The organism is Paenibacillus tritici, assembly GCF_018207515.1.
GTDB lineage: Bacteria > Bacillota > Bacilli > Paenibacillales > Paenibacillaceae > Paenibacillus_AQ > Paenibacillus_AQ tritici.
On sequence record NZ_CP073365.1, the window covers coordinates 4,551,320 to 4,782,005 of the forward strand.

Sequence of the window (230,686 nt, forward strand, 5' to 3'; positions counted from 1 at the left end):
CGGGCACCGTCGGCCATTGAATCGGCAGCAACAATATTCAGTCCCGAACCGGCGAGGATCTCTTTGCCCAGCGCCACATTAGTACCCTCAAGACGGACGACCAGCGGCTTGGTTAAGCCAAGCTGTCTTGCTGCTTCGACTACCCCTGTAGCGATCACATCACAACGCATAATTCCGCCGAAAATATTTACAAAAATTCCGTTCACCTTGTCATCCGACAGGATGATTTTGAAAGCTTCCGTAACCTTCTCGGTCGTCGCACCGCCCCCTACATCGAGGAAGTTGGCCGGTTCGCCGCCATAATATTTGATGATATCCATAGTGGCCATCGCCAGGCCTGCACCATTCACCATACAGCCGATGTTGCCGTCCAGGGCAATATAGCTGAGATCGAACTTCGAGGCTTCAATTTCTTTGACGTCTTCTTCATCCAGATCGCGCAGCTCCAGTATATCCTTGTGGCGGAACAGGCTGTTGGAATCAAAGTTAAGCTTGGCATCAAGCGCCATCACATTCCCGTCTGCGGTAACCACCAGCGGATTAATCTCCGCAATTGAGCAATCTTTATCCACAAAAGCCAGATACAGCGCTTGCATGAACTTGACCGCTTTGTTGACCAGCTCAGAAGGTATGGCGATGCTGTAAGCTAATTTGCGTGCCTGGAAGGTCTGCAAGCCCACAGCCGGATCAATGATCTCCTTGAAGATCTTCTCGGGATGTGTAGCAGCCACCTCTTCGATCTCCGTGCCGCCTTCCTCGGATGCCATCATGACTACCCGTCCGGAAGCACGGTCCACCACCAGTCCGATATAGTATTCTTTAACAATCTGACAGCCTTCTTCAATCAGCAGCCGCTTCACTACCTTGCCTTCGGGTCCCGTCTGATGGGTAACCAGTGTCTTGCCGAGGATCTCCGCCGCATAGGCACGAACCTCATCACTGTTCTTCGCCACCTTGACGCCGCCGGCTTTGCCGCGTCCGCCTGCATGAATCTGAGCTTTGACTACAACAACCGGGGTACCCAGCGCTGCGGCAGCTTCCACTGCTTCCTCCACTGTATAAGCTACTTTTCCGTTCGGTACGGCTACGCCATACTTCTTAAGTACTTCTTTTCCCTGATACTCGTGGATATTCATTCCGGAAGCCTCCTAAAGTATTGCGGTGACCTGTGCAGGCAGCCTGCGGCCATTCCGCATTCCGTTTTGATTGTCCAAAGCCGGGCCCAGACCGGTGTAAACCGGCAATATCCCGGTACAAGCAGAGAACCTGCGCCTGATATACACAACTTTCAAACGGTACTGTTCTCTGCAAGTAGCATATAGAACCTATCACAATAGTGATATCTATAATTACCTATATGCCAGAATGTGAAACCCAGAATATTGTAACATGTTTTATAAGCGCTTTCCTTAAAAACTTTCACTATTTATACATACATTTTCGCTCGGTTTCATGCCGGAATGCGAACGATTGCATTGACAATGGAGTGATAGACTACTTGGAATTGCTAATATTCGCCTCATGAACCCGGTTTAGCAGGCCCTTGAATTGTCCAAGCAGACCGATGAACTCCTCGGGGGAGAGCATCGTGCCTTCAACCATTTTGCCAGGAATACACATCGCTTCCTGTTGCAGGGCCAAGCCTTGATCCGTCAAAGAAATCAGGACCTTCCGCTCGTCCTGCAGGGACCGCTCACGCAATATCAGGCCTGCTGCCTGCAGCCGCTTCAGCAGCGGGGTCAGTGTGCCCGAATCCAGGAACAACGCTTCACCCAGCTCCTTGACCGTACATTGCCGTCTCTCCCAGAGAACCAGCATCACCAGATACTGCGAATACGTTAATCCGATCTTATCCAGATGGGGCTGGTATAACTTCGTGAACTCACGCGAACAGGCATAAATCGTAAAACAGAGCTGGTTCTCCAGCATAAGCTCAGGGGTTGTGGTAGTTTCATTTTGCATTTCTTCTTCACCTGCCTTTGTGACATTAGTTTATCACAATTCATACATAATATCATGTTAATAGTGGAAAATAGATTGACTTTTATTTTAATTGTGTTAAATTAAGTTGTGTAAAATACAATTTAACGCGAACGGGAGAGATTTATAATGATGACAATTCAACAGAAAATGTATGAAACTACAGTAAAAGCGGTGGGCGGCAGACAGGGATACATCGAATCGGAAAGTCCTAAGCTGAACCTTACCATCAGCACTCCGCGCGAAATGGGCGGCGCCGGCGGCGAAGGCACGAATCCTGAGCAGCTGTTCGCAGCAGGATACTCCGCTTGTTTTGACAGCGCCCTGAATATGGTTGCCCGCATGGGTAAGGTGAAGATCGAAGGCAGCGAAGTAACAGCTACTGTAAGCTTCGGCAAAGTTGAAGACGGCGGCTTCGGCATTGCTGTGAAGATGGATGTGCTGGTCAAAGGCGTGGACCACGAGACCGCGAAGCAGCTCGTTGAAGCAGCCCACGGCGCATGTCCTTACTCCCGCGCTACCCGCGGTAATATTGAAGTGGAATTGAACGTTCTGTAATAGCCATTTCAGCGAGTCCATACCCTGACCGGCGGCCCCGGGCAGGGTATTTGGCATTGGCTTATCCGCCCCTTTTCGCTCTGGACAGTCTCAGTATTACTCTTCCTCTGCCGTCACCTGCCGGTCCAGATTGCGGTATTGGACCGCCTCGGCAAGATGCGCCGCGCCGATATCAGCCGCTCCCTCCAGATCGGCAATCGTACGGGCCAGCTTGATGATCCGGTCATGCGCCCGCATGCTCAGCCCCAGGCTCTCCAGGATACTATTCAGGAGCAGTTCTTCTTCAGCATGCAGCGCCGCATACCTTCGCAATGCCGCCCCTGACAGCTCGCTGTTCCAGGAGATCGGCAGGCGGCTGTAACGTTCCGCTTGAACAGCTTGAGCCCGCAGAACCTCTTCCCGCATCTGTGCAGTTGACACCGGAAGCGCGCCTCTGTCCCATTCCCTGGGGCGCGGAACATCAACCTGCATGTCCATCCGGTCCAGCAGCGGGCCTGAGATTTTGGCCCGGTACTGGGCGATTTTGGCCTGACTGCAGGTGCACCGCTGCTGCGTACTGCCATTGCCGAGGAACCCGCACATGCAGGGATTCATAGAACAAGCCAGCAGAAACTGGGCGGGGAAGGTGAAGGTGGCCCTGGCCCGGCTGATCGTCACTACCCCGTCCTCCAGCGGCTGGCGGAGCACTTCAAGCACGGTGCGGGAGAATTCAGGAAGCTCATCCAGAAAAAGAATGCCGCGGTGCGCAAGACTAACCTCCCCGGGCTTCGGGATTCCCCCGCCGCCGATCAATCCGGCTGCCGAGATTGTGTGATGGGGCGAACGAAACGGGCGGCTGCGCAATAAATCTCCACCGGCATCCCTTAGCTTCCCTGCAGCACTGAATATCTTCATCACCTCAAGCGACCCCGTATCGCTAAGGTCAGGAAGGATGCCGGGTAACCGCTTAATTAGCATTGTTTTACCCGTGCCCGGCGGTCCAATCAGAATAATATTGTGCATCCCGGCCGCAGCAATCGTAAGCGCCCGCTTCACATGATTCTGTCCGATTACATCGCTGTAATCTTCCATCATTAGATGATCTGGCCGAGGTCGCTGCAATTGACCGGATACTCTTACCGGCTTGTATCTCAAATGGTCCAGTTCCAGGACAAGGACCGGTGGACGCTTCCTGGAGGAGGCGTCGATGCTCACAGCTACCGGAAACGGCAAGCTGGCCTGCTGTTGGCTGGAAGCGGACTCTTCGGATGGCTCTGCCGGAATCGGCGGCAGAAGCTGGCCCGGCTGCGGCAGATGCTGCAAATGTCCGGCCGTATACACAATCATCCCCGATACTAAGGAAGCCTCAGCAGCATTGCCTGGCGGAACTAGTACCGCATCTATTCCGGCCTTGCGCGCAGCCTCAACCATAGATAATACTCCATTTACCGGACGCAGACTGCCGTCCAGCGCCAATTCTCCGATAAGCAGCATTTTCCCGGCATCCGGCATAATAAGCTGGCCGCTTGTTGTCAGAATCCCCAGGGCGATGGCGAGATCGAATGCCGATCCCTCCTTTCGCAGATCTGCAGGTGCCAGATTAATCGTAACCCGCTGCTGGGGATAGCTGTATCCGCAATTCTTCACGGCTGCCCGTACTCTCTCCACGGCTTCCCTGACGGCCGAATCCGGCAAGCCTATGATATGGGTCTGCGGCAAGCCGTTCGACAGATCAATCTCTACTCCAATCATTACACCCTCAATACCATACAAACATGCGCTATTCATTTTTCCGTACACCAAAAAACACCTCTTCTCCAGAAATACGCCCGCACGAGGCGTTCATTTTCCAGGAAAAAAGGTGCTTCCTCTTTTTCCGACAGCTCTATTCATTTCAGTATACTCAGAACCTTACACACTATGCAAGGATTATTGCGCATAACCCGCTGCACAAAACAGCAGCTTCATTAGTCTTGCATAATTGTGCATCTATGACCAAAGTATCATTTAATTCAGCCCTCTTCGCTGGCAGTAACGGCATCTCTTATCTGTTCAAAGGACAACGGAGTGTAATTCCAGTGCTCCACACAAATGTTAAAATGATGATTGCCTTCATACCTCTGCCCATGAATATGTCCATGCACATTCACGTAAGGCATATGCTTGTTCATATACATAGGCTCATGAGAGAGCAGAAAAAACTCCTTATAGATCAGCGGGTATTCACTGACCTCGTCAAACCCGGCTGCAAGCCACCAGGCCCGTCCGCGCCCGCGGTCGTGATTGCCGAGAATCAGTATTTTATAACCGTTCAGGGCAGTTACGATATTTCGGGTATCCACCTGATTCAAAAAGGAGAAGTCGCCCAGATGAAATACCTTGTCCTCTTTGCCGACCACAGCATTCCAGCTTGCAATCATCGCCTGGTCCATCTCCTCGGCATCCGCAAAAGGCCGCGATTCAAAATCTATGATCAGCTTGTGGCCAAAATGATGATCTGAGGTAAAATACACTCTGGACAATACATCTTCCCCTTTCGCCAGCGCCATTTAGGCCTTATTCACGCCAATTCCGCTTGCCCGCTCGCCGGTTCACATCCATTTGTATTAATTCTGCCACCGGCGGGGCTTCTTCATGCTCGATCAGCCATTGGCGCATTTCCTTAATCGCCTCTACTTGTCCATTGCCCTTATCCCGCCAGGTCAGCAGCTCGATCACATTGATGACCAGCGACAAGAGGCTGCTATTACTGTCTTGGGTTTTCTCGGCACGCATCTTGTGGAATAATGCTTCATTCTCCCAGTCAATCAATATCTCTTCCGCTATTGCAGGACGCATAACGGTAAATGTCTTGTTGCAATTACTGCAGTGTACAACTGATAAGGGCTCTGCGCCAAGTTCCGCTACTACATTATGCTCGCAATATTGGCAAGTGAAGCTTACCTGTATATTCATTGGTTGATTCCTCATTCCGGCAGCCCTCCTCATGGTGGCATTAAAAGTCACACTAATGTTTACCCATTTCTTTTGAGAAATGACCCATGAAGTCCAGCTTATGTCAAGGATTATCGTACGTTTCAGCGAGAAATAGAAGGCATATTTCAAGCGGAAACGACTACACCGTCCTGTAAAGGACAGCCAAAAAGCTAAAATGCCTCCCGGATATGCCGGAGCGAGGCAATGCTCAAATCCGCATTAAGCTGCACAGCGATCACATCAAAGGAGATCACTGCCTGATGCATATTCTGCATATGTAGATATACCTGAGCTGTATTTCTCACCTGACGGATTTTGCGTTCATCGACCGACTCTTCTGCGGTACCCTGCGCGGCTGATCCGCTCCGGCTACGCACCTCAATGAAGATCAGTCCCCCTTCATATTCTGCAATGATATCCAGCTCTCCGCTGCGGCAGCGCCAGTTACATTCTTTGATCAGATACCCCCTTGAAGTCAAGTACAATCTTGCCGCCTGCTCGGCAGCGGCGCCTTTCTCTTTGCGGGTGTAGCTTCCGCCGTCCGCCCGGGCGTTCACTTCTGTCTCCGTTCCCCGGCGGTCCGGTCACTCTGGTACACATAGCTAAGAATCTCCGCTACCAGCTGATACAGCTGAGGAGGAATTTGCTGATCGAGATCAAGCTTTGACAGAACCTCTACCAGCGCCGCATCCTCCTGCACAGCCACTCCGTTTTCCTTTGCTTTTTGCAGAATGAGATCAGCTACCGGTCCCTGTCCCTTAGCGACAACTACCGGAGCCTCGCTTTGACCCGGAATATATTTGAGGGCCACCGCCTTCTTGAGGTTCTGCGGAACCTTTTGCTCAGACTCACTCATATGCGGTAATCTACTCCTTTGTACTCATTCGGAGCATAATCGGACGGTTTGGCCGCCGCTGCCGCCACACTCAGCTCCGGTAACGGGTCGGTGCGCAGGCTGGACAGCTGATAACCAATGGATTCCACCGCCGCCTTGATCTCCTCGCGGCGCCCTTCCAGCAGCTCCAGCACCCAAGGCTGATCGTTATGCAGCCTCAGGCTGACAATCCGGTCCACCACCTGCACATCCACCATCGTCTGGCCCAGCTGCTTCATGTCCAGGTCAAACCACAGGCGGCAATTCGCCGCATCCAGCTCCCCTTTGCGGCCGCGCCGTGACTGGATGTGGACGGAGGCCGTCTCCCGGCCGTCCGGCCCCTGCAGCGGCAGGAACATCGTCACCTGCGCGAACGGCGCGGTGCGGTCCGTATTCAGCAGCAGTTGCTGACCCGTCAGCTGCTGTACCAGCTGGCCCGCGGCTTCCTTGACCGCAGGCGGGATCTCACTGCTGCCGAGCACCTGCAGCAGCACGCCCTTGAGCGTCCCGGCGGCATCTTCTGCGCCGCCGGACGCCACCGGCGCGGCTCCCGCTCCGCCGCCGCGCAAGACCTGCTGCTCGTGCTCCGCACCGAGCAGCTTCAAGATCCGCCCCACCCAGGGGTCTGTCCCCTGGGTGGCGGCAGTGTCCCCGCGCGGTGCAGCGGGGACCGGGTCTTGCCCCGCCGGTGCTGGCGGGGCTGTGTTCCCCAGCGGCGGCGCAGCCGCTGGGGAGGGGCTGCCGCCCGCCGCGCCGGAGGCGGGGGGCACGGCAGCGAGCTGCGGCAGGCTGCCGCGCAGCTCGGAGAGCACGCCCTGCAGCTTCGCGAGCAGGGCCGGTCCCGCAGCTTCACGCGCTGCCACTGTGGCTCCCGCACCGTCTCGCATTCCAGCTGCGTTCCCTGCGCCGTCCCGCACTCCAGCAACATTCCCCGTACCGTCACGTATCCCTGCTGCGTTGCCTATACCTTCTCGCGCTCCCGCTACATTCCCCGCGCCGTCTCGCACTCCAGCGGCAGTTCCCGTAGCGTCACGCACTCCAGCAGCATTCCCCGTGCCTTCTCGCATTCCAGCAACATTCCCCGTACCGTCACGTATCCCTGCTGCGTTGCCTATACCTTCTCGCGCTCCCGATACATTCCCTGCGCCTTCTCGCGCTCCAGCGGCAGTCCCTGCACCGTCTCGCACTCCAGCAGCATTCCCCGTGCCTTCTCGCACTCCAGCGGCAGTTCCCGTACCTTCTCGCGCTCCCGCTACATTCCCCGCGCCTTCTCTCACTCCAGCGGCAGTTCCTGTACCATCACGCACTCCAGCAGCATTCCCTGCGCCTTCTCGCGCTCCAGCAGCATTCCCCGCGCTGTCACGCATTCCCGCTACATTCCCTGTACCGTCACGCAATCCAGCGGCAGCTCCCGTACCATCTGCATCTCCTGGCTGCGCCAGCACAGCCTGTCCATTAGCGCCCGAAGTCTGCACCGTACTACCATTATTACCAATGCTGCCAGCAGGGCCAGAAGCAGCGGTTCCCGCCCCGCCTGTTTTTACCGCCTGAGCATTCAAATCTGCCGTCGCTCCCGGGAAAACAATGGCTAACGTGTTGCCAGTTATGGGCGCTTTTGCTCCGCCTGTCAGCAATCCAGCCGCTGGTCTGCTCATCCCGTCAGTGTCACCTGCGCCTTCACCATCAGCACTTTGCTGCGCCCATACGTTCAGCTCCGCTTCCAGATTCGCCAGCAGTTGATGCAGCTTCGGTCCGAATACGGCCTGCTGCAATCCTCTCACTGTCTCAGCCGTCACCGGCAACCCGCGCTTCACTGAGATCACCGCCGCCTCCAGCCACTCTGAGGCAGGTACGCCCGGAGGTTTGGCATTCATTACCGCATCCAGCTTCGCTGCCGTCTCTTTGGTGAAGGCCAGGCCTCCGGCTTGCATCGCCTGGACAATCTCCCGTCCAGCCTTGGAATTGGCAAGTCCAAGCGATTCGATGGCCTCTCCCATACTCTGCGCCGAGACGAGGGCCGCCTCCCCTAGTGAGACCGGCTTAAGCACCGGCAAACCACCTTCTCCGGGCGCGCCCACCTGCAGGTTCAGCGTCTGTCCTGCTGCCAGTGGTGTTTCCAGTTCCGCCCGCACCGGCGTTCCCTGAATCTGCACCACAGCTTCTTTTCCTGAATCCGATACGCTCAGCACAACCCCGCGAACAACCTGACCTTGCTTAAGCTCGACAGCTTTAGCTTCTCCCGCCTTGCTGTCACCGAGCAAACTACGAACCAGTGATCCGATATTCATGTTGTCCGCCTCCCTTCCCTTTCTACTTATATCGGTAGATTGCGTTCGTTTGTGATTATCTGCGTAACTTCATTAGAATAAAGATAACTGCTCCTGCTCAGCCAGAATATTGCCGATGAAGCTGCGCCGGTGCATCGGCGTTACGCCCAGCGTCTTGATTTGTTCACGGTGCAGCTTGGTTGCATATCCTTTATGTACTTTGATCCCGTAATCCGGGTATAATTCCTCCCACACACCTTCACAGAGCCGGTCGCGTGTAACCTTGGCTACAATCGAAGCGGCAGCAATCGACTGACTGTTGGCATCCCCTTTAATAATGGAACGCTGCGGCAAGGGCAAGTCTACCTTCTCCGCATCAATAAGCATATAGTCCGGCTGCTGGCTTAATCCTTCTACTGCCTTGCGCATCGCCAGTCGCGCAGCCTGCTTAATATTTATTTCATCAATAACTGTGGACTCTACATGCCCTACACTTACAGCGAGCGCCTGTTCCATGATGATCTCATACAAGGCGTCACGCTTTTTGGCTGTCAGCTTCTTGGAGTCGTCCACTCCCTCAATGATCAGCCCCGCCGGGAGAATGACCGCTGCAGCCACCACATCCCCGAACAAGCAGCCTCTGCCCACTTCATCCACACCCGCGATATGGCGGAAGGATTGCTCCCAGCCTTCTTTTTCATAAAAAAGCATATCAATCTCACTCACCGTCTCTCCACCTGCCCATTAAAATTAAACTAAGCTACATCTATGATCATCCTACGAATATATGACAACTACGAATCTCAAGGGAACTTATAATTCCCATAATTCCTATCTAACCCCAATATCCGAACTAAATATTCTGCACCAAATGCAACTTTCCCTTCATTAATACTGCGCAATTCCAAAAAAGTTGTATAAAAAACAGCAATTCTCCTCCTTCAAGCAGCTTAACGGGACATATCCTGCAATTCCTGCAACAATCGACCTGAACACACAGGCAGCTATCCATCCATGTTGCATTCATTACAACACTTTGCAATCACCTATTCCAATAACCAAACACGTTGTAGAATTCCATTCCCTGCCTAATTGTCCACGCAAAAAAGAGCCAGTCCACTTTCACGGATGGCTCTTCCATTCCACACAACACTCTCTGCTATTAAGGCGTCTCCAGCGTGAACCGTCCGAGCTTACCGGCACGAAGTTCATGCAGAAGTGCGCGTGAAGCCTTCTCCAGATCTACACGGCCGCCGCTCATCAGACACCCGCGCTTACGTCCGACTGCTTCCATAACAGCCACGATTTCGTCCGGGTTCTCCAGATCCTCAGGCAGCTTGTCGATACCGAAGCGTTCCTGGAACCGGCTTCCGTAATCCTTCACCAGATATTTCACCGCATAAAAGGCGATATCCTCAATATTCAGAATCTCTTCCTTAATAGCTCCGGTGACTGCGAGCTTATAGCCTACCGTCTGATCCTCGAACTTCGGCCAGAGAATACCGGGGGTATCCAGAAGCTCCAGATTACCGCCCGTTTTGATCCACTGCTGTCCCTTGGTAACCCCCGGGCGGTCACCGGTAATCGCAATACTTCTTCCTGCCATCCGGTTAATGAGAGTCGATTTGCCTACGTTGGGGATTCCTACGATCAATGCCCGCATTGCGCGCGGATTGATGCCTCTGGAAATTTGCCGGTCGATCTTGTCCTTCAGCAGCAGCTTGACCTGCTCCGGAATTTCCTTGATCCCGCTCCCGGTAGAAGCATCTACCGGATAGGCAACATGACCCTGCGCCTTAAAGTAAGCCAGCCACTTGCGTGTAGCTTCCGGATCGGCCAGATCCGCTTTATTCAGAATAATCAGCCTTGGCTTGTCCCGCAAAATATCGTCAATCATCGGATTGCGGCTGGAAAGCGGCAGACGGGAGTCAAGCAGTTCTATTGCAACATCAATCAGCTTCAGCTTATCCTCGATTTGCCGTCTAGCCTTCGTCATATGACCAGGAAACCATTGAATGGCCATTGCCGTCACCTCCTTTGACTTCTGTCAGCTTAATGATTAATGAATGAGATATCCTTCACCGGCCAGAAAATAAGGTCTGCACGGCCGACAATATCACCCAGCGGCACATAACCGATCATCCGGCTGTCTGTACTGTCGGAGCGGTTATCCCCCATCACAAACACATGTCCTTCCGGCACAGTGTCGTCTGTAAACTTTTCATTCGGGAAGTTCTTATCATTGTACAAAATGTTGTTATTATGCGCTTCATCAATCGCGCCCTGGATATACGTTTCGTTCACAGGTTCCCCGTTCACCGTAACGACATCCCCTTCAACCTTAACTTTATCGCCCGCGACACCAATGACACGTTTGATGAAGTCTCTGCCTTCAGAGGGCACATGGAACACAATAACTTCCCCACGCTGCGGCTTACGGATATCATAGAGAATTTCGTTTACAATAACACGTTCACCGGTATGGAAGTTAGGCTTCATAGAAGGCCCGTCTACGATAAACGGTTTGAACAAAAGCCAGCGTATTAGAATAACCAGAACCAATGCAATTGCTATCGCTTTAATCCATTCCAGGACTTCATTCTTAGGCTTCTGGGGGCTCTGGCCGTTAGATTCTATCACTTCGCCTTGCCCTGGCTGCAAATCCTGCTGCATAGTTCACCGTCCTCTCCATATCTTGTTATCTCCACTATACAATACAAAAAAGCTCCTGCCAAAAACTCCCCCGCGATTACTCCTTCAGGAGGCCTTTTCGGAGAAGCTGTTCCTAAGGCACATATGTGTAAGTTCAATGTTAGTCGTAGATTTCAAAGAAATAAACGAAAGGGGCTTGAATTCAAGCCCCTTTCCCCTGTCACTATTCTAGCGACGAATTTCTTTAATTCTTGCAGCTTTACCGCGCAGGTCACGAAGATAGTACAGCTTCGCACGACGCACTTTACCACGGCGAGCCACTTCGATTTTCTCGAGTTTAGGGGAGTTGACTGGGAATGTTCTTTCCACACCAACACCATAAGAGATTTTACGAACCGTAAAAGTCTCACCGATTCCGCCGCCGCGACGTTTGATTACAACGCCTTCGAACAACTGGATACGCTCACGAGTTCCTTCGATAACTTTTACATGCACCTTCAAAGTGTCACCCGGGCGAAAACTCGGGATATCAGTACGAAGTTGCTCTTGTGTAATTGCTTGTAGGATATTCATTAAGGACTTCCTCCTTCCGTACAGGTGTTCTTGCCTCTTCCGGAGAGCCGTTGCTCTCCCTCATTATCCGCAGAGGACCACCGTATTCCACACAACAGAAATAATAATATCATAAAACATAGGCTTGTGCAATAGTAATATTTAGTTTAATCAAAGCGGCAGCATATCCCGTTTCTTCGCTTTGGCCTTGCAATCCTTGCAGAGCCCGACCACACTTCCATCATCCTGGGCATAAAAAATCAGCTTCCCGTTCTTCTTCTTACAGGAAGAGCACAGCTGATCCGCAGCGTTCTGCTTGGCTCTGCGGTGACCTTCCATAGAGATCACATTGCTGGCCTTACCCGGCTCCGGCGCATGAGACTGCTCTTGGCTCATCCGGTTGCGGTACACGACATAGACAACTGCACCAACCAACAAAATAATCAAGACTCCCGCATATTGCATTGGCTCATCCGCTCCTCTGACTTCATCAGTCAAAATAGTAAACAGACCTTGTGCCGGCCTGCTTCCGTGCCGGTCTGTTCCAGTTGCCAGGCTTCATACTTCCGGTCTTTAGATCTAACGCCAGTGTATCATATTGTAACGTTCAAGTCACAGCCATACTGGACTATGGTCCAGTACCACAACCCGCCGCCAGCCTGTTATTCAATGTTTTCCCATAATATATAATACTTGAGTATACATAAGCAACCATTAACCTTTAGGAGGGTATATATATTGAAGAAACAACATAGCACAGCAATAATTGCAGCCATGGCCGTATTCTCTATTGCATTACTGGCCGGCTGCAGAGAGCTTCCCGGCAAAGAGGCTGCAGATAACCAGCTTGAACAGAGCATATCCGGCACCTTCAAGCAGGACGCGGCTGAAGCCGTTAAGCAGGGTCTCAGCAATGCTACTGTCGCTCTAGGCGACGTTGTCCAGCATACAACGGACATGGTTCAAGACACAATTAACGAGAACGGGATCAGCCGGGAATTCTCCACCTCCCTGCCTGCAGATTCGGCTTCTGTACTTAAGCTTGATAACGCGCTGGGAGAGATTGTAGTAATGCCTGCTTCCGGTGACGAGATCTCTGTCAAGGCCACTGTTATTGTTCATGAGCAGCCGGATCACAAGCTGGTAACGGGCGTGCTGGATCATGCAGAAGTATCTATTGAACATAAGGGGGACGCGCTAATCGTCTCTACTCATAGTACAGATAACACGAAGAAGAGTCTCTGGGACTGGGCACAGAAGAAATACGGAGACTCCAATTTCAGTATTAATTATGTAATTGAGCTTCCGGATACCGTCGGCAAATTTGAGATTGAGAATAATGTAGGCACCGTTCAGCTCCGCGGTCTTGAGGGGAGTTTCGAAATCAGCAGCAATGTTGGCAGCATCATCCTTCAAGATTCGGTCATTACCGGCAAATCCAGTGTCGAGTCGAATACGGGAAGTATTGAGCTTGGAATTTCCGGTATGGACAAAGGCAGCAGCCTCAAGGCCCAGAGCAATATAGGCACAATCACTGCCGATCTGGCAGATTTAATGAAGTGTACCGTGAAAGCCCGCAGTGAACTCGGCGATATATCCGGCGTTGTGAGCGGCGAAGAGAATGACTTCAACGGCGGCGGTCCGCTGGTGTCCTTAAGCACAGAAATTGGTGCCATTTCCGTTAATCCATAACCTCAGACGTTTCCATCAGGCACAAAGTGGGCATTCCTGACCTTCAGGAGCCCACTTTTTTACGTGTATGCGGCAATCAGATCAGAGCAATGGCCAGAAGCGTGAACAAGCTTAGGGTAAGGATCTCACTGCCATAGCCATAATAGCCGCCATAATAACTCCCCGCACCGCCCGGATAGAATGCCGAGGTTTTCATTCTGCCATTGCCTTTTGTCTTCAAGTACACATTATTCTGGTCCACATCTACGATGATTCCTTCGTGACGTTTACCGTCCTTTGTCATGATACGTACCCGCTTATCTTTGCAATGGAGACAATTATAATAAGCTTCCATCTGCTCTTTCCTCCTCAATCGTGTTTCTGTATCTTATGAGGGGAGGGATAAGCCGGTAACGGCTATAGTCATGAGGCAACTGTCTATAACTAAAATAGCTGTGAAATCAAGTACTTGTGAACATTGTGTATCAATTTTGTGTAAAAAGGGGTACTATTAAAGTACAAATACGAAATTAACCGCTTACGATTGTGAACAATATTCTACAATCCATAAGGAGGCAGGAATCATGAGTACAGCTGGCAGACGTTTCATCAATGAAGGAGTACTGCGGATCGCCTGGTTTATTATTTTCGCTTCGCTCACCTACACCGTACGCAATTATACTTGGGCTATTGTATTGCTTATGGTTGTTGCCTTATATTCACTCGTTACCGGGGTAATCATGCTTACCCGCCGGGATGAGGATAGGGGCAGGATATAGCCTACCGGTAATTTAATAGTCTATTGTAAAAACACTTCCGCCAAGGCACGACGCCTTGACGGAAGTGTTTTTTGCGCTGATCGGAGTAACAGGATTCGAACCTGCGACCTCACCCACCCCAAGGGTGCGCGCTACCTGGCTGCGCTATACCCCGACATTGCAATCTCAACCGAATACCCATGAATAAGATACGTTAGCCGCTGGCCTAATATGCCACTATGCGGTTACTTTCTGCTTCTATTTTTAATATACCGCACCCGCCCTCCAGTTTCAAATAGGAGTTTTATATTTTTTTAGATTATTATTAAAATTCAATGGATTTTCCGTAAAAGCTATGCTATACTCTTGGCACAAGGAAAGGAGGTGCGTTCACATCAAGCATGACATGCTGAACGTATCCCTTACCCGGACCAACGGCTGAACCTTTTAGCCTTGGTGGCGCGGGATACGGATCAAAGTTACAAACTAGCGCCTCGGGTAGAGAGACCGTCTTCGGACGGTCTTTTTTTGTTGGCCTGCACTCTCCACGCTCCAGCAAACAAATAACCGCCAAAGCTGGCGAACCTCGGGTTCGTCTGTCTTCAGCGGTTATTTGTGGAATTTGCTGTATTACTGAGCCTATTGAACCTGCTTCCAGGGTCTAATTCATTTCTTAGATTACTTGGATTATAAGATTACGATTTGCGATTCTTATAAAAATCAATAATATCGCTTACCGTGCGGAGCGGCTCCGCTTCCTTGTGGACAGTGTCCACGGCTGGCTTGAATGGTTCATGCGTATTCGTAGTCACTTCAGTCATTCCTTTCGATAATTAAGCTAGCTGCGTCTATAGCTGCATGTCTACTTGCGGCACCTCTATTCATTACCCTAGAAAAAGGGTATTGACGCACATCTGCTCGTATTTATTTCGCTGGCAAAACTTCTTCTATGCCTATCCGTTCTAGTTGGTAATTCCCGTTCCCGGTTCTCAGAACACAGCAAAAAACGCCTCCCTAACGTAATATACGTTAAAAAGACGCCAGCTATGACTCTATTTAAGCCCAAATTTATCATTATTTCTGCTCCAGGCTTGCCTGCTCCTGCAGCCGCTTCAGCGTCTGCTTGTCCTTCGTTGTCAGCTCCGCACTCTCAAGCAGATCCGGCCTGCGTTCGAGGGTTCGCTGCAATGCCTGCTCGCGCCGCCACTCCACGATGTTGGCATGATGTCCACTGAGCAGCATATCCGGCACCTTCCAGCCCCGGAACTCAGCCGGACGGGTATAATGAGGATATTCCAGCAGACCGGTACTGAAAGAATCCGTTACTGCAGAGGTCTCGTTGCCCAGCGCCCCCGGCTGCAGCCGCACTACAGAATCAATCACGGTCAGGGCAGGAAGCTCCCCGCCGGTCAGCACATAATCGCCAATCGACAGCTCGTCTGTCACCAGATGCTCACGGATTCGCTCATCGTAGCCCTCATAGTGGCCACAGATGAAGATAAGATGCTGCTCTTGGGCCAGCTCCTCAGCGACCTGCTGAGTATACGTCCGGCCCTGCGGGCACATGAGAATAATCCGCGGCTTCACTGCGGCTATCTCCTCAGTTCCCGCCTGTTCCTCGTCAGCCCCAGTCTGCGCAAGTACATGCTCCACCGCTGCGAAGATAGGGTCAGGCTTCAGTACCATGCCTCCCCCTCCCCCATACGGCGTATCGTCCACGCTGTTATGCTTGTTGCCTGAGAAGTCGCGGAAGTTAACCGCGTTCAGCGTAACGATGCCTTTATCACGGGCCTTCCCCAGAATACTGGTGCCGAATACGCCTTCACACATTTCAGGGAAAAGCGTCAGCACATCAATCCGGATCATGGAAGCAGCCCTTCCATAATATGCACGGTGATTCTTTTGGCCGCAATATCTACATCCAGCACAACATCGTTAATGACCGGAATCAGAATATCCTGGCCCTTCGCAGGCTTCACCACCCAGACATCATTGGCACCGGGCTGCAGAATCTCCGTAATTGTTCCCAGCGGCTGGTTAGCGTCTTCCTCGGTGTAGACTTCACAACCCACAATATCGTGGAAGTAATATTCGTTCTCCGGCAGCTCCACCCGGTCATCACTCGGTACCTTGAGCATGCTGCCTTTGTATTTTTCAACTTCATTAATATTCGTATACCCTTTGAGCTTGGCAATATACATTCCTTTATGCTCTTTGGCCGATTCTACCGTAACCTCGAATTTCGGACTGCCGTCTGCAGGAATCAGCAGCAGCTTTTTGCCGGGTGCAAACCGCACTTCAGGGAAGTCGGTATGCGAGAGGATTTTGATCTCCCCGCGGATTCCGTGTGTATTTACCAGTCTGCCTACTGTTAACTCTTCGGTCATATGTTCCTCTCCTTCACATATTCTTATATTTTCAACAAAAAGGAGCCGGGATATACTATCCCTAGCCCCTCATTGTGCGCATCCTTAAGATAAAATATCCACAGTAACGCGTTTATCGCTCTTGACTGCTGCAGATGTGACTACGGTACGAAGCGCTTTGGCGATCCGCCCCTGCTTGCCGATGACCTTACCGACATCATCAGGATGCACGGAAAGTTCATAGACAATCAGGTGATCCTTCTCCACGGTCCGCACAGCCACGTCCTCTGGATGATCCACTAAAGCCTTAGCAATAACACCAACTAATTCTTCCATAGAGGACCCTCGCAATCAGTCATTATTTCTGTAGCTTCTGCTCATGGAACTTCTTCATCACGCCAGCTTTGGAAAGCAGGTTGCGGACGGTATCAGATGCTTGTGCACCTGTTTGAAGCCATTTAAGAGCTTTCTCTTCATCAATCTTAACGACTGCCGGTACTTCAATCGGATTATAATAACCGATTTCCTCGATAAAACGACCGTCACGAGGGGACCGGGAATCGGAAACCACTACACGGTAGAAAGGCGCTTTATGTGCACCCATTCTTTTCAAACGAATACGTACTGCCACGAAATTCACCTCCTTATAAGAATATCGGAATATAGGGGATTGTTTAAGATAAACCCTTTTTCGATCCCTCCCAAACCCTCCCTTCCCCAAGGGAGGGCCCCAAGGGCTCTGCCCTCTGGACACCCGCTAAGTGCAACTGGCGTAGGCGTTCAGATTAGCGGGACTTGGAAAGAGTTCGGGGAAAGACCGCTTTTCCTCCCTGCGGGATACGCTTGACTAGCGGCGTTCCCTGGTAACGAGAGGAAGAGATTTAAACATTAAGATCAAGATCAAAAGATTAAAGTCAAAAGACTGTTCGATCTTCTGATGTTGTACTATATCAGATCTATGGGTAAACCTTAAATCTTAGAGATTAAGATCAACGGAACGGGAACTTCATTCCGCCCTTGCCGGCAAGGCCCTTAAGCTGCTTCATAGCGTTCTTCTTACCGCCCTTGCCGCCTCCGCCGCCCATCATGCCGGAGAACTGCTTCATCATCTTGCGCATTTCATCGAACTGCTTGATGAGCCGGTTCACCTCGGCGACGTTGGTCCCGCTGCCAGCAGCGATACGCTTGCGGCGGTTGTGGTTGATGATCTCAGGCTGGGCCTTCTCGGCTCTGGTCATGGAATGCACAATGGCTTCGACACGGCCCATCTGCTTATCATCAACCTTCAGATCCTTCATGCCCTTGGCTTTGTTCATGCCGGGCAGCATATCAAGAATCTGGTCGATCGGGCCAAGCTTCTTGACCTGATCCATCTGTTCCAGGAAATCATCGAACGTAAACTCTGCATTACGCATCTTACGTTCCATTTCCTTCGCTTTCTCGGTATCGATATTGGCCTGAGCCTTCTCGATCAGCGACAGCATGTCTCCCATGCCGAGAATCCGTGAAGCCATCCGCTCCGGATGGAACGGCTCGAGCGCGTCGATCTTCTCACCGAGAGCGGCGAACTTGATCGGGCAGCCGGTTACAGCCTTGACGGATAATGCGGCACCACCACGGGTGTCACCATCAAGCTTCGTCAGCACTACACCGGTAAGCTCCAGTTGCTTGTTGAAGCTGTCAGCCACATTCACGGCATCCTGACCAGTCATGGCATCGACTACAAGCAATACTTCGTCTGGAGTTACGATGTTATGTATCTGCTTCAGCTCTTCCATCAGCTCTTCATCAATATGCAGGCGGCCCGCAGTATCAATGATTACATAATCAAGGTTGTTATCCTTCGCGTGCTGAACACCTTGTCTGGCAATCTCAACCGGACTCGTCTGATCACCCAGCGAGAAGACCGGAACCTTGATCTGTTCTCCCAGCACCTCAAGCTGCTTGATCGCAGCAGGACGGTAGATATCAGCCGCTACGAGCAGCGGACGGTGATTGCCCTTCTGCAGTAGCTTCGCCAGCTTGCCTGAAGTGGTGGTCTTACCCGCTCCTTGCAGACCTGTCATCATGATGACAGTCGGCGGCTTGTTCGACTTAGCCAGCTTCGCCTGGCTTCCGCCCATCAGCTCGGTCAGTTCCTTGTTAACGATGTCGATGATCACCATGCCTGGTGTGAAGCTGTCCATGACTTCCGTGCCGACGGACTTCTCTTTCACCTTGGACACGAAGTCCTTGACGACCTTGAAGTTAACATCGGCTTCCAGAAGAGCCAGCCGCACTTCACGCATGGCTTCGTTTACGTCATCTTCGGATACTTTCCCTTTACCGCGCAGTTTGCTGAACACATTCTGCAATCTTCCGGTTAAACCTTCAAATGCCATAGGCGGCTCGCTCCCTTCATGCTAATCTAACCCCTGCAGCCGGTCCATGATCTCCATGAACTGCTGTTTGTATTGCTCAGACATCCCGGTATCAGGCAGTCTGCGCAGTTCTTCCAGATATCTGTTCCGGTCTTCATGCTTGGACAGCAGTCCAAGCTTCTCTTCATAATTCTCAAGCACCTGCTCCGCCCGCTTAATATGCTCATACACAGCTTGACGGCTAATTTCAAATTCCGCTGCAATCTCCCCCAGGGAGAAATCATCATGGAAATAATATTTGAGAAACGTCTGTTGCTTGTCAGTTAGCAGCCGTTCATAGAATGCAAATAACAGGTTGATCCGGTTGGTTTTCTCGAGCCTATTCTCCTGACTCATTAAGGGCACTCCCTTCGTCAAGGAAAAACACTTTACAGCTTCACAACGTCCCTTATGATACCGAAAACAAAGAAAGATGTCAAGCCTTTTTGCTTGTCATCTTATTCTTTGTCCAAAACTGGCCGTAAGGCGGTAAATTCCTGCCCTATTAATGAATAGGAAGGATGTATAACAATACAACGAAGAAGTGAAGAATGGTACCGGCAAGCACGAACAAATGCCAGATGGCATGATGATAAGGGAAGCCCCTCCAGACGTAAAACACGGTGCCCAGAGTGTACAGCAGTCCGCCGATCATCAGCAGAGTCATCCCGCCGCTTGCCACCACCTCTGACAGCGGATTCCAGGCGATCACGATCATCCAGCCCATAGCGATATAGAATATCGTTGACATGAACAGGAATTTTTTGACGAAAAAAGCTTTGAAAAAGATGCCGAATACCGCTACTCCCCAGGCGATGCCAAATAAGGTCCACCCCAGCGGGCCGCGGATCGCCACCAGCATAAACGGTGTATACGTTCCGGCAATGAATAAGTAAATCGAAGAGTGGTCAAGGAATTCAAAGAAGTCCTTCGCCTTGCCGTCCCTGAGACTATGCACCATTGTTGAATTAAAATACAGGATCAGCATCGTCGCCCCATAAATGGAGAAACTGACGATATGCCAGGCTGTGCCGTTCTGGGCCGCATACACGACCAGCAGAACCAGCGCAGCAATGCTGAGCAGAGCGCCGATCCCGTGTGTAACCGCATTTGCAACTTCTTCCTTGCGGCTGTAAGTGTGAGTATTTGCCATACCATATTCCTTCCGTCGTGCGGTTTCCTTCTATTATAGCCCTTTCCTCGAAGTCCTTCCAGCTTACTAAAGCTGATACAGCTCGGTATACTTCGCTTCCAGATAATCTGCCAGATAATCAGGATTCAGCGGCTCACCTGTGACCTGCTCAATAATCTGCGAAGGGGTCAGGCTCTGGCCGTATCGGTACACCTTGTCCGTGAGCCATTCTTTGATCGGCAGCAGGTTGCCGGCGGCAATCAGCTCATCGAACTCCGGCAGCTCCTTGCGCAGGGTATGAAGCATTTGGGCCGCATACATGTTGCCAAGTGAATAGGAGGCGAAATAACCGAAGTCTCCACCGGACCAGTGAACATCCTGAAGTACGCCCAGCGCATCTGTCGGCGGTGTAATTCCCAAGTACTCCTGATATTTCGCGTTCCAGGTCTTAGGCAGATCCTTCACTTCAAGTCCTTCGTTGAAAATAAGCTTCTCGATCTCGTAGCGAACAATAATATGCAGGTTGTACGTCAGCTCATCGGCTTCGATCCGGATGAAGGAATTGCCTACACTGTTGATGGCCCGGTAGAAGTCCTCCATCTCCACATCTGCAAGCTGCTCAGGGAAATGCTGCTGCAGATCGCCGTAGTAACGCTGCCAGAAGGCCCGGCTGCGGCCGATCATATTCTCCCATAGTCTGGACTGGGATTCGTGAATCCCCATGGATGCGCCTTGCGCCAGCGGTGTGCCGATCAGCTCCTCGCCGAAATTCTGTTCATACAGGGCGTGTCCGCCCTCATGCAGGGAGCTGAAGATCGAACTGGTCACATTATCGAGCAGATAGTTCGTGGTAATGCGCACATCGCCGGGATTCAGGCCTGTCGCGAACGGATGCACGCTCTCATCCAGACGCCCCGCTTCAAAGTCATAGCCCATCTGTTCCAATAAGAAGAGACCGAACTTCTCCTGCTGCTCTTTGGGGAAGATCTGGCTCAGGAATTCCGTATCCGGCTTGTTCGGCGATGCATTAATCGCTTCGGCCAGCGGAACTAGGCGGCTGCGCAGGCGGGTGAAGATCGCATCCACTTTGTCAACGGTCAGATCCGGTTCATACATATCAAGCAGGGTGTCGTAACGTGAGCCTTGCACGCCCCAATAATCAATGAATTCCTGTTTGAATCCGACAATCTTGCTCAGGTAAGGCTCGAAGGAGGCGAAATCATTGGTATCCTTGGCCTCTTCCCAGATCGTCTGCGCATGGGCGGTCAGGACGGAATACTCCTCGAAGGTTTTGGAGGGAATGCTCTTGCTGCGCTGGTACTCTTTGCGGGTGTCTTTAACAATCTTACTCTGGTTGCTGTTCAACTGGCTCAGCACTTCCGGCTGGCTGAAGTACTCTGTATACGCCCCGATCTCCTCCGATACCTGGAGCTTGAACGCCTCTGCACTCAGCATACCCAGCGTGGCTGAACGCGTCTCAACACCTTTACGCGGCGCACCCGTGCGCAGATCCCAGCCCAGTAACCCGATCGCTTCATAATAGCCTCTGATTTTGAATAATAGCTCACTGAATTTATCCCATTCTTCTTGGATCTGCTTCTCCATGTTTTGAGCACCTGCCTTGTTTTTTTATCTACTCCTATTGATGATACTTTTTTAAATAGTTATAATCAAATTCAGGCTATAGCTCTTCAAATTTGAAGTAGTTAGCGGCTCATAGGATGCGGAAGCAAAAGCCGCTGAAACTTGGCAGTATTAGAATGCAGGAAGACCTTTATATTCGCCGCAAGACGCAGTACAATGAATTACAGTTTAATCTTAAGGAGGCACATGGCTTATGAGTCAGGTTACAGACATTTTGGAGTTCAACAAGCATTTTGTAGAGGAAAAAGCATATGAGAGCTATCTGACCAGCCGCTTCCCGGATAAAAAAATGCTGATCATCACCTGTATGGACACACGGCTTGTTGAGCTTCTGCCCAAAGCAATGAACTTCAAGAACGGTGATGTCAAAATCATCAAAAATGCCGGAGCCATAATCTCCCAGCCGTTCGGAAGCGTCATGCGCAGCGTTATGGTTGCGCTATACGAACTGGACGCGGACGAAGTGATTGTCGTCGGCCACTATGAATGCGGCATGGCTTCCCTGAATGCTGACCATATGATTAACTCCATCAAGGAGCGCGGCGTGTCCGAGGAAGTACTCAGTACTCTGGAGAATTCGGGGATTAAGCTGACGAAATGGCTGCGCGGGTTTGACAACGTAGAGGAAGGGGTAATTCAGACTGTGGAGCTGATTAAGCGCCATCCCTTACTCCCCCCTAACGTACCCATTCACGGCATGATCATCGACCCGGCTACCGGAGCGCTTGAGCTTGTGTCGGACGGATACGCGAAGCCTAAGGCAACTCTCTAAAAACTGCTGTTTGCGCGGGTCCCGGACCCGCGCATTTTTTGTGTACCCAGGCATGTGTACGCTATCAATTAATTGGTTTTGTGATTATTAAAAATTGAAACCTTGGCCCCCGCTCTGCGTATTACCGGACAACACCCCGCAAACGGGTGTTACCATACTTCTAGGAGGTTCTTGTACTAAATGAAACCAATGAAACGTGTACTGATGATCGTCATGGCCTTCACTCTGTTCTTTGCCGTCACAGTTCCTGACTTCGCAGATGCCCGCCGCGGCGGAGGCTTCAAATCGGGAAGTCGGGGATTCACGACCACCCCGAAGAAATCAACAACCAACAATGTGAAACAAAGCGATAGCACCAAAGGTAGTGCAGCAGGCACAGCAGCGAATACCAAACGCGGATTCTTCAGCGGCGGCGGACTGATGAAAGGCCTGATGATCGGCGGTATCGCCGGACTCCTGTTCGGCGGAATGTTCGCCGGAATGGGCGCTTTTGGAAATATCATCGGATTCTTCATTAACATGCTGGCGATCTACTTCGTAATTATGCTGATCATGTCGTTCTTCAAGCGCAGACAGGAACGGCGCAGACTGCAGGAAAGAGACGGACGTTACTAATGGGTGTTACCGTACTCAGTATGGACGAGATTATCAACGCGATCTGCCTGCATATGGCGGAACGCAAAGCGGTACGGGTGGAGGAAGTACGGGTCGAGCTAAGCTGGGACGAAGATACCGGGTACACCGCAGAGGTCTGGATTCAGGGCCGCAGCCAGTTCCTGGTCGAATCCAATATGATTGAGGCCATTCTGCGCTACCTGCACAGCGAATACGGCATCCGGGCCTACCGTGAAGAGGTGCGGCTGGAGCTGGACGAAGAGATCACAGCGGTGGTTACCACCGCGTAAGGGTTCTGTGGACAAGCTGTACTCAACCACATTCAAATTACTACACATAAAGGGATGACCCGGCTGACGGGTCATCCCTTTATTGTTGGTACATTGGACCTGCTATTGCTGATCCGGTTATTGTTAGCTTGCGTGTAATCAGGGCATGGTGACGATCAGTTAGAGTAACGAGATCGCCAGCAGCTCGAACAATACCAGCGGCATAATGACGTTGCTGTTCACCGTACCCGGGTACGGGTAGCCTTGACCCGGATATCCTTGACCCGGGTAACCCACACCTGGATAGGGCTTATAGTATGGATTGTAATATCCGCGGCTCGGATCAGTGGCTATCGTCACGGTCAGGTACAGATGCTTGCTGTCCATACCGGCAAGGGTGCCTTCATGCATCTGACCGTCAACGGTCTGCACCTGCACCTGATGATTCAGATAAGGCTTACAGGACTGGTGAAGCGAATCGCGGACACCGTTCAAATGCTGAACTACCGCAGGGTCTGCCTGATAGATAACCGCCGTTTGCTGGCCGGATTGAGTTGTCATAGGGGTTAGACCTCCGTATAAATGGATTTGCTCCATTCTATGCACCTGCCCAGTCATAGGTGCCTAGCCGTCTGCTGCCGTCCCTTCGCCCCCCGTCCTGGCAACACTCTTCCCCCATCCCACTCCAGACTAAAAAGCCGTATACCAGGAATTCTCTGTATACGGCTTAGCTATTCAGTTATTCCATTGAGGCCTGCTTCAGCAACCTAAAAAGCAACTCCAATTCCGCCCTGACCGGCATAAGTTCCCATTACAGGTCCCATGGTGGACAGCAGAATCTCCTTGAAGGGATGCTTCTCCAGAATACGCTGCTTGATCTCCAGCGCCAGCGTCTCGCAATTGCTGTGGACAATGGCGATGACCGCCTGTTCATAATCATGCTGCTTCTGATCCAGCTTCGCCAGCAGATGAGTCAGCGCCTTTGGCAGCCCACGGGTCTTCTCGACCACTTCCACGACTCCCTCGTCGCTGATCCTCAGCAGCAGCTTAATGTTCAGCACGGAGGCCACAGCACCGGAGATCCGGCTCAGCCGTCCGCCTTTGATTACATTCTCGAGTGTATCCAGTGTGAAGTACGCCGTCGTCTCTTCGACCTTGTCCATCACTTTAGCCTTCAGTTCGGCCAGACTGGCTGCCGTCAGCGACCATTTGGCCGCCATAGCCACAATGAGTGTCAATCCGCCTGAAAAAAGCTTGGAATCTATAATTTCAATCGCATTTGGATGTCCTTCTTCCTCATACATCTCCTTGGCAATCAATGCGGTCTGATAAGTACTGCTAATATTGGAGGACATGCAGATGACCAGAATGTCAGTGCCTGCTTCCACTTGTTTGAAGCTGTCCAGGAAGGTCTGCGGACTTGGGCTTGCTGTCGTCGGCAATTCCTTCGATTCATGCATTCTCGAATAGAAATCCTTAGCGTCCATATCATCGGGCATTAGCTCATGGCCGAAATGAACCGGCAAATGGACAATGGAAATATCATACTGCTTGGTGTAGTCGGGGGGTAGATCGGAACCGCTATCCGTAATAATCTTGATGGGCATCAGAGTGCTCTCCTTTCAATTCTATACCATTATAGTTACCCTTCAAGGAAATCAATAGTACAATTTATAACTTGTTAAAAACAGATTTTTGTGCTTAGTGTTACTTATGATATGGTTTAAGCATAAGCGAACAGAAATGGAGTGTACCCGATGAGCAAGAATAAAGTATGGAACAGAGGCAAGCATAACGGTGCCGGACTGTCCAAAAAAGCCCCGGCTGCCTTAGAAACGGACAGCACCGAGACGGCATCGGCAGAGAACATCAGCGCCGAAGTGACGAATGAGCGGATTGATACCGTGAAGCCTATGAACCGCAGCAACTGGGTGACCCGGCCCACCCGGGTGAAGCCGCAGAATCCTGAGCGTAAGAAGTAGCTTAACCCCTAACATGCTTCATATTCATTGGATCAAGCAGCAACGGCTACGCCGTCCTTAAGGGATGGCGTAGCCGTTGCTGTGAGGAATGGAAGGATAATAGATACTTATGGCAGGGGATTTCCTGTAAGTATCAGCTACAGCGATTCGGACAGACTATCCGGCACATACCTGTTCTGCCGCAGAAGCGTCCGTACAACCGGCAGCGTGTTCAGCTGAAGCGGTACACCTGTTGTTCGATGGAGCTGAAGCCAGCGCAGAGCAGCCAGCGCCTCGAATAGCTCCAGCTCTGCCGGACTATAACTGCTGCTCGCGGCAAAAGCCGACCTGTAAGCCGTGGCGTTCCGTTCCCCTGCATACACTCCAAAAAGAAAAATAGACCAAGCTATATCATATCTGGGATCACCAAGCTGGGCATTGGTCCAATCAATGATGGTGAATGCTCCAGAGGCCTCCAGAATATTGCCCAGATGATAGTCTCCATGAATCAGATGGTGAGCGGTTATCCCTGCCTGACCGGCCAATTCCAGAGCCAGCGTCCTTAACTCTGGCTGCTCCGCCCACGCAGGGAAGAAGTACTCTGCGAAATCATAGGCCGGAACATGCAGGCCGGTGGATGAGTCGAGCTGCAGCTTATGTATATCCAGCAGATTTTGCGCTATGACCTTTAGACTGGAGGCATTCACTTTCTTAACGGGCTCTCCGTCGAAGCTGGTCAACAGAACCTGATTCTGCTCAGGGTCCAGGCCCCAGGCATACGGCTGTGATACTGCGCAGTCCTGCCGGTACAGCTGCTGCAGCACTTTATACTGGATGGAGATATCCGGCCGGGATTCCCGGTTCCAGATTTTCAGCACAAGCTCCGTCTCCGGCAGTGTAATTCTATGCACCTCCGCTTCCAGCCCTCCCTTCATCGGGGTGATAACCGCCTCACCCGCCTGTGCCAGAAGCCCTTCACCCTCAGTACTTTGCTCTTGCCAGCGGATACTGCTTAGAACATTATTCATCGTTATAATTCCCCTCTCCCCAGGAACACTCTGCCGCTCATTGAGCTGCTTAGCATCCAACATACCATATTTTAGACATTTCCCCTATTCCCATGAAGATAAAAAAACAGCCGTTTGTTTGCAGAAGCAAAAAACGGCTGTTCGTTATGTCCAGCTTGCTCTATAGCTCCAGCGTCTCTCCATAGCCAAGCGCCGAACCTCTGATCCCCGCTTCCTCCAGCGCCTGGACGAAAGCCCCCGCATCCTGACGGATCGGAGGGAAGGTATTGTAGTGTACCGGAAGTACCTGTCTTGCCCCCAGCCACTTGGCAGCGATGAGCGCATGTTCAGGCCCCATGGTGAAGTGTCCGCCGATCGGCAGAATGGCCAGATCAATCTCGTAGAGCTCACCGAACATTTTCAAATCTCCAAATAGCCCTGTGTCGCCTGCATGGAGAATCGTCCGGCCCTCTGCCTCAATAATGAAGCCCGCCGGTGTGCCGCCATAGATACTCTGTCCATCTTCGAGGGTAATGCTTGAGGTATGGAAGGCATGGATCATCGTCGCCTTGGCGAACCCAAGATCTACCGTCCCCCCGATGTTCATCCCAATCGTCTGGACGCCTGTGGATTCGAGGTAACCGGCCAGCTCCACAATAGCTACAACCGGAGCATTATTGCTCTTGGCAATCGGCGCGGCATCCAGTATATGATCCATATGGGCATGAGTCAGCAGCACGGCATCGGTCTTAATCTCCTCAACCTTCGTTACTGCCGCCGCATTGCCGCTAATGAAAGGATCAATAATCAGCGATTTGCCGTTCACCTCAATTTGAACACAGGAATGGCCGTGGTAGGTAATTTTCATGGATATCCTCTCCTCTTCATGATTAGATTACAATGGGCACTAAGGAATGAATCGTGCAAAAACCCAAAGTTTACGATACAATGACACCAAGTTGCTCTGAATCCAACTACAGCAGTGCGATCGACTAATATAACATAAATTAATACGTTCGTTCTTTTTTATGATATATCTATTCCTGCCAGCTGTCAAGAGAGGTGTGAAGAAGTTGCTGTCCGTTGAGAAAACAATGCTGTTTCTGTTATCCAAGGTGAAGCAGATGGGCGCCCAGCAGTTCGTCGAGATCTATGAGCACAGGGGGTACACCTCCACCTATATCCGCAATGCCCTATCCCGCTTGAAAAAAGAGGGCTATATCGCTTCCCCGGCACGCTCCTGGTATAACGTCACTGCCGAGGGCCTCGCCTACATTAGAGCGATTAACAGCAAGCCTGCCCGTTATCAGGAGCAGTGGGATCATACCTGGGATGTGGTTATGCTGGAGGTTCCCGAATCCGAACGCAAGAAGCGCGACCTGTTCCGCACTGCGCTCGGGCAGCTTGGTTACGGGCTATTATATAACAGTGTGTATGTCTCACCGTGGAACTACCAGAACGAAGTCGTTGCCCAGATCCAGAAGCTGGAGCTGGAAGGCAAAGTGTCCATCCTGCAAGGCCAATTTCTGGAAGGCTCCGTTACACCGCTCAGAGCGCGGGCCATCTGGCATTTGGACGACATAGAAGCCTTATACCTGAAGAAATCAGTCTGGCTGAAGGAGGAATTCGCTCCGCTAATGTCAAAGACGCTTCAGTCGGGGCAGCCGTTACAGCTATTCCTGCTCTATTTGCAGATGGGAGAGGAGTTAAGCGGACTGTTCATGGCCGACCCTTATCTCCCGGATGAGCTGTTGCCGGACCATTGGCCCGGTAAATTGATCATCGCAGAAATGACCGAATATATGATTAGCGCCGCGCAGGCGATACCTGAGGATTCCTCCTATGCCCCCTTCGTCAGATAGCCCTTGATGGATGCGCAAAGAGCAGCCCCTAATCCGGGCTGCTCTTTGTGATATGCACTACACCTCCAGGCTGCCGGAAGCGAGTAGCTCTTTAACCGCCTCTATATTCGTAAGCGGCGCACGGCAGGCGAAATTCCGGCAGACATAGGCCGTCGCTTCGCCTCGGATCGCCGGTTTGTCCTCCAGATGCGGAAGCAGACGAAGAATCCCTTCACTGTCCCCCTCCCAGTTGACGATCAGCGCAGCGTCAGGCAGATAAGCCTGTTGAGCCTGGGCCAGCATTCCGTGCAGCGCGGGGTCCTCTTTTTTGCCGGAGAGTACCCATTCCCTGCCGCCTGTGACCATAGTCAGATGCGCCTGTAAATACATCGCATAACCCGGCGGATACTCTGCCGCTGCTGAAGACAATACCGCTGCGGTACGCTCGGCAATACCCTTCAGCTCAATATTCTGGGTGATCACCGACAGCTTCCAGAGCAGCTTCGCCGCAACCGAATTCCCGGATGGAATCGCTCCGTCATACAATTCCTTCGGGCGGACCGGCAGCTCCTCCCCGTCATGACCTGTGAAGAAGAAGCCTCCTCCGTCCGGATCATGGAACAGCTCCAGCAGCCCGTCCTTAAGGATCAGCGCCCGTTCCAGGTGGACCGCTTGTCCCGTGGCTTCATATAACTCACTGAAGCCCCAGAGCAGGAAGGCATAATCATCCACATAAGCAGGAATCGCCGACTCCCCGTCCCGGTAGCGGGCCAGCAATCGGCCATCCTCCCGCCGCAGCTTCTCCCAGATGAAATTCGCAGCCGCTTCTGCGGCCTTGGCGTATTCCGGCTTTTGCAGCGCTTTGGCACCTTTGGCAAGCGCGGCGATCATCAGCCCGTTCCACGAGGTCAGCACCTTGTCATCCTTGAGCGGATGAATGCGCTGCTCCCGGTATTCGAACAGCTTCCCGCGCCATTCCTCCATCCGGGTCCGCAGACCGAGGGGATTCATGCCCATACGCTCCGCCATCTCTTCCGGCAGCCCTTGCAGCAGATTCGGAATATTGGCACCTTCGAAGTTACCTTCCGGCGTAATCCCGTACACATGGCAATATGAATGCATGTCTTCCAGCCCCAAGGCTTCCTCAATCTCCTGGCGGGAGAAGACGTAGAACTTCCCTTCCACACCTTCCGAATCCGCATCCTCCGCAGAGAAAAATGCACCTTCAGGTGAAGTCATATCGCGCAGCACATACGTGAAGATCTGCTCGGCAATCTCGGCATACAGCGGCTTCCCGGTAAGCTGGAACGCTTCCAGATAGACATTCGCCAGCAGCGCGTTATCGTAGAGCATTTTCTCAAAATGCGGCACCAGCCATTCCCGGTCCGTAGAATACCGCGAGAAGCCAAATCCCCCATGGTCGTACATGCCGCCCTTGTACATCGACTCCAGCGTCTTCTCCACCATACGCAGCGCGTCCGGCTGGTTGTGCAGCTGGCTGTAGGCCAGCAAGAACGACAAATTATGCGGCGAAGGGAACTTCGGCGCATTGCCGAACCCGCCATACTCCTCGTCGAACTGGCGCCGGTACAGCTCATACGCCTCATGCAGCAGCTCGTCCCCGGGAATGCCACCGTCTGCGGCTTCGGGGGAATAGGCGTTTTTGCGATCAAGCGACTTCAGCTCGGCCAGCAGGTCATCGCCCAGCTGATCCAGCGCCTCGCCGTCCTGCTCCCACTTCGTATGGATCTGCTCCAGCACATCCATCAGCCCGATCCGCCCGAACATCTGCCGCTTCGGGAAATACGTCCCGGCATAGAACGGCTTCTTCTCCGGCGTCAGCAGCACCGTCAGCGGCCATCCCCCACTCCCCGTCAGCGCCTGACACACCGACATATACAGCGCATCAATATCCGGCCGCTCCTCGCGGTCCACTTTGATCGCTACATAGTGATTGTTGAGGAGCTGGGCGACTTCGTTGTCTTCGAAGGATTCTCGTTCCATTACGTGACACCAGTGACAGGTCGAATAGCCGACAGATAAGAAGATCGGCTTGTTCTCGGCATGGGCCTTGGCAAAGGCCTCTTCTCCCCATGGATACCAGTCCACGGGGTTATGAGCGTGTTGTAGTAAATAGGGCGATTTTTCGTTGGCTAATCTATTGGGTGACTGGTGAGTTGTCACGGGGCGTCCCCTCATTTCGAATGATTTGGGTAAAGTATTGTCTAGGGATAGTTTACCCAAAAAGGCGGGGGAGGGCGCAGTTAATAAAAATGTCTTTGTGTTATCCTGCCCATAAGCTGAATATGCAGCCGATCTCTCGGCTGCATATTGTCATGATATTATCTTTTCCCTTTAGTTGGACTTAATCTAAACGCCAAATTGCTTTAAATGATGGTCCAAATGCTTGTAAATCCCTTTGCCCCACTCCTCGGAAGTGAGTACTCCGAAAAAAGGATGTGTACGGTTGGCACAATTCTTAGGACCATCACTTTGTAATATTAATATACTTTGTTTTAGCTTTTCTTTTTCTACTTCAAATTCTCTCTTATCCACAATCATTATGGTTTGAATAGTAGACATATTGCGAGGAAGTGGTTTGTCGTTATAAAAAATGGGTTTTGCAAATTTACCTACCAACATTCCTAACCAACTTCTTGGGGAATGGGACTTTCCCATTGCTATATCATGAAAAGAGGAGCAATGCGCTAGCATTTGAGCAACATTCATTTGACCCCATTGCGGTTGAGCGCTTTGCATTAATTGATCAATGCGCACTAAAATATCTTTTGAATGTGATAGATCAAATATATTATTCACTAGGACAACGACCTCCTGGCATCACAAAAAACATTTGATTAATTATTAAATATTACCATATTATTCGGAATAAATGAATGTCTGCACCAAACTATCCTGACCGTTATTAATAAAGGAAAGTAATTTGGCCTGAGCCTTGGCAAAGGTCTCTTCTCCCCATGGATACCAGTCCACGGGGTTGTGGGTGTGTTGTAATCAGGACGCAAAGAAGAGCAGGCATAGTGCACCTGCTCTTCTTAATATTTCTCGAATTATAAGAATACGATCATAGATAATACGAACATAAACACTACACCGACAATCATAGGAACCGATGTTCTTTTTACAAGGGCTATTGGATCTGTCTTCACCGTTCCAGAAACAATGAGTATAACTGCTGCTACAGGTGAAATCGCTCTGAAGAGGTTGCCTGCCAGACCAAGTGGTACTGAAATGGAAATTGGATTAATTCCTGCTGCGTCTGCCAATGGCACAATCAGCGGTACCATGGCAAAGATCAGAGCAGTACCGCTACCGCTCAATATAACAATGAGAGCCGTTAATACTACTAAGATTAGAGGCAGGATAAAGTCTAATCCATTACCTTGGATGCTTTGCATGGCTGTTTGAAGCTCCTCAACCAATCCAATCGATTTCAGGCCCGTAACAAATACGGATGCCGCTACTAGCAGAGCCACAATGGGAACGGCTCCACCCATTCCTTTAAAGAAAGTTTCCGTCTTTTCCAGAACGCTTTTATCTCCTTTATTTCTAATTAATTCACACACAATAGCTAGAACAAAGGATACTAAGGTAGCAATCTCAACGCTAATATCTATGGATTTACCAGTTGTTAGTTGAACAGCGTAATTACCTAACAACAGAATAATTGGGAAGATTGGGAGTATCGCGTATACGGTTTTAAATAACTTGCCCCCCTGGATTGCTTCAACATTGCCCACATCCATTTTCTCATGATCATTTCCAGCTTGACCCTGTAGGTTCGCCTTTTTATCCATCCGCTTCTGCCAGAAATAGTGAGTAATCGCTATAACAATCAGAGTCGGGATTGAAATCAAGGCATGATAGTTAAATACATAGTCTGTTACAGTCAAACCTGCAAATGAGGAATGTTTCGCTAATTCTTCCGCGATAGCTACGTTGTCGCTTCCTAACGGAGTCGGAACAATAGTTGCTGAAGTGGCGATAACCGCTCCAGTAGTCAATGCCGACATCCCAGCTTTTCTTAATATAGGGTATAGTGTAGCCAGTAATATAATGGCCAAATTCGAAGCACTAGGAATAACGAGTGACAGTGCATTACCTAATAAGAATACCAGTGGAACCAGAACATAAACTGACTTGATCTTAGAAATAGGTTTAGTTAATGCGCTTACAGTAACTTCATTGGCACCAATTGATGACATGTAGGCTGTGTATCCTCCCAATAGGAGAATAATAAAACCAGCAGCAGTAAAGGTCTGCTTAAACTGAGTGATAATTACTTCAAGAGGATCTAACCAAGCTGACCCCGTTGAGACAAAATCTTTGACAGCGATCTCTTTCCCCATAGCAGTACTGACTAAGATTAGTACGATACCGATAAGGAAGAGTGAAATCTTAATGTCCATCTTCTTAATCAACATATAAATTACAACTGCTATAGCGATAATAGCAGAGCCGTACATTATTATATTAGAACTCATGATTGGGCCTCCTCTAGTAGGCAGTTAGTTACACTTCTTCAGGCTATCCATGAACCATTGCTTGAACATCTGTGGATCGATATCCACACATACTTTGGCATTATTAGGTTTCCCTAAATACCCCTTAAAATCTACTACAGTACATCCGGTTGTCATCGAACCGTGTAGTTCTATATCAACGAACGTATCTACGACCTGGAACATTTCTGGTTGCAGCAGATAAGCGATTGCCGTGCTGTCATACATCTTCAATCCGGTTTTCATGCTACCGCCTCTGTATTTCTGGAATAGCTGATAAATCATATTTCCCGTCTGATTCATGACCTTAAGTTGCGCGCTATCTTCAGGGTACACCAAAGCTTTTAGACCCACATCAAGTCCCACCATCACAATGGGCAAATCACTCTGGAATACGATCTTCGCTGCTTCAGGATCGCCATAAATATTAAACTCCGACATAACACCTGCATTACCGCGGCCTGTTGAACCTCCCATTAAAACAATTTCAGCAATGTTCTTTTTAACTTCTGGATACATTTTTAGCAAAAGTGCAATATTAGTTAATGGGGCAATCGGAACGATTGTAATGGGTTCTTTGCTCTCCATAATTACGCGATACATTGCATTCACGGCATTTTCTTTCAGTACAAGATCTTCCGTTGGCTCCTCAAAATCAAAACCATCCATCCCTGTAGAGCCATGTATATCACTAGCATCAATAGGGTCTTTGATAAGTGGTCTGTCTGCACCAAGGGCAACCGGTACATTTTTATTGAAAAATTTCAGTAATCTCAAAGCGTTATATGTCACTTTATCAAGTCCAACATTCCCGGCAACCGTAGTGATTAAGCGAACATCCAACTCTTCACTATAAAGTGCAATAGCTATTGCAACTGCATCATCAATCCCTGGATCTGTGTCGATAATTATAGGTCTGGTTGTCATTGTAAATTCCTCCTAGAATCTTTTGTAATTTGCAACTGCCACAATCATATATAGCTTTTATGGACGAATGATCCTTGGCTATTCATAAAATCTTCAACCTCAGCGCCGGTAGGCATTCCTGTTTGGGCTCCAAGCTTAGTCGTTGATAAGGCTGCTACGGCATTACCGTATTTACAAGCATCTTTTAAATTTAGTCCTTTACTTAGAGCATGAGCTAATCCACCATTAAATGAATCACCCGCTCCAGTTGTATCAACAACATCTATTTTATAAGCAGGAATGATTACTCCCTCTCCCTGTTCATAAATACAAACTCCTTGACTGCCCATGGTGACGATGAGTTTACCATCTAACTCTTCCGTACTTCTATCTTGTCTAAGCAGCACCTGTTCATGTTCATTTGGAGTAAGATAATCAATGTTCTTAAGTAAATCTGAAGGAAGTGATTGGATGGGTGCCGGATTAAGGATTACCTTAATTCCATTTTCTTTGGCAATTTGCACTGCCTTTTGTACACCCTCTAACGGTATTTCCAACTGAAGGACTAGAATATCACTAGCTGCAATCACATCCCGTTTGGATTCAATGAACGATGACGTTACATGATTATTGGCTCCTGGGACATAAATTATACTATTATCTTGATCAGCCACTATGATTGTAGCCGTGCCAGTTACATCTGTAACCGGTTCCACATTGCTCACATTAACACCTTGTTCTTGCAAATATGCTACAATATCCTGACCGAATCTATCATTACCCACACAACCAATCAGCTGGACTTGCGCTCCAAGTTTAGCCGCTGCTACTGCCTGGTTGGCTCCCTTTCCTCCCGGGTTCATTTGAAAATGTTCTCCGAATAGCGTTTCCCCTCTCTGCGGCGCTTGAGAAGTAATTGTAACTAAGTCCATATTTATACTTCCCACAACAGTGATTTTTGGTTTCTTCTCCATCTCTATCTACTCCTTACGTTGAATTTCTCTCTACAAGCTCCACATCTAATTTATAATACGTTTGTCCAACTTCTTGTTGATTCATTAAACCAACTAGCATCGTTGTTGCCTTTTCACCCAATTCGTAGATCGGCTGAACAATGGTCGTTAATTCTGGAATCGTTACCGAAGATAACTTGATTCCATCGAATCCAACAACTGCAAGCTCCTCGGGTATCCTTCTCCCAAGCTGGTTAGCAGCCTTCATAGCGCCAATCGCCATAATGTCATTTGATGCAAAAATACCATCAATCTCAGGGTGAGTCTTTAAAAGTTCTAGCGTTGCTTCGATCGAAGATTCCATGTCATAATCTCCGTCGATAATGTAGCTGTCATTAAACCATGATTCCTGATGTACTACTTCTCTATAACCTTCACAACGTTCATCCGCATTGACAACCCCTTGAGGACCTCTGATGTGTGCAATTCTGCTACATCCTTTACTCATCAAAAAACGGGTAGCGATAATGGCCCCTTTTGTGTTCTCCACAACAATGGTCGGAAGCCCTTTGCTAATTTCTCGGTCAATACTTACAACAGGAATATTAAGCTCTATAATCTGCTCAGCAGTCATCGTATTTGACGAAACAATGATGCCGGTTACATAGTTCTGCTGTAACATATCTAGATATGTCTGCTCTTTCACTCTATCTTCATCTGAGTTGCATAGGATAACGTTGTATCCAAACTTAGAAGCCGTATCTTCGACAGCTCTAGCTAACTCGGGAAAGTAAGGATTCATGATATCCGGCACGATTAAGCCAATCGTATTCGATTGTTTCTTGAACAGACTTCTAGCTACCTCATTGGGTTTGTAGTTCAATTCTTTAATCGCTTGTTCTACCATTTCCCTTGTATGCTGTCCCACATATCCTTTGTCATTCAGCACTCTAGATACAGAGGCAACGGATACGCCAGCAAGCTTAGCAACATCTTTGATTGAAGCCATATTTTCACTCCACTTCTAGGTGAGTAACCGGTTACACATAAGAATATACTATTTCATGAATCACAAGTCAACACCTTTGTTAAACTAGAAAAATATAGTATTTGCAATGCAGCCAGCGGAACAAGCTCAGTGACGAACCACATGAGCTTGTTTTACGTTAGAGCCATCACTCCAATCTGATGCTTGGATTCCTCCCTATTCCAATAAAGCCTTATTACCGCACCACAACCAACAGCACAATAATTCCGACACAAATCAGCCAAACGACAGGATGACCGAAATTCAATCCCCAGCCGACTCCGAACCTTTTCTTGACGATTAGGTTTGGATCTTTGTGATTGAAATAAATCATACCTAATTTCCATTGATCCTCATCATGGACAGGTCTGGCATTGGCGCTATCGGCAGATCGTTCCAAGCGGCTCTCGACCTGACCCGCCCAGAACGTTAAGGCGAAGGCGTATAGGATGATAAAGGCTATTATGATTAGGATAACGGGGATAGCGAAATTGATGTTAAGCAGAGATATCATGTTTAGTTGCACGACCGAGAACAGGATAACTAATAGGAAGCTTGCAGTAATCATAAAATAGGACCAGGCACGGCGGTAGGTTATGTCTTGTCTGATGGAACGGTTAGGATCAGCGGGTTGAACCTGTTGCTTCACTCTGCGAATACTCCAATTCTCAAATAGGAACAAAAGTGTTAGGAGCACTTGGATTATCACAGGCATAAACACAAAACTAAAAGATTTGGCTGCATAGCGGTCTACATCCCAACTGCTGTTGAAATGGATCGGAATCTGATCAGGAATCAGATTGTAGTGGCGTAGCACAGTTACAATACTAACAACAATAACTAGAGCATGAATGAGGAACCAAATACTAGACAAGCCAATGTTTCTTTTCTGAACTCCAGTGTCCACTGCCATGATCGTTCCTTCCGGAGCAATAGGCAGTATAGGTAGTAAGCTTTTCATTTTGAAATTATAGCTAATGTTAATGACCAGGGAGAATATGAGCATGGCGAGTGAATACGTGACAATAATCCAACTTTGTTGCTTGGAATGTTCATCACTGTATATTAGGCAGAGGATACAAACAATGAATAGGATGGTATGTAACGCAGCACTAACCCTGGCATATGACTTCCGCATCTGGTGCAGAGGCTCGCTGTGGAATTGTGCAGCACTGACGGTGATCCCAAAACTAATCGTCTCTCTTGTTAAATAAGGCATGCTTACCATGAGTACAATGGAAGGTACAAATACTAAGATCATCACTATAACAGGCAGTATCGTCATCTCCTTCGCCTCCTCAAAAGAATCTTATACTCAGAATATGGTGTAAAATATTGCAAATCAGGTGCGACTTGCTTTACCATTAGAAGGAAGTTAAGTTACACAGAAGGAATCGGAATGGGGGAATCAGGTATGGGTGGTGTATGGACAAGCTCGATGAATGGCGCACCTTGGACCATAAGCAAGATGAATGAAGCAACTACGCAATTGCGCAAGCGTGCGCTTATTTCGTATGTAATTGATATAGACAAGCTTGAAGATCTGGAAGCGTTAGATCAACATGTATTTGCCAAACGTCCGGATCTTGTATTGTCGATTAGTCAAGTAGATATGAAGGGGCATTACCCCCAGGAATTGTTACAGATATTAGCGGAACTCAAGCACATCACAGCCTTACAGTTAAATCTTCGCCAAAGCACCGATCTGAGTCTGCTGGGCAAGTTAGAGCGGTTGCAGTTCTTATCCATAACCAGTCAGAAGCCGGTAAGCTTAAGCTTCATTTCTAACTTCAACGAGCTTCAATATCTCGCGGTGAATGGAAAATTCACAGACTTATCCCCCATCGGCGATCTTGCCGGACTAGATACATTATTGTTGAGCACGACGATTTATAACCTTGATTTTGTCCGTCAGATGCCCCGTCTTAGGTGCCTGTTTATTCATGATTGTACTTTGAAAGGCTCACTAGCTGCCCTTGCGGACTCCAGCGTGACTATGCTTAGCTTAGCTGCCATCCGTAATTTGACGAAGCTGGATGAGATTGAACCTATGGACGAGCTGATCTGCCTGCAATTATCCTTGCCGAAGGTGGAAGCATTATGTAATTTCGCTATGATGAAACATCTCAGACAGCTTGAACTGGATAACATGAAGGCATTGAAACATATTGATCTGTTATGGACGGCAGAGCAGCTTGAAATACTGAGATTATGTGAGATTTCCACCGCGGTGAAAGCGAGGGATTTAGAGCCCATGATCGGAATGGAGCATTTACAACAGGTGGATTTTCAATTTATTGACTTCAATAAAGGCCGGATTACCGCATTACGTGAATGGTTCGCACAAGCAGAGAAGGAGCACCTTCTATATGAGAACATTGCAGAAGACCAGCGTATCAAGCCCCTGTCGCTACTGCATTTGCAGAAGCATTTGGGGTTAGATTAATTCATGTAATATATTTAATTGTCTTTCCCTCTCCTTTGTTGAAGAATCTGTGGAGTTATCCGTTAATACATTTATTGCTTTTATTGCGTAATCACTGCTCACTAAAGCATGTCCTCTCATATGTCCTGTTGCAATGGCTTGGGCGAATGAACGGGCAGAATACTTGCTAATGTCTGATTTGGATTCTTTCGCCAATTCATTTACTACAAATCCAACCTTCCGTAAATCGGAAGCTCTAATACTTCCGTCTATTCGTTTTTGTAAAGTGTCTATCCCTAAATTTATTCGTGAGTCATCTTTTAGATGGTCATCTAAGTAAGCCAAGTAAGGAGTTGCTACTTTTAAAGTCCATTGAGCAAGTAACTTCTGCGGCATTTTTTCAAGAGCCTCTTCAATTTTATTGCGCAATTCGGTGTTATCTATAATTTTTATTTTAGGGTTACTAGGCTTGAATTCTGTTTGTTCTTCTTTTAATTTTTGCTCATGTTTATTCCATGCGTAATCTTCTAATTTCACTGAATTCACTCCCTTTAATTGTACCATATGCTGGAATTAAGTGACAGGCTGTAGAGGTGCAACACACAAACAAGCTCAGTGACGAACCACCGGAGCTTGTTTTAAAGGACCCTATTCCATCAGAACATAAGCGTTCTCTATTCCCATCATATCCTTCAGCGTTTTACCTAATGCGTATTGGCTTGGTTTGTCCTTTTGGATTACACAGATAATATTCCCTGCTTCACCCTTGGACAGGTTGGTAAGTTGCAGGTAGTCGTCATTTGCATAGATGTATGACACCAGATAATCATAGTAGTCAGTTTCCTTATCCTTAACCATCAATCCAGCATCGAAAAGCCTTACCCTTGTTCCGGCCCATATTTTAGAATCATCTTCAATGTTTGCTACAGGAATCCACTTCGATGCTTCCACTAAACATCCCGCCTTTACAGAATCCTTATCTTGTCGTCATACTCTCATATTCCAGTCTGAATTTAACTTCGTTGACACAGTCCACCGCCCAATCAGAGCAATTCTTTAATCGACACCTGATACAACAAATTATTTTCACAGAACAGCACAAGATCTTCTCTAAAATCTTGTGTCACTGGTACAAGGGGCTCTGATTTTTCATTCAAAAATTGCACCTTATGCCCTTTGGTCAAGCTTGATTTTTCAATTTTCTTGAAATAATACTCTCCGTGTTTTCCGTAACCGCCATCGAACAAGAAGTGACAACCATCCGTGCAGAATCCAGACGAACCGGAAATCTCAGGATTCATAAACGTGACCTTGGGCTGACTGGGTCCGCCTGAGATGCAGCCGAGCAAAAAGTCCGTATAATAATAAAACCACACCTCTTCTTCGCGGACAACATTCAAAGCGTAACAATCGGCAATATCCGAAACATGATCTTCGTATAATTTGTTGCCATGCTCATCCCAGGCCACAAGGCCGTGTTCACCGACAGGTTGATCCCACCCGTTATTCCCGAATACCCCTTCGTCAAAATAACTGGTCCAGATGGTACCTTTCTCCGTCACTTGAAGATTCTGAATCCCGTCTCCAAGCAGGAACTCACGAACGGTACGTCCTTTATAATCGCACACTTTGGCGTTCAGATCATATTTACCTGCACCATAATACGAGCAGCGCGCTCCAACCAATAGCAGATGTCTACGAAGCGGCTGAACATAATGATAATTGAAATACTGGTCCTCAATCCATATTTCATCGACGATATATTGATCCTCTATCATCAAAACCTTGTAGGTATACGGTTGCTTCAAAGCCGATGGAACGAACATTCCACGTTCACGTTCCGGGATCTGCTTAATCAGCAGGACATATACGCAGTTATCGCCGCCGAATTGAGCCGAGACGATCTCGAAGCCCTCGGTATGCACCGAAATATCAACAAAAGGCTGCAACGTCACCGTTTTATGAAACATGCCAATTCCTCCTTAAGGGATAATTTAACACCATCCTCTGTTCTGTTACCGTATTATGGCAGAGTGTCTGGAACCTGAACATGGCGGAAGTATGGCGAAGCTAATCAGGCTGATCGCACTAAGTCAATCCAAGCAAAAAACCGAAGCATAGGTACGCCCCGGTTCCTTATCTACTAATTACATACCTTCGCTGATGGAGTCTTTCTCCCCGCTAAACACATCAATCATCATTAATGCTCCTATTTTGTAGCCTTGGATAAAGGATAATGCTGAATGCAAAGAGTTGGAGTCACTCTGTAAATCAAATAGCTTTTCGACTTGGTCAAAATCTTTTGCGGATAGTCTTTCTTTAAGCATCTGCAATGAATCAATGATTTTTTGATCAATCTTCTGTAATTCAGGATTGCTTGGCTTAGTAAGTTCATTCGGACGCAGTTTCCCATAATAAAAATCCTCCAAAATGATGATCATCAGGCCTCCTTTTGTGGACTATCCTACGGTCATGAATAAATTTTATGCGAAAATCGCATAAATAACAATATGCAATTTTCGCATAAAGTAAACTTGGCTTGGGTGATGAGCATTGTATACAAGAATCCGCAACTTACGCGAAGACAAGGATTTAACACAGCAACAAATGGCTGAACTTTTACACATTACACAAGCTACTTATTCCCGCTACGAGAATGGGAATCTGGATGTTCCGAGTGCTGTCTTGATTACGCTGGCTAAATTCCATAACGTAAGCATCGACTATATTTTAGGACAGACCGATAATGCTAAGCGCTATCCTGTTAGAAAAGAATAGTCCCCAGCACAAAAACAAGCTCAGTGACAAATTACATGAGCTTGTTTTTAGATTAGTGCGATCATTTCAATCTAAAGCGAGATAAATGAAAAATATCAGAGAGCGTTTGATTCGAAAACAAAATAGTCAAAGAATACTGACTGTCGCAATATCCTTTCCTGCCCAAAGATTAAAGCTGTAACCTGTTTCAAGCAGGTGCCACGGTGCTGCGTCAACTATAAAAGCTACATCTGCATATGTATGCCATGTACCATTGATATGTCTTGTGATCCTAACTAATACTGTCCATGTATCCCCATGAAATGTATTATCCTTAATCTCACCATAGTCGACAACAAGATCCCGTAACCATTCGTTTGCTGGAAATTTGCTAGGGTCTTTTTTCCAGGATATTAGAGCTTTGATCGACCTTATATTGTCCACGGTAATCACCTTTTCTACTGGAGTAATTCTTAAATATAGTTTCAAAATCACCTATTCGTATCAAATGTTCGACCACTTCCTCAATGCGTTTACGGCTGCATTCATCCACCAGTACCATATCACTACCCCAAAAATACTTACCCTGCAAATACTCACCCGTTTGTTGATTTTTTGCAACCAGCTTCTGGATGTTCTTGTATGTAAAAAATGAAGCACCCCATCTTGAGCCATCTTCAAAGGTAATTATTGCATCAGTGTTATCATCATATATGCTCCATTCTCCTTCAGCCCATTGTTCGGCTTCAATCCAAATAGAATACTTCATTCCATGCATCCAATCCCCTCCCAATGTTTATATCGTTCAGTTATCGGTGTTCTCATCCACATAGAGCTCGCTGGGTTGAATTCGATGCTCGCCGGTGTGCAGCAGCTCTGGCAAACGTCCCATGCGCTCAGCCAAACGGGATAGCTGTTGCTCATGGAAATTAGATAACCCCGTATGAATCCGGTCCTGGAAAGGCTTAAGCCACCTTGCCTCCAAGCTGTCCGGCCCGAAATAAACTCCGAGCAGAGAGCCGGCTGTTGCTCCAAAGCTGTCCGTATCGTTGCCTTGCATCACCTGCTTGCATATCCCGTCGCCAACATGCTCTGCAAATCGAAGTGTATTAATGAGGGTTCCTATCTCCTGATAAACCCGACAGTGGCCATAGTTCGCATACTTATGGTTAATCCTCTGATAAGCTTCCAGCCAGTTATCTGCATTCGCGACCATCTGCAGGCAATCCTCAGTCATCTCATAGAATCGGCTCCTTCCAGGTACGAATTGCAGTGCAGTACTGATTATTGCAATCGGATCGCGCAGCACGTGTGCGGCAGCAATCGCAGCGGCAATGAACATCGTGGCGTAGATACCGGTCCGGCGGTGTGTGAAGCTTGCATCCCGCCAAGCCAGCTCAGCGGCAAGAGCAGGTTGACCCGGGCAGGCATAGCCATAAGCATCTGCACGAATCGCCGCCCCGCATAGTTCTGTATCCTGCACCAGGAAGTCGGGCCAAGCCTCTATTTCAGCATGATTGAATCGTTCCCTGTCATGCTCCAGATAGCTAATCCCCGATCGGACCAAGATGGCCCTCTCCGGACCCCAGGTTGTACTTAGCGGAAGATGATTTAACCACAAATCTCTTAAATTTCTTTTGGTAAAACTATCACCGAATTGTTCTAACGCCATCATTCCCATTAATGTGTAATTGATATCATCATCAGGTGCCACATAACGAATTCGCCCGCGTGTCGTCTCGTACCAGGACCAATGACGACGATCCAGAGCATGGAGAGCTTCTTCAGAAATGTAATCATTCAGCGGCCATTCCCCCACAGAAGTTAACGCTTGACGTAATTCCGATAAGCTGGGATTGACCTCGACCGGTTTGCCCAGCATAGAACCACAGACAGAAGCGAGGAAGCCTGCCTCTACACGCTTGGAGCTATCCGTCAGATTCAAGACTCCGATCTGGCCCAGAGGCCGATCCGGATCGCATTCCCGCCATATCTCCTCCAAATCGTCCGGCTCATAGTAAGACCAATTGTCTCTCATTGGAAGATCAGCTAAGCTACGGCCGAATTCCACATAGGCATCATAGCTTGCGGGAAGCTGCTCCAATCGGGCTAAATAACCGGAGGTTTGGTGCCCCTGTACAAATTTATTGCGTAGAATTCCCTCTAATTGATGTTTCAGAAATGCAAGTGACGGCAGCATATTGTATCTCCTTTGTCCTGATATTAATCTACATTTATTGTAGTGTTGGCCCTTATATTTCCGCATACTGACCGTCACAACATCTCTCACTCTTCAATAGTATAAAACTAAAGGAGGAGTGTATATGACTCGACGGATGAGCAGAATCCTCTCCACTCTACTGGCTGTTAGTGTTCTGACGTTTGGCCTCTATACCGCCGCAGCTTCTGCCAGCAGCAAAGTGTCCATTAAGTCCATGACTGTCACCAAATCCGGCATTGAGGTTCGGCCTTACACCAGTAACCCGGCATTATCCAAAGAAAAGCAAGACAAAGCCTATCGTGATTATAAAAATCTTACACGTGTCGTTATGATAGAAAAGTATGTACTATCTGCTGAAGGAACCAAGAAAAAGATAGGTATTGGTGCAGGATTTATGTTGCCTGGCGGATACATCGTCACTAATAATCATGTGGCCCCGGCAAACTATAATGGAAAGAAATTACGGTTCCAAATCACCTTTTATGCCCAAAAATCGGACGGGTATCTGCTTGGCACACTCGTGGCTACAGATGTTAAAGAAGATCTCTCCCTGCTGAAGATGGACGCTAACAAGATCCCCAAGCCCTATCAAGACAGCTATTTCAAGGATTTCAATCTTCAGCCCGCAGCCCATGAACAGGTGACGGTCATCGGCCACCCTAATAAGCCAACAGGTAATCAAGCAACTACCAAGAGGTACACCTGGACACCACTGTATGGAACGTTCACTGCCGACAATGTGGCAATTCTGCGGAAATCGAAAAATGGATCAATCCCCGATATTTACACGAATTCAATGGAGTTCAAGGTTCAGACCTGGCCTGGGAATAGCGGCAGCCCCGTCATAGATTCCAGCGATCAAATAGTTGGGGTGATCTCTTCCACTGTACTCGGTGAACCCCGATCCTTCGCCACTAGCTCGAAGCTTATATTACTTTTTATAGAAAACAACAAATTGTCTGAAGCGATTTTTGGACACGCCGCTGAAGGGGGCTCTTCCTGAATAAGTTCAAAAAAAGCTCTTGTGACCATCACCATCACAGGAGCTTTTCTCAGATCATTATAATATACCATTGCTACAGATTTCCTTGAATGGCAATCGTATCGACACGTGATAGCGCGGATCGTGTCCACTGACTGACGTACTGAATCATTTCGGCGCTGGATGGATTGCTGTCGGCCAGTTCTGTCCAGTGTTGGAGTATCGCGTTCCACTCCGGCTGGCCGATGAGATTCAGTCCGGTAGGATCGAAATCCTCGAACCCTTTCAATGGCAGCGGATAGACTCTTCGGATACCTTCGTAGAACAGACCGAAATCCTCCTGATACATCCATAACCCCACACTCAGCTGGTCACGCCATCGTCCCTGCTCGTCCTCTGCATAGGGATAGAAGCCGTAACCGATTTTCCCGTCGCTGCGCTGATGAACCTGTTGCACAAGAATGAACCCGTCTTTCGGAGTGATCCGGAAGGGTGCCGGAGGATGCGACAGATGCTGATGGATCGACGCAACGATGCGCTCGAACTGCCGCTGCCTGCTGTCCTCTGCTAGCCCGTTAAGAAGGCTGACCTTGAGTGCAAAGGTCCCGTTACGCTCCTCGCTCCATTCCAACAGAAACAGTTCTTTGGCCGATCGGGCCGGTTTGCCTTCCTGTAGCCAGGTGAAATATACTTCTTCTTCCCGGGCAGCGATGATGGATAAACCGGTCTCGGCCCGAAAAATATGCGCTGTTCCAAAGTAATCCATTAAAAAAGACCGTATCCGTCTGCGTTGCTCGTACAATGTCAAATAACCTGCGCAACTGATCTCCGTAGTATATTGCAAGACCAAGACTCCTTTGCTATCGCTCTGATTCGTTCCTGTTCGTAGTATAGCACCCGGCGGGACGAGGAGTCGATGGAGCATCTACAGGTTATTGCATCCCTTGCATAATGGCATTGATAATGCCTTGCTGGGTTACGGTGTTGTTCGTACGGTTGAACAGAGCGAAGCCATGCTGGCCATTATAGCCATTATCCCAATAGACCGGTACGGCTTTGTATTTCTTGGACGCTGCTGTTACTGCTTTGGCATAGGCTGCACGGTACACGTTATTGCTGGAATCATAGGACGTTTTGTCGATGGAACCGAATTCTCCGATCACTACAGGGTAACCTTGGGTGACGAACTTATTGTACATGGACTGGAGCTGGGAATTCAGGTAATCCTCTTGTCCCCAGGTCGATTTTTTGGAAGGATTCGTGGCTGAAGCCCCCCACTGCGTAATCGCCCCTGATTCCTCGCCCGCAAAATCCCACGGTGAATAGTAGTGTGCGGAGATCATGATTCTTTTCTCGGAAGCAGGAATGGTCGAGGATCTGTAGGTATCGGTAGGAAGTACGAAGCCGTAATTGCCCGCCGTGTAGTCGATATTCGTATTCCAGCCCGGAACCAGCAGCCATCTTGCGCTATTGTTGCCGCTGGTCTGTCTGACCGTATCCACGAAGATTTGATTGTACGCATTAAGGTTGGCGTAATAAGCCGCATTCGGATTCCCATAGGTGCCGTCAAAAATCTCATTCATCGACTCAAAGATCAGCCGCTCATCATAGCCAGCGAACTTGTTCGCAATCTGCTGCCATACCTGCTGATATTTCTGCTTGATCTCAGTCTGGTTGCCGCTATTCACCAGAAGCCAGCTGCCCGGAATCGAGTTGAAGCCATCTCCATGAATATTAATGACGACATACAGGCCTTCATTGTAGGCATAGTCAACGACTGTCTTCACCCGGTCCAGCCATGCAGCATTCACTGTGTATCCGGGAGCGCTTCCAATGTAATTCAGATAGGACACCGGGATGCGAATCGTTTTGAATCCTGCGGCTTTCACCTTTTTGATCAGTTCCGGAGTAATTGTGGGGTTGCCCCACGCTGTCTCATTCGGCGTACCATTGACCGTAGCTTCAAGCTGATTCCCGAGATTCCATCCAGCGCCCATCTCGCTAACGACCTGCGAAGCCTGCAAGGATCTGAAGTCCGAGGTAACCGGGGTTGCCGCAGATGCCCGCGCACTCCACCCGCCAAACACAACGGAAGCGAGTAATACCAGAGCTAGACTGTGAACTCCGCATTTTTTCATTTTGGCTAACATGTCAAAACCTCCGTTCATATAGTCATTGCACATTACGAAAGCGGTTACAACAATAACCTCTGCTGACCTCCCTCCGACAATTAATAGCCACTATAAAAAGGGGAATAACCATATTATGTTATTATTCTACCATATATATGGAATAATAAGTATATTTTTCGTTCGTAGAATAGCGGACTATTTAGGGATCGGTCTCGATTTCCTTTCCCAATGTGCCTGCTAAGCCGTAGCTATGCTATCCTTAAATCGTTGAACCATTTAAACCATTGGACGAAAGGAGCAGTGAATTTGATGAATTCCACTAATGAAGACCGTTTACTGAGTGAGTTTAAGAAGAACCAGCAGGTGTTATCTGCTATAGGCGATGAGACCCGTCAGGCGATCTTAGTCACTTTAATACGAGGATCGCAAATGTTAGGCATGAGAGTTGGAGACATTACAGAGCAAACCCATTTATCCCGCCCCGCAGTATCCCATCATCTAAGAATACTAAAAGAGGCTCAAATCATTGATGTCCGTAAAGAAGGAACGAAGAATTTCTATTATTTGAGTGTCAGCAGCAAGCTTAGGCAGCTTAAGGATCTAATACTAGAACTTGACGAGCTCCTTGCTAGGTGTCAATAGACTGGATTCTAACGATAAGGCAAGACACAAGTATTGCCAAAGAAATTCCGAAACCCAAGATGTAACCATTATAAAATAGAGTGTTTGTATATTGGTTAATCCAACCAAACCGAAAAACTACCGAATCCTTATCATTTGTGAAACCTTTTAAGTTTTGTTCTAATACATTCATTTTGTTCAGCTCACCAAATATCATGAACACTATAGTGACCATTGAAAGAGAGGGAATAACTATCATTGTGAATTTTCGGGGTAGCTTTCTTAGATAGTCAATAGATATGAAGACCAAGAGTATAAACAAAATTGCAAGCAAAGTCAGACTAATTATCAAAGCTATAATTCCAGGGTTTCCGTTACCCGATATCCCTCTTCCTATTCTGTACTTAAAAGTAGTAATATCCACGGCAAAAACACCAAGTACATTCAATACCAACAATATTAATGTTGACCCATACCTCCTGTTCACAATAACACCTCCGGTAAATAGTGTTCTCCACCAAATAACATAATTTCATTACTTAGTGGAGAGTTGCTCAAAAACTACGTTTGAGGGAATGTTAAAATCAAAGCGAAATCGTCATCGTTAGTTAACCAATTAATCCATTGTGTTGCTGTATTGTTCTCACCATAATCAGGGTCTTTAACCCCAAAATATTCAACACCTGATACTGTTTTGAACCCATTTCCCGCAACAAAATGGTAATTAGTATATGATTGCTCACTTACAAAATAATTATATCTAATCGCAACTGGATTATTATTCATGATTGCATCTCTGTATACTCCATAGTTCCCAACACCAGAATTATAGCTCATCCCCCTAAAATAGAGGGTATAATCATGATTTAAATGGGTTAATAATCCTGTATATGCTGACGAAAGTGATGTCCCAAACGAACCTGTATTCATATCAGTATACAAATGATTGATGAAAGCAGCATCTGAGAAATAATAATATGAGCCTTTTAACGAATAACCCCTAACATAATTATAATAATTCACTATCATAGCAGCTGTTGCAGGACCGCATGAACTCTTTGGATAATTAACTCCCGGACTTCTTTGCCATACTCGTGATACTGCAAGTTCTTTAGATGACGGATAAACTACCATTGGTGAAATTGTTTTTTCTGAAGATAAGTATTTGTTCCAAACAGGAATACTACTTTCAGGGGTCTTTTTGAGGGAATGTAACTTAAAGTTCTGATCCGATGATTTTTCATTTCCAGCACTCATAGATAATAACGTATTTCCACTATCAGAATAAACAATTTGAAGACCGAGAAAATATCCTCTTCCCCCTTCTTCTTTGTTCAATTCCAGAGCTCCTTGACCAAATTGAAGAATTGGTCCTCTATCTTTAATAGCCGATACTACAACATATCCTTCTTGTTTATTATTATAATCAACTAAGAAGTAGTATGCAGATTCCGTATCGTCAAGGTCATAAAATGTTTCTGTAAATATCAAAGTTGCCTAGTCCCAATCTGCTAATTCTGATTCTTGAAGAAAACGCTCTCCTACTAGTTTTGCTGTTTCAATATCAACTACATTTTCATAAATTTTATTATCTCCATTAGAAGTATTCTCTTCAGCTGCATAGGCAGATGAAGATATCGTTAGAACCAATGCTATCACAAGTAGAAGAAAACTATTACGTACCACCTTCATTACATACACTCTCCTCAGCGTTATTATTAAAATGTTAGCCTCTTCATTCCGTCTCCTTCCTTTTTTGTAAGCATCTTCAAGTAAATATAACATTTATTCTCAATTATAACAATATATTAGTCTATAAATAACATTGCTATGATTACAATGGGCATCCCATGGTTGATAGAAATAGAGGTATAGTACATTCTGAAGGATTCCTATGAACAACACTTTTCAATCAATGCACCTGCGAACGTAAAGGCCATATATCTGACACAGGGAATTTCTGATAGCTTTTGTTGGTATCATCAATGTAGCTTGAAGGAGTACAGGGCGTTACAATAACGCCGAACAGTATAAGGCCGATCGAGGAGATTGCAATGCTCCAGGCCATGGTTATCGGATGTTCAAAGGAGAGCATGTCCTGAATACTCAAGACATCGTAAACCACAAGCGCAAAGATGATGGCTGCACTAATTAAAGCGAATGAGGAGAATACCATAACAGCGTCTTTGGGGTTAAAATCTTTCTTTGCTTGTACACAAAGAGGCCGGATCAGGGTTCCCCCTTCATCCAGCCCTCTGTTCTACCCTCTATTACGGTTCGATTCCCCACACAAGCTGACCACCGACATACCCGGTAACCTGCTCATGGTTTACGAACTGGCTGCCCAAGGCCTTGAACGAGTAATCGTCCGCCTGATTGTAGTTGGACCAGTCCACTTTGGAGAAGCGGGTCTGGATTTCTGCGCTCTGGCCGGGATTCAGTGTTCCAGCGGAACTGGTGAAGCCTATCTCCAGTGCATAATCGGCACCGGCCACCGGGGTGTCCAGCTTCACGTATGTGCCGGTTACGTTCGCACTTCCAACGCTGGACCAGTCGATCCAGAAGCTCTGATCCTTCTCGCCGTCAATCGTGTAGTAATACCGGAGCTTCACATCACTGAGTGAAATCGCTGAATCCCCCGTATTGACGACTTTGAATTTGGGCGAAACCCCGCTGGTCGAAGCGCCCGTACTGCCGTTATAGGCTTGGACCGTCAGATCTCCTGCGGGTGCAGGAATATGGGTGTCTGCCACATTCACTGTAAGAATAGCGTTATTGCCTCCGCTGAAGTGAAAGGTGATCGCATTCTGTCCGAGCGGCAGCGTGGAGAGATACGCTTTTCTCAGAATCACAGCCGTACTAGTTGCCGTATAATCCTGGCCGGGTACAAGCGTATAATTCCCGCTCTTCAGGCTTGTCAGCTGATGCCCGTGTAAGGTCAGCGCTACGGAAATATCCTGCTGCAAGGTGGCCGCTTTATCAAAGGCTGCGTTCCCGGGCGTTATAGATGCACTGGGATTGGGATGGTTCACCTTCAGATCGGGCAGCTCATCTAACGTAATGACATAATTACTCTGGTACAGAGTGGTCAGGGTGGCCGGATAATTGAACGCCGTGCTCATCAGATGCTCTCCGTACCATGGGAGGAAATAGAGCCAGCCCGCTTTCTCCTCGGTCAGATTCTGTACGCTTGGGACGGTGTCGTTCTCGGTCATGGCTACCATCTTCTTACCGCCAGTCAGATCCACCAGCTGATAGAAGGTCGAGGTTATCGCATCCTCATTAGGCACGCCCGACAGTCCGTCATAACGGTTGTAGATCGTGTTGTATTTATCGTAGCCGACAATATCCACCTGATCATCACCTGGATACCATGCGGGAGAGGTGCTGTACATATAGCTGTTATAGGTCCAGATCAGGTTGTGCAGACCGTAAGTCTCGGTAAGCTCGGTGTAGAGCTGATCCCATAGCTGCTTGTACACCTCCGCGCCTGCCGAAGCCCACCAGAACCACGCCCCTTCCCCGTTCAATCCGCCGTTGCCTTCTGCCTCATGGTAGGGTCTGAAGATGACCGGCACATTGTTGTCCTGCAGAATCTGCAGCTGCTCCGCCAGATCCTTGATGGCCAGCTTCAAGTACTTGTACTCTTTGGTTCCGGGAATCACTGCATTGGCTGTATTAAAATTGGTCTCTGTCGGCTTGTAGGTAGCTTCCTTCCAATCCACGAATTCCCCGAGCTGATAGGCGGTGAAGTCACGGGGAACCGTAAGATGCCAGCTATTGGTCGCAATCCCGCCCTTGGTATTCACCCAGTCGATCATGCGGGCGGTAGTGCCGTCCTCCCAGCCATACAGCGGATTATAGTTCATGAGATCGAACCCGCGGATAGCCGGATACTTGCCGGTCAGATTGTGAATCCAGTCGAACTCCAGCTCAGAATTGCCGTCATTCCCTCCTCCATAGATCTCCTGCTGGCCCGATAGCATATGCTTCCCGTACACCTCTGTCAAATAATTCATCAGGAGCTGCGTTTCGGGCGTGGCCTGGGCGTCAGAGAGAACGGGCTGCACAATCAGGGGGTCCAGGTTCGCATGATCTACCGTGAAGGTGTCGAAGTAAGCGAATCCCCAGCCTGCTTTTACCTGAATAATATTGCTGCCTTGATTCAGCTTGTGATAGCCGAAGTTGAAATCCTTCCACGTAGTTGTGTAGGGCAGCATATACGAACCCTTCGCAGCACCGTTAACGATTAATGCCTGCTGTCTGCCATCCGGGCTCAGCTCCTGCATATAACGGGTAGAGATCGTGTACATGCCGGTTTCCGGGACAGTTACTGTAAAGGAAATGGTGCCGGAATTCTGCATCCAGACAAACCCGCTTCCCGAGTAACCAGGCTTCGGTTGTCCGTAAATCTGAGTCGTCACTTGTAGATCCGGGGTGAGCTGTGCATCTTCGCCTTCAATGGTGAACAGTGCATGGTCTGCATGAACAGACGGCGCTGAGATCCACCCGAGCAGCAGGGTACATGCCAGCAGGATTACGCTTGCCTTCTTGAACCAATGTTTCATAACGATCTTTCCTCCCCATGATAAAATGGTAAATACATACCTAATCTATCTAATCATGGATGCGCTTTCATAGATAAGATAACACGTATTCCATATTTTGTAAATCTGCAAATAAAGAAAAACCCCCGCTAATATGAATTAGCAGGAGTTCATGCGAATGACACCTATGGTGTATCCTACTTCACCAACTCTTTAACAGGTGTTCCCTTGGAAGCTGCCGCCTGGCGGGAGCTCCTTCCAATCATCACCTGCACCGCAATCATCAGTACAGTGACCACGGCCATGCCGATCAGCGCGGGCTGGAATGAACCCGAGGCATCGTAGATACGGCCAATCGCGAGTGGTCCCAAAGCCCCGAGAAAATACCCGCCCCCCTGGTTAAGCGATGACCAGGAGCTGGCCTCTTCCGCCCGCTCCGTCATTAAGAGCGGCAGCATTAGAGCCAGGGGGAATAATCCGCCAGCGCCAATGCCGAGCATTACTGCGCTCAGCAGCGGTGAGGCTGATCCCAGAAGGAGCAGCAGTCCGCTTAGCTCGAACAGACTACACAGCACCAGCCATAACGTGCGACGCTGGAATTTGGCCACAAGGATGGGCACGAGAATGCTTACCGGAATCTGTATCAAGGTGAAAAGGGTGAGCAGATTGCCCGCTTCATGCTTGCTATACCCCATGGATGCGGCCATCGGGGCCAGCCAGGCGGTCAGTGAATAGAAGATACTGGCCATAAGACCGAAGAACACGGTTAGCAGCCAAGCCTTGCCGTTGTTCAAGGGCAGCCTGGAAGGTGCAGCCTGATCCTTCAGCGGCTTGGACCGCGCGGCTATTCTCCACCAGACCGGAAGCGCGGCGAGCGACAAGACTGCCCATACCGCCAGGGACAGCTGCCAGGAATTGTCCAGCCAGGTATAGACCGGAACAGCCATCCCGGCTGCGAGCGAAGCGCCCACCACCATTGAGGCGGAATACACGCTAACCATCGCTGAACGGCCGGGAAAATGACGCTTAATGAAGCCTGACAGCAGCGGTCCGGCAATGCCGATCCCTACGCCTGCTGCCAGCGCCGTCAGAATGAGACCGGAGGATGAGGACAGGAACCCGCGTGCGGCTGTCGCCGCCCCGATCAGCACCATGGCCCCGAAGATCGTGCGCTCCAGACCGAAGCGGCGGCTGATGCTCGCGGCAAGGGGTGCGAATATCCCCATACACAGGACTGGCAGTGTTGTCATCAGGCTGGCCTGCAGGCTGTTCATCCCCAGATCACTCTGAATGTTACCCAGCAGCGGTGAGACCGAAGTAATTACCGGACGCATATTTAATGAGGCTGCCAGCAAGGCAACGAATAACAGTAAGAAAGGCATTTCACTCACTCCATATCTGTATTTTGTATATAACCTGAGTATACGGAGATGTCATATATTGATCAATACTATTGTTTATATTATTATAATAGTAATTGACTATGATCTTATCCTGAAAGGAGTGAATTCCATGGAAACCCGCCACCTGCACTATTTCATGGCCGTCTGTGAAGAACTGCATTTCACACGCGCCGCTGAGGGGCTGGGCATCAGCCAACCGACACTAAGCCAGCAGATTAAAGTACTGGAAGGTGAAATGGGCATGCCCCTGTTCGACCGGATCGGCAAAAAGATCGCTCTTACTGAAGCAGGTTCCCTCCTGAAGGACTACGCAGCCCGGATGATCCAGAATGAGCAGAATGCCAAAGCAGCGATTAATGAGCTGCGCTCTGACAACCGTGGCATGATCCGGCTTGGGGTGCTGCCCTCTGACCTGGACTACCGTCTAACGCCGATGCTGGTTAAATTTCATGCCGACTTTCCCAATATACGGCTCCAGGTCTTCGCTTCAACGCTTATTCAGCAGGAGGTGCTGGAGAACAAGCTGGACATCGGCATCTGCCTTCCCGGTCCGCGGGATTCCATGCTGACTCAAGTGGACCTTGGCTGGGAGCCTTATCATCTGATTGTCCGCGAGGATCATCCGTATGCCGCGATGAGCCATATTGAGCTGTCATCGCTTCAGCAGATCCAGCTTGTGATGTATCCGCGCACCTACATCGGCAGAGAGCTGGTGGAGAATACCTGCCTGGAGGCCGGCTTCGGGCTGGAACCGATCATGGAGACCGGATCAGCCACCTCACTGCTTCAGCTGGTCAAAGCCGGGATTGGCGGCACCGTACAGCCGCGCGGACTGCTTGAAGGCATGGAGAACAGCGGACTTTGCTCCATTCCGATCCTGAATACCGCCCCCTGCCGCAACCTCAGACTGATCTACCGGGCAGACCGCTATATCAGCCATGCCACCCATACCTTCATCAGCAGCCTGCGCCGGTTCTTGATCGACAATCTCCGGCTTGAGGACGGGGCTCAGAACCCTTGAAAAATGATATAATAATAATGAATGGAGTTGATGGCCGATGGAATTACTGGACCCGCGTGTAGACTTTGTATTCAAACGGATATTTGGCAGCGAGAACAACAAGGATGTACTATTGGCATTTCTTAACCGCATTTTCACCGAAGCTGGCGAGCCGCCGTTGACTGAGATTATTTTAATGAATCCATATACGGATAAAGACGATCCCCTGGACAAACAATCCATCTTTGATGTTTATGCCAGGACCTCAGAAGGTAAACTGATTGATATAGAGATGCAACTGTTTAATAAGTACGACATAGAGAAAAGAACGCTTTTTTATTGGAGCAAACGTTATGCAAGTCAACTGAGTGAGGGCGAGAAGTATCCAGAGTTGAAGAAATGCGTAACGATCAACATTTTGAATTATTCGTTCTTGAAGAATGAACAATATCATAACGTATTTCATCTGCGGGAAGACCGGACAGGGATATCCTTAATTGACGACATCGAGGTTCATTTCTTGGAATTACCGAAACTAGATGAACGTAGTGTTCCATCTGAAGGCGGACTGATCAATTGGCTATTATTCCTGAAAGGTGCCGATACATCACACTGGGAGGTGCTGAAGATGAATGAGCCGGGACTAGAGAAGGCGATGGATACCCTGCAATATCTGAGTCAGGATTCAGAGGCCAGACGATTGTATGAAGCGAGACAGAAATATTTGCATGATGAAGCCTCCATGTTGGGAAGTGCTAAATTGGCAGGTATGAAGGAAGGCATAAAGGAAGTAGCGAAGAATATGCTTGACTTGAATCTGGACATAATGACCATTGTTAAGGCCACTGGATTAACAGAGCAGGAGATCAATGCGTTGAGAAAATAAAAGTTGGGAGCATCCTATGGCGGGTGCTCCCTTTCTATAGGTATTCATCTATGTTTCAACATCAGTCATTCAAAACTTCAATCATCTGCCTAGTCTTCGCCAGCTGCTCCACAGTCAAATCATGCTGGGCAGAAGCATATACGCTAAAGACAATATCAAGCACGAATAATTGGGCAAATCTTGAGCTGGTTGCCGCACTGCGAAGTGTGGCTTCCGGGGCTCGTGATGTAAATAAAGAAACATCCGCCAGCTGGGAAAGCTTGTTATTTCCAGGACGGGTCAGGCTGATGGTTTTGATCCCATGCTCCTTGGCCCGTTTGATTAATTGAATGACCTCGCCCGTCTCCCCGCTATACGAAATCCCCCAGAAGACAGCGTTCTCTGATTTCGTAGCCATAGCTGCCGCCAATAAATGACGGTCAGAAATAGCATATACATTTTTGCCGAGCCGCAGCCATTTCTGTGCCGCATCCTCTGCAATAATGAAAGACGCCCCTATCCCATACACATAAATAACCTCTGCCTGCTGTAACAGGCTCACGGCCTGCTCAATCGAATGCGGGTCCAGTTGACTGGCCGTATTCTGAAAGGTCAATATGGTATTCGACAACATTTTATCAATGATCGAATGGACCGTTTCATTGGATTCAACATCAAAGTAGCCCACATAACTCGTGTTCTCTACTTCAGCGGATAAGCGGATTTTAAGCGCGGGGAAGCCCTCGATGCCCAGTGACCGGCAAAAACGGACAACCGCCGCACTGCTCGCCTCCGCCTTCGCTGCTAACTCGTGGATGCTCATATGCATCACTTCTTTAGCATTGGCAAGAATGTACTCCGCTACTTTTTTTTCTGATTCCGGCAGTTCATTTAAGACCAGTTCAATTTGAGAAATCATGCTTCCTGCTGCCAAGTTCTAAACTCCTCTCCTCAGTCAATTCTTCTTATTGTAACAAAATAGAGGGGAGTTATCATTAAGTAGCAGCCGTGAAGCTAAAGCGCCTTCCGCCTTGTGTGACGTAGTCCAATAGCGGAAGGTCCTCTTCTATCACATGACCAATCACATTAACCGCTTCATGTGCCGGCAGATCTCTTAAAGTGATCTGTAGCTCATGTTCATACCGGCCATACAAATTATTATCAACGGTAATTGTCCCTCTAGGCCGCTTGTTCGTATGCATAGGCGCAATACTTCGGTTCATTCCAAAGCGGTCCTGATCTGTCCGTGCACTCTCAGAGCGAATCACATCACGGGCAGCGTCAAGGCGGTTCCGGTGGACCTTATCCCATAAGGCATAAGGCAATGCCTGGGTTACCCGCAAGGGAATAATCCCTTCCTCATACTGCTGAAATTGAATCTGAGACTCTTCTGAAAGGGTTAAATCGCCAACGAAAATTTTGTCCACCGCACAATCCTGCTCTAATTCCAGGTAGGCCAGAAAAGAAGATTGATTCCGGTGCTTCTCTAAGGTAGGCAGACTTTGAAATAACGGTTTTCTCTTCAGCCCGTCTCCCGGAATAAAGGCCATTGTCGTAATGCCTTCCGCTTGCAGCCATCTGTTCTTCGCTGTAAATGCTTCCTTATCCAGACCTGTCTCCGGGCGGGGATAATAATTATGCCAGGCTTCAATGTTCTCAAGACAAATCGAATGCTCTTTCAATGCTGCTAAGAATTCCGGGGTTAAGGTGCTGGCATTTAAGGCAATTGTCATCCTGTTAGAGTAGGCGGCAATGTCACGGGCCTCGAAGCCGAAATCCATCCGCAAACCTGTAACACCAGCCTCCAACAGAAAGGGTAACGAAAAGTTCTCCAGTGCCTTCCCGGAAATATCCGCCATCAGGTTCATTCCTAACCGCCGGGTAGCCTTTGCAATCTCCAGCAGCTTCTCCTTCAATACTTCGAGCTCATCCTCCGGCATATGAAGAGAGGTGAATATTTCGCTACAGCCTGCAGCCTTCATGTGTTCCATATAATTCACATTGTCTTCTAATGTGCGGTCCGCTACAAAAATTGAAATTCCGAGCACTGGAATCACCTCAATATCTCAGAGTCGCTTACTCCTGTTCGGCCATAGCCTCTTTGGGTGTACCGAAGAGATAAGTGGCAATGAATCCGCCAGCGTATGCTGCGATTAAGCCTATTACATATTTCAGCCATAATCCATTCGCAATCAAGGGAATTAACGCAACCCCGGAAGGACCAATCGCAATGGCTCCAACGTTGCCGAATAAACCGATGACCGCACCACCAATCCCGCCGCCAATACAAGCTGTAACAAACGGACGGCCCAGCGGTAAAGTAACCCCGTAAATCAAGGGCTCGCCGATTCCCAGAATACCGACCGGAAGAGCGCCTTTAATCATGTTCGTCAATGATTTATTCTTCTTGCAGCGAATCCATAAGGCGATGGAAGCCCCAACCTGGCCTGCCCCGGCCATAGCCAGCATCGGAAGCAGCAGCGTCATCCCTGAATCATTGATCATCTCAATGTGAATCGGTGTCAATACCTGATGCAGCCCTAACATCACAAGCGGCAGGAACGCTGTTCCTAATACAAAGCCTGAGAAGGCTCCGCCCACTTCTAACGTCCAGTTAATCGCTCCGATTAAATTACTGGAGATGAATCCGGCGAACGGCATGATGAAAAAGATAGTAATCAGCCCTACGGCCAGCAAGGCGATTGTAGGGGTAACGATAATATCAACGGCATCAGGAATCACTTTGCGCAAATATCTCTCAACGATGGACAGAATCCATACAGCAATGAGAACGCCGATCACCCCGCCTTGACCCGGTGTCAGAGGTGTACCCGTAAATATATTAGTTATGGTCAGGTCTGCTGTAACCCCTGTTAACAGCGTTACCCCGCCGATTACTCCCCCGAGAGCAGGCGTAGCTCCGAATTCTTTGGCGGCATTAATACCGACATAAATCACCAGGTAACTAAAAATAGCATTTTTGATGACATTTAAGATCGTCACATATTGCTGCCAGGTTGCTGTGTCCAAATTACCCGCTGTAATATTGTTCGTCAGAATCGAGCCAATACCGGCAATTAATCCGGCTCCAACGAATGCAGGGATAAGCGGGATGAATATATTTCCGATCTTCCGCAAAAAGTTTTTGAACGGAGTATCGTTCTTCTTTTTTAGCTGCGCTTTCATTTGTGCGCCTTTGGCCTGTAATTGTTCAGCCGAAGTGGAAGGATCGCCCTCAGGACCGCTTGCTTCCAACACTTTACCGAATTCTTCAGCTACTTTGGTTACAACTCCTGGTCCGAGAATGACTTGATAGGTTTCATCATCCACTACTCCCAGAACCCCGTCGATTTGCTTCAAGTCTGCTTCAGCGATCCGGCTGCGGTCCACAACGGTTACACGAAGACGAGTCATGCAATGGGTGTACTCGGTTACATTTGCACGGCCGCCGATAGCCCCTAATATGTTGACCGCTAAATCATGATATTTACTCATGTTGTTTGCCCCCTTCTTCTGATCGTATTATTGAATCGCCTGACGGACGAAGCCTTGTGATTCTTCCAGCCGCTGCACAGCTTCTTCTTTCGTTAGCCCCGCAAGGATCATTACAATAGCAATCTTAGGCTTCTGATCTGCCTGCTTCAGAACACGCTCTGCCGTTTCAGCATCACACTCTGTTGCATCCATGACAATCCGTTTGGCACGTTCTACAAGCTTTTCATTGGTTAACTGTACATCCACCATTAGATTTCCATATACTTTGCCCGTACGAATCATTGAAGCTGTGGATAGCATATTGCAGATTAATTTCTGCGAACTTCCAGCCTTCAAACGTGTTGACCCGGTTAACACCTCCGGTCCATTCACGACTTCAATCGCAATCCCGGCAATTCTGCCAATCGCTGAATCTTTGTTGCAGCTCACGGCCACCGTGGGTGTTCCAATAGACTTGGCATATTCTAATCCGCCGATCACATAGGGTGTGCGTCCGCTGGCGGCAATGCCGACGACAACATCTGAGGCTGTCAGCTTAATATCCTGTAAATCCTGTACCCCTAATTGTTCATTGTCCTCTGCACCTTCGACTGCTTTGATGAACGCCCTCTCTCCCCCGGCAATTAGCCCAATGACCTCCTCAGGTGCTGTTCCAAAGGTTGGCGGACATTCAACAGCATCAAGCAGGCCGATACGTCCGCTTGTTCCAGCCCCCATGTAAATTAAGCGCCCGCCTTGTCTGATCGCCATGGTAATCACTTCTACGGCTTCGGCAATCTGCGGAATGACTTGTTTCACAGCCTGTGCGACCTTGTGGTCTTCTTCATTCATCACTTTCAGAAGCTCAAGAGGTGTTAACTCATCCAGGTTCATGGTCTTCTTATTGCGGGTCTCCGTTGTCAAATGCTCTAACATGATTTCCATCATCCTTTTCCGTTTATGAAATCGCTCTCTAAATGCAGAATACCATTACTGAAACATTATTTCAACATAATTATTATTTTATTAAAATTAAATATCATCGAGAAATTGAACACATACAAAAACAAACCCCTGCGATGCACACAGGAGCTTGTTCATGTATCCTTCTTCTATAGTTAGCGCCATCATTCATGTTATCAACGCCTCGTTTTGTAGTCGCATCTACGCTCCAAATCCCATAACCCTTCGTGGCCCGTGTAGCCTCTCTCGCTGCAACCACTGTAGAGTTTGGACAAAGCACGACTAAGTAAAATGGGCGGCTCTTAATAAAGAACGATTATAGTTATATTCATTTATTATTCAAGAAATAAGTATCCTTGTCATTCCTACCGTCTCCGACAAAATGAGGATAGCTGATGAACGCTTCACGTTTCTTGGCATTCCAGTCCAGTGAACCGCCAATGGCATCATTAACGAACCGCAATGGTATGTATAGCTGCTTATTCACCTGCTGGAAGGCTGCGGAATAGGTAATCTGCTTCCCGTTCACAGAGGCCATCCGGCTGCCGATCTTCATGCTGCCTGTCGTAAGGATGTTGTTAATGGTGATCATCCTAGTATGTTCATCATAACTAACAGTAGCCCCGCTGACATATAACTTGTCCAGTGAGAGCATCACGGTATCATTAATCAGTGTGGCTCCCCCTGCGGAGGTGGTGATCGGCGAGTTATTCAGATAGATTTGAATCGCGGGTAATTGGGCGGATGGGGCGGAACCGGAAGCTGCTGTAGCCGGAGCCGGGGAATGAGACACACCCGTGACCAGAACGCTAAGACCGATAATCCGCATGATTTTTTTAAAAGTGATCATAATGCGCCCTCCTCTCTCAGAAAATACCATATTTCACATCATAGCATAAAGCGGATGGAACAGCAGAATATTAAATGGTAGACTGAGAAAAAAATGCCCGCATTCATCGGTTGGATGAAAAGCGGACCTGGGAGAGAGCTTCAAATGGCAAAATGGGATAATATGCTGGCTATGCTATGGATGCTGCGGTCCGGCAAAAAACTCACGGCCGCACAGATTGCGGACAGTCTGGAGATCAGCGTCCGTACCGTGTACCGGTATATCGACGCGCTTGGTGCCAGCGGCGTGCCGGTGGTTGCGGAATCCGGGCATGACGGCGGAGTGTATATTCTGGACAGCTTCAGCGAGACGCCTCTGTTCTTCAACGCGTTAGAGCTGAAGGCACTGGTGGATGCCTATAAATTCGCGGTCGGCGCAGGTTATCCTTATGCGAAGGAGCTGGAGAGCGCCCTCAAGAAGGTGGAGAACGGACTGCATGAAGAACAGCGCCATGACTTGTCGCTTCACACCAGCGGCCTCGATGTCATTGCCCCGTCCCGGGCGCCGTCTGTGGTTCCCTTGTTGCGGGAGCTGGAGCAGGCTGTGAAGGACGGGCGGACCGTACACCTCACGTACCGGAAGGTGAATTCTGCGCAGGCCGATGAACGGGATGCCGATCCGTATGGACTGGCTTATGACCGCAGCGAATGGTATGTGGTCGCGTTCTGCCACCAGTCAAGGGCAATGCGGACCTTCCGTGTGGACCGCATTGCCGCGCTTAAGCTGACGGATACCTGCTTCGAGCGGCCGGAGCAATTCTCGGTGTCTGACTACTTCCGCAGCCAAGCAGAAGAGGAGCGGGAAGAAGACGGCCCTCTTACGGTTATCCGCATCGAGGGAGAGCCGGATACGCTGAACAAGCTGTGCAGTAATTGGCATCTGCGTCACTATTTGACGGAACGGACCGACCGGGAAGCGCGGTTCCTGCTCGATGTTCCGTCCATGAACAAGTACCTGCCCAAGTATCTGCTGTCGTTCGGGACAGCGATCCGTATCCGGGAGCCGCTTGCACTGAAGCTTCTGCTTCAGGACAGAGCCCGCGAGATCAGCAGGCATTACATGGACGATGCCGATTGAACTTCACTGACAAGGTTTGTCAGTGAACCTGTTATACACTAGGAACAAGACAAGGCAGCCACATTGCCAGAATAACGAGAGGAGAATGGAGCCATGTTTCAACAACCGTACGCGTTATATGATTACCATGTATGGGCGAATCAGCGGATATTCAACCATCTGGAGCAGTTACCGGAGGAGGTATTTCATGCGGAGGTGACGAGTGTGTTCCCGTCCGTGGCGCGAACCTTCGGACATCTGTACCGCTTCGAGCGGCTCTATCATTCCGTGCTTGCGGAGGTGCCTACCGAAGAGATATTTCCGAAGATTCCCGTCTGGACCGCAGAAGCGGAGGGGGTCTCCGTGGACGGGATGCGGAGACTGTTCGCCGGCACTGCTGAACAATTCCACGATCTGATGGATCGTACCCCCGACCCGGACCAGGCCATGACGATTGTGCATCCGTCCTATGGCAGTCTCCACACCTGCTCCTCCGACATCCTGCGGCATGTGGTCAATCATGGCACCTACCACCGGGGCAATGTCACCGCCATGCTGCGCCAGCAGGGATATTCCGGCGTTCCGACCGACTATTTATTTTATTTGGTGGAATGCCAGGAAAGCGGACAGTAAGCGGGATGACAAGAAGCGGAATATCGTTATCCCACTTCTTGTCGAACTCCCGAAGCACTCGCTGCACGGATCGCATCCAACAGACGATGCAGCCGCACCGCTTGGCTGAAATCGGGCAATTCGGCCTCTTCCCCCGCAAGCCGCTGGGCAAAAAGAGCATACAGATGAGCAACATTGTATCCGGGATCGGGAAACAGGTTACGTACCTGTGAAGCATAGGCGTCCGGCGTTTCCAGTAGCTCTGTCTCCCCGGAAGCACGGACCAGCTGAAGCGTCAACCGGTCCATCTGAAACATCAGCCCATCCCGGGGGGTGATGAGCAGCTCCCCTCCGGTTCCGATGATCCGCAGTGTAAACCCGGGGGCACCGGCATTCACGAATTGGGCAGAGACGAGGGCGTTCTGGGCCAGCCTCCCGTGAACGAGCACGTGATCCGGTGCGTCCGCCGTTACCCTTTGCCCAGTCTCAAGGACATTCACCTCGGGGTACTGCGTGTCTAACCTGCCGGATACCTCCACAAACGGAGCAACCATATATTCAATCGCATCAAGTACATGGGCCGCACCGATGGTCAGTTGATCTGCCCCATTCGCCTCATCCAGCAGATAGACATGTGCAAGATCTACTATTCCATTCGAAGTCGGAAATACCGGCAGCGTAACGACAGCATTCACAGCCAGCACACGGCCAACCGCTCTTTCAGTGACCAGGTCCCTGATATAGCGGACCGCCGGATTGCCCCGTGCCTGGAGTCCCGCCACATGCTTCACTCCCCGTTCTTCCGCAAGTTCAAGCAGCGCTTGCGCTTCTGCCGTATTCCGGGCCAGCGGCCATTCGCTGTACACATGCTTGCCGGCCTCCAGGGCTGCCCGGAGCAGCCGGTCATGCTCAGGTACTTTTACCGTTACCGCTACAACATCAATTTCGGGCCGTTCTGCCATCTCAGATGTACTTGTATAGTAAGAGGCTATACCGTATTGTTCGGCTGCCGCCTGTGCGCTTTCGACCCGCGTACCGGTTACCGCCTTCACTTCATAAGCCTCAATTGCCGCCAGTGCGGGAATATGAGCCTGTCCACCCCATCCGCCCGCTCCGACAATCCCTGTTCCCCATACCTTTTTGGTGCTCATCCAAAGTGCCTCCTTCGTTAGTGTATGCTGACACCATTGAATATAAAGGATATAATCGAAACAAAAAAGTACGCACTTTTGAGTAATATAGTTACCAATCGGGTACGTTGAAGGAGACATCTGAGATGACATTTGAGACTAACGAGGGGAATGACGCTACAGTACCAGGCCATAAAAAGCATAACAATCCTACCGAGGTTACGCTGGAGGTAATCGGCGGCAAGTGGAAGACTGCGATTCTCTGCCTGCTGGCCGAGCAAGGGGCGCTCCGTAACGGGGAGATGCTGCGTCAGCTTACACCCATTACCCAGAAGATGCTGACCCAGCAGTTAAAAGAACTGGAAGCCGATGCGCTTATTCTTCGTACAGCCTACTTGGAAGTGCCGCCTAAAGTGGTCTACGAGCTGACCGACCGCGGAAGAACACTGCGCATGGTGCTCGATCCGCTCTGCGAATGGGGCAAGCGATTTGTTTAGACCTTAAACAATATAATGATCTCGGTGAGCAGGACCAGACCGGCAGCGGACACCCCCAGCGAATTAATAATCGTCAGCGCATCCGGGTAGCTCTCTTTCCGGAACTGAGAGCACAAGGAGACCGTCCATAATACGCTGAAAAACAGTCCGGCAGACCCGCAGCCGTGCTCGTTCAGAACCTGTCTTCTCCGCCGGAAGAATCTGCCGAGCCCGGCAAAGGTGAATGCCATATAAATAATAAGCTCAGCCGATGAAATGGCGATGACCTCGCCTGCCGAAAAAAGATGCATCAATGCATACTGAATGCTAAAACCCATAATCACAAGCATGTTAAAGGAAACCTTGTTCACTCTCAAGACCTCTTCCCCCTTCTGCGTAAACATGTAACACAGGCATAGATAACGCTTACATTATAATTGTAATCGTTTTCCTTTTCTGTGATTAATGACGCTTCGGGCCTATAGGAAGATATGCTTTACGGGTCTTTGCGCCCGGGTTATGCACACCAAGAAACCGGGCTGCTTCGGCAACAGCCCGGTTTCTGCTACAAGATGCAAGTGGTCTTGACTACATCGCTTCCAGATAATCCATTACAGCCTGAGTTTTCTTATCGCCATTCTGCTCTACAAGCAGCAGGAAATCATCCAGCCCGGTCAGCAGCCTACTGTTCTCAATCTGCTCAGGCCCTGCCTCGGAAAGGGTATTCTCATAGGCGATTGCCGCTTTTAGAAGAATGACCTGGGTTTTCTTGTCGAACAGCGGGGTGTTGGGACTTCCGTTGAACACAAGTCTCTTCGCGGCTTCAAAGGCTTGTTGCATGGCTGCATTACGGTTAGAATTCTTGTATGTCTGCACGAAGGCTTCATATTGCACCGCCCGTTCCACAACCTCATACCAGTCCACCTGTAACGTTCTGTTGACTACAGCCGGTTGCTCCGACTCTGCGGCCATCAGGTCGATGTATACCTGCAGATCTTTGCTGAGGTACGGCTTGAATACCTTGAAGCTCTTGTATTGAATGACCGGAACAAAACCGCCGTCCCTTCCCAGCTTATAATCCATCGCCGCCAAGTCTTGCAGTACAATCCGTGACTCGGTCCGCTTCACCTTGGAGCGTGCCAACGCCATGGTCATGCCGGGGGTATCTATATTTTTGATATCCAACTGAATGACAGGCTGACTCATACGTTTGGTAGCTGTAGGCAGATAGGCCTTTAAAGCATTCTCCAGATGCAGAACCGCCAGGTTAGCCTCAGACGGCGTCATCTGACTGATGCGGTTAACCAGGGTTCCTTGGGCCAGACTGAGTGAAGAAGGTTTCTTCACCCTCTGTTCAAATAAGCTGAAGGCTGGTGTAGGCTTCACCGCCGCTGCCGCTGCATTCTGCGGAACAGCGCCAAGGACAGTAATCCCGGCACTCGTCACCAGGAGCAGTGAGCCGAGAGCGGCTGCTATGCTTTTGGTAAGTCTGGTTGGTCTCATATGCACACACCTTTCAGGGTTCATCGGAAGTTTTTATTATTTTACCATACATTAACAAAGGGTTCATAATCCTGAGCGCACACTCTGCTGTGATGAACAGCAAGTTATCGTCACCCTTTGGCATAATGAGGTGCACTAATACCCCTCATTGACTCATTTAGCCCCCGTCCAGCGAATTCAGGTGCATTAATACCCTTCATTGACCCATTTAGTCCCCGTCCGGGACCCATTTAGTCCCCGTCCGGCGAATTCAGGTGCATTAATACCCTTCATTGGCTCGTTTAGCCTCCACCCGGTAAATTCAGGTGCATTAATACCCTTCATTGGCTCATCTAGCCCAAATCCGGCATAGTGAGGTGCACTAATCCCCCTCATTAGCTCATTTAGCCCCCGTCCGGTGAATTCAGGTGCAGCTCACTTGGCAGATGAAGCACTACCCAAAGAATTATCACAGAGAATATCAATCCGATACAGGATAATGATTGCATGAAATCAGAATCAGGTATTTTACGGACAGGAGCGAACTGAATGAACTTATCCGAAGCTTGTACGACTAACCGAATGTACTTCCGCCTGCTGAAATCAGAAGATACCGATGTGGTATACAGACAATTCTCAGACCCTGATATGTGCAGATACTTCAGCGAACCGCCATGTAGTTATGAAGAAGCCCAAGACATCATTCAACATTACAGCGCCCCCGAGGGCAAAGGCCACCACCGTTACGGGATGTTCGATCGAGAGACGGATGCCTTCATCGGTACCTGCGGCTATCATTACTGGGACCTGGAGCTGAAGCAAGTCGAGATCGGTTATGACATCTGGAAAGAGTACTGGAGACAGGGCTATATGTCGGAAGCCTTACCGGTGCTCATCAACATCTGCTTAGAGCATCTAGGCGCAGATTGTATCTATATCCTGACCCATCCACAGAACGCTGCTTCGATGGCAAGTGTGCGCAGGTTTGGTTTTGAAGAGTGTGAGCCTTGCAGAAATGTTGATGAGCAGCCGCAGGTATGTATGAAATTGATTCGGAGTTAATTTCACTTCACAATCATGAATCAGCATTGCACATTGCTCCCACAGCCCTCAGCTTATCCAGATAATCCGTCATTTGATAGGACATATACAGCCTCAGCATATTGTCGATTTGGCTCAAATCAATCTGAATCAGTTCGTCGATCTGGCGTAACCGGTAACGCAGGGTGTTGCGGTGGACGAATAGTTCGTCGGCGGTCTTTTGCAGCTGCTGGTTGTTCTTCAAATAATAATAAAGGGTGTGGTACAAGTCAGCATGATGCTTCTTATCATATTCACGCAGAACCGTAAGTGCCGGATGGCTGACATCCCGGGGATCATGCTGCGCATGAGGAGACAACAGATCATACAGCTGTACATCAGCGTACAACACCCGCGGTTCTGAAGGCCAGACCACTCGTCCTATCTCCAGCGCTTTGAGCGCTTGCAGATAATATTTGCGGCATTCCGCCAAGTCCGTGAATTCCCTGCTGACCCCCAGGCGGATCTGGTGGGTGACGAGGAATTTCCGCATGTTAGCATCGTAGTCTCTTGGTTTAGCCGTTACAGAGTCACGCTCGCTGACCCCCACCATATTTTCATGGTAAAAGATCAGGCGCTCCTCCCCGAAATACAGGTGCAGCTGATCCCTCAAATAACCGTTGTATGTGCCGGAAGCCTCATACCTCCCAAGATCCAGCACCATCACGGACAGTCTGCCCGTGCGCAGACGTTTGCCGCTCCGCAGGCTCTCCTGGACTAACCGCTGCCCGTTCTCCTCATTCTCTAACAGCCCGTAGAGCAGTTCTTCATATTCAGCCTGGCTGGAATTGCGGTAAAAGCTGTTCTTCGCCAGCTCCGCCGCCACCAGCTCGGCCGTGAAACCAGCCAGTTCATGATCCTTCTGGAGAATCGGGCGTGTGCTGCCCAGCACAATAACATTGCCGACAGGCTTGCTGCCGATCCTGACCTTAGCGACCAGCTTAGTCACTTGGCTCCCGCTGCATTCCACCTCGTAAGCCTCTAACGACTTCATGCCGTTCTGCACGCTTGTCATCTGATGAATGGCAGCGATGAAATCATAAGAGCAGTAGCCCTTGTGCAGATTGTCGCTCCAGATGGGATCGCTAACCCCGCTGATGTCTGAAGAAGCCAGAACCTTATAACTAACATCCAACATAATCACCGGATTGCCCATCAGCTCCGCCGCAGCCGAGACGATAGCATCCAGACCTTTGCCGGCGACACAGGCTTGAAGCATTCTGCCCTTGGCCTGCTCCCGTTCAGCCTCTTCCAGGAACAGCTCCCGGACCTGATTATACATCTCGAACACATCTTCTTCCGCTCCGAACTCAATCCGGTTCTGTCCGTTGTACATCTGCCGGGGTTGCCCGGTAGAAGGCTCCGCAGCGTCATTGATCAGCATCAGGCTGGCCTGCTCCATCCCTTCTGCGTGATCCGGTAACCGCGACCGGTTGCCCACATAGATAAATTCAGGCGCGAAATGAGTCAGGCTCTTCGTAATCAGGATCGTATCCGTATAATCTGCTATTCCCTCTGTATTCCTCTGAATATGTACCGCTTGCTTGGCAAAATGTCTGCTAATTTGTTCAAAGTTAACACTCATCGCTCTCACCTATTACTTATTATAGTGCGCCGCGCACAAAATTCCCATTTATTTTTATATTTACCATATATATAATCAATGGAATGTTAATGTTACATTATTCCTGACCCTAAATCACAGGAGGCGCTTCCGATGAGCAGCTTTGTCAAAGATGTGAATGAGATTGCCATAAGAACCAATACACCAACGACCTTCTATAATGCCGAGACCTTAACCGTCTATTGGGAGACTTCTCCCGAGGTGATCCGCAGGATTCTGCCCGCACCGCTTACGCCGGGTCCACGGCCGCTTGTACATGCTTTTGTAGCCAACTATCCCCGCACCAGCTTCAGCGAGCCTTACCGTGAAGCCGCAGTCTTCGTCCTGGCAGCATACAACGGGCAGCCGGGCACCTACTGCCTGTCCATGCCGATCAGTGATGATATCGCTATGGGCCTGGGGCGTGAGATTTACGGCTTCCCCAAAAAAATGGCCGACATCAGCCTTCAGCGAAAAGATCAGCATGTGGCAGGCAGCGTCTCCCGGCGGGGCACTGAATTCTTCCGCGTAGAGGCTGCGCTCAGCGGTAAATTGAATGCCGTAGACGGACAGGACATCATCTCCGCCCAATACGGTGACGGCCTGCCGGTCTTCAATATGAAGTATTCCAAGTCACCCGATGGCCGCGGCTTCGATCTGGGACCGCTGCTGATCCGGCAGACTGCCTCTATGAATATCAGTGTGCGCAGCGCGGCAGAAGTGGAGATTCACCTGCTGGATTCTCCGCATGATCCTTGGGCCGAACTGGAAGTCGTTCATATGCTGGGCGGCATCTACACCGTCAGTAATACGGTCCTTGAGCGCGGTGAGGTCTTGACTGCCGTTGATCCTGTACAGTTCCTCCCCTACTCCAACTTGCGCTGGGATTGGTGGACCTAAAGGAGGTGTTACAGTGAGAAATCTATTGGATTTGAGCGGAAAAGTAGCAGTAGTAACAGGAGCGGCCGGGGGGATTGGTGCGCAATTATCCCAGGCTTTGGCCGGGCAAGGGGCGGACGTTGCCCTGCTCGATTTGAGCGTGGACGAGCTGGATACGACCAGACAGCAGATTGAATCCCAAGGCCGCCGGGCGCTTCCTCTGCGGTGCGACGTAGCCTGCGAGACGGATATTGCAGCGGCAGTCGCAAGCATTCTGGAGTATTTTGGCCGATTGGATATTCTGGTGAATAATGCCGGAGTGGCCTCCGCAGGCTCTGTCGAGGAATTGGCGGAAGCCGAATGGGACCGGGTAATGGATATCAATGTGAAAAGTATTTTCCTTATGTCTAAAGCTGTGATCCCGGCGATGAAAGAACGCCAGCAGGGCCGCATTATCAACATGGCTTCCATCTGCGGGGTGAATGGCAGCAAACTGGCCGCCCTTCACGCCTATAATGCCTCCAAGGGCGCTGTCGTGAATCTGACCCGTGGCATGGGCGTTACTCTAGCTCCTTACGGAATCACGGTGAATGCGATTGGACCCAGCCTGTTCCCCAGCGGGATGACTCGTGGGCTCTATCAGGATACCTTCTTGGAGCAGTACAATACCTTATGCCCCATGGGCCGCCCCGGCAACCCCGATGAATTGAACGGCGCCGCCCTCTACTTCGCCTCCGATGCTTCCAGTTACACAACAGGCCAGACGCTATATGTGGACGGGGGCTGGACGGCAGTCTAATCCAGGCGTACCTATGTATACTATCCCCTGCGTATCCTCTACTGTCTTCGCCAGACGCAATAAGGAGCTGTCTTCATAGCCATGAAATGGCTGTAAGACAGCTCCAGCTTTTTGCAGGAAGAGGTTATCCCTTATCCCAGGGGCGCTTTCAGAACAATTCCAATAACCCATCCAGCCGCTCAAGCACATAATCATGACTGCTTACCTCGCCGAATCCATAACCCGCATAGACAAACGGAATCCCCGCGAACCTTGCCGCCTTCATATCCCCTTCTGTATCGCCCACATAAACAGAACTAGTTAGATGATTCCTGTCCATGACCAGCTTGATATTCTCTCCCTTGCTGAGTCCGGTTCTCCCCGGATTCTCGTAGTCTGTGAAATAATTCTGCAATTGATGATACTCATAAAAGGCCTCAATGTACCCCGCCTGGCAGTTACTTACAATGAACAGCTTATATTGAGCCGATAATGCCTTAAGCACCTCTTCCAGCTGCCCGTATAACCTTCCGCCTTGCTTTGCCAGAACAAGACATTCCATATCACAACATTCATCCATAATCTTCTGCCGGATCTCCTCATCTGCATCAGGAAACAGCTTCCGGCCAACCTCCGGTACCGGCAGACCCATAATCCCCTGTAAATCTGCTATAGTTACTTCTTTTGCGGCTCCCTTGTAGCGGCTAATCACATGATTCCATCCTGCCACTACAGTCTCTGTCGGGTCCCATAACGTGCCATCCAGATCAAAGATAATACTGTCCATTGTGAAGTTCTCCTAACGTTAATTTCGTAGTTACTGCTGCGGCGCAGCCCAAATCAAATGTACCATATTCAGCGAATAACGCTCCGCTCTCTGGATCAACATCCCTGACTCCCGGACCAGTCCGAGGATATCCCTGGTATGATGGCATCCGTAGATACGGTAGAGCAGCGGATTAAGCGCCCGTTGCAGCGTAGACACCATGAAGTTAGAACCGATCCCATGCTCCATGAGCAGGATGGTTCCGTCCGGCTTACACCAGCGGTTAATCTTCTCCAGCATCCCAAGCGGGTTCTTATAGCTGCACATAGACAACGTTGATACCACCGTATCAAATGATTGCGCGGGGAAACTCATGTCTTCCATATCTGCACAGATACAATTGGCATCCAGATGATAATGTCTGGCGGCCTGGCGGGCCTTCTCCACCATTGCTCCGCTGAAATCCGCAGCCGTGATCCTAACTCCCCGGGGGTAGAACGGGAAGTTCGCCCCGGCCCCGACAGCAAGCTCAAGTACATCGCCCTTTGCATCACTGATAAGATTCCGGCGCCACCGCTGCTGCTGCGGATCTTCTCTTTTGCGGTCATAGTCCGTAGCCTGTCTGTCAAAAATCCGTATAAGCCTCTCTTGATCCATTCTTCACCGATCACTCCATTCCTTAATAGAGCCGTTTCTCATAACTCTCCTGTATGCCCTGCCGGACTACTTCCACCGTGAACTCAGGAGAATTCACATGATCTGCGATAATAGCCGGAGCAGACGGAAGCGCGGCTTCGGCGGGCCAAGTGGCGGGGTCCCAGGCCTGCGAGCGTTTGAAGGCTTTGGCACAGTGCATGTAACATTCCTCCACCTTCACCCCGATGCCCAGCATAGGCCGTTTATCTCTGGCCTTCATTCGCTCCAGAATCGGCTCATCTCTGATTACATACGCTTGCCCGTTAATCCGCAGGGTCTCTTCAAGACCGGGGATGATGAAGATTAGACCGATGTTCGGGTTAGCAAGAATATTCAGCAACGAGTCCATTCTGCGGTTGCCCGGACGCTCCGGGATCACCAGATGCCCGTCATCCAGCACCAGCACCGAACCGGGGGCATCTCCGCGCGGAGAGACATCGCAAGAGCCGTGTTCATCTGCTGTGGACAGGAATAACAGCGGGGACATCGCTATGTAATCACGGCAATGCTGATCCAGATGCCGGATCGACTTGCGCTTCACCACTTCACTCGGATACCCCAGAAGCTCTCTAAGCTCCTGTTCCGACGTCAACAGTTCATTAAAGGGAGTATTCATCTCACACCCAAACCTCCATCCGTTCATCCAAGGTTGAAGTATGCAGCTCTAACTGGATTCCATCCGGGTCCAGGAAATTCACCGACCAGCCAGTTCCCCGCTGAACAGGACCTCTGACGATCTCAACGTGATGCTTCTGCAAGATGCCGACAGCTTCATTGAAATCATCCGCTGCGATATAAAAAGCTACATGATCCATCCCGGCGGACCCGCCTGCCTGTTCCTCGGCAACCGTCCGTTCCAGCAGACAGACCCAGGCGCTGCCCCACTCCAAATAGGCATCCGTTCTGCCGCGGTGTCTGATGGTCATACCCAGAATGCCATGGTAGAACTCCAGGGATCTCTCCAGGTTCCGTATATTGAGTGTAATGTGACTGAATCCGCTGACTTTCATATAAAGGCCCTCCTTAGCTAAGTAAATTACAGCCATCTGATAAATTTTTTATGCAGTACTTCGATCTGATGCCGCTCTGCCCAGGCCTCAAGCGCCCGTATCCCCTGATCTTCTTGGTCGGTGAAGCGGAAACAGTAGGAATAAGGGACCAGCAGGCGGGCTTTGGGCTTCACTGCGATTACGGGCATGAAGTATCCTCTGATGAAAATCCGCTTCACATTCCGGGCTCTCCACCCCATCCCCCGCTTTCCTCATCCTGCAAGATCTTTAGGTGTAACCTTATAATACAGGTAAATGATGGAATGAGGAAGCGGGGCGCCCTATACGATGACAGATCTGCGAAGCCTGCAATTGGGGTATTAAAGTTTTTGACTATCCTCTGGCTACAAGATATTATAGGTTGCATAAGGGCTGATACAGATCAGGAGGAACAATCATGGATGTGTTTGCAGAGTATTTAGCGAAGATAGATAACCCGGTCCATCAGGTAACGGTGGAGGAAGTACTCGCCTGGGTGTTGCAGGAGTTCCCGCAGCTCGAACCGAGAATTGGCTGGAACCAGCCGATGTTCACCGATCACGGAACCTATATTATTGGCTTCAGTGTAGCCAAAGGGCATATGGCTGTCGCCCCGGAGAAGGCAGGCATGGATCATTTCGCCGAGGTCCTGAAGCAAGGCGGGGTTGATCACACCAAGCTGCTGATCCGCATGAAATGGACGAATCCGGTGGATTACGGCCTGCTGAGACAGTTAATCGAGTACAACATTGCCGACAAGGCGGATTGCACAAGCTTTTGGCGGGTATAGCTGCGGTATTCATCCGCTCCCAGGTGCAGAAAAGGACATGCCATATGGCATGTCCTTCTTTTTCATCACCAAATCACGCCACTGACAATCTTGCGGTGATCTGACACATACGCTCTGAATTTATGCTCCTGTGCAGCATCCTCGAACGATTGCTTCGCAACGAACCAATACTCCTGTGGCCCATGGAACAGCAGATAGTAGCTCTGGTTCTCCCATACCCGGGTGAAAGAGCCCCATGTCATGACGGACGCGTCCTTCTCCGGACTGAAATTGATCCCCTCTGCATCGAAAAGATATTCAAATTCCTTATTGTACCTTGTATCTGCCGACAATATCTTCGGTAAAAGCAAGGTTCGCATCACGATTGACATTCCCATGGTCAGAACCAGCGTAATTGATATGCCGAGCAGAATGACCGATTGGTTCTGAGTATACAGAATCATGCACACCGCTATAAATACCGCTTGAACGCCAATGGACAGTATAGATTTCCACGAGTGGAAATATAATGCCCGCGCCACCTTGGAAATATGCCGTCCATAATGAAAGCTGATTGTCTCCATCCTGCCACCCTCTATCTCTTCACTTCATCACTTATAGTAGTATAGCATCCAGCGCGTAGAAAATCCTGGCCCGTTCACACTTCACGTGTCTCTTCAGGATGATACAGAATTCGCTGGTAATCCCAATCCTTCGTATCCATATCGCCCAGATACATCCGTTCATGCTCCGGCACAAGCTCATATTTGATTCGAAGCTGCTCCCGGTAGTATTCACCCGGATTCTCCAGATAAGCGTAATAGGCAGCCCGGCACGCTTCATGCGCCGTTTGCTCGCCGTTTAGCTGCTTGTGGAGGTTGTGCAGCTCTTTGAGCTTCTCTTCCGCATCCGCAGAGTATAGGGCTTCGCCTAATGTAACCTCGCCCAATTGCAGAATATGTACATTAACAGGTGTATCCATTGTCGTGAAGAAGGTCTTATCTGCAAAAAGCGTGTCCAGCTCCTCCAGCGTATATTCTGCTTCAGCAGGCAGGTTATAGACCGCTACCTTTCCGTCCTTGTATATCACAACATCGACCAGGTATACTGCCCCGCTATTCTTCATGAACAGGTGGACACTTTTGCCCTCCGTCGTCTGGTAGAACATTTCGCTGTTGACATAGAATTCCGTAGAGGAAGGTGAATGCGCAATCCGGCGCGCTTCACTCTGCTCCTGCTCCCGGTCCGAAATCTCATAGATATTCGTATGGTCCGGATTCAGCAGACTCACTGTTTCCTGAATATGCTGGTAATAGCTTGCAGCGTTGTAAGTCCACTTCGCTGACTCTACCGTATACGCACCCAGTCCATGAATGGACAGCTGCTTCCCGGAGGGAACTGCCGGCGTTAACCAGCCTGAATTTATTTTGCCGGATAAGCCCTTAAGATCTGTAAGCTCCCAGCAGTTGACCATGCCGTCTTCGTACACATCTACATTAATATAGAAGTAACTTCCTCCGTTATGGATGATTCCGGGAATGGAAGTCCCTTCCACCGTCTTGGTTCTTCTAATTGCTCTCATGTGTAATCCCCCTTAGCTAGGACTTGGCGAGTGGTTCGACGACTGGCTCCGGTCCAAGCTTCACGCACAGCGTCGCAATCAGCGCAATCAGGAAGCCGGTCGTACAGGCAATCAGGAAGCCGCCGAATCCGTCCCCCAGATAAGCCGGCAACGTCGCCAGGCCCGGAAAGGCGAATGAGATCGCAGCCGAGCCGAACATTCCGACCATCCCGCCTCCAATGGAGCCAGCGCAGCAGACGATGATCATCGGCTTGCGCAGAGGCAGGTTCACACCGAACATCGCAGGCTCAGTTACGCCGAACAATGCCGAAATCGACGCCGATAAGGACAGGGTACGGAACTTCTTGTCTTTGGCTTTGATGAATACCGCAAGTGCTGCCCCTGCCTGGGCGAAGGCCGCCGGTCCCATCAGTGCGAGGATCGTGTCTGAACCTCCGGTGCTGATATTGTTGATTGCCAGCGGCACCAGACTCCAGTGCAACCCGAATATAACCATCGGCTGAATAATCGCCCCAAGCACCATACCGGCCCCGACAGAACTGAGGTTATACACCGCACGATACCCGTCCGCAAGAGCATCCCCTGCCAGCGCTCCCATCGGCCCGAATACAAGCAGTGTCACCGCTGATACCACCACAATAGAGATAAGCGGAGTGAAGAACTCCCGGATGACCTCGGGCAATATTGTGACACAGAATCGTTCGACATAGACCAGCAGGCCTACCGCAAGGATGATGGGAATGGCACTCGCGGGATAATTAACCGGTGTGATGCTCATGCCCAGGAACTCGATGACTTCTTGGTTCGCAAACAGTGTCGTCAGGCTCGGATACAGCAGCACCCCGGCAATCACCACCGCTGTAAAAGGATTGGCCCCGAATTTACGGGCTGCTGTAAACGCCAGAAGCAGCGGAAGGTAATGGAACAGGCTGTCCGCCATCGCATTCAGCACCGTATAGGTGCCCTCCGTCTTGCTGACAATCTCCAGGGCTACCGCACCTGCAAGAAGCCCTTTCATGATGCCTGCCGCACTCAATATATTGACGATGGGAAGAAAAATTCCGGAAATCCCGTCAATGATCACATTGACAATATTTCTTTTGGATGGCTTCACGACTGTGTCCTCTTTCACTACGTTCATATGATCCCCCTGCATTCTTACTCACTCTTATGTAAATGACCCGTAAGAGTCACTTTTCGCAAAGTTCTCCTCCTACGGGTCAAACCTCAGACCGGCGTCAGTGCCGGCTGTCCTAGAATACTTTGGTTGTCCATGATTCGCAGTTCCAGGTATCTGTCACGATATCGCGGTAAAATTCAGGCTCGTGGGAAATCAGCAGGATACTGCCTTTATACGCCTTCAGTGCTCGCTGCAGCTCTTCCTTCGCATCTACGTCAAGATGGTTGGTAGGCTCATCCAGGACGAGCAGATTGCTCTCCCGGTTGATCAGCTTGCATAGACGCACCTTGGCTTTCTCGCCGCCGCTCAGGACCGCAATCTTGCTCTCAATATGCTTGGTCGTCAGGCCGCACTTGGCCAGCGCTGCACGAATCTCAAATTGGGAGTAGGACGGGAATTCGTTCCAGATCTCCTCAATACAGGTGTTGTAATTCGATTCCTTCATTTCCTGCTCGAAATACCCGATCTCCAGCAAATCCCCCAGTCTCGCCGTGCCTGAAATAGGCTGAATCTGGCCGAGAATACTGCGCAGCAGCGTGGTTTTACCGATACCGTTCGCACCGACGAGTGCGATTTTTTGTCCCCGCTCCATGCTTAGCTCCAGAGGACGCGACAACGGGGAATCATAGCCGATGACCAGATCCTTGGTTTCAAAAACCATTTTGCCGGAAGTCCGCCCCTGCTTGAAGTTGAACTGCGGCTTCGGCTTCTCCTTGGCGATCTCGATGACCTCCATCTTATCCAGCTTCTTCTGCCGGGACATCGCCATATTGCGGGTAGCTATGCTGGCCTTGTTGCGGGCCACGAAGTCCTTCAGATCGGCAATCTCCTGCTGCTGGCGCTTGAACGCGGATTCGAGCTGCGACTTCTTCGCTTCGTACACCTGCTGGAAATACTCATAATCGCCCACATAGCGCGACAGCGACTGGTTCTCCATATGGTAGATCAGGTTGATGACACTGTTCAGGAACGGAATGTCATGCGAGATCAGGATGAAGGCATTCTCATAATCCAGCAGGTAGCGCTTCAGCCAGTTGATATGCTGTTCATCCAGATAGTTCGTAGGCTCATCCAGCAGCAGAATGTCCGGCTTCTCCAGCAGCAGCTTGGCCAGCAAGACCTTGGTCCGCTGACCGCCGCTGAGATCGTTAACATCCTTGTCGAGACCAATGTCGGTCAGACCGAGCCCGCGTGCGGTTTCGTCGATTTTGGCATCAATCATATAGAAATCCTGGCTGGTCAGCATGTCCTGAATCGTTCCAACATCCTCCAGCAGCTGCTCCAGCTCCTCCGGGGAGACTTCGCCCATCTTGCCGTACATGTCGTTCATCTCTTGTTCCATATCGAACAGATATTGGAAGGCGCCGCGCAGCACATCCCGGATGGATTGTCCCTGCTGAAGCACTGCGTGCTGGTCCAGATAACCGGCGCGCATCCGCTTCGCCCATTCCACCTTGCCTTCATCCGGCTGCAGCTTGCCTGTGATGATATTCATGAAGGTTGATTTCCCTTCACCGTTGGCACCGATCAGGCCGATATGCTCGCCCTTCAGCAGACGGAAGGAGACATCGGTGAAAATGGCCCGGTCGCCGAAGCCGTGACTTAGCTTTTCTACATTTAATATACTCATGAAGTGAACACCTTTTCCTTTATTCTATATTCTCGTCATATTATAAAGGCTAACGCGCCACAACTCCAGACGGTTTGTAAAAAAAACAGAAAACACACTAAGGGAAAGGGTCAGCTTACGTCATACTCTCTCTTGGAACATACTGAACATCCTTAGCCACTACCCAGCCACTCATCCCGTATGAGGATAATAACTCGATATATTTGTAGTTCTCTTCGGTTAATATAATTTGCAATTCTTCAAGTGATTCATACCAGGTTGGCCAGCCATAGCTCCGGCTCTTAAGTAACATTTCCGAGTTGTCATCCATAAAATGTTGAACTGAAGATTGCTGGATACTCAGGATAATACTGCCCTTTAGGGGATGATCAAACTTATGGCTTAGTACATTTATAAAAATAACATTCATCTCTTCCACCATTCTCGAATCGTCATAGCGGGTATGTATGATAATTTGGTCATTCTGTAAATCGACTACGTAGGATAAAATCACACTATCGTGAATCATCGGCATTATTTATGGCCCCATTCCGTTATAGTTTCTCCTAGATATGCTAGCTAACCCATTCCTTGAATACAAGGATATGCAATATTGACACGGTCAGATTAAGCAGCAGTCCAAGTATAGCCCATTTATTTCGCGAAATAATCCCCAGCACACTAATGCTAATGGCGAATAACAGGAAGAAGTACACCAGATAGATTAAAGTGTCTGCGTAAAGTGCTAAGACTTCAGAGCCTGAATCATTTAACCAGATTCCGTCATACAGGCTCTTGTTCTTGCTGGTGGCATATATCAATAGACCGGCGATACAAACCGATGATGATAACACGGGAATGGCTGTTAAGCCTTTTATATTCTTCTTGTGTCTTCCTAACGTCACTGACCATAGACCATAAACTACAAACACTACGACAAGACAGACCAAGTACATCTGATAGAAATAAAACCCTTCTTCACGGTCCCCGGTTCCCCCGCCATCTGGACCTGAAGCGTATAAGAACAGATTAGTAATGACTAGAATGAAATTTAGGATTGCATATTTGATTGTGCTGCTTCCTATGCCCTCATACTTTTTCATGATTACGTCCTTTCTTGCGCTGGTTGGTCCTCAGAATAAACTTCAATACATAACCCATCATTTCCTCTAAAAAGCAAAAAGACGTTAACCAGATGTACCGCTACATCCGTTAACGTCTTCTAGTGATGCGAATTAAGTCCGGCGCATATAAGCACGCACAGTAATTGGAGCAAAGACCGCCACAATCACGGCGGCACCGATGAGGGAGTAGACCAGATCACTGCCTACCGTTCCATGGTTGACCAGTTCACGGACAGCGGTGACCAGATGAGAAATGGGATTGGCATTCACGAACCATTGAAGCCAGTTCGGCATGGTATCCACAGGAACAAAGGCATTGGAGAGGAATGTGAGCGGGAATAAGACGATCATCGAGATTCCCTGTACACTGGAGGCTGTGCGGGCAATCACACCGAAGAATGCAAAGATCCAGCTAATCGCCCAAGAGCATCCGATCACAAGAACCGCTGCAAGGGCAACGCCGCCGATACCGCCTTCAGGCCGCAAGCCCATGATATAGCCCATCACGAAGGTGAGTACCGTAGCAATGGTATAACGGATGGTATCTGCTAACAGCGCACCCGCCAGAGGGGCAATCCGGGCAATCGGCAGGGATTTGAAGCGGTCGAACACCCCTTTTTCCATATCCTCCCGCAGCTGGACACCGGTGACGACAGAGGTCGTGATTACGGTCTGAACCAGGATTCCTGGAATGATGACCGGCAGATAACTTGCCACATCACCGGCAATCGCCCCGCCGAAGATATACGTGAACATCAAGGTGAAAATGATCGGCTGAAACGTGACGTCAAACAATTGTTCCGGCGTGCGCCGGATCTTGAGCAGTCCTCTGTACGCCATCGTTAATGAATTGCGTACGGCCTGACCGAAGCTGGTATGATTGTTCAGCTTACGTTCTACACCGGGTTTAATGTAAGTACTCATGCAAGCACCCTCTCCTTATTCTGTGCGCTGTCCGCGGCATTCCCAGCCTCTTCCTTCACTCCATGACCGGTCAGGGTCAAGAATACTTCATCCAGCGTCGGCTTCTGCACGCTCATCTCAAGCAGCGGAATATCTGCCTCGCGAAGCGCAATCAAGAGGTCGGTTACCCGGTCTACATCCCCCATCGGAGCGGTGATTTTGGCCGCCTCTGCTGACAGGTTCGACCTGACCTGCAATACCTGCTCGATAATTCGGCGGGCATTCCCCATATCCTGCGGGTTCACTACCTTCAGATGCAGCGAGGAGTTGCCTACCGAACCCTTCAGCTCATCGACTGTCCCTTCCGCAACCACCTTACCCGTATCAATAACAGCAATCCGGTCCGCCAGTTGATCCGCCTCTTCGAGATATTGTGTGGTCAGCAGCACCGTTGATCCCGTCTTCACCAGCCTGCGGATCGTCTCCCACATCTGATTGCGTGTGCGGGGGTCAAGTCCTGTTGTCGGTTCATCCAGAAAAATCAGCGGCGGCTGCGCAATCAGGCTTGCCGCCAGATCGAGCCGCCGGCGCATTCCGCCGGAGAAATTCTTCAAGGGACGTTTCGCCGCTTCCGTCAGGCCAAATTCCTCCAGCAGCTCTGAAGCTTTGCTGCGCGATTCTGCGCGTCCCAGGCCATGCAGCCTGGAGAAGATGATCAGATTCTCAGTCGCGCTAAGCGACTCATCCACCGACGCATATTGACCCGTGACTCCGATTAACTGCCGCACGATCTGCGGTTCTTTGGCCACATCATGTCCGAAGATGCGCGCCGAACCTGCGTCAGGCCGAAGCAGGGTGGCGAGCATACGGATGACCGTCGTCTTCCCGGCTCCATTGGGACCCAGCACCCCGTAGATCATTCCTGTGCCAACCCTCAGATCCACACCATCCACCGCGCGGTTGCTGCCGTAGATTTTGACAAGACCTTGCGCTTCAATGGCATAGCTGCCGCCCGGCTGCGCTGTTTGCGTTTGTTTCATGAATTCATCCTCCTAGAACAACTGAATGTATTAGGATGGTAACCGACTTTTTTAAACTGAATATAAACTTACTGTTCACAGCAAAAATCCGATCCCATGGGATCGGACTGGAGAAGTACGCTTGCAGGCGTAGCTGTGTAATCTTTTTACTTATTCATAACCGCCTTCGGCTGGCGGCAGCTCTTGGTAAGCCTCTTTACCGGCCACGATATCCGCGATGAAGGTCCGCAGCTCTAGCAGTTGCTCTGCATCTTCCGTAAGCTCACATTGCTCACCGGACCAGGCCAGATTCCGGGTGACTTAATCACCTCCATAAGGACAACTTTTACAATGAACAGCAGGTTGATAGAGCATCCGAACTACAGAAGTGAAATCCACAAATACGGTAATGTATGAAGATGCGTTCGAAGTGAACATTCAGTGATAGTTGTATTCTATACATTTAAAAACAGTGAACAGGAAGGTTATTCTCTTCTAGCTGTAGTCTGTACAACTAAATCTGCCTGAATGGGCGAAACCCACTTAGAGATGGCAGTTTAATTGCACGAAATACAGGTAAACGGATATTAGGCGGGTTATCTGGCGATTTAGTTGTATAGAGTACATTTAAGCCTACCATGCGCACCTTAATCGGGGCACGGCAGACCCTCATGCGATGGGTTACTGTATTTTTCACCATTTTAACTCTGATGATTCATTGGTTTAGGTAGTATAGTTGTAGCTGGCTAAATATTTAGCAATGACTTCCTTACTCTCATGCCACCACAGAATTGGGAGTTCGCCTACTTTCGCCATCCCTAACTTCCCAGCCAGATGATTGGAGCCAGTATTGCCGGTATCACAGTCCCAGTACGTCGTTAGCTTCCGCTGACGGGCAAGCTCTATGAATTCTTGACATAGTCTAAACGCCAAGCCTTGATTCCGGTAATCCTTCTGCGTGATAATGTCCGGTTCAATATAGCCGCCTCCTACATAGAAAGTGTTACAAGCGCTTACAAATCCGCCTTCATTCAAATAACAATAACCAAAGGCTTTGTCCAGATAGGTCTCCGCAGAATCCCACAGCAAGCGATAGCTATCATCCATCTCCTGATTATAGCGTTCAAACAACTGTTCATCTATTCTAGTTAATATAAATTCTCCAGAATCCTCCTGAACTTCAACAGGAATTGCAGCATCGCCGTTCATAATATAATGTGTTCTGTTCAGCTCCACTGTGTTTTCTTTCAGCGGTTCTTCCAGCAGCACAAGCCAGTGATTGGAAGAGAAATACAAATCATAGAAATTCGCATGATTGGCCGGATTGGCTAAGAAACCAATTAAGCTTTGATTGAACAAATGATCATCTTCCTGTCCAAACAGATAATATTTCCCGCCGCGGCTTGCGACAATTCCTGCAGTCGGCTGGTCTATATTATTCACAAATATTCTACCAGGCTGATTAAGATCCATAACCCCCTGCACAAATACAAAGATGAAATCACCGTCTTTATGAGTTAAAAGATGCCTAATCTCGTTGTACCTGCTTGCATGTAATTCTATCATTCTCCTCATTCCTCTCAGCCTATCTATCCGTTATGTATAGCTGCGGTTCGCACAGCACTAAGGCCGGGGCCACAGTCACCTGTGTCCGCCAGCCCAGTATATCATGCCTACCGCCAATTCTTCACCTCTACCCATTCTGCATCCGGGCCGCTTCGTTCAAATGCCGTGCCCACGGCTCCCTTAAAAGGCTCCAGCAGGCTAGGGTCCCGGTCAATCAGATCATAAACATTCATGATCGCCGTGTTCTTGGGGTCGCTTAAGTAGGCGCGATCTTCTTCCCCGGTGAATAGCCGCCAGCCGCTATCCTGCTCCCGGGTAGCGGCTTCACGGTACATCCAGCGTACCCCGCTGCCCGGCAGCATACATTTTCTGGTGACCATAGCAGCCTTCTCCCCTACCTCGACCCACGCCGGATCTCCTTGTCTAAGGATGGACTGGGCGATATGCCTGGGCTCGAATTCCACGGTATCTCCCGGCTGCAGCGACTGTATAACTCCGGGTGCATTGGTCAGAATCCCCGTATATCGTCCGGTAACCGGATCTTGTCCCGTGATCTCCACCCACATCCGTTCAGCACGCGGCTGCCCTTCCAGCGCATTCGTCAGCATAAAATGCAACCTAACCATTCTCCCTATCTCCTGCGCTTCCCGTTCTTGTCTGGAGGGAATAAAAAACGACTCAGGATGCAATCGGCTCGTCTCTTCTACATCTTCCAAAGTCCATTCCATGCGGCATACCTCCTGGTCTGTTGTACTAGACTACCATTACCCTAATATGTGCGGGACTATTCAGTGAAGCCTGGGAACCAGATTCCGAGCGGTTTGCGGCCATTGTTTACATACTTAATCTTTTAAATTAATACTACCGGCAACCTGCCACCCTATAATTAACCTCATGTAAGAATTAGCTATATAGATTGAACTTGAAAAATATCCTAAAAGGGAAAAGTGGCGGAGGAGAATTTTGGCACTGTAGGAGCGATAGCGTCCGCCTTTGTCTGCGGATTTCCACCGCGATGAGCGGGTTAAATCAAGAAATCTGTAGACAACAGCGGCCGGAGGGCCAAACATTCTCTGGAGTCACGACAATCCCATAATAGAATAAATACAAGTTAATCTATATAGTCCATTTCGGTAGAATCAGAGGAGCGAAGCACATGCACAGTAAGAAGAATCACCGAAGGCTCAAACGGATAGGGAATAGAATAACCCTGTTCCTCCTATTCCTCTCAGTCGCAGTAAGCACCCTGCAGCCGGCAGGCTTCATTGCAGCTGACCCTCCTATTCCCGGTGCCGTAGTCATCGAAGATTTCGAGCATGACCTGAATGATAATGTACTGGTCCAAAAAAGAAACTTCTCCGGTGCCATGAGCCTGGAGTCCGCTCCCAAGCATGTCCGTTCAGGCCAGAATTCCGTACGTCTGGACTATGACTACATTGGTGTCAAAGAAAATCCCTCCTATGTCTATGTAGGTCCAACAGCCCCAGTCCCCATTACCGGCCTTCCCAAAAAGATTGGCATGTGGATCTATGGCAATAACGACGGACATCTCATCTTCAGCAAGTTCAGAGACGGCAAAGGCAAATCCTTTGAGGTGGAATATCTGGATGAGAACGTCGGCGTGGACTGGACCGGCTGGAAATACATTGAGGGTGATATCCCCCAAGACAAGACAGGGCCAATCCAGCTGGAAATCTATATGCGGATCGAACAATCCATTGTAGACAAAAAAAATAAAGGTACCGTATGGGTCGACGATGTGCGCCTGATCTATGAGCAGGACCCTAATGAAGATATGGGCGTCCCGGCCTTGGAGATCGTGTCCCCCGGGGATGCAGCCGTAGTCCAGACGCGCACTCCGCGTATAGAGCTGATGGCCACCGATGACCAATCGGGGATTGACCCCGGCTCCGTAGAGCTGAAGCTGGACGGACATCCCGTAACCACCGAGTATGCAGCGGATACTGGTAGCATATCCTATCAGCCCTCCGCTCCGCTGGCAGGGGGATATCACACCGTGCAGGCTGCTGTATATGACAGATCCGGTAACCCCGCCGAACGCAGCAGTTCTTTTGTCATTCCCGAGGGTATTCAATATCAGCTGAGCGCCCCGTCCGAAGTCCTCAGCAATACCACATTCCAATTGAAGCTTCAGATTAAGCAAGCTGCTGATCTGGAGGCTGCGTATGCCAAGCTTCAATACGATCCGCAGACCTTGGATATCGCTTCGGCTGAGCCTGCCGTTGATCCGGCACTCGTTACTCGAAATGAGATCAACTCTGTACAAGGTGAATATCAAGTGCAGCTGTCCGGATTGAACCCTCATTCCTTACCGGATGACGGGACCGCTGTGGTATTGAATATGACGGTTAAGCCCAGTGCCAAAATGGAGCGCGGTGAGGTATTCAAATCCATCGCGATGAGCGACGGCAGCCTACGGATGACCGCTGGAGAAGCGGTGTACGCGCTGGCAGCCCCCCATCCATACACGATCGGTTTTCCTTACACGCTCACTGTACAAGGCAGCTCAATCCATACGACAAGCACTTTGCGTGTTACGGATGCTTCAGGCGCGCCCGCCGAAGGAGTCTCTGTAATCGTACCCGATCCGCTTGAGCCGCAATCCTTCGCTGAGGTGAGAGCTGGAGAGTCTGGAGTATACACCAATGCTGATTCCGCTTCGGACAAGCTCGCTTCCGCTATACAGGGCGAACGATTCTTCACAACCGGAGTGACCAATGGGGACTATACCGCCATTCTGCTGCCGGATGGCAAAAGAACCGGCTGGATTCCCACTGCTGATATTCAGGTGAGCCTCTTGAAGGAAGCTTGGAGCCTGACGGATGCAAAGGGTGAAATCCATACCGGCCTGACGACCTTGGCCTTGACGAGCCTCAGACTCCAGGCTGTGAACGGGGATAAGGTCAGCAAGGAGTTCAAGCTGTCTGTAGTACCGCAGCTTGGGTCAGATCAGCCGGAATATGTCAGAACCTATGTTACACAGGATATGAAGTCCACCCGGAGCATTGTCTGGAGAACAGCCCCCCGTGTGGCTGGTGGCGTGATTCAGTATGCGAAGGCCAGTGAATTCAAGGGCTTTGACCAGCCGAATATTCTGGAGCAGGCCGCTGAACCCCAGCTGCTGTTAGCCCCTGACCGTGTCAATGAAACCTTGTTCCACAAAGGACTGCTGCAACAGCTGTCACCGGGTACGGAATATATATACCGTGTAGGAACTCCGGGGCTGTGGAGTGAACAGTATACGTTTACGACGGAGGCAGCAAGTCCGCAGTCTTTCTCCTTCTTGTTTGTAACGGACTCGCACACTAATAATGAAGAAGCCCTGCATATCCACCAGGATTTAATGAGCAGTGCCTTCACCCATTACCCGGATGCCCGCTTTGTTATGCATGGCGGCGATATCGTCGATGATGGCGGCGTAATGAACGAATGGGAGCAGGATATGAAGGCCTCCCAGCTCTACAGCGGCGACGTTCCCTCCGCCTATGCCATAGGGAATCATGATGTCAAAAACGGCGGAAAGGACGTATTTACCAAGGCGCTGGGACTGCCAGGCAATGGAATGGCTGGACAAGAGCATTTGAACTATTCCTATGATTATGAGGATACTCATTTCGTTGTACTTAACTCGGAAACCGATGAGGCAGAGATGCAGAAACAAGCAGTATGGCTGCGGGAGAATCTGAAGGCCAGCTCTGCGCAATGGACGGTCGCTATGTTCCACCGGCCTGCTTATCATACGGAGGACGGGCGCGGCCCGGAGCTGGTTACCCGGTATTTGGCCCCGGTCCTGGAGGAGCTTGGCGTAGATCTGGTGCTGGTGGGCCATGATCATGCCCTGGCCTGGACCTATCCCATGAAGAAGGGCCAGCCTATGAAGGATGGCAGCCAAGGTACCGTCTATCTGTCCGGAGGGTCCTCCGGCTGGAAATTCTACGATGCAGTCAAGTTCGATTACCTGGAGTATCTGTACGATGACAATTTCCCGGTGTATTCCGCGATCACGATCAGCAAGGACCAGATTGTCATCGAAGCCAGAAAGACGGATGGCGAGAAGCTGCAAGCTTTGACCATTAAAAAAACGGACACAGTAACACCTCAGCCTGAGCCTGGTACCAGCCCGACTCCGAGCCCGACTCCTAGTCCGACTCCAAGCCCAAGCCCAGAACCGAGTCCGCAGCCGAGTGCTACGCCAACTCCAGATTCAGGCTCCGCACCGGGCAATGGATCAGGTACGAAGCCGGGACCGGTGGCAAGCCCGTCCCCTGCGCCAGCAGCTACGGCTGCACCCGCCGTAACACCGGCACCTGCCGCGACACCTACATCTGCTATCTTCGCAGAGGGAGTACAGCCCGGTGTCTTAAAGGATGCACTTAAGGCCAGAATTGCCGGGGGCCAAGCAGATCATTCCGCGCCTGTGCTGAAGGATATTGCAGGTCTGTGGAGCACCCGTGCGATATCGGTATTCTATCAGCTGAAGCTGATTAACGGTTATGAGGACGGCACCTTCCGGCCGAATCACAGCATCACCCGTGCGGAATTCGCCACAGTCATTACCAAAGCATTTGGACTGATGAGATCGGACGCTTCACCGCAAACCTTAAGTGACATGAAAGCTCATTGGGCCCGGGAGGCCATTGCCACACTTGCTTCCAGGGGAATGATTACCGGTTACCCGGATGGCACCTTCCGGCCGGACCGGACCATCAGCCGGGCTGAGATGATTATGATCCTATCCAGAGTCGTTAACTTCAGCAGCGCCGCAACGGTTGAAGCGGGCCTTAGCTTCAGCGATGCCCAGGCTTCCTGGAACAAGGAGCAGATTGCCCAAGCCGCCGCAATCGGTCTAATTAACGGTCGCGGCCAGGGCCGGTTCGCCCCGGACCAGTCCGCGACCCGGGCAGAGGCTGTAACCCTGATCATGAATGCCCTTTGTCTTGACCCGGAGATCCGAGTCTTAATGGATCAATTAACTAAATAATCGCGCAGCAAAACACCCTCTGGAATGGAGATTGGAATGAACCTTGTGGTTCATCCAATGACCTTCTGGAGGGTGTTTTTGTTGATACTTTTATGAGCGCTCCGCTTCCTTCACGGGAATCCATATTTCACTTCTATAGGCTGGTGAGGTGGTATCCTTGCTCTCATTCCAGAGAATCTCCGGCCCCTCCACCTGCTCGTAATGCGAAGAAGGGAACCATTCAGAATAGATCCGGCCCCAGATATTCTGGAGCGTGTCCGGGAAGGGTCCCACCGCTTCAAATACAGCCCAGGTGGACGCCGGGACTTCAAGCACGGCATAGGAAGGCGGACTTGTCAGAGTGGTCGCAACCCCAATATAATGATCAAGCTCTCCCTGCTCCTCCATCCGTCCTTCGGAGAAATTCACCGATGCGCTGAGCATCCCGGCCGGAACGATATTCGACAGCTGCTTCAGCTCTGTGATCATCTCCATGTTCAGACTCTGCCACATAGCGGCGATCTCCGGGTTCACTCCGCTGAACTGGATCGGCACCCTTTTCTTCAATCCAACAATGCGAAACGCCGCTTTCTCTTCCATACGATAATTCATTTCACTGCCTCCTCTGATTGTTAACTGAAACGTCATTCGAGGAAAGGACTTCAGCGGTGTCCCTGCACTTCGGGCTTCCGAAGGCGTCACCCCATGAACCTGCTGGAATGCCTTGGTGAAGGCATCCGGTGAGCTGTAACCCACCTCCAGGGCAATATCAATGATCCGCTTCCGGCTGTGCTGGAGCTTGAATGCAGCCAGGGTCAGACGTCTGCGCCGGATATATTCCGACAGCGGAATCCCGGCCAGGAAGGAGAACATCCGCGTGAAATGATACTCCGAGCATAACGCCAGCCTCGCCGCCTCCCGGGCATCCACCTCTTCCTCCAGATGCTCTTCAATATACGCGAGTGCAGCATTCATATTTTCGAGCAGGTTCATCATCTCCCATCCTTTCCTCACCATCAGATTAACAGCAATTCAGCAGCCGGATCCGACAGTTCCTGCACCAGATTAACGGGTGCCCGCTTCCTCGATACTCTTAACGGTCTTCCGTCTATCCAGACCTTCCGGCATCCGCGAAGCTCTTGACTAACTCCTTGACCTGCCGTCTGCTGGTTACAATAATTACTTCCTGGTGAGACCCGGTCTGCCGGAGTCTCTCCATAGTGCTGCTGCGGCTTCGTGTCTTGTAGTTCCATACCCATCTCACGAATGCCCAGTCCAGCTTCTCTGGGCAGCCTTCGTTCATATCTGGTCTAGACTGGTTGTGATACATCATTCGACGCTTTACAATCCTGTACATACATAGGAGCCTGGGCAGATCCAGCAAAATAATCACATCCGCACGCTTAAGTCTCATATCCATCGTCCTTGAATAATTGCCATCCATAATCCATCGCCTTTGGTCCGTGTATTGCCGCACAAGTTCCTCCCATTCCTCATTCGGCTTGGGAATCCAGCCCGGGCTCCAGAAATGGGCATCTAAATGCACGACGGGAAGATCTAGCAACCCGCCAAGCTGCCGCGCCAGGGTAGACTTGCCTGACCCGCCTGATCCGAGAATTAGAATCCGGTTCATAAGTTCTCCTTTTGCTGTTTTCCTGTTATTTCGCGGGTGATTTCTCCGCTTCCTGCCGGGAAGGACTGGAAGAATTCAGCAGGACCAGCCCCCCGATGATGATAAGCAGACTGATGCCGGTAAGCAGGTTGAACGGATCATTCCAGATCAGGATGCCGATGAGGGCCGTCAGAGCGGTACCGGCTCCCGACCAGATCGCATAAGCGAGGCTTAACGGAATGGTTCGGAGACTGATAGATAAGCTGTAGAACGCGAGTCCCATGCCAATCACCACGCCGATGGATGGCAGCAGGCTGCTGAATCCGTCAGAGAGCTTGAGCATCGTCGTTCCGAAGATTTCCGAGAGAATGGCGACACTTAATGCAAGATAACTTTTCATGATTATTCCCCCGTTGAAAGCTTCAGGAGCACTACACCGCCAATGATGAGCACTAATCCTGCCATTTTTTTGACATTCAGATGTTCTTTATAGACCAGGACGCCAACCATGGCGGTTAACGCCGTTCCCACCCCTGACCAGATGGCGTAAGCTGTCCCAAGAGGGATCTCCTTCAGTGCCAGGGACAGATTGAAGAACGCCAGCCCCATGCCCGCAACCACCGCAATCGAGGGAAGCAGCTTCTTGAACCCGTTCGAGGCCTTCAGCATAGAGCTGCCGAAGACTTCGCTGACAATGGCTAATGATAACAACACATAAGAATTCAATGGGGTTGCCTCCTAATCAATCATTTCCAGTAATTTATGAATAACCTTGCCGCGCATTTCATCACCGATCTCCCCGATTCCGAACACCTCCGACAACCACAGGCCGTCCACCGCCAGCCGGACAATCGAGGACATTACGGGATCAATACCATCATTCTCTATGTTCTGTTGCCAGACCGAGTACTGTTCCCTTAGTTCATCCAGCAGAACCCCGTTGGTAAAAAGTGCTGCGTTAAGCGCAACATTCATATCCTGCCCATCCTTATCAGCATCTACGGTAGACTGTAAATAAGCACGGCTCCATTTCCCTTGAATCCGTGTATCCTGGTCCGCTCTCTTCTGAACATCGGCTGCGAAATCACTCGTTATGCCCGAGACCATACTTTGGATTAATGCGTCCTTATTCGGAAAATGGTGCAGCAGACCGCCCTTGCTTACCCCCGCTTCGGCGGCGACCGCTTCTAGCGTGAGCTTCTCAATCCCGTTCTGCTTCACAACCGTTGAAGCTGCAGCCAGGATCAGGCTGCGTTTGGAATTACTGTTCATTTGACTCACCTCTGAATTAACTATACCGTCCGGACGGTTTTCTTGTCAAATGCTTTACAGCAAAAACGCCCATCAGCCGATGAGCGTCCCTGCCTCTTCATATAGAAGGTATCTGCTTGAAGGTATCTGCCGCAGCATCTAGGAACCTGACAATAGTCCCCGGATGTAGCCGCTTAATTCCTGTGCTGTCTGCTGATGGGCAAGCAGCCCCGGATGGGTTCTCGCTCCTATAGTCTCACTTGTCGTATTCGGCAACTGGAACACAGACACGTTCCTATCGCCTGTGGACTTAATATATGTATCCACAGCACGGTAAATGGCCGGCATCAGCGAGAGGCCCAGCATTCCATATACCCACACGATATGCGCGTCGGGGTTACAGGTCCTCAGCTTGCCCACGAACTTCGTCACCGCAGACTCGAAGGCAGCCAGATCCTCTTCATGATAACTTCCGTCTTCCTTCAGCCGCTGCTTATATCTCTGTCCGGTAGTCTCATCCTGCCATTCCGGCGAATGAAAAGCGCCGTCATCATTGGTGCCCAGGTTGACAACGACCACATCCGGCTGCCAGGAGCCGAAATCATTCTTCTGATGCGCTCCAAGTGCTTCATTGTGGTGTCCGGTGAGCAGGCCGCAGACCTGCTCATAGATGTCAGGAATATTGCCCTGCGGGTTGTTATCCCAGCTGGAGAGCACGCCCCACCCGCTCTGTGAAACCACACGGTAGTCAGCCTGGACCGCCTCTGCGGTCATTGCTGTATAATTGTGGACTCCGCTGAACCAGGCCGGTATCCAGTCTTCCTCCGCCTTGGCTCCGATCACGCCTTCACCGGAGGTGATGCTGTCCCCGACGAACTCAATCCGGTAAGGCTTGTCTTCGACAGGCAGGAACCCGCCGTCTGTGCGGACCGCATGGAACTGCAGATAGCAGCCCGGGTCACCGCTCATCGCCTGAACTTCTTTTACCAGCCGGATATTCTTCACACGCTCAGGGTTCATTCCTCTGAATACACAGATCCAGTGCCTTCCGGCATTCAGCATTTGTCTGCTTACCGGAACGTTGTTGATCAATATACTGATCCAGGACTCGTGATGATCATAGCCGGACTCCGCCTCAATCCACAATTCGGACGCCCGGACATTCAGCTCAATCGCACTTCCAGTCCAGAATAAAGTCAGCGGGGCCAGCTCTCCCGTCGTCCGCCCATGAATCTTCAGCTGTCCGATCTCAGCCAGCGGCTGTACCTGTAATTGCCGAGGGGAGACACCGCTCATACCAATCCCTCCTGTCTGGTGGCAATAGTGAAGCTGCGGACCTTCATCCACTTCCCGCCTACCCATTCGTCGATGGTGCCCTTCCTCGTTCGGACACAGAACTTATGCGCCGTGCCCCGGTCGAAGCCCGTTGCCTCATATAACAGATCATCGCCCTGCTGTCCCTTGAAGTACACCTGCTTCAGACCGAGTCTGTTCAATAGTTCAAGCTTTACACTTTCTGTATATTGGCGTGAGAATTCTTTTGACATTAATGTTCCTCCTGCTGGGGTTATCCTCTATTATTCTTCCCGGATCTTCTTTGAGAATAACGTATATCTAGTGAATTTACACCTTATTTTTCACCATACCGCCTTGATATCCGGTTGATTTCAAGCTCGGCCATGTAATAGAATTAATGGATTATATAGAAAAGGATGCGCATATGCAATGCCTGACAAGGAATCACGTTCTCTAAGTAAAAGATCGATTCTGTTCTTCTCTCTGATCATGCTCGTCAAGAGCTATTTCGCCTGGTATTACTTATTCGAGGACGGCCCGACCTGGACCACCTGGCTGAAGGAAATCCCCTTCGTGCTGCTGCTGTTCTGCCTTATCGAATGGTTCGCCACGAGGCGCAAGGTCGCCATTTATCTGCTCGTCAATCTGCTCATTACCGTCCTGTTCTTCTCTCTTATTGTCTATCATAATCATTTTGGAATGATTGCTACGTCTCAGGTCTTCGGCCAGGTCAAGCAGGTGGGTGCCGTCAAAAAAAGTATATTCGCCGTCGTGCATCCGCAATATATGCTTATATTTGTTGACATCATCATCATTGGCTTCATTATGCTCAGAAGGAAGAGAGCGCTGGCCTGGAAGCACTCCATGTCCCGCCGCAGCAACCGCAAGGCCCTAGCTGTCCTGTTCTGTATTTCACTGGTCATGTGTATGATGAATATCTTTCCGAACAAGGCCAGTATGAATGAGAATGTCAAGGCGGAGCAGATGGGGATTCTCAATTATGAAGCCTATGCCGCCCTGCTCGGTCAACCTGAGGAAGAGCCTATGGACCGTGCGGAGATCTCCCAGGCCAGCATTGACAGGACCAAGGGGATTCAGCCTGCTCATGATCCGGTCCTGTTCGGAGCCGCCAAGGGGAAGAATCTGATCATCCTCCAGATGGAGTCGCTGCAGAACTTCCTGATCAACCTGCGGGTCGACGGAACAGAGATCACTCCGAATCTGAATAAGCTGGCCGCCGGAAGCTACTATTTCCCCCGTTTCTTTCAGCAGGTGGGACAGGGCAATACCTCGGATGCCGAATTTATCGTCAACACCTCCTATTATGTTCCGCCGGATGGCCCGGCAACGGAGATGTACGCTCCGAAGGAGCTGCCTAGCCTGCCTAAGCTGCTGGAGGCCCAAGGTTATGCTACCGCAACCTTTCATACCAATAATGTGGAATTCTGGAACCGCGGAGAGCTGTACAATGCACTCGGCTTCGACCGTTATTATGACAAGACTTATTTCGGTGAAGAGGATGCTGTCTTCTACGGCTCTTCGGATGAAGTCCTGTACAGCAAAACCTCTGCCGAGCTTGCACAGATGGATCAGCGTGAACAGCCCTTCTATGCCCATGTGATCTCGATGTCATCGCATAATCCGTTCTCCATCCCGGAGAGCAAATACAAGATGACCTTGCCGGAGCGTTACGAGGGTACACTTGTCGGTGACTATATCCGCGCCGAGAACTATGCGGATTACGCGCTGGGCCAATTCATTGACGAGCTCAAGAGCAGCGGGGTGTGGGATAACAGTGTGGTTGTCCTCTACGGCGATCACCGGGGTCTTCCTATATTCTCGCTGAAAGAGGCCGACAAGGTCCTGCTGGAGGAGATTCTGGACCATGAATATAATGAACGCGATCTGATTAATATCCCGCTTATGATCTCTGCCACCGGCATTACGGCACCAAGCGTGAAGGAGCAGCTTGGCGGGCAGGTTGACATTCTCCCTACCGCAGCCAACTTGCTCGGCGTGCCGCTGGATAATCATATTCATTTCGGACAGGATTTGTTGAACCAGACGAAGTATAACCTGCTGCCGCAGCGCTATTATCTGCCGACAGGATCATTCGTCAATAACGAAGAACTCTTCTTGTCCGGCAGCGGGTTCGAGGACGGCCAGCATTATACCTTAACCGGTGACGGGACGGGACTGCTGCAATCGACAGAGGATGAATTCACCCGGGCGCTGGAGCTGCTGCGCATGTCGGACAGTTATGTAACCCAGCTGCCGGACCGGGAAGTGCAAGACAAGAACTGAATAGTCACGAAGCCAAGCCCGGTTCATGAGACTTATCTCTGAATCGGGCTTGTTCATGCATAAATTGCGGCTGTCCCCATAGGCACCAATCCCGCCTTCTGATCATACACAGATAGAAAAGAAGGGCGGGATGCGGGATGAGCAGCATGAGAAATGAAGAGGAATGGGCCATCTTTCTGGCGGCTGTCTGTGGACAGACTTATACCCAATTTGCCAATGCGGACGGTTCATTCGTTGTTCCGGCAGGCTTCTCGGTCGTTCACAGCTTCCAGGCGAAGTCCATGGGTAATGTCTGGGAGCTGTTCGGCTTCATTCTGGAATCTCCGCAGGCGATTATCATTGCCTGGCGCGGAAGCATCTCGACCAATGACTGGCTCTCTAACATGAATGCCGGCCAAAAAAAATACCCGTATATTCCGGAACCCTGCCTGACCCATAGGGGGTTCACAGACCTCTATGCGTCGGCACGGGATGATATTCTTGCCATACTCAGCACCCTGTCCCCGGAGAAGACACTGTATGTCACCGGCCACAGCCTCGGCGGGGCGCTTGCGACCCTGTGTGTGCTGGATCTTGCTGCCAATTCTGCCTACAGCTCCCCCTACCTCTACACCTATGGATCGCCCCGTGTGGGGGACCCGGCTTTTGCCAAAGCCTTCAGCTTATATGTCCGCAGCAGCTACCGCTATGCCAATATCTTCGACGTCACCACCTATGTTCCGCCCACCGTCTACAAGCTGCCCAGGCAGGAGACCAAATACTATTACGCCCATGTTCAGACGCTGAAATCCTTGTCCTTCCAGAATGGGACGGTGGAGCTGAACCATGTCATCCGAAGCTATTTCGCTGTACTGGCGAAGAAGCGGCCGGAATTCACCGCAGCCTTATGCTCCGGGAACCCCGGCTTCTGCCCGGTGCTTGAGTTAGTCACCTGATTCGCCGCTTGTTAGGCCACAATGTTACGATTATTCCCTTAGCTGCAAATTGGCCTTACGAATCTCGTCCAGCGGAATTTTCGGTGTCCGGTCCGCCGTTAAGAGTCCGTTCACTTCCTGCTGGACATCCGTAATCTGTGTGTAGCAATATCCGCAGATATAAGGGGTGTCCTTAATGGCCTGGGTGATTGAGCAGAAACGCTCCATGAAGGCCTCCGTGCTGCCCACCTGCTCTCCATATCCCCAGCCGTCACCGGAATCAAAGGCAATGCCGCCGAATTCACTGACGATCACCGGCTGGCCGCGGTAGGCATAGCCTTGGGCCATCACGTATTTCCAGTTATTGAACGAGAATTCCCCGCCAAGCACGCTTCCTGCGTCTGCATAACGCTTATGCAAGACGTCACCGCTCTCCTCATAATCATGCAGGGTAATAATATCGCTGATGGTATGCTCCCAGCCGTCATTCACAATAACCGGACGGTTCGGGTCAATCGCCTTGGTCAGATGATAGATCGCTTCCGTGAATTTCTGCTGCCGCTTATTCGTGTAGACCTCCGGAATGCCCCACGATTCATTAAAAGGCACCCAGGTGATCACTGAAGGATGATTATATTGCTGCCGGACAATCTCTGTCCATTCGTTCGTGAAGTTCTCCACCGCTTCGTCATTGAACTCAAAGGTCGCCGCCATCTCCGACCAGACCAGCAGTCCCTTCACATCGCACCAGTACAGGAAGCGGGCATCCTCGATCTTCATATGCTTGCGGACACCGTTGTAGCCCATCGCCAGAACCGCGTCGATATCGGCAATCAGCGCCTCCTCCGAAGGCGGGGTCAGATGGCTCTCCGGCCAGTAGCCCTGATCCAGAATCAGCCGCTGATACACCGGGGTATTGTTAAGCAGCACCTTGCCTTGTTCGATGGATATTTTGCGGAGTCCGAAGTAGGAATACACCCGGTCAATGACCAGATCATCCTGGTACAGAATGAACTCCACCCCGTACAGCATTGGCGACGCAGGCGACCAGGACTGCAGCTTCCACGGGCCATGCGCTTCATGCGTCAGCTCCACATCCAGCTGCAGCCAGGCCCGGTCTGCCTGTAGCGAGACCTGCTTGAAGGTCTGCTCCCCCGTGCTGATCCGGGTCTCCAGGCGGAGATTAGGCGCAGCCGCGTGGGTCTGATATTCAAAACGGACAGAGCGGGTATCGAGATCCGGCGTGATTTTGACAGATTTGAGATACGAGGGTGATACATACTCTACCCACACACTTTGCCAGATGCCTGTCGTCTGCACATAGAAGCACTCGAAGTTCTCCTCTACCCAGCGCTGCTTGCCCCGTGGCTGTGTGCAGCTCTGGCTGTCTTCCGCCTTGACGACCAGCCGGTTCGGCACGCCTGGAGCCGTGTTCAGATAATCAGTAATATCCAGCGAAAAAGCCGCATAACCGCCCTGATGCCCTCCCGCGTACCTGCCGTTCACCCACACCTTCGCGTTGTAATCTACCGCCTGGAAATTCAGCAGCACCCGCTTCTGTCCCAAATCAGCAGGCAGCTGCAACTCCCGCTCATACCATACATAAGGATGGAAGACCGTCTCCCCGATCCCGCTGGCCTTCGTCTCATAGGTGAACGGCACCTGAATTTTCAAATCCCCGTTCAGCTGCTCGTTCCATCTCTCCCGTTCTCCAGCGTTGTCATCGTCAAACCGGAAATCCCATTCCCCATCTAAGCTCTGCCAGGCGTCACGGACGAACTGCGGCCGCGGATAATCCTTGATATAGTGCTGAGTGGTCATCGAACTGCACACGCTCCTTATAAACAATAATTTTGTTTTAATACAATAAATATGTACTAATTATTGCAGAATCTGCTGAAATGTCAATGCCCGTTACTCCATGAATTAGTGGACAATAAAGTCTGCCGACATCCCCTTAAAATTAGTTACTTGACTTTGAGCATACTCCAAGTAGTAAGTTCATGACAGGTGGCCACCGCAATTCGAAACAGGAAAAGGGGAATACGCAATGACACAACCAACGACCGTACTGATCACAGGTGCAAATAAAGGGATCGGCTATGAAACGGCCCGGCAGCTCGGAGCCCTCGGCCATAGAATTCTGATCGGCTCACGGGATGAGCAGCGGGGTAGCGAAGCGGCAGCCGCTTTGGCACAGGAGAGCATTGATGCCCATTTCATCCATATTGATCTGCAGGATCAAGACAGTATTGCTGCAGCAGCGCAGACTATTGCCAGGGATTACTCCGGCCTTGATGTTCTAATCAACAATGCAGGCATTTCCCTTGGGGGCGGTGCTGCTCCCAGTCAATTGCCGATGAGTGACCTCAGAGCAACGTTCGAGACCAACTTTTTCGGCACCCTTTCCGTAACGAGAGCTATGCTTCCGCTGCTCTTGCAGTCTCCGGCAGGCCGGATTGTCAACATGTCCAGCGGCCTGGGTTCCTTGAGCTTCAACAGCGATCCCGGTCATGAGCATGCTGAATTTAATCTACTTGCCTACAATAGCTCCAAAGCTGCAGTTAACATGACTACGATCACTTTTGCCAAAGAATTCAAAGATACTCCGCTTAAAATCAATTCAGGTGATCCCGGCTTTACCGCGACCGATCTCAACGGCTTCACCGGCCTGCGCACCGTGGAGCAAGGGGCTGGCATCGCCGTACGTCTGGCTACACTGGATGCAGATGGCCCGACAGGAGGATTTTTTGATGAGAATGGAGAAGTTCCTTGGTAACCTAATTCAAGGAGGCTCCCATGGATCTCACCACACAGAACATTCCAGACACCGTCACTTCCATCCGCCAGGCTGCGGAGCTGACCGGCTTAACCGAGGATACGATACGCTATTATGAGCGGATTGGTCTGCTTCCCTATGCTGACCGTAAACCCAATGGCCATAGGCACTACAGTAAGGACCAGATTCTGGGCATCCGTTTCCTGATGCGCCTGAAGGCTACCGGAATGACGCTCGAGCAGATGAGGCATTATCTGGAGCTGACCCGTCAGGGTGATGGCACGTTATCTGAACGGTACACTATACTAGAAGCGCACAATGATACAATCGCCCATGAGATCGCAAGGCTTCAAGAGACGCAAGAAGTCATCCGCTATAAACTCCGCCACTTCCGTGAACTGGCGGAGAATCCGAATACCGATGCTTATGACTGTGAGGAACCGGGAAGCAGCGGGCAATAGACAGGCGCGCGAACGGAGTCCAACCCCTGAGGGCAGGGTACATTTCAATACAAAGACCCGATTTCCACAACTGCGTGGAGTTCGGGTCTTTTTACATGTACATGCTTATATAGGGTTCACACTATAAAAAATCTTCATCAACAGATCCTGCTCATAATCGCCGAACTTCTTGCCGAACAGGTTGATCCCGCCCTTGAACTTCGCATTCTCCTTCACACCCAGCCGCAGATCGACATGGCTCTGCTCAGTAAGCTTCAACAGGCCCAGATGGACGGCAGAAATCTCCTGATGGTCGATGGTGCTGCGGGTATTATCTACGCTCCAGGTCTTAAGAGCGCCGAACTGTGTGCCCGTATCAATCCACCAGGAAGGATTCAGCTTCCCGCGTCTACCGCCGAAGTCGCCGGGCGAGGTCCAGGTGCCCACCTCTACATTGTTGATCCACAGCGTAATATCCGAAGGCCAGTCATTCTCATAATTCGGCGCCTCCGAGCAGATCTCCATCGAGAACTGAATCTGGCGGATCTCTGCGCCCTGCGGAATTTCCAGCGGATAGCGGTACTCCAGATAGCCCTTACGCAGCCAGAGAAGCTGGGCGTACACCCGGTCCGGGTGGAAAAAGCCTGCCGGAGAGTCCCCGGCAATAATCGGCCCGGTCTCACTGACCATGCCGCAGGTAGGCGCCACTTCACAGGCAGTGAAATTGCCGATCGGCATGGCAATCTCATAGCAGTACTCGCCGTGGTCCGCTGACGCAAGGCGCTCCGGGACATTGATGATGATCCTGATATCATCATAGATCCGGCTGCAGACCTTCATCGCTCCGCGTGAAGCGGGCAGCAGCTCCGTCTCAATCAGCCCCGCCTGCTCCAGCACCTTCACATTCGAGGCCGACGTGGAGACCGGGATCTCCAGCGCCTCAGCCAGCTCCGCTACATTCATTCTCCGGCTGTTGAGCAGCGCAAGCATTCGCAGCCTAAGCTCCGTAGAGAGCGCATGTGTCACCTTCACCAGCTCATTAGCATTGTCCATGGATAATTCCAGAATATCAATCACTCCGTTTGGCTCTCATATTAAATCCTGCACCGAATACAACATTCCCCGCCTCAGTCCTCCAGCACAACCACCGGATCGCCCAGCCGGACCTCACCGGTCCGAATAACAGAAGCATATAATCCAAACTTCAGATTAAGCTCCTTGTGAACCTGCTTGAGCAGAGAGCTGTCCCGCTCCAGGGTATCAGGGTTGGTAGTTATCATAACACAGCGCTCACAATAGCTGTCCACCTGCAGCTCCGCGCTGCCTATCGACAGGCGGCGGCCGAGCCACTCCTCTTCCCCAAGCGAATCCTCACGGACCTCCACCACGAAGTTCCCCCGGAAGCGGCGCTGATCGACTGGCTTGCCCCATAACGCTTCCAGCTTCTTCAGGCTCTTGTCGGTCACGAGCAGAATACTGGCCCCGTCTACGGATAGCAGCTCTGGATGCTTCGCCTCCGGGTGAGGCGCCTTGAACGCAGACATCGTAATCTCTGTAGAGGTCAGACTCTGGATTTCCTCAAGCAGCTCTGTATCCCAGCCGAATACCCGGCCATCCGCCGCCGTGACACGAATATCTTCGCCGGTATATTCCGCCTTATAGGACATCAGCTTCGGTATCTTTCTGGCAGTGATGTACTGCGACCAGTCCTGTTTGGTCATATCATAGAACGAACAATATCTGTCTCCCTGAACCCCGTAGGATTCTATCCGGCAGGCCTCCAGCTCTTCCCCCGCCAAGGACTTCACCGGATAACGGTTAATCGCCCGGATGGCTCCAACTGTAACTGACACGCGCTCGCACCTCTTCTGTATTATAATATGAAGTCTCGGCCCTGCTCTGATTCTATTATCATCCCTTTGCTCTGTACAGATTCGACACAACTCTGCTTATTTCCTGTCACCACATAGAGCCAAAAAGGACAGCCCCAAGGCTATCCTCTCTGTTCCATATCCTTATAGGTTAATCATAACGATTCCCGGATTACCCGCTTGTAATACAGCACGGACAAAAGACCGAAGATGGAGTATAACACAGTATATACCGCCATAACTACGAACATCGGGGTAAGCATCTCGGTCCCGAAGAAGAACCAGCCGGACTTCACGGCGAAGTAGCTGTGGCACAGGCCGACAACAAGCGGGATGCCGAAATTGAACAATTGTTTGAACTGAATACCGCGCAGCAGGTCCCCTTGGGTGAAGCCCAGCTTACGCAGGATCGTATACCCGTCCTTCTCCTCCTCACTCTCATCCATCTGCTTGAAATAGAGAATGCAGCCGGAGGTAATCAGGAAGGTCAGGCCCAGGAATCCGACAATGAACATAATTAAGCCCATGTTGGTACGCTGGTTAATTTCATACTCATACTGCGCGAAGCTTGGGAACTCCGGCTTCTGTTCCAGATAGATTTTATATGCTTCTTTGACTTGAGAATGATCCTTCAGCATAATCCCGCGGTAATTCCCGCTGCCAGGTTTGTTGTTCTGCAAATTCGGGTCCTGATGCGCTGTCAGCTCCTGGAAGACCGACTCATCCACCACGAACACCCCGATCACCCCGCCGCCATAATAATACGGTAATACGGGCTTTTCAGACAACTCGCTAAGCTGCTGTTTAATGACGCCGTCCTTTGTGTAAAAGTCCACTTCACCGCTGTCTCTGAGCTTCAGCATGGATTGCAGCGCATGGGTGTAACCTGTAATCATGACTTCACCCGGCTGTACATCTTTCCCTTCCAGACTGCTATCGCTGATCACCGTAGCTTCGAGACTGGCATCATTGTCCGGGAATTTACTGCTCTCCAGGACTTCCCCAAGATCCAGCTTCACCCGGATTGTAGGAATCTCGAACACCGTATACCCAATCTTTTTCTTATCCAGTGCCTGAACGAAGTTAGCCCCCGCATCCTTCATAACAAAGCCGAAATCATGCGGCGAGCTTTCTTTGGCTGATGTCTCTACTGAGTAGTAGGAAATATAGCTCAGAGAGAGCAGGCCGATGGCCAGCGCGGATACCGTGGTGATGACGGTCAGCAGCAGGGCGTTGGATTTCATCCGGAACATAATCGAAGAGAGCGACAACACCTCGTTAATGGACAGGTAGCCTTTTTTGCGCTTGCGGATGACATTGAAGATGAAGCTGACCGAACCTTTATAGAACAGATAAGTACCGGCTATGACCAGCGCCAAAATAATAATCATCGCCAGCATCAGTCCGTTCATGCCTGTGAACTTCCCGCTGAACAGCTGGCTGGATACATAATATCCCGCAGCAATGAAGCCAATGCCGAGCAGCCCCATAATAATCTCCCACAGGGGCATTTTCTTAACCAGCCCTTGTGTCGTGGACGTTGTCTTGAACAGCGAGAGGATACTCTGCGCCCGGATGAAGGTGTAATTCATGATCATAATCAGCACATATACCGCTGCGAACACCAGGACCGTGCGCTGGAACGCCTCCGGGGAGAAGCGCAGCTTTGCCAGCTTGTCGATCTCCAGAATTTTGAACAGAATCATCAGGATCAGCCGTGACATGACAAATCCTGCCCCGATGCCGATGAAGAGCGAGCCGAAGTACAGCATCAGATTCTCGGCGCTCAGCAGCGCGAAGATTCTCGTCTTGGTCAGTCCGATCAGCTGGAACAGCCCGATCTCCTTGCTGCGGCGCTTAATGAAGATCGTATTCGCGTACAGCAGGAAGATGGCGACAATGGCGACCAGCAGGACGGAAGAAGCGCCGATGGCGGCCCCGCCTTTCATGGATTCGCTGACCTCATCCATCGCCGGATCAAACTGCAGCGTCACGAAGGAGAAGTACAGGGCCACACTGAAGATCAGAGCAAAGACGTAGAGATAATAGTTCTTGATATTCTTTTTGAGATTCCGCAGGATGATATAATTCAGACTCATTGCGTGACACCGCCAAGGACTCCCTGGGTACTGATAATATCATTGAAGAAGGACTGGCGGGATTCATCGCCCTTGTTCAGCTGTGTGTAGATCTGCCCGTCACGGATGAATACCACCCGGCTGCAGTAGCTTGCGGCAACCGCATCATGCGTAACCATGACGATGGTAGCCTGGCGTTTGCTGTTCATGGCGGCTAGCTTATTCAGAAGGTCGGACGCCGACTTGGAATCCAGCGCCCCCGTAGGCTCATCGGCAAAAATAATACTCGGATCATGCACGAACGCCCGCGCCGCAGAGGTCCGCTGCTTCTGCCCGCCGGAGATTTCCGCCGGATATTTGTCCTTCAGCTCATGGATGCCCAGCTCCCCGGATACCTGGTCGAACTTCTGATGAGCCTCTTTCTTCGACATGCCAGTGATCGAGAGCGGCAGCATGATATTCTCCTTGACGGTCAGCGTATCCAGCAGGTTGTAATCCTGAAAAATAAAGCCGAGGTGATGCTTACGGAACTCCGCCAGCTGCTTCTCCTTCATTCCGGTGAATTCCTTGCCCTCAATTTCTATCGTCCCTTTGCTGACCCGGTCAATCGAGGACAGCACGTTGAGGAGCGTCGTTTTACCGGACCCGGAAGGTCCCATGATCCCCACGAATTCGCCTTTATTCACCTGGAGATCAATTCCCTTTAATACTTCCTGCTTATTAAATTTGTTGCCGTAGGTTTTATAGATTTTGTTAGCCTGCATAATCACCATTTGGTTCCCCACTCCTTTTCTATAGCTCTATCATAAGCGGGTGGAGGTTCATTTTCCTGCGCTTCGCCGAACAAATGGAAGAAGCATGTGACACTATTGTCACATGCCGGTCAATCGCTGAAAGTCGTTCTCTCTTGGAAAAGTCAGCGTAAACACACTACCCTGCCCGGGGGTGGATGCGGCGTGAAGCCGGATCTGCAGCGGCTCTGCAACCTGCCGGGTCAGATACAGCCCCATTCCGGTGGCCGCACTCTCCTGGCGTACACGCGAGGAGGTGAACCCTTTATCATAGATCCGCGGCAGATCCCTGGGGTCAATGCCCTGTCCGCTGTCTTCTATGACCAGTACGACATGACCGTCTGCTTCGCTGCTTCTAATGAGGATATCTGAGGCTTCGCTGTATTTCACGGCGTTCGTCAGGAGCTGCCTGAGCATGAAGGCCAGCCATTTGCCGTCTGTCAGCACTTCTTCCGCCTCAAGGTCCACGTCAAACCCGATTCCCTTCGAGATGCACCAGGATTTCAGCGCCCGGATCTCCTTATTGAGGATAGGCGCGAGACTTACCTTCTCAATGAACAGGTCATTGCGGATAAACGGAATCCGCTTCTGATGCAGCTGCTGGTCCAGCAGATGGTGAATCCGCAGCCATTCGTACATCAGCTGCCGCTGAAGTGTCTCATCCGTCAGACGTTCAATCATGAGCTGCATCGCGGTCAGCGGGGTTTTGACCTCGTGAATCCAGGAGAGCAGCTCGTCCTTCTCCGACTCCAGCAGCTGATAATTGACGGAGGATTCACGCTTGTAGCGGTCCGTCTGGGCGCTCACCGCCTCCAGCACAATCTGCTCCATCGGACTTCCCGGCTCCACAACCGCTTGAAGGTCGTAGATCTGATCCCAGGCTTCCAGGCTTCTATAGAACCGGGTCTCCCGGGGGTATCTCAGGAAGACGAAGGCCAGGCAGAGCAGCGTGTTCAGCATTACGATATACAGGACCGGCAGCAAGGGAATCGAGGAATCCACATAGGCCACGAAGATAATGATCGCTTGCAGGACGGCCAGCAGCAGCAGCCAGCTTCGCTTCTCGGTGAAGTATTTCCTTATCATTCTGCCGCCTCTTCGGTCGCTATATACCCTTGCCCGACCTTGGTCTCAATGAAAGACTCCAGCCCCAGCGGTTCCAGCTTTTTGCGCAGCCGGTTCACATTCACGGTCAGGGTATTATCGCTGACAAAATGCTCGTTGTCCCACAGGCTCTTGATGATCTCCTCACGCTCCACAATACGGTTCTTGTGCTCAAGCAGTATTTTGAGGATCAGCATCTCATTCTTCGTCAGCAGGGCCACCCCCTCACTCGCCGTGACCGTATTCTTCACGAACTCAATCGCTGCTCCGCGCCAGGTCTTCAGCTCCGTTCCATCCTTGCTGTAATTATAGACCCGGCGGAGCGTAGCCTGAATCTTGGCAATCAGCACTTCAAAGTGGAAGGGCTTCTGGATGAAGTCATCTGCTCCAAGCTGCATGGACATTACCATATCACTCGGATGATCACGGGAGGAGAGGAAGATAATCGGCACGTTGGAGTGGCTGCGCAGAATCCGGCACCAGTGGAAGCCGTCGAACTGCGGCAGCTGAATATCTATCACCACCAGATCCGGCTTCACCTCCGTGAATTCCTGCAGGACCTTGCCGAAATTCGTAATCCCGTACACCTCATAAGACCACTGGGCCAGCCTTTCCTTAATCTCCCCAAACAGAGTGATGTCGTCTTCGATCAGCATAATTTTGAACAATAGGGACTCTCCTTCAGCAGTATTGCTATTCATTAATCCAATTGGATAATTATACTTCACATTGATGAATTGACAAAGGCTTGGGCAGGTTGTAGCCATCACTCATACGGTCTGCCGCTCAATCAGGTTCAAATGAATCTCTTCATGGGCCTGGCTTCCGTCCACCGCCTGCAGCAAAGCCCTCCGTCCGATCTCCACCAGCGGGATCTCGAAGGTCGTGATATGCATCATTCTGGCGATCGGCTGATTGTCGAACCCTACAATGGCAAGCTGACCCGGCACCTCAATCCCATTCTCCCGGCAAAAGGACAGAATTCCCGCCGCCACCTGATCACTGGTAACCAGCAGTGCAGTTGGAGGGTCGTCCATCTTCAGAATCCGCTGCATAATCCATTCCCCGTCTTCCAGCTGCACACAATCATAGAACATATAGTCATGGTTATAGGCTTCATTCCGGTTCATATAGAAGTCCCGGTAGGCCGCCTCCCTTAAATTGCTGTTAGGACTGGACTGTCTGGCCAGGCAATAGCCGATCTTATAATGACCTTTGCCCCTCAAATAGGTAAGCGCACGGGTAAAGCTCTGATAATGATCCATAAATATGGAGGACACCTGATGTCCCCTGCCGTCCTCCAGGACAATTATAGGCCCATACTGCACATAATCGTCAACAATCTCCCAGCTGCAGGTCCGCGAACAGATAATCAGCGCATCAATTTGCTTCAGCTTCAGCATCATCAGTGCATCCAGCTCCCGCTCTGCTTCATAGTTGGACTGAATCAGCACCAGCTTATAATTATCCTTGATAGCCTCATCCGCTATTCCTTCCACGACCATCCCGAAATACGGCCGCGTGATATAGGGAACGACCACCCCTATCAGATTCGTCCTGCCCCTGCTTAGATGTACTGCATTAATATTACGTTCATAATCAGCCGTCTCCATGGCCTGCAGAACAGCTTCCCTCTTCGCCTTGCTTACATAAGGATGGCCGTTAAGAACACGGGACACCGTTGTGACCGAGACTCCGGCCAGCTTCGCAATATCTTTGATATTCGCCATAATTCCACCTTCCCATGCTTGCTGCATACCCCTTACACTCCTGTTAATTTTACCTCAAACTGCCGGAATGCGTTAGATTCAGACCACAAATAAAGCGTTTGACATGGAAGGCGTTTCATAGATTACAGTGGAGTTAGAGACCCGTCCGGCAGCTGAATGACGGTAAGAGGGAAGGAAGAGGTGAGTGGAATGCACGAGGAAGAGCTACTGATGGCCAGTGCGGGAACAGATGGGGAACCTGCGGTTACGTATGAGGAGATGATCTGCCTGCTGGAGGCCTGCCTGATTGAACAGCCTTTTCCGCAAAATCTGATGTCCCATATCGCTTATTACTTCATCAGCCGTTTCCGCCAGTCGATGCCCGCACTGCGCCTGCTGCTGAATTCCGGTTACCCGGCAGAAGCCGGCAACATTCTGCGTATGCTGGTTGAATATACAATCACCTTAAAATTCATAGCGAATCAACCGGATATACGTGCATCCCGGTTTATAGAAGAGGCCAGCATCATTCCGCTACATCCGGAATTTGAAATGCTGGCCATGGCTGAAGAAACGAAAATGCTGGATTGGTTCCACTCCATCTACCTGCCCTATTCAAGCGCTATTACTCCGCATTCGAGCCGGGAGCTTGATGAGTTATTTGTGCCAGGCTGTCATGAAGACTGTGACACTATGGATTTGCTCGCCTTATCCTGTGATTTGGCTGTGGTCCTGCTGGACTGTATCCGTTCGCTCTGATTTTGTCCGGTGAGCTTCCTCTATTTCATTCCCCATAGACTCCTTTTAAGGCAGGATCGTCGGTCTGACCACAATCTCATTCACACTGGTATCCTCAGGTTCATTAATCGCATATACAATTGCTCTGGCAATACTGTAAGGAGATATTGCCATGCTGTTCATCTGGCCCGCCATCGCCCGGATTTCCGGACTGCTGATCGTATGGGCCAGCTCTGTATCCGTCATCCCCGGCGAGATAATGGTCGAGCGAATGTGTGAAGTTGGGGATTCTTCCTGCCGCAATCCCTCGGAGATGGCGCGGACGGCATATTTGGTGGCGCTGTATACCGCAGATGATGGACTTACGCTATAACCTGCTACCGAGGACAGGTTGATGATATGCCCCGACTGCTGCTCCCTCATAACCGGCAGAACGGCAGCGATGCCATACAGCACGCCTTTGATGTTGACATCAATCATCTGATCCCATTCGTGTAACTTCAGCTCCTGCAGCATGGATGCGGGCATTACTCCGGCGTTATTCACCAGTACATCGATCCGTCCGTATTGCTGCAGTGCGAACCTTGCCAGCTTCTCCAGCTCCTCCGCAGAAGTTACATCGGTCTGCAGATATACTGCATCACCGCCTTCCTGCACAATTTCACTGACGATGGTCTGCAGGCGCTCTGTTCTTCTGGCTGCCAAGACGAGCCTTGCGCCTGTTTGAGCCAGCAGCCGGGCTGCAGCTTCACCTATACCGCTTGAAGCTCCCGTAATGATGATTACCTTGGATGGTTTGTTATTCACTTGTGACCTCTCCTTTTATTCAACTCGTGTTGATTATCTGACTGGTGTTGATTATTATTATATAGAGATGAGATGGCTATTCAATCGCTAATGTAAGCGGAAATGTCCTATATGCAACAAGCGCAGGCCATGTGTTCATTAACTGGAGGAGGTTCATCATCATGGGTACCGGAATCAAGACAGACAGACGGATTCTGAGAACAAGAGAAGCGATTAACAGAGCCTTTCTGGAGCTTTTTGCCGAGAAGGAGCTGGAACAAATCACAATTAACGAGATCGCGGAACGGGCGAATGTAAACCGGGGGACCGTCTATCTCCACTACACCGACAAATATGATCTGCTCAACAGATGCATTGAGGAACACCTGGGCACAATGTTCCTATCCTGCAATATGACCCGCACTCCGGATGGAGATGTTGGACTCATCCGCGAAATGAAGCCGGTATTTCGCTATTTCGAACAGAACTTCCTGTTCTTCTCCGCTATGCTTGCCAACCAGAGAACCACAATCTTCCGTGAACGCCTGCTGGAGATTGTCTCGGCGAATGTAATTCATAAGCTGGAGACGAAGAAGTCTGTTCCTGAAGAAATGGATAAGCAGCTCATTGCCCATTTCATGGCTTCAGCTTTCGTGGGTACTGTCGAGTGGTGGATTCAGAACCGGATGCCGCATACTCCGGAAGAGATGGCGCAGCAGGTGCGGAGGTTGTTTGAGGGGAATACAATATTGTGAAACCTCCCCTAAGCCAAGTAACGTATTAGATACTAACGGCTAAACATTTGAACCTACTGAGGAGCTGATTATCATCGAAACTTTTACCGGAATCTTCGTCTTGTTATTCGGAATAGCAACCAACTTATTTGCCTTATATGTGCGCAGACACCCCACCTTCACCTGGCAGATGAGTGAGGGCTGGAAAACGAAAGGAGATAGTGAACCCAGTGAAGCCTACATCAGCTCCATGCGCTTCAGAGGGGCAGTGGCCTTATGGATAGGATCATTCATCATGGTGATGGGGATATTGACAATATGGAGTGCTCTCGGCTAATGGAATAGCGAGCTGCAATAATGTACTATAGCCATTCCCGGTCCCGGTGTATATTCATGGAACTACTTACACCGGAGGTCCTCATGAATATCCTTTCTTTCATCATCTACTGTATTGTGGTTACCTTCACACCCGGCCCGACCAATATTGTGATTCTCTCCTCTGTGCAGCACTATGGGGCCAGGAAAACAATGGGATACGTCGGCGGAGCCACACTCGCGTTCGGATTGCTTCTTGCCGCATCCGCTCTGCTGAACCGCCTGCTGGCGGGCATTCTCCCGCATCTTCTCGGCGTCATGCAGCTCATCGGCAGCCTGTATATGCTCTACCTTGCTTATCAGGTGTACAGGATGGGCCGTTCTGAAGCCGCGGGCCGGCAGGCCTCCGGCTTCCTCTCCGGGCTGGTGATGCAATTCGCCAATCCGAAGGTGCTACTGTTCACACTGACTGTGATCCCAAGTTATGTTATGCCCTATTATAGCTCACCCGCAGCAGCCTTCCTCTTCGTCATAGTTATTACTGTGATCGGTTTCCTGGCCTTTACTGCCTGGGTCATATTCGGCTCCGTATTCAAGAGCTTACTGCAGCGGCATCAGCGGATAATGAATAATCTAATGGCTCTTTTTCTAGTATACTCTGCTGTAATGGTATCCGGTATTATATAGAGCGGCGGTGATTCAAGTGGAGCAATTCAATTATAAAAAGTCAGCAGAGATCCTCGCCTTATCGGCCAGCATGACAGATTTCACCTACAAAAAGCATTGCCACGAAGAATACGCCGTAGGCGTTACCCTGCGCGGCATTCAGCAATATACACTGGACGGCAGCTTCCAGGCTTCGCACAGGAACGGGGTTATGCTGTTTAACCCGGAGCAGATTCATGACGGCAGCTCTTACGACCGGGCAGGCATTGACTACGTCATGCTGTATATCAAGCCTCACCTGATGGCTGAGCTTCTGGGCCAACAGGAACTGCACTTCACCACTCCGATCGTCTATGACAGGGAGCTGGCACATTGCATCTGTAACCTCAGTCACGCTGTCCAGAGCGGGGCCGACGAGTCACTTAGCAGCGAACTGCTTATCCGGCTCGCCAACCGCTTGTCCCATACGGAAATACAGACGCCGCGGCGGATTAACAATGCTTTTGTCAACAAAGCCAAAGAAATGATGTACTGCAGCCTGGACCAGGTACTGAAGCTCGACGACCTCGCGCGGGAGTTAAACCTATCCAAATACCAGTTCATCCGCGAGTTCAAAGCCCATACCGGAACCTCACCCTATCAATTCTTCCTGAACTGCAAGGTCGAACACGCCAAGCAATTCATCGAGAAGAACAGGGACATCTATTCCGCTGTAGCAGACTACGGCTTCACAGACCTGACCCATCTGAACCGTCATTTCAAAAGTGTCTTCGGCATCACGGCTTATGAATATATGCTGCAGTTGGGCTAACAGGCACGGTCATTTGATGCATTTCGTTATCCACGATAGGAACACAAACAAGAAAGGGCCGCCCTCGTCATTCTCATGACTTGGACAGCCCTTCCTTTGTAAGCCTACAACTGTATACCTACTGCTTGATAATCATCTCGCCGCCTTCCGGCCGGCTTGTGTAGCTGTGATCCTGGGATGCCTCCTCAATCTGATGGAACGCCCAGTGGATCGTCGGCACATCGGACCATAATGGAACGGTCTCCCCGTACAGCGGTCCTCTTTCCAAAATACGGTTAAATACAGTAACTCCCTCGGCACGGGTCAAGGCTTTATCCGGCTGGAATCTGCCATTCGTCATGCCTTCCATATAACCGGCCTCTTTCGTTTGGCCGATTGCCTTCTCTGCCCAATGGCCAAGGGCATCGTTATAGCTGTGTTCTCCTGTACCTGAGAGTGCTTTCCAGCGCGCAATGATGACTGCCATTTCCGCTCTGGTGATGCCCTGCTCCGGTCTGAAGCTTCCATCTGTCATGCCCTTCATCAGTCCGGCGCCTGTAACCTGACGGATGGCTTCTGCTGCCCAGTGGCTGCCTGAGACATCCGAATATTGGGCTGCGTTTGCACCTTGCAGCTCCAGCACCCGGTATAGAATCATGGCGACCTGCGCTCTGGTCAGCGCGTTCTCCGGCTTGAATGTTCCGTCCGGCATACCGACCATATAAGCGCGATGGCTTCCGGCAGCCCCGTTATCCAGATTAAGAATAGTGAAGGTGCTGAACTTCCCGATGGTGAAGGACAGTCCCAGTTTGTTGTCCCCATAAGCTACAACGGCGGGCTTCACCAACTCCCGTTCCCCATCGCTGTGTTCAATGAACACGGCCAGCTTCGACAGATAAGCTTCTCTTGCACTTGCCTCTGCCGGTACATGACTGCTGTTCAATGGCAATGTGATGGTCACTGGACGGCTTGTCATATTGGTTTCAATCGTCATGGGACGATCTACCACATAGACATTGCCGTTGTTCAGTACCTTGCGGACCAACTCCTCGGTTCTGGCCCGTTCTTCGACCTGCTTACGCTCGCTTTCCTGTTTGACAGGAATGAGGTGGAAATACAGATTCGGGTTCAGGCCGCTAAGCGAAGCATTCGGAATAGTAATCATTCCGTTGTCCGTATAGATTTCCAGGTTTAGACCGGCATCTTGTACAGCTTTCACTGCCGCATCCGGCAACTCCACCCGGACATCTTTTACAATATCCTGTTTGTCCGGAATGACAATACGTACACTTGTCGAACGGGCAGCTAATGTCTTTTCAACCGCTTCAAGAGCTTTAGCCGTGGTAAACGTCACTTTATCACTCTTGCTGCCATCGTTATTTGTCATTCTTTCAATTTCAGTTTTTGCAACAATTCCATACCCTGTGGCCTCGACATCTACCGTTATTCTCTCTACTACCGGTAGGGCCGGTGTAGGTGTATTAGAAGGGACATAAGGCGTCTGGGAAGGCTGATTAGGCTCAATAGGCGCGGATTGGCGTCTCACGGTAACCGTGTACGTCTTGTCGCTGCCATCCGTTTCCCGAACTACGATGGTTACGGTATTATCGCCTACATTCAGAGTCACCGCAGCACTTGCTTGCCCCGTCCCGGCAGCCTGGCCGTTAACCGTAATGGCTGCCCCCGGATGAGCAGCTGCCAATGTCAGCTGAAGCTCGGAGACATTGTACTCCACGATAAGACTGTATTCGTATACGCTCGCCGTTACACTTGGCTGAATCATGCCAGAGGATGGCGTAATATTCACCAATCCGCTCTTTGCAACCAATGCCCCGTAAGCCGCTTGCAATGCTTCTAATGCCGCGTCCACCTCTGCCTGCGTGGCAGTGGTGCTTCCCAGCACCGTTTGCGCTGTCGTCAGCATAGACTCGTAGCTTGCCCAGCTTGCTGGCGTATAGGTTTCCTTGTCCAGAATAGCGGACAAGTCCACTTCCGCTTGCAGCTTGGTTTTGTCCACCACTGGTACCACAGGAACTTCCACCAATGCTTCTCGCGCTGCCGTCAGCTCCGCCAGTGCGGTTTCCACTTCGGTCTGCGTCGCAGTCGCGCTTCCCAGCACCGCTTGCGCTGTCGTCAGCTTGGACTCGTAACTCGTCCAGCTTCCCGTTGTGTAGTCTTCCTCATCCAATGTGGAAGACAAGTCCACTTCCGCTTGCAGCTTGCTCTTGTCCACCACTGGCTTCAGCACCAGTGCTTCACGCGCTGCCGTCAGCTCTGCCAGTGCCGTGTCCACTTCGGTCTGCGTCGCAGTCGCGCTTCCCAGCACCGCTTGCGCGGTGGTTAGCTTGGACTCATAGCTCGTCCAGCTTCCGGTTGTGTAGTCTTCCTCTTCCAGCGTGGAAGACAAGTCCACTTCCGCTTGCAGTTTGCTCTTGTCCACGACTGGTTTCAGCACCAGCGCTTCACGCGCTGCCGTCAGCTCCGCCAGTGCCGTGTCCACTTCGGTCTGCGTTGCAGTCGCGCTTCCAAGCACCGCTTGCGCGGTGGTCAGCTTGGACTCGTAGCTCGTCCAGCTTCCCGTTGTGTAGTCTTCCTCGTCCAACGTGGAAGACCGATCCACTTCCGCTTGCAGCTTGCTCTTGTCCACCACTGGTTTCAGCACCAGTGCTTCACGCGCTGCCGTCAGCTCCGCCAGTGCGGTGTCCACTTCGGTCTGCGTCGCAGTCGCGCTTCCCAGTACCGCTTGCGCGGTCGTCAGCTTGGACTCGTAACTCGTCCAGCTTCCGGTTGTGTAGTCTTCCTCGTCCAACGTGGAAGACAAGTTCATTTCCGCTTGCAGCTTGCTCTTGTCTACTACGGAAATCGTTTTGGAGGCCATGTTGGTTTTTCCGTTTTTGGCTGAAGTCACTTCTACCGTGTATTTGCCATACGGCAGTGCCTCTTCCGGCTCAAAACTCCATGTGCCATCCGCTTTTACAGTTACTGTCGGGGTTCCGATGGTATGCCCGTCCTGATCTTTGATAATAGCCGTTACCGTAGCTCCGGGATCTGTCGTTCCCTGGAACTCTGGCGTGGTATCGGTTACCATCTCACCTCCAGGAGCTGTAATGACAAGTGTCGGCACCGGGACGTTAACCGTAATTCCCTTGGTGGCTACCGCAGACTTGACGCCCTTGGTGGCTGTCGCCTCAATAGTGTACTCACCATCTTGTAAGTTGTCGCCCGGGGTGAATGACCACTTCCCGTCCGCTTCCACAACGGCATTTCCGCCTGCACCAGTCACAATATGACCGTCTTTATCTTTGATTACAATCGCAACGGCAGAACCCGGCTCGGCTTCCCCTGTAATCTCAGGCTTAGGAACAGTGACCAAGCTCCCCGTAGGCTGGATGATTTGGAGCGAGTCAATGAACTGATCCTTTGGACTCACCGTGAACGGCTTCGCAGGAGCTCCGTAAGTGCTTTTGAGCGAACCCGTGCCATTATAGTCCACGTTCACAGTCTTCCCTTTAACATCCGTTCCCTCAGGCAGCGTCAAAATCAGCTTCTTAGGATCGGCAGGGTCCACTCTGTAGGTGATGCTCCCGATAGGTACGGCTGTGTCCGCGATCTGAACACTGAAGCCAGCCAAATTACCCGTTGCCATCTCCTGGTCGAAGGTGAGTACGATCTCATGCCCACCTCCCGCAACCTGTTCGAGCAAGCCCTCTTGTAGTTCAGGAGCCTCCGCTGCAAAAGTGAAGAATTGTCCATCCTTCAACGTTACTTTCACAGCATAGTGAGGTACGTTGCCGAGTGTGATTGGACTTAATTCGTATTCAGTAGCTTGTGCGAAGTCGGTGTCCGTATCGCTCACCAGCAGCTTGACCGTTTCCGGGGCAGCCGTTGCCGGAATGGCAATCTCCACCTCTCCCACACTTCCGTTGTTCTGAACCTTCCAGATCCGTTCGGCCTGATACCAATCCGTCGAGCCAAGCTGTCCGGTGAACTTAACCGGTTTGCCGTTATCCCCCCAGATCAGATATTGTCCGTTTGCAAGTACAGCTGTATTTCCACTGTTTGCTTCAGCAAGCCCAGCCAGACCAATCGCCACTTGTGTATCTTTATTAATGCTTCGGCTCTGCTTCTGGTCCAACTCTTCCAGATTGTCTTTGCCGAGGCCCGCCACATTGTGATGATACGCCGCATTGGCTGTTTTGCTCCACAGAAGTGTACCGTCTGTACCAACATAATCATGGTTTAAAGTGATCCCGTATTTTACAGCCAGATACGTCTCAATCTTCGCTGCATCAGCACTTGTGATGGTGTCATACAAAATAATTTCCGCCACTTCCGCATTTAGACCTGACCAGTTATACTGGGCGGGCGCGTTAGTCGCTCCAATGGAAGGAGTGAATGAGAAGGGAGTGAACGAACCTCCTGACACATTTGTGCTTTTTCCATCAATGGCGGCGGTATGACCCGGTTCCCCTATCTGATAATTCACAAGCTGGTGTCTGTCCCGAACCGTGGAAGGAACATAGCTATATACATTGGCCAAACCCGGACCGGTACTGACATTATTAGCGTAGCCGCCCATAACAATTACACCGTTGGAACTCTTCTGATCCGAGCTGCCAACGAGTACACCTGCGCTTCCCGACTCCGGCCATTTGTACACCGTGTACCCTGAGCGGAAGGTAATCGCTTTGTCACCCAGCAGCTTCGCTGAAGGAATATAATGATATGCGCTTAAAGGATTCGCAAATTTCACACTCGGATTGAAGTTTACTCCGCTTTCATTGTACTGCGGAACTTTTGCTCCATTCGGAAGGTCGAGCGTGAACGCTACAGGGTCAGGAGAACGATCCTCCCAGCCTGTTAATCCTCCATTTGCAGCCGACGCGCCATCATCCGCCTTCAGCCATAAAACCGGCGCCTGCATACCTCCGCCCGGAGTTCCGCTGGCCGCCTGCACCTTCGCTGGCGCAACTGCCGCTGAGAATCCGCTCGCCACCAGCGTCAGCGACAGCAAGGCCTTCAACGGCCTGTTCCACCATCCTTTACGTTGTGCATGTAAATCCATCTTTCACCTTCCGCCCCTTCTGTAGTCCTTGTTTACAGCTCGAGGAGATCAAAGGCAGACGGTTCCTTTTGGGTAAATCGCTATCTCGAGCTCCAAACAGAACTCTTTATTGTTGAAATACAAGTCTGGCAAATATAACTCTGCTAATCTCTGAATCCTTACAGCAAGCTCAGCTTTCTTCCGTCAAAAACAGGGCCATCCTCTTGTTAGAAACAGCACTCCAAGATCGCTCCCATGAATCCCTCCTTTGGCCTGCCGGTTAAGAACTGCTGACAGTATGTCAGACTGCTCAAGGGGAGAAAGCTAACGGTCAAACATAGCATTCCTTACGCCAGTTCCCGGACCTAAGCTATCTCTGGCACACAGATCTGTGCCTTTAACCATGTTAATCAAAGGATGTGAACAAAATCTGAACAGATTTCGACAAAACACTGGAATTCCTTACCTGGTTTTCAAGTTACAGCTCCATATTGTCTTCATTAAAATGCAAATCCAAGATTCCACATCCTTTTCTATGTGCTGATTCCGCAGTATTTGCATGTCCGGTATAATCTCTGTATCCCGCCGGAAAAGCGGTCCTTTAATAGACAAAGACTCCGGCAAACCGTACAGGTACGGGAGCCGGAGTCTTCGTCCGCTTTTCAAACGAGTGTTACACATTACCCCCTTATCAGCTGGATGAAGGAGAGGTACTGCCATGAATGCAACCTATTATGATCAAGCGGGATTTTCCAAATAGAATGTTGTAGTTGGTGTAAGATATATCATTGCATTCGCCGGGTGGAATCAATCGAGCCGCTGTCCCGGATATCTGTAATGACTTTGGAGACGATGATCTCCCTGTTCTCATCCAAGCCTTCAATCTCAAACGGAACACCCGCTGTAGCCGGTTGAAAAGCCAGCCAAATCGTCCGGCCTGGCCCCGCCTGAATCAGCTTCGCTTCGGATTTATCTATCCCGGCTTCCTTCTGCTGAACCACAATATGCTGAATGGACGGGTCCAGCACCTCACCGAACAGCATGGGAAAAGGCGTGGAGATTTGCTCCAGCTCAGGCACCCTCATGTAGTTGATCGCCGAAGCGGAAGGATCTTTGCTCATTCCATAGCCTGCTCCCCAGACCCATTTCCAACCGAGCCAGGTTTTGCGGACATATTCTACTTGAAGATCACTGCCTTCCTGCCGGCCCGCACGGGCAAGAAACACTAGCTTCCCTCTGGCAACAGGCTCCTGATGAATGACGGTCATAGAGTCGGAATGGCGGAATAACTCAACCGCTTCCTCCGGACTTGCGCCAAGCGGGATTTGGAGTGTCTGCTTCAGTCCGAGGGAGTGCGACATCCGCTGGTCAGACCATCCGCCGGGTCTTTCATACATATACAATAATAGATAGAGTACCGCTACAGAAGCTAGAATCACCCCGGCAGCTATCCCCCATCTCCGTGTAGTTTTCATGAATAGATGCATCCCCTGTCCCAAGTGTTCGCGCTTACAACCTCTTCCATCTACTATAGAATATTTCCGGGCAGATTACAAAAAAGCCAGCAGACAAGGTCCTGAAAGGCCCCAGTCTACTGGCTTATGTCGTTTCTATCTATTATATTGATACGAAGCAATTTATATTATTTAACTTCAGTAGCTCCGGTAACTTTACCTTCCAGGACTGCTGTTGCCTTCACATCTTCGCTGGAGAAGTACAGGTTGCCGTCAATGGTAGCATCCTTATACAGGTTGAATCCGTTAGCTTCTACATAAACGTCACCTTTGATCGTGCCGCCTTGAACGCGGAAGTTCTCGCTCTGTACGGTTACTTTCGGTGCTGTAAGGGTGTAAGAAGCTGTAACCTTGTGGTCTGCATCCTGTGCGTACAGGGCAAGCTTACGGTAGATTGGCTTAGCTGTATCATTCTTGTCATGGAATTCGCCTGCAACAACTACATCCTTGTCAACAGTCAGATCGTTCAGCACGGCAACAATCCAGGTTCCCTTGTCGCTAACTGCTGTAGTGAAGGCGTCTGCCTGGTTCACGATGGAAGCTGAAGTTACAGCATCCGCTTGCTCAGTGGTAGCCGGTGCTGTAGTAGCTGCTCCACCTGTAGTCTCGTTATTTTTGGCTCCGCAACCCGACAACAATGCTACCGATACCCCTGCTACTACTAATACTTTGAATAATTTCATTTTAATTCCCCCTGTTTCTTTTAGTTAACTTTATTATATATTAAAATTTTATGAATACAACGTGATAATTTTCACGAATTTGTGTCTTTTTTCACAAAGATTCAATTTAGAGCTGCTGTAAACTTTTCACGGAGCTTGGCGTTGTATAAGGGAAGGGGGCAAGACATGGCCAAAGACACCATACATCACTTTCTGCAGCAAGCGGGAACTTTGCTATACCGGTATTTGAGGAAACGCGGACTTGCCCGCGAGGACGCTGAAGATATCGTTCAGGACACCTGTTACAAATATCTGGTCTATCAGGACGGGATCGGCTCCAAGCAGGTTATGGGCTGGATGTTCCGGGTCGCGACGAATCAGTTCTATGACCTTAAGCGAAAAGACAAACGCCATCCTACGGTTGATGCTGACGATATTCAGCTTCTTTCCTTGACCCATCTGCCGGAGATCCAGCTGCTGAGGCGGGAAACCGCACAGACTATCCGCGACACCCTTGCTGTACTCTCTGAGCAGCATCAGGAACTGCTAATTCTCAAATATGAGCTGAATCTGACCTATAAGGAGCTCTCCTCCCTGTACGGTATGAATGAGAACACGCTCAAGACTCATGTCACACGCGCCAAAAACCAATTCATCAAACATTATAAGGAGGGCATTTAAATGGAACAGAATCAGGAGCAGGACCCGTTCATTCTCGGAGGGAAAAAGACTCAGCAGCTCATCAGAAAAGCCAGACTCCGCTCCACCCTGAAGACCATTGGAATCATTGCGGTTGTGACCCCGGTTATACTTGCCGTTATCTGGTATGGCCTCTACCACTTGAGACTGAACCAGGGAGACAAGGTACAATCTGAAATTCTCTGGAAAAACGAGATCAGTGCACCCAATGTGCACATCAGCAACCAGTCATTGAAATTGGATAGCTTCGGAGGTGAAACGTACAATCAGACTTACAAATGGCTAGGCAACCAACCTTATATTTGGGAGACCATCGAGGAATCATATAATTTATGGGGCCGCTCCACCGGAAGATATGGCGCATTTGGAGCGATTTCACCGCCGGAAAAGCTGCGCTCTTCCTCCTCAAACCTCCGTTACAACTCAGCCACCGGTGACCGGGAAATGGTCTTTTATCATCCTGAGATCCAGTATGATTCGTATGAGGACAGCATCCGTCTGCTGAAGCAGCTGGGCGATGGCACACTTGTGGAGATGGCGTTGTCATTTGACCAATCCTATACGCTGGATGAGACGCAGAAGCTTCTGCCTGCCGGGCTGCAGCCTGTCTGGTTATGGACGGATGCCTATACTCCCTCTTATAAAAAATACCTAAAAGAAACGCGCCAGACTATCGCAGCTGATTCGATGATCATCTACGGATTCCATGGAGAGCAGTTTGCCCCCTATGGTGGTGTGGACTCCTTCATTAACAGTGTCGAACAGCTGCGGAAGCACGGCAAGAACTTCACCTGGGAAGCAGATCAGGTTCATGAGAGCCTGGCCGGGGATAATGATATTCTGGAACCGGGCGATATTACAATTATTGGTGTAGTCGTAACCGGTACTGCTAAACAGCTGGAAGCTCTGCAGAATCAGGCTTATATTAAAGGCTCCACCTTCGGTGTCGTCTCTAATGCAATAGCGCTTCCTAACTAAGCTGCGGCTAATAGAGATCTCCAGTCAAGGTGCAGCATGAATTGGACATCCTTGCATTAGATTGAGATAATACAGGGAAATCCATCAATCGGGATGTCCACTATTATATAAGAAATGCCCAGACCACTTAAGATTGAGGCGCATTTTGGGGGATAATTGTATTACGTGCAACTAAAAACAGCGAAAAGTAAGGATTGCCTCTTATAGCTGTAGCCTGTACATCTAAATCTGCCTGAATGGGTGCGAACCAAGGTACATAGGGTAGTTTAATTGTACCGAATACAGCTAAACACATCAGTAGTGGTAAATTAGACGATTTAGATGTACAAAGTGCAATTAGTTAGCATACCGCTTGTACCATAATTGTTCGGTGCACGGCAAACCCTCAGCCAGCAATGTGCCCAATTGATGTTCACTAGTTAGGGCAAGCTGCTGCTGTACTAGATCGCACGGCCACCTTCCACGCGGTGGCTGTGTATATTACCGAAAGGATAATTCCCTATGAACCTGTCCACACTATCGGCCTCGCTTGCACCGCTGAAGCAGCGAAGCTGTCTGATTCAGCAGCAAGGCAAGCTGATCTTCGAGCATTACCGGGATCAGCAGACGGCCTCCGAGCTGGCGAAGATCAATTCCTGTACCAAAAGCATACTCTCCGCGCTAATCTGCATCGCCATGGACCAAGGTCTGCTTCCCGGCCCTGCGGCGCCGCTCCGCGAGTTCTTCCCGCAGGTCCGGCGTGATGCTGATCCACGCAAGCAGGACATTACGCTCGAACAGCTGCTAACGATGTCCGCCGGCTTTCGCTGGACCGAGTTCGGCGGTGCCAACTCCTTCCCGAAGATGACCCGTTCGCCCCATTGGGTGAATTATGTGCTGGAGCAGCCCCTCGCAGATGAGCCGGGAACCCGCATGGAGTATAACTCGGGGATTTCACAGTTGCTATCGTCGATTCTGGTACAGGCCACAGGGCAGAGCACAGCCAGCTATGCCGAACAGGTTCTCTTCGGACCGCTCGGCATCCGGGACTATGACTGGGAATCGGACCCCCAGGGCATCCATACCGGCGGCTTCGGGCTGAAGCTGCGTCCTGTAGACCTGCTGAATTTCGGACAGCTCTATTTGCAGCAGGGGATATGGAAGGATTCGCAGATTATCTCCGGCAGTCGGGCTGCACGTTCAGTACAGCCAGTCATGCACACGGAGCCTCCCCGTCACGGAGGGTATGGCTGGCATTGGTGGACAGATGCCCTGTCCTGCAGCTCAGCAGCCGGAGAATCCAGTCTGGTAGACTACTATTACGCCCGCGGGTATGCCGGACAATTCATATATGTAGTGCCGGAGCTTCAGCTTGTCACTGTGCTGACCCAGGATAACAAGCGCGGGAAGAATAATCCTCCGGCAGATGTGTTCCGTGACTATATCGTACCTTTACTGGGATCTATTTAAGCTTGCGCCTGATTGATGTGGAATTCCCGGGCAAGTCCCGGGGGCCATTATGTATATACGCACGAATCCCCGCTGCCTGATTGCTTAAGGCACGGGGATTCATGTGTTGTTTACCGTATTCAATTCAATCATTTCCTCCAAGTAACAAAAGCCATATCCCTGACATGGTGTTTGTTCAATTATTCATGTTTCCGTGTTGCCCGTTCGCTCCTGTCCGGAGTGTTGCTCCATGTCCTGCATATGGGGTGAATTCCCGCGTACACGATTTCACGAAAAACGTTTTCACGGACGCTTTTCCTACTGTGAAGAATCGTATTCGTACGCTTCGCTAACCTTTTTCATTGGAATCACGCTCTTTCTTCCGCAAGATCATCTCTTGCTTGAATGAATAGCATTTGGTTCTTCTTCAAAAAAGATTAACTTCCTGGGTTCCCGCATACCCACGATCTGCCAGAAGATGTTATCATCCACCCTCTCTATCAGCAGCCGATTCCGGCACGCTTCGCTAACGCTAGTACATCGGGATTCTCTCCTTTCCTTCATTCATTGCTAAATTTAGGAATGAGGCGATCACCTGCGGGTCCACCTGTGAAGACTTGCTGTGGTTCCTTGTGGTGATGTCTACATTATACCCCAGGCAGATTCAAATTTAAACTTTCAAAAACCTGCATATTCCCGTAGAATACACGAAATTTCAGGATGCCCATGAATAACGTACCTCTCTCGAAAAATTACTCCGGTTACAGATTATTTACTTCCAATAGCTGCGCTTTCAAATGTATGCGCTATCATTGTCAGGGATAAAACCGGCCGGCCAGAGGATTCACCCTCCTTTCCGGCCGGTAAAGTCTACATAGTAAGAGTATGATTCCTATGTCTGCGGGTCAGCACCATTAACAGATAAATACCATAGATGAGATACAGGATATTCAGGACAGATACAATCAGCACCTCTTGCTCCAGGTTCTCATTGCTGACCATCGCAAGCGCATCATAGAGAAAGTGAAAAGCGATCAGAGGAATAATATTGTGGCCTGCCTCGATCAGCAAGGCGAGCACACAGCCCAGCAGCAGGGCATTGATCACCTGGAGAAGCGTATGTATGAGATCATTTCCGCCAAGCGCATTGGCCATATGTAGAATTCCAAAGAAAAGAGAAGAGAACACAATATAGAATAACGGACCTTTGAATCTCAGGTTATGTCTGATAATTCCTCTGAAAATAGATTCCTCGGTGTACCCTACCAGCAGGGTCATAATTACAATACTGATGACTTCGGGAGCAGTCAACTCCAGATTGATGCCGTTCATAAGCGGCTGGGCCACCGCAAGAATCAGCAGGGGGATGTAGAACAACACCGCTCTGGACGGCTTGGCCTCCAGCTTGCGGAAGCCGAAGCTCAGGAGCGAGGAATCCTTTCTTTTCATATATACAGTAACAATAATCGCCATCACCAGGAAGGCGCAGGCCTGGGCATTCCGTATCCCCATATCGCCGAACTCCTGAATTGTGGCTACAGCGGAAGCGATGGATACAGCCAGGGTCAGGACCACTCCCCATAACAGCGAGTAGATAACCGGATGTCCTTTTGCAGCGGTGTTCTTCATATTTCGTCTCCTTTATAGTGGATTAACCTGTTGCCCCATTTGGACAATATTGGATTCATTCTAAACGATGCTGTGAAAATATACTATAATAATCTTCCAGTGGGCAAGGCAGCGCCTGCGTGCTATAATCTCTGAATCCCCAATAAGAATGGAACATCCACATGAATAGTCCGATTAAAATCTTCAAAGTTACCGTGCAGCTGGAGAAAGATGAATGCGGGGTCGAGGTCAGCCATTGGCGGCTGCTGGTGGAAACGAGCCGCTATTATGAGATCAAGCCGGAGAGCGGTCCGGTCAAGCGGATATACAAAGAGAAACTGAATACGGTAATGGATGACACCAAATCCTATACAGACGGTTATCTGGCTTGTTCAGCTTTCTGTATCGAAGACCGTATTGATGATATGCACACTGAAATGCTCCATACGCTACAGCTTAAGATCAAGGCTTATATGGATGAGCTGCATTTAAACCAGCAGGCCCTTGAGCTGCAGTTCAAGAGTCCCAAAAGACGCCCGAAGTAGACGGCATCTCCTTCCGTCACTAATTGAACCTCAAAACCGGAGGAGCCGCAGCAATCTGCGGCCCCTCCGGTTTTTGTTATGACACCCGTTATTCACTGCATCTTCCCGGCGGCAACTCTTTTAATGGCTAACCAGATAGGAGGCATCCAGAATCAGGGCCACCCGCCCGTTGCCCAGGATCGTTGCCCCGGACAGATGGTTCATCGTTCCCAGATACGCGCCCAAAGACTTGATGACCACCTCCTGATTGCCGATAATCTCATCGACGGCAAAAGCGGCAATTCTATCGACAGATCGTACGATGACCAGCGGGATGGTCTTGGAGCGGCGCTCTGTACGGGGATAATGCAGCTTGTCCCGGAGCCAGGAGAGCGGCACAATCCGCCCGTGGTTGATAATCGCCTGTTCCCCTTGGACAACCTGAATCTCCTCGGGGGAGATCCGCACAATCTCAGCCACGTTGTACATTGGCAGAATCAGCACGCGCCCGGACACATTGACCAGCAGGCCCTTGATAATAGCCAGCGTAAGCGGCAGACGGATAATAAACACTGTGCCTGCACCCGGCTCTGTCTCAATATCTATAATCCCGTTAAGGCGTCCAATCTGACTGCGTACAATATCCATCCCCACGCCGCGGCCCGACACTTCACTGACTTCAGAAGCGGTGGAGAAGCCGGGCTCGAAGATCAGGCTCACGACCTCCTGTGCCGTTAAGTATCCCGCCTGTTCTTCAGTGATGATCCCTTTGCTTAGCGCAGAGGCTTTGATTTTGGCGGCATCAATGCCCTGACCGTCATCCTCCAGACGAATAACGACCTGATTCTCCTCATGAAAAGAGGTCAGCGTAATCCGGCCTTTCGGGGATTTGCCCTGCTGCGTCCGGACCTCCGGGCTCTCGATCCCGTGATCGGCGCTGTTGCGGATCAAATGGATTAACGGATCGCTTAGCTCCTCGATAATGATCCGGTCCAGCTCAGTCTCGCCTCCCTGAATCTGCAGCTCAATGTCCTTCCCCAGCTTCTGGGCCAGATCCCTGACCAGACGCGGAAACCGGTTGAACAGCTGATCAATCGGCAGCATCCGGGTCTTCATCACGCCTTCCTGCAGCTCCTTGATAATACCGCCCATGTGATCCGATACAGAGCCAATATCAGGCAGAACCTTGGCCGGATCATTCCGTTGTCCCGTAGCGCTGAGGTTGGCCAGGGAAGTCTGCTCAATGAGCAGCTCCCCCACCAGGTTCATCAAGTGGTCCAGCCGCTCGACACTCACCCGGACCGTTGCCTGTGCCCCATGGGACCGTTCTTTGCCTTGGGAAGAGCCTTGAGACTCAGCCTGCGCCGGTTCTGCCGCGGCCTGTGTGTTCGCTCCTGCCGGAGATACAGGCAGGAACGGCGCGATAACCATACTCACCACATCCGTCTCACCCGTAAGCTGTTCGGATACCTGCTCAATCTCCTTAGATGCCGCTGCCACTACAGCAAACTGGCTGTAGCGTACATCTTCATCGGCTCCTGGCGCTGGCGGCGGTGCTAATGCAGTAGCGATCACCGGCCCGCAGACCTCTTCAATACGCTGCAGCAGGATGTAATGCCGGGCTGCCTTCATCAGGCAGTCTTCTTTCAGGGTCACCGTAAGGGACACTAGCGCATAACCCGCTGCGACAGCTTCTTCCGCCTGAAGCCTCTGCGCTTCATTCAAGACCGGAAGTCGCACCGGCTGCGCTTCGGCCGGCTTATTAATCAATGCCTTGATCTCCGCAACCACTGCGCTGCAATCCGTGAAATCCCCGCCGCTGACATATTGGCTGCGCAGCAGCTTCATGGCGTCCAGCGCCCGGAAAAGCGTGTCGATCAGAATGCCGGTAATCTCCGGCTTCTTCTCCCTCACCCATTCCAGCGCATATTCCACCTCATGTGTGAGATCACTCATCTCGCGGAAGCCCATCGTCGATGCCGAGCCTTTGATCGTATGGGCTGCCCGGAATATCGTCTGAATCAGCTCCGCGGTCGGAGCATGCTCCAGAGCGAGCAGCGACTGGTCGATCCGCTCCAACTGCTCATTCAGCTCTTCTATAAATATATCGCGGTAGGCAGACAGTTCCATCATCATTGCTTGTTCCCCTTTTCAACCGCCCAATATTTCTTCGAGCTTCAAAATACCAACCAGCTGGTCATCCCGTTGACCCACTCCGTGGAACACCGCATCACGGCCCCGGCTATGTCCGCCTGTGGGGGGATGAATTTCGGTATACGTAGTCACTTTGTTCACCTTGTCTACAATGAGTCCAACGAATTCCTCCCGGTAGTTGACGACAATAATTCTTGTATTCCGGGTGTATGGCTCATCAGCCATGCCCAGCAGATTGCGCAGGCTCATGACACAGACCACTTTCCCGCGCAGATTGACGACACCCTTCACTTCATTCCGGCTGAAGGGGATATCTGTAATGCTGAGCATTTTGATAATCTCATGAATTTCTTCAATACGGATGGCACAGGTCTCGGCTCCTACAGCAAGCTCGATATATTGTTCCTTCTGTAAGGATGACATAACTTCACCTCAGTTTGTAGGATTAATGGGTCTTGAAGGCAGCAGCCGACTGGGCTAAGTCCTCAGATAACAGAGCCAGAGCCTGGCAGGTAGCTGCCGTCTCCTCAGAAGCCGCTGCAGACTCCTCGCTGGAGGCGGCAATGGATTGAACCGAGCTCATCACCTCAGCAGCCTGGGCGGATTCCTCTTCGCAGGCCGCAGCAATCTCATTAACCTTAAGCGAGGAATTGTTCACCATACTTATAATTTGCTCAAAAGCCTGGCTGGTCATCGTAGACTGCTCCACACTCTCCGCTACCGCCCGGACGCTCTGCTTCGTATTCTCCTGCATTAATTTGATGATCTTCGTAATCTCCTTCGTGGCATCGCTGCTGCGCTCGGCCAGCTTACGGACCTCATCGGCCACCACCGCGAAGCCTCGGCCCTGTTCTCCGGCACGTGCAGCCTCAATCGCTGCATTCAGGGCCAGGAGATTGGTCTGCTCGGCGATATCGTCGATGACTTCGATAATATCTCCGATTTTGCTGGAGTCGTCTTCCAGTTGCTTCATCTGCTGATTAACCGTCTGCATCCCCTGCAGCGAAGTCTCGACCACATATCCGCCTTCCCGGGCTGTGCGTACAGTCTCATTGGAGAGCTCAGCCGCTTCCTCGGCACTGGAGGCCACCGAGTCAATCGCCAGCGACAGCTCCTTGAACAGCTCGGTAATATTGGTAGCGGCTGCAGACTGGTTCGTACTGGTTCCGGCAATCTCCTGAGTGCTTGCTGAGATCTGTTCGGAAGAGGCGGCTACGCTCTGTGAATTCATCACAATTCCATTGATTAATTCCTTCAGGTTATCAACCATCCGGTTGAGTGCCGCCGCCAGCTGTCCTACCTCATCTTTGGTGGTAATATCCGACTGCTGCGTCAGATTACCGTTCGCCACCTCAGTGGCCAGATGCAGCATTTTCATCAGGGGCCTGGAGATCGACCTTGCGATCAGATAACCAATGAGGATACTAAGGATGACAGCCGCAATGACCACCGACATTGTAAGGATGAGGGACGTAGAATAGGCAGACTGTGAATGGCTGTTCGCTTCCTCCGCCAGTTCAACATTCACCTTGATCAGGCCATCCAGATTGCTCAGCACGTTCTGCCCCTGTAAGGTCAGCTTGGTGTTCAGGAAGGTATTGAATGCTGCCGTATCATCCTGCCCTGCCAGAACGAGCGCTTCATCAAACAGCTTTTCATAGATTTCATATTCCTTGTCAAAATCGGCCAGCAGCTCTTGCTCCCGTGCGGTAGTCGCAAGCGGCCGGTAGTTGTCCACCTTCTGGACAATATCCTGACGGCCTGCCGCAATCTTGTCCCCGTAATCGGCAATCTTGACAGCATCAGTGGTGTTGCTCATATCCCGCGTATAGACCCGGTTAAGCTGATAGCTGATCTCGGCAGCCGATAGATCTCTGACAGAAATCAGGTTATTGCTGTACATCTCCTTCATATTCTGGTTACTGCTGCGCAGGGATAAGATCGAGTAGACTCCAAGTCCGGCCAGTATTAAAGAGACAATCAGAAAAGCAGAGACAATTTTTGTGGCTGTTTTCAAGTTTCCGAACCATTTCATATAGCTTCCCCCTGTGGTTAACATCTTAGCGTCCTTCTTGTCGGCGTTATTCTTACACTCCCCTATCAGCCGAAGGAACATCTTTAGCTATATTTCGACATTTTATGCTAAAAATTAATATCATAATTTTGAATTTTCACATTTATTTCGTTGACTCAAGTGCAATTTACCCCTTCATCAATACGTTCATTCGCCGCTTTACAGCAACAGCCAGATTCTGCTTGACAGAACCTAGAATTAAGTTATAAATAAACATAATTAGCAATGGATTCAATCCATCTATTATTATCCTTAGCGAAAAGAGGCCTGCCATGTCAACAAAAGTAACTGTGGCCGAAAAAGTGATTTTCTCAGGCGGTCTGCTGGGCCAGAATATGCTGTACAGCTTCATGTCGATGTATATATTGTTCTTCTATACGGATCTGCTGGGGATTCAGGCTACTACAGCCAGTGTCATTCTGGTGGTGGCGAGCATTGTCGATGCTTGTCTGGACCCGCTAATGGGCATGATTACCGACAAAACACGCTCCAGATGGGGCAAATTCCGGCCTTATCTGCTGTTTGCCCCGTTCCTTATCGCGCTGGCGACTATCGTCTGCTTCTGGGACTTCGGCGGTTCTCCCACCCTGACACTGGTGATTGCCACCGTATCCTATCTGCTCTGGGGAATGCTGTACACGGTCTGCGATACCCCGCTATGGGCCTTATCGTCCGTAGTCTCCACCGATCCGGGTGAACGTACCTTATTTGTCACTTTAGGCAAAATCGGCGGAACGCTCGGCGCGGTCGTCATCACCGTCGGCGGAATCCAGCTTCTGCTCGCCTTCGGCGGTGAACGGACTACTGAAGCTTATCTGTATTCGGCCATCATTATCGGGGTCATTGCGGCGCTGTCGATCTTCCTGACCGGAATGCTCACCAAGGAACGGGTGGTTCCTTCCGCTGAGACTATTTCGTTCCGCCACAACCTGCAGACGGTGTATAAAAACAAGCCGCTGCTCACCCTGCTCGCCTCGCTGCTGATTATCAATCTGGTGAACGGCATCCGGCAGAGCATTCAGCTCTATTATGTGGTCTATGTCTGGGGGGATGCGGGGTATGCCACACAGGTCGGAATCGCCCTGGTCGTCGGTATGCTGCTGGGGATGACCGCTACACCGCCGCTGTTGCGCCGCTTTTCCAAGAAGAAGGTGTTCATTGTCTCCTGCATTCTGGGAAGCATAGCCTGCCTCCTGCCTTATCTGCTGGGTGACCACAATGTGCTGAATACGCTGGTGTTCTTCGCGGTCAGCTTCTTCTTCTCCGGCATGACTACCATCGTCAGTACTTCGATGCTGCTCGATACCATTGATTATTCGGAGTGGAAGCTGGGCTTCCGGGGCGAAGGCATTGTGTTCTCCACGAACACCTTCATTACGAAGTTCAGCGGGGCGTTGTCGCGGCTTATTATCGGGGCCAGTCTCGGCCTGCTAAGCTATGTGGAGAATCAGCCGGCTACCCCGAGACTCCAGCACGGCCTTAGCTTCGTGATGTTCCTGCTGCCCGCACTCTGCTTCCTGGCCGCTATTCTGCCGATTCTGTTCTATAATATAAGCGAGAAGCAGCGGGTGCAGATCCTGAGCGATTTGAATCACAGCCGTTCTTTGTAAGGGGCTAGCGGGAGGATGGTAGCGGACGGAGGAGAGATGATGACGGGGAGAACCTTGAGAGGGACTAACTGTACCCTTTCCACAGATTAATAAGGAGGTATTTGGAATATGGATATATCCACAATATCGGCACTGATGTCGCCACCCGACCTTTCAGACTGCCGCAAGCTGTTATGTATTCAGCCGCACCCGGACGACAATGAAGTGGGCCTCGGCGGCACGATCGCCTCCTTCGCGGAGAAGGGCTGCGAAATTCATTATTTAACCGTCACGAACGGGGATCTGGGCGCGGTGGATGAGCATCTGTCTTCAGCCGAGATCGCAGCGATCCGTGCACACGAACTGGAAGCTGCCGGACGATCGCTGGGAGCCACGGTGTTCCACCAACTGGACCATGGAGACGGTACACTGGAGCATATTCCGGCGCTCGCGGAAGAGATTGCCGAGATCATCCGCACCGTGCAGCCGGATGTTATATTCTGTCCTGATCCGTGGCTGAGCTATGAAGCGCATTATGATCATATTGTCACGGGCAGAGCTGCCGCCCAGGCCTTCCTGTCGTCCGGACTTCCCCTCTATCCCAGAGGGACAAGCACCCGGCCTTGGCAGCCGAAGGCGATAAGCTTCTACTTCACCTCAGAGCCGAATACGGTCATTGACATTACCGACCACTTCGAGCGGAAGTTCGACGCCATGGCTCTGCACCGCAGCCAATTCAGTGAGGAGATGCTGGGCTTGTACCGGATCTACTTCCATGAGCAAGGCCGCCAGCTTGCCGAAGGCAAGGGCTTCGGGCTGGGCGAAGGACTGAAGGTACTGTCCCCGCTGCATCTCCACTGCTTCGTGGAGGCTCGGAAGATCTAGAACTATTGCAGCTGAGCGGCGGTACAAAGAAGAGCTGTCCCACAAGCCATGATATGGCTGGTGGGACAGCTCTATTTGTTACTCAGCCAACCGGTAGTACGGAATGTTCAGCGACGGCTTGAAGCCCAGCTTCTGCGCCAGTTGATAAGATCCCTTATTCTCCAGCCGGCAGCCCCACACCGGCTCCAGTCCATGCTCCAGACAATAGTCGATGAGCGCACAACATACGGAGAAGGCGAACCCCTTGCCCCGGTGGCCAGCTGCCGATTCAATTCCGATCTCCAGCTGATCCGCTGTACGGTAAGCGGAGAATGCACTGGAGGCCTTCTCCCCCTCCCAGAGCAAAGTGTAGCCCATGCCTGAATTGCGGAAGTGTTCCGCATTCCGCCAGAAATAACGCGGAATCACCGAACCTGCCTGCTCGTCGAACCCCTCACCAGTCATCTGAACAATGACGGCATCCTGCCGGAATCCTTGCTTCTTCGCTCTATGGTAGACCTCCTGATCAAAAGTAAAATTCACCCGGGTCTGGATATCAATCCTCCGCTTATCAGACGCTTGAAGATTCGGATCTGCCTTAGATAACAATGCGTTATGCTCAGTGACCGTGGACTCCAGCAGCTGCTCCCAGCCTCCTGCCGGATCAGCCTGCAGCCATTCCACCGAATGACGGTTCCCTTTCTTATTCGTCATATAGTCCGATAAGCTCCGGTTAAAATCCTCATTGCCCGAATCCCCGTAAAGCAGTGACATCCCAAAATCATGGGCTACATAGAAGGTACGCGGGTTCTGCACAGAGTCCACATAGACCTTGCCCGTAGTCTGCCCGCCCAGCACTCCTCCGGCGAACAGGGTATTGATCTTCACTTCACTTAACAGCGGCAATGCCAAGGCATAGTCCTGATTATCTAACTTCTGCATTCTTTTCCCTCTTTTCTTGGAGATGAATATATGTATTTCCACTTATTATACCTAACTATGTCACGCTTTGAGGAATGAATGTTATAATACATTCAATGTCACTCCAGTACCTTCAATCTGATTCAACCTGAAAGGAAACGATCTATGCTGAATACCATACCAGAAGTGAATTTCACCGCTTCCCCTTATTATAATCCCGGCCTCAAAAATGTGGTCATTCTGGCCACCGGCGGAACCATTGCCGGCAGCGGAGAAGCCCACAAAACCTTGAATTACGAGCCTGGAGCCTTGCCCGTGCAGGACCTGCTGGATAGCGTGCCTCACCTTGAACGGCTTGCCAATTGTGCAGGCGTACAGGTCAGCAATCTGTGCAGCGCCGATATTACCAGCGGGCATTGGCTTACCCTGGCTGCATATATTAACACGCTTGCCCTCCGGGAAGATGTGCACGGGTTCGTTATTACCCACGGCACCGACACGCTGGATGAGACCTCTTACTTCCTGAACCTGGTGATCAAGACCGACAAACCAGTAATCATTACCGGCTCCATGCGTCCGGCTACCGCCATTAGTGCCGACGGCCCCCTCAATCTGTATCAATCGGTAGCCCTTGCGGCGAATCCGGATGCTACGGGGCAGGGTGTGATGGTTGTCTTCGCAGAAGGCATCTATAGCGGGCGCGATGTGCAGAAGGTGAACACCTTCAAGGCCAATGCCTTCGATGAGCGCGATTTCGGCTGCCTGGGCTACATGCGTGACAGTCATGCTTTTTTCTACACCCGCACCCTTAAGCGGCATACGACTGCAACGGAGTTCGATGTATCTGTCATGACAGAGCTTCCCGCCGTATCCGTAGCTTATTTCCATGTCGATGCCGATCCCGGCATCCTAGACTATCTGGCCACGATCTCCAAGGGGATTGTGATTGCCGGTGCAGGCGGAGGCATCTACAGCAAGCCGTGGATTGATAAAGTCGGCGAGCTGAAGAACAATAATATCCCTGTTGTCCGCTGCTCGCGCATCTCCAGCGGAATCACACTGAAGGACTCGTACATCGACCTGTCTGCCAATTCCATTCCATGCAACAGCCTGGTGCCGCAAAAAGCAAGAATTCTGCTCTCCCTGGCACTGACACAGACCACCGGCTACGACGAAATTGCTGCAATGTTCAACGAATATTAAACACTGCCGGAAGTGGACGGGAACTCAAAGGTGAAGACAGCACCGCCCTCCAGGCGGTTCCGGGCGGTAATCCTTCCGCCGCAGCGCTCTACAATGGCGCGTGCGATGGCGAGACCCAGCCCGGATTCCCCCTGCTTCCCTTTGACGAACCTGTGAAACAGCCTCGCTCAGCAGCTCCTCAAGATCTGTTGCCTCCGCCTTGTAAATATCCTCTTCACTGTCCAGCTTGGCCAGCAGCGTCATTTCACTGACCAGATCACGCAACCGCCCGCCTTCACTCTGGAAAATATCGAGACCTTTACGGACTCCTTCCCCTTCAAAAATACCGTCTCTAATCCCTTCCGCATAACCTGCTATCGACATCAGTGGAGATTTCAGCTCGTGGGACGCATTCTGGAAGAACTGCTTCTGAACCCGGTTGAATTGGTGCAGCTCACCGGCCATTTCATATACCGTTTGGGCAACAGAACCATCAAGTACGCGAGAAAATGTGCTTTGTCCCCTCAATACACGATCCAGATGTCCTCAATATTCCGCATCTCTCCCGAAATTTTCTAAATATCTATGCAAAACTCTATTGATCCATAAATTGTTTAACTATATAGTAGAAAAGGTGCTTTTGGATAAGTTTCCATATTATGATGAGAAATCCATCGGGGAATGGCTCGACAATGGATATATTCAAGGCTACAACGATGATAGCTTTCAACCCGGGAAGCAAGTCACCCGTGCGGAGTTCCTGGCCTTTTTTAACCGGGCATTTATACCGGATGCTCCTGTTGACGGCCCGGCCAAAAGCTTTACGGATGTGGATGAAACGAACTGGTTTTACAATGATGTTATGACCGGTACACGACTCGGTGCAATTACCGGTTATTATGACAACAGCTTCCGACCAGACGGCGTCCTCACCAGGCAGGATGCGAGTGTAATGATCAGCCGATTCTTGAGGGGGGCAGAGACGATAGAGCAGGTCATTACCTATCTGCAATAATGTAGTAACGAATCTACCGCTCAAATTCTGCAACTTTAGGAGACTACCTATGAGGCCTCTCTTGATCCAGATTATACTTAACACCCTAACGATCATTTTGTTTGGAATAGGTTATTTCACCTTCAGATCCAAAGAATTGTATTCGGGACCACATTTTATCCGGCTGTATTATCCGCTAGCCGTCTTGCTTAGTCTGATATTTTTTTACCTACTGAACATGGTGCTGTTCAAAAACGGGCGAGTTAGCAGTCTGGCAGCTGCCGGGGGCTCCATCTTATTCACGATTATGTTAACCATGCTCTGCAATCACCTCTACGGCAGCATCCTGAATGATTATTACCGCTCCACTCCGGCACATAATCTGCTTCAATTAGGTGAGTATAGCAAGCTCAAGGGGAACTACATTACCTTGTTTAAATCTTTGCGCACTCAGGGCATCCGCCCCCGTACTCTCTCAACCGGCTATGCTTCCGGTGCAGAGAAATATGATACACTTAGTCAGGACAATGCCCAGTTCAAGGATGTCCTCTACCTGGTGAATGGCGAGACTTATCTGATCTATAACTGGACCCTCCATGAAACGGAGGTCCTCCTCCCGGGGGAAGAGGTGTACCACCAGGGGTTGCACTATCTGAAGAACCAATCTTCCCAAAGGGCATCTGAACTTCAAGGTGAAGCTGACAGCTATTGGCTCAAAGCACGAAACATCATCATCTCTTACGGCCAGGATGATTATTCGGTCAAGTTGTATCCAAAGGGTGGAAAGATCATTTTCAGAGAATAAGAATTAACCTGTCAATCAAATAGAATCTGGAGTCACAGAAAAAATCCATACAGTAATTCAATTTCTTTGAGAGGGAATCCTTCTGACTCTATCAAAAGAAGGGATTGATGTGGCTGAAGAGGTCGGGACTCCGGTAGCGGCATCCCCGGCCTTGCCTTTCAATGAGGGGTCAGGCTCTGCTACCCCAGCCCAAAAACGGCTACGCCGTCCTTTAAAGGATAGCGTAGCCGTTTTTGCGTGACATGCCGATGTTCAGTTAGGCGCGGATACAGCGGATAAGGATAAATGGCTGCCCGTGCTCCGCCTCCTTGTAACAAGCAAGTGGATAAACGTATCTTAAATTCCTGTTTTATGAGTAATTATGGGAAGCAAGTGGATAAACAGCATCTAATATTGTTCCTTTTCGCTACATGGGGTGGAACTACCTAAATTAAGTGTTGTTTGTCCAACTGCTGTTGTAGCAAGGGCGATTCATCCATCAGCAAGTGTTAAAAATCCAACTAATTCCGTCTCAGTTAACGGCGCGGGTACAGCGGATAAGGATAGAAGGCTGCGGCCGGCTGCTGGGCTGTGTAAGACGGCATACTTTTGGCGGTGCTGGCGTTGTTGGCGTTGTTGGCGTAGCTGCCATTATTCGCATTGTTAGCACTATTGGCGTATCTGCCGTTATTTGCATTGTTCGCGTTATTGTAGCCCGCGTTGTTGGCATAACTCGCGTTGTTAGCATTGTTCGTGTACATTGCTTCCGGCATTGCCGCATTAGACATCATTTGTGCATTTGTAGCAGCAGTACCGGCGACAGCGCAGCCTGGAGGCGGCCCCAGAATAATGGATTCCTTAAGCGGAGCCACGGCCTTGGCGTAATCCTCTTCACTGATGCAATAAGCCTGCTGGATAACCTCCTTGGGGACCGCACGCAGGAAGTCTGAACCATACACAATATCAGGTGTCGGCGCATCGAAGATCGTCAGGAACTGGGCATGCTCGCTCTCGGCCAGAATCCAGTGGAACCAGCCCTTCGGGAAGACGGAGATTTGTCCGGCCTTCAGATGGTAAGTCATCAGCTTCTGGGTGAACGGATCGAACACAGAGGTGATCAGCTCACCGCTGATCACGAAGACCATCTCTGTCACATTAGTGTGCCAGTGCGGCTGGACAATATATCCTTTGCTCATGCGGGCATTGAAGAACCCGTTGCGGATAGCGGGCAGCTGCTCGCCAAAAAGCTGTGTAATGTAATTGTTTGCATCCCGCTTATAATTAAGTACCTGGTTTGAATCGGCAGCAAGCTTCAGGTCCGGTGCCTGCAATACTGGATCAAGCATTGTACATTCCTCCTCATCACTGAATGAGCCTATAGCATCTGGGCATTCGTCTAGATACTCTATGCCAGCGAGGAGCAATTTGACACAAGTAACCGTTACGGCCTAGATCAGCCGCGCGATACTCTCAATCTCAACAGCTGAAGCAGCAAGCTGCTGCATGGAGGCGGTGATCTCCTCTGTAGCGGCGGCCTGACGTTCGCTTTGGGCCAGACAATCCGACAGTACGGCATCCATCTGGTTAATCTTCTGCTTGATCATCTGCAGAATGCCGGCGATATCCTTCGCCGATGAAGCGCTGGATACCGACATTTTGCGGATCTCCTGTGCGACGATGCCGAAGCCCCGTCCATGCTCAGCCGCATGAGCCGCTTCGATAGCAGCATTAAGCCCCAGCAGGTTGGAGTTCTCCGCCACCTTGCGGATGAAATCCAGAATCTCATCGGTCTGCTGCAGATCCTCTACCACCTTCTGGCCCAGCACCTTCAGATCACCTACGGTATTCGCCAGCTCCGAGGCTGTTCCCGCAATCTCTACCGAGGTCGAGCTGATCTCATCGGAGGTCACAGCCAGTGCATTCGCCGCTTCACTGAGCGTCTCCTGATTACTAAGGCTGATTCCGACCGTGAATACACCCATTACCGCCCCGTTCCGGTCACGGACCGGCATGGATGAGGACTTGAAGGGTATCCCGTAGACTTCTTTGGGGATAGTGGCGCTGACCTCTTCTCCACTCTCCAGCGCTGCCCGGATTCCCCCGCTCGGCGGAATGGGACTTCCATCCCCGACCCGGGCATGGAGCTCTTTGCCCGGCAGATGATAGATGAACTTCTCCGCATCGGTTAAGGCAAACATCACATCCAGCGGAAAAAGGCGCTGCACCAGCGGCAGAGAGATTTGTAGAGCCTCCAGCAGCTGGCCCATTTCAGTTTCGGTATCAGTTTCGGTTTCAGTTTCCATTTCGGTATCAGTTTCGGTTTCGGTATTCATTGCTTCAACAGCTCCCCAATCATATTTATGTACCCTTCTTACCGCTCGAACAATGTGACACAGTTGCGGCCTTCCGCCTTGGATTGATACAGCGCATCGTCACCCAGCTTGTAGATATCCTCCTCGCGCAGTCCGTCCACGAGTACGGCGGCTACGCCGATGGAGACGGTAATTCTGCCGTATTCCGGGCTGAGATCATGCTGAATCCCCAGCTCCGCGATGCTCCGTCGGATGGATTCGGCATACTCCCGGGATTGGGACGGGGTGAACCCGGCAACCACAATGCCGAATTCCTCACCGCCCAGACGGAACGCGACTCCCTCAGCCCGTTCAGCCAGCTCCTTCAGCACCTGACCCACTCGCCGCAGTACGGTATCTCCTTCGTAATGTCCGTAAGTATCATTGAATTTCTTGAAATAATCAATATCAAGCATCAGATAGGACAGATATCTTTTGCCTGCCGCCGCCTTGTCTACCTCGCTGAGGAAAAGCTTATTAAAGTATCTGCGGTTATACAGTCCGGTCAATTCATCGGTAATCGAGATTTGCTCAATCAGTCCGATATATTTGCCCAGCTCCTCATTGTTGAACTCCAGCTCCTTCGTCCGTTCCGCCACAAGCTCCTCCAGATGCTCCTTATGGCGCCGCAGCTCCTCCTCTGCCTTCTTGCGCTCGGTAATATCCTTGACAGTTCCCTGAATCGCCGGCTTGTCCAGATATGTCATCCGGATCACCTTGTGGATAACGATGACTTCACGGGTCTTGTCCTTATGCAGCAGTCTGGTCTCGTACTCTTCAGGCACCTGCTTGCCTTCGACTCTTCTGGCATAATAATGCATCACCTTCTCCCTCTCCGGGGGACTGATAAAATTCTCGAAGGGCTGCTCCAGCATCTCGTCGGTCTTATATCCCAGCATCTGTGCCAAGGCCTCATTGACGTACACACACCGCTTGCCCTGGGTAACAAAAACCCCGTCCTGCAGATGGTTGACCAATTGACGGTATTTCTCCTCCGAACGTTCCAGCTCCGTATACAGACTGGCATTCTCAAGCGAGAATACCATCTCTCTGGATAACAGATTAATAATCTTCATCCGCTGCTCGGTGAACACACCAGTGACCAGATTATTCTCCAGATAGATAATCGCAATCGTCTTATTCTGATTAATCAGCGGCATACAGACCATGGACTTCGGCTGCTGGCTCACAATATAAGGATCATTCACGAAAGGAGTCTCTGAATACGCATCATTATAGATCAGGCTCTCCCGGCTCTCCTCCACCTGTCTGAGGATGGCAGCAGGCAGATTATCCAGACTCGGGGACTCATGAATCGCTACAGAGATTCTATCCGTATCCGCCTTATACTCCCCTTCGACCAAAAGATTCGCTGTAGAGGTCATAAGGATACAGCCCCGCTGCGCTCCGGCGTTCTTGATGACAATCTCCATCATCGCTTCCAGCAGGTTGTTCAGCTCAATTTCTTTGGAGATCGCCTGTGAGGCCAGAATGATGGAATTCAGATCAATGCTCTCCGTATAGTCCGTCACTGTCCTGCCGTGCAGGAACTCCTTGGTGCTGATTTTCTGGACGATGGACGGGTAACGCTCCTTGATGAACCCGATTTTCTCCTTGGCCCCCCAGACCGAATAATAATATTCGGATTGTCTGAGCAAATAGGCGGCAAACTCATTGAAGCCCTTGTCCACATAGAATCTGGCCGCCAGCTCATTGGAGAGTGCCTTATAGCGGACGAAGCTCCCCTGTTCGCTGGTCTCAATCGCAAGGTCATAGTAATGGCCTGCCCGGCTCCCGTTCCCGGAGATTCGGGCCCATTCGGCTCTCATCAGATATTCATGCTGGAGGAAGGTCCCCGGCGCATTCCTGGCCCATTTGCGTACCCTGCCGAATTCCTTGCGCATTCTGGACCTGGCCTTCCGTTTGCCGTTTATACTCAATTCCTTATAGGCATAGGCCTGATTCAGGAAGCTATAGAGCGCGAATTCCTCCATAAAAGCAGAACCGGCCAGTGTTCCGATAATCGGATAAGCCCGGTCGATATACTCCAAAGCTTCATGGTGCTGCTCATAATGGAACAGCAGCTTCATTTTGTAAATATAATAAATCGCAATTCCCGAGTAATAACGGGCCTCCTGCAGCTCACGCAGATAGGCCTCTTCGCTGAAGGATTCACTGTCGAAGGAAGTGCGCTCCGGTAGCTCACCCGCAAGACTGAGGAAATACTGGCGCGCCAGCCGGGCTGTAGCAAGGGATTCCTTATATTTGGTGTTCTCGATCATCGAGATCATCCGGGTACTCTCCTGGAGCTGGGCCGGGATATCCATCGACGGGTTCCAGAGATTCACATAGAATGCAGAATGGGCCAGATAGAGCAAATCGCCTGTGCGCAGACTGGCTTCAATCGAGGTGCCGAACCAGTCCTGAAGCGTATCCCAAGGCTCCGTCCAGGCGTGGCTGAACAGCGTATACAGGACATGCGCCGCGCCTTTCCACTGGAGATCATTGAACTTGTCATTAATTCTGATGCCCAGACGCCCATAGGCGAATGCACCCTTCGTATCCCCGAAGCCGGACAAGAGCATAGCGTAGCCGATAAAAGCAAGGGCCGACTCCGGCGAGTTGCCATATTTCAGCGTCAACCCCACCTTCTTCAGCACCACGAGGCCAAACAGCGAAGTCTCCCCCGAGATGAACGCCGGCGGAATGAAGTTAATCAGCAGCCGCATAACCAGCTTCATGTCCCGGTCCGTCATCTCCGGCAATGCAAATATCGCTTCCGGCGTCCTTCCCCGCAGCGCGGCCTTGATGACGAGCAGCTCCTTAACAACAGAGGCCATCCCCACCTTGGACGGAATCTTAATTCCCAGCGCCAGCAGGCCCCTCCTGCCAGAAGCAATCGACTCGGGCATCATGCCCAGATACATATAATGATTGGCCTGCATTTCATAGATTTCCGCGATAGCCATCCGGTCTGCAGTATGCTCCAGCAGCAGACGGCAGGCCTGATCAGCCTGAGGAATATGGTGGGTAAGATAGCTGCATTCCGCATACAATCTGTAGATCTCCGCTGCCAGCCCCGGGTCTGTTATCCATGCATTCTCCGGAAGCAATTCAATTGCCGCTTCAAGCAGGATGAAGGCTGCATCATAACCATACCCGGCCTTGGCCTTCTGTGCTGCACGCAGATTCAGGGCGATGACCTCATCCGTCTCCGCGCTGTCGCTGATTAATTCCAGCCCTTTGTTCATATGGGTTGCGATATCTACAAGCTTATCCTCCACCTCTTCCTCTCCGAGATTGCGCAGCAGAAGCCGGCCGATACTAAGATGCAGCCTCTTCCCCCGTTCCGCATCAAGCAGCTGGTAGAAGGCCTGCTGAATCCGGTCATGGGCGAATTTCAGCCGGATGCCTGCCTGTGCTGCCTCCGCGCCGGATTCAGCCAGTGTAGCGGAGAATATCGCATATTTATGGTCTGCCGGGAGAATGAACTCTTCCTGCACCGCCCGGGTAATGGCCGCGGCAACTCGCTCTGGCTGTTCTTCTCCGAGCAGGGTCAGCATTCCGTAGTCAAATTCACTGCCGACCGCTGAGCTAAGCATCAGGATGCTGCGGACCTCCTCCGGCAGATGCTCCAGCTGTCCGACCAGGAAATCCACCACACTGTCATGGACGGGCAGCTCCTCCAGCCTTTGCAGATTCCAGCTCCATTCCCCGTTCAGCTTGTCGAAATACAGTTCCCCCCGTTTATACAGGTCCTTCAGCATTTCCGTCAGAAAAAAAGAATTGCCCTTGGACCGTTTGTACAAGAGTCCGCTAATATCCTGAACCCGCTCCATACTGCTGTACAGCGTGTCCGCCACAAGGCTTTGTACATCGTTCTCCTTCAGCGGCTGCAATTGAATCTGGCTGACCTCGCGTTTCCGATTCATTCTGGCCATTGCGTTGAACAAGGGATGACCTTCGTGAATCTCGTTCTGCCGGTAGGAGCAGATTACAAACAGCCTCTGCAGATGATTATCCAGCACCAGCTTCTCCACCAGCTGCAGGCTGGAGTAATCCGCCCACTGGACATCATCCAGGAAGAGGACCAGCGGCCTGTTATGATGCGCTGTAATTCCCTGTATGAAGTTGGCAAAGGTCAGGAAGAAGCGGTTCGTCTCCTCGGCAGGACTCAAAGGCTCCGCTTCCGGCTGGACTCCGATCCAGGCGGCAAGCTCCGGGATTAATCCGGTGATCACCCCGCCATTGCCGCCAAGTGCGCGCATTAAGGAACGGCGGACTTCACTCTTGTAATCCTCATCCGGACTCTCCAGGAGCTGGCTGACCAGTCTGCGGAAGGCCTGGATGAATGCACTGTACGGGATGTTCTTATTGTATTGGTCGAACTTCCCTTCTGCGAACAGCCCCTTCTCCCGGCTGATCGTCCGGTGCAGCTCATGAACCAGTGCGGTTTTGCCTGCTCCCGCATCCCCGGAGACGAGCATCAGCTGTGAATTCGCTTTGACGCTGCTGCGGAATGCCTCCTCCAGGCGGGAGAGCTCCTCCTGCCTGCCGACAATCTTTTGCGGAATGCGGAAGGTGTTCAGGCGGTCCTCCGTTCCAATCACGAAATCCTCCTGCCCGGCCAGACATTTCTTCAGATCGGCCTTGATGCCGTGAGCGCTGCGGTACCTGTCCTCCGAGGACTTCTCCATCAGCTTCATAATAACGGCCGACAAGCCGCGGGGCACTCTGCCTCCGGTTACTTTGTGGGGGGAGACTGCCTCCTTCGCAATAATAGAATAGATCTGTTCCAGCATCTCGGGTGAATGATACGGCATGATTCCGGTCATCATCTCGTACAGCACGACACCCAGGGAATAATAGTCACTCCGGTAATCAATATTGCGGTTCATCCGGCCGGTCTGTTCAGGGGAGATATACAGTAGACTGCCTTCCAGTACTCCGCTGTTCTGGAAATCCCGCCTCTCCCTGGACAGCTTCACCGCAAGGTCGAAGTCAATCACCTGTACAATATCCTTCTCCCGGTTCCAGATAATGTTGGACGGCTTGATATCCTTGTGGATCACATTCTGCTCATGAATGGAGCCGAGAATATCCACAACCTTGACCGCCAGCTTCAGCAAGGCCTCCTCCCCCGGCTTGTCTTCCGCCAGAATCCGCTTCAGTGAACGTCCGGCGGCGTCCTCCAGCACCATAACATAGAGACCGTTCTGCTCTTCGAGCTTCAGGGGCCGGATGACTCCTTCTGTGCTGCGGCTAAGCTCAGTAAGCAGCTTATATTCCTGTTTGAAGCGCATCACCGCTTCGGTTGTTGCGAACTCCGATTTTAACACCTTGAGAATGACCGTTTCTCCAGAGGAAGCCCCGCTGCATCTGTATACTGCCTTTATAGGATGATCTGAAATGGTCTCCAGCACCTGATAGTTGCCATTAGCAATCATTGTACTCCACCTTTAGCCTTGTTCTCCTTGTTCTCCCGTAACTTCAATATCGGCGTCGAATTTAAACACATATGCGGCAATCAGCCAGATAATCCAACAATTAAGCCCAAAGAACAGATAACCGAAGTACCCCAGAAGCGGCATCTCGGAGAAAATGTGGAACTTGTCCAGATAAGGCACGGAATATTTCCAGTAATTCGGATTGGTAGGAGCATCATCATGGAACCACTCACTGCCGAAGTTCCAGAACTCCCAGAAGAAGCCGTTGAATACGGTAGCCAGCCCCACCAGGATCACTTTGGACCAGTCGCCGTTCTTCACCGGAGTGAAAGGAGTCCAGTACCCAACAAGCGCCATTGCCGCAGACAGCATAGGAACAAGCGCAACCCACAGCACCCAGAACAGCAGGTACGGATAATAGCCCATGCCGAACGCGAGAATCAGCCCGAGCACATAATACACAATCAGCCACGACCGGGACATCTTCAGCTTGGGGCCATGGCTATAGCGGCTGCGGAACAGACGGAAGGTCTTGAGAAGCAGGTACCATTCAAAGATAGCCGGAAGTACGGTGGTATAGGATAAAGAGAACCAGAACACATTGCCGAAATTCGAGAACACTTCATTATTGGGATAATACCAGTTCTCCAGGACGAAGAAGTTCAGGTATTCAAAAGCAAACCAGCTGAAGCATGACACCACAGCCAGCAGCTGCATCACCCGGGGCTTGCGCGATATAATCGAGGCCCCTTGATTTCTTTTGTATACGAAGCCGTCAAGAATCAGAATAAAGGACCACCACAGGGGAACAAATGTGTAATGCTCCAAGGAGATAAACAGCTTAACCCGTGCCCACATCAGGAACCAGCTCAGCACAAACACCGGCAGACTCCACCAGAACCATACCGGGAAAGGCGTAGGCGCTCCCGCCTTCCGGGGCGCTTCCGCCGTCTTCTTGAAGCTAAACCAGCCGGGAAATACCAGAACCAGCGTAATGATCAGAGCCACAACACAGGCAAGGGAGAAATACAGCAGGCTGAACCCCGGGTCAGCTTCGACCCTTTGGGCAGGGAAATCTCCGTAACCGGGCGGCAGCCCCTTCCATTTCGCCAGACTCCCGAATAAGGGAAGCAGAAAGATCAAACCAAAGGTTACGATCAAAAACAATGTCTTATTCCATGTTTTCATTGTGCACAACCCCACTTATGTATGTAGTAGAAAAGTCGAAATTTGTTGATATTCGCTAGTATTCGCTAACACTCCAGATTATTCCTGCTGGCGGCACACAAAAAGATGCCCCAGGCGCCTAGTTTCATGGCGTATGGAGCATCCTGCGCAGTTATTCAGGTTACTTCGAGATATTCAAGCCTGGTTAAGGGCAAATTCAGAAAAGCGGCGTAACGTTCCGCGGCCTGCCGCACCCCTTCCTGGGTCGGAAGATCCAAGGGGGCAAATGTAGAGATTTGCAGTTCCACCCCTTTAGTCTTGATCGTCCGCTTCCAGGTCCCGGCTACCCGCCCGTCAACCACCACGATCGGCAGAAAAATTCCGTTATTGCCCGGCACAATCAGCGGCGCTGTCTCCGGTTCCAGCACGGCACTCCGGTCTTTGTAGCCGAGGATGAATTCATCGAATCCGGCCAGCAGATGAACGCCTGCCCGTGCGGCAGGTAAGGCTGCGGAAGCCGGATCAGATAACGGCTGCCAATATTCGCTGCCGTCCATCGTCTCAGAATGCAGTCGGCTTCGCACCGCCTCCAATCCTGCTCTTGCATCCGTCAACGTCAGTCCGGCCCACCAGGCGAAGTCCTGCACAGTGGCCGGCCCATGCGCTGTGAAATACGTCCCGGCCAGCTCGGCCAGTGACTCTTCGAAGGACAGCTCACGCGAATGCTCCACCCATTCGTCCAGCAGCACGAAGGTCTGCTGCTTGCCGCTGCGCGAACCGAAGCAGATCAGTCCGTTGTACGCGCTGTGCCACAGAATATGATATCCCCGCTGGCCGGTTGTATCCATACCCTGCTCCTCCAGCAGCTTCAGCAGCTCAGGACGCGGAAGCTGCCTCCCCCCCTTCAGTGCATGATAGATGATCTTCCGGCAACGCTCCAGCTTCTTGTCGTCGAGGCCGAGCTGGGTCAATCTGGATGCCGCCTGGCGCAGAATCCGCGGTGCGCAGAGCTGAAGCATCCACTTGGCATTCTCAGGCGGAACGAAATGAAGCGTCCCGCGCAGCGTCCAGGTCAGCAGCAGTTGCCTGCCCTTTATAGCCTGCTCCACCTGCGGCAATCCGGCGGAGGGAGTGCGCAGACCGACAGCCCAGACCGCCTGCATATAATCCTGGGCCTGCATCGCCCCGAACAACCTTACCACCTCTCCGGGCTCAAGGGGGGCAGACCCAGACCCCTGAATCCGCTGACGGACCAGCCGCTGATCGGCAATATGTTGTATAGTCACAGTGATCCTCCTCTGCTGTATCCCAGACTTGTCTTCAGTATATGGAACGGCTTGACTGCTGTCTATCTTGAACAGCCAGGCAGGTAAAAACTGTATCCTGGCGAATTAACATTCTCAACAACATATTTGAGTTTGAGGTGAATGACTTGCAGCAATTCATGATTGGTCAGTATGGAGAGTTTGACTACAGCAAATTTCATAAGGATTTCAAGACCGGATTCTACGGTATCGAGGCTTGTTCTTTCAAGACAGAGGAAGATTGCAGCAATCTGATCGCCGAAGCGAAGAAACACAATTTCCATACCGGTGTTCACTTTCCGCTGCGAGCAGATGCTTCACGGCTGCGCGACGCCTTGTTTCTCTCACAAGATGAGCATGAGCGTGCCGGAGCATTCCGGCATATCCAGGAAGAGCTGGATTACATGGTCAAGCTCCGTCCCGGATATGTCTTGTTTCATTATCCGAAGCCGGTCATCCTGGATGACCGCGTGGACTGGCGTTATTGGCGGTTCGGTGACCGCAGAGAGTATATATATGAGAGTGAGATCTCTCTGGAAGATCTGATAGAGCGCAGTGAGCATCTCTTTGAATGGCTTAGCCGGAAGAGTCTTGAGTATCATTTCCAGCCTATTCTGGAATTCGACGGACTGAGCAGTTATGTTTATAATCATGATTTCCTGGAACAGCTGTTAGTGAAATATCCCGGCATTAAGCTATGTCTGGACACTGCCCGGCTGCATCTGCAGGATAAGCTTGACCCCCATTTCGATGCCCGGGCACTCCTGAGAAAATACACCAAGTATGCAGCACTGATCCATCTGTCGAATATTCAGGTCAAGGACACCGTCCAGCACAGCCACTATCCGGCATTGCCGGAATTAAGCCCCGCAGACGGCTGGGCTCCGGTTGAAGATTATCTCCGCATCATCCGAGAGGAGAACAGTGAAGTGAAGATCCTGTTCGAGCACCGCTCAGACCTCATCTTGGCAGAGCAGCTGGAGCAGTGTTATGCATGGGTGAACAATATTTTAACTGCCCCATCTAAACCTTCCCCCGCTCCCGGCGCCCCGGTATATTTGTAAATGGACAGGCACATGATACAATGTGACAATAACGAGCTTGCCTTAATTTGACACTAGAGGAGTGACGTATGTGGCAATTGATGTGTACTTGAATTTCAATGGCAATACCCGGGAAGCTGTGGAATATTATGCTGAAGTATTCGGGACAGATGCCCCGCATATTATGACTTTCGGCGAGGCTCCGCCCGATCCGTCCCACCCTCTGCCGGAAGAAGCCAAGAAGCTTGTAATGCACGCCAGACTGCAGATTGCCGGCAGTACGGTGATGTTCTCCGATGTGTTCCCCGGTATGCCGTTCACAGAAGGCAATAATATCAGCCTGACGCTGATGGATGCCGATGAAGAGAAGATTACCGGGTGGTTCAACAAGCTCAAAGAAGGCGGTACAGTAAGCATGGAGCTGCAGAAGACCTTTTGGAGCAATACCTACGGTAGTCTGACGGACAAATTCGGTATCCAGTGGCAGCTCAGCCAGGACAACGGGCAGAACGGCTGATCCCTCTTAAGCATAACCCTGCTGCAAAAGACTCTCAGGATATGTCTGCTCTCCCCTTGGGAGGGCGGCATATCCTTTTTGAAAATATAAGAAGTTATATGTTGCACACGATAACTTATCCTTCTATTTGTCGCTGAAGCCAGTTTATTTCAAAGTTGTAACCTGAATTTTAATGCGCTTACAACATGTTCTATGTTTTAATTGTAATAACGTTATGAACACATCCTACTGAAAAGGAGACTAACTTATGGAAATATCCTCTTTTTTGCTGCCCAAAGATCAGGTCGCGTTCATCACCTCCTCGATCTCCATGCGGGAAGCGCTGGAGCAGCTGGAGAATCATTATTATTCAGCCATTCCGATTATTGACGAAGCAGGCAAATATGTTGGGACCTTGTCGGAGGGCGACCTGCTATGGAAACTGAAGACCACCGATGGCATGAGCTTCGAGAATATGGCCGGGGTGACCGTAGGCACCATTCAGCGTCATGTGCATAACGAGAGCGTAGAGATCCACTCGCAGATGGAGGATATGCTGACCCTGGCCGCAGACCAGAACTTCGTTCCTGTTGTGGACGACAGCGGAATCTTCCTCGGCATCATCCGCCGTAAGGATATCATTGAGTACTACACACGGAATATTACCGATTAATTCAAGGTGAACCTTGCAGCAAAGGCAGGACTGTCCTCCACGGACGGCCCTGCCTTTGCTGTGTCAAGCTGATCTGTATCCCCGATAAGTGATTACAGCTCTGTCAAAATAATCGTCCCCTGCGGCGTTACCGCCAGCGTATGCTCATACTGTGCCGATAGGCTTCCGTCAATCGTCCGCGCTGTCCAGCCGTCCGCATCCACTTTGGTCCGGTAGCTGCCGGTATTCAGCATAGGCTCAATGGTGAATACCATCCCTTCCTTGATCCGCGGGCCTTTGCCTGCGGGGCCGTAATGTGGCACCTCAGGCGCTTCATGCATCTCGGAGCCAATCCCGTGACCGATGAAATCACGGACTACGGAATAGCCGTTCGACTCGGCGTACACCTGGATGGCATGGGCTACGTCACCTATGCGGTTACCGGCCACAGCCTGCTCAATGCCTTTGAACAGGGACTCCTTGGTGGTCGCCAGCAATTTGTCCGCCTGTTCACTTATCGTGCCCACGCCATAGGACCAGGCCGAATCCGCGAGCCAGCCGTTCAGGTTGACAACCATATCAATCGTTACAATATCTCCATCCTTCAGCTCCTCGTGCTTGGGGAAGCCATGGCAGATGACATCATTCACAGATGCGCAGGTAGCATAAGGGTATCCATGATAGCCTTTTTGCTCCGGGCTAGCTCCTTGAGACAGGATGAACTTCTCGGCAAACTGGTCGATCTTCCAGGTGGTAATCCCCGGCTTAATCATTTGAGCGATCTGCCGGTGGCATTCAGCTAATATTTTACCGGCGGCACGCATCTTCTCGATCTCTTCCATCGTCTTCATAATGATCATTAATTTCGCCTCTTCTGTACAGAATCCATTACTCACTATAATGGCTCTTGGTTTTGAATGGGTAGTGCTACTCTATATTATGTTAGAAAACCGCCAAAAAACCAAATTCATTCTTCCTGAACGAATAAATAACGAACCCCCTTCCGCATAATCACCGGAAAACAGGTTCGTTATTCACCATTCCATAAGTTCTTGTGACAATCAGTCGTGGAAGTTAAGTCCCGACGTAACGGCCTTGACATATCCGCTGCGGATTACATAATCGCCGAAGTGTTCACCGGTGCTGCGCTCCTTGGCATAACGGTGAATCATCGGCCCCAGGATATCCAGAATCTCTGTCTCGTCAACGTTCTCCTTGTACAGCTTGTTCAGCCGGTCTCCGGTGAAGCCTGCTCCCAGGTAGAGGTTGTATCTGCCCGGGCCTTTGCCGATGAACGCAATCTCGCCAAGCGCCGGTCTGGCACAGCCGTTCGGGCAGCCCGTCATGCGGATAATGATCTCTTCATTACGCAGTCCGGCTTCATCAATGATGACCTCCAGCTTATCCAGCAGCACCGGCAGATAACGCTCCGCCTCCGCCATGGCAAGTCCGCAGGTCGGCAGAGCCACACAGGACATGGAGCTTCTGCGCAGCGCGGAATGATGCGCCCCGTCTGTCAGCCCGTATTGCTTGGCGAGCTCTGCCACCTTGCGTTTCTTCGCCTGGCTGACTCCGGCAATAATCAGATTCTGGTTGGGCGTCAGCCGGAAATCTCCGCCGTGAATTTTGGCGATCTCTCTTAGGCCGGTCATCAGCGGATAACCTTCGATATCCTGTATCCGTCCGCTTTGAATATACAGCGTCAGATTCCATCTGCCGTCCATGCCCTTCACCCAGCCGTAGCGGTCTCCGTTGTGATCGAAGTGATACGAGCGTGCCGGTTCAAGCGTCCAGCCCAGCCGCTGGTGCAGCTCATCCTTGAACCAGTCCAGGCCGTGCCGGTCAATCGTATATTTGAAGCGGGCATTCTTACGAACCGAGCGGTTGCCGTAATCGCGCTGGATTGTAACGGTCTTCTCCGCCAGATCAATCATCTGTTCCGGACGGCAGAAGCCGATGATCCGCCCCAATTGGGGATAGGTATTCGTATCGCCGTGTGTCATGCCCATGCCGCCGCCGACCGAGACATTGAACCCGGCAAGCTTGCCGTCTTCCAGAATAGCAATGAAGCCCAGATCCTGGGAGAACACATCCACATCATTGGACGGGGGTACAGCCAGGCCGATCTTGAATTTGCGGGGCAGATACACCGGCCCGTAGATCGGCTCCACGACCTTGGTGTCCACGACCTTCTCGCCATCCAGCCAGATTTCGTGGTAAGCCGGGGTACGCGGGGCGAGATGATTACTGATTTTGCTAGCCCACTCATAGACTTCGGCATGAACCTCTGACTGATACGGGTTAGGCCCGCTCATCACATTCCGGTTCACATCGCCGCAAGCCGCAAGCGTGGTCATCAGGGTGTCGTTGATGGTTTTGATCGTCTTTTTGAGATTCCACTTCAGCACCCCATGCATCTGAAAAGCCTGCCGCGTCGTCAGACGCAGGGTGCCATTGCCGTACTTGTGGGCCAGCTCATCCATTACGAGCCACTGTGCGGGAGTTGCCACTCCGCCGGGCGCTACGACCCGCAGCATGAACTGATAAGCCGGCTCCAGCTTGGAGCGTTCCCGTTCATTGCGCAGATCCCGGTCATCCTGCATATAGCTGCCGTGGAATTTCAGCAGGCGGTTATCATCCTCCGGCAGCCCTCCCGTAATCGGATTACTAAGGGTCTCTACAAGCGCCCCGCGCAGATAATTGCTCTCCTGCTTGATATGTTCAACCTCACTCGGTGGCCCGCCAACCGGCTTCACCGCTGGTTCATTATTTGCCATCGCTGATTCTCTCCTCTTTCGCCTAAGTCCTGCTTAATACACATCGCGCTGGTAGCGCTGCTCCTGCTGCAGTGTCTCCAGATAGGCAGCAGCCGCTTCCGGGCTTAGTCCGCCTTCCTCCTGGATCACTGTAATCAGTGCGGAGTGGACGTCATGCGCCATATGCTTCTCGTCCCCGCATACATATACATGGGCGCCTTCTTGCAGCCACTGGTACAGCTCCTTGCTTTTCTCCAAAATACGGTGCTGTACGTACACCTTCTCCTCTGTATCGCGTGAGAAGGCAACATCCAGCCTGCTGAGAACACCGTCCTTCAGCATCCGTTGCCAATCCGTCTGGTAGAGGAAGTCTGTAACGAAATGCCGGTCGCCGTAGAACAGCCATGACTTGCCCTGTGCCCCCTGCTCTTCCCGTTCCTCCAGGAAGGAGCGGAACGGGGCAACCCCGGTACCCGGACCGATCATAATCACCGGCACATCAGGATTAGCCGGCAGCTTGAAGTTCGGATTATTCTGGATATAGACCGGCAAGGTGGCACCCGGCTGCACCCGCTCTGCGCAGTGTACCGAGCAGACGCCGTAACGCTCACGCCCGTGTGACTCATAACGCACGGCTCTTACGGTGAAGTGTACTTCGTCCGGGTTGGCATTATAGCTGCTGGCTATAGAATACAGTCTCGCGGGCAGCTTGCGCAGGATGCTCACGAAGCTTCGGGCCGGAACCTCCCACGGGGCATAATCCTGAATCAAATCCAGCAGATCCCGGCCCTGGATATAATTCTTCAGATCCTGCTGCCGCTCCGGGGCTAACAGCTCCTGCAGTGCAGGGGTAGAGGCCAGCCCGGCAGCCTGCTCCAGGAGCGGCTTCGTCAGTACTGTGATCTCATAATGCCGCAGCAGCGCTTCATGCAGAGTACCTTCTTCGCCTTTCTTATTAAGCGGGACACGCTCATCCCTATTCCAGCCCATGGCGGCAATAATGTCTTCTACCAATTGCGGGTGGTTCTCAGGATATACCCCCAGTGAATCTCCCGGCTCAAAGGTGATATTCGAACCGGCCAGCGACAGCTCCAGATGGCGGGTCTCGCGGTCTGAGCCGCGTCCGTTCAGATTCAGATTCTCCAGTACTTCAGCATGGAAGGGATGATTGCGTGAATAGGAGGATTCCAGAGACTCGGCGCTTTCAGCGGCCTGAACCGCTGCATCTGCAATCCCTGAGGTATTCTGTGAACCGTTAAGCGCGCCGATCACATGGCCGAACCACTCAGCTACCGGCTCATCATAATCCAGGTCGCAATCTACACGCGGGCTTAACCGCTGTGCACCCAGCTCCTCCAGCTTCTGATCGAAATCCTTGCCGGTCTGGCAGAAGAATTCATAGGAGGTATCCCCCAGCGCGAGTACCGAGAAGCGCAGGTGGGGAAGCTGGGGCGCTCTTTTGCTATAGAGGAATTCATGGAAGGCACGGGCATTATCCGGCGGCTCACCTTCACCATGGGTGCTGACCAGCAGCAGCAGGTTCTCTACCTTCTTCAGTCCGTTCGGCTTGAAGCTGTTCATAGCGGCCACCGTAACCTGGAAGCCCTGCTCCTCCAGCTTACGGGAGAGGCTCACGGCCAGCCGCTGGCAGTTGCCGGTCTGGGAGCCGAACAATACGGTAACTTCACGCGGTGTCTCCGGCTTAGCGGCTGTTGTCACTGCTCCGCCTGTTACCGGTTCAGCAGCAGCGGGGAGTACAGGCAGACTTCCTTGCCCCCCGCTACCCTGCAGTGACAGCGCGGACAAATAACCGCTTAACCACACCTGCTGAGACTGCGTCAGCGTTGGCAGAAGCTGGTTCAGCAGCTCTGCCTGTTTCTCATTAAAAGGACTGTTTGTAACTTGTAGTTGCAACAATATCGACCTCTCCTTAACGTGCAATCTTCTTTCCTCTTAAGATCATGAACTCAGGCTAACACATTCGCAGGAAACGATCAACGCATCATATAACAGGAACTATGTAGATAATAAGGTAAATATATGTATAAAATGCATAAAACCCGTCTAAATCATAGTAAAATGCTCTGATTTAGGCGGGTTCATTACTAATAATGATAACTTGCATTAGATAATATGATAGCCCGAAGCGGTCTGAACACAGTATTTATAACCGTCCGCGGGCTGTTTTTGGCCGGAAGTGGTCCAGCAGCAGGTAGACTAAGATCAGGATGCCTCCGGCATTAATGGCCAGATCGGCCAGGTTCATAATCCCGCCGCGGCTCCCGAACACCAGGAAATCTGTAACCTGATGATAGATCACCCGGTCGATGCCATTGCCTACAGCTCCTCCAACCAGAAATCCGCTGGCTGCTTCGAGCAGGGGTCCGCGGATGGCGCCCTGGCGCCGGTAATAGAATATTGCAGCTACAAAAACAACAGCGACAATGGCAAAATACTTCCCGTAACCCTGAAAGGAGCTGAAGGCTGCGCCGCTGTTCTCATAATACTCAAACCGCATATGCGGGCTCCAGGAAGGAAGGATCTCCCCGAGCTCCATATGGGTGCGCACTATCCACTTGGTAGTCTGATCAAGGATCAGCACTATTGCAGCTACCAGATAAAAAAGCATATAACGCCCCCCGTTTCTTCTCTTGTTGTTCCCAGCCCCGTTACCTGTCCCCGAATCCAGTCTACCACAGGTCATTGCCCTGATTCACCCCGGTGCCTAGGCGGCAACCGGCAAGCTGCTGTAGCGCAGGGTCAATTTGCATGTTACACCGCTTGGAACACTGGTTAAACACTCTTAAATCCATTCACATTTTGGAAGGTGGTTACTCATGGAGTACGGTTCAATATTCATTAAGTTAATCGCCGGTTTCATCGGATTATGGGTCATGACCCGGCTGCTGGGCAAAAAAGAAATCTCTGCTCTTACGCCCTTTGACTTCATCTCTGCCGTAATTCTGGGAGACCTGGTCGGTGAAACCATATATGAAGAGAAGCATTCTGTCCTGATGCTGCTGTTCACCCTGGCTGTATGGACGGTACTCTCTATCCTCTTTGAAAAGGTTACCCAGCATATCCGCAAGCTGCGCAAGCCGCTGGAAGGGGAGCCGGAGATTCTGATCCGGGACGGTAAAGTCGATCTGGAGAAGCTGCGCCGCAACAATCTGGATTTCGAGCAGCTGCGGATGATGCTGCGGGCCAAGGATACCTTTTCTATCAACGAGGTGGCCTATGCTATCTATGAAACGAACGGCTCATTGAGCCTATTGAAGAAACCTTCGTATGAACCGGCCACCCGGGAGGAGCTTCAGCTCCCCGCGCGGGAGGTACAGCTTCCGCAGAGCCTGATAGAATCGGGCGAAATCCGGTATACGGCCCTGGAGAGCCTGGGCAAAAACGAAAGCTGGCTGATGCAGGAGCTGCGGAAGAGCGGCTATCCTAATCCGGCCTCTGTTGCTTATGCTGAACTGAATGAGGAGGGCGAATTATGTGTGGTTGAATCGGTCCGGCAGCAGGCAAAGCCGGGTGAGGTCTGAGCTGAGAGGAGCGGTGCTCAATTCAGGTGCACTAATGCTCTTCATCCGCTCATTTAGCCCCCGCCTGCTCAATTCAGGTGCACTAATGCTCTTCATTGGCTCATTTTGCCCCCGCCCGCTCAATTCAGGTGCACTAATGCTCTTCATCGGCTCATTTAACCACCGTCCGCTCAATTCAAGTGCACTAATGCTCTTCAATGGCTCATTTAACCACCGTCCGCTCAATTCAAGTGCACTAATGCTCTTTATTGGCTCATTTAGTCCTAATCCTAATCCACAATAAAAGAGTTATCATCCTGCCCAAAACAACAAAACGGCCGGATGCTCCCCGCAGGGAACATCCGGCCGTTATTCATGCATGGGTGCAAAAACTAGCTTACCAGGCGTAAGCTTCCGGTGCCGGCTTGCCCGGTCCAGGGAAAATCTCGTCCAGCTTCTTCAGCACAGCTTCTTCCAGTACGATCTCCGTAACCCGCAGCGAATCCTCGAACTGCTCAATCGTACGCGGCCCGATAATCGGCGCAGTCACTGCCGGATTCGCCAGTACCCAGGCCAAGGCGACCTGATCCTCATGCTCGCCCAGCTCCTTGCAGAGCGCGGAGAACCGCTCCAGCTGGCTGCGGTGCTGCTCCAGCTTGTCTGAACGGGCGCTGCGCACGCCGGTCTTGGAGAGCGCATTGCGGCCTAGCAGGCCACCGGCCAGCGGACTCCATGGAATGACACCCAGACCCAGTTCCTTCGAAGCCGGCAGCACTTCAAGCTCCGGGGTCCGCTCCAGCAGGTTGTACAGATGCTGCTCGGAGACAAGGCCGAGGAAATGACGTTCCTTGGCCTTCGCCTGTGCAGCCGCGATATGCCAGCCCGCGAAGTTACTGGAGCCGATATAATCGGCTTTGCCCTGGGATACCAGAATCTCAAACGCACCCCACAGCTCTTCCCACGATACGTTCCGGTCGATATAATGCATCTGATACAATTCGATATGATCGGTCTGCAGCCGTCTTAGCGAGCCCTCGAAATGACGTCTGATCTTGTAAGCGGACAAGCCGGAGCCTGAATTGGGACCGTCCTGCTCGTCGAACATGTCGTTGTACACCTTGGTGGCCAGCACGACCTTCTCGCGCCGTCCGCCGCCCTGCTGAAACCAGCGGCCGATAATCTCCTCCGTCCAGCCGCGGCGGTCCTGACCGCCATACACATTCGCCGTATCGAAGAAATTGATCCCCGCATCCAGTGCGGCGTCCATAATTCTGAAGGCTTCCTTCTCCTCCGTTTCCGGTCCGAAATTCATCGTTCCCAGACAGAGCTGGCTGACCTTCAACCCGGATTTACCCAAATAACTGTACTTCATCGCAATTCCTCCCTTTCATTTTCTGTTAGGTTGTCTGCATCAGCTTCACTATAATCCTTAGAGCCTACTCTAAGGCAAGTTTTTGGCCGGACAAATTTCACTAACGAAATTCAGGGTCCCGGCATTCACTTAATGCCCGGCTTCACCATTATCCGGGAACAGAACTTCTCCCGTCTTAAGCTGAATATCCACAATCTCCTGCAGCGTACCCGACAGCTCGCCCGGCGGATAAGGCTTAGTCAGATATTTCCGCACATTGTCCATCATGCTCTTATCTCCCTTATCCAGTGCGGAGGAGATGACAATCGGCACATTCTCCGTCCGGGGATCGTTCTTGAGCATGCGGATCAGATCCCAGCCGTCAAGCTCGTCCCCAAGCATCAGATCCACGACGATTGCTACGAAGGGTGTTTTCACGGCCTGGTCAAAAGCCTTCTGCGGATGATAATGGTGGGTGACCCGGAAGCCTTTGCCCTTCAACTCTTCCGACAGCAGCAGCGACAAGCTGTAATCATCCTCGACAATCATCACATTTGGCTTCTGCTCCTTGCCGGCAGTCCATTTATGGGAAGGCTCCTCCTCCTGGTGGCTGGTCTTCGCCTGGAATACCGGAAGACTGAACCAGACCGTCGAGCCTTCGCCTTCAACCGATTCAATCCCGATCGTCCCCTGCTGCTTCTCAATAATCTCCTTACAGATCGCAAGCCCGAGCCCCGTACCGCCAATCCGCTTGGAGGCGCTGTTATCCACCCTGCGGAATTTCTGGAACAGCTGCCCGATCTGATTCTTGGGAATCCCGAGTCCGTGGTCCTGAATCCGCACCATCACTGAACCCGGCTCATTATGCAGCATAACCTTAATCTCGTTACAGCCCGGTGAGAATTTGATGGCATTGCTCAGCAGGTTCGTGAGCACCTGAATGATCTTATCCTTGTCCACCTCAACCTCGGCATTCAGCGCTTCATCTTCCAGCAGGATATGGTGGGTCCCGCTCAGCTTATACTGGTCAATGACACTAAGAACGGTCTCGCTGAGATTGATTTTCTCTACATTGTAGAGCTGTGTGCCGGACTCCATCCGCTGCAGATCCAGGAAGTCATTGATCAGCTCCGTCAGGCGCTTGGCTTCCTTATGAATGGTCTCCAGATATTTCAGCTGCTTCTCCGGCTTCATGGTTTTGGACAGCAACAGCTCGGTGAAGCCCAGCACGCTGGACAGCGGGGTCCGCAGCTCGTGGCTGACGGTGCTGACCAGCTCCGACTTCATCAGATCCAGCTCATACTCGCGGGTAATGTCACGGTGGACGAAGAGCGTACCTACCCGGACCTCCCGGCGGAAGACCGGTATGGCATAGGCGTCCACATGCTTCATATCTTCCTTGCCGATGGAATACTTCATCGCACTGGAATCAACGGAATGCTCAGACATCGCCTTCAGGTAGAACTGTCTCAGCTCTTCCGATTCATTCACCCTCCGGGTGAAGTGCTCCATCCAGAGCTCCTCAGGAATCAGCATGCCTTCAGCCCAGGCATCGTAGCTGAACAACTGGCTGAGGGCCTTGTTGATATGCTGAATGACGCCTTCCGTGTTGACGAACTGGATGCCTTCATTGACATTATTGACAATATCCCGGTTCAGCTCGCGGCCATTCTCCATCTCCTCATACATGAACAGGCGTTCAATGGCGAGAGCCACCCGGTTCATCATCCCTTGAATTTCACTGGTCTCTTCCCCGGTGAAGGAATGTCCGATCCGTGTGCCGCAGAAGATCGCCAGAATCTCATCCTCAGCGTTCACAACCGTTGTATAGAAATCATAGCAATACACTTCCCGGGCGGAAATCCCCTGCTCTCTGGGCAAGCTCGCACGTTTCACAATATAGGATTTCTCCTGGCTGAGACGGTACAGCATCTCCTGGCTGTTCTCATCGACATACCGCTCCACATTCTCCGGCGGAATCCCTTTGACAACCGCAATCTTATCCTTGACCAGCAGAAAAAGACTGGAATCGAACGAGTACAGCCGGTTCATGAACGTATTGAACTTCTCGGCGAATTCCTGCTTGTCCAGCGTGTAGGTGATTTCATGGTTCAGCTGATTGTTAAGCTCCAGCATAATGGTAGTCTGCTCTGTGCTCTTCAGCGTCTCAGCCAGCTCCTGCTGCACATTCTTCATGGAGGTAATGTTATTGGCGATCAGGATGTACTGGTAGATCTGACCTTCATCATTCAGGTAGGGCATAATCGTCAGCTGCAGCCAGAGCGCCGATCCATTCTTGGTTTCCATCTCCAGCTCACTGCTCCATACTCCGCCGGTCGACAGCTTGCGGAGCATCTGCTCCATCTGGGAGTCTGAGAGATTATGCAGCTCAAACAGCCGGTAAGTGTACCCGATAATCTCTGAGGTCTTGTAGCCTGTATAGTAGCTAAGGTTATCATTGACGTACGTGAATACGCCTTTATTCGATAAAATGCCTACGGCAGAGGTCTGATTCAGCGCCTTCATCATGCTTTCGATTTCGCTGAGCGACCGCTCCAGCCTGAACTGCTGATCCTGCAGCTCATCCTGCTGGGCATGCAGCTCTTCATTCTGCATCATCAGCTCTTCCTCTTTGTCCTGGATGCTGCGGGCCATGTTCAGGAAGGCATCATAGAGCCGGCCGATCTCATCCTTCTTATGCAGCTTGCCGAGCAGAACCGCCTCCCCAGCCGCCAGCGAATTCGTCGCTTCCTCCAGCTTCACAATCGGATCAATGATAATTCTCAGCATCCGCCAGATCAGCAGAGTGAGGAATAACAGCAGCAGGGCACTAAGCCCGAAGGCGATGAAGGTGAACAGATCCGCCTGCTTAATGGACCGGGAAGCCATATCGTTCAGCAGGGCATCCGAACGTGCCTGGAACTGCTTCGTATACCCCAGATACTCGTTAACCGTCCGGGTACTGCCGTTCTGGGACAGGTTACGGATTCCTTCATAATCATTATTGTCCACCAGACGAATGGCTTCGGGCAGCGTCTCGCTTTTGTACTGCTCATAGAACAGCTTCAAGTCATCTCTGTACCGGGCTTCCTCAGCCGACAGCTTCAGGGATGAATATTGTTCCAGAATCCCGTCAAGCTCCTTAACTGCAGTGTTCAGCAGCGCAAGCTCACTCCCGCTCTGGGTGGCCACATATCCTCTGGCCCGGAAAAAGACCTCCTTCAGCGTGTCTGCCAGTTCATTGATCGTCCCGGTCTTATGCTGAAGCACTTCACGGTCCTGCTCCAATTGTTCCTGCTGGGCATTGATATAATAGAACAGGCTAATTCCGCCTGCCATAATGGCTATGAACAAAATCAGAAGAATCCGGTAATATTTCGTTTTGATGCTCCGGTCAGCAAGCTTATGGTTTCTCACTCAGAATGACCTCCACGAGCTGCAGCAGCTCCATCGGGCTGAACGGCTTAGGCATGAAATACCTTGCTCCCGCCTCCCTTGCCCGGTTACGGTCCATTTCCTGTGCTTTGGCGGTCAGCATCATAATGGGAGTCCGGCTTTTGAGTTCCCCATCCAGCTCGCTCAGCACTTCAATTCCGGTCATTACCGGCATCATATAATCCAGAATTACCAGATCATACGGGTCCGCCGCCAGTCTTAAGAGTGCCTCGCCCCCATTCTCCGCCGTATGAATCTCCACATTCTCCAGGTCCTCCAGCGTATCTTCAATCAGCATCCGCAGAACTTCTTCGTCATCTACAATCAGTACCTTTTGCATGAATACTCACTCTCACCTTTCCAATCAACCCTCTACCGGGGTCTATTGCACTTAGAACAGGAACCTGTGGGCCAGGCGCTCAATCCGGATCAGCAGCTCCGGCAGATGGAAGGGCTTAATGACATAGTCGTCTGCACCCATCTGCAGGGCATGGATAATATCACGCTGATTATTGCGGCCGGTCAGCATAATCACGAGAATGTTCACCTCGGGGTAGCTGCTGCGGATCTTCTCGAGCACTTCCAGCCCGTCGATCTCCGGCATGACGCCGTCCAGAAGGATAATATACTTCTCCTCGGGAGCATACCAGTCCGATTCCAGAAACAGCGCGCCATCCGCATAACTGGCCACCTTAATTCTGGTGTTATTCCCCGGCTGCCATGAAGAGAAATTGCCCGTCACAATTCTGCGGATCAGCGGATCATCATCCACGATAATCACATTAAGAGGCGTCTCTCTCTGGATCATCAGCTCCTTGCTATAGAGCTTCGTCTGATTTCTCCCGTTATATTTGCTGGCATAGAGCGCCTGATCGGCTTCCTCTACTAATCTATCGGCATTCTGCTCCACTTCGGTTACCTCGGTAACTCCGCAGGAGAAGGTGACCTGGAAGCTCTCCCGTTTGGCCTGGAAGGCCTTGGCCGCGAAGCTCTGCTGAATCCGCTCCATGACAAGCAGCGCCTGCTCCGCCGGAGTATTAGGCATGAACAAGGCAAATTCCTCACCGCCATAGCGGCAAAAGGTGTCCTCCGTGCGAATCGACTGCTTCACCAGCTCCGAAAAGGTCTGCAGCACCTCATCCCCCACCAGATGGCCATAGGTATCATTGACCAGCTTGAAATGATCCAGATCCAGGAGGGCAAGGGAGAACGTCCGGCCTGTCCGCCTGAAATCGGAGAGAAGCTGCTTCATCGTCTGATTGAAGTACTTGCGGTTAAAGGCGCCGGTCAGCTCATCGACGATAATCGACTCCTGCCACTCTTTTTTGAGCTCAAACCGGTTCTTGATCAGCACCAGGAACAAATCAATATCCACCGGCTTCTGTACATAATCCATGACACCGAGCGAATAGGCATACTTCTGAACGTCCTTGGAATGTTCGCCGCTGATGATGATGATCGGGATACGCTCTTTTTTGGCTTTGCCGATAATCTGGTTCAGCACATCAATCCCGCTGCGGTCCGGCAGCAGAATATCGAGCAGTATTAAATCCGGCTTCGTCTCATAAAAAAGCTTCAGTCCGCGCCCCGCCGACAAGGCAATGCTCACATAATAGGACTTCCGCTCCAGCGATTCACGCAAAAAAGCGACCAGCTCCACATCATCATCTATGATCAGAATCTCGTATTGTTGGTGGATATTGCCGTGGGACAATGCAATCCCCGGAATCTGCGGAGGCACCGCACCCGTAATTTCCGGCTCCCCGAACAGCTCCAGCAGCGGATACAGATAATCCCCCCACTCCGCTTCCGTCCAGCCTCTAGGGTTGTCATCCGAGAAATAGAGCAGCGCGTTGCCGGAGAACGCCTCCACTGCGTCAAGACCTACGGTACCGGAGGTGCCTTTTAGATTATGCAGGAACCGGTAGATATCCTTTTCCTCGACTGCGGACTGTTCCGACCACTTCTGCAGCGTTTCTCTGGTTCGCGCTTCAACCATCTCTTTGTATTTTCTCGTTGTCATAATAGCTCCTTCAGTCCACAATATCCTTCAATACTCCAATAAAACATAATTAACATTCAGTGTCAACACTCTTCCATCCGCGCTAAAAGGCAAGCTTAAATCTGTGATCAGCCCTACAAAAAAGCTTTGGTTGATAACCTTCCCTTCATTTGACATAATAATTGAAATCGTTCATTCCGTTAAAGCGGCAACGGGCGGAGAATATAGACCATCTATACACGGGAGGCTTTCCATTGAAGGGGATTATTACAGTACTCGGAAAAGACAAAGTAGGGATCATTGCCAAAGTATGTACATACCTCGCAGAACACAATCTGAACATTCTGGATATTTCCCAGACGATTGTGCAGGATTATTTCAACATGATGATGATTGTGGACATCTCTGCGCCCACCAAGTCCTTTGAGGAGATTGTGGAGGAGCTGCAGCGTGTAGGGGAAGACATCGGTGTGGAAATCAAGCTCCAGCATGAAGATATCTTCAATATTATGCACCGGATTTAGCCAGCTTAAGAGAGGAGCAACCCCAGTGATCTCAATTGTAGAAGTTCAGGAGACCAACAAAATGATCCGGGAAATGAACCTGGATGTCCGCACCATTACGATGGGGATCAGCCTGATGGACTGTGCCCATGAGGACATGAAGATTTTCAACCAGAAGGTGTATGACAAAATCACCCGGTCCGCCGAGAAGCTGGTGAAGACCGGCGAAGATCTGGAGCGTCAATTCGGTGTGCCGATTGTCAACAAGCGGATTTCCGTCACCCCGATTTCGATTGCAGCCGGCGCCGTACATACCGATACCTATGTGCCTGTGGCCCGGATTCTGGACAAGGCGGCCAAGGAGGTCGGCGTTAACTTCATCGGCGGCTATTCGGCGCTCGTGCAGAAGGGCTGCACCAAGGGCGACCGGATTCTGATCGACAGTATCCCTGAAGCGCTGGCCGTGACCGAAAGAGTCTGCTCCTCCGTGAATGTCGGCTCCTCGCGCAGCGGCATTAACATGGATGCGGTGAAGCTGATGGGCGATATCATTCTCCAGACGGCTGAGCGCACCAAAGACCGCGACTCTATCGGCTGCGCCAAGCTGGTAGTCTTCTGCAATGCGGTGGAGGACAACCCGTTCATGGCTGGAGCCTTCCACGGGGTAGGAGAGCGGGAGTGTGTGATCAACGTCGGCGTCAGCGGTCCCGGTGTCATCAAGCGGGCGCTGGAAGAGGTGAAGGGGCAGGACTTCGAAACCTTGTGCGAGACGATTAAACGTACCGCCTTCAAGGTCACCCGTGTCGGGCAGCTCGTGGCCCAGGAAGCCTCGAAGCGTCTGAATGTGCCGTTCGGCATCATTGACCTGTCGCTGGCCCCCACTCCCGAGATCGGCGATTCCATCGCTGAGATCTTCCAGGTCATGGGCCTTGAAGAAGCAGGAGCCCCGGGTACCACCGCTGCACTCGCTATCCTGAACGACAATGTCAAAAAAGGCGGAGTTATGGCCTCCTCCTATGTCGGCGGCTTAAGCGGCGCCTTCATCCCGGTCAGCGAGGACCACGGTATGATTCAGGCCGTCCAGCGCGGCGCGCTGACCCTGGAGAAGCTGGAAGCCATGACTTGCGTATGCTCTGTAGGTCTCGACATGATTGCCATCCCCGGCAGCACCAGCAAGGAGACCCTCTCCGGCATCATTGCTGATGAAGCGGCTATCGGCATGGTCAACAACAAGACCACCGCTGTCCGCCTCATCCCGGTCATCGGCAAAGAGGTGGGCGAAATGGTCGAATTCGGCGGCTTGCTTGGATACGCTCCGGTCATGGCTGTCAATCCGTTCAATTGTGCAGGCTTCGTCAACCGCGGCGGACGGATTCCCGCACCGATCCACAGCTTCAAGAATTAAGGCAGAGGATTCCGGCTTCTGCAGCAGGCAGGTGGATAAACGTATCTTAATTCAGCGGCTTATGAAGGATTCATCCTAACAGATGGAAAAACTACAACTAATAATGCTCATATTCGCTAATGGGAGTGAGCAGGCAGAAATTTAGTGTTGTTTATCCATCTGCTGGTTTAACATGCTTCAATGGGTCAGCAGCAAGTGGACTAAATCCACCTGCTATTTAGGATAAGTGGTCAGGTCCAACATACAAATTCTTATATTTCCAAAAAGACACGCTGTCCTCCCTAAGCGGGAAGGCAACGTGTCTTTGGTTATGCCGGAATCCGGGAATCAGCTCTGCGGAAGCTCCGGCGGCATCGTAATACGGGACAGCTTGGCCGGGTCCATCAGCAGATAGAGATTCTGAATCGACTCTCCGCTGCAGTCGGCACTCAGGCAGAGTGCAGCCCTGACCTCGCCCTGAACGGTGAAGATCAGAGCGGGCTCGCCATTCAGCATCCCATAGGAATGCTTCCACTCACGTAAATAATGCATTACCCGGCGCGAGGTCAGCAGCGCAGTAACCCCCCGGCGGCCGGTCATCGGCCGGAGAATCGTATGCACTTCCCGTCCTCCGCCGTCGGCTACAAGGACCGGATGCTCGCCGAGCAGCTCCAGCATGCCGCCCACATCATAGGCAGTGAACGCGGCAGTGAAGCGCACCAGCAGATTCTCGGTGACGGTTCCATATCCGGGCGAGGGGAACCGGGAAGACGGCTCTGTCTGGAGGATACGCTTCGCCCGGCTGAAGATCTGCCGGCAGTTGCTCTCCGACTTGCCTACCATTCCGGCAATCGCTTCATAGTCGTACTGGAACGCTTCCCGGAGTACAAATACCGCCCGCTCCGTTGGCGAGAGCCGCTCCAGCAGCACCAGGAAGGCATACGACAGGCTGTCGTTGCGCTCAGCCGCCGCTTCCGGGCCATCGTACCCTTCGCTTACCGGCTCCGGCAGCCACTCTCCGATGTAAGTCTCCCTCCGGCTGCGTGCAGAGTTCAGCATATTGAGGCAGCGGTTGGTTACCCCTTTGGCTACATAGGCTTTGATATTCTGGATTCCGCTCCGGTCCCGGTGCTGCAGCTCGGCGAACATATCCTGCACAGCATCCTCCGCATCTGCAACCACACCCAGCATCCGGTAGGCAATGGAGAAAGCATACCCTTTATAGCTCTGGTACAGCTCCTCCATATCCGAATTCTCCGCAATGGGAGTGTCAGCCTGAGTATAGATTTGGCCTCTGTCAACCACACGCAGCCCTCCTTCAAGATTATCCTGATTCCTAGCTTAGCCGAAGCAGCCCGGGAACATTCCGGTAGTTATGGCAATCCGGTTCCAGCTGTTGATGGTGTTGATCGCCATAATCCAGTCCACCAGCTCTTCTTCGCTGAAATGCGTAAGCATCTTATGATACAGCTCCAGCGGAACGCCTGCCTGGCTGATCCGGGTGACATGCTCGGCGAATTCCAGCAGCACGCGTTCCTTCTCACTGAACAACGGGGCTTCACGCCAGACACTCAGCAGCAGAATATGGTCGGCATAGTTCCCCAGCTTCAGCAGATCCTTGGCATGCATATCCAGACAGAACGCGCAGCCGTTGATCTGTGAGACACGGATTTTGACCAGTTCATATAATACCTTATCCTTGCTGCGGCTTCCTGAATGCTGCTCCAGCGCCATCATGGCCCGGAATGCCGGGTCGTTAACCTCACGATAATTCATTCTCAGACTCACATCAATCGCCTCCATTATTGTTCTTCATCACTGTAGACAAGATGGGGCCGGAATATGTGACAGCCATCTCGCAAAAAAAAGCAGGCTTGCGAATATCCGCACTCCTGCTCCGTAATTCACTTATGCGCCCAAGCTCTTGGCCCTGCGCGAGGAGAACAGCCGCCAGCCGGTGAGCAGCGCCGATAACAGGCAGATACCGGAGGACGTCATGAACACTACATGCATCCCTGAGAGGAACAGCTCCGGGCGTCCTTCAACCAGTCCTGTCACCCGGTAGCCGGCCTTACTGCTCATAACCTGGAACAGAATGGAGGTGGCTACGGTAATCCCGACAACCATCCCCACATTGCGGACCAGCGAATTCACACTTCCAGCAGAGCCGAGCTGAGTACGCGGCACTGTGGACATGATCAGCGAGTTGTTCGGCGAGCCGAACATCCCGCTGCCGATACCGAGCATGGCAATCCAGATCCCGACCAGCACTACAGCACTTCCCTCATGCAGGCGGGCCAGTCCGAACTGGGCAATGACCATAACCATCAGCCCGGCGAAGGTGAGCAGCTCCGAACCAATCTTGTCAGACAGCGCCCCGCTGAGCGGAGCGACAATCACCATGCAGATCGGGTACAGCATGAGCAGGAAGCCCGCGCCATAGGGAGACATGTTCAGCATATTCTGCGCATAGAACGGAGCGATAATATTGAAGCAGAAGTTCGAGACAAATACCAGGAACGCACAGAATATACTCAGCGAGAACAATGGATTCTTGAACAGGGTAAGCTGAAGCAGCGGCTGGCGGCTGCGCAGCTCCACGATCAGGAATACGATAAAGGTAACCGCCGCCGCCAGCAGAGAAGCTAGAATCCGGTAGTCCCCATACCCAAGCTGCTGTCCGAGCAGCAGTCCGGCGAACAGAGAAAGGACGAAGACTGCAAACAGCAGGCTCCCGGGGAGATCAATCCTTGACTTGATATGTACCAGATCCTTCGGCAGCACCTTCCAGCCCAGCATAATCGCCAGGATTCCGATCGGAACGTTCACCCAGAAAATATACTCCCAGCCCATCGAAGAGACAATAATTCCGCCAAGGCTCGGGCCCGCTATACTGCCGAGGGACACGAAGGTCCCGATCAGGCCAAGTGCCTTGCCGCGTTCGGTGGACGGGAAGATATCCGTAACAATGCCCTGGCTGTTCGCCATCGTCATCGAAGCGCCGACCGCCTGAACCACCCGGGAAGCAATAAGCAGCGGCAGGCTGTGGCTGAATCCGCACAGCAGCGAGCCTATGGTGAAGATCACCATGCCCAGCTTGAATATCCGGATTTTCCCGGCGATGTCGCCCAGCTTCCCGAAGAACAGGATGACCGAACAGATCGCCATCAGATATCCGGTAGTCACCCACTCCACCTGGGCTACGGGCAGCCCCATCTGTCTCACCAGCACAGGCAGTGCGATATTAACAATACTTCCGTCCAGCGTGGACATAAAAGTAAACAAATTAAGCACGATCAGGATCATCCAGCGCTTCTTCTGTATCCCGGCATCCTCCTGGTAGGTCGCCTCCATGCTGCTCATCAACAAACACCCTCTTGTATCCATTTGAATATAGTTGCACACGCAACAAACTAACTCTTCACAGTGTACTGCAAATTAGTTGCGTGCGCAACAAAATTAAGGTAACATCTGAAGCAGGCCGTGTTCCTCTGAACAGAACACCGTTATTCTCTCAGCGAGGTGTCCATTGTGACTTCCAATAAAGAACCTATCGGCAAGCTGATCTCCCATCTGCACCGCCAGAATCAAAAAATACTGGCCAAGGAGCTTCAGCCTTATGGCATCGGCAGCGGGGGCCAGCATAGCTTCCTTAAGCTGGTTCTGAATCATCCGGGGATTACCCAGGATCAGATGACCAGTCTGATTAAATGCGATAAAGCTACAACCGCCCGCTCCGTCAAGCTGCTGGAGGAATCGGGATATATCGAACGACGGACCGATCCGAACGACCGCCGCTCCTTCCTGCTGTACCCGACTGTCCGGGCGCTCGAATTCGCCCCGGTGTTCCAGGCGCTGCTGGATGAGTTCAATCATCAGCTCGCTATGGGGCTAACCGGGGACGAGCTAGATACGCTGATTGACCTGCTCCACAAGGTGACACGCAACTCAGAGCGGCTGAACGGGCAGAGCTGACGGCAGAGCAACCCCAGCAGAGCAGCGCTTCTCCCGTCTTCCTGGGAACCGATACTCTCTACAGCAGATATATACCATCCAGTATATAATCCCAGGTCTTCAGATCGCCCGCGCGGTCCGGAATGCCGAGTGAGGCAATACCGGGGAGCGGCCAGTCACGGTCGACCGCAGATTCCAGCCCGTCGGCACCGTTAACAATCAGAATATGAAAATCCCCGTCCGTTAATGTTCTAAGCACCATCTGAAGCTGAATGGCCTCCTCATACGTACTGCCCCAGCGGATGAACAATGCCTTCCGGCTGGTACGAAGCGTGTCCAGCAGGCGCCGGGACCGCAGGTTGATTTTTTGTTTGAATTCCGGATAGACATGGCTCCATTCCAGCCCCTCCAGCACCGGAAAATCATGTACGGAGATTATATTATAGTGGAAGTCCTTCACAAAATAAGATTTGACCGGCTGGACTACCTCATTATCTACAAACACATCATTGCCGTCGATTACCCCCATATTCGGAAGCTCCATATAGCCCGAGAAACGCTGGCCCAAGAGCCGGTTCACATCCGTTAGTGACAATGAAACCACCCAGTCCAGCGGTGAAGAGAACACCCTGAGTCCTCTCCGGCGCAAATGCGCGGCAGCCTCACATGAGCTTCCCAGACTGACGATACAGTCATAGCCTCCCCGGATTTCTTCGAACTTCATCTGCGCTCCCCCTTACCTGATTTCTATATAAAATGCCACCGGTAAGAAAAAGGTTTCGCTGTTAGAGAGGAATGTGTTGCTCAGGCTCCGGTTCACCGCTCCCCGTCCCTTCTGCACGGTATTCGCTCGGCAGCTTGCCGACATGTTCCCGGAACAGCTTGCTGAAATACCGGTCATCCCCGAAGCCGGATTGGCAGGCAATTTCACATACAGGTACATGGGTCTCCAGCAGCAGAGACTTGGCCAGCTCCAGCCGCATTCCCCGCAGGCTCTCCCCGAAGGACTCTCCGGCGAAGCGGGCGAAGCACCGGCTGAAGTAACCCCGGCTCATATGGATGGCAGCGGCAACATCGCCCTGAGTGATTTTATTACCGGCATGGCTCTTCATATAACGTACAGCCGTAATCAGGCAGAGCAGCACCTCTTTGCTCATGCCAAGCTCAATCATCCGCTGCTGGACATGCGCTGAGAACTGGCGCAGCCAGCTTGTCCAGTGCCGCCAGCTCCGGTTGCTCTCCGCAGCAAGCTTCAGCTGCTGTGCTTCCTCCGGCGTAAGCAGCAGTCTGCTCCAGCAGCGCAGCAGCTCCCGCCCGAATTCCGCAACCGCCTCCTGATCCGGCTGCTGTGACAGAACCCCGCCGGTGAAGAGCTCCCATTCTCTCCGCTCCAGTGTCCAGCGGAGATTCAACGCCTTCACCAGTGCCAATGAAGATCCGCCGCCGTTCTCAGCCAGCCGTTGCTGCTGCTTCATGGCGAGCGCCTGCAATTCACCATAATGCAGCCTGGTGAGCGCCTGGCCGCCCGTATCATAGAACAGCGCCAGCAGGACCGACTGTTCCAGGACAGCGGCGATCTCCTTCAGCGGCTGATCGCACACTCCCTCCAGCAGCGCCGTTGCCCAGCTTGTCCCAAGGAGTGCTGCCTGCTCCCTGCCGGTTCTCTCCACATCCATACGGACAAGCAGCGGGGACAGCCACATGTCCGGCATCGTGTGGAGCGTCGAGTTCTTCACCAGAGGCAGAGCGAGTAGCTGCTCTTCGTTCAGATCCGGCATGAGCGGCACATAGAGCAGCGCCTTGTCCACAGTCATGACCTTTTGCTCCAAGCCTGCTAATACGCCCCGGTTCCCGTCCTCCCACTTGATCCGCTCCACCAGCCTGCGGATGGTTTCATCGGCGTTCTCCGCCTCCAGCAGCGTTTTGACAATATAATCAACCGCTCCCAGCCGCAGCGCCTCCTGAACATAATCGAATTCATGGTGGCGGGTAAGCACCACGCAGCGGACGGCAGGATACTGCAGCCGCACCTGGCGGATCAGCTCGAACCCGGTCATGCCCGGCATCGAAATATCCACGAACAACAGATCTGTCTCCTGCTTACGCAGCAGATCCAGTGCCGCATTGCCGTCTCCGGCCTCCCCGGTAATCACCATCCCGAAGGACGCCCAGTCAATCAGCGAGATGAAGCCCTTGCGCACCAGCCGCTCATTATCTACGACTACAGCCCTAATCATCGAAGCCCTCCTTTCTTTTGATGATAATAATGGAAACCGCGGTTCCGCCATACGAATAATCCGGGTTTACCTTCCGCAGCGGTCCATAGATCCGCCCTCAGATCGTAGTCCGCTGGGACTTCACCTCAGGCGGGAGCTTGGCGGCTTTTTTCCAGTCCTACAACCGCACCTCATCTCTGTATGGAAGCGTTTCAATATATAGGCATAATACCATATTTTCCTTTTTTATGTAATTAAAATGAAAGGACGCTCTGCCACACGCCTCCCTCCGCATTACCATGCTATTCCACGTCCTTCTATACTCTTTCCCACTCTTCTTCACTCTTCTTACTTTTCCACGACGAGGCCGCCCCGGTTTAGGTGTACAGTTAACATGGCACATCCGGGTTTTCGTTGTCTTTTAACTGTACCAGATACATTTATTTGCCGGAGAGTATCGGCCTCTCCTGATGATCCAGCGATTGTATCGCAAAAAAAGAGCTGCACTTACCGGCATTCTTGCTGTCCGGTAAACAACTCTTCTGAACTCGACTATATCTGCACTATAATTAACTGTAGAAACAAAAACTTTTCTTGTGTCAGTGAGGTTTTTTTATTTCAGTGATCCAAAAAATTCAATTTTCAGATGCCTTCATTTCTCTTTTCACATAAAAATAACTAAACAAATAAAATACCAATATGCAAATTAGAAGTCTAATCGTTCCTTCTCCATAATAGGTAAAATAAAATAATACGGGTAAGCTCCAGACAGTCGAAACAATAATTAATAATAATTTATTCTTTAACGTGGCATATAAAGCGAGTACAGAAGGAATGAGAAACATTAAAACAATAATAAGGTACTGCATCTTGCCTGTGTCAGGATAAAATAAAAAATAACCGCTACTGGCTATTCCAATCATTGCTCCTATGGCACCAATACCATTTCCTACCCTCATCATTTACTCCTCCCTAAATTATACTCACTCGCCAATGTACAACCCCCAACCTGACATACCCCTGTCCAGTTCACATGATACTCTGGAAGAAGCAGAACACTATAAGCTGAGGTGAGCCGAATGAAAGTCGAATGGAGAAAACAGGACAAAGCACTATACCTTCCCGCTGCCGAACCGGGGCTGATCCAAGTGCCCGCCTATCCTTATTTCATGCTGCGGGGTGAAGGAAATCCTAATCACAGCGCCTACGCTGAAGCGGTCGGTGTGCTCTACTCGTTGTCCTATGCAGTCAAGATGCTGCCGAGAAAAGGACCCGCGCCGGAAGGTTATTACGATTACACCGTCTTCCCGCTGGAGGGAGTGTGGGATCTCAGTGAGGCCGGACGGAAGAAGGCTGTCCTCGATAAAGACGAGCTGGTCTACAACATAATGATCCGGCAGCCGGACTTCGTCACCCCGGAGCTTGCCGCAGCAGTTCTGGAGCAGGTCAAGCGCAGCAAGCCGCATCCGCTGCTGGAGAAGGCCGTCTTCGCAGCTATCGAAGACGGCCTCTGTGTTCAAATGCTGCATATCGGCCCCTATGACGATGAACCGCACAGCTTCGCCAGAATGGAGCAATTCTGTACGGACCAGGGGCTGCTGCGGGAATCTCACCTTCACCGCGAAATCTATATTTCGGATGTCCGCCGTACCCGGCCGGAGAAGCTGAAGACCGTCCTCCGGTTCAAGGCAATCCGGCCGCATTAACGCTGCAATTGCACCGGGTTCCGAACCGTAGAACTTTTATGAATCTCTAACAGGTCCCGGTATTCCACCGTATCAATCCCGCAGCCGGGTCCGATGATGACGCTCCCGCCCCGGACAGTCTGTGCCTGCGTATGCTGAAGTTCTATCTGATCCCCTTCGATCAGCCGGGCCGCAAAGCTCATGTTCTTCGCCTGCCCGGGCTTCAGCAAGGCTCCAGTCCGGCTGCGTTTGATGGAAATACTGCCGCCGCCGACCGTATCTGCTCTACAGGGGCCAAATAACGCCAGGTCGAGCTTCTCCGCATTTAATAATCCGCTCACCTCAATGACTCCGGTAAGCTGCAGCTGCTCTGCTTCGCAATCCCCGGTAACCCTAATTCCTCCGGTTAACTTAACATCCTCAATCCGCAGCCCGCCGCCTGCTGTAAGCTGACCTTGTCCGCGCAGGCTGGCTGCGTCTACCCGCCCTTTCACCTCACACTCTCCGGTCATCTTGATCTGCTGCACCACCAGGTTCCCTTTGACCCTAACCTCTCCGGTCTGGTTCAGCTTCAGGCAATCCACATCCCCGGTGAACGTACATTCTCCCGTCACTTTGACATCCTTGAAGGTTCCGCCTGCTGAGCTGGATGTCCCCAGTATCTTCAGATCATGGCGTAGTATAGCTGGATTCACCGTTTCTCCTCCTTCCCCACATGAGCACCGGGATGCACTGTCAATTCACCTGTATATTCCACCCGGCCGATGGTGCAGCCTTCCCCGATAATGACCGTACCACCCCGCACCACTTCCGCATTCGTGTATTCCAGATCGAGCGTATCCCCTTCGATGACCTTCGCCTGCAGCCCGATTTTGAACTTGGGAACCATCCCGCCTAACAGCCTGCCCCAGGCCGCATTGCCTTTTTTGCGGATGACCAGGCTCTCCACGCCTATCTCACCGGCCTCTGACAAACCGTGTAGTCCGAATTCAATCACCCCCGCACTGAGCAGGCCTCCCACGTGGAATACACCTTCGCCGATCAGCTCCTCCACCTCACAATTGCCCTTCAGCTTCAGCATTCCGTCCATTTCACAACGCTCTCCCCGCAGACCGCCTTCTCCGCTGAGTACACCATTCAGCTTCATTACACCAACCTTGAGATTCCCCTTCAGATTAAGATTTCCGTTCATCTCTATCTCTTCCGCGGCAAGGTCGCCATTCAGCTTCATTACGCCGTCACATTTGCAGGTATGTGCGCTCAGTGCCCCGTTAATCCTGCTTACACCGTTAATATTCACCTGGTTATATCTGCCTCCGGCCGCCGTGTTCACTCCATCCATCAACAGATCCGGCAGTTCATGCTTCTCCATGGTCCATCCTCCCCGATTGTACTGACCGATCATTCCCGCAGCTCCTGCCTGCCTCTAGCTGAGGCGCCCTTTCAATTGCTCCGCCAGATCGGCAGAACTAAGCCTGCTCACCAGCCGTACCCCCTCATCGAAGGCCAACCCGGCTCCGGGCAGCGCCATCATGAAGAAGCTGACCCCCATCTTCCGCACAAAAAACAGCTCCCAGCCCTTCTCCCCATATCCCGGTGCATGAGCTTCAAGCTTCTGATAGAGCCGGTCTGCTTCCTCCCAATTCAGTTCCCCCTTGCTGAGCAGCCAATCTGCGGCGAATAGATTAAGGATCTGCTCGAAGGTAAGCTGTATCTCGGCGATCTCCGGTCTCCCGAACCGTTCCAGGCTGATTGACGAAACAATGTTACGTTCTCTTAATTGGGATAAGGTCAGTCCTACCCTGTATAAGGATGCAGGCTCTGACAGCTTCCCCGCCAGTTCATCCAGTGAAAGATCATCCTTCTTCTGCAAAATATGCTGCACCCGCCCCAAAATCCGCGCACGCGGAAAAAAGGTCTCTTGTCCCGTAAAGGTAGATTTGCGGATGAACCATTCTTCAGGAATCAGCTGCTTCCGCTTCCAGCGGTATAATTGTCCGTATGAGATGCCGGTCTCATCCAGCAGCTCCTTCTTGGAGATTAAATCGTCTTCCATATCACCACTCCTTGCGATCATCGTAACATAACACTGTTACGTTGTAAACTGACAACTGTATTGGATCATTTAAGCCTGTGCTGCATTAAGAACAAGGGCAGACCCCAGCCATGGCCATCTTTTTCCACGGCTGTCCGGGTCTGCCCTTATTTCTGCAAGCTAAGCTTTATGAACGTACAACGCCCTTCTGCCGGGCTTCGCGCAGCCATTTGGGATACTCGTTGAACAGGCGGTCATACAGCTCCTCATCGCTGACTTCATCCAGATCATCCAGCGCAAAGAAGTCGGCATTGTCCACATACCGGCCCCGCAGGTCGTCAAGCTCACGGAGTACTCCATAATCAGCGTTACCCAAACCGACAAACTGCCAGAAGATATTGTGCTTCGAGCTCTGGACCAGCAGCTTGGAGATTTTGGGCGTCTCATAGATTCCCCCATCACTGAAGAACACAACATATACCGGCAGGTCGCCAGGCTCCTCCTTCGTATATTTCTTGATCAGATCCGCCATGACCACCGGCTCATTATTCCCGATGCCAAGCCCGCCGAACATCTTCGGTCCAGGGTAGGTATTCTTCACATAGTCCTCATATCCGTGTTCATTCACGCTCGGCATTCGCTTACTCTTGGTCGCGAAGAACCATACATCCAGCATGCCGTCATCATCCATACTTGCAGCCACCGCCAGCACCCGTTCAAAAGCCCGCTGTACTACTCCCCGTGAATACAACGCCGACATGGAGCCTGAGGCATCGAACACTACCGCCACCCTTGCCTTCTCCTGGTCCAGGTTCTTCTTGCGCAGCGAGATTCCCACCTGCTTCTTCAGCAGATCAATCTTCGTCAAATTCAGTGCAGGCTTCGGAGCAGCCTCCTGAGCCTGGCCCCCCGAAGGCCCGCTATATGTAGCAGCAGCTTCCGTATGTCCCTGCACAGACTGGGCCTCTGCCCCGCTGCCATTGTCAGGTGCTTCGTCCTCCACCTCAACTCCATGAGCTTCAGCCAGCGGCTTCAGGCCGCCATGAAAGCCCCGTCCGACTGCTCTCAGCTTGAAGCCCCCGCCGTGGCGGTAGAGCTCTGCCAGCACCAGTGAGGTCTCTGCGTTGCCTTCCACAATCTCATACACCAGCTCTGTATCCTTACCCGCCGCGCTGATTCGGCAGCCTCTGACATCGGCAAAGGTTCCGGGCCCGTCAAGCGTAGCTGCGAAGACGCATTTATCAATCGGCGAGTCCAGCAGCGCCCGCATATCAATGGCGAACTCCCCGCTGTACTTGTCGATGGAATTGAACACCACCATCCGCTTCGGATCGGCCGGCTGATTATAGAATATAAAGTAGTCATCGGCAGCAACCTTTCCGTTCTCCCCCACCATGAAACAGCTGATATCCAGAATAGCCGGAGAACTGCTGCAGGATATCTTCACTGTGGCCTGAAGGGAGGCCTCGTCCAGCTTGGCGTTCGAACCGCTCACCAGCTTAATGATATTCGGATTCATGATTGCACTCTCCTAATCTCTTATATTGGAACACCTGGGTTCACCAGATTCCCGCTCTGCAAAAAGAGCAGACAATTCCCTGATAAGGATATGTCTGCTCCTGGTTAGTAGGTCCTATGGCTCGCTGCATAGCCGTTATTCACTGGCTGTCTGCACGAGTTCTCCGCTTGCACATGAGATCACCGGATGCTACTGAAGAACGGTATTATTCTTCCGTCTTCGCGGCTTCGGCAGCTCCATCTCCTGCTGGTGCGGCTGTATCCTGATCAGCTGGCTCTTCCGTTACAAGCGGAGGCGAGATCCGCACAATCAGCGTATCTTCGGGGGTTAGAATCTCCCAGCCTTCATGCTTCGGCAGGTCGGACACCAGCAATTGATCACCGATATCGAGGCCGCTGATATCTACTTCCATGCTCGCTTCCAGCTTGTCCGGCAAGGTCCGGATATCCAGCTCATACAGCTCCACCTGCTGCACGCCGCCGCTCTTGACGCCGACAGGATCACCTGTGAAGTGGAAGGCTACCTTGGTATCCAGATCAGCCTTCATGTCAATCTGCTGCAAATCTACATGAAGCAGATTGCGGTTCAAGGGCTGGCGCTGCACTTCCTGAATTACCGCATTCTTGATGCCTGAACCCGGGAGCTCCACCTTCAGGATCGCACGCGGATTTTTGCTCAGAATCTCATTCAATGTTTTGGCATCTGCTGAAAAGGACTGGGTATCTGAACCTGCACCGTATACTACGACCGGTACAAAACCTTTGCTGCGCTGGGAAGACGTCGAGCCGGATCTTTCTGTCAAGCGTACTGTGGTATTCATGATATTTCCTCCTAATAGTTTTTTAGCGATACGCCGTTCATCAGTAAGCAGGATAGCTGCCCCGAAGGCGTACGCCAAGTAGTGTCAGCATAGCTGCAATGATGGTTCTTCGTCTGCAACACTCAATGCTCAGCCTTAACAAAAACAAGACCAATTAGATGTCTTAAATCTAATCAGTCTCTTATTAACCATATTTGCCTGCTGTGGAATCAGTATAGCACTGGGAAGTATGCAAGTCAAAATAGGCTATTCTTCAAATGACACCCATATTTAATATATATTTTGCTGTGTATATACAGCATTAGTCCCCCTCAGAGGTTCTGCCATTTCTCGCTTTTTGCCGGACAGGGTAGTAAAATAAAACCAACATACCAAGAATGGAGTGAAGATACATGGAACAGATTGCTAAGGGAGAAGGACGTTTTTATATCGCTGGTGACGGGAAGGACCTGGCCGAGATTACATACAGAACGGACAAGACTACGGGTGATCTTGTAATTGACCATACCTTTGTCTCCGAAGATCTGCGCGGTCAGGGTGCGGGAGAGAAGCTTGTGCGGGCGGTCGTTGACCTGGCCCGTGAACAGAAGGTCAGAATTGTACCGGAGTGCCCGTATGCGGCGCATCAATTCGAGAAGCATGAAGAATACCGGGACTTGCTGACATAGGAGGCAGAAAGGTTGACTAAGATTGATACATTGAAGCAGATAGAAGAGCTGCAGCAGCGCTGCGAGCAATACGAAGGAATCTCGCTTAAGCTGAACTGGGATATGCTCCGGCAGCCGGGGGAAGCAGGCGGTGCGGAGTGGCTGGTGACCTATGAGGAGGAGCTGCTGGTCGGATTCATCGGTCTGTACGGCATCGGCGGTGACATGGAAGTATGCGGTATGGTCCGGCCCGGCTACCGCCGCCGGGGCATCTTCAGCTCCCTCTGGCAGCAGGCCCAGGCCGTTATCCGGCGCGGCAGGATGAAGACGCTGCTGCTGAACACGCCTGCGGCTTCAGCCTCAGGCACTGCTTACCTGAAGACCTTGCCGCTGGAATTCAGCCATGCGGAATATCAGATGAAATGGGATGGCGCAGGCAGGAAGCTTACAGCCTCGGAAGCCAGCTCAGCCTCCGGTAACGTCCTGCTCCGGCCTGCACGCCCTGACGAGACTCCAATACTTGTAGCCTTCGACTGCGACGGGTTCGATATGACAGAGGAAGACGCTGCTGAAATGTACGCACAGCATGAACTGGAGGGCTCCCAGGAGCATATTATCATTGAGTGGAACGGACAGCCCGCCGGCAAAATGCGCCTGTGGTCCGAGGACAACGAAACCTGGATTTACGGGTTTACCGTGGATAAGAACCTGCGTGGCCTCGGGATCGGCCGGAGTGCCCTGCAGCAGACGATTGAGCGGGAGCAGCGGAATTATAACGGGATCAACCTTGAGGTTGCTCTGGATAACCCCAATGCGCTGAAGCTCTACGAGAGCTGCGGATTCGTCATTCAGGGCCAGCAGGATTACTACTCCTTTCCTTTGAACAAGTAGAACGGGCGAACATCCGGAAGCGGAATTGACAAAAAGCATCTCTCCACGGTCCAATGACTCTGGAGGAGATGCTTTTTGTTGCGTCTGGATACCCGGATCATTCATCTACATCAGCCCGTATCCGCGGACAATGGATTCATCCCGCTCATTGCGGCGGTTGCCGTATTTCATGCAGCCTTCCGCATACTCTTCACGTTCCAGGAATACAGACAGCAGCCGCACATAATCGAGCGATTGCCGGAGCGGGATACCCGCCCCGTCAAACAAATGCCTGCGTCCATCCAGCAGCGAATAGATTCCGATCGTCTCTGCCGGTTCCCCGTAAGCCTCATGGCAGAACACGTTAGCCATATGCAGAAATCCGGTGATCACTTCTTCGTTCCCGTGCACCATGAATTTCTGGATATTCAGGCTGCGTCCCTTCTGCTCCGAGTTCCAGGCCAGCTGAAAAATCACCGCCAGCTCAATCTCAAGCTCCCTGACAGGAACATGCCACTGTTCAAACCGCATCACCGGAATCTCTTCCGTATGATTGCCGGCCACGATCCGCATCAGCTCATCGGCAACCGCTTGTTTGACATCCCAATAGTGCATCAGGGAAGGGAACGCGCTGCCCTTCGGCGGCCAGCGCCGCTCCAGCAGAAATTGGACGGGCGTCTCCCGGCGTACCTCGGGCTGCAGACTATAGAAGTCATTCAACGTATGTCCGAGTGCATACTGGACCTGCTGTCTCCAGCGGGGAAGCCCCGTAGGCGGGACTCCTCCGCTAGCGCTAACCTCCGCTCCGCCCAGCATGATATGCTCCATGCGGAAATCATTCAGACGCCTGTACCGGCCGGCCTTAGCATCCGGCTTCTGTCCTGTGATGGTTCCTGCCTCCGCACCCATCCTTAAGAGACCGCCGCGCAGGTTGCGATGAATTGCCGTCCGAAGCTGCGGCAAGCCTCTTTCTCCGCTGCATTCGGGCCATATTCAATCTTCAGGCTGGGCTGCACAATCTCGGCCCCGCGTTCCTTCAGCTTCGCTTCAATCTGATCTACCGCTCCGCAGTAGATCGCATAACCGGTGTCTCCGCTCCCGAAGGCAGCCGCCTTATAGGAACCGAGATCCAGCTCATCCAGCTCTTCATAGAAATCGAGGAATTCATCCGGCAGCTCGCCGTCTCCCCATGTATAAGCACCCAGCAGCACAGCTTCATATGCTTTTATCTCATCCGCATTGCAGTCAGTGACCGATTTCAGTACAGCCTCTCCGCCAGCCTCACGTATGCCTTCCACGATCAGCTCAGCGATTTCCTCCGTATTGCCTGTCAAGCTGGCATATGCCACTAGCACCTTAGCCATCACTCTATCCTCCCAGGGTAAATATGAAATGTATTCTGTATAAGCCGCAGTTAAGTGTTGAACTTGAAGCTTCGTCGTCACTGCGGTGAACAGAGTTTCTTATATAACCCCATTCTATTTGATAATGATTATCATTGTCAACATAATAAAGACTGCTCCTGCCGGAAATTTAGGCATACTAGTACAGCGTCAGAATTAAAAAGGCGGATGGTGCTCTATAATGCCTGAAGGAGTACAGGAGTGGAAGCCCCCCTTCACGTGCCATTCCCAGATGAAGACGGGAGTTGTTCATTCGGGCGTTTGGCAAGGCGTAACGGACTGAGACGCGCTTATTTCGAAGGAGAGTCACAACTTGGGCAAGATGCGGACACCACGGCCCTTATTCTTGAAATTCCTACTCTTAAACCTCTTGTAGAGAGACGATAAGGTCCACTCTGTCCGTTAAACCGCAGAACGTGGTATTTTTCGGGGAATAGGGTCTCTCAGGTCTGTTAGGAGCAAACTCGGCCGGGCGGGCGTAGTTCCGTGGTTCGGAACCTACGGGATTCAACCTTATTCACAGAATTAAATCTGATACTCTACTATTCCTTACGTTTCCGCGAGAAAATACAAACAGCATCAGTCCCGGACTTGACTGCTGCCCGGGACTGATGCTGTTATTTATCCATAGTATTAGCCAAACAATCAATATCCGCCTTCAAGCAAGGTTATTGCATTGCCGTCAGGATCACGGAAATTCATTTCTTTACCGCCATACTCCATGGTTGCGGGGGGCTGACAATCCAGCCCTTTCGCCTTCAGCTGCTCATAAGTCTCGTCCAGACTGCTGCAGGAGAACACCAGATTAACCGTTCCGGTCGTAAGGTTCTCCCACTTGGCTGCATTCCATATAATAATCCCGGGCTGGCTGGCGTCTATAGCAACCTTGGCCCCGCCAGATTCTCCGTAACCCTCGAAGGGTACAGGGATGCCCAGTACCTCCGAATAGAAGGCTACTAAGGCAGCCGGGTCCTTGCTGTACAGATTGATGCCGTCAAAAGATGTAATCATAACGTGATCCTTCCCTTCATTGCTTGTAATATGATCCGGCTGATGTCAGCCTGTCTACGCATATTGTACTTCCGCCGGCCACGCTTGTATTGCAAAAAAACGACATTCAGCCCCGGGCACGGTTCAGTGCATCCAGCGGTGTCCGGCCGGCAAATTTCTTGAAATTATTGATCAAATGCGATTGATGGCTGTATCCGTAGGTGAACACTATATCCTGCATCACGCCTTTGCCCTGCGGGGAACGGTACAGATCCAGCCATACGTTCTGGAAGCGGATGAGGTCGGCTACTTTTTTGGGCGGGAGGCCGATATGCTGCCGGAACAGCCGTTCAAGCTGGCGGTTGCTGATACCGGAGATGCTCTCCAGCGTCCCTGCCGTCACGATCCCTCTTGAAGTAAGCAGTCTGTGGACTGCATTCATCATCCCGTCACTGCTGCGGTTGGCCTGTTCCAGTCTCCGCAGAAGGAATAATTCAGCCGCAGCTATGCGTTCGGACATCGTGCGGGTGCCCGGCAGCCTGTCTCCCAGCTCCTTGCGAAAGGTACGGAAATATTGCTCCACCGGAGCATGAACATTCAGCACATCACTCAGCGGCTCGTCTGCGAACAGATGAACCGCCCAGAAATGAAAACGGATAGCGAAACGTTGTTTGTGAATAGGCATTGCTGTGCGCTCTACTTCAAATGGAGTGTCATTGATGCCGCAAAAAATGCCGCCGGACTCCCCAGTCCGCTCATCCCATTCCCATATGATGTCCATACAGCTATCGGGTATGATCGTTTCTGCCCCGGGACCGGCACCTTCTTCTCTACTTGGGCCTGTCCCCTCCTCCGGCTGTCTCTCGGTCGTTGCGGCAGATCCCCAGAAGCAGCGGATATATGGCTGAAGCAGCCTGCCCGGCAGATATTCGCCGCCCCCCGCCGGATTGGCGGTAATCGGATGATACAGCTCCGCAAGATTATACATCCCATTCAGCCTCCTTCACTTCCTGACATTGTCATCTGATATACACAATTCTATCATATACCCGTTGCTTCTTGGTTAAACTGGGAATAGTCACAAGCTTTGCAACCATTTTGTTTGTAGCTGCGGGCTTATATGTTGTACAATGAAGGCTAAATGACTTTTTGAAGGATGGATTAATAATGTATATAGCAAGTGATTGGAAGGACTATGAAGTGCTGGATACCGGAGGCGGGGAGAAGCTCGAACGCTGGGGCGATATCGTGCTGCGCCGTCCGGACCCGCAGATCATCTGGCCGCTGGCCAGCGAGAGCGCGAAATGGCGCGATGTGCACGGACATTATCACCGCAGCTCCGCCGGCGGCGGGCAATGGGAGATGAAGAAGACTATACCGGAAGACTGGAAAATCAGCTACGGCAAGCTGAAATTCCACCTCCGTCCTACGAACTTCAAGCATACCGGCCTGTTCCCGGAGCAAGCAGCCAACTGGCGCTGGATGATGGACAAGATCGCTGCGGCTAACCGTCCGATCTCCGTACTCAATCTGTTCGCATACACCGGCGGAGCCACTGTTGCGGCAGCAAGTGCCGGAGCTTCCGTAGTGCATGTCGATGCTGCCAAGGGTATGGTTCAGTGGGCCAAGGAGAATGTGGCCTTATCGGGCCTTGCCGACAAGCCGGTCCGCTACATTACAGACGATGTATTCAAGTTCGTACAGCGCGAACAGCGCCGCGGCAGCAAATATGATGCGATTATCATGGACCCGCCCTCCTACGGAAGAGGACCGGGCGGCGAAATGTGGAAGCTGGAAGCCAGCCTGTATCCGTTCCTGGAGAGCTGCATGGAGATTATGAGCGACCGTCCGTTATTCATGCTGATTAACTCTTACACAACAGGTATCTCTCCTACCGTGCTGCGCAACATGCTGTCGATGACTATGGGCAAACGTTACGGCGGCAAGCTGAACTCCGGTGAGATCGGTCTGCCGATCACCGCCTCCGGCATGAATCTGCCTTGCGGGATTCTGGGCCGCTGGGAGGCGTAAGCCATGACGCCAGCGAATAACGGAGTTCCTGGAGAATCCGGCAGCGGACAATCCCGGTTCGACATTCTATATGAGGACAACCATCTGCTGGGCATCGTGAAGCCTGTGAATATTCCGGTTCAGGAGGATGCTACGGGCGATAAGGATCTTCTGACTCTGCTGAAGGAAGATGTGAAGGAACGTTATGCTAAGCCGGGCAATGTCTTCATGGGCCTGGTTCACCGGCTGGACCGGCCTGTAGGCGGTGCGATGATCTTCGCCAAGACGTCGAAGGCGGCTTCCCGGCTGTCCGAGAGCGTGCGTACCCATGCCTTTCATAAGGTATATCTGACCGTGGTGCACGGCCAGCCTCCTAAGACACAGGGCAGACTGGTAGATACGCTGCTGAAGGACCCCAAGAGCAACACGGTCAGTATTGTCCGCCGGGGAACACCGGGCGGCAAGGAAGCGATTCTGGATTATACCGTGATTGGCAGCGCGGAGGGTTATTCTCTGCTGAAGATTGATCTCCTGACCGGCCGCTCCCATCAGATCCGTGTCCAGCTCAGCGGCATCGGCTGCCCGCTGTACGGGGATCAGAAGTACGGCGCCGCCGTGAACCGTCCGGGACAGCAGATTGCGTTATGGTCGGCACTCACCCGGTTCCCGCATCCGGTAACCAAAGAGGACGTCGAGCTGATCTCCCTTCCTCCAGGGGCCTATCCCTGGAATCTATGGACTCCAACTATTCAAAAGCAGGCTATCCGGTAACGGACAGCCTGCTTTTTTTTGATAATACTTGTTGGATAATATAAGGAGAATCCGCTATTCACAGATGGAGTGTTATATGCTCATACGGACTGAACCGAAGCCGGCGCCTCCACTCCCGGTGCTACCGCCATCTTCCCCATAAGATAGAGCAGCAGCTGCTGGTTATGGGAGGAAATGGGGTCCAGCGCTTCCGCAAAAAAGTCACTGCGGACCTTCAGTCCGCGCAGGGTCTCCTGCTGGCCTGTCTCGGTGATGCTTACCCAGACGATTCTGCGGTCGGAGGCATCGCGTTCGCGGATAATCAGATTATGCTTCTCCATCCGGTCAAGCAGCATGGTCACGGCCGCCGGACTGGTCGCCAGATGAGGGGCCAAGTCAGAAGGCTTCATCGCGTCACGCTCCTGCAGCAATTCAAGTACGGTAAGCTGGGCATCAGTCAGTGTAGGGGCAAGGTTGCTGTCCATATGTAACTTATAGTCTTTTAAGATCTTATGCCAGATTTTACTGAATTCAGTGGAGTGCACACTCATTCCTTCCTTTCCTGCGGATCTCTATCCGGTATACTTACTTTTTCGCGAGATAACTTCCATTTCCTGCAAGAGTACAAAAATAAAATCAAATTTGTCCTTCCGCCTGCTGAAAAAATAAACGGCGTACGCAGCTCTTCAGACCTGAGCAGCTACACGCCGTTTATTATGTGATCCTATATAATTCTGCCCCGGTTATTTAACCGACGGGTATAAGCTGATGATCTCGTCCTTCTTCTCAACAGATACGAGCTGCTTGCCTGTAGACCGGCGCTCAGCAATCGGTGCCGATTCAGAGGAGAGGGAATGCACAGCCCCGCTCTGGGTAATGACGGTAAGCTCCAGCGGTTCCTTGCAATAGAACGCACCGGCCAGCCTGCTGCCATTCGGGCGTACCCGCTTGCCTTCCTTGAATTCAAAGGTCGGCATCCCTTTGCCACCGCGGCTCTGGGAAGGATAGTCCACCATCAGGGAGCGTTTGGCATAACCTATATCGGACACAGCGAGTATCTCGCCTTCATCCTCGCTGACCCAGAAGCAGGAGACCACTTCATCCCCTTCACGGAGCTGAATTCCCCTAACCCCTGTTGCCACCCGGCCCATCGGGTTCACTTCACTCTCATTGAAGCGGATGCTCATCCCCTCGCGGGTAATCAGCACGATGTCCTTGTCACCGCTGCTCAGAGCCACTGTAATGATCTCATCGCCATCTGCCACCTTACAGGCAGCAACGGCTCCGGAACGGCTTGTAGAGTACTCCTTGAGCTCGGTACGCTTCACCTGACCCTTACGGGTGATGAAGACCAGACTTGCCGACGGGTCCTCCAGATTGCCGACCGGCAGCACGCTGATGACTCCGTCCCCCTTCGCCAGGCCGATCACGTTCACGATCGCGGTCCCCGGCTCCTTCCATTTGAACTCCGGTATCTGATGAACCGGAAGCAGGAAGTACTGGCCCTTGCGGGTGAATACCAGCAGGCTGTCCCGCGTATTCAGATCCAGCAGCTTCACGATATGATCGCCGTCCTTGACGCCAGAGGAGTGGCGCTCCCCGCCCGAGCGGGTGAACGAAGGCATACCGGTACGCTTGATATAGCCGTCAGAGGACAACGCCACGAGCACATCCTCGGCATTCACCAGAACCTCCATGTTGACCTTAAGCTCCTCGACCTCTCCCTGGATGAGGGAACGGCGTTCAATCCCGTATTTGTCACGGATCTCCAGCAGCTCCTTGCGGATCACGGCAATCAGCTTCTTGTCACTGTCCAGAATCCCCTGGAGGACAGCGATCTTGGCATGCATCTCATCCAGCTCCTTCTGGAGGGAATGAATCTCCAGATTGGTTAACCGGTAGAGCTGCAAGGTCAGAATAGAATCGGCCTGGCGTTCGCTGAAGCCGAACATCCACACCAGATTATTCTGGGCATCCTGACGGTTCTTCGAAGCCTTGATGGCAGCGATGACTTCATCCAGAATGTTCAGCGCCTTGACCAGTCCTTCCAGGACATGGGCACGGTCCTCCGCCCGCTCCAGATCGAACTGGGTACGGTTTGTTACCACTTCACGCTGATGGGCAATGTATGCTTCTAGAATCGCTTTGAGTCCAAGCTGCTGCGGAGCCTTGTTGACAATGGCGACCATGTTGAAATTGTAGGTGATCTGCAGATCGGTTTTTTTGAGCAGGTAAGCCAGAATGCCGTTCGCATCCGCCTCCTTCTTCAGTTCCACCACAATCCGCAGTCCCTCGCGGCCACTCTCATCGCGCACTTCGGCAATGCCTTCAATCTTCTTCTCCAGACGGATGTTCTCCATGGAGGTCACAAGCCGTGACTTCACAATCTGAAAAGGCACCTCGGTGATCACAATCTGCTGCTTGCCGCCGCGCAGATTCTCAATCTCTGTCTTGGACCGCAGATAGATGCGGCCTTTACCGGTACGATAGGCATCCATGATGCCGTCTCCGCCCATAATCGTTCCGCCTGTAGGGAAATCCGGCCCCTTGATGAAGGTCATGATATCCTCCAGCTCGATATTCGGCTTTTGCATAACAGCGATACAGGCGTCAATGACCTCGCGCAGGTTATGCGGCGGAATCTCTGTAGCGAACCCGGCCGAGATTCCGCTAGTCCCGTTGACCAGCAGATTCGGATAACGGGAAGGAACCACCACCGGCTCCTTGGCGGTATTATCGAAGTTGTCCTTGAACAGAACGGTGCGCTTCTCAATATCACGCATCATCTCCAGGGCAATCGGCGACAGGCGTGCTTCTGTATAACGCATAGCTGCTGCCGGGTCATCATCCATCGAACCCCAGTTACCGTGTCCGTCCACCAGCACATGCCCCATCTTCCAAGGCTGGGCCATCCGCACCATTCCGTCGTAGATCGAAGAATCCCCGTGAGGGTGATAGTTACCCATGACATCACCCACGGTTTTGGCTGACTTGCGGTAGGGCTTATCCGGCGTATTGCCTGAATCGTACATGGCATACAGAATCCGGCGCTGCACAGGCTTCAGCCCGTCGCGAACGTCCGGGATCGCCCGGTCCTGAATGATATATTTGGAATACCGGCCAAACCGGTCACCTACGACCTCTTCCAGAAAAGCCGGCAAAAATTGCTCTGATAAACTACTCATATCCTCTTCACCTTCTGTTCCTCAATCTGTCCGCGTTTATAATGATTGATGACCCAGGACGCTTGGCGCCTGAGATATTCAATCCATATTGCCTCAAGGATCTTAAGAAAAACTAAACCAATAGGTGGGATGCCGTAACTGCGGTGACTTTGGACTTCCGGCCGCTGTTGTCTCCAGATTTCCTGATTGTAACCGCTGATCGCGGTAGAAATCCGGAGACAAAGGCGGTCGCTGGCGCTCCTCCAGTTCCAAAATCCCCTTCGTTACTTTCCCTTCTATTCGTTTAACAATTCATAGTTCAGCAACCCGTGAATATCCCATTTGCTTCGCGTAAAGTGATCATCAAAAAATTATAAACAGCGGAAGTTATCGTCACTTCCCACTACTACTTACGATCTTTGTTACTCCACGATTTCTGTGAAATCGACGTTCTCGACAATCCAGCGCTTCCGCGGGTCCACCTTATCGCCCATCAGCGTAGAGACGCGGCGTTCCGCCTTGGCGGCATCCTCAATCTGCACCTGCAGGAGCGTACGCGATTCGGGATTCATCGTTGTCTCCCACAGCTGATCCGGGTTCATCTCTCCGAGTCCCTTGTAACGCTGCAGCTCGAAGTTCTTCCCGAATTCCTTCAGATAATTCTGCAATTCCTCATCGCTCCAGGCGTAGCGGACTGTCTCCAGCTTGCCCGATTTGCGCGTCAGCTTATACAGCGGCGGCTGGGCGATGTAGACCTTGCCGGCATCAATCAGCGGCTTCATGTAGCGGTAGAAGAAGGTCAGCAGCAGCACCTGAATATGCGCTCCGTCCGTATCGGCATCGGTCATAATGATGATTTTGGAATAATTGCTGTCCTCTACGGCAAAATCAGGCCCGATTCCCGCACCGATTGCCGAAATGATCGCCTTGTATTCGTCATTCTTCAGGATATCCAGCAGCTTGGCCTTCTCGGGATTCATCGGCTTGCCCTTCAGCGGCAGAATGGCCTGAATCTTGGAATCACGGCCCTGCTTCGCCGAACCTCCGGCCGAATCGCCCTCCACGATGAAGATCTCGGTACGTGTAACATCCTTGGACTGTGCAGGCGACAGCTTGCCGCCAAGGTTCGAGCTTTCACTGCGTTTCTTGCCGCTGCGGATCTCGTCACGGGCTTTGCGGGCCGCTTCACGGGCCTTGGAGGCCTGGATCGATTTCTTCAGCAGGCTCTGCGCGACCTGGGGATTCTCCTCCAGGAAGCGGGCCATTTTCTCGGAGACAATGAAGTCCACAGCGCTGCGGGCAGAAGCACTTCCCAGCTGATCCTTCGTCTGTCCGACGAATTCCACATCCGACATCTTGATGCTGATGACTGCCATCATGCCTTCGCGGAGATCATTGCCCTCCAGATTCTTATCCTTCTCCTTGAGCAGCTGTGTCCGGCGGGCATAATCGTTCAGCACACGCGTATACGCTGTCTTGAAGCCGGTCTCATGCGTTCCCCCGCTGCGTGTAGGGATAGAGTTCACAAAAGAAGCAATGGTCTCCGTATAACCCGCATTGTACTGAAGCGCGATCTCGACTTCAATCTCGTCCTTCTCAGAGCTGAAATGAATCACATCGTGCAATACATCCTTGCCCTCGTTAAGGAATTGCACGAACTGGCTGGCGCCGCCTTCATAGAAAAATTCATCCTGGCGCCCGCTGCGCTCGTCGCTCAGATTGATTCTGAGCCCGGAATTCAGGAAGGCAATCTCCTGTACCCGTTCGGCAAGGGTATCATAGTTGAATGAAATACCCGCAGCGAAGACGCGAACATCCGGCTTGAAGGTAATCTTCGAACCGGTCTTATTCGTATTCCCCAGTATCTCAAGACCGGTCACAGGCTCACCGACATGTTCTTTTCCGCTTTTGTCGACCCAGTATTCGAAGCGCTGACGGTGAATCTTGCCTTCGCGGTAAATCTCCACTTCCAGCCACTCGGACAACGCATTGGTTACGGAAGCCCCGACACCGTGCAGACCGCCCGATTTCTTGTAGCCGGAGCCGCCGAACTTGCCCCCTGCATGCAGAATGGTGAATACAACCTGCGGGGTTGGGACTCCTGTCTTGTGCATTCCGGTCGGTATGCCGCGTCCGTTGTCAATGACGGTCACCGATCCGTCTTTACGCAGTGTAATATCAATCTTCGAGCAAAACTTGGCCAAATGCTCATCTACGGCATTATCTACTATTTCCCATACTAAATGGTGCAGACCCGAGGAACTCGTACTGCCAATATACATGCCGGGCCGTTTGCGGACCGCAACCAGACCTTCGAGCACCTGAATGTCGTCAGCATCGTATCCAGTCCGGCCTGCTTCGCCGTTCTTAGAGACTTTTGCAAACATATCGATCTGTTCGAGCATTCATGCTCCTCCTTCACTTGTCTTCCTATCTCTCTAAAAATGCAAACAAACGTTTTCGTTCACTTTGTACATTCTAATTCAAAATATCCCGTTTCGTAAAGACGGCGAATGAAATGATTACGGCAGCCAGTCCCCAAATTCCCAGAACCGCCATCGAAAAGCCCAGTGTCATGCCCTCTATCGGCGCAGGAGTCCCGGCTAAATAAGTGGTAAGCTCCATGTTGACCATAAATAAATATTTGGCCGCCGTCCAGGCAGAAGCCATGTTGGTCAGAATGGTCCCGGCAATCAGCGCCGCCATCATCACCACAATACTCGCAGCCGTGCTGCGTACCAGCACCGACACCATGAAGGCCAGCAGGGCCACCACTATGCTGACGAACCAGATCAGTCCGCCCTGCATCAGCAGATACTTCCACTGCGCCACGGCATGAACTTTGGACATATCGACCGTATCACCGCTTATCTGGAAGCCCGTGAAGACCGGAACATTGAATCCTTTATATCCAAAAGCCAGCCCCGAGATCAGATAGCTGATCACGAATACCGACAGGACGATCAGCGATACGAACATCAGCAGGGCTGCCATTTTGCTGAACAGCACCTTCCAGCGTCTGACCGGACGGGTCAGCAGCATCTTGATCGTTCCTGTCGTCCTCTCGCCGGAGACCAGGTCGGAGGCAACCGCCATGATCAGCAGCGGAATGAACAGGGACACGGAATTATTGAGGAATTCCCGGGTGAACGTGACACCGCTAGGCTCGTTCGGGTTCACATCGTGGTCCAGATAATATTGCAGCTGCTGGAGAAACACCCGCCGGTAGGACTTCCATTCCTCGGGAATCCGGTCGCTGCCGAGCGAGTTCTGGTTATCGGTGATTTGCTGCTGGATCTCCAGCCTCCAGTCAGAGTTAAACTTGTCACGGCTGCGTTCTGCTATACGCATCTGGGCATAGGTAAACATTGGCACCAGCACCAGCAGAATCAGCAGGATGACATAGAAACGTTTCTTTTTTATAATCTTCAGACACTCATTTCGGATGAGCGGCAGCAGGTTAGTCAATAGATTCACCTTCCGTTAGCTTCAAGAATAGCTGTTCCAGTGTTGGGTTAATTTTATGCACAGCGCGGACTTCTACCTCTTGGGTAACCAGCACGGCTACGATCTCCGGGATCAAATCCTCTTCCATCACCGTAATCAGGGAATTCGCGCCCATGCCTGCGATGATCGAATCATCCAGGGTCACCTCGTCCAGACTTAGAAGCGCAATATCCGGCCGCATGGACAGCAGGTCTCTCGCCCGCTCCAGCGGCTCCAGCTCCCACAGGACATAAGGAGAATTGCGGGCAACCAGCTCGTCTACACCGCCTACGGCGAGTACACGGCCTTTGCTGATAATGGCGACCCGGTCGCACAGCAGCTGAATTTCACTCAGCAGATGACTGGACACAAATACAGCCAGCCCTTCGTCTGCCAGCTTACGGATGAATTCGCGCAGCTCCTTGATTCCCTTCGGGTCCAGTCCGTTGGTCGGCTCATCCAGGATCAGCAGCCGGGGGCGGCCCAGCAGGGCTTGAGCTATACCCAGCCGCTGGCGCATACCCAGTGAATAGGTGCTGACTTTATCGTGAATGCGCTGATCCAGCCGCACAATGTCCACCACTTCGGCAATTCGCTGCTCATCTACTCCAGGCTGCATACGGGCGAAATGCTGCAGGTTCTCCCAGCCAGTCAGATATGTATAGACCTCGGGATTCTCGACGATGGAGCCTACGTATTGCAGCGCTTTTTCGGGATTCTTGTTCACATTATAGCCGCACACCGTGATGGTGCCTGCGCTTGGACGGATCAGGTCAACTAACATGCGGATGGTCGTTGTTTTGCCCGCTCCGTTCGGGCCGAGAAAGCCGAAGATTTCCCCTTTTTTAACGTCAAACGTAACATCATCTATGATCCATTTGCGGCCGATTTTTTTGCGGACTCCCTGGGCGGAAAGAACTACCTCTCCCGGTTCATCATGTAATGGTCTCGCCATCCGTATCCAGCTCCTTGCACAGTCATTTCTGTTGTAAGCTATTTGGTGCGCTCTTCTGTCCCGGAATTAACGTACAGCTTGTACAATCCGCTCACTCATCCGCTGATAACCGTCCCCATTCGGGTGAAAATGATCATTGGAGAGATACTTGTCCAGATGCCGGTCGAACAGATCAAAGGTCGGAACGAGCGTCATATTGCTGTGCTTGTTAATCATATCCATGGCTGTATTGTTCCACGCTGTTACGGCCTGATTGCCTGGTGTAAGCAGCTCGGGGATATCTCCGAAGGGATTATATAGGCCAATGTAATATACCTGTGCCTGCGGATTTATCTTTGCTACCGTATCCAGAATACTGCCGAGCCGTTTGGCCGCTTCAGGCAGTGCGGAGAGCAGCGATTCAGGGGTCAAATCATTGGCGGATGCAGTTGGTACGGGCTTGGAGCCTTCAACCTTAGGAGTAGCGGGGGTCCCCATAATATTCGAACCCCGGAACAGATCATTGCCGCCAATGGAGATCAGAATTACATTCGCCTGACGCAGCGCGTATTGCACGCCTTCTTCCTTCAGCTTGCTCTCCAGGGCGGTTGTGGTCAGGCCGTTAATTCCCATGTTGCCCAGCAGCTCAGCTTTGCCTTCATTGGCCGATAATGCTGTAAGCGTGCGTCTTACGAATCCTTCCCCGGAATTGTCGCCGGTCCCTTTGGCCAGAGAGTCGCCAAGCGCCAGAATCTTGTATTCGTCGCTTGCAGCGGCCGTCGGTACAGCCGTCTCCTGAGGAAGGGAAGACAGGAGCTTCTCTCCCTTTGGGTTCAGGATGTCGCCTACCGCATACACAAATCCTGTGATCAAAAGTAAAGTTGCCAGGATGGACACCAGGCTCACGGCCCGCCATGTCCATTTGGAATCATTCAATGCTATCCCTCCATATGCCGTACTATTGTCCAATGTCCATCATTTACAAATTTCTTAACTATGTAGATAAACATAATTCTTCTTTGCTTAATTTGCAAATATAACGGGGGAATGTTTAGGCGGGGGGCGCGGCTGCGGTGATTTTGGACTTTCGGCCGCTGTTGTCTGCAGATTTCTTGATTTATACCGCATCAGCGGTGGAAATCTACAGACAAAGGCGGTCGCTACCGCTCCTGCAGTTCCAAAACCCCCTCCGCCGCTTCCACCTAAACGGTGGGTAGCAGGAAGGGCTACACGATGGCGCTGCGCTGATCGTTTCGGGAAATGCGGACTGCATAGTGCGGAATGCATAATGCGAAACTGCATAATGAGTAACTGCATCCACTTCCTAGAAGGCAAGTGGAAAAATGTATCTTAGTTCGTGGAATTCTGAGCTATGGAGGGAAGCAAGTGGATAAACAACAACTAATAATGTTAGTTTTCGCTACTTTGGGTGGAAAGACATAATTTAAGTGTTGTTTTTCCATCTGCTGTGTAAATACGGTTCATTTGTCTATCAGCAGGTGGATAAAATCCAACTGTTTCCCGCCCCTATCGCAAGCGGGGTGTCCAGCTCGTTCTCTCCGTATCCCTCTCCTCTCCCCTATTATCCAATTTGGAAGACGATACTAATTCCCTGGCTGGTTAGACAAAAAAACGCCCCCCGGAAGCCGGAGGACGAATGATGCATAAGAGCTAAGTTAAGCTAAGTTAAGCTAAGTTAAGACACGTTGAGTTGGATATTATTTACCGATGAATTCCTGAACCCAGTAATTATTGTCGAAGCCTACACCGATGTAATTGAAATTCGCACTCAGAATGTTAGCCTTGTGGCCGGGGCTGTTCATCCAGGCAGTCATTACTTCCTGCGGAGTCTTCTGGCCCATAGCGATGTTCTCACCGGCTGCCTTATAAGTGATCCCGAACGCAGACATCATATCGAATGGTGATCCGTAGGTCGGAGAAGTGTGTGAAAAGTATTTATTCGAGCGCATATCTGCCGCTTTCGCTGCAGCCACTTTGTTCAGGCTGTCGAGCGCGGAGACAGGGGCCAGTCCAGCTGCAGCGCGTTCTTTGTTCACCAGGGCTACTACCTGCTGAGTGTAGCTCGATGCGTTGTTACTAACAGCAGCAACGGTTGTCGGAGCCGGGGCTGGGGTTGTAACGGGCTTCGCGGTTGCAGCGGGTACTGCTACCGGCTTAGCTGTAGCTACTGGTGCAGGGGTTGCAACTGGCTTAGCTGTTGCCACCGGCTGTGCTGCTGTCGGAGCTGCTGCAACAGGGGTCTTATAAATAATGGTTTTGGTGACCGTGTACGTATTGCCATCCAGTACGATTGTCTTTGCATTGTTCTGTGTGAAATATTCCATGAATTGTGCGAAATTCATATCTGATCCGGCTGCCGCAGGGGCACCGGCTGCTGCGTTGGCCTGTAATGGAAGAGAAATGCTAAGTGCCATAACAGCTGCTACACTTCCACCTATCATTGCTCTCAAAGTCTTGCTTTTCATTCTGCCATCTCCTTAATTCATGTTGTATTCTATCGTGCGGCCGGGAGTGTCGATCATCAATTGTTACAAAGTTGTAATTTGTTCCTCAGTCATTGTAACACATAATTATCGGCTGTGCGCTTCTAAATTATGTCATTTCTCTCGACAGCCAAAGCTTGTCCGCTCCCGGTGCAAATCTACAATACCCCATAAAGGCAAGCTGGAAATAGAAAGATGATTGATAGCGTAAAGACAGCTAAACCCTTAAATTGCAAGTGGAAACGGCTTTGCCGTCCTTTTGAAGGACGGTACCGTTTCAGCGAGAAATAGAAGGATAAGTTATCGTGTGCAACATATAACTTCTTTTATTTTAAAAAAACCGTCCTCTACAGGACGGTCCTTAGTCCTACCTTATATATCGGTCCGCTCACCGCTTTCTTTTAATGAAACGACTGCCAGAACTCCCCTTCGGTCGAGATCAGGCCCATAATCTCCGCATACGGAATCCGGAAGGTCGGGAATCCTGCTGCGTACGGAGCAATTTCATAAGGAGCAAAATAGAGATACAACGCCTCACCATCGACATAAAAAGGCTGATTGGCTGTAATGCCCTTGTACGTGTCCGGAAAAACATAGGAATACTGCGGATCATTCGCAATCTGCTTGCCGACAATGTCACTGAGCTTCTGGACATATTTGCTGCCGGGCTTGAACAGATCACTGAGACTGTAAAATTTGCCGGTGCGCAGGTTGATATGCTCATAGATCCGGGTCGGCATGCCATGGGCCGCTCCGAACGGGAAATGGTATCCGGTAAGCTCCAGCACCAGCAGGTTCTTACGGAAGAAGGATACGGCAAAATCCCCCGTATAACTGAAATCCTGATCGGTTCCCCCGGTTCCGGCCCCATCTGCCAGGGACAGGCTGCGCAGCTTCTCATTTACGGCTTTGGATACCTCAATGACGGCAATGCCTTCCACCACCGGATAATAGACGAGGTAATCCTGGTTCGGCTTGAATTTCTTCTCCAGCACAGAGTACGGCGGTCTGAGCGGAATGACACCGTTCTGCCGCCAGACCTGCTTCCCCTTGCGGTCATAATAAGCCGTGCGCAGATCAATATCCGCCCGGATCAGATTGCCGCTGAAGGAGAGTGATCCTGAGCCTGGGATGACCGGGGGCTTGGCGGATTTTTTGCCGCTGGTATCAATGAAATATGTCTCCTTGGCATCGTACACCGAGGCCAGCCCCTTCTGATAATTGTTCACTCCCAGCAGCGGATGGGTGCTGAGTATTCTTCCCGTAAGCGCATCGGCGATCACATAACTCGAACCTCTGTAAGGCTGATCTGTATACAGTGGCGTTCCCAGCGCAACGCGGTTCTCTCCCAGCTGCTGTACCTCATAATAGACTGCGGGAATAATCAGTTTGCCCTGCTTGTCGATCAGGCCGTAGGCATTGCCGTAATTCTCGGCTGTGTTGATCACCGCCCGGCCCTCGGAGAAGGGCAAAGCCGCTGTATACTTAGGCTCAATCGCGATCGTGCCGTCTGTGCGGAGATAGCCGTATTTGCCATCCGCCGTAGCCTGGAAGGCCAGTAACCCATCCCCCGGATAACCGACAAAAGGATATTTGTACGTATGCTGCACGTTGCCTTGCAGATCAATCAGCGCGTATTCGCCTTCTGCTATTTTGACCAGTGCTGTCCCATCCGAGAAATCTCCGGCATCCAGATAGACGGCTGGCAGCACCTCTTTGCCCTGGGCATCAAGGAAACCGTAACGGGAATTGCCGGCAGTCGTGCTCTGCTTGGAGAACAGGGCCCGGCCTTCATGCAGCGAGTTCAGATAGTCATAACGTGCTGACGTCACCTCTTTGCCTTTCTCGTCGATAAAGGTGTAGCCCTTCGCGTCGGAAACCACGGCCCGCCCTTCGGCAAAGGGGCCAATAAATGAATATACCGGCTTAACCCGCTCCCGCCCGGAGCTGTCGATCAGACCGCTGACATTCCCGCGCTGCACCACCGCCAGTCCATTCTCCTGAAACTCTTCGGCATAATCATATCTCGGTTCAATTACGACCCGCCCGTCATTGTTGATGTATCCCCACAGCGTACCCTCCGTCAGCTTAAAAGGGGCCGGATGCAGCAGCTCTGCCCGCAGTCCTCCGCCGTCATCAGGGAGCACAATGAGCGCCTCCAGCGGCTTTTTGGAGTAGTCTACCCGATATAATCCCGCCTCTGCGGGAATCGTCACGAACAGATCCTCATCCGCGCGGATGAAATCCTCCTCCTGCTGCGGAATACACTCGTTCCAGCCGATGCCGTCCCACCGCCATACCTCCGCCACAATCAGACCGTTGTCCGTCCCTTTTCCCAGCTCGTTCAGCTTAATTCTCAGCATTCAGTCGTTCTCCTTTACAAGGGCTTTTGCCTATAGAATATGAGGCGAGGGGGGAAAGGGTGTGTATGTGCTTGGGAATGGAGGCTGGGAATGCGAGAAATATGAGCGTGGAGAGTGCGGCGTTGTTCAAAAGAATAATAAAAGGTATCCTGCCGTAACTGCGGTGATTATGGGCTTCCGGCCGCTGTTAGGTTTGGATTTCCTGATTCGGACCGCTATTTGCGGTAGAAATCCAAACCTAAAGGCGGACGCTACGCTCCTCCAGTTCCAAAATCCCCTCCGTTACTTTGAACCTTTTCTTCAGCAAAACCAAGATAAAACCTACAAACTACAACCTGCAAACCTATAACCTGCAACCTTAAGAGCAACACAAACACACCCTTTCGGAGGGTGTGTACCGGTTGTTCAAGGGCAGCTTCGCCTGCCCTTGGAATAGATATGATACCTTAGGGTAAGCTTCTGCCGGGCGTGGCTCGCTGAAAATTCGATAGTAATGCATAAACCCAATCATTTGACTCGGCCGAGCCTGCTGTCTCTCACATATGAAAAAATTTATCACCTCTCGTAGTTTAATCCTGCCTAAAATGCAACTTTCATCTCAAAATATCGACCGCAAACTAAATTTGTTGCACAAAAGTCAGCATTCCACCAGCCATTAGCAGATTAAAGGAGAGATTGTTGTATTTCATGCAGCATCCCCCCAAGCATCCCTCTATCCATGGAGAGGAGTTGCAGTTCTTACAACAATCTTTAATTACTCCGAACCCACCCGGCGGCAATATAGCCTGCTCCGTGATTACAACTGCGGGGTTACGAACTTTACTTCCGGATAGCGGCTATCCGGTCCTTGCATTAAGGTCCCGTTTTTATTTTTCAAATACAGATCGAAAAAATCCAGCATATAGGCGTTGATCACGAAGCTTGCTCTTCCGGGCGCCAACGCTCCTGTAATCCCCAGCCGTTGGAATACCGGTGAAACGAACTGTACATCCGTAAAATTCAAATGCTCCGTATCGTCTATATAGATGACTTGTCCTCCTGCGGGAAGCGTTGCGCGCATCTTTTCAAGCTCCAGCTTTTTGTCCTCCCTCTCCTGATCCGCCCACTCCCTGGTCTTTCCCTCACGTGTAAGTTCTTCATCAGTGTATATATGATTATCCATCACCCTGCGCAATGTTTCGTAGTAGCTCTCCGAGTTCATGAACAGGAACGGCTTAGACAAACTCTCACGATCCCGCAGCCGGTAAAGTCCTCCATCCAGGTCGATTCCAGCCGTGATCCGCGAATCATAAGCAGCCTCATAGGCCGTCGCCCCGCCGATCGAATGACCGAACACCCCGATATGGCCGAGATCAAGCCTCCCTTGCAGCTGACTTGGAATGCGTCCCGACTGGATAAGTTCGAATTGGTCCAGCACAGACGCCACATCAGCGCTTAATATTTGACCCAACTCGTCACGGATTCCGGCTTGCGTCCTGAAATCTTGCTCTGGCGTGAATAAGTCATTGGTTGTAGCCGATGTGATCCGGCCGTCCGGAAATTCAGTTGCAAAAGTATTGTAGGTATGGTCGATCACTGCGACGATATACCCGTGGCTTGCAAGATTCTCAGCTTGTGAGGTATGAAGAAACCTGGAGGAACCGAAGCCGGGACTAGCCAGGATAACCGGGTATGCAGTCTGTGCCGAAGAGACCTTGGCCGCCGGATAAGCATGAGCGGACACATACTTCAGGTGCCCGAAAGTAAATCCGGGAAGGCCATAATTCTCCGCCATATAAGGTAAAATCGGAGTGTCGGGGATAAACGGGGCGTACTTCCCGGTGCCGGCTTCAGCCGGATACCCATACCTGAACCATCAGTTCCCTTTTGCCCGTACCGGATTCTCCTAAGGTCTCCGCCCGGTTGGGATCGGTGAAATGAAAGACCTGCGTGCCTACCTTCAACCCGCCAGTTGGCGCAGGGAGACTGAATACAGGAAACACATACAGGAGGCACGCCGTTGCGATTAGTCCAAGCCCAATCAACAGGCGGCCCAGTACTCTGCGGATTCGCGGAGCTGTCCTCCCTGCTGTCTGTGTTCTGAATATGTTCCCAATGGAAAGTATAAACATCAGGATCGTAAATCCGTATAAAAATAACAGCTGAACCCTGTATCCTTCAAGAAGCAGATGTACCGCTAAAATAATGAACCCGGCTCCGCTTGTCAGGAGCAGAGCAGACCTTCGTCTGCTCGGATTGAAAACAAACAGAATAGCCAGCAAACAAACACTTGAGCTGAACAGCAGCATTTCAAAAAACCTCACACCCATTCCCCCTAAAAACCAGTCTCATCCATGGATAAGGTTAATATACAGGAACAACGCGGCAGGTACTATTGATCCAGATTACATTTGTCTTACAGGCAAGTAAGCACATAATCACTAAGATGGGTTTTGATACTGGCGGAGCGGTAGCGTTCGCCTCCCGATATGATTTTGGAGCATCCTTGGGCCAAAATCCGTACGCCAAAAAGCGTTTGCGAGTTACCGCAAACGCTTATCCCTGCTTCCCCCACCTTGGTGAGGTGATGGGAGTAACGGAGGGGATTTTGGAACTGGAGGAGCGGTAGCGCCCGCCTTTGTCTCCCGATTTCTACCGCGATCAGCGGTTTAAATCAGGAAATCGGGAGACAACAGCGGCCGGAAGTCCAAAATCCCCGCAGTTACGACTTATCACCGAACCAGATCAAGCTTACTTTTTCGATGAATATTTACGCATATCAAACGATACCGCTGCGATGATGATCAGGCCCTTGATGATCAGCTGGTAGTATGGGCTGATGCCGATGAAGGTCAGACCGTAGTTGATCAGGGTGAAGATGATAACCCCGACCAGGACGCCGGGAACAGTGCCGATCCCGCCGGTAGTCGATACGCCGCCGACTACGCAGGCTGCGATGGCGTCAAGCTCGTACATGTTACCGTAGTTGTTGGTCGCGCCGCCTGTTCTGGCCGCTTCGAGCACACCGGCCAGACCGTACAAGGCACCGGCGATGGCATAGATGTAGATCAGGTTCTTGGAGACGTTGATCCCGGATACCTTGGCTGCCTGCATGTTGCCGCCGATGGCGTACATGTTCTTGCCCAGCTTGGTTTTGTTGAACAGCACCCAGACTACCGCCGAGACGGCAAGAGCGATGAGAACGATATAAGGTATGGAATATTGGCCGCTGCCGATGAAGCCGGAGCCAATGTCGGTGAAGTCGGAACGCAGTCCGCCGATCGGCTGCGATTGGTTAGGGTCCATATCGAAGTAGAGTGAGTTCAGCCCGTAGACGATCAGCATAGTGCCCAGTGTGGCGATGAAAGGCGGAACATTCAGCTTGGAGACGATAATCCCGTTGACGAGACCGCAGAGCAGACCGGCAACAATAGCAATCAAGATAGGCAGCCAGACCTGCACTTGCGGCAGATCCGGGAAGAAGCGGCGGGAGTAGTCTGGAATCTGCAGCATGGAAGCTGAGATAACAGCTGTGAAACCAACCACCCGGCCTGCCGACAAGTCGGTACCGGCGGTGATCAGGATGAAGGCTACCCCGAGCGCAATAATCACGCGTGTGGAGGACTGAATCAGCACATCCCGCAGGGTGTTGATGGACATGAAGCTTGGCTCGTATATGATGATCCCCATAATCAGCAGTACCAGCACGATGTAGATTGCGTTCTGAGTCACGAAGGACTGCGCTCTTTTAATAGTCATAATTGTGTTCCTCCTTAATTGTTACGCGAAGTTTAAGCATTCGTTGCTGAGCTTCATCAGCTTGGCAGCAGCCCTATAGCCTTCGCCGTCCTGTGAGTGTAGCTCCTGATTAATGCTGTGCAGCGAGACGCATCACTTCAGTTTCCGTAGCCTGCTCGCCTTCGAGTATTCCTGTAAGCCGGCCTTCCGACATAACCATTACACGGTCGGACATCCCCAGCAGCTCAGGCATTTCCGAAGAGATCATGATAATGCTCTTCCCCTGCTTCGCCAGGTCGGCAATGATGGTATAGATCTCAAATTTGGCACCGACATCAATCCCGCGTGTCGGCTCATCCAGCAGCAGAACCTCTGGTTCGGTAAGCAGCCATCTGGCCAGCAGCACCTTTTGCTGATTCCCGCCGGAGAGATTCATAATCTGCGTTTTGGTGGTTGGGGTCTTGGTGCGCAGCTTCTCGATCATTTTATCGACTTCTACCTTCTTCTTGCGGCCGTTCAGCAGCAGATACGGCGTCTTATATCGGTCAAGGTTGGCAATAGCCCCGTTCTCATGCACAGACAGCACCGGAAAAATCCCCGTAGCGCGGCGTTCCTCTGTCAGCAGCGCCAGCCCGTGCTTCTTCGCATCCTGCGGGGAGTTGATCTTCACCTTCTTGCCGTCAATAGAGATGGAGCCCGATTTCACAGCACGTAGTCCGAACAAGGCTTCAATCACCTCGGTCCGCTGCGCGCCTACCAGACCTCCGATGCCAAGAATCTCACCCCGTTTAAGCTCGAAGGAGACATCCTTGAAGGATCGCGGCTCCGGTGAGGTCAGGCCTTCCACTTTCATGAACACCTTGCCTGGAACATTGGTGCGCTCCGGGAAGCGGTTGGTCAGATCGCGTCCGACCATCTTGGAGATAATCAGATCCGTGGTCAGCTCCGCTGACGGCCAGGTGCCGATCTTTTTGCCGTCCCGCATAATCGTGACTTCATCAGAAATCTCCAGAATCTCTTCCATTTTGTGAGATATATAGATAATAGCTACGCCTCTTTTTTGCAGGTCCCGGATAATCCGGAATAAATGCTCCACTTCCACGCTGGTTAAGGACGAGGTTGGCTCATCCATGACAATAACGCGTGAATGAAAAGAGACCGCCTTCGCAATTTCGATGGATTGGACCTTGGATACGGACAGCTTGCCCACCAAAGTTTCGGGATTCAGATCGATATCCAGATCTTTAAATAAGTTTTCTGTGTCAGTAAACATTTTTTTGTGGTCGATGAACTGAATCGGTCCGATGCCCTTGGTCGGAAAACGTCCTAGCCAGATGTTCTCCATGACGCTGCGGAAAGGTACGGGGTGCAGCTCCTGGTGAATCATTGAGATTCCGTGCTTCAGTGCATCGTTCGAGTTCGAGATGGCGGCCTTCTGGCCATCCAGGAAGATCTCACCGGCATCCGGTGAATAGATTCCAAAGAGACATTTCATCAGTGTGGACTTGCCTGCCCCGTTTTCGCCCATGAGTGCATGAACCGAACCCGGCCGAACCTTAATACTGACTCCATCCAGCGCCTTCACGCCGGGAAATTCTTTGGTAATGCCGTTCATTTCCAGCAAAAATTCAGTATTTGCCATGTTGTTACGCCCCCTACGCTTTTTTTCTTTTTCCATGAGAGGCACAGCGGTTCCATCCTGCTTCCTACCCGTAAGGAATTCCGGAGAGCGCATTGCAGCGCCCTCCGGGACTGGTATTTATGAAACTTATCTGTATCTGTTATTCATCATTACTTGGCGTCAGCTACGTTGTCCTTTGTGATCTTTTTGTAGGAGATCCATACATACTGGTTGTCAGTGATGTCGAAGCCTACGTTGTCTTTGGTTGGCGCTTCGCCTTTGGCCAGCAGGGCGGCCAGGGTGATTGCGGCTTTACCTTGGTTGTTGGCATCGTTCAGTACCGTACCGAGCATGGTTCCATCCTGCAGTGCCTGAACCGCTGGAGCGGTAGCGTCCACGCCTACAACCGGCATATATTTGTCGCCGCTGAAGTATCCTTGAGCCTTCAGCGCTTCGATGGCACCAAGTGCCATGTCATCGTTGTTCGCAAGAACGGCTTCAATCTTGTCGCCGTGGGAGCCAAGGAAGGCTGCCATTTTTTCCTGGCCTTTTACCCGGTCCCACATCGCTGTATCTTCAGCCAGCTTCTCTACCTTGATGCCGGCATCTTCGATGGCCTGGATGGAGAATGTGGTCCGCAGCTCGGCATCCTGGTGTCCAGGTTCGCCCTTAAGCATTACATATTGCAGCACGCCGTCGCCGTTCTTGTCCGCTTCAGGGTGTGCCTTCCAGTAATCAACGATCAGCTGGCCGGACATGGTGCCGGATTCTTCGGCTTTCGCGCCTACGTAGTAGACTTTATCCCATTTCTTCATATCCTCGGGAAGCGGCTCGCGGTTCAGGAAGACGACCGGAATATTAGCGGTTTTGGCTTTGTCAATGATGACGCCGGCAGCGGTACGGTCCACCGGGTTGATCAGCATGCCGTTATATTTCTTGGTGATGAACAGATCCACCTTGTCATTCTGTGTAGGCTGGGAGTTCTGGCTGTCTACGATGTCTACAGTGGCAATGCCCTTTGCAGCAGCGTCGATGGAGTTACGGACCCCCGTCATGAAGGTATCATCAAATTTGTAAATCGCCACACCGACCTTTGGAGTCGCAGTAGAACCGGAATTCGCTGTGTTAGCCGCAGTGTCTGTCTTGGCTGGGTCAGCAGCCTTGTTATTGTTGCCGCCGCAGCCTGCGAGAGCTGCACCCAGCAAAGCACTGGCAAGTAAAACGGAAGTGACTTTTTTCATTTTTAATTGACCTCCTGAGGATAGTTCTTTATTTGTGTTGATCCCGGTGTGCCCCGGGTACATCCTTATTATGCCCTACATGAAAACGGTTGCGAATATAAAATACTACTCATTTTCATGAAAATTCTAATGTTTAAAACTTAAGTCTCTCCTACCGGACAAACGGGAACAGCAGCTTCTGATTCTCGGGCCACAGCATATTCTCCAGATCTATGAGCTTGGTGCCGGTATCCACGCGTTCGGGAATATCCATGCCTTCAAGCGCCTCCACCGCATATTTCACCGCCAGATACCCGTTGCTGAACGGATTCTGGATCACAGTCGCCTGCACAGTTCCGTCCTGCAGCGATTCCATCATGGAGGGAGAACTGTCAAAAGCAATCATTTTCAGATAGCCCTTCCCCGCGCTTTGAATGACTTTGGCTGCACCTTGGGAGGCAATTTCATTCAGGGTGGCAATTCCGCGCAGCCCCGGATGCTCCTCCAGCATCTCCCGGGTCAGGCTTTCGGCTTCCGATGTGCTGGAGGAGGTATAGGAGATCTGCACGACCTTGACATTCGGGTAACGGGCGGCGTAATTCAGAAAACCCTTTTCCCGCTCATCGGCATCCCTAGCTCCGTAATCAATGCTGCCTGTGGAGCCGGGGCCCTGATCGGGAGAAGAATTCGTGAAGTTAAGTATCCCGATTTCGCCATAACCCTTGAGCAGCTCAATCAGCCGCTCTGCGGATTTCTGTCCGGCCTCATAGCCGTTGGAGCCTACATATGACCGGACTCTGGCAGAGCCGACCTCAGCATCGACTGAGATCACAGGAATTCGCGAATACGCCGCCCTGTCCACGACCTGGGCAAGTCCCATATAGCTGCTGGCCGCGAGAATAATGACATCCGCCTTCTCCTTGATGGATTCCTCCACCATAACGATCTGCTCCTCAATATCGCTCTCCGAATCCGGCGCTTTGAAGGTCAGATTGACATTGAATTCCTTCGCTGCCGCTTCCGCTCCCAGCTTCAGTGTGTTCCAGTAATCCCCTTTGTTCATCTTCACGATCAAGTGGATATTACGCGTCTTGCTGGTGCTGATGTATGCAGGTGATGCATTGAAGCAAGAGGACACAGAGATCCATAACACTCCGCATAACAGTATGGTGAGCCACACACGCAGGCTTCTCACGGGTTCATCTCCTCCTTCTGCTCTTCCATGCCTTCCCCCGCCGGGCGGGCCGGGAATATAAGAGTTACGACAGTACCTTCTTCGATTTCGCTCTGAAAAGAAAGTCCGTACTCCCGCCCGTAATAGAGGCCGATCCGTTCATGCACATTCCTGACGCCGACTCCTGAGCCGCTGGTGCTTTTGACGCCTCCGCTCAGAATGACATTCATCGTTTCCTTCGACATTCCAAGACCGTTGTCACTGACTCTGATTATTACAAGCCCGTCCTGAAGCTCGGCGGTAATGGAGATCAGCCCCTCATCCGGCAGCATTTCGATCCCGTGATAGAGCGCATTCTCCACGATAGGCTGCAGAATCAGCTTAATGGTCTGGCATTGCAGCACTTCCTCCTGCGCCGTGATTTCATAACGGAACTTGTTTTTGAAGCGGAAGCTCTGGATCACCAGATAATGGCGGATATGGTCCAGCTCCTCCTGGATCGTGATGATATTCTTGCCTTTGCTCAGGCTGATGCGGAAGAATCTCGAGAGCGACTGGATCATCGTGACGACTTCACCGGTTTTGCCGCGTTCGGCCAGCCGGATGACGGAGTTCAGCGTATTGTACAGGAAGTGCGGGTTAATCTGCGATTGCAGCACTTCAAGCTCGCCCTTGCGCTTCGTCTCCTGCTCATAGATGATCTGATCCATTAGCTGACGGATACGCTGGAGCATCATGTTGAAACGCTTCGACAGCTGCTCCACCTCATAGGCTCCGCTGACGTTAATCGGCGTATTCAGATCCCCCTCAGCCACCTGCTTCACGGTACGCTCCAGCTTGCGGATGGGGCTGGCAATCAGCCAGGACAGGAAGACCGACACCGCAATCACACAGACCAGCACCACCCCAAGAAACCACGCCAGGAACTGATTCAGATCGCGTTTGGTGGTGACTATCTCATCGTAATAGGCGACCCCGACGATCTTCCAGCCGGTCTGCGCCAGTGTACGCACGGTAATAAACCGCTTCTCTCCGGTCGATTCATCCAAATAGCTGCGGTAGGCATATTCCAGCACCGGCTCTACGTTCTCGTACTTCAGCCCGGCATAGATGAGCTGCTGCTGGGGATGGTAGACGATATTGCCGAGCGGATCGAGGATGTAAGCGTAGCCTCTTTTTCCCAGCTTGACCTGCTTGCTGAGCTGATCAATCGTTCTGAAGTTGAAGTCCAGCAGCAGCACGCCGGTCCTCAGCTCCCCGTTCTCCTGGTATTGAATCAATTTGCTGATGGAGACCACCCAGGTGTACCTGCCCCGGAACAGATTCTGGATATGGGGGGCCGAATACGAGATCTCCGAGGTGCGTTTGGCCGTGGTGAACCAGCTCTGACTCTCCAGTCCTGTATTCAGGCGCAGGTTCTGTCCGGGCGTCCCTACAACATACTGGCCCTGCGGTGTAAAAACAGCCACGGATACCAGATCCTCGCGGCTGCTCATCAGGGTGTCCATCCGTTCATTGAGCAGCGGGGAGTCAATCGACGGACTGGTGGTAATCTGCTTCTCTGCGGTGGCAAAAATACTGCCCATCCCTTTCACATACAGCTCCAAGTTATAATTCACCTGCTCGATGATCTGCTGCATGTTGAGATTAGCGTTCTCTTCTGCCGTCTTGGCAAACTTGCCGTACAGCATGATGCTGACGATCACGGCAACGGCCACCGTGACCGCCGTGAAGGTCAACGTAATAATCAGCTGGATACTCCGCAGCTTCGAGGGTATGCGCAGCTTGCCTCTCTTAGGAGAGGGCGGGCGCAGCGGGGAGAAAGGCTCCTTGGGCTTGTTCATGGCTATTCTCCCCGTGAGCTGTTCTTATACTCTTTGGGGGATTGTCCGTATTTCTTGCGGAAGCAGAAGCTGAAATAGTTGGGGTCGGCGAACCCGATCCGCTCAGCGATCTCGAATGCCTTCAGCTCCGTGGAGCGCAGCAGCTCCTTCGCGGCCTCCAGCCGGATCTGCAGGAGATAACTGACGAAGGTCATCTTCATCTCTTTCTTAAAAATACTGCTGAAGTAACCCGTGCTGATGTGCAGATGCTGGCATACCCGGCCGATCGACATATCGGATTCCTCATAATGGCTGCGGATATATTCCTTAGCCTGGTCGATCAGCTGCTTATAGCTGGACTGGCGTTCGGAGGCAATGGTATTCATCAGCCGGCTGCACACGGTAATAATCCACTGCCTGGCTTCACCCATATTGTTGAATTTGTTCATATCGCTCAGGGAAGTCAGGCCGGGGCCGATGAAATCATTCGTTTCACTGCCCGATTCCTTAGCCACGCGCAGAATCGAAGTAATAATCTCCAGCAGGAAAATCTGATAATCCTGAGTGGAGACCTGCGCGGTATCAAGACCCCCGAACAGCTCGTCCACTACCTCCCTCAGCTCCTGTGCGGTGCCCAGCTTGATCGTGCGGATCAGCGACTGCTGGGCCAACTCGTCATAAGCCGGCATCTGGCTGGATCTGGACTCCACATCCTCGATCCAGATCACCCGGTTGTTGCCGAGAATCAGCCGGTAATCCAGGGCCTGCAAGGCATCCCCGAAGGAATTGAACAGCATGGACGGCGCCTTGCAGACGGTTCCGGCGCCCGCGGTTACCGTCAGCTTCAGGAAACGCTGCACATTCTGGCAGATTTCTTCAAGAATGGCGAACGTTCTGCCGGTAATATCGCTCTCCTCCGGGCTCTGGCTGACCGACAGCAGCACCACATCATCGCGGTGGATGAACACCTTGCCGAACTCATGCTTCTGGCAGATCTCCTCGGCGATATTCAGCACGGCAAACAGCTGGAGATTACGGTCCCCGGTGTCACGCAGCGATACCGGCCGGGCTTCCTGAACGCCGGGCGTCCGCTCTGTACGGATATAATCAATACTGATCACGGAGGACTGGAAACATTGGCCGGCCAGGTTGATACCGTACTCTGCACTTTTCTCGGCGATCTCGGCGGAGCGCAGACGGCGGGAGACCAGGGAGGAGAGGAACTGCTCCCGCAGCAGGGGCAGGCTTTTGCGGTAATGCTCGCTTAGCACAAAAACATTTTCCTTCTCGGCAATCTCGGTTTCGATCTGAGCTCTAACCTTCAGCAGGACATCAATCAGCTCCCGGGATGAGAAGGGCTTGAGGATATATTCGTCAATCTGCAGCTTGATGGCCTTCTGGGCATATTCAAATTCATCATAGCCGGTCAGAATGATAATCTTCGTATTCGGATGACGGCTGCGGACCCATTCCGCCAATTGCAGTCCGTTCATGAAAGGCATCTGAATGTCGGTCACGACGACATCCGGCAGGAGCCGGTCTATGGCATCCGCTGCTTCACGCCCGTTCTCCGCCTGCTCTACCACCTCAAAGCCGTACTCCTCCCAGTCAATCTGGGCGATAATGCCTTCTCTTACATCTTCCTCGTCTTCGGCGAGAATTAATTTGTACATGCGTCATCCCTCTTCGGATAGGATATGGAGTTTCACAGAACAATAATAGCTGATTCAACAGGTGCAATCTATGTTTAAATAAAAAAGGCCACAGGTTCCGATGGTGCTCATATGCGGAAGCAATTCACTATATAGGCTGACCGGATATATTGCAAGTGAATATTATGTACATACTGTCACAATGAAATCCTGCTTATAATACAACATTGTGCTGATGATTCCTGCCACCCTTCAGAATTGTTGTACAAAAGGCAGCATTCTTCCTCCTCTGGTCGGCTTAACACGATAATTCTTGTAATTTGTGCAACAATCTGTCCACATACCCCGGTATCCGGGAATCAGAGTTACAGAACGTACAACATTTATGTCCACAGGGCTTGCTAAGAGGTCTTCATCCGCCTGCGGGAACAAAAAAAACCATCCCGATTACGCCGGGATGGGGATGTTCGGTTACACGTATAGGATTATAGCAGTGCTTTGTTGAAGCGGTAGCCTGTTGTCTTTTCAAAGCCGATATGGCGGTAAAAGGCATGTGCCGGGGCACGCTCGACCCGGTTGCCGCTCCGCAGGAACAGCTGGCAGCAGCCTTGATGGCGCGCCCAATCTTCCGCTGCAGCGACGAGCCTTTTGCCAAGGCCTTGTCCTCTAAGCTCCTCTGATACAATCAGTGCGGTAATTTCCGTAATACAATCGGCATGCTTGTAGTAGGACTTCACCTGCCGTAATCCGATCATTCCCACAACTTCGTTATTGAGTTCTGCAACCATTGTGCAGTGGAACGGATCATGCTCCATGCCTTCCATTCTCTCTTTCATCACGCTAAGCGTTGTCGGATAGCCGAATTCCCGCAAAAGGGCTGTTACTCTCTCCAGATCATTCATGCCGCATTTGCGAATTTGCAGTACCTGCTCCTGAGTACTACTGTTCATCCTCGTATACCTCCACTTGTAGCATAGACGCTGCCTGCTTGGCTGTCGTCCGCGCGATTTCAACATCTTCCGCTGAACTGAGTGTTACTGCCATCCGCCGTCCAGGGCGGATCTCCGGTTTGCCGAATACGCGAACTTGCGTACGGGGAAGGGCCAGCGCCTCTTCTATTCCGGTCACTGCAAAAGCTTGTCCGGCTCCTCCGGTCTTCAAGGTTGCTGAAGCTCCAGGGGTCAACAAACGTACCGCCTCCAGCGGAAATCCAAGAATGGCTCTGACATGCAGAGCAAATTCCGACAAATCCTGCGTAATCATGGTAACCATACCTGTGTCATGCGGCCGGGGTGACACTTCACTGAACAATACCCCATCCGCGGTGAGGAACAGCTCCACACCAAAAATCCCATAACCGCCAAGCTGATCCGTAACCGCCCGGGCGATTGCTTCTGCTTCTGCCAGCTGCGCACCCCTCATCTGATGCGGCTGCCAGGATTCCACATAATCTCCATCCTGCTGGATATGGCCAATCGGCGGACAAAATAAGGTTCCGCTGACCGAACGGACGGTAAGGAGTGTAATTTCGCTCTCAAACGTAACAAAGGCTTCTACAATGACGCGTGTACCTTTGGCACGTGCTCCTTCCAGGGCCGTATTCCAGCAGTCTTCCGCATCCTCCGGTTTCCGGCAGACACTCTGGCCTTTGCCGGAGGAGCTCATGATCGGCTTAATCACACACGGTGTTCCCAGCTCTTCTACAGCCTGGCGCAGCTCATCCAGACTGTCAGCGAACCGGTAGGCAGCCGTCGGCAAGCCCAGCTCTTCGGCCGCCAGCCGGCGGATGCCTTCGCGGTCCATGGTAAGCCGTGCAGCACGGGCGGTAGGAACGACGAGGAAGCCTTCTTCCTCCAGCTCCACCAAGGCTCCGGTAGCAATGGCTTCAATCTCGGGTACAATCAGATCCGGCTTCTCCTTACGGATCAGCTGCTTCAGTGCTTCTGCATCCAGCATATCCAGTACATAAGAGCGGTGGGCAACGCCCATCGCGGGTGCAGCTTCATAACGATCCACAGCTACGGTCTCTACGCCAAGGCGCTGAGCTTCGATAATGACTTCCTTACCCAGTTCACCGCTGCCCAGCAGCAGCAGCTTCTTGCTCCGGGCTGAAAAAGGAGCTCCCCACATTGTTGACTCCAACCTCTTTTCGCAAATTTGTCTGCTGACTTCTCTATTTCTGTAAAATGTCGCAGTTTCATTGTAAATTTTCAGTCTTCTTTATTTTCATCCATCATCCACCAGATTGCAAGCATTCTTCGACATTTTCCTACAAACTTCACAGATGGCTGTCCACCAGATCGTCGAAAGCTTGCTCCTGAAGCCGTAATTCTCCGGCAATCTCGCCCCAATGCTGCGCTGAATCACCCCCTTTCAGAAGCTCCGACATGGCTGCCTCCCGCTCGGACAGCTCTTCACGCAGCCGGTCTGCCGCAAGGGATAATGCGGCCGCAGCCGCATCGGCATAGAATGTTAAGAGCGGCTGCTCCTGTGCTTCAGCCGCAGCTCCAACCGCTTCCTTGAACCACGGCTCTGCCGCCGAGCGGATCTCTGCCCGGCCCGGGCCCTCGAAGAAGTGGCGCGGGGATTTGAAGCGGCTCCACAGTCCGGCCCAGTCCATGGGAGCAAGCACGCAGTCCAGCTTCACCGGTGCGGGCCAACGCTCGTCCGGATTCTCCAGGAGCTGCAGCTCCTGCTCCGGGACGGAGAGCTCCGCGGCGGCTGCCGCTGCCGCCTGGGTCACGAACCTGCGGCCTGCCGACTCCAGCCGCAGGGTGGTTGCCCACAGCTCCTGCTCCAGCTCACGCAGGATGCTGCGCTCCAGCTCCCGCCCGCAGGCAATGAAGATGTCCTTCAGATTCCCGGCCTCTTCCCGGAGAATGGAGGGATGGAACGATTCCTGGAAGGAACGGCCGAAGGAGAAGGCAATGCGCTGCCGGACATGGTAGAGCAGCTCTGCGCCCTCACGGCGCAGGTCCCGGAGCGGCCGGTCCTCCTGGACAAGTGCGGCCAGCCGCAGATCCGCAGCTTCCCGGCGCTGCCGGAACTGCTTCATTCCTTCTTCCCGCTGGTCCGCTTCCATCAGCGCCAGCCGCTGCCACTCCTCTGCCCGGAGACGGACAGAGCTTAGGCTGTCTCTGGCCGCTGCCAGCGACAATCTTGGCAGCTCCTCGCCTGCGAACTCAGAGAGCGCCGCTTCAAAGCTGCCGAACCCGGAAGCCTCGTAGGCTTCTCTGACTCCGCGGGACTTGCCCTCCAGCGCAAGCAGGCTGGACACGCTGTAGATCCGCGGTGAGGTCAAGCCCCCGGCCCGCAGATTCTGCGCTACATGCTGCCTCACGGATTCAAGCTCGGCCTCATCTGAAGCGAGGTCTGAGGCATTGATGATGAAGAACATTTTGTCGAGCGCGAAGCTATCCTTGATTCTTCCCAGCTGGGCCAGCAGGCTCCGGTCGGCCTTGGAGAACGCATGGTTATAATAGGTCACGAAGCAGATGGCATCGGCGTTCTTCATGTAACCGAAGGTTACACCGGTATGCCGGGCGTGCAGGGAATCCGCTCCGGGGGTGTCCACCAGTACGATGCCGCTGCGCGTCAGCGGACTGTCATAATACAGGTCTGTGCTCTGCACGAAGCAGGCCCGCTTCTCATCGGCAACCAGAGCCCGGTATTCCTCCAGGCTGACCTTACGCTCTGTTCCCAGCAGCGGACCGGATTCCTCCCATCCGGCTGCCGCCGCGCGCAGGAATCCGGCGTGCGGCAGCGAGGAGGGATGAAGCCCGCCGGTCTGCAGCCTGGCTACCGCTGCGGTCCACGACTCGTGCTGCGGCGGCGGAAGCTGCAGCACGCTGAAGGAATGGAGGATATCTTCCCAGAAATCCTCCGCGCGTTTCATGGTGATGGCCGCCGTGCCGTGAGCGAAGCTGCCCTCCGGGGCCAGAATCCGCCCGACCGCCGCCGTAGCGGGATGCGGCGACACGGGCAGCACCTCTTCGCCCAGCAGGGCGTTGGCGAAGGAGGATTTGCCGGCGCTGAACGCTCCGAACAGCGCCATGGTGAAGCGGCCGCCGGCGAGATCCTCCGCCCGCGCCGCCAGGCTGCGCGCCGCCGAGGCCATAGCCGGCTCGCGGCGCAGCATCCAGGCCGCAGCGTGCAGCGCCGCTGCGGCCTGTGTCAGCCGGCGGCGTCCGCCTGCCGGCTGTGCCGTTCCCGCCGCCCAGGCCGGGGCGGCGGCAGGCTCTGCCGCTGCTGCGGTGCGCAGCGGCTGCGCTGGGCTGGCGGCGCGCAGCGCAGCCGCCGCCAGGGGCTGCACCCCCGGCAGCGCGCCGGGGGTGAGGGTGCGGCGCGGCGGCAGCAGCGCCGCAAGTTCGTCCGCGCGCGCAGCTGCCGCGCGGTCCAGGGCGGCCAGCGCGGCGAGCGCGTGCGCCTGCCGCTGCAGGGCCGCCCGGCGGCGCGTAAGCTCCGCGCGCCGCTCCTCCACAAGAGGCGGCAGCTCATCCAGCAGCGGCTCGCCGAAGGCCAGGACCGCCCGGCGGAACTGCGCCTTGATCTCTGCCGCAAGCGTGCGGCAGAAATTAAGCAGCGCTTCGCCGGATGCACCGGTTCCCGGCTTCACCTGATCCGCCAGCCACTGCTGGCTCACCGCCGGGAACGCCTGCTTCAGCAGCGGCTCTGCCCCCTCCTGCCACAGCCCCAGGCCTTCGGCCCAGTCGCGTACAAGCTGGAGCGTATGCCATTCCAGCTGGGCAGTGATCTCCCGGATCTGCAGGCTGTGCCAGTGCAGCAGCCGCGCGGCTTGCTCCTTCTCCCGCTTCGCAGCGGTGAAGAAGAGGCCGCGCCGGAAGCCCGGCTGAAGGCTCTCGATATAGCCTCCCGCCGCATCCCTCAGGTCAGCCGGCATCAGATTGGTGTTCCCGAGCAGGACGTCCAGCCTGCTGCGCAGATCAAGCCGCGCCTCTTCAGGCCGCTCCTCCAGCAATGCTTCGTCCTGCATGGTCCCCCGAATCTCAGCTTCCACGGCTTCCGCCTGTGTACCGCCAGCCTCTTCCAGCAGTCCGGCCCGCTCCTCCTCCTGCTCCTCACGGTAAGCCGTAAGTACGGCTGCCGCAGTATGGTGCATAGAACGGGATAGACTGTAGTCCAGCAGTTCCCGCCGCTGCTCCAGCAGACCGGAGATCACGGCCAGCAGGTCCTTCCATTGATTCAGGGGATGCCCCTCCACTTTGAGCGAAGTAAACAGAAGACCGGCAGAATGAATGCCCCATTCAAGGAAAGCGCTTTCCACCTGCTGCCGGTATTCCTCCATGGAGATCTCTTGTTCCCTGTGCTTGTCGATCTGATTAATGATAAGATACAGCGGCTTGCCCCAGTCGCTAAGACTTTTGGCGAACGCCAGATTATTCTCCGACTGCACATGATTGTAGTCCATCACATAGAACACCGCATCCGCCAGATGCAGCGCTGAGCGGGTAGCCGCCTGATGGCCTTCATCCGTGGAATCCACGCCAGGCGTATCCATCAGCACACCGTGCTCCCCAAGCAGCGGGATTTCCTCCCAGACCTCTATCGCCGAATATTCAGTCCCTTGGCGGCAGTAATCCTGAAGACGCCCCGGCGTAGTCTTAATTACCTCGGCACTCCTTGCGGTACTCCCGTTATACGGGTGAAGCAGTACCTCCGGAGCTCCGCTGCGAATGGATACAATATTTGCGCTGGTCGGTACCGGTCCCGACGGCAGCACGGCTTTTCCGCAGAGCTTATTAATCATGCTCGACTTCCCCGCCGAGAAATGCCCGCAGAACGCCAGAGTCAACTCACCCGCCTGCTCCTTAACCTTAAGATCTGCAACAATTTGTGCGCTCTCTGCTTCTCCCCATGTGCTCAGCCGTTCTTCCAGCCGCATAAGCGCTGATGTACCGGATACTTGCTCTTCCACCCTACTCCGTTCTGCTCCCACGACAAGCCCACCTTTGCTGCAATCTACAACTTATTATTTAGGTTATATTGAATTCAGTAACTATCTCCATAATTATTACATTTGTATGACTTACTTCACTGCAAGAATAGAACAATTCCATTTTATCATCAGATCGTCACAAATCAAATATACACGTTTACAAAATCAGCTATAATCCTTCACGAAAAACTAGACTTCGCAAAACACCCTTCCAGAACAATATCACCTTTGGAGGGAAAGAGAACGTTTCCTTTTCGACAAACAAGTGGAAATTTGTAGCTTAAATTATCAACTTTTGATAGTTACAGCTAAGCAAGTGGAAAAACAGCATCTGCTCCTAGTGATTATGCCATTCTAACGGAATTTTGATTATTTAAGTGTTGTTTTTCCAACTACCTCTCCACCCTCGTCCATTTCTTCAATAGCAAGTGTTGTAATTCCAACTATTTCACGCTATATAAGACGCACTTAAGATTTGAACTTGAAGCTTCACCGTCACTGCGGTGAACATTTGGACTTCCGGCCGCTGTTGTCACCAGATTTCTTGATTTGAACCGCTCTTCGCTGATGAAATCCGGTGACAAAGGCGGTCGCTACCGCTCCTACAGTTCCAAATTTCCCCTCCGTTTCTTTTGCTTTTTGTTATTTTCTTTAGTGCTTCTTATATAGCTCCCCCAAATTTATGCAAAAAAAGAGAGGCTGTCCTGGCAGCCACTTCCTGGCTACCGGACAACCTCTCTATCGTAAAAAACTAAATTAAGCTGTTTCCAGGACTGGAAGCAGAATTTCAAAAACCTTGCCGTGCTGCAGAATAGTCAAACCGCGGGCTTTGTCCTTCATTACGACAACCTCTGGTTTCACAGACATACGTTCCAGGTAGAATTCAGGCACATCGCCGGAATGGCTGATGGTGATGCCTTCCACTTCCTGCTCTTCATTCTCTTCCATCGGGCTGTCCACTACACGGTCAAAAATATCGGAAAAAGCTTCAAAATTATCGGTGTATACAGAAATGCATTTCATCTCTATCCCATCCTCTTCTTCTCTAATTCTTTGTTAGGTTTCGTATGAACCTTATCTTTCCTGATTACAGCTGTTTTCATACGTTTTTTGCCCTCCCGGCATACATCCAGCAGCGGGCAGATCTGACATTGCGGATTCTGGGCCTTACAGTGATATCGTCCGAAAAAGATCAGCCGGTGGTGGGTCAGCGTCCATTCCTCACGCGGCACCGCCTTCATCAGCTTCTTCTCCACTTCCAGCACCGAATCTTTCCAGCCCGCGAGTGCGAGCCGTTTGGCTACCCGTTCCACATGAGTATCCACGGCAATAGCCGGAACGCCAAAAGCATTGGACACGACCACATTCGCAGTCTTACGTCCGACCCCCGGCAAGGTTACCAGCAAATCATGAGCCTGGGGCACTTCTCCCCCATACTGCTCAATCAGAATAGAGCAGAGGTTCTGAATATGCTTGGCCTTGTTGCGGAATAATCCAATGCGCCGGATATCTTGCTCCAGCTCTTCAAGCGGCACGGAAATATAGTCGATTGGAGCCTTGTACTTCTGAAACAGGTCCTCGGTCACCTTGTTCACCGTTGCGTCCGTACATTGGGCTGAGAGCAGCACCGCAATGGTAAGCTCAAAAGCGTTGCTGTGATTCAGCTCGCAATGCGCATCAGGAAACATGCCTCCGATGGTATCCAGGATGTGGCGGACCTCTGCAGCTTTCATAGCGTCCCCTCCACAGAGTATATGCCCGCAAGTTGTCCCTCGCAGTCATACGGTCTCAAGTCTGAAGAAATATAAGCAAAGATACATTATATCGTATACTTTCATAGCGTTCAAGCGAACACCGTGCTGCCCTTATATTTCAAAAAAAACGCCTTGATCCAGGGCAGAACCAGGGATCAAGACGGTGTTTCACACGGAAAATCACCAAAACGATTATTGTTTCACAATTTCTACAACCTTGTCGTTGTTGAAATACATTATAATATTATCATTTTCTTTGAGAGATTGCACGGGTAAAGTCGTGTCACCTTGATGAATATATACATTCGGAGCCAGCACGAACTTATAATTATCATTCAGTGTGGCGCGTTTGGTCAGCACTTCATTCGTTGCACTCTCATAACGGGCGAAGGTCCGGTTAAGCTGGCTGAACACAGAAATGATCATTACACCGCCCGCATCCTTACGTACCCATACCCGGTCCGAGGTGCTGATACCGCTAAGAGCGGTCGAAGCTACGCCGTCACGCATTATTCTTACTCCAGCACTGGCATTGAAAGACTGGGAGGCTCCGGCATAATCCTTCACACTGAACGTACCCGCCGCCGCATCCACTGCCGAGACTTGTCCGGCAACCTGCTTAACCGACTGCAGGGAGACCGGTGTGGACCCGTCAAAGGCGATGTTCACGAAATCTCCGGCCCTCAGCTCACTGAGTGCAATCTTCTGTCCTGCTTCATTGGTAAGCGGGACAGATAACAGATTCAGCTCGCTGCTGGTGCTGCCGCCCTCTAATTTCACAGTCATCTTGTTCGTGTTGGCATTCACGGTCGCTATCTCAAGCTGAGTACTCCCGGTCACCCTTAGAATCGAGATCGTATCCTGATTGTTTGAGAGAACTGCCGTTACCGGCACATTCAAAGGTACGTCCGTGATGGCTGCCCCGCTTTTGCCAAACATATCAATGGAGGACGGATACGACATCGTCAGCAATTGTCCGTTGCCCACCTTCAGCACAACCGTTCTGGACGTAGTATTAATGGCCGTCAAGGTTCCCGTGTATTTGGTAGTCAATTCAACAGACATCGCACGTTCATTAATGGAGGTCACATCTATCTTACGGTTTTCCGTCAGTCTTGCTCCCATGGTGGTCAGCGAAGTCGTAATCAATCCGCCGTAAGCCATTTTTGTTTTCTCATCCAATTTGACCACATGGGCCTTACCATTATTATCTGTAAAGGTCAGGTACTGGGTCTTAGAATTGTAATCCACGACAGTAGCTGCGGTGTGTTGTTCAATCTGACGGCTAAGCACTTCAATCTTCGTCACCTGATCACTGCTGTTCAGGGTAAGCTGCACGTTGTCTCCGCCTGTTTTGTCAGCAATCAGATCAGTCATTACCGGACTGGTGACATTTGGAATAACAATGGCCGGAGTGGCTGCGAGCAGGTTAACCTCACGGCTGCCATCACTCTTCTGGTAGACGATCGTGGAATCCGTCAGCTCATAGATGAAGCCCTTCACTATGCGTTCTACTCCAGAGGTGACTTCTACAGAACGGATCACATTATCCTTAATGGTATAAGAGACTGCAGCTCCGGTCTTCAATTCTGCCGGCTGGATGATCGTACTCTGGGAGCTGAACAATGTCGTTCCGTCTTCCCATTTGAAGCTTTCCACTGTGCCATCCGCATTCTTGAAGGTAATGCTCTTGGCCGCAGCATCCACGCTTTGAACCGTGCCCTTAGCCGTCTTATTGACGATACCGGAAGTGACCTGCACCTTCACAACCTTGCGGGACCCGCTGAAGGTTTCGCGGAGCAGCGTAATTTTGCTGCCAGCGGTAATGGAAGAAGGCTGAATGACCGCCCCGTTCACATCCAGGAAGGCAGTTGCAGCATCATAGCCATACTGATCGTATCCGTTAGCTGAATCGACCCAGATTATACCCGGTGTAAGCTTGGTAAATACGCCTTCCGCCTGTTCAACCTGAAGGGCCGGATCAGTCAGCTCCACATAAGAGGCGTTATAGGTTGCTCCAATCACAGTGACCTTCGTGTAGGGCTGAATTTCATTCAGAGAGATCCGGTTCTCGGAGCTGCTTGTGAAATAAGCGGTATTCGCATTCAAAGTAAACTCCAGAGCGCCGCCATTACTGTACAGTGACAGCTTGCCATCCTTCAATGAACTGATTGTTCCTTTGAAGGTATTGTCATAATCCAGCGTATTATGTGCTTCAGCACGGCTGAAGAAGGTAGCGAGCTGTGCGCGGGTAACTGCGCCTTGCGGGTCGAAGCGGTTACCCGTAAGCCCGTTCGCCAGTCCCAGCTCCACGGCTGTGTTAATGTAGCCGCGCTTATTCGCAGAGACCTTGGCATCATCGGCGAACCCCGTCGGCTTACCGGCTGCCGCCGATGCTGAAGCGCCCTTACCCAGAGCCCGGATCAGCAATTCCGCAACCCATTCACGGCTGGCCTTGCGTTCTCCCCACGAGTTCTTGAGATTATCCGCTGCCATTTCGGTGGTCTTATCCAGAAGTCCCTGCTGGAAGGCCAGGATCACATACGGCTTATAATAATTCGTAACAAGAAAGTCATTCGGAAGGGCAACATCTGCGCTTGTATTCACATTGCCCTGCAGCTTCATGAAGCGCAGTGCCATCAGCACAGCCTCCTGCTGGGTAACGGAATCCCCCGGACGGAATAAACCGTTATTGCCGACAACAATCCCCTGGGTCGCCAGCTTATAGATATGTTTCTCGGCCCAGAAGCCTGTCTTGACATCACTGAAGATTCCACCAGCCTGTACAGCAGTCTGCGGGGCTGCCGCACCTACTGTTGCCCCGGTTGAAGAGTTATCGGCAAAAGCAGTCCCTGCTCCGCCAAGCACCATCGCACCGGCCAGCACGGCAGATACCGCTTTAACAGAATAAGATTGCACCGTACGTTTTATTCTTTTTGGACCGGACAATTCGATATTCCCCTCTCTATGGCTCATCTGAATTTTCTATGTTGGTACTTTCGTCAGCCATCCGGCTTATTCCTGCCTAATGCCTACAATCCGTTGTTCTCACGGGTGATGGGATGCACGAGATCCACATGCCCCATAAGACTCTCCACTTGCTCTCCGTCTACCAGTACATCGATATTCTTGACCTCATCGAACTGGAAGAAGGTCTGGGACAATGCGCTGATGGCCAGGGCTTCGCCGCCTGCACCAAGCTGTGCCTCATCCGGTTTATGGATATCCAGCACAATCTGTCCATTCGAGAACTCCAGCGATTTCAGTTCAATCTTGTTCCATAGCGGAATTTGCTTGGCATCGCTGCTGTTTTGCAGCGTTTTGAAGGCTTCTGTATATTTGTCCTTGGCATCCTTAAAGGTTATAGAGACCTCCGCCGTAACTAATTCGTTCTGTTCCTGGTCCGTATAATAAGCCTTAATCTGCAGGCTCTGCTTCTCAGGAGCTGCCGGCTTATCGGTAGCTGCCGGAGTCACCGTTGCTGTAGGCTCTGGCTCTGGTGTACTTGTAGCCTCCGGTGTAGCCGTGGGGCTCTCATTCACGGCATTGTTTCCTCCAGCACCGCTGGATACCGAGATTGATTCCGGAGCGGATGTGGCCGCCGGTGCAGCCGTAGGTTTATCGCCGCAGCCCGAAATTACCAGGAGCAGTATTGCTGCCATTCCTGCATATGTCAATTTCTTGTTCATTTCGATGAACCCCCTCCAGATAAATACGGGCAGGCCGGGGCCGCAAAGTCCTTTTGACCTCAAAATAGGGTCCAAATCCGACTCTGCAGCCCCTGCTGCCGCCCGCTGTTATTGAATTCCGAGATATTCTTTAATCCCACTTACCATTGATGCGGCAACGCTGTTCTGCAATGCTTCGGTGAACAGCAGCGCCTCATCTTTTCTGTTGCTGAGATAACCGACTTCAAGCAGTACCGCAGGCATCTTCGTCTCGCGAATGACATGGAAGTTGCCGTAACGCACACCCCGGTTACTAAGTCCGGTAGCCTCTACAAGATACTTGTGCATCACATTCGCCAGGGCCTTGCTTGCCTCCCGCTGATAATAGGTCTCCGTTCCGCTCGCAGCAGATGACCCGCTGCTGTTGGCGTGGACGGATATGAACAAATCCGCTTTGAGGTTGTTGGCCATTGCCGCCCTGTCCTTCAGTTCAAGGAAAGTATCGTCACTGCGCGTCAACACCACATCAATTTTGTTCTCCTGCTTCAGCAGCTCAGCCGCTTTCAGAATGACGGCCAGATTAAAGTTCTTCTCATATTTGCCGGTAACGCCTACAGCCCCTGAGTCCTTGGCGCCATGTCCTGCATCGAGCACTACCAGCTTCCGCCCGCTGTTGCCAGGCTGAGTGGAGGTATCTACTGTACTCTGTGCATTCAAATCGACAACAATCAGTTTGGAGCTGTCCCCGGATACATCCACGCTATAATTTTTGGCGGTATTCAGATCAATTACAAAACGCACAGTATACGGATCGGTGCTATACAGCGAATAGCGGACACCTGATACATCCGGATAATCCGTAATTTCGAGCTTGCCGTTCAGGTTAGGATCAAGCGCTTGTCCTGAACCGAACACATCAGAGAACGTGGCATTCGGCAGATCGATCACAATCCGGTCCGGCCCGCTCATTTTGCTGACACTAGGCTGGACGTTGCCCTCCAAGGCTATGGACAGCCTGTTCTCATTGAAGCTTATGCCGTTAATCATGCTGAGGTTGCTTGCCGGTTCGCCCGGCGGCACTACAACACCCCCGCCGCCTCCGTTACCTTCTCCTGTGTCAATGTTAGGATCAGGAACTTGCGGGGTAATAAGCTCTACAATCTTTTTCGTGTTATCCCATTTGACTGTAAGTCCGAACTGCTCCCCGATAAACCTGATCGGTACGAGAGTCGTATTGTTCCGCAGGAGAGGTGCCGTGTTCAGGATCACCGTCTTCCCGTCAACGGAGGCAGCCGTCTGATTTACAATCAGTTGCATGGTCTTTCCTTGCTGTTCAATCGTAACGGTCTTGCTTGTCTGATTCCAGTCCACCTTGTATCCAAGGTTCTCAGCAATCATTCTTAGCGGCACCATGATGGAGTTATTTACATTTTCCACCGGAACACCTTGTCCTGCAGTCAGTTCCTGGCCATCCAGGAGGATCTTGTTCTGGCCGGCAGCGGCTTGTCCATGCCCCGGCAGCACCACAACAAAGAGCAGCATCAGCAACAGCATCAAAGCAAATTTCTTCATTCTTCACCTCTAAGACTCTAGTATTCCGCCCCCACTCGAGCGTTCTTGATGGCATGCCAACTGACAACCTTCGACATAGTTAAGACGCCCTTAGAACTTAAAAGTTGCGAATAAATACCATACAAAGTGGAAATGTCTGTGTATTCCCTGTGATTACAAGCCCAGATATTCCTTAATTCCAGCTACGATCTCACGGGCCAGATTATCCTGCAGCTGTTCGCTGTACAAGGCGGCTTCGTCTCCAGGATTGGTCAGATAACCGGCTTCCAGCAGAATCGCAGGCATCTTCGTCTCCCGGGTAACATGCAGGCTCTTCGAGCGGACACCATTGTCCTTGAAGCCAGTTCCCGCTACGAGATGCTTTTGCATGATTTCGGCCAGTGGAAGGCTTTCGCTGCGGCTGTAGTAGGTTTCGCTTCCGTTGACTTTGTCCCGGTTCGGGTATCCTTTATCAAGTGAATTCGCATGCAGTGACACGAACAGTGTAGCGTTCGCCGCCTGGGCAATATTCACCCGGTCCTGCAGACCCAGCGTAACATCTGAAGTACGGGTATAGATAACATCTGCCCAGCCTTCCTGTGTAAGAATAGCCCCGGCTTTAAGGATCACTGCGAGATTGAAGGATTTCTCCAGCTTGCCGGTAAGGCTGACAGCCCCCGATTGCTTGCCCCCATGCCCGGCATCCAGTGCAATAACCGGTCTTCCGGTGAATCCCGGATTCACGGGTGTCCCCGGCCCGCTATTCGCCGCATTGAGATCAATAGTGACCAGTCCGGTACTCTCATCCGTGCTGACCTGATAGTTCTGGTAGCCCGTCGTTTGAATGACAAATCTGACGGTTGCAGGATTCGCGCTGAACAACGCGTAACGTATTTCGGATATATGCGGGTAACCGCTGACATCCAGCTTGCCTTGCGGACTGCCGCCGGTGGACACTCCCGGGAAGCTCCCGCTGAAATCAGGGGAGAATACCGCTCCGGCAAAATCCACTACAATCCGGTCGGGTCCGGTAACTCTCGTAACCGTAGCCTTGGCCCCGCCGGCAGCGGCGACAATCAGCCGGTTCTCGCTGAATACAGCCCCTTTGACTACCGGTGATGTAGCTGCTGGAGTCGGGGTAGCTGTAATACTTCCTCCTACCTCTTCCGGAATCTCTGTGCCCGTCTGAGGCGGAAGGGTCGGAGACGGTGAAGCAGACACTCCAGCAGGCACAGATGAGGCTGCCGGCGCTACAGTAGCTGTGGGCAGCGGATTGGCAGTGGCCGGTGTATCACTTGGCACTCCCCCGCTTAAGTAGACCGTCTTATCGGTATTATCCCAGCCGACGCTAAGTCCGAATTGCTCACCGACAAAACGGATAGGCACCAGCACAGTACCGCCGTTCTGCTTAGGCGCGGCGTTGAGCGTCAGGCTTACCCCATCGGCTTGGGCCGTTGTGCTGCCCACAGCGAGCTGGACAGACTTACCGTCCTGCTGGACGGTTACTTTGCGGCTGCTCTGTTCCCACAGCACTTCAAAACCAAGATTCTCCACCACTACGCGGATCGGGATCATAACGCTTCCATTCACGTTCTCAAGGATCACCCCTTTGGGCAGGGCAAGCTCCTTGCTGTCCATCACGATCTTCCCGGGCGTTGTCCCGGCTGCCGCAGCTTCATGGCCGGCGAACGACAGTAGGAGCAATGGCAGCAGTAATAGAAGCAACATCCGTTGTCCGGCTTTCTTCATCCTTTCCTCTCCTTTGGTCGATTGATAGATTTGCAGATAAGATTAAGACGACACTAATCCCCAAAAGTTGCCTACGCAGGCAATAATATCTCGATTATAACAAAAAAACTTCTATTTCCGACACCCGGAAATAGAAGTTTTGTGTAAAATTAGTAAACTTGACGAATCTCTTCCCCAGTTTAGGCGAAAAGCTTGGCCGCATGGCGTTCTTCATAAGCGGCAATCTCATCCGCATGCTGAAGCGTCAGACCGATATCATCCAGCCCCTGCAGCAGGAACTGCCGGCGGTGCTCATCCAGTTCAAACGTGATGGCAAGGCCATAATCGTCACTCAGCTTGTTGTTCTCAAGATCCACTGTAAGGGTGTAGCCATCATGCTCAGCCGTGCGGCTGAACAGCTCATCAACCTGGGTTTCGGAGAGCTTGATCGGCAGAATGCCGTTTTTGAAGCAGTTGTTGTAAAAGATGTCGGCATAGGACGGGGCAATCACCACTCTGAAGCCGTAATCCATGATCGCCCAAGGAGCATGCTCCCGCGAGGAGCCGCAGCCGAAATTCGCGCGGGAGATCAGCACAGAGGCTCCCTGATAACGCGGTTTGTTCATCTCAAATTCCGGATTGTCTTGTCCCGCTTCATCAAAACGCCATTCGTAAAAAAGAAATTGTCCAAACCCCGTACGCTCAATCCGTTTCAGGAATTGCTTGGGAATAATCGCATCCGTATCGACATTCACCCGGTCTACCGGGGCTACAATTCCTGTTAGCTTCTTAAATTCTTCCATTTGCTGTATCCTCCTGCTCTCTCAAATATTCTATGCGTTGACGGCTTCCGTCTTGTAGTTCCAATCCCGTACATCCGTGAACCGCCCTTTGATTGCAGCCGCAGCCGCCATAGCAGGAGAGACCAGATGCGTGCGTCCGCCGCGTCCCTGGCGTCCTTCAAAGTTCCGGTTGGAAGTAGATGCACAGCGCTGTCCCGGCTGGAGAACATCCGGATTCATCGCCAGGCACATACTGCAGCCGGCCTCACGCCATTCAAAACCGGCTTCGGTGAAGACTTTGTCCAGACCTTCCTTCTCGGCCTGCATCTTCACGCGTCCCGAGCCAGGCACAACGATTGCTGTAACTTTGTCGGATACCTTATGGCCTTTGGCAACCTCAGCCGCCGCACGCAGATCTTCAATCCGGCCGTTGGTGCAGGAACCGATGAAGACATAATCAATCCCGATTTCAGAGATAGGAGTGCCAGGAACCAGATCCATATATTCAAGCGCCTTCTCGGCTGCTTTGCGTTCATTCTCGGTGGTGAAGTCAGCAGGATTCGGTACACGGGAGTTAATATCCGTACCCATACCCGGGCTGGTGCCCCAGGTAACCTGCGGAATCAGTGTTTCAACATCGAATTCCACGACGGTATCATACTCAGCGCCTTCATCACTTACAAGACCCTTCCAGATCTCCACTGCGGCATCATACGCTTCGCCCTGCGGTACATACTGGCGTCCGCGCAGATAGTTGAAGGTCGTCTCATCCGGTGCGATCAGTCCCGCTCTTGCTCCGCCTTCAATCGACATATTGCAGACGGTCATGCGCTCTTCCATAGACAGTTCACGGATAGCTTCACCTGTATATTCAATAACATATCCTGTAGCGAAGTCTGTTCCGTATTTGGCAATCACGCCGAGAATCATATCCTTGGCAGTCACTCCCGGATTACGGCTGCCGGTGAAGCGGACCTCCATGGTCTTGGCCTTGGACTGCTGCAGACACTGGGTGGCCAGCACATGTTCAACTTCGCTGGTACCGATTCCGAAGGCCAGGGCACCGAATGCTCCGTGTGTGGAGGTATGGCTGTCCCCGCAGACAATCGTCTTGCCGGGATGGGTCAGGCCAATTTCAGGTCCCATAACGTGAACGACACCCTGGTCAATATCATTCAGATCGAACAATCTTACACCAAAATCACGGCAGTTCTGTGAGAGCGTATCAATCTGCTGCTTGGAGATCGGATCGGTAATATTAAAGCGGTCCTTGGTAGGCACGTTATGATCCATTGTAGCAAAGGTAAGTCCCGGACGGCGGACCTTACGGCCGCTCAGGCGCAGTCCTTCAAAGGCCTGCGGAGAAGTAACCTCATGAACCAGATGAAGATCGATATAAATAATGCTTGGCTTGCCTTCTTCTTGATGAATAACGTGATTATCCCAAATCTTTTCAAACATTGTCTTGTTGCCCATGAATTTCACCTCATATAGTAGAATCGTTCATTTGAAGAGAGTGTGGAGTCCCTCTTGAATGTTCTAAATATAACATCAGTACGTTTATAATTCCAAGATATGATTTCTATAGGGTTCATAGGTTATACTTATAAAGAGATGATCCACCCTATTAAAGGAGCTTATGTATGGAACTTAGACAATTGCAATATACGCTGCAGATTGCAGCCGAACGGAACTTCTCCCGCGCCGCAGAGAAGCTGCATATCGCCCAGCCCTCGCTCAGCCAGCAGCTGTCCAAGCTGGAGAAGGAACTTGGGGTGCTACTCTTCCAGCGGAATACCAGCTCTGTGGAGCTGACCCATGCCGGTGAGAAATTCGTTGAACAGGCCCAGGTTATTATTGATGCCGTGGAGCTGCTCAGACAAGAGATGTCCGACATCTCCCAGCTGCGCACCGGCCGTGTTATGGTCGGCAGCATGCCGATCACCGGAGCGCATCTGCTGCCGCATGTGCTGCCTGTATTCAAGCATAAATATGCCGAGGTCGAAATCACCCTGTTGGAGGACTCCTCCATGAATCTGGAGAAGCTGACAGCCAGCGGACAGACCGATCTCAGCCTCCTCTCTCTGCCGCTCGCCATTCCGACTCTGGCCTACGAGGTGCTTGGTGAGGAGCGGATTGATCTTGCAGTCCCGCCGGAGCACCCGCTGGCTGGCCGTGAATCGCAGGATATCCGCACAAGCCTGGCAGAGCTTAAGGATGAACCGTTCATTGTGCTTAAGGAGGGGCAGGGCTTCCGTAAAATGACAGTGGAGCTGTGCCGCGCAGCCGGATTTGAACCGCGGATTGTTTTTGAGAGCAACAATATGGAGACGGTGCAGTCGCTGGTTGCGGCCGGGATGGGCGTTACACTGGTGCCGCATTTCATCGCGCGCGCTCCCCGGAGCGAGTTCGTGCCGGTCTATCTTCCCTTGGCGGAGCCGGTGCCCAGCCGCACCCTGGTAATTGCCTACCGGCGCGGACGTTATTTATCCCGCGCGGCGGAAGCTTTTATTGAAACCTTCAAGGCAACCGTTGCAGGTCTCACAGACCACTAGAACTCCTAGATAAGCGTTAATAACGTCAAATGCCCGTCCGGCTTATGAAGGAAAGCCGGACGGGCATTGCTGCACGTTAGTATATCTAGAATATTATTTACGCAGATTATGCTGTGAAATCAGACGGTTCTGATCATCGGGCAGGCGTGCTGTGCTCCCGTCAACAGGTCCCTTGGTACGGTTATCTCCGGCCTTCTCCTCTACAAATTCGCGGATCGTCTGATTTTGAAATTCGGCGGCTTCCTTGGCATTGTGACTCTGATCCTGCCTTGCATCGCTGCTCTTACTCAAATCATCCACCTCCTGGTCATAGATTATAAGTATTTTACCCGTTCCCCTGAAGCCCAAACATCCAATCCGCTGACAGCACTGCCGGAATAAATTTGTCTGCGCCTCTTTGCAAACCCCGCTGCCCCATGGTATCCTAAGTGTCAAATAGTGAAACGTGCTGACGGGACCAGTAAGAATTGGCGTATATTCGTGTGCAGAGAGTAAATTCCTGAAGGCTGGGAGAATTTACCGCGGATGACCATTCTGAATCCTACCCCCGAGCGGCCTGCCCCGCAGGACGGATACTCCCGTTATGAGAATGAAGTCGGATGAACCCTCATCAATGAAGGTGGTACCGCGGAAGTTAATCATGCTTTCGTCCTTTGCTAAGTCTAAGGATGGGGGCTTTTTGTCATTTTCGGGCTTAACAGGTATTTATACTCGAGAGGAAAGTGAAAGACAATGACAACAAGAGTTGTGGTCAAAATCGGCAGCAGCTCGCTCACGGGTCCTGAAGGCGGCCTGAACCGGGAAGCGGTGGCGTTCTTCGCATCTGAGATTGCCGCCCTCCGCAAGGACGGCTGTGAAGTGCTGCTGGTAACCTCAGGGGCTGTGGCTGCCGGATTCCGGGGCATCGGCTATTCCTCCCGCCCAAGGCTGTTGCATGAGAAGCAGGCAGCGGCAGCGGTAGGACAGGTTATGCTGATGCAGGCCTATCAGGAGGCCTTCGCACAGCATGGCATCCCCACCGCACAGATTCTGTTGACCCGCACGGACTTCTGCAGCCGCCGGGCCATGAACAATGCCATGATGACTGTTGAGGAATTGCTGCGGCAGGGAGCCGTCCCCGTGTTCAACGAGAATGATACCGTATCGGTGGATGAGCTGAAATTCGGCGATAATGATACCTTGTCGGCGCTGGTCGCCAATCTCCTGAAGGCTTCGCACCTGCTGGTGCTGACCGATATGGACGGCGTGTACAGCGGCGATCCCCGCAAGCATCCCGATGCGGTGCGGTATCAGCATATTGAAGAGATCACGCCGGAAATCTATGCGATTGCAGGCGGTGCAGGCTCAAGTGTAGGCACCGGCGGCATGAGATCCAAGATTGACGCTGCCAAGATTGCCACACGGGGCGGCGTCCCGGTCTTCGTCGGCAGGGTGACGGAACCCGGCGATTTATCACTCGCAGCGGCCGGAACCGGCAAAGGCACGTATTTTGCCACCACCCTCTCCTCCCTGCCGGTCAAGAAGCAGTGGCTGGGCTTCATGTCCACACCGCTGGGATCATTATACGTCGATGACGGAGCCGTTGAGGCTCTGCTGCACGGAGGCCACAGCCTCCTGCCGGTCGGTGTCCGGCGCATCGAAGGCAGCTTTCATTCCGGGGACGTTGTTGAAGTGCTCGGCCCGGATGCGAAGCTGCTGGGACGGGGCATCGTCAATTATGATGATACCCAGCTCCGCAGCATCCAGGGGCTTCCCAGCCGCGAGATTGTTCCCAAGCTGGGTGAAGTACACCGGCTGGAGGTTATCCACCGTGACGAATGGATTACGCTTCGTTAAGCTCACCAGGCTTTTAGCGTATGCTCACCAAGCTTTTAGCGTATGCTTTCGAAGCGAGTTTTGTAAGAAGCTCTTTCAGAGAAGCATATGCGCACAAAACTTTTAGGGGGAATGGTCATGAGTGAAGTGGTACACAAAACAACGCTGGCCAAAGCGACCACCGGAGTGCTAGCAAGCCTGACTACCGGTCAGAAAAATGAAGCACTGCTTACAATGGCCGCAGCTCTGCGTGCAGAGGCTGACTACATTATTGCCGCCAACGCCGAGGATCTGGAGCGCGGACGGGCCAGCGGCACGCCAGAGTCAATGCTCGACCGGCTGGCACTGGATACCTCACGGATTGACAGTATAGCTGAAGGCTTACAGCAGATCGCTGCGCTGCCAGATCCGGTTGGCGACAATCTGGAGACCATTGAACGGCCCAACGGTCTTTTCATCGAGAAGGTAAGGGTCCCGCTTGGGGTAATCGGTATTATCTATGAAGCACGCCCTAACGTAACCGTTGATGCTGCCGGTCTGTGCCTCAAAACAGGCAACGCTGTCGTCCTGCGCGGCGGTTCCTCCGCCCTCTCATCTAACCGTGCGATTGCAGAGGTGCTGCACCGCGCGCTTGCGGGAACAGCCCTTCCTCCGGATGCCTTGCAGCTGATTGAAGATCCGAACCGCTCCTCCGTAGATGAAATGCTGAAGCTGAACGGACTGCTGGATGTTATCATCCCGCGCGGGGGAAGCTCCCTGATACAGAATGTGGTGCTTAATGCTACAGTACCCGTGATTGAAACAGGTGCAGGCATATGCCATACTTATCTGGATGCAAGCGCCAATCCGGAAATGGCAGAGCGCATTAGTGTGAACGCGAAGGCACAGCGGCCTTCGGTCTGCAATTCCATGGAGACGCTGCTGGTTCACCGTACTTATGCAGACCAGCATCTGCTTGCACTCGCAGAAGCCTTCCGCGAAGCCCGTGTGGAGCTGCGCGGCTGCGCGGATACGGTAGCTCTAATCCCTTGGGCTCTGCCTGCATCACCGGAGGACTTCGCCACGGAATACAACGACTATATTCTTAATATTCGCATCGTGGACACTCTTGAGGTGGCTCTCGGACATATCTCCGAGTTCGGCACCAAGCATTCTGAGTGTATTGTGACAGAGGATGCCGCTCAGGCTGCCCGTTTCCTGCAGGAGGTTGATGCTGCGGCTGTATATCATAATGCCTCTACCCGGTTTACGGACGGCTTTGAATTCGGATTCGGCGCCGAGATTGGCATCAGTACACAGAAGCTTCACGCCCGCGGTCCTATGGGGCTGCCTGCATTGACTTCAACCAAATATATGATTCACGGCTCCGGCCAAATCAGGGGATAACTCACTCAACTTATAGGGGGACTGCCAGCCATGTGCCAGCAACCAGCAATTCCGCTCATCAATCATAATATCGTTTTTTATGGCGCAGGCTCCATGGCTGAAGCCATTGTGCGGGGAATGATCGCCCGGAATGTAGTGGAGTCGGGTAAAATCACTATGCTGAACCGCAGCAGCAACGAACGCCTGGCTGAACTCCGCAGCCGTTATGGCGTTCTCGGCACTAATGCTCCTGAGCAAAAAACCGAGGCCCTGCGCACTGCGCCAGTCATCGTCCTGGCGATGAAGCCCAAAGACGCAGCCGAGGCACTCCGCACTCTGGGCCCGCTGCTGTCGCCGGATCAGCTCGTAATCTCCGTGATCGCCGGATTGACCATCCGTACGATGCAAGGCTTGCTAGGCACACCGCAGCCCATTGTCCGCTCGATGCCTAACACCTCAAGCTCCATCGGCCTCGGGGCAACCGGTATCGCCTTCTCCAAGGAGGTTGGCGAAGAGAGCCGCCGTACTGCGCTTAACATTTTTGAAGCGGTTGGCTTAACGGCTGTCATTGATGAAGAACGGATGGAGACCTTAACCGGCATCTCCGGCAGCGGACCGGCTTACATTTACTACATGATGGAGGCGATGATTGCCGCCGGTATCCGCGGCGGACTGCCGCTGGAGCAGAGCCGCGAGCTGACTGTCCAGACAGTGCTCGGAGCAGCAAGAATGGTACAGCAGACCGGTGAAGAACCAGCCGCTCTGCGCAAAAAGGTTACCTCGCCGAACGGATCTACCCAAGCGGCGATTGAAGTACTGGAACGCGGTGATTTCTTCGAGACTGTAATCGCTGCGGTCAACCGCTGCGCCGAACGCTCCCGTGAAATGGGCTCGGCTCTTGAGAACGAGCTGCGTTAATCTATTGGCATTATTCCTGTTATTATTTTGAGCTACTGTTTCTAACACAGACAGCCCGCAGATTCTTCCAGAGGAAGGAACTGCAGGTTGTCTGCTGTCTACTGCAATCTACGGGTAACCTACGTGTAATGACAAGAACAAAACTAACTTAAGCTGTGAAACATCGTGGACTCTGTGTAACACTGGGATCTTTGAAACACACTAAGATCTTTGAAACACGCTGGACTCTTTGATACATACCGAACTCTGTGAAACACGTTGGAGCTTAGGCCGCAGCCTCCGTCAATCTGTGGGATTTATACCTTTGAATCTTGCTTGCCGCCCACTTTCGGCGGATTCAGAGGGATTTATACCTCTGAATTCCTCATGCCGCCCACTTTTGGCGGATTCAGTGGGATTTATACCTTTGGTTTTTTCATACCGCCTGCTTCTGGGGGATTCAGTGGGATTTATACCTTTGGTCTCTTCATACCGCCCACTTTTGGCGGAATCAGAGGGATTTATACCTTTAATTTCCTCATACCGCCCACTTTCGGCCGAATCAGTGGGATTTATACCTTTGGTTTCTTCATACCGCCCACTTTCTGCCGAATCAGTGGGATTTATACCTTTGGTTTCTTCACTCCGCCTGCTTCCGGAGGATTCAGTGAGATTTATAACTCTGATTTCCAATTTTCGCCTGCTTCCGGCGGAATGAGGTGCACTTTTGCTCCTTATTTTCGCCTCCCGCCTACTTCCGGCGGAATGGGGTGCACTTCTGCTCTTCATTCCCACTTCCCGCCAACTTCCAGCAGCCTGGGGTGCACTTTTGCTCCTTATTTCCGCTTCCTGCCGACTTTCAGCGGCGTGGGGTGCACTTTTGCTCTTCATTCCCGCTTCCCGCCCACTTCCGGCGGTATGGGGTGCACTTTTGCTCTTCATTCCCGCTTTCCGCCCACTTCCGGCGGTATGGGGTGCACTTTTGCTCCTTATTCCCGCCTCCCGCCTGCTTCCGGCGGAATGGGGCGCACTTTTGCTCTTTATTCCCGCCTCCCGCCTGCTTCCGGCGGAATGGGGGGCACTGCGGGGGACTTTCACTTTTACTCCCAACAGACGAACTCCCAACCATCGCATGAAGCATGAACACCCCCGCAGGAAGCTGCGGGGGTGTTCATGCTGATCCGGGGCAGTCTGCCCCTCAATCCAATTATTCTAACTTTAAGCTGTTTCGTTCACCTACAGTTCACTCCTAGCATACCAACAGCTCACTCAAAGTTCACCAATAGTCCACTCACAGCTCGCTTATAAGCTCACCTACAGCTCATGTATAACTCACTCACATTTCACCTATGGCTCACACTTATAGCTCACCAACAGCTCACAACGGCTCACTTATAGCTAACCAACGGCTCGCTTAAGCTCACCCACAGCCCACTTACCGTCCCCCACCCCGGAACTTCTGGGAATAGGCTTTGACATCCTGGGCGTTTTTGACCCGGTTGCGGGCCCATTCCAGCAGGATGCGGTCAATATAGCGGAAATGAACTTTGCCGGCGAAGACAGATTCCTTGAGCGCCAGCAGAATCAGCTCTTCGGGATAACGGTCTTCATCCACCCAGCCGGAGATGGACTCACATTCCATCGGTGACAACGGGCGGCCGAATTCCTTCTCGAAAATACTGAACAGACTCCGGCTCTCCTCGGCGTCTTGACCAGCCGGTGCAGCCGGACGGCCATAACCGCCCTCCGGGGCGGGAGCCCCGGAGTAATGGGCGGCTGCCCGTGAACCCGGCTCACTCCCAGACCGGCCCGGCTTCTCCTGAGGATTCGCCTGCGCGATTTCCGCCAGATAAGCGCCCAGCTTGGCGTACAGGCCGGAGAAGTTGTAGCGCTCATAGTGGATGTCCCGCAGCTCGTCGTTATCTCCGTCGATGCTGATGAACCCTTCCTTCATGAGCTTCTGCAGCTCTCCGGCAAGCACTGAGATGCTGCGCCCGGTTACGGCCTGCAGCTCCTCCAGTGAAGGGAAGTCTATGCCCTCCACTTGCCTGAAGGAGAGCAGGTGAATCAGCAGCATCGCCTCACTGCCGGTGAGATTCAGCTTCCTGTAATATTTCAAGAGTGCATAAGGAATGACGGCCATTCCGTTCTCCAGGCCAAAAGCAACGCCTTCGCCCCAGGTACTCCAACCTTTTCCGTCCATACGTTAGCCCCCTTTGCCCTTCCTTACGGGTAAAGACGGTACAGTGTACGAGGGAAGGCAATCGTCTCACGCACATGGTCCAAACCGCAAATCCATGCAACTGTACGTTCCAGCCCTAGACCGAAGCCGGAGTGTGGAACCGTGCCGTAGGTGCGAAGATCCATGTACCATTTGTAGGTGTCCATCGAAAGATTATGTTCTTTGAAGCGGGCCTCCAGCAGCGCCGGATCGTCGATACGCTGTGATCCGCCGATGATCTCCCCGTAACCTTCAGGAGCAATCATATCCGCACACAGCACCACTTCAGGGCGCTCAGGATGCGGCTTCATATAGAAGGCCTTGAAGGAAGCCGGATAATGGGTAATGAATACCGGTCTGTCGCTCATTTCGGCAATTGCCGTTTCGTGAGGAGCCCCGAAATCATCGCCCCAGGCGATTTCATAGCCTTTTTCATTCAGGAACTTGATGGCATCGTCATAGCTGATCCGCGGGAACGGAGCTTTGATATTCTCAAGCTTCGAGACATCGCGGCCAACCGCTTCCAGCTCGGCCCGGCAGTTCGTAAGTACGGACTGCACCACGAAGCTGATGAATTCTTCCTGCACGCACAGACTCTCTTCATGATCCGTGAAGGCCATTTCCGGTTCGATCATCCAGAACTCGATCAAGTGGCGGCGGGTTTTGGATTTCTCTGCACGGAAGGTAGGCCCGAACGAATATACGCGTCCCAGAGCCATTGCTGCGGCTTCCATATACAGCTGTCCGCTTTGGGTCAGATACGCGTCCTCTTCAAAATACTTCGTATGGAACAGGTTGGTTGTCCCCTCTGCTGACGTCGGCGTCAGAATCGGCGGATCTACCTTCGTGAAGCCACGCTCATTGAAGAACTGCTGAACCGCGCGGATAATCTCCGCACGAATCACCATAACTGCCCGCTGCTTGGAGGAACGCAGCCAGAGATGACGGTGATCCATCAGGAAATCGACACCATGCTCCTTCGGGGTAATCGGATAATTCTCGGTCAGATGAATAATCTCAATTCCCGTAACCGTCATCTCGTAGCCCGACTGGCTGCGGGGCTCTTCGCGGATAATCCCGGTTACATACAGTGAGCTTTCCTGGGTCAGGCTCTTGGCATCATTCCAGACCTGCTCAGGCACTTCTGATTTCACCACGACCCCCTGGATATACCCGGTACCGTCGCGAAGCTGCAGGAACTGAATTTTACCGCTGGAGCGCTTGTTGTTGACCCAAGATCCGATCACAACACTCTCTCCGACATGCTCGTTCACGTTCTTGATTACACTCTTATTAGCCATGCCTACAATCTCTCCTCTAATTTAGCCGTTGATTCCTTGCACAATACGATAGGTATCGCGTGCTATCACAAGCTCTTCATTCGTGGGTACCACAAGGACCTGTACCTTGGAATTCTCTGTAGAGATACGCCGCGGATCTCCCGAGCGAACCTTGTTGGCTTCTGCGTCAAGCTCAATGCCCAGGTAAGACAGGTTGTTCAGCACCTTCTCGCGGAGCAGTGAAGCATTCTCGCCTACACCGGCGGTAAAGACGATAATATCCGCACCGTTAAGGGCCGCGGTATAAGCTCCAATATATTTGCGCAGACGGTATTCATACATTTCAAAAGCTAGAGAAGCATTCGGCTCGCCCTTCTCGTACCCTTCAATGATCTCACGCATATCGCTGCTGATACCGGAGATCGCCAGCATACCGCTGTGCTTGTTAAGCATAGAGTTGACCTCACCGTGAGTCAATTCTTCCTTGTTCATCACATAAGGAACAATGGCCGGGTCAATGTCACCGCTGCGCGTGCCCATCATCAGACCCTCAAGCGGAGTCATACCCATGGAAGTATCTACAGATACACCTCCTTCGATAGCCGTCAGACTTGCACCATTACCGATGTGACAAGTAATAATCTTCAGTTCTTCCAGAGGACGTCCGACAAATTCTGCCGCTGCCTTGCTTACATAATCATGGGAAGTACCGTGGAAGCCGTAACGGCGGATCTTATATTTGCTGTACAGCACTCTTGGGATTGCATACAGGTATGCTTTCTCTGGCATCGTCTGATGGAAGGCTGTATCGAAAATAACCGTCTGAGGTACACCCGGCATATTGCTCTCGGCAGCAAGAATTCCGAGCAGCGCAGCAGGGTTATGCAGCGGAGCCAGGTCGAAGAGACGGCGGATTTCACTTTTGGCTTCCGTAGTGACAAGCGCGGATTCCTTGAAGCTCTCTCCGCCGTGTACCACGCGATGTCCCACAGCATTGATCTCGTTGATGGAAGCAACGACGCCATGCTCTTTGTCAGTCAGATTAGCCAGAACCTTGCGGATAGCCGTAGTGTGTTCCAGAATTTCACTGACTTCTGTAACTTCCTGCTTACCGGTTGGTTTGTGAGTCAGAATGGAGGAATCCATACCGATACGCTCTACAAGACCCTTCGCCAGTACGGATTCATCCGTCATGTCATAGAGCTGATATTTCAAAGAAGAACTGCCTGCGTTAATTACTAATACTTTCATACCCGGTCACCATCCTTGTCATACTTGAAGAAGCCTTCGCCCGATTTTGTACCCAGTTGTCCGGCACGCACCATCTTTTTGAGAATTGTAGATGGACGATACTTGAGTTCGCCGTATTCACGGAACATGTTCTCAAGTGCGGCAAGAACGGAATCCAGACCGAAGCGGTCTGCCATTTCAAGCGGCCCGTTCTGGAACTGGTAGCCAATACGCATAGCGTCATCAATATCTTCAGGAGAAGCGACACCTTCCTGCAGCACATGCATAGCCTCGTTAATGAACAGGCAAATGAGGCGCGAAGATACAAATCCGGGGGATTCGTAGATCATGACGCCTTTTTTCTCTACAATCTCATCAACAAAGGCTTTGGTATCTTCAAAAGTGCTGTCTGAGGTCTTCAGGCCGCGCACGATTTCAACCAGATCTACCTTTCCTACAGGATGTATGAAGTGCATGCCGATCACGCGTTCCGGATACATTGTCGAGCTTGCAAGCTCCGTCAAGCTGAGCGTTGACGTATTGCTGGCAAGAATAATGTGGCTCGGACACACCTGATCAAGCTGATTGAATACCTTTTGCTTCGCTTCCAGATCTTCAACGATGGTCTCAATGACCATATCGCAGGAGCTGAGTTCAGCGAAATGTGTCACTTTTTGGATGCGGGCCAGAATCAGCTTCTTCTCCGCCTGGGTAATCGCCCATTTCTCCAGCTGTTTGTCGAGACTGGTCTCAATCATTTCGTAGGAGTAGTTCAGTCTTTCTGCAGTTTTCTCCACCAGCATAACATCCAGGCCCTTGGCTGCCAGCATTTCGGCAATCCCTTGTCCCATTGTGCCTCCGCCGATGACACCGATCTTTTTAAAATTCATGTAAAAGTCTCCATCCTTTCAGGTATCTATACTTCTGTATTGTACCTTGTCTGTCGTAAAAAATAAGTAGCCCGACATATAATGATATCTTAGCATGTCTGAAAAGTAAAAAAAAATAACCGGCATAAAGAATTATGCCGGTAAAAGGACACTGTCACGAAATTGACAACGAAATTGCTCTCCGGAGAGAACTTCTTCCTTCATTAAAATGTCAAGAGAGTAATCAAATACATTTCTTTGCTTCTCCAGCAGCTCCTTCGTACGGATCATCAGCTCATCCAGGATTTTACTATTCTCCTTCATCAGCTCTTCCGTGGTAACCATCTGCAGATTCGCAATTCCGAGTGAGGTAAGTCCTGACTTCATCATGGTCTCGACAATATTCAGCGCCTGGTCGAAATCTCCGCGGGAGCCGGTACTGCGTCCTCCGTAATACATCTCTTCGGCGGCGGCTCCGCCCAAGGCAATCATAATCTGATTCTCCAGATAATCCTTCGTATACAGATACTGCTCGGTCTGCGGATTATGCCGTACATATCCGAGAGCCTGCCCGCGCGGGGTCAGCGTGACCTGACTGACGCTTCCGGGACGAAGCAGTTCAGCCATAATAGCATGTCCAAGTTCGTGAATCGCCACACGCTTCTTCTCTTCATGGTTGGTCTCGCGGTCGGTCTTCTCGCCCATCATCACTTTGTCGATCGCCATCGAGAGATGACGCTGCTCCACCTGGGTCAGATTCTCACGCATCATGTAGATTGCCGCTTCGTTCATCACGCTCTCCAGCTGTGCCCCTGAGAAGCCGTAGGCCTCTTCGGCAATTTTGTCCAAGCTTACCGTCTCGTGCAGCGGTTTGTTCTTGGCATGGAGATCGAGAATCGACTTGCGGCCTTTCTTGTCAGGCATATCGACCTGAATATGCCGGTCAAAACGGCCAGGGCGCAGCAGCGCCGAGTCCAGCATCTCTTTGCGGTTCGTGGCAGCTACCAGCAGAATACGCGGGGCATCATTGTTATAGATCCCGTCCATCTCGGTCAGTAGCTGATTAAGGGTCTGGTCATATTCCCGTTGTTGTCCGCCTTCGCGTTTACCGCCAATGACGTCGATCTCATCAATGAAAATAATGGCGCTTTCCTTGTTCTCCTTGAGCGCGCGCGTGCGGGCATCCTTGAACAGATCGCGGACGCGCCCGGCACCGACGCCGACATACATCTCTACAAATTCACTGCCTGAAGCAGCCACAAACACCGAGTTGGTATAATGAGCGGCAGCCTTGGCCATCAGGGTCTTGCCTGTTCCCGGAGGGCCGGTGAGCAGAATCCCCTTGAGCGGGCGAATCCCGAATTTGCTGATTTCTTCATGACGGATGAGGAAGTCAAGGGCTTCACGCAGCTCCTGCTTGGCATTGTCCTGTCCGCCGATTTCTTCAAAGGTCAGCTTGGACGGGCCGTTCTTCTTGCGTTTCTTATCTGCGCCTGCATTGACGGCCAGACCGCCGCGCGCATGGGCAATGAATAGAAGTGCAGAGACCATGCCGAGCGCTATGATTAC

The 230,686-nt window shown here is 51.6% G+C and carries 212 protein-coding genes, 1 tRNA gene and 2 pseudogenes (2 of these 215 cut by a window edge); 56 read left to right on the forward strand and 159 right to left on the reverse strand.

Going from position 1 to position 230,686, the window contains the following annotated elements:
- Together sucC and KDC22_RS19615 are read right to left on the reverse strand one after the other, a co-directional pair.
- Positions 1-1,136 carry the 5' portion of an ADP-forming succinate--CoA ligase subunit beta gene (sucC, locus tag KDC22_RS19610; protein ID WP_173133137.1) on the reverse strand. It extends 22 nt beyond the left edge of the window, so 1,136 of the gene's 1,158 nt are visible here — the first part of the coding sequence; its start codon is at positions 1,134-1,136; its stop codon lies off the left edge, out of view.
- Between the two features lie 358 nt (positions 1,137-1,494).
- The gene (locus KDC22_RS19615) at positions 1,495-1,962 is read right to left on the reverse strand and encodes a MarR family winged helix-turn-helix transcriptional regulator (protein ID WP_173133134.1); all 468 of its coding nucleotides are present in this window, start codon (positions 1,960-1,962) and stop codon (positions 1,495-1,497) included.
- Positions 1,963-2,109: 147 nt separating this feature from the next.
- Between KDC22_RS19615 and KDC22_RS19620 the strand changes: the two genes are divergently transcribed.
- Positions 2,110-2,538, forward strand: a complete 429-nt coding sequence (locus tag KDC22_RS19620; protein ID WP_173133131.1) for an organic hydroperoxide resistance protein — start codon at positions 2,110-2,112, stop codon at positions 2,536-2,538.
- A 96-nt stretch (positions 2,539-2,634) separates the two neighbouring features.
- Here KDC22_RS19620 and KDC22_RS19625 read toward each other — a convergent pair whose 3' ends face one another.
- The 11 genes from KDC22_RS19625 to KDC22_RS19675 form a co-directional block, all read right to left on the reverse strand.
- On the reverse strand, positions 2,635-4,317 hold the full coding sequence (locus KDC22_RS19625; RefSeq protein WP_211720069.1) for a YifB family Mg chelatase-like AAA ATPase: 1,683 nt from the start codon (positions 4,315-4,317) through the stop codon (positions 2,635-2,637).
- Between the two features lie 212 nt (positions 4,318-4,529).
- Positions 4,530-5,066, reverse strand: coding sequence for a phosphoesterase (locus KDC22_RS19630; RefSeq protein WP_246552769.1), 537 nt, complete (start codon positions 5,064-5,066; stop codon positions 4,530-4,532).
- 7 nt (positions 5,067-5,073) lie between these two features.
- Entirely contained in the window at positions 5,074-5,487 is a 414-nt protein-coding gene (locus KDC22_RS19635; RefSeq protein ID WP_211720070.1) for a hypothetical protein, read from the reverse strand.
- 176 nt (positions 5,488-5,663) lie between these two features.
- Complete coding sequence (locus KDC22_RS19640; protein ID WP_173133122.1) at positions 5,664-6,050, reverse strand: YraN family protein; 387 nt, start codon at positions 6,048-6,050, stop codon at positions 5,664-5,666.
- A complete protein-coding gene (locus tag KDC22_RS19645) occupies positions 6,047-6,349 on the reverse strand; it encodes an EscU/YscU/HrcU family type III secretion system export apparatus switch protein (protein ID WP_173133119.1) in 303 nt (100 codons plus the stop codon). The genes KDC22_RS19640 and KDC22_RS19645 overlap by 4 nt, the downstream gene beginning before the upstream one ends.
- Positions 6,346-8,655 carry an autotransporter outer membrane beta-barrel domain-containing protein gene (locus KDC22_RS19650; protein WP_211720071.1) on the reverse strand — a complete coding sequence of 770 codons (2,310 nt, stop codon included), beginning with the start codon at positions 8,653-8,655 and terminating at the stop codon, positions 6,346-6,348. Before KDC22_RS19650 ends, KDC22_RS19645 begins: the two co-directional genes overlap by 4 nt.
- A gap of 72 nt (positions 8,656-8,727) precedes the next feature.
- Entirely contained in the window at positions 8,728-9,345 is a 618-nt protein-coding gene (locus KDC22_RS19655; RefSeq protein ID WP_211724111.1) for a ribonuclease HII, read from the reverse strand.
- 451 nt (positions 9,346-9,796) lie between these two features.
- Positions 9,797-10,657: a ribosome biogenesis GTPase YlqF gene (gene ylqF, locus KDC22_RS19660; RefSeq protein WP_173133113.1), complete on the reverse strand. Its 861-nt coding sequence runs from the start codon at positions 10,655-10,657 to the stop codon at positions 9,797-9,799.
- A gap of 29 nt (positions 10,658-10,686) precedes the next feature.
- Positions 10,687-11,307 carry a signal peptidase I gene (gene lepB / locus KDC22_RS19665; protein ID WP_173133110.1) on the reverse strand — a complete coding sequence of 207 codons (621 nt, stop codon included), beginning with the start codon at positions 11,305-11,307 and terminating at the stop codon, positions 10,687-10,689.
- 207 nt (positions 11,308-11,514) lie between these two features.
- The gene (rplS, locus tag KDC22_RS19670) at positions 11,515-11,859 is read right to left on the reverse strand and encodes a 50S ribosomal protein L19 (protein ID WP_173133107.1); all 345 of its coding nucleotides are present in this window, start codon (positions 11,857-11,859) and stop codon (positions 11,515-11,517) included.
- 150 nt (positions 11,860-12,009) lie between these two features.
- Positions 12,010-12,285 carry a hypothetical protein gene (locus KDC22_RS19675; protein WP_211720072.1) on the reverse strand — a complete coding sequence of 92 codons (276 nt, stop codon included), beginning with the start codon at positions 12,283-12,285 and terminating at the stop codon, positions 12,010-12,012.
- Between the two features lie 291 nt (positions 12,286-12,576).
- Here KDC22_RS19675 and KDC22_RS19680 point away from each other — a divergent pair, with 291 nt between their 5' ends.
- On the forward strand, positions 12,577-13,530 hold the full coding sequence (locus KDC22_RS19680; RefSeq protein ID WP_211720073.1) for a hypothetical protein: 954 nt from the start codon (positions 12,577-12,579) through the stop codon (positions 13,528-13,530).
- A gap of 76 nt (positions 13,531-13,606) precedes the next feature.
- Here KDC22_RS19680 and KDC22_RS19685 read toward each other — a convergent pair whose 3' ends face one another.
- Positions 13,607-13,864: an LSm family protein gene (locus KDC22_RS19685; RefSeq protein WP_173133098.1), complete on the reverse strand. Its 258-nt coding sequence runs from the start codon at positions 13,862-13,864 to the stop codon at positions 13,607-13,609.
- 229 nt (positions 13,865-14,093) lie between these two features.
- Here KDC22_RS19685 and KDC22_RS19690 point away from each other — a divergent pair, with 229 nt between their 5' ends.
- Positions 14,094-14,288 (forward strand): hypothetical protein, encoded by a 195-nt coding sequence (locus KDC22_RS19690; RefSeq protein WP_173133094.1) that lies wholly within the window; start codon positions 14,094-14,096, stop codon positions 14,286-14,288.
- An 80-nt stretch (positions 14,289-14,368) separates the two neighbouring features.
- Here the strand turns inward: KDC22_RS19690 and KDC22_RS19695 are convergent.
- The 10 genes from KDC22_RS19695 to KDC22_RS19735 all read right to left on the reverse strand — a co-directional run bounded on the left by KDC22_RS19695 (position 14,369) and on the right by KDC22_RS19735 (position 21,769).
- A tRNA-Pro gene (locus KDC22_RS19695) sits at positions 14,369-14,442 on the reverse strand.
- A 520-nt stretch (positions 14,443-14,962) separates the two neighbouring features.
- Positions 14,963-15,088 carry a hypothetical protein gene (locus KDC22_RS33780; protein ID WP_281424912.1) on the reverse strand — a complete coding sequence of 42 codons (126 nt, stop codon included), beginning with the start codon at positions 15,086-15,088 and terminating at the stop codon, positions 14,963-14,965.
- Between the two features lie 253 nt (positions 15,089-15,341).
- Positions 15,342-16,130 (reverse strand): tRNA (guanosine(37)-N1)-methyltransferase TrmD, encoded by a 789-nt coding sequence (gene trmD, locus KDC22_RS19700; protein ID WP_211724112.1) that lies wholly within the window; start codon positions 16,128-16,130, stop codon positions 15,342-15,344.
- Positions 16,130-16,654 (reverse strand): ribosome maturation factor RimM, encoded by a 525-nt coding sequence (gene rimM / locus KDC22_RS19705; protein ID WP_211720074.1) that lies wholly within the window; start codon positions 16,652-16,654, stop codon positions 16,130-16,132. The genes trmD and rimM overlap by 1 nt, the downstream gene beginning before the upstream one ends.
- 84 nt (positions 16,655-16,738) lie before the next feature.
- The gene (locus KDC22_RS19710) at positions 16,739-16,969 is read right to left on the reverse strand and encodes a KH domain-containing protein (protein ID WP_020432321.1); all 231 of its coding nucleotides are present in this window, start codon (positions 16,967-16,969) and stop codon (positions 16,739-16,741) included.
- Between the two features lie 22 nt (positions 16,970-16,991).
- Positions 16,992-17,264 carry a 30S ribosomal protein S16 gene (gene rpsP, locus KDC22_RS19715; RefSeq protein ID WP_173133088.1) on the reverse strand — a complete coding sequence of 91 codons (273 nt, stop codon included), beginning with the start codon at positions 17,262-17,264 and terminating at the stop codon, positions 16,992-16,994.
- Between the two features lie 358 nt (positions 17,265-17,622).
- Positions 17,623-19,014, reverse strand: a complete 1,392-nt coding sequence (gene ffh / locus KDC22_RS19720; RefSeq protein WP_173133085.1) for a signal recognition particle protein — start codon at positions 19,012-19,014, stop codon at positions 17,623-17,625.
- 21 nt (positions 19,015-19,035) lie between these two features.
- Entirely contained in the window at positions 19,036-19,389 is a 354-nt protein-coding gene (locus KDC22_RS19725; protein ID WP_173133082.1) for a putative DNA-binding protein, read from the reverse strand.
- Between the two features lie 148 nt (positions 19,390-19,537).
- Positions 19,538-20,185, reverse strand: a complete 648-nt coding sequence (trhA, locus tag KDC22_RS19730) for a PAQR family membrane homeostasis protein TrhA (RefSeq protein ID WP_173133079.1) — start codon at positions 20,183-20,185, stop codon at positions 19,538-19,540.
- 66 nt (positions 20,186-20,251) lie between these two features.
- Positions 20,252-21,769: a carboxypeptidase M32 gene (locus KDC22_RS19735; RefSeq protein WP_173133061.1), complete on the reverse strand. Its 1,518-nt coding sequence runs from the start codon at positions 21,767-21,769 to the stop codon at positions 20,252-20,254.
- A gap of 232 nt (positions 21,770-22,001) precedes the next feature.
- On the opposite strand from KDC22_RS19735, the gene KDC22_RS19740 reads away from it, so the two are divergent.
- From KDC22_RS19740 to KDC22_RS19750, 3 genes are all read left to right on the forward strand, one after another.
- Entirely contained in the window at positions 22,002-22,580 is a 579-nt protein-coding gene (locus tag KDC22_RS19740) for a beta-class carbonic anhydrase (protein ID WP_211720075.1), read from the forward strand.
- A 180-nt stretch (positions 22,581-22,760) separates the two neighbouring features.
- Positions 22,761-23,195: a hypothetical protein gene (locus KDC22_RS19745; protein WP_425516954.1), complete on the forward strand. Its 435-nt coding sequence runs from the start codon at positions 22,761-22,763 to the stop codon at positions 23,193-23,195.
- The gene (locus KDC22_RS19750) at positions 23,195-23,485 is read left to right on the forward strand and encodes a YxcD family protein (protein WP_173133055.1); all 291 of its coding nucleotides are present in this window, start codon (positions 23,195-23,197) and stop codon (positions 23,483-23,485) included. Before KDC22_RS19745 ends, KDC22_RS19750 begins: the two co-directional genes overlap by 1 nt.
- A 159-nt stretch (positions 23,486-23,644) precedes the next feature.
- On the opposite strand, the gene KDC22_RS19755 is transcribed toward KDC22_RS19750, so the two are convergent.
- On the reverse strand, positions 23,645-24,025 hold the full coding sequence (locus KDC22_RS19755; protein ID WP_173133052.1) for an LSm family protein: 381 nt from the start codon (positions 24,023-24,025) through the stop codon (positions 23,645-23,647).
- Between the two features lie 206 nt (positions 24,026-24,231).
- Complete coding sequence (locus KDC22_RS19760) at positions 24,232-25,071, reverse strand: DegV family protein (protein WP_173133049.1); 840 nt, start codon at positions 25,069-25,071, stop codon at positions 24,232-24,234.
- Positions 25,072-25,221: 150 nt separating this feature from the next.
- Here KDC22_RS19760 and KDC22_RS19765 point away from each other — a divergent pair, with 150 nt between their 5' ends.
- Positions 25,222-25,446, forward strand: a complete 225-nt coding sequence (locus KDC22_RS19765) for a hypothetical protein (RefSeq protein WP_173133046.1) — start codon at positions 25,222-25,224, stop codon at positions 25,444-25,446.
- Positions 25,447-25,583: 137 nt separating this feature from the next.
- Here the strand turns inward: KDC22_RS19765 and KDC22_RS19770 are convergent, their stop codons facing one another.
- Together KDC22_RS19770 and KDC22_RS19775 are read right to left on the reverse strand one after the other, a co-directional pair.
- Entirely contained in the window at positions 25,584-26,453 is an 870-nt protein-coding gene (locus KDC22_RS19770) for a phosphotransferase family protein (RefSeq protein ID WP_211720076.1), read from the reverse strand.
- A 160-nt stretch (positions 26,454-26,613) separates the two neighbouring features.
- Positions 26,614-27,300, reverse strand: coding sequence for a metal-dependent hydrolase (locus KDC22_RS19775; protein ID WP_173133039.1), 687 nt, complete (start codon positions 27,298-27,300; stop codon positions 26,614-26,616).
- A gap of 226 nt (positions 27,301-27,526) precedes the next feature.
- On the opposite strand from KDC22_RS19775, the gene KDC22_RS19780 reads away from it, so the two are divergent.
- Positions 27,527-28,294, forward strand: coding sequence for a PaaX family transcriptional regulator C-terminal domain-containing protein (locus KDC22_RS19780; protein ID WP_173133036.1), 768 nt, complete (start codon positions 27,527-27,529; stop codon positions 28,292-28,294).
- A gap of 57 nt (positions 28,295-28,351) precedes the next feature.
- On the opposite strand, the gene KDC22_RS19785 is transcribed toward KDC22_RS19780, so the two are convergent.
- The 8 genes from KDC22_RS19785 to KDC22_RS19820 all read right to left on the reverse strand — a co-directional run bounded on the left by KDC22_RS19785 (position 28,352) and on the right by KDC22_RS19820 (position 36,967).
- Positions 28,352-30,457, reverse strand: a complete 2,106-nt coding sequence (locus KDC22_RS19785; protein WP_425516955.1) for a thioredoxin domain-containing protein — start codon at positions 30,455-30,457, stop codon at positions 28,352-28,354.
- Between the two features lie 186 nt (positions 30,458-30,643).
- A complete protein-coding gene (locus KDC22_RS19790) occupies positions 30,644-31,093 on the reverse strand; it encodes a DUF1569 domain-containing protein (RefSeq protein WP_211720078.1) in 450 nt (149 codons plus the stop codon).
- Between the two features lie 60 nt (positions 31,094-31,153).
- Complete coding sequence (locus tag KDC22_RS33875; RefSeq protein ID WP_343221776.1) at positions 31,154-31,267, reverse strand: hypothetical protein; 114 nt, start codon at positions 31,265-31,267, stop codon at positions 31,154-31,156.
- 77 nt (positions 31,268-31,344) lie between these two features.
- Entirely contained in the window at positions 31,345-32,778 is a 1,434-nt protein-coding gene (dcuC, locus tag KDC22_RS19800) for a C4-dicarboxylate transporter DcuC (RefSeq protein ID WP_211720079.1), read from the reverse strand.
- Between the two features lie 24 nt (positions 32,779-32,802).
- A complete protein-coding gene (rihC, locus tag KDC22_RS19805) occupies positions 32,803-33,723 on the reverse strand; it encodes a ribonucleoside hydrolase RihC (RefSeq protein WP_211720080.1) in 921 nt (306 codons plus the stop codon).
- 44 nt (positions 33,724-33,767) lie between these two features.
- Positions 33,768-34,676, reverse strand: a complete 909-nt coding sequence (rbsK, locus tag KDC22_RS19810; RefSeq protein WP_211720081.1) for a ribokinase — start codon at positions 34,674-34,676, stop codon at positions 33,768-33,770.
- Between the two features lie 13 nt (positions 34,677-34,689).
- A complete protein-coding gene (locus KDC22_RS19815) occupies positions 34,690-35,664 on the reverse strand; it encodes a LacI family DNA-binding transcriptional regulator (protein ID WP_211720082.1) in 975 nt (324 codons plus the stop codon).
- Between the two features lie 214 nt (positions 35,665-35,878).
- Positions 35,879-36,967: a DUF1648 domain-containing protein gene (locus KDC22_RS19820; RefSeq protein WP_211720083.1), complete on the reverse strand. Its 1,089-nt coding sequence runs from the start codon at positions 36,965-36,967 to the stop codon at positions 35,879-35,881.
- Positions 36,968-37,081: 114 nt separating this feature from the next.
- Here KDC22_RS19820 and KDC22_RS19825 point away from each other — a divergent pair, with 114 nt between their 5' ends.
- On the forward strand, positions 37,082-38,128 hold the full coding sequence (locus KDC22_RS19825) for a hypothetical protein (protein WP_246552772.1): 1,047 nt from the start codon (positions 37,082-37,084) through the stop codon (positions 38,126-38,128).
- Here KDC22_RS19825 and KDC22_RS19830 read toward each other — a convergent pair.
- From KDC22_RS19830 to KDC22_RS19845, 4 genes are all read right to left on the reverse strand, one after another.
- Positions 38,120-38,644: a putative immunity protein gene (locus KDC22_RS19830; protein ID WP_211720084.1), complete on the reverse strand. Its 525-nt coding sequence runs from the start codon at positions 38,642-38,644 to the stop codon at positions 38,120-38,122. The genes KDC22_RS19825 and KDC22_RS19830 overlap by 9 nt on opposite strands.
- Before the next feature lie 111 nt (positions 38,645-38,755).
- Positions 38,756-39,058, reverse strand: a complete 303-nt coding sequence (locus tag KDC22_RS19835; RefSeq protein ID WP_246552774.1) for a hypothetical protein — start codon at positions 39,056-39,058, stop codon at positions 38,756-38,758.
- Positions 39,059-39,150: 92 nt separating this feature from the next.
- Positions 39,151-40,077: a hypothetical protein gene (locus tag KDC22_RS19840; RefSeq protein ID WP_173133011.1), complete on the reverse strand. Its 927-nt coding sequence runs from the start codon at positions 40,075-40,077 to the stop codon at positions 39,151-39,153.
- A 177-nt stretch (positions 40,078-40,254) separates the two neighbouring features.
- Positions 40,255-40,548, reverse strand: a complete 294-nt coding sequence (locus KDC22_RS19845; protein ID WP_216857266.1) for a DUF6809 family protein — start codon at positions 40,546-40,548, stop codon at positions 40,255-40,257.
- 112 nt (positions 40,549-40,660) lie between these two features.
- Here KDC22_RS19845 and KDC22_RS19850 point away from each other — a divergent pair, with 112 nt between their 5' ends.
- The gene (locus KDC22_RS19850) at positions 40,661-40,885 is read left to right on the forward strand and encodes a helix-turn-helix domain-containing protein (protein WP_173133009.1); all 225 of its coding nucleotides are present in this window, start codon (positions 40,661-40,663) and stop codon (positions 40,883-40,885) included.
- Between the two features lie 370 nt (positions 40,886-41,255).
- Here the strand turns inward: KDC22_RS19850 and KDC22_RS19855 are convergent, their stop codons facing one another.
- Complete coding sequence (locus KDC22_RS19855; protein WP_211720085.1) at positions 41,256-41,642, reverse strand: hypothetical protein; 387 nt, start codon at positions 41,640-41,642, stop codon at positions 41,256-41,258.
- Between the two features lie 27 nt (positions 41,643-41,669).
- Positions 41,670-43,064 carry an ADP-ribosylglycohydrolase family protein gene (locus KDC22_RS19860; protein WP_173133007.1) on the reverse strand — a complete coding sequence of 465 codons (1,395 nt, stop codon included), beginning with the start codon at positions 43,062-43,064 and terminating at the stop codon, positions 41,670-41,672.
- Between the two features lie 124 nt (positions 43,065-43,188).
- Between KDC22_RS19860 and KDC22_RS19865 the strand changes: the two genes are divergently transcribed.
- Entirely contained in the window at positions 43,189-44,088 is a 900-nt protein-coding gene (locus KDC22_RS19865) for a S1 family peptidase (RefSeq protein ID WP_173133005.1), read from the forward strand.
- A 73-nt stretch (positions 44,089-44,161) separates the two neighbouring features.
- Here the strand turns inward: KDC22_RS19865 and KDC22_RS19870 are convergent, their stop codons facing one another.
- The gene (locus KDC22_RS19870; RefSeq protein WP_211720086.1) at positions 44,162-44,911 is read right to left on the reverse strand and encodes a hypothetical protein; all 750 of its coding nucleotides are present in this window, start codon (positions 44,909-44,911) and stop codon (positions 44,162-44,164) included.
- Between the two features lie 88 nt (positions 44,912-44,999).
- Positions 45,000-46,217, reverse strand: a complete 1,218-nt coding sequence (locus KDC22_RS19875; protein ID WP_211720087.1) for a glycoside hydrolase family 5 protein — start codon at positions 46,215-46,217, stop codon at positions 45,000-45,002.
- Between the two features lie 291 nt (positions 46,218-46,508).
- On the opposite strand from KDC22_RS19875, the gene KDC22_RS19880 reads away from it, so the two are divergent.
- Positions 46,509-46,841, forward strand: coding sequence for an ArsR/SmtB family transcription factor (locus KDC22_RS19880; RefSeq protein WP_173132999.1), 333 nt, complete (start codon positions 46,509-46,511; stop codon positions 46,839-46,841).
- Here the strand turns inward: KDC22_RS19880 and KDC22_RS19885 are convergent.
- From KDC22_RS19885 to KDC22_RS19905, 5 genes are all read right to left on the reverse strand, one after another.
- Positions 46,828-47,307: a hypothetical protein gene (locus KDC22_RS19885; RefSeq protein ID WP_211720088.1), complete on the reverse strand. Its 480-nt coding sequence runs from the start codon at positions 47,305-47,307 to the stop codon at positions 46,828-46,830. The two genes, KDC22_RS19880 and KDC22_RS19885, sit on opposite strands and share 14 nt — an antisense overlap.
- Before the next feature lie 74 nt (positions 47,308-47,381).
- Entirely contained in the window at positions 47,382-48,311 is a 930-nt protein-coding gene (locus KDC22_RS19890; RefSeq protein ID WP_211720089.1) for a C39 family peptidase, read from the reverse strand.
- Positions 48,312-48,317: 6 nt separating this feature from the next.
- Complete coding sequence (locus KDC22_RS19895; protein WP_211720090.1) at positions 48,318-48,512, reverse strand: hypothetical protein; 195 nt, start codon at positions 48,510-48,512, stop codon at positions 48,318-48,320.
- A 578-nt stretch (positions 48,513-49,090) separates the two neighbouring features.
- The gene (locus KDC22_RS19900; protein WP_211720091.1) at positions 49,091-51,388 is read right to left on the reverse strand and encodes a glycosyl hydrolase; all 2,298 of its coding nucleotides are present in this window, start codon (positions 51,386-51,388) and stop codon (positions 49,091-49,093) included.
- Positions 51,389-51,564: 176 nt separating this feature from the next.
- Entirely contained in the window at positions 51,565-52,749 is a 1,185-nt protein-coding gene (locus KDC22_RS19905) for an MFS transporter (RefSeq protein WP_211720092.1), read from the reverse strand.
- 130 nt (positions 52,750-52,879) lie between these two features.
- Between KDC22_RS19905 and KDC22_RS19910 the strand changes: the two genes are divergently transcribed.
- Both KDC22_RS19910 and KDC22_RS19915 read left to right on the forward strand, forming a co-directional pair.
- Entirely contained in the window at positions 52,880-53,791 is a 912-nt protein-coding gene (locus KDC22_RS19910; RefSeq protein WP_211720093.1) for a LysR family transcriptional regulator, read from the forward strand.
- 37 nt (positions 53,792-53,828) lie between these two features.
- The gene (locus KDC22_RS19915; RefSeq protein ID WP_173132959.1) at positions 53,829-54,656 is read left to right on the forward strand and encodes an Rpn family recombination-promoting nuclease/putative transposase; all 828 of its coding nucleotides are present in this window, start codon (positions 53,829-53,831) and stop codon (positions 54,654-54,656) included.
- Positions 54,657-54,717: 61 nt separating this feature from the next.
- Here the strand turns inward: KDC22_RS19915 and KDC22_RS19920 are convergent, their stop codons facing one another.
- The 5 genes from KDC22_RS19920 to KDC22_RS19940 form a co-directional block, all read right to left on the reverse strand.
- Positions 54,718-55,569 (reverse strand): MurR/RpiR family transcriptional regulator, encoded by an 852-nt coding sequence (locus KDC22_RS19920; RefSeq protein ID WP_211720094.1) that lies wholly within the window; start codon positions 55,567-55,569, stop codon positions 54,718-54,720.
- 61 nt (positions 55,570-55,630) lie between these two features.
- A complete protein-coding gene (locus KDC22_RS19925; protein WP_343221777.1) occupies positions 55,631-56,692 on the reverse strand; it encodes a DUF871 domain-containing protein in 1,062 nt (353 codons plus the stop codon).
- A 19-nt stretch (positions 56,693-56,711) separates the two neighbouring features.
- The gene (locus KDC22_RS19930; RefSeq protein WP_211720096.1) at positions 56,712-58,130 is read right to left on the reverse strand and encodes a PTS transporter subunit EIIC; all 1,419 of its coding nucleotides are present in this window, start codon (positions 58,128-58,130) and stop codon (positions 56,712-56,714) included.
- Positions 58,131-58,157: 27 nt separating this feature from the next.
- Positions 58,158-59,045 (reverse strand): N-acetylmuramic acid 6-phosphate etherase, encoded by an 888-nt coding sequence (murQ, locus tag KDC22_RS19935; RefSeq protein ID WP_211720097.1) that lies wholly within the window; start codon positions 59,043-59,045, stop codon positions 58,158-58,160.
- Between the two features lie 355 nt (positions 59,046-59,400).
- Complete coding sequence (locus KDC22_RS19940) at positions 59,401-59,922, reverse strand: copper amine oxidase N-terminal domain-containing protein (RefSeq protein ID WP_211720098.1); 522 nt, start codon at positions 59,920-59,922, stop codon at positions 59,401-59,403.
- A 144-nt stretch (positions 59,923-60,066) separates the two neighbouring features.
- Here KDC22_RS19940 and KDC22_RS19945 point away from each other — a divergent pair, with 144 nt between their 5' ends.
- Together KDC22_RS19945 and KDC22_RS19950 are read left to right on the forward strand one after the other, a co-directional pair.
- A complete protein-coding gene (locus tag KDC22_RS19945; protein ID WP_211720099.1) occupies positions 60,067-61,038 on the forward strand; it encodes a helix-turn-helix transcriptional regulator in 972 nt (323 codons plus the stop codon).
- 93 nt (positions 61,039-61,131) lie between these two features.
- A complete protein-coding gene (locus KDC22_RS19950; protein WP_211720100.1) occupies positions 61,132-61,650 on the forward strand; it encodes a DinB family protein in 519 nt (172 codons plus the stop codon).
- Positions 61,651-61,676: 26 nt separating this feature from the next.
- Here the strand turns inward: KDC22_RS19950 and KDC22_RS19955 are convergent, their stop codons facing one another.
- Positions 61,677-62,780, reverse strand: coding sequence for a Gfo/Idh/MocA family protein (locus KDC22_RS19955; RefSeq protein ID WP_211720101.1), 1,104 nt, complete (start codon positions 62,778-62,780; stop codon positions 61,677-61,679).
- Between the two features lie 125 nt (positions 62,781-62,905).
- On the opposite strand from KDC22_RS19955, the gene KDC22_RS19960 reads away from it, so the two are divergent.
- Complete coding sequence (locus KDC22_RS19960) at positions 62,906-63,256, forward strand: winged helix-turn-helix transcriptional regulator (RefSeq protein ID WP_173132932.1); 351 nt, start codon at positions 62,906-62,908, stop codon at positions 63,254-63,256.
- Here the strand turns inward: KDC22_RS19960 and KDC22_RS19965 are convergent.
- Together KDC22_RS19965 and KDC22_RS19970 are read right to left on the reverse strand one after the other, a co-directional pair.
- Positions 63,253-63,585 (reverse strand): hypothetical protein, encoded by a 333-nt coding sequence (locus KDC22_RS19965; RefSeq protein WP_173132929.1) that lies wholly within the window; start codon positions 63,583-63,585, stop codon positions 63,253-63,255. The genes KDC22_RS19960 and KDC22_RS19965 overlap by 4 nt on opposite strands.
- Positions 63,586-63,823: 238 nt before the next feature.
- On the reverse strand, positions 63,824-64,738 hold the full coding sequence (locus KDC22_RS19970; protein ID WP_211720102.1) for a hypothetical protein: 915 nt from the start codon (positions 64,736-64,738) through the stop codon (positions 63,824-63,826).
- 528 nt (positions 64,739-65,266) lie between these two features.
- On the opposite strand from KDC22_RS19970, the gene KDC22_RS19975 reads away from it, so the two are divergent.
- Complete coding sequence (locus KDC22_RS19975; RefSeq protein WP_173132923.1) at positions 65,267-65,779, forward strand: GNAT family N-acetyltransferase; 513 nt, start codon at positions 65,267-65,269, stop codon at positions 65,777-65,779.
- Between the two features lie 13 nt (positions 65,780-65,792).
- On the opposite strand, the gene KDC22_RS19980 is transcribed toward KDC22_RS19975, so the two are convergent.
- Positions 65,793-67,382 (reverse strand): PucR family transcriptional regulator, encoded by a 1,590-nt coding sequence (locus tag KDC22_RS19980; RefSeq protein WP_211720103.1) that lies wholly within the window; start codon positions 67,380-67,382, stop codon positions 65,793-65,795.
- A gap of 132 nt (positions 67,383-67,514) precedes the next feature.
- Between KDC22_RS19980 and KDC22_RS19985 the strand changes: the two genes are divergently transcribed.
- Positions 67,515-68,300, forward strand: a complete 786-nt coding sequence (locus KDC22_RS19985; RefSeq protein ID WP_211720104.1) for an acetoacetate decarboxylase family protein — start codon at positions 67,515-67,517, stop codon at positions 68,298-68,300.
- 13 nt (positions 68,301-68,313) lie between these two features.
- Complete coding sequence (locus tag KDC22_RS19990) at positions 68,314-69,078, forward strand: SDR family NAD(P)-dependent oxidoreductase (RefSeq protein WP_211720105.1); 765 nt, start codon at positions 68,314-68,316, stop codon at positions 69,076-69,078.
- A gap of 148 nt (positions 69,079-69,226) precedes the next feature.
- Here KDC22_RS19990 and KDC22_RS19995 read toward each other — a convergent pair whose 3' ends face one another.
- Genes KDC22_RS19995 through KDC22_RS20015 form a run of 5 tightly spaced genes read right to left on the reverse strand, consistent with a single transcriptional unit; the run spans position 69,227 to position 71,768 of the window.
- Complete coding sequence (locus KDC22_RS19995) at positions 69,227-69,844, reverse strand: HAD family hydrolase (protein WP_211720106.1); 618 nt, start codon at positions 69,842-69,844, stop codon at positions 69,227-69,229.
- A 30-nt stretch (positions 69,845-69,874) separates the two neighbouring features.
- Positions 69,875-70,480 carry a class I SAM-dependent methyltransferase gene (locus KDC22_RS20000; RefSeq protein WP_173132909.1) on the reverse strand — a complete coding sequence of 202 codons (606 nt, stop codon included), beginning with the start codon at positions 70,478-70,480 and terminating at the stop codon, positions 69,875-69,877.
- A 22-nt stretch (positions 70,481-70,502) separates the two neighbouring features.
- Complete coding sequence (locus KDC22_RS20005; RefSeq protein ID WP_173132906.1) at positions 70,503-71,135, reverse strand: pyridoxamine 5'-phosphate oxidase family protein; 633 nt, start codon at positions 71,133-71,135, stop codon at positions 70,503-70,505.
- Between the two features lies 1 nt (position 71,136).
- Positions 71,137-71,529: a VOC family protein gene (locus KDC22_RS20010; RefSeq protein WP_211720107.1), complete on the reverse strand. Its 393-nt coding sequence runs from the start codon at positions 71,527-71,529 to the stop codon at positions 71,137-71,139.
- A gap of 26 nt (positions 71,530-71,555) precedes the next feature.
- Positions 71,556-71,768, reverse strand: coding sequence for a hypothetical protein (locus tag KDC22_RS20015; protein WP_211720108.1), 213 nt, complete (start codon positions 71,766-71,768; stop codon positions 71,556-71,558).
- 197 nt (positions 71,769-71,965) lie between these two features.
- Here KDC22_RS20015 and KDC22_RS20020 point away from each other — a divergent pair, with 197 nt between their 5' ends.
- Positions 71,966-72,337 (forward strand): iron chaperone, encoded by a 372-nt coding sequence (locus KDC22_RS20020; protein ID WP_173132897.1) that lies wholly within the window; start codon positions 71,966-71,968, stop codon positions 72,335-72,337.
- Between the two features lie 65 nt (positions 72,338-72,402).
- Here KDC22_RS20020 and KDC22_RS20025 read toward each other — a convergent pair whose 3' ends face one another.
- From KDC22_RS20025 to KDC22_RS20070, 10 genes are all read right to left on the reverse strand, one after another.
- A complete protein-coding gene (locus KDC22_RS20025) occupies positions 72,403-72,900 on the reverse strand; it encodes a YcxB family protein (RefSeq protein ID WP_173132894.1) in 498 nt (165 codons plus the stop codon).
- 74 nt (positions 72,901-72,974) lie between these two features.
- A complete protein-coding gene (locus KDC22_RS20030; RefSeq protein ID WP_173132891.1) occupies positions 72,975-73,898 on the reverse strand; it encodes a DUF7638 domain-containing protein in 924 nt (307 codons plus the stop codon).
- Positions 73,899-73,914: 16 nt separating this feature from the next.
- Positions 73,915-75,039, reverse strand: a complete 1,125-nt coding sequence (locus KDC22_RS20035) for a PTS transporter subunit EIIC (protein WP_211720109.1) — start codon at positions 75,037-75,039, stop codon at positions 73,915-73,917.
- 112 nt (positions 75,040-75,151) lie between these two features.
- Positions 75,152-76,708, reverse strand: a complete 1,557-nt coding sequence (locus tag KDC22_RS20040; protein WP_211720110.1) for an ABC-F family ATP-binding cassette domain-containing protein — start codon at positions 76,706-76,708, stop codon at positions 75,152-75,154.
- Between the two features lie 115 nt (positions 76,709-76,823).
- Positions 76,824-77,222 (reverse strand): hypothetical protein, encoded by a 399-nt coding sequence (locus KDC22_RS20045; RefSeq protein ID WP_246552779.1) that lies wholly within the window; start codon positions 77,220-77,222, stop codon positions 76,824-76,826.
- Between the two features lie 40 nt (positions 77,223-77,262).
- Positions 77,263-77,790, reverse strand: coding sequence for a hypothetical protein (locus KDC22_RS20050; protein WP_173132883.1), 528 nt, complete (start codon positions 77,788-77,790; stop codon positions 77,263-77,265).
- A gap of 132 nt (positions 77,791-77,922) precedes the next feature.
- Positions 77,923-78,735 carry an ABC transporter permease gene (locus KDC22_RS20055; RefSeq protein WP_211720111.1) on the reverse strand — a complete coding sequence of 271 codons (813 nt, stop codon included), beginning with the start codon at positions 78,733-78,735 and terminating at the stop codon, positions 77,923-77,925.
- Entirely contained in the window at positions 78,732-79,754 is a 1,023-nt protein-coding gene (locus tag KDC22_RS20060) for an ATP-binding cassette domain-containing protein (protein WP_211720112.1), read from the reverse strand. The genes KDC22_RS20055 and KDC22_RS20060 overlap by 4 nt, the downstream gene beginning before the upstream one ends.
- 702 nt (positions 79,755-80,456) lie before the next feature.
- Positions 80,457-81,299, reverse strand: coding sequence for a GNAT family N-acetyltransferase (locus tag KDC22_RS20065; RefSeq protein ID WP_211720113.1), 843 nt, complete (start codon positions 81,297-81,299; stop codon positions 80,457-80,459).
- A gap of 107 nt (positions 81,300-81,406) precedes the next feature.
- The gene (locus KDC22_RS20070) at positions 81,407-82,027 is read right to left on the reverse strand and encodes an immunity protein Imm33 domain-containing protein (RefSeq protein WP_211720114.1); all 621 of its coding nucleotides are present in this window, start codon (positions 82,025-82,027) and stop codon (positions 81,407-81,409) included.
- 428 nt (positions 82,028-82,455) lie between these two features.
- On the opposite strand from KDC22_RS20070, the gene KDC22_RS20075 reads away from it, so the two are divergent.
- Positions 82,456-86,301, forward strand: a complete 3,846-nt coding sequence (locus KDC22_RS20075; protein ID WP_211720115.1) for an S-layer homology domain-containing protein — start codon at positions 82,456-82,458, stop codon at positions 86,299-86,301.
- Between the two features lie 90 nt (positions 86,302-86,391).
- Here KDC22_RS20075 and KDC22_RS20080 read toward each other — a convergent pair whose 3' ends face one another.
- The 7 genes from KDC22_RS20080 to KDC22_RS20110 all read right to left on the reverse strand — a co-directional run bounded on the left by KDC22_RS20080 (position 86,392) and on the right by KDC22_RS20110 (position 90,690).
- Positions 86,392-87,273 carry an AraC family transcriptional regulator gene (locus tag KDC22_RS20080; RefSeq protein ID WP_211724115.1) on the reverse strand — a complete coding sequence of 294 codons (882 nt, stop codon included), beginning with the start codon at positions 87,271-87,273 and terminating at the stop codon, positions 86,392-86,394.
- 115 nt (positions 87,274-87,388) lie between these two features.
- Positions 87,389-87,913 (reverse strand): DNA topology modulation protein, encoded by a 525-nt coding sequence (locus KDC22_RS20085; protein WP_211720116.1) that lies wholly within the window; start codon positions 87,911-87,913, stop codon positions 87,389-87,391.
- A 25-nt stretch (positions 87,914-87,938) separates the two neighbouring features.
- On the reverse strand, positions 87,939-88,292 hold the full coding sequence (locus KDC22_RS20090) for a DMT family transporter (RefSeq protein ID WP_173132844.1): 354 nt from the start codon (positions 88,290-88,292) through the stop codon (positions 87,939-87,941).
- A gap of 2 nt (positions 88,293-88,294) precedes the next feature.
- The gene (locus tag KDC22_RS20095; protein WP_211720117.1) at positions 88,295-88,618 is read right to left on the reverse strand and encodes a DMT family transporter; all 324 of its coding nucleotides are present in this window, start codon (positions 88,616-88,618) and stop codon (positions 88,295-88,297) included.
- A gap of 12 nt (positions 88,619-88,630) precedes the next feature.
- Positions 88,631-89,164 (reverse strand): TetR/AcrR family transcriptional regulator, encoded by a 534-nt coding sequence (locus KDC22_RS20100; RefSeq protein ID WP_173132838.1) that lies wholly within the window; start codon positions 89,162-89,164, stop codon positions 88,631-88,633.
- Positions 89,165-89,302: 138 nt separating this feature from the next.
- Positions 89,303-90,439 (reverse strand): SGNH/GDSL hydrolase family protein, encoded by a 1,137-nt coding sequence (locus KDC22_RS20105; protein ID WP_211720118.1) that lies wholly within the window; start codon positions 90,437-90,439, stop codon positions 89,303-89,305.
- Positions 90,436-90,690 carry a hypothetical protein gene (locus KDC22_RS20110; protein ID WP_211720119.1) on the reverse strand — a complete coding sequence of 85 codons (255 nt, stop codon included), beginning with the start codon at positions 90,688-90,690 and terminating at the stop codon, positions 90,436-90,438. The genes KDC22_RS20105 and KDC22_RS20110 overlap by 4 nt, the downstream gene beginning before the upstream one ends.
- Before the next feature lie 178 nt (positions 90,691-90,868).
- Between KDC22_RS20110 and KDC22_RS20115 the strand changes: the two genes are divergently transcribed.
- Positions 90,869-92,743: an LTA synthase family protein gene (locus tag KDC22_RS20115; protein ID WP_211720120.1), complete on the forward strand. Its 1,875-nt coding sequence runs from the start codon at positions 90,869-90,871 to the stop codon at positions 92,741-92,743.
- Between the two features lie 137 nt (positions 92,744-92,880).
- Positions 92,881-93,678, forward strand: coding sequence for a lipase family protein (locus KDC22_RS20120; RefSeq protein ID WP_211720121.1), 798 nt, complete (start codon positions 92,881-92,883; stop codon positions 93,676-93,678).
- Between the two features lie 30 nt (positions 93,679-93,708).
- Here KDC22_RS20120 and KDC22_RS20125 read toward each other — a convergent pair whose 3' ends face one another.
- A complete protein-coding gene (locus tag KDC22_RS20125) occupies positions 93,709-95,478 on the reverse strand; it encodes a glycoside hydrolase family 2 protein (RefSeq protein ID WP_211720122.1) in 1,770 nt (589 codons plus the stop codon).
- A gap of 229 nt (positions 95,479-95,707) precedes the next feature.
- Here KDC22_RS20125 and KDC22_RS20130 point away from each other — a divergent pair, with 229 nt between their 5' ends.
- Both KDC22_RS20130 and KDC22_RS20135 read left to right on the forward strand, forming a co-directional pair.
- Positions 95,708-96,436: an SDR family oxidoreductase gene (locus tag KDC22_RS20130; protein ID WP_211720123.1), complete on the forward strand. Its 729-nt coding sequence runs from the start codon at positions 95,708-95,710 to the stop codon at positions 96,434-96,436.
- A 20-nt stretch (positions 96,437-96,456) separates the two neighbouring features.
- Positions 96,457-96,897 (forward strand): MerR family transcriptional regulator, encoded by a 441-nt coding sequence (locus KDC22_RS20135; protein ID WP_211720124.1) that lies wholly within the window; start codon positions 96,457-96,459, stop codon positions 96,895-96,897.
- A gap of 105 nt (positions 96,898-97,002) precedes the next feature.
- Here KDC22_RS20135 and KDC22_RS20140 read toward each other — a convergent pair whose 3' ends face one another.
- From KDC22_RS20140 to KDC22_RS20170, 7 genes are all read right to left on the reverse strand, one after another.
- The gene (locus tag KDC22_RS20140) at positions 97,003-97,953 is read right to left on the reverse strand and encodes an ArsR/SmtB family transcription factor (RefSeq protein ID WP_343221778.1); all 951 of its coding nucleotides are present in this window, start codon (positions 97,951-97,953) and stop codon (positions 97,003-97,005) included.
- A gap of 50 nt (positions 97,954-98,003) precedes the next feature.
- Entirely contained in the window at positions 98,004-98,729 is a 726-nt protein-coding gene (locus tag KDC22_RS20145; protein ID WP_211720125.1) for an MOSC domain-containing protein, read from the reverse strand.
- 173 nt (positions 98,730-98,902) lie between these two features.
- Complete coding sequence (locus tag KDC22_RS20150) at positions 98,903-100,846, reverse strand: FtsX-like permease family protein (RefSeq protein ID WP_211720126.1); 1,944 nt, start codon at positions 100,844-100,846, stop codon at positions 98,903-98,905.
- The gene (locus KDC22_RS20155) at positions 100,843-101,598 is read right to left on the reverse strand and encodes an ABC transporter ATP-binding protein (protein ID WP_173132808.1); all 756 of its coding nucleotides are present in this window, start codon (positions 101,596-101,598) and stop codon (positions 100,843-100,845) included. Before KDC22_RS20155 ends, KDC22_RS20150 begins: the two co-directional genes overlap by 4 nt.
- A 99-nt stretch (positions 101,599-101,697) precedes the next feature.
- Positions 101,698-102,702 carry a sensor histidine kinase gene (locus tag KDC22_RS20160; protein ID WP_211720127.1) on the reverse strand — a complete coding sequence of 335 codons (1,005 nt, stop codon included), beginning with the start codon at positions 102,700-102,702 and terminating at the stop codon, positions 101,698-101,700.
- Positions 102,699-103,388 (reverse strand): response regulator transcription factor, encoded by a 690-nt coding sequence (locus KDC22_RS20165; protein WP_173132802.1) that lies wholly within the window; start codon positions 103,386-103,388, stop codon positions 102,699-102,701. Before KDC22_RS20165 ends, KDC22_RS20160 begins: the two co-directional genes overlap by 4 nt.
- Positions 103,389-103,490: 102 nt before the next feature.
- Positions 103,491-104,450 (reverse strand): LacI family DNA-binding transcriptional regulator, encoded by a 960-nt coding sequence (locus KDC22_RS20170; RefSeq protein ID WP_211724117.1) that lies wholly within the window; start codon positions 104,448-104,450, stop codon positions 103,491-103,493.
- 189 nt (positions 104,451-104,639) lie between these two features.
- Here KDC22_RS20170 and KDC22_RS20175 point away from each other — a divergent pair, with 189 nt between their 5' ends.
- Positions 104,640-105,188: a DUF5677 domain-containing protein gene (locus tag KDC22_RS20175; RefSeq protein WP_246553761.1), complete on the forward strand. Its 549-nt coding sequence runs from the start codon at positions 104,640-104,642 to the stop codon at positions 105,186-105,188.
- 45 nt (positions 105,189-105,233) lie between these two features.
- Here KDC22_RS20175 and KDC22_RS20180 read toward each other — a convergent pair whose 3' ends face one another.
- A complete protein-coding gene (locus tag KDC22_RS20180; protein ID WP_211720129.1) occupies positions 105,234-105,974 on the reverse strand; it encodes an SDR family oxidoreductase in 741 nt (246 codons plus the stop codon).
- 161 nt (positions 105,975-106,135) lie between these two features.
- Here KDC22_RS20180 and KDC22_RS20185 point away from each other — a divergent pair, with 161 nt between their 5' ends.
- The 4 genes from KDC22_RS20185 to KDC22_RS20200 all read left to right on the forward strand — a co-directional run bounded on the left by KDC22_RS20185 (position 106,136) and on the right by KDC22_RS20200 (position 108,479).
- Entirely contained in the window at positions 106,136-106,708 is a 573-nt protein-coding gene (locus KDC22_RS20185) for a TetR/AcrR family transcriptional regulator (RefSeq protein WP_211720130.1), read from the forward strand.
- A gap of 100 nt (positions 106,709-106,808) precedes the next feature.
- Complete coding sequence (locus tag KDC22_RS20190) at positions 106,809-107,024, forward strand: DUF6199 family natural product biosynthesis protein (RefSeq protein WP_246552781.1); 216 nt, start codon at positions 106,809-106,811, stop codon at positions 107,022-107,024.
- A gap of 83 nt (positions 107,025-107,107) precedes the next feature.
- Positions 107,108-107,689, forward strand: coding sequence for a LysE family translocator (locus KDC22_RS20195; RefSeq protein ID WP_211720131.1), 582 nt, complete (start codon positions 107,108-107,110; stop codon positions 107,687-107,689).
- 16 nt (positions 107,690-107,705) lie between these two features.
- Entirely contained in the window at positions 107,706-108,479 is a 774-nt protein-coding gene (locus KDC22_RS20200) for an AraC family transcriptional regulator (RefSeq protein WP_211720132.1), read from the forward strand.
- A 118-nt stretch (positions 108,480-108,597) separates the two neighbouring features.
- Here the strand turns inward: KDC22_RS20200 and KDC22_RS20205 are convergent, their stop codons facing one another.
- The 3 genes from KDC22_RS20205 to KDC22_RS20215 form a co-directional block, all read right to left on the reverse strand.
- Positions 108,598-113,523 (reverse strand): DUF8202 domain-containing protein, encoded by a 4,926-nt coding sequence (locus KDC22_RS20205; RefSeq protein WP_211720133.1) that lies wholly within the window; start codon positions 113,521-113,523, stop codon positions 108,598-108,600.
- A 764-nt stretch (positions 113,524-114,287) separates the two neighbouring features.
- Complete coding sequence (locus tag KDC22_RS20210; protein ID WP_211720134.1) at positions 114,288-114,977, reverse strand: hypothetical protein; 690 nt, start codon at positions 114,975-114,977, stop codon at positions 114,288-114,290.
- 167 nt (positions 114,978-115,144) lie between these two features.
- On the reverse strand, positions 115,145-115,699 hold the full coding sequence (locus KDC22_RS20215; RefSeq protein ID WP_211720135.1) for a hypothetical protein: 555 nt from the start codon (positions 115,697-115,699) through the stop codon (positions 115,145-115,147).
- A 165-nt stretch (positions 115,700-115,864) separates the two neighbouring features.
- Here KDC22_RS20215 and KDC22_RS20220 point away from each other — a divergent pair, with 165 nt between their 5' ends.
- From KDC22_RS20220 to KDC22_RS20230, 3 genes are all read left to right on the forward strand, one after another.
- Positions 115,865-116,359 (forward strand): RNA polymerase sigma factor, encoded by a 495-nt coding sequence (locus tag KDC22_RS20220; RefSeq protein WP_211720136.1) that lies wholly within the window; start codon positions 115,865-115,867, stop codon positions 116,357-116,359.
- Complete coding sequence (locus KDC22_RS20225) at positions 116,360-117,355, forward strand: anti sigma factor C-terminal domain-containing protein (RefSeq protein WP_211720137.1); 996 nt, start codon at positions 116,360-116,362, stop codon at positions 117,353-117,355.
- A 501-nt stretch (positions 117,356-117,856) separates the two neighbouring features.
- A complete protein-coding gene (locus KDC22_RS20230) occupies positions 117,857-118,804 on the forward strand; it encodes a serine hydrolase domain-containing protein (RefSeq protein ID WP_211720138.1) in 948 nt (315 codons plus the stop codon).
- 849 nt (positions 118,805-119,653) lie between these two features.
- Here KDC22_RS20230 and KDC22_RS20235 read toward each other — a convergent pair.
- Positions 119,654-120,412 carry a CPBP family intramembrane glutamic endopeptidase gene (locus tag KDC22_RS20235; protein WP_211720139.1) on the reverse strand — a complete coding sequence of 253 codons (759 nt, stop codon included), beginning with the start codon at positions 120,410-120,412 and terminating at the stop codon, positions 119,654-119,656.
- 161 nt (positions 120,413-120,573) lie between these two features.
- On the opposite strand from KDC22_RS20235, the gene KDC22_RS20240 reads away from it, so the two are divergent.
- The gene (locus KDC22_RS20240) at positions 120,574-120,936 is read left to right on the forward strand and encodes a hypothetical protein (RefSeq protein WP_211720140.1); all 363 of its coding nucleotides are present in this window, start codon (positions 120,574-120,576) and stop codon (positions 120,934-120,936) included.
- A 120-nt stretch (positions 120,937-121,056) separates the two neighbouring features.
- On the opposite strand, the gene KDC22_RS20245 is transcribed toward KDC22_RS20240, so the two are convergent.
- Genes KDC22_RS20245 through KDC22_RS20255 form a run of 3 tightly spaced genes read right to left on the reverse strand, consistent with a single transcriptional unit; the run spans position 121,057 to position 125,104 of the window.
- The gene (locus KDC22_RS20245; protein ID WP_246552783.1) at positions 121,057-123,051 is read right to left on the reverse strand and encodes a chemotaxis protein CheA; all 1,995 of its coding nucleotides are present in this window, start codon (positions 123,049-123,051) and stop codon (positions 121,057-121,059) included.
- 15 nt (positions 123,052-123,066) lie between these two features.
- The gene (locus KDC22_RS20250; RefSeq protein ID WP_211720141.1) at positions 123,067-123,492 is read right to left on the reverse strand and encodes a chemotaxis protein CheW; all 426 of its coding nucleotides are present in this window, start codon (positions 123,490-123,492) and stop codon (positions 123,067-123,069) included.
- Between the two features lie 22 nt (positions 123,493-123,514).
- Positions 123,515-125,104, reverse strand: coding sequence for a methyl-accepting chemotaxis protein (locus KDC22_RS20255; RefSeq protein WP_211720142.1), 1,590 nt, complete (start codon positions 125,102-125,104; stop codon positions 123,515-123,517).
- A gap of 311 nt (positions 125,105-125,415) precedes the next feature.
- On the opposite strand from KDC22_RS20255, the gene KDC22_RS20260 reads away from it, so the two are divergent.
- Together KDC22_RS20260 and KDC22_RS20265 are read left to right on the forward strand one after the other, a co-directional pair.
- The gene (locus KDC22_RS20260) at positions 125,416-126,753 is read left to right on the forward strand and encodes an MFS transporter (protein ID WP_211720143.1); all 1,338 of its coding nucleotides are present in this window, start codon (positions 125,416-125,418) and stop codon (positions 126,751-126,753) included.
- Positions 126,754-126,861: 108 nt separating this feature from the next.
- The gene (locus KDC22_RS20265; RefSeq protein WP_211720144.1) at positions 126,862-127,617 is read left to right on the forward strand and encodes a PIG-L deacetylase family protein; all 756 of its coding nucleotides are present in this window, start codon (positions 126,862-126,864) and stop codon (positions 127,615-127,617) included.
- A gap of 78 nt (positions 127,618-127,695) precedes the next feature.
- Here the strand turns inward: KDC22_RS20265 and KDC22_RS20270 are convergent, their stop codons facing one another.
- Positions 127,696-128,538 (reverse strand): GNAT family N-acetyltransferase, encoded by an 843-nt coding sequence (locus KDC22_RS20270; RefSeq protein ID WP_211720145.1) that lies wholly within the window; start codon positions 128,536-128,538, stop codon positions 127,696-127,698.
- A gap of 144 nt (positions 128,539-128,682) precedes the next feature.
- Between KDC22_RS20270 and KDC22_RS20275 the strand changes: the two genes are divergently transcribed.
- Positions 128,683-129,720: an asparaginase gene (locus KDC22_RS20275; protein ID WP_173132745.1), complete on the forward strand. Its 1,038-nt coding sequence runs from the start codon at positions 128,683-128,685 to the stop codon at positions 129,718-129,720.
- Here KDC22_RS20275 and KDC22_RS20280 read toward each other — a convergent pair.
- A pseudogene (locus KDC22_RS20280) lies at positions 129,717-130,191 on the reverse strand (histidine kinase dimerization/phospho-acceptor domain-containing protein); the annotation flags it as partial. The gene KDC22_RS20275 and the pseudogene KDC22_RS20280 overlap by 4 nt on opposite strands.
- Positions 130,192-130,339: 148 nt before the next feature.
- On the opposite strand from KDC22_RS20280, the gene KDC22_RS20285 reads away from it, so the two are divergent.
- Together KDC22_RS20285 and KDC22_RS20290 are read left to right on the forward strand one after the other, a co-directional pair.
- A complete protein-coding gene (locus KDC22_RS20285; protein WP_211720146.1) occupies positions 130,340-130,714 on the forward strand; it encodes an S-layer homology domain-containing protein in 375 nt (124 codons plus the stop codon).
- A 217-nt stretch (positions 130,715-130,931) separates the two neighbouring features.
- Positions 130,932-131,498: a hypothetical protein gene (locus KDC22_RS20290; protein ID WP_211720147.1), complete on the forward strand. Its 567-nt coding sequence runs from the start codon at positions 130,932-130,934 to the stop codon at positions 131,496-131,498.
- 515 nt (positions 131,499-132,013) lie between these two features.
- Here KDC22_RS20290 and KDC22_RS33880 read toward each other — a convergent pair.
- From KDC22_RS33880 to KDC22_RS20315, 5 genes are all read right to left on the reverse strand, one after another.
- Complete coding sequence (locus KDC22_RS33880) at positions 132,014-132,823, reverse strand: cupin domain-containing protein (RefSeq protein ID WP_211720148.1); 810 nt, start codon at positions 132,821-132,823, stop codon at positions 132,014-132,016.
- 102 nt (positions 132,824-132,925) lie between these two features.
- Positions 132,926-133,780, reverse strand: a complete 855-nt coding sequence (locus tag KDC22_RS20300) for a methyl-accepting chemotaxis protein (protein WP_211720149.1) — start codon at positions 133,778-133,780, stop codon at positions 132,926-132,928.
- 68 nt (positions 133,781-133,848) lie between these two features.
- Positions 133,849-139,275, reverse strand: coding sequence for a diguanylate cyclase (locus KDC22_RS20305; RefSeq protein ID WP_211720150.1), 5,427 nt, complete (start codon positions 139,273-139,275; stop codon positions 133,849-133,851).
- Between the two features lie 12 nt (positions 139,276-139,287).
- A complete protein-coding gene (locus tag KDC22_RS20310) occupies positions 139,288-140,463 on the reverse strand; it encodes a small-conductance mechanosensitive channel (protein ID WP_211720151.1) in 1,176 nt (391 codons plus the stop codon).
- 155 nt (positions 140,464-140,618) lie between these two features.
- Complete coding sequence (locus KDC22_RS20315) at positions 140,619-141,728, reverse strand: winged helix DNA-binding domain-containing protein (protein ID WP_246552785.1); 1,110 nt, start codon at positions 141,726-141,728, stop codon at positions 140,619-140,621.
- A gap of 158 nt (positions 141,729-141,886) precedes the next feature.
- Here KDC22_RS20315 and KDC22_RS20320 point away from each other — a divergent pair, with 158 nt between their 5' ends.
- From KDC22_RS20320 to KDC22_RS20330, 3 genes are all read left to right on the forward strand, one after another.
- Positions 141,887-142,810 (forward strand): TIM barrel protein, encoded by a 924-nt coding sequence (locus KDC22_RS20320; protein ID WP_246552788.1) that lies wholly within the window; start codon positions 141,887-141,889, stop codon positions 142,808-142,810.
- A 70-nt stretch (positions 142,811-142,880) separates the two neighbouring features.
- Positions 142,881-143,306, forward strand: a complete 426-nt coding sequence (locus KDC22_RS20325; RefSeq protein ID WP_211720152.1) for a VOC family protein — start codon at positions 142,881-142,883, stop codon at positions 143,304-143,306.
- A gap of 247 nt (positions 143,307-143,553) precedes the next feature.
- On the forward strand, positions 143,554-143,958 hold the full coding sequence (locus KDC22_RS20330; RefSeq protein ID WP_173132707.1) for a CBS domain-containing protein: 405 nt from the start codon (positions 143,554-143,556) through the stop codon (positions 143,956-143,958).
- A 92-nt stretch (positions 143,959-144,050) separates the two neighbouring features.
- Here KDC22_RS20330 and map read toward each other — a convergent pair whose 3' ends face one another.
- The 4 genes from map to lspA all read right to left on the reverse strand — a co-directional run bounded on the left by map (position 144,051) and on the right by lspA (position 149,322).
- A complete protein-coding gene (gene map, locus KDC22_RS20335; RefSeq protein ID WP_211720153.1) occupies positions 144,051-144,797 on the reverse strand; it encodes a type I methionyl aminopeptidase in 747 nt (248 codons plus the stop codon).
- Between the two features lie 201 nt (positions 144,798-144,998).
- Positions 144,999-146,714, reverse strand: coding sequence for an assimilatory sulfite reductase (NADPH) hemoprotein subunit (gene cysI / locus KDC22_RS20340; RefSeq protein WP_211720154.1), 1,716 nt, complete (start codon positions 146,712-146,714; stop codon positions 144,999-145,001).
- Between the two features lie 33 nt (positions 146,715-146,747).
- Positions 146,748-148,607 (reverse strand): assimilatory sulfite reductase (NADPH) flavoprotein subunit, encoded by a 1,860-nt coding sequence (locus KDC22_RS20345; RefSeq protein WP_211724122.1) that lies wholly within the window; start codon positions 148,605-148,607, stop codon positions 146,748-146,750.
- A gap of 250 nt (positions 148,608-148,857) precedes the next feature.
- Positions 148,858-149,322 carry a signal peptidase II gene (gene lspA, locus KDC22_RS20350; protein ID WP_211720155.1) on the reverse strand — a complete coding sequence of 155 codons (465 nt, stop codon included), beginning with the start codon at positions 149,320-149,322 and terminating at the stop codon, positions 148,858-148,860.
- 208 nt (positions 149,323-149,530) lie between these two features.
- On the opposite strand from lspA, the gene KDC22_RS20355 reads away from it, so the two are divergent.
- The gene (locus KDC22_RS20355) at positions 149,531-150,235 is read left to right on the forward strand and encodes a DUF421 domain-containing protein (protein WP_211720156.1); all 705 of its coding nucleotides are present in this window, start codon (positions 149,531-149,533) and stop codon (positions 150,233-150,235) included.
- A 376-nt stretch (positions 150,236-150,611) separates the two neighbouring features.
- Here KDC22_RS20355 and KDC22_RS20360 read toward each other — a convergent pair whose 3' ends face one another.
- From KDC22_RS20360 to KDC22_RS20375, 4 genes are all read right to left on the reverse strand, one after another.
- Positions 150,612-151,586: an aldo/keto reductase gene (locus KDC22_RS20360; RefSeq protein WP_211720157.1), complete on the reverse strand. Its 975-nt coding sequence runs from the start codon at positions 151,584-151,586 to the stop codon at positions 150,612-150,614.
- 129 nt (positions 151,587-151,715) lie between these two features.
- Entirely contained in the window at positions 151,716-154,982 is a 3,267-nt protein-coding gene (locus KDC22_RS20365; RefSeq protein WP_211720158.1) for an ATP-binding protein, read from the reverse strand.
- Entirely contained in the window at positions 154,969-155,340 is a 372-nt protein-coding gene (locus KDC22_RS20370; RefSeq protein ID WP_173132669.1) for a response regulator transcription factor, read from the reverse strand. The genes KDC22_RS20365 and KDC22_RS20370 overlap by 14 nt, the downstream gene beginning before the upstream one ends.
- Before the next feature lie 51 nt (positions 155,341-155,391).
- Positions 155,392-157,023, reverse strand: a complete 1,632-nt coding sequence (locus tag KDC22_RS20375; protein WP_211720159.1) for a GGDEF domain-containing response regulator — start codon at positions 157,021-157,023, stop codon at positions 155,392-155,394.
- Positions 157,024-157,256: 233 nt separating this feature from the next.
- Between KDC22_RS20375 and KDC22_RS20380 the strand changes: the two genes are divergently transcribed.
- Together KDC22_RS20380 and KDC22_RS20385 are read left to right on the forward strand one after the other, a co-directional pair.
- Positions 157,257-157,526, forward strand: a complete 270-nt coding sequence (locus KDC22_RS20380; RefSeq protein ID WP_173132648.1) for an ACT domain-containing protein — start codon at positions 157,257-157,259, stop codon at positions 157,524-157,526.
- 25 nt (positions 157,527-157,551) lie between these two features.
- Complete coding sequence (locus KDC22_RS20385) at positions 157,552-158,910, forward strand: PFL family protein (protein ID WP_173132644.1); 1,359 nt, start codon at positions 157,552-157,554, stop codon at positions 158,908-158,910.
- Between the two features lie 327 nt (positions 158,911-159,237).
- Here the strand turns inward: KDC22_RS20385 and KDC22_RS20390 are convergent, their stop codons facing one another.
- The 3 genes from KDC22_RS20390 to KDC22_RS20400 form a co-directional block, all read right to left on the reverse strand.
- A complete protein-coding gene (locus KDC22_RS20390; RefSeq protein ID WP_211724123.1) occupies positions 159,238-160,134 on the reverse strand; it encodes a sigma-70 family RNA polymerase sigma factor in 897 nt (298 codons plus the stop codon).
- A 96-nt stretch (positions 160,135-160,230) separates the two neighbouring features.
- Complete coding sequence (locus KDC22_RS20395; protein WP_211720160.1) at positions 160,231-160,677, reverse strand: carboxymuconolactone decarboxylase family protein; 447 nt, start codon at positions 160,675-160,677, stop codon at positions 160,231-160,233.
- Positions 160,678-160,797: 120 nt separating this feature from the next.
- Entirely contained in the window at positions 160,798-162,252 is a 1,455-nt protein-coding gene (locus KDC22_RS20400; RefSeq protein WP_211720161.1) for an MFS transporter, read from the reverse strand.
- Positions 162,253-162,420: 168 nt separating this feature from the next.
- Here KDC22_RS20400 and KDC22_RS20405 point away from each other — a divergent pair, with 168 nt between their 5' ends.
- The gene (locus KDC22_RS20405) at positions 162,421-162,864 is read left to right on the forward strand and encodes a MarR family winged helix-turn-helix transcriptional regulator (protein WP_211720162.1); all 444 of its coding nucleotides are present in this window, start codon (positions 162,421-162,423) and stop codon (positions 162,862-162,864) included.
- A 58-nt stretch (positions 162,865-162,922) separates the two neighbouring features.
- On the opposite strand, the gene KDC22_RS20410 is transcribed toward KDC22_RS20405, so the two are convergent.
- The 3 genes from KDC22_RS20410 to KDC22_RS20420 all read right to left on the reverse strand — a co-directional run bounded on the left by KDC22_RS20410 (position 162,923) and on the right by KDC22_RS20420 (position 166,021).
- Complete coding sequence (locus KDC22_RS20410) at positions 162,923-163,567, reverse strand: DUF1796 family putative cysteine peptidase (RefSeq protein WP_211720163.1); 645 nt, start codon at positions 163,565-163,567, stop codon at positions 162,923-162,925.
- Between the two features lie 61 nt (positions 163,568-163,628).
- A complete protein-coding gene (locus KDC22_RS20415) occupies positions 163,629-165,080 on the reverse strand; it encodes a response regulator transcription factor (RefSeq protein ID WP_211720164.1) in 1,452 nt (483 codons plus the stop codon).
- 614 nt (positions 165,081-165,694) lie between these two features.
- The gene (locus tag KDC22_RS20420; protein ID WP_173132628.1) at positions 165,695-166,021 is read right to left on the reverse strand and encodes a hypothetical protein; all 327 of its coding nucleotides are present in this window, start codon (positions 166,019-166,021) and stop codon (positions 165,695-165,697) included.
- A gap of 117 nt (positions 166,022-166,138) precedes the next feature.
- Here KDC22_RS20420 and KDC22_RS20425 point away from each other — a divergent pair, with 117 nt between their 5' ends.
- On the forward strand, positions 166,139-166,765 hold the full coding sequence (locus KDC22_RS20425; RefSeq protein WP_173132625.1) for a GyrI-like domain-containing protein: 627 nt from the start codon (positions 166,139-166,141) through the stop codon (positions 166,763-166,765).
- On the opposite strand, the gene KDC22_RS20430 is transcribed toward KDC22_RS20425, so the two are convergent.
- From KDC22_RS20430 to KDC22_RS20450, 5 genes are all read right to left on the reverse strand, one after another.
- A complete protein-coding gene (locus KDC22_RS20430) occupies positions 166,762-167,439 on the reverse strand; it encodes a JHBP domain-containing protein (RefSeq protein ID WP_211720165.1) in 678 nt (225 codons plus the stop codon). The genes KDC22_RS20425 and KDC22_RS20430 overlap by 4 nt on opposite strands.
- A complete protein-coding gene (locus tag KDC22_RS20435) occupies positions 167,436-168,116 on the reverse strand; it encodes a hypothetical protein (protein WP_211720166.1) in 681 nt (226 codons plus the stop codon). The genes KDC22_RS20430 and KDC22_RS20435 overlap by 4 nt, the downstream gene beginning before the upstream one ends.
- A 54-nt stretch (positions 168,117-168,170) precedes the next feature.
- On the reverse strand, positions 168,171-168,800 hold the full coding sequence (locus tag KDC22_RS20440) for a DUF4004 family protein (protein ID WP_211720167.1): 630 nt from the start codon (positions 168,798-168,800) through the stop codon (positions 168,171-168,173).
- 166 nt (positions 168,801-168,966) lie between these two features.
- On the reverse strand, positions 168,967-170,298 hold the full coding sequence (locus tag KDC22_RS20445; RefSeq protein WP_211720168.1) for a vWA domain-containing protein: 1,332 nt from the start codon (positions 170,296-170,298) through the stop codon (positions 168,967-168,969).
- A 205-nt stretch (positions 170,299-170,503) separates the two neighbouring features.
- Entirely contained in the window at positions 170,504-171,118 is a 615-nt protein-coding gene (locus KDC22_RS20450) for a 50S ribosomal protein L25 (RefSeq protein ID WP_211720169.1), read from the reverse strand.
- Positions 171,119-171,510: 392 nt separating this feature from the next.
- On the opposite strand from KDC22_RS20450, the gene KDC22_RS20455 reads away from it, so the two are divergent.
- A complete protein-coding gene (locus KDC22_RS20455; protein ID WP_173132607.1) occupies positions 171,511-171,786 on the forward strand; it encodes a GNAT family N-acetyltransferase in 276 nt (91 codons plus the stop codon).
- A gap of 12 nt (positions 171,787-171,798) precedes the next feature.
- On the forward strand, positions 171,799-172,656 hold the full coding sequence (locus KDC22_RS20460) for a GNAT family N-acetyltransferase (RefSeq protein WP_211720170.1): 858 nt from the start codon (positions 171,799-171,801) through the stop codon (positions 172,654-172,656).
- A gap of 105 nt (positions 172,657-172,761) precedes the next feature.
- Here the strand turns inward: KDC22_RS20460 and KDC22_RS20465 are convergent, their stop codons facing one another.
- The 4 genes from KDC22_RS20465 to KDC22_RS20480 form a co-directional block, all read right to left on the reverse strand.
- Complete coding sequence (locus tag KDC22_RS20465) at positions 172,762-173,598, reverse strand: hypothetical protein (RefSeq protein ID WP_211720171.1); 837 nt, start codon at positions 173,596-173,598, stop codon at positions 172,762-172,764.
- Positions 173,547-173,999, reverse strand: a complete 453-nt coding sequence (locus KDC22_RS20470; RefSeq protein WP_173132598.1) for a flavodoxin — start codon at positions 173,997-173,999, stop codon at positions 173,547-173,549. Before KDC22_RS20470 ends, KDC22_RS20465 begins: the two co-directional genes overlap by 52 nt.
- A 684-nt stretch (positions 174,000-174,683) precedes the next feature.
- Positions 174,684-175,049: a VOC family protein gene (locus tag KDC22_RS20475; protein WP_173141280.1), complete on the reverse strand. Its 366-nt coding sequence runs from the start codon at positions 175,047-175,049 to the stop codon at positions 174,684-174,686.
- A gap of 106 nt (positions 175,050-175,155) precedes the next feature.
- The gene (locus KDC22_RS20480; protein ID WP_211720172.1) at positions 175,156-176,016 is read right to left on the reverse strand and encodes a helix-turn-helix domain-containing protein; all 861 of its coding nucleotides are present in this window, start codon (positions 176,014-176,016) and stop codon (positions 175,156-175,158) included.
- Between the two features lie 179 nt (positions 176,017-176,195).
- Between KDC22_RS20480 and KDC22_RS20485 the strand changes: the two genes are divergently transcribed.
- Together KDC22_RS20485 and KDC22_RS20490 are read left to right on the forward strand one after the other, a co-directional pair.
- Positions 176,196-177,059 carry a class I SAM-dependent methyltransferase gene (locus KDC22_RS20485; protein ID WP_211720173.1) on the forward strand — a complete coding sequence of 288 codons (864 nt, stop codon included), beginning with the start codon at positions 176,196-176,198 and terminating at the stop codon, positions 177,057-177,059.
- Positions 177,060-177,062: 3 nt separating this feature from the next.
- A complete protein-coding gene (locus tag KDC22_RS20490) occupies positions 177,063-177,809 on the forward strand; it encodes an RluA family pseudouridine synthase (RefSeq protein WP_211720174.1) in 747 nt (248 codons plus the stop codon).
- A gap of 80 nt (positions 177,810-177,889) precedes the next feature.
- Here KDC22_RS20490 and KDC22_RS20495 read toward each other — a convergent pair whose 3' ends face one another.
- From KDC22_RS20495 to leuC, 26 genes and pseudogenes are all read right to left on the reverse strand, one after another.
- A complete protein-coding gene (locus tag KDC22_RS20495; protein ID WP_173141320.1) occupies positions 177,890-178,333 on the reverse strand; it encodes a MarR family winged helix-turn-helix transcriptional regulator in 444 nt (147 codons plus the stop codon).
- Between the two features lie 198 nt (positions 178,334-178,531).
- Entirely contained in the window at positions 178,532-180,973 is a 2,442-nt protein-coding gene (gene gyrA, locus KDC22_RS20500) for a DNA gyrase subunit A (protein ID WP_211720175.1), read from the reverse strand.
- Positions 180,974-181,374: 401 nt separating this feature from the next.
- A complete protein-coding gene (gene parE, locus KDC22_RS20505; protein WP_173141290.1) occupies positions 181,375-183,357 on the reverse strand; it encodes a DNA topoisomerase IV subunit B in 1,983 nt (660 codons plus the stop codon).
- Positions 183,358-183,430: 73 nt separating this feature from the next.
- Positions 183,431-184,420, reverse strand: coding sequence for an ABC transporter permease (locus KDC22_RS20510; protein ID WP_173141292.1), 990 nt, complete (start codon positions 184,418-184,420; stop codon positions 183,431-183,433).
- A complete protein-coding gene (locus KDC22_RS20515; RefSeq protein ID WP_211720176.1) occupies positions 184,413-185,393 on the reverse strand; it encodes an ABC transporter ATP-binding protein in 981 nt (326 codons plus the stop codon). The genes KDC22_RS20510 and KDC22_RS20515 overlap by 8 nt, the downstream gene beginning before the upstream one ends.
- Before the next feature lie 66 nt (positions 185,394-185,459).
- Entirely contained in the window at positions 185,460-186,308 is an 849-nt protein-coding gene (locus KDC22_RS20520) for a GDSL-type esterase/lipase family protein (RefSeq protein ID WP_173141296.1), read from the reverse strand.
- Between the two features lie 782 nt (positions 186,309-187,090).
- Positions 187,091-187,858: a CAP domain-containing protein gene (locus tag KDC22_RS20525; protein ID WP_211720177.1), complete on the reverse strand. Its 768-nt coding sequence runs from the start codon at positions 187,856-187,858 to the stop codon at positions 187,091-187,093.
- A gap of 419 nt (positions 187,859-188,277) precedes the next feature.
- Positions 188,278-190,239 (reverse strand): WG repeat-containing protein, encoded by a 1,962-nt coding sequence (locus KDC22_RS20530; protein WP_211720178.1) that lies wholly within the window; start codon positions 190,237-190,239, stop codon positions 188,278-188,280.
- A 796-nt stretch (positions 190,240-191,035) separates the two neighbouring features.
- A pseudogene (locus KDC22_RS20535) lies at positions 191,036-192,542 on the reverse strand (alpha/beta hydrolase family protein).
- A gap of 427 nt (positions 192,543-192,969) precedes the next feature.
- Positions 192,970-193,977, reverse strand: coding sequence for a galactose/methyl galactoside ABC transporter permease MglC (gene mglC / locus KDC22_RS20540; protein ID WP_173141304.1), 1,008 nt, complete (start codon positions 193,975-193,977; stop codon positions 192,970-192,972).
- A 109-nt stretch (positions 193,978-194,086) separates the two neighbouring features.
- Positions 194,087-195,598 (reverse strand): sugar ABC transporter ATP-binding protein, encoded by a 1,512-nt coding sequence (locus tag KDC22_RS20545; protein ID WP_173141306.1) that lies wholly within the window; start codon positions 195,596-195,598, stop codon positions 194,087-194,089.
- Positions 195,599-195,747: 149 nt separating this feature from the next.
- Entirely contained in the window at positions 195,748-196,818 is a 1,071-nt protein-coding gene (locus KDC22_RS20550) for a galactose ABC transporter substrate-binding protein (protein ID WP_173141308.1), read from the reverse strand.
- Between the two features lie 151 nt (positions 196,819-196,969).
- Positions 196,970-197,992, reverse strand: coding sequence for a substrate-binding domain-containing protein (locus KDC22_RS20555; RefSeq protein ID WP_211720179.1), 1,023 nt, complete (start codon positions 197,990-197,992; stop codon positions 196,970-196,972).
- On the reverse strand, positions 197,989-199,815 hold the full coding sequence (locus KDC22_RS20560) for a cache domain-containing sensor histidine kinase (RefSeq protein ID WP_211720180.1): 1,827 nt from the start codon (positions 199,813-199,815) through the stop codon (positions 197,989-197,991). Before KDC22_RS20560 ends, KDC22_RS20555 begins: the two co-directional genes overlap by 4 nt.
- A 2-nt stretch (positions 199,816-199,817) precedes the next feature.
- Positions 199,818-201,467: a response regulator gene (locus tag KDC22_RS20565; protein ID WP_211720181.1), complete on the reverse strand. Its 1,650-nt coding sequence runs from the start codon at positions 201,465-201,467 to the stop codon at positions 199,818-199,820.
- A gap of 464 nt (positions 201,468-201,931) precedes the next feature.
- A complete protein-coding gene (locus KDC22_RS20570; protein WP_173141316.1) occupies positions 201,932-202,396 on the reverse strand; it encodes a GNAT family N-acetyltransferase in 465 nt (154 codons plus the stop codon).
- Entirely contained in the window at positions 202,386-203,576 is a 1,191-nt protein-coding gene (gene purT / locus KDC22_RS20575; RefSeq protein WP_211724124.1) for a formate-dependent phosphoribosylglycinamide formyltransferase, read from the reverse strand. Before purT ends, KDC22_RS20570 begins: the two co-directional genes overlap by 11 nt.
- A 148-nt stretch (positions 203,577-203,724) precedes the next feature.
- On the reverse strand, positions 203,725-207,402 hold the full coding sequence (locus KDC22_RS20580) for a dynamin family protein (protein WP_211720182.1): 3,678 nt from the start codon (positions 207,400-207,402) through the stop codon (positions 203,725-203,727).
- A gap of 756 nt (positions 207,403-208,158) precedes the next feature.
- Complete coding sequence (locus tag KDC22_RS20585; RefSeq protein ID WP_039308864.1) at positions 208,159-208,425, reverse strand: hypothetical protein; 267 nt, start codon at positions 208,423-208,425, stop codon at positions 208,159-208,161.
- A 2-nt stretch (positions 208,426-208,427) separates the two neighbouring features.
- Entirely contained in the window at positions 208,428-209,135 is a 708-nt protein-coding gene (nth, locus tag KDC22_RS20590; protein ID WP_173128940.1) for an endonuclease III, read from the reverse strand.
- Between the two features lie 213 nt (positions 209,136-209,348).
- Positions 209,349-212,132, reverse strand: a complete 2,784-nt coding sequence (locus KDC22_RS20595) for an S-layer homology domain-containing protein (protein ID WP_211720183.1) — start codon at positions 212,130-212,132, stop codon at positions 209,349-209,351.
- Between the two features lie 56 nt (positions 212,133-212,188).
- Complete coding sequence (locus KDC22_RS20600; protein WP_211720184.1) at positions 212,189-212,845, reverse strand: GerMN domain-containing protein; 657 nt, start codon at positions 212,843-212,845, stop codon at positions 212,189-212,191.
- 108 nt (positions 212,846-212,953) lie between these two features.
- Entirely contained in the window at positions 212,954-214,396 is a 1,443-nt protein-coding gene (locus tag KDC22_RS20605; RefSeq protein WP_211720185.1) for an N-acetylmuramoyl-L-alanine amidase family protein, read from the reverse strand.
- A gap of 153 nt (positions 214,397-214,549) precedes the next feature.
- On the reverse strand, positions 214,550-216,124 hold the full coding sequence (locus tag KDC22_RS20610) for an N-acetylmuramoyl-L-alanine amidase family protein (protein WP_211720186.1): 1,575 nt from the start codon (positions 216,122-216,124) through the stop codon (positions 214,550-214,552).
- A gap of 179 nt (positions 216,125-216,303) precedes the next feature.
- A complete protein-coding gene (leuD, locus tag KDC22_RS20615) occupies positions 216,304-216,906 on the reverse strand; it encodes a 3-isopropylmalate dehydratase small subunit (protein WP_211720187.1) in 603 nt (200 codons plus the stop codon).
- A 30-nt stretch (positions 216,907-216,936) separates the two neighbouring features.
- On the reverse strand, positions 216,937-218,361 hold the full coding sequence (gene leuC, locus KDC22_RS20620; RefSeq protein ID WP_211720188.1) for a 3-isopropylmalate dehydratase large subunit: 1,425 nt from the start codon (positions 218,359-218,361) through the stop codon (positions 216,937-216,939).
- Positions 218,362-218,528: 167 nt separating this feature from the next.
- On the opposite strand from leuC, the gene KDC22_RS20625 reads away from it, so the two are divergent.
- A complete protein-coding gene (locus tag KDC22_RS20625) occupies positions 218,529-219,440 on the forward strand; it encodes a LysR family transcriptional regulator (RefSeq protein WP_173128958.1) in 912 nt (303 codons plus the stop codon).
- Positions 219,441-219,533: 93 nt separating this feature from the next.
- Here the strand turns inward: KDC22_RS20625 and KDC22_RS20630 are convergent, their stop codons facing one another.
- Positions 219,534-219,731, reverse strand: coding sequence for a hypothetical protein (locus tag KDC22_RS20630; protein ID WP_173128960.1), 198 nt, complete (start codon positions 219,729-219,731; stop codon positions 219,534-219,536).
- A gap of 441 nt (positions 219,732-220,172) precedes the next feature.
- Between KDC22_RS20630 and proB the strand changes: the two genes are divergently transcribed.
- From proB to proC, 3 genes are all read left to right on the forward strand, one after another.
- Positions 220,173-221,276 carry a glutamate 5-kinase gene (proB, locus tag KDC22_RS20635; RefSeq protein WP_173128962.1) on the forward strand — a complete coding sequence of 368 codons (1,104 nt, stop codon included), beginning with the start codon at positions 220,173-220,175 and terminating at the stop codon, positions 221,274-221,276.
- Between the two features lie 117 nt (positions 221,277-221,393).
- Positions 221,394-222,641, forward strand: a complete 1,248-nt coding sequence (locus tag KDC22_RS20640) for a glutamate-5-semialdehyde dehydrogenase (RefSeq protein WP_211720189.1) — start codon at positions 221,394-221,396, stop codon at positions 222,639-222,641.
- A 30-nt stretch (positions 222,642-222,671) separates the two neighbouring features.
- Entirely contained in the window at positions 222,672-223,538 is an 867-nt protein-coding gene (gene proC, locus KDC22_RS20645) for a pyrroline-5-carboxylate reductase (protein WP_211720190.1), read from the forward strand.
- A gap of 282 nt (positions 223,539-223,820) precedes the next feature.
- Here proC and KDC22_RS20650 read toward each other — a convergent pair whose 3' ends face one another.
- From KDC22_RS20650 to KDC22_RS20675, 6 genes are all read right to left on the reverse strand, one after another.
- Entirely contained in the window at positions 223,821-224,408 is a 588-nt protein-coding gene (locus KDC22_RS20650; RefSeq protein WP_211720191.1) for a hypothetical protein, read from the reverse strand.
- Between the two features lie 544 nt (positions 224,409-224,952).
- Positions 224,953-225,720 (reverse strand): DnaD domain protein, encoded by a 768-nt coding sequence (locus KDC22_RS20655; protein WP_211720192.1) that lies wholly within the window; start codon positions 225,718-225,720, stop codon positions 224,953-224,955.
- 23 nt (positions 225,721-225,743) lie between these two features.
- On the reverse strand, positions 225,744-227,039 hold the full coding sequence (gene asnS, locus KDC22_RS20660; protein ID WP_211720193.1) for an asparagine--tRNA ligase: 1,296 nt from the start codon (positions 227,037-227,039) through the stop codon (positions 225,744-225,746).
- Between the two features lie 21 nt (positions 227,040-227,060).
- Positions 227,061-228,269 carry an acetate/propionate family kinase gene (locus KDC22_RS20665; RefSeq protein ID WP_173128975.1) on the reverse strand — a complete coding sequence of 403 codons (1,209 nt, stop codon included), beginning with the start codon at positions 228,267-228,269 and terminating at the stop codon, positions 227,061-227,063.
- Entirely contained in the window at positions 228,266-229,138 is an 873-nt protein-coding gene (locus KDC22_RS20670) for a 3-hydroxyacyl-CoA dehydrogenase family protein (RefSeq protein WP_173128977.1), read from the reverse strand. The genes KDC22_RS20665 and KDC22_RS20670 overlap by 4 nt, the downstream gene beginning before the upstream one ends.
- Before the next feature lie 132 nt (positions 229,139-229,270).
- Positions 229,271-230,686, reverse strand: the 3' portion of a protein-coding gene (locus KDC22_RS20675; RefSeq protein WP_173128979.1) for an AAA family ATPase. The gene runs 87 nt beyond the window's last position; the window shows 1,416 of its 1,503 coding nt (coding positions 88-1,503); its start codon lies off the right edge, out of view — the gene reads right to left on this strand; it ends in the stop codon at positions 229,271-229,273.

Bases quoted from the DNA above. Each gene is read 5' to 3' on its own strand.
- leuC (WP_211720188.1), bottom strand. From the start codon at position 218,361: ATGGGCAACAAGACAATGTTTGAAAAGATTTGGGATAATCACGTTATT.
- KDC22_RS19630 (WP_246552769.1), bottom strand. From the start codon at position 5,066: ATGGCGCTGGCGAAAGGGGAAGATGTATTGTCCAGAGTGTATTTTACC.
- KDC22_RS33780 (WP_281424912.1), bottom strand. From the start codon at position 15,088: ATGACTGAAGTGACTACGAATACGCATGAACCATTCAAGCCAGCCGTG.
- KDC22_RS20080 (WP_211724115.1), bottom strand. From the start codon at position 87,273: ATGAACCTGCTCGAAAATATGAATGCTGCACTCGCGTATATTGAAGAG.
- KDC22_RS20205 (WP_211720133.1), bottom strand. From the start codon at position 113,523: ATGGATTTACATGCACAACGTAAAGGATGGTGGAACAGGCCGTTGAAG.
- KDC22_RS20550 (WP_173141308.1), bottom strand. From the start codon at position 196,818: ATGAAAAAAGTCACTTCCGTTTTACTTGCCAGTGCTTTGCTGGGTGCA.
- lepB (WP_173133110.1), bottom strand. From the start codon at position 11,307: ATGCAGCAGGATTTGCAGCCAGGGCAAGGCGAAGTGATAGAATCTAAC.
- KDC22_RS20250 (WP_211720141.1), bottom strand. From the start codon at position 123,492: ATGTCATCCTTACAGAAGGAACAATATATCGAGCTTGCTGTAGGAGCC.
- KDC22_RS20075 (WP_211720115.1), top strand. From the start codon at position 82,456: ATGCACAGTAAGAAGAATCACCGAAGGCTCAAACGGATAGGGAATAGA.
- KDC22_RS20265 (WP_211720144.1), top strand. From the start codon at position 126,862: ATGGATATATCCACAATATCGGCACTGATGTCGCCACCCGACCTTTCA.
- KDC22_RS20640 (WP_211720189.1), top strand. From the start codon at position 221,394: ATGAGTGAAGTGGTACACAAAACAACGCTGGCCAAAGCGACCACCGGA.
- KDC22_RS19735 (WP_173133061.1), bottom strand. From the start codon at position 21,769: ATGGAGAAGCAGATCCAAGAAGAATGGGATAAATTCAGTGAGCTATTA.
- KDC22_RS20470 (WP_173132598.1), bottom strand. From the start codon at position 173,999: ATGGCTAAGGTGCTAGTGGCATATGCCAGCTTGACAGGCAATACGGAG.
- KDC22_RS19970 (WP_211720102.1), bottom strand. From the start codon at position 64,738: ATGAGACCAACCAGACTTACCAAAAGCATAGCAGCCGCTCTCGGCTCA.
- KDC22_RS19915 (WP_173132959.1), top strand. From the start codon at position 53,829: ATGGAATTACTGGACCCGCGTGTAGACTTTGTATTCAAACGGATATTT.
- cysI (WP_211720154.1), bottom strand. From the start codon at position 146,714: ATGGCAAATAATGAACCAGCGGTGAAGCCGGTTGGCGGGCCACCGAGT.
- ylqF (WP_173133113.1), bottom strand. From the start codon at position 10,657: ATGGCCATTCAATGGTTTCCTGGTCATATGACGAAGGCTAGACGGCAA.
- KDC22_RS20415 (WP_211720164.1), bottom strand. From the start codon at position 165,080: ATGATTAGGGCTGTAGTCGTAGATAATGAGCGGCTGGTGCGCAAGGGC.
- KDC22_RS20185 (WP_211720130.1), top strand. From the start codon at position 106,136: ATGGGTACCGGAATCAAGACAGACAGACGGATTCTGAGAACAAGAGAA.
- KDC22_RS20045 (WP_246552779.1), bottom strand. From the start codon at position 77,222: ATGCCGATGATTCACGATAGTGTGATTTTATCCTACGTAGTCGATTTA.
- KDC22_RS20440 (WP_211720167.1), bottom strand. From the start codon at position 168,800: ATGGAAGACGATTTAATCTCCAAGAAGGAGCTGCTGGATGAGACCGGC.
- KDC22_RS20030 (WP_173132891.1), bottom strand. From the start codon at position 73,898: ATGAGAGCAATTAGAAGAACCAAGACGGTGGAAGGGACTTCCATTCCC.
- KDC22_RS20565 (WP_211720181.1), bottom strand. From the start codon at position 201,467: ATGTACAAATTAATTCTCGCCGAAGACGAGGAAGATGTAAGAGAAGGC.
- dcuC (WP_211720079.1), bottom strand. From the start codon at position 32,778: ATGAGTTCTAATATAATAATGTACGGCTCTGCTATTATCGCTATAGCA.
- KDC22_RS19905 (WP_211720092.1), bottom strand. From the start codon at position 52,749: ATGCCTTTCTTACTGTTATTCGTTGCCTTGCTGGCAGCCTCATTAAAT.
- KDC22_RS19840 (WP_173133011.1), bottom strand. From the start codon at position 40,077: ATGTTTCATAAAACGGTGACGTTGCAGCCTTTTGTTGATATTTCGGTG.
- KDC22_RS20230 (WP_211720138.1), top strand. From the start codon at position 117,857: ATGAACCTGTCCACACTATCGGCCTCGCTTGCACCGCTGAAGCAGCGA.
- KDC22_RS20160 (WP_211720127.1), bottom strand. From the start codon at position 102,702: ATGATAAGGAAATACTTCACCGAGAAGCGAAGCTGGCTGCTGCTGCTG.
- KDC22_RS19940 (WP_211720098.1), bottom strand. From the start codon at position 59,922: ATGATCACTTTTAAAAAAATCATGCGGATTATCGGTCTTAGCGTTCTG.
- parE (WP_173141290.1), bottom strand. From the start codon at position 183,357: ATGCTCGAACAGATCGATATGTTTGCAAAAGTCTCTAAGAACGGCGAA.
- KDC22_RS20410 (WP_211720163.1), bottom strand. From the start codon at position 163,567: ATGAAGTTCGAAGAAATCCGGGGAGGCTATGACTGTATCGTCAGTCTG.
- KDC22_RS19770 (WP_211720076.1), bottom strand. From the start codon at position 26,453: ATGAATAATGTTCTAAGCAGTATCCGCTGGCAAGAGCAAAGTACTGAG.
- KDC22_RS20000 (WP_173132909.1), bottom strand. From the start codon at position 70,480: ATGGATCAAGAGAGGCTTATACGGATTTTTGACAGACAGGCTACGGAC.
- KDC22_RS20135 (WP_211720124.1), top strand. From the start codon at position 96,457: ATGGATCTCACCACACAGAACATTCCAGACACCGTCACTTCCATCCGC.
- proC (WP_211720190.1), top strand. From the start codon at position 222,672: ATGTGCCAGCAACCAGCAATTCCGCTCATCAATCATAATATCGTTTTT.
- KDC22_RS19875 (WP_211720087.1), bottom strand. From the start codon at position 46,217: ATGTTAGCCAAAATGAAAAAATGCGGAGTTCACAGTCTAGCTCTGGTA.
- KDC22_RS19725 (WP_173133082.1), bottom strand. From the start codon at position 19,389: ATGAGTCAGGAGAATAGGCTCGAGAAAACCAACCGGATCAACCTGTTA.
- KDC22_RS20235 (WP_211720139.1), bottom strand. From the start codon at position 120,412: ATGAAGAACACCGCTGCAAAAGGACATCCGGTTATCTACTCGCTGTTA.
- KDC22_RS20650 (WP_211720191.1), bottom strand. From the start codon at position 224,408: ATGAAGAGCAAAAGTGCACCCCACGCCGCTGAAAGTCGGCAGGAAGCG.
- KDC22_RS19865 (WP_173133005.1), top strand. From the start codon at position 43,189: ATGACTCGACGGATGAGCAGAATCCTCTCCACTCTACTGGCTGTTAGT.
- KDC22_RS20665 (WP_173128975.1), bottom strand. From the start codon at position 228,269: ATGAAAGTATTAGTAATTAACGCAGGCAGTTCTTCTTTGAAATATCAG.
- KDC22_RS20240 (WP_211720140.1), top strand. From the start codon at position 120,574: ATGAATAGTCCGATTAAAATCTTCAAAGTTACCGTGCAGCTGGAGAAA.
- KDC22_RS20485 (WP_211720173.1), top strand. From the start codon at position 176,196: ATGTATATAGCAAGTGATTGGAAGGACTATGAAGTGCTGGATACCGGA.
- KDC22_RS20255 (WP_211720142.1), bottom strand. From the start codon at position 125,104: ATGAAATGGTTCGGAAACTTGAAAACAGCCACAAAAATTGTCTCTGCT.
- KDC22_RS20130 (WP_211720123.1), top strand. From the start codon at position 95,708: ATGACACAACCAACGACCGTACTGATCACAGGTGCAAATAAAGGGATC.
- KDC22_RS20010 (WP_211720107.1), bottom strand. From the start codon at position 71,529: ATGAAAGTCAGCGGATTCAGTCACATTACACTCAATATACGGAACCTG.
- rimM (WP_211720074.1), bottom strand. From the start codon at position 16,654: ATGACCGAAGAGTTAACAGTAGGCAGACTGGTAAATACACACGGAATC.
- KDC22_RS19650 (WP_211720071.1), bottom strand. From the start codon at position 8,655: ATGAATATCGGATCACTGGTTCGTAGTTTGCTCGGTGACAGCAAGGCG.
- KDC22_RS20035 (WP_211720109.1), bottom strand. From the start codon at position 75,039: ATGAACGTAGTGAAAGAGGACACAGTCGTGAAGCCATCCAAAAGAAAT.
- KDC22_RS20670 (WP_173128977.1), bottom strand. From the start codon at position 229,138: ATGAATTTTAAAAAGATCGGTGTCATCGGCGGAGGCACAATGGGACAA.
- KDC22_RS19750 (WP_173133055.1), top strand. From the start codon at position 23,195: ATGGGTGTTACCGTACTCAGTATGGACGAGATTATCAACGCGATCTGC.
- KDC22_RS20490 (WP_211720174.1), top strand. From the start codon at position 177,063: ATGACGCCAGCGAATAACGGAGTTCCTGGAGAATCCGGCAGCGGACAA.
- KDC22_RS19900 (WP_211720091.1), bottom strand. From the start codon at position 51,388: ATGAAACATTGGTTCAAGAAGGCAAGCGTAATCCTGCTGGCATGTACC.
- KDC22_RS19765 (WP_173133046.1), top strand. From the start codon at position 25,222: ATGAGCAAGAATAAAGTATGGAACAGAGGCAAGCATAACGGTGCCGGA.
- KDC22_RS19980 (WP_211720103.1), bottom strand. From the start codon at position 67,382: ATGAGTGTTAACTTTGAACAAATTAGCAGACATTTTGCCAAGCAAGCG.
- purT (WP_211724124.1), bottom strand. From the start codon at position 203,576: ATGTGGGGAGCTCCTTTTTCAGCCCGGAGCAAGAAGCTGCTGCTGCTG.
- KDC22_RS19775 (WP_173133039.1), bottom strand. From the start codon at position 27,300: ATGAAAATTACCTACCACGGCCATTCCTGTGTTCAAATTGAGGTGAAC.
- KDC22_RS20370 (WP_173132669.1), bottom strand. From the start codon at position 155,340: ATGCAAAAGGTACTGATTGTAGATGACGAAGAAGTTCTGCGGATGCTG.
- KDC22_RS20600 (WP_211720184.1), bottom strand. From the start codon at position 212,845: ATGAACAAGAAATTGACATATGCAGGAATGGCAGCAATACTGCTCCTG.
- KDC22_RS20055 (WP_211720111.1), bottom strand. From the start codon at position 78,735: ATGAGTACTTACATTAAACCCGGTGTAGAACGTAAGCTGAACAATCAT.
- KDC22_RS19815 (WP_211720082.1), bottom strand. From the start codon at position 35,664: ATGGCTTCAATCAAAGATGTTGCTAAGCTTGCTGGCGTATCCGTTGCC.
- KDC22_RS20245 (WP_246552783.1), bottom strand. From the start codon at position 123,051: ATGATGATGGAACTGTCTGCCTACCGCGATATATTTATAGAAGAGCTG.
- KDC22_RS19825 (WP_246552772.1), top strand. From the start codon at position 37,082: ATGGGGGAATCAGGTATGGGTGGTGTATGGACAAGCTCGATGAATGGC.
- KDC22_RS20455 (WP_173132607.1), top strand. From the start codon at position 171,511: ATGGAACAGATTGCTAAGGGAGAAGGACGTTTTTATATCGCTGGTGAC.
- KDC22_RS19895 (WP_211720090.1), bottom strand. From the start codon at position 48,512: ATGAAGGTGGTACGTAATAGTTTTCTTCTACTTGTGATAGCATTGGTT.
- KDC22_RS19945 (WP_211720099.1), top strand. From the start codon at position 60,067: ATGGCAAAATGGGATAATATGCTGGCTATGCTATGGATGCTGCGGTCC.
- KDC22_RS20655 (WP_211720192.1), bottom strand. From the start codon at position 225,720: ATGGACGGAAAAGGTTGGAGTACCTGGGGCGAAGGCGTTGCTTTTGGC.
- KDC22_RS19780 (WP_173133036.1), top strand. From the start codon at position 27,527: ATGCTGTTTCTGTTATCCAAGGTGAAGCAGATGGGCGCCCAGCAGTTC.
- KDC22_RS20610 (WP_211720186.1), bottom strand. From the start codon at position 216,124: ATGAAGAAAGCCGGACAACGGATGTTGCTTCTATTACTGCTGCCATTG.
- KDC22_RS19950 (WP_211720100.1), top strand. From the start codon at position 61,132: ATGTTTCAACAACCGTACGCGTTATATGATTACCATGTATGGGCGAAT.
- nth (WP_173128940.1), bottom strand. From the start codon at position 209,135: ATGAAAGCTGCAGAGGTCCGCCACATCCTGGATACCATCGGAGGCATG.
- asnS (WP_211720193.1), bottom strand. From the start codon at position 227,039: ATGGCTAATAAGAGTGTAATCAAGAACGTGAACGAGCATGTCGGAGAG.
- KDC22_RS20260 (WP_211720143.1), top strand. From the start codon at position 125,416: ATGTCAACAAAAGTAACTGTGGCCGAAAAAGTGATTTTCTCAGGCGGT.
- KDC22_RS20290 (WP_211720147.1), top strand. From the start codon at position 130,932: ATGGTGCTGTTCAAAAACGGGCGAGTTAGCAGTCTGGCAGCTGCCGGG.
- KDC22_RS20545 (WP_173141306.1), bottom strand. From the start codon at position 195,598: ATGGCAAATACTGAATTTTTGCTGGAAATGAACGGCATTACCAAAGAA.
- KDC22_RS19860 (WP_173133007.1), bottom strand. From the start codon at position 43,064: ATGCTGCCGTCACTTGCATTTCTGAAACATCAATTAGAGGGAATTCTA.
- KDC22_RS20300 (WP_211720149.1), bottom strand. From the start codon at position 133,780: ATGGAAACTGAAACCGAAACTGATACCGAAACTGAAATGGGCCAGCTG.
- KDC22_RS20025 (WP_173132894.1), bottom strand. From the start codon at position 72,900: ATGGAGACAATCAGCTTTCATTATGGACGGCATATTTCCAAGGTGGCG.
- KDC22_RS20570 (WP_173141316.1), bottom strand. From the start codon at position 202,396: ATGAACAGTAGTACTCAGGAGCAGGTACTGCAAATTCGCAAATGCGGC.
- KDC22_RS20275 (WP_173132745.1), top strand. From the start codon at position 128,683: ATGCTGAATACCATACCAGAAGTGAATTTCACCGCTTCCCCTTATTAT.
- KDC22_RS20195 (WP_211720131.1), top strand. From the start codon at position 107,108: ATGAATATCCTTTCTTTCATCATCTACTGTATTGTGGTTACCTTCACA.
- KDC22_RS20425 (WP_173132625.1), top strand. From the start codon at position 166,139: ATGAAAGTCGAATGGAGAAAACAGGACAAAGCACTATACCTTCCCGCT.
- KDC22_RS19685 (WP_173133098.1), bottom strand. From the start codon at position 13,864: ATGGAAGCTTATTATAATTGTCTCCATTGCAAAGATAAGCGGGTACGT.
- KDC22_RS20210 (WP_211720134.1), bottom strand. From the start codon at position 114,977: ATGAAAACTACACGGAGATGGGGGATAGCTGCCGGGGTGATTCTAGCT.
- rihC (WP_211720080.1), bottom strand. From the start codon at position 33,723: ATGACAACCAGACCTATAATTATCGACACAGATCCAGGGATTGATGAT.
- KDC22_RS20170 (WP_211724117.1), bottom strand. From the start codon at position 104,450: ATGGCGAATATCAAAGATATTGCGAAGCTGGCCGGAGTCTCGGTCACA.
- KDC22_RS20310 (WP_211720151.1), bottom strand. From the start codon at position 140,463: ATGAAAACATGGAATAAGACATTGTTTTTGATCGTAACCTTTGGTTTG.
- rplS (WP_173133107.1), bottom strand. From the start codon at position 11,859: ATGAATATCCTACAAGCAATTACACAAGAGCAACTTCGTACTGATATC.
- map (WP_211720153.1), bottom strand. From the start codon at position 144,797: ATGATCATTATGAAGACGATGGAAGAGATCGAGAAGATGCGTGCCGCC.
- gyrA (WP_211720175.1), bottom strand. From the start codon at position 180,973: ATGAGTAGTTTATCAGAGCAATTTTTGCCGGCTTTTCTGGAAGAGGTC.
- KDC22_RS20305 (WP_211720150.1), bottom strand. From the start codon at position 139,275: ATGATTGCTAATGGCAACTATCAGGTGCTGGAGACCATTTCAGATCAT.
- KDC22_RS20115 (WP_211720120.1), top strand. From the start codon at position 90,869: ATGCCTGACAAGGAATCACGTTCTCTAAGTAAAAGATCGATTCTGTTC.
- mglC (WP_173141304.1), bottom strand. From the start codon at position 193,977: ATGACTATTAAAAGAGCGCAGTCCTTCGTGACTCAGAACGCAATCTAC.
- KDC22_RS20445 (WP_211720168.1), bottom strand. From the start codon at position 170,298: ATGAATCCGAATATCATTAAGCTGGTGAGCGGTTCGAACGCCAAGCTG.
- murQ (WP_211720097.1), bottom strand. From the start codon at position 59,045: ATGTTAGAGCATTTGACAACGGAGACCCGCAATAAGAAGACCATGAAC.
- KDC22_RS20605 (WP_211720185.1), bottom strand. From the start codon at position 214,396: ATGAAGAAATTTGCTTTGATGCTGTTGCTGATGCTGCTCTTTGTTGTG.
- KDC22_RS19655 (WP_211724111.1), bottom strand. From the start codon at position 9,345: ATGCTTTTTTATGAAAAAGAAGGCTGGGAGCAATCCTTCCGCCATATC.
- KDC22_RS20435 (WP_211720166.1), bottom strand. From the start codon at position 168,116: ATGGAGAAGCATGAACTGCCGGATCTGTTGATGGATGGAGTGAACACG.
- KDC22_RS20125 (WP_211720122.1), bottom strand. From the start codon at position 95,478: ATGACCACTCAGCACTATATCAAGGATTATCCGCGGCCGCAGTTCGTC.
- KDC22_RS20595 (WP_211720183.1), bottom strand. From the start codon at position 212,132: ATGAGCCATAGAGAGGGGAATATCGAATTGTCCGGTCCAAAAAGAATA.
- KDC22_RS20150 (WP_211720126.1), bottom strand. From the start codon at position 100,846: ATGAGTCTGAATTATATCATCCTGCGGAATCTCAAAAAGAATATCAAG.
- KDC22_RS19985 (WP_211720104.1), top strand. From the start codon at position 67,515: ATGAGCAGCTTTGTCAAAGATGTGAATGAGATTGCCATAAGAACCAAT.
- KDC22_RS19620 (WP_173133131.1), top strand. From the start codon at position 2,110: ATGATGACAATTCAACAGAAAATGTATGAAACTACAGTAAAAGCGGTG.
- KDC22_RS19960 (WP_173132932.1), top strand. From the start codon at position 62,906: ATGACATTTGAGACTAACGAGGGGAATGACGCTACAGTACCAGGCCAT.
- KDC22_RS19710 (WP_020432321.1), bottom strand. From the start codon at position 16,969: ATGGAAGAATTAGTTGGTGTTATTGCTAAGGCTTTAGTGGATCATCCA.
- KDC22_RS20070 (WP_211720114.1), bottom strand. From the start codon at position 82,027: ATGGAATGGACTTTGGAAGATGTAGAAGAGACGAGCCGATTGCATCCT.
- rbsK (WP_211720081.1), bottom strand. From the start codon at position 34,676: ATGGAGAAGAAACCAAAAATCACTGTTGTGGGAAGTATAAATATGGAC.
- KDC22_RS20020 (WP_173132897.1), top strand. From the start codon at position 71,966: ATGGATGTGTTTGCAGAGTATTTAGCGAAGATAGATAACCCGGTCCAT.
- KDC22_RS19645 (WP_173133119.1), bottom strand. From the start codon at position 6,349: ATGAGTGAGTCTGAGCAAAAGGTTCCGCAGAACCTCAAGAAGGCGGTG.
- KDC22_RS20100 (WP_173132838.1), bottom strand. From the start codon at position 89,164: ATGAACAGTAATTCCAAACGCAGCCTGATCCTGGCTGCAGCTTCAACG.
- KDC22_RS20625 (WP_173128958.1), top strand. From the start codon at position 218,529: ATGGAACTTAGACAATTGCAATATACGCTGCAGATTGCAGCCGAACGG.
- KDC22_RS19965 (WP_173132929.1), bottom strand. From the start codon at position 63,585: ATGCTTGTGATTATGGGTTTTAGCATTCAGTATGCATTGATGCATCTT.
- KDC22_RS19845 (WP_216857266.1), bottom strand. From the start codon at position 40,548: ATGATCATCATTTTGGAGGATTTTTATTATGGGAAACTGCGTCCGAAT.
- KDC22_RS19820 (WP_211720083.1), bottom strand. From the start codon at position 36,967: ATGACGATACTGCCTGTTATAGTGATGATCTTAGTATTTGTACCTTCC.
- KDC22_RS19910 (WP_211720093.1), top strand. From the start codon at position 52,880: ATGGAAACCCGCCACCTGCACTATTTCATGGCCGTCTGTGAAGAACTG.
- KDC22_RS19880 (WP_173132999.1), top strand. From the start codon at position 46,509: ATGAATTCCACTAATGAAGACCGTTTACTGAGTGAGTTTAAGAAGAAC.
- KDC22_RS20120 (WP_211720121.1), top strand. From the start codon at position 92,881: ATGAGCAGCATGAGAAATGAAGAGGAATGGGCCATCTTTCTGGCGGCT.
- KDC22_RS19755 (WP_173133052.1), bottom strand. From the start codon at position 24,025: ATGACAACTCAATCCGGCCAGCAAACGGCGGTTATCTATCAGGCAGAC.
- KDC22_RS20085 (WP_211720116.1), bottom strand. From the start codon at position 87,913: ATGAACCGGATTCTAATTCTCGGATCAGGCGGGTCAGGCAAGTCTACC.
- lspA (WP_211720155.1), bottom strand. From the start codon at position 149,322: ATGCTTTTTTATCTGGTAGCTGCAATAGTGCTGATCCTTGATCAGACT.
- KDC22_RS19690 (WP_173133094.1), top strand. From the start codon at position 14,094: ATGAGTACAGCTGGCAGACGTTTCATCAATGAAGGAGTACTGCGGATC.
- KDC22_RS20530 (WP_211720178.1), bottom strand. From the start codon at position 190,239: ATGCTGAGAATTAAGCTGAACGAGCTGGGAAAAGGGACGGACAACGGT.
- leuD (WP_211720187.1), bottom strand. From the start codon at position 216,906: ATGGAAGAATTTAAGAAGCTAACAGGAATTGTAGCCCCGGTAGACCGG.
- KDC22_RS20400 (WP_211720161.1), bottom strand. From the start codon at position 162,252: ATGAGCAGCATGGAGGCGACCTACCAGGAGGATGCCGGGATACAGAAG.
- KDC22_RS20320 (WP_246552788.1), top strand. From the start codon at position 141,887: ATGATTGGTCAGTATGGAGAGTTTGACTACAGCAAATTTCATAAGGAT.
- KDC22_RS19740 (WP_211720075.1), top strand. From the start codon at position 22,002: ATGAGTCAGGTTACAGACATTTTGGAGTTCAACAAGCATTTTGTAGAG.
- KDC22_RS20215 (WP_211720135.1), bottom strand. From the start codon at position 115,699: ATGAAATTATTCAAAGTATTAGTAGTAGCAGGGGTATCGGTAGCATTG.
- KDC22_RS20175 (WP_246553761.1), top strand. From the start codon at position 104,640: ATGCACGAGGAAGAGCTACTGATGGCCAGTGCGGGAACAGATGGGGAA.
- trhA (WP_173133079.1), bottom strand. From the start codon at position 20,185: ATGGCAAATACTCACACTTACAGCCGCAAGGAAGAAGTTGCAAATGCG.
- KDC22_RS20050 (WP_173132883.1), bottom strand. From the start codon at position 77,790: ATGAAAAAGTATGAGGGCATAGGAAGCAGCACAATCAAATATGCAATC.
- ffh (WP_173133085.1), bottom strand. From the start codon at position 19,014: ATGGCATTTGAAGGTTTAACCGGAAGATTGCAGAATGTGTTCAGCAAA.
- KDC22_RS33880 (WP_211720148.1), bottom strand. From the start codon at position 132,823: ATGCTTGATCCAGTATTGCAGGCACCGGACCTGAAGCTTGCTGCCGAT.
- KDC22_RS20090 (WP_173132844.1), bottom strand. From the start codon at position 88,292: ATGAAAAGTTATCTTGCATTAAGTGTCGCCATTCTCTCGGAAATCTTC.
- KDC22_RS20155 (WP_173132808.1), bottom strand. From the start codon at position 101,598: ATGGTGATTATGCAGGCTAACAAAATCTATAAAACCTACGGCAACAAA.
- KDC22_RS20585 (WP_039308864.1), bottom strand. From the start codon at position 208,425: ATGAAATGCATTTCTGTATACACCGATAATTTTGAAGCTTTTTCCGAT.
- KDC22_RS20015 (WP_211720108.1), bottom strand. From the start codon at position 71,768: ATGGGGTGGAGAGCCCGGAATGTGAAGCGGATTTTCATCAGAGGATAC.
- KDC22_RS20060 (WP_211720112.1), bottom strand. From the start codon at position 79,754: ATGAAACAAACGCAAACAGCGCAGCCGGGCGGCAGCTATGCCATTGAA.
- KDC22_RS20330 (WP_173132707.1), top strand. From the start codon at position 143,554: ATGGAAATATCCTCTTTTTTGCTGCCCAAAGATCAGGTCGCGTTCATC.
- KDC22_RS20225 (WP_211720137.1), top strand. From the start codon at position 116,360: ATGGAACAGAATCAGGAGCAGGACCCGTTCATTCTCGGAGGGAAAAAG.
- KDC22_RS20220 (WP_211720136.1), top strand. From the start codon at position 115,865: ATGGCCAAAGACACCATACATCACTTTCTGCAGCAAGCGGGAACTTTG.
- KDC22_RS20525 (WP_211720177.1), bottom strand. From the start codon at position 187,858: ATGAAAAGCAAGACTTTGAGAGCAATGATAGGTGGAAGTGTAGCAGCT.
- KDC22_RS20560 (WP_211720180.1), bottom strand. From the start codon at position 199,815: ATGAACAAGCCCAAGGAGCCTTTCTCCCCGCTGCGCCCGCCCTCTCCT.
- KDC22_RS20390 (WP_211724123.1), bottom strand. From the start codon at position 160,134: ATGGAGGAGCTGTACCAGAGCTATAAAGGGTATGCTTTCTCCATTGCC.
- KDC22_RS20105 (WP_211720118.1), bottom strand. From the start codon at position 90,439: ATGAGCGGTGTCTCCCCTCGGCAATTACAGGTACAGCCGCTGGCTGAG.
- KDC22_RS20065 (WP_211720113.1), bottom strand. From the start codon at position 81,299: ATGATAGAATTACATGCAAGCAGGTACAACGAGATTAGGCATCTTTTA.
- KDC22_RS19855 (WP_211720085.1), bottom strand. From the start codon at position 41,642: ATGCATGGAATGAAGTATTCTATTTGGATTGAAGCCGAACAATGGGCT.
- KDC22_RS20515 (WP_211720176.1), bottom strand. From the start codon at position 185,393: ATGGCGAGACCATTACATGATGAACCGGGAGAGGTAGTTCTTTCCGCC.
- KDC22_RS20475 (WP_173141280.1), bottom strand. From the start codon at position 175,049: ATGATTACATCTTTTGACGGCATCAATCTGTACAGCAAGGACCCGGCT.
- KDC22_RS19995 (WP_211720106.1), bottom strand. From the start codon at position 69,844: ATGGACAGTATTATCTTTGATCTGGATGGCACGTTATGGGACCCGACA.
- KDC22_RS20375 (WP_211720159.1), bottom strand. From the start codon at position 157,023: ATGACAACGAGAAAATACAAAGAGATGGTTGAAGCGCGAACCAGAGAA.
- KDC22_RS20110 (WP_211720119.1), bottom strand. From the start codon at position 90,690: ATGTCAAAAGAATTCTCACGCCAATATACAGAAAGTGTAAAGCTTGAA.
- KDC22_RS20040 (WP_211720110.1), bottom strand. From the start codon at position 76,708: ATGAGTATATTAAATGTAGAAAAGCTAAGTCACGGCTTCGGCGACCGG.
- KDC22_RS19760 (WP_173133049.1), bottom strand. From the start codon at position 25,071: ATGCCCATCAAGATTATTACGGATAGCGGTTCCGATCTACCCCCCGAC.
- KDC22_RS20480 (WP_211720172.1), bottom strand. From the start codon at position 176,016: ATGTATAATCTTGCGGAGCTGTATCATCCGATTACCGCCAATCCGGCG.
- KDC22_RS19615 (WP_173133134.1), bottom strand. From the start codon at position 1,962: ATGCAAAATGAAACTACCACAACCCCTGAGCTTATGCTGGAGAACCAG.
- proB (WP_173128962.1), top strand. From the start codon at position 220,173: ATGACAACAAGAGTTGTGGTCAAAATCGGCAGCAGCTCGCTCACGGGT.
- KDC22_RS19975 (WP_173132923.1), top strand. From the start codon at position 65,267: ATGAACTTATCCGAAGCTTGTACGACTAACCGAATGTACTTCCGCCTG.
- KDC22_RS19930 (WP_211720096.1), bottom strand. From the start codon at position 58,130: ATGAGTAAATATCATGATTTAGCGGTCAACATATTAGGGGCTATCGGC.
- KDC22_RS19955 (WP_211720101.1), bottom strand. From the start codon at position 62,780: ATGAGCACCAAAAAGGTATGGGGAACAGGGATTGTCGGAGCGGGCGGA.
- KDC22_RS20355 (WP_211720156.1), top strand. From the start codon at position 149,531: ATGGAGTACGGTTCAATATTCATTAAGTTAATCGCCGGTTTCATCGGA.
- KDC22_RS20360 (WP_211720157.1), bottom strand. From the start codon at position 151,586: ATGAAGTACAGTTATTTGGGTAAATCCGGGTTGAAGGTCAGCCAGCTC.
- KDC22_RS20420 (WP_173132628.1), bottom strand. From the start codon at position 166,021: ATGATGAGGGTAGGAAATGGTATTGGTGCCATAGGAGCAATGATTGGA.
- KDC22_RS19635 (WP_211720070.1), bottom strand. From the start codon at position 5,487: ATGAGGAATCAACCAATGAATATACAGGTAAGCTTCACTTGCCAATAT.
- KDC22_RS20270 (WP_211720145.1), bottom strand. From the start codon at position 128,538: ATGCAGAAGTTAGATAATCAGGACTATGCCTTGGCATTGCCGCTGTTA.
- KDC22_RS19745 (WP_425516954.1), top strand. From the start codon at position 22,761: ATGAAACCAATGAAACGTGTACTGATGATCGTCATGGCCTTCACTCTG.
- KDC22_RS20450 (WP_211720169.1), bottom strand. From the start codon at position 171,118: ATGAATACCACAGTACGCTTGACAGAAAGATCCGGCTCGACGTCTTCC.
- KDC22_RS20005 (WP_173132906.1), bottom strand. From the start codon at position 71,135: ATGAATACTCCCTTTAATGAACTGTTGACGTCGGAACAGGAGCTTAGA.